Origin of the sequence: Pseudarthrobacter sp. NIBRBAC000502770, from assembly GCF_006517815.1 — a bacterium.
Classification (GTDB): domain Bacteria; phylum Actinomycetota; class Actinomycetes; order Actinomycetales; family Micrococcaceae; genus Arthrobacter; species Arthrobacter niigatensis.
This window is the reverse complement of record NZ_CP041198.1, coordinates 3858718-4080408: the sequence shown is the minus strand read 5'-3', so window position 1 is coordinate 4080408 and position 221691 is coordinate 3858718. Positions and strand designations below refer to the sequence as shown.

The following is a 221691-nucleotide window of genomic DNA, read 5'->3' as shown; positions in this document are numbered from 1 at the left end:
AGGCACCGAGCCAGAGCCCGAAAGACCCTTCATCAAGAACGAGCTCCCGATCGATGTAGGTCTCAAACCCAAAAGAGTGAGCAAAAGCCCCAGTAGGAAGCGCAGAGTCCACCAATTGCTGAAGAGCAAGCTGATAATCGCTCACTGAACCGCCGCCAAAGGTGAGACAAGCAAGCGGCGCGAGGGATATGGGGCCGCGGCGTGGCGGGCACCGCGGAGCGGGCACGGCCCCATATCCCTCGCGGCGTCCCAAGCCCCCACCGGTATTGGAGCGCGCAGCGCGACGCTGGTACTAGTGCGAGTGTTCAGCATGGCGGAAAGGCACAGGCATGACGCGTTCCTGGCGGGTGTAGGGCACTGAGTTGTGGCGGAGGTAGTCCTCGACGGTGTGGTCGTAGGCGCACACCATGACATCGGCCCCGTATTCGGAGGACGCGTCAAAGAACTGTGCCTGGAGGTGCCGGTTGCCAAGGGAGTGTGCGGTAACGCCCATTTCGTGCACGGTGCGGGGTGCGATGACCAGGACGTCGGTGGGCAGCACCGACACCACGATCATGTTGGCGTCGGCGACGTGGAGGATGTCGCCATCACGGAGGTCGCCTGACCCGGACGGGAGCCGGATGCCGATCTCTTTGCCGTGGTCCGTGGTGGCGCGCTGGATGCGTTTGACCAGCTGGGCACTGGGCAGGACGACTTTTTCGCGGTGCAGACCGGCGTAGGCGGCGAGGTCGGAGTCCGGCAGGTCGTGCAGGTTGCCCAGGACTTTGTCGATGATCATGTGGTTGCTTTCGGGGTCTTGAATTCGCGGCTCTAGAAGAGGAAGTACCGCTGCGCCATGGGCAGCACGTCGGACGGTTCGCAGGTGACGTCCTCGCCGTCCACCGTCACCTGGTAGGTTTCCGGGTCCACCTGGATATCGGGCGTCGCGTCGTTGTATTTGAGGTCGGCTTTGGTGAGGTTCCGGATGCCGGAGACGGGGCGGATGACCTTTTCCAGCCCCAATTCCCCGGGCACGCCGGCGTCGATCGCTGCCTGGGACAGGAAGGTGATGGAGGACTGCTGAACCGCCTTGCCGAAGGTGGCGAACATGGGCCGCATGGTCCGCGGCTGGGGGGTGGGAATGGACCCGTTGGAGTCACCCATCAGGGCGTAGGCAATCTGTCCGCCCTTGAGCACCAGTTCCGGTTTGACCCCGAAGAATGCCGGATCCCACAACACCAGGTCCGCGAACTTGCCCACTTCCACTGACCCTACGGTGTCTGCGATCCCCTGCGCGATGGCGGGGTTGACGGTGTATTTGGCCACGTAGCGCTTGAGCCGGAAGTTGTCGCCGTCCGCACTGCCGTGCGCCCCGCCGTCGTTGTCTTCCAACACCCCGCGCTGCTTCTTCATCTTGTCCGCCACCTGCCAGGTGCGGGTGATCACCTCGCCCACGCGGCCCATGGCCTGGGAGTCGGAGGAGGTGATGGAGAAGATGCCCAGGTCCTGCAGGACGTCCTCGGCGGCGATGGTCTCGGCACGGATCCGGGAATCGGCGAAGGCCACGTCCTCGGGGATGTCCGGGTTGAGGTGGTGGCAGACCATCAGCATGTCCAGGTGCTCTTCGATGGTGTTGCGCGTGTAGGGCAGCGTGGGGTTGGTGGAGGCGGGCAGGACGTTGGGCATGCCCGCGATCTTGATGATGTCCGGGGCATGGCCGCCACCGGCGCCCTCGGTGTGGAAGGTGTGGATCACGCGCCCGTTGATGGCCCGGATGGTGTCTTCCACGAACCCGCACTCGTTCAGGGTGTCGGTGTGGATGGCCACCTGGACGTCGTATTCGTCAGCAACCCTCAGCGAGGTGTCGATGGAGGAGGTGGTGGCGCCCCAGTCCTCGTGGACTTTGAGCCCGATGGCCCCGGCGCGTATCTGCTCGGCGAGGGGTTCGACGGCGGACGCGTGGCCCTTGCCGAACAGGCCGATGTTCATGGGGAACGCCTCAGCCGCCTGCAGCATCCGCTGGATGTGCCACTTTCCGGGCGTCACGGTGGTGGCCTTGGTGCCTTCAGCCGGGCCGGTGCCGCCGCCGATCATGGTGGTCACGCCGCTGGCCAGGGCGGTCGGGATCTGGTCCGGAGAGATGAAGTGGATGTGGGTGTCGATGCCGCCGGCGGTGAGGATCTTCCGCTCGCCGGCGATGATTTCCGTGCTTGAGCCGATCACGATGTCCACGCCGTCCGTGATCTGCGGGTTGCCGGCCTTGCCGATCCGGAAGATGTGGCCGTCCTTCAGCGCCACGTCTGCCTTGTAGATTCCGGTGTAATCCAGGATGACGGCGTTGGTGATCACGGTGTCCGGGATGTCCTCGTCGCGGGCGGCCTGGCCGTTCTGGCCCATGCCGTCACGGATCACCTTGCCGCCGCCGAACACCACTTCCTCCCCGTACACGGTGAGGTCCTTTTCTATTTCCAGAAAGAGTTCGGTATCTGCCAGGCGGATTTTGTCACCGGTGGTGGGTCCGTAGAGGTCGGCGTACTGCCGGCGCGGAATGTCGAAGCTCACTCGCCGTTCCCTTCCGTGAGGAGCCCGCTTTGGCGCGCCCCGCCGTCGAGCCTTCCGTTGACCGCGTTGCTGAGCCCGTAGACCTCCCGGTTCCCGGCCAGCCCAATGAGCCGGACCGTCCGCGAATCCCCCGGCTCAAACCTGGCCGCCGTTCCTGCGGGGATGTCCAGGCGCCGGCCGTAAGCTGCTTCGCGGTCGAAGGACAGGGCGGAATTGGCCTCGGCAAAATGGAAATGCGAGCCCACCTGGACGGGCCTGTCGCCAGTGTTGGTCACGGCGACCTCGATTGCCTCCCTGCCCGCATTCGCGGTGACGGGCTCAGGCCGCAGGATGTACTCACCTGGAATCATTGCCGCGCTCCTTAACGGATGGGGTTGTGGACGGTGACCAACTTGGTGCCGTCCGGGAAGGTGGCCTCGATCTGGACGTCATGGATCATCTCCGGCACGCCTTCCATCACGTCGTCGCGGGTGAGCAGCGTGGTGCCGTAGCTCATGAGCTCGGCCACGGTCCTGCCGTCCCGCGCACCCTCGATCAATTCGTAGCTGATGATGGCCACGGCCTCGGGATAGTTCAGTTTGAGGCCGCGGGACTGCCTCCGGCGGGCGAGATCGGCAGCCACCACGATCAGGAGTTTTTCCTGCTCACGCGGCAACAAATGCATGGGGTTCCCTTCGACGGCCTGGGACAGCGTGGATTCAGCGTAGGCCCCGCACGTTTCCGCCACGTTTCAGGTCCATCATCCGGACGAAGCCTAGGGCGCGGATTCCCGGATCTTCAGTTCGAACCCGGCTTCCACATGCACCCCCTGAACCGATGGCTCGCGGCCGGCGATCCTGTCCAGCAACAGCCCGATGGACCGCTCCGCGATCTCGTCCATGCCCGGCGCGATTGTCGTGAGGGAGGGGGACGCAAACCGCGCCTCGTCGAGGTCGTCATAGCCTGCCACCGCCACGTCCTGCGGGACTTTGACCCCCCGGACCTGCAATTCGTGCATTGCCCCCAGCGCCAGGACGTCGTTCAGTCCGAACACTGCGTCGAACTCCACACCCTTGTCCAGCAGCCCGGCGACGGCGGCGGCACCGGTGTCGCGGCGCCATTGCGCGGGTGCCACCAGCGCGGGGTCGTAAGGGATGCCCGCCGCTGCCAGGGCCGTCCGGTACCCGTCCAGGCGCAGCCCACCGGTTCCGGCGGACTCGCCGGGGTCAGCTCCGATGACGGCAATACGACGGCGGCCACCGGCCAGCAGGTGCCTGGTCAGGGCGTCCGCGGCTTCCCTGTTCTTCATGGTCACCAGGTCGAAGCGGGGATCCACAATGTGCTCACCCAGCATCACCAGCGGCTTCCTGCCCGCCCGCGCAGCTATGGCCTCCGCATCCACCACCAACGGCGTGAACAGGAGGCCGTCCGTAAGCTGGCGGAAGGTCCCGTGGAGGGCGCCGAGTTCGGCGGCGGCCTCTGCGTCGGACTGCTCCACCAGCACCCGGTAGCCGTGCCGCGCCGCGGCTTTCATCAGCCTGGATGCCAGCTCGGCGTAGTAGGGGGCGGAGAGGTCGGACAGCACCAGGCCCAGCATGGACGTCTTGCCGGACCGGAGGCTGCGGGCGGTGAGGTTTGCCTCGTAGCCCAGCTCCGCAATGGCATCCTGCACCCGCTGCTTGGTGGCGGGACGGATGAATTCGTAGTCGTTCAATACGTTCGAAACGGTCTTGAGGGACACACCGGCAGCCCTCGCGACGTCGTTCATGGTTACTGCCATTAACGCTCTTTTCCAGCCTTCGCCGCCGCCTTCGCAGCCTGCTTGCTGGCGCGGACCTTGGCCAGGGATTCCGGGTCCACAATGTCGGCCACCGAGAGGTAGGCGCCGTCGTCGCCGTAGTGGCCCGCCGCCTCGCGCCATCCGGACGCCTTGAGGCCGCGCTGCTTGCCCAGCAGGGCCAGGAAGATCTTCGCCTTCTGCTCCCCGAAACCGGGCAGGGCCTTGAGCCGGCGCAGCACCTCGGCACCGTCCGGCGAGCCTTTGGTCCAGATGGCGGCGGTCTCACCGTCCCATTCGTCCTGGACCGCCGCGGCAAGCGCCTGGACGCGTGCAGCCATGGAGCCGGGGAAGCGGTGCACGGCGGGGCGTTCCTTGAACATTTCCACGAAAGCCGCCGGATCATGCGTTGCGATGGCTTCGGGTTTGAGCGACCCCAACCGTGTCCGGATCTTTTCCGGCCCGGCGAACGCGGATTCCATCGTTACCTGCTGGTCCAGCAGCATGCCGGTCAGGAGGGCGAAATCGTCCTCACTCAGCAATTTGTCCGCAGCAGGATCCCCTGTGATGTGCAGTTCCATGCCGTCCATCCTCCCACCTGCGGGGCGTCGTCGTCATAAGGGCTTCCGGCATCGCGTCCAGGCATGTCAGGACCCCACAGCCAGGCGGATCATGGACCAGGAGACTGCCGGCAGCTCGGCGGTGAGCCGCCCGCCGTCGGCCTTTACCGTGGCGTTTCCGGAAGGCAGGACGGAAGTGGAGTCATCGGCGCTGGCCTGCCAGTAGGGGTCCTTGTTGGCGTAGGTCACCGCTTCCAGCACGCGCACGGTACCCAGGGCACCCACTGCGGCGTCGAGGGTGAGCGCCTGGCGCGCCGAACGGTTCACGGCGAACAGCACGGCCTCGCCCTTTTCCCGGTCAAACGTGGCGACGGCGGACAGGGCGGTGAAATCCGCCGTCACCCCGCCGCTGGCCAGCGGGGATTCCACGGCGAGCTGGAGCACCGTGCCGGATGCGTGCCGCGAGGTCAGGGCGAACGGGTGGAAGGTGGTCTGCTTCCAGGCCCGGCCGCCGGGTTCGGTCATGATGGGTGCGATCACGTTCACCAGCTGCGCCAGGCTGGCCGAGTGGACGCGGTCGGTGTTCCGGAGCAGCGTGAGCAGCAGGTCGCCCACCACCACGGCATCCGCCACCGTGTAGCTGTCCTCAAGCAGGGCGGGTGCCACCGGCCAGTCCTTGCCGGTGGGGACCCTGGACGCCTCGCGGCTCATGTGCCAGACGTTCCATTCGTCGAAGGAGATATTCACCTGCCGGCTGGACTTCCTGGCTGATCTCACATGGTCGATGTGACTCACCAGGTCGTGGATGAAGGCTTCCATCTTGTGCGCGGCGGCCAGGTGTTCCTGCAGGTCGCCGGTGTCCTCGAAGTACTGGTGCGCGGAAATGAGGTCCACCAGGTCATAGGTTTCGGTGAGGACCACACGCTCCCACTCGCCAAAGGTGGGCATGGCGGGGCTGGAGCTGCCGCAGGCAACGAGCTCCAGGCCGGGGTCGATCATGCGCATTCCGCGGGCGGTGTCCGCGGCCAGCCTGCCGTATTCGAGGGCGTTCTTGTGGCCGATCTGCCACGGGCCGTCCATCTCGTTGCCCAGGCACCACATGGTGACGCCGTAGCCGTTGGCGGCCCCGTTGGCGCGGCGTTGTCCGGAGCGGGTTGTCCCGCCGTCGATGTTGCAGTACTCTAGGAGGTCCAGTGCCTCCTGGATGCCGCGGGTGCCCAGGTTCACGGCCATCATCAGTTCCACGCCCGCCTTGGCGGACCATTTGGCGAACTCGTCCACGCCCACGGTGTTGGGTTCAGTCGAATGCCAGGCCAGGTCCAGGCGGACGGGACGCTGGTCCACCGGACCCACGCCGTCCTCCCAGCGGTAGCCGGAGACGAAGTTGCCGCCCGGGTAGCGGACGGTGGTGACGCCCAGCTCGCGGGTCAGTTCCAGGACGTCCTTGCGGAAGCCGTCCTGGTCGGCCGCCGGGTGCCCGGGCTCAAAGATCCCGGTGTACACGCACCGGCCAAGGTGCTCAACGAACGCGCCAAACGTACGACGACGGACGGGACCCACGGTGAACGACGGATCAATGGTGATTTTTGCTGCGGCGGGCTGTGGCTGGGTCACGAAGGTATCCTCGGCAATCAATTTACAACGTTATAGAAACATTATTTGCCGTGCCGCTGCCAGCGTCAACGATGCCGCCGGCCATCCTACGCAACGGCTCCTGCGCGTCAGGAGAGGGCCAAGGAGCACCTCACCTGCGGCAACGTCCAGATCGGCGGCGAACAGCCAGTCTCCAAGTACTACCTAATCGGAAAAACAGGTACCAGCTACGCATTCACCGGAGGCAGGAGGGCAATTAGGTTTTTCACAGAGACAAGGCCTCCAGGCTCTCGGTACTTGTCTCACTAGGGGGGTTCGAGACTGGTATGCATCACTCACAACATGTAGGCCCAAGCTTCCCGGTCCACCGGACCCGGGTAATAGGCGGGGCCGGCGACGAGGAGTCCTTCGAGACCAAGGGCTCTCCCCCAGCCGTCGCCGGCCCTCCGGCCCGTCTGGCCCGCCGCGGCGGGCATTCCCCCCTGCCCTCCGCTGCCAGCCAAGTACGGGCGGCTCCACGGAACAACGCCCTTCTTCTTGACCTGGTGAACGGCGCCCAGACCCTGGCAGATTCCCTGGACCTGCTGGTGGCAGCATCGGCTGTCCACGTGGTCCGGACCGCCGGAATCGATGTGGGCTGCGGACTGGTGCTGCTGCAGCCCAAGCGCGGGGCTGTAATCACCGGCACCACCGACGAGATAGTCCGGTTGCTCGACTGGGAGCGGGAAAGGGCCGAGGGGCCGGTGACCGATGTGATGTCCGGCGGCCACCCCGTGGCGGTCCTCCAACGCAACGGCGATTTCCGGTGGCGGCAGTACTCAAGCCACCTGCAGGCGGCCGGCTTCGGCAGCACCCTTGCCGTCAGGCTTCGCCTGGACGCTGATCTTCCCTCCGACGACGGGGTCCCCGGCACCAGCAACCTCGGCCAGTCGAGCGCTGCCCTCGCCTTCTTCGCCCAGGACGCAAAAGCCTTCCCACTCCAGGCCATTGCCGAAGCACGAAGCTTCGCGCAGCTGGCCACGAGAAGCCTCCAGATGGCCATCAACCTGCACACTGCACGCTCGCTGGCCAGCGACCTCCGCTCGGCACTGGACAGCCGCACCTCCATCAACGTGGCGTGCGGAGTGATCATGGCCCAGAACAGGTGCTCCTACCAGGAGGCCTTCTCCATCCTTGCCAAGGCTTCGAGCCACCGGAACATCAAGGTCCGCAAGGTGGCCGAAGACATCCTTGAGCGCCTGCCCGAAGGTGCGCCGCACCCGCACTTCGGCCGCTGACCCGCAAACGCACTGCGACGGGGCACTCCCGGGGCGCCCCGGCGCAGCTCAGGATGTGAGGGTGCCCCTGGCGATGCTGACGCTGGAGTGGGCCGGATTGCCGTCCATGGGTTCGTCGGACACGTCCACCACCGGGTACTGGGAGAGGTCAAGGCCTGCCGGCACCTGGAACGTTCCCGATGTGGTGTTCATGACCCCCAGGCTCACCAGCTTGGAGAGATCCGGCGCAATGAGCCAAACCTCCTGGTAACCCTTGGCCTCATCCTTGTCCAGGCTCACATACAGGCTGCGCGAACCGTCTGCGGCCGCCACCACCTTGGCCGACCCCGCCGCCGAGTGCTGCGCGAGGGGGCTCAGCCGGGCTGCGGCCAGCTCCTGCGGCTGGGGTGGCCGGTCGAAGGCCCAGACGGTGCCGAAAACCACCAGGACAGCAGCTGCCGCCGTGGCCAGCCAGGTGCCTGGATGCTGCCACCATGCCGTCCCGCCGCGGGCACCCCTGGTGGGCGCGCCCTTCGTTCCGGCACCCAGCCGGACAACGTTCGACGACGGCCCAGCCGCGGGTGCCGGCGTGGCAGCGGGAGTTGCCGCACCATCCGTGCCGGCGCCTGCCTCCTGGGGAGCCGCAGCCGCGAGCGGGTCCTCCCGGACGGGCTCCCCGAGGCCCAGTTCGCGGTGGATTCCGGCCCAGACCTGGGGCCCGGGAACGGACAGCCGGCTGGTGTCAGGCGTTGTCTTTACCGCTTCCACGGTGCGGCGCAGGGCAGCGTAATCGGCGGCGCACCGGGAGCAGACCAGGAGGTGCTGCCGGCCATCCGGGTCATCCCAGTCGTCGTACAGCGCCAGGAGGCTCAACTGTTCCGGATCAAGATGCGGCATGGTCTACCTCCAATCTGCTTCTTAGGTGCGTCAGGCTGCGGCGGATGTGGCTCTTGACGGTACCAAGCGGCAGGTCCAGTTTCCGCGAGATCTGTTCGTGCGTCAGGTCCTCGTAGAAGGCAAGCTTCATGATGGAGCCCTGGGGCTCACCCAGCCGCTCCAGTTCGCCGTCCAGGAGCAGCCGGTCGGCGAGCGTTTCCGCCGCTTCCATCCCCGCCCCCGCCTCCGTTGCCATCCCGGCGCCCGCAGCGGCATAGGCCTTGAGCGCTTCGCGGGCGGACGACTGCTGGGCGTCCGTGATGGCATTGCGGGTGATTCCAACGATCCAGGCCGGGAGCCGGGCCACCTGCGGATTGAAGGTGTTCCGCGAGCGCCATACCCGGATGAAGACCTCCTGGGTGACGTCGTCTGCGGCCGCCCGGTCCGCCAGGGACCGCAGGGCCAGCGTGTGCACCAGTGGCGCGAACTCGCGGTAGGCCGCCGCCAGCGCCTGCTCATCGCCGGACAGGAAGGATGCAGTCAGCCCGTCATCCCATCCAGGGGAGTCACTGCCGGGGAGCGTCACGGGCGGCTCCCTCCCGGCTTCGGCGACGAGATACATTGCGGTCCACTGGCCGGGCACGAACCGGTTCAAGGCGGAGCCGGCTCAGGCAGGGACTGCGGTAACAATCACATTGTCGCTGTAGTCCATCCGCTCGTCCAGCCATGTGCCGCCGCAGGTAACCAACTTGAGTTCGTGTGGACCCGTCCGCCTGAAAAGGGACCCGCCGTCGAGCCTGTCCTTCGCCATCAGTTCCACGCCAACCACCCGGTAGGTGACAGCGGGAGCGCCTTCCCTTCCCACCCGGATGATGGTTCCGGCCGGGACCGACTTCAGCGCGGAGAACGGCGCGCGGTCCGATCTTGTGTCGATGTGGCCGGCGATAACGGCAGCGCCTTCGGCTGCCCCGGGCGCCGGGCCGAACCTGTACCACGCGGCGCGGTCGAACACGTCCGGAATCTCCATCGCTCCCCCGGCGGATACTCCCCCGGGCACCACCGGCATGTCGATGGCGGTGCCCGCCACACTAAGCGTGGTGGGCGCCGGCACGGCGGCACTGGCCGGCAGGGTGGCCGGCCTGACCTGAATGGCACCTGGCGGCGCAACCGCAGGGCCGCTTCCGCCCGTGGGGGCCTGCGGCAGGGCGGAGGCCGACGGAGCCGCCGGGCTGGGGGCAGCCGCTGGAGGCGACACCTGCGGGGAACCGTCCGGCCCAGGGGAACCGCAGCCGGAAAGAGCCAGCACCCCGACTGCCACCGCCGCTGCCACGCTCCTGAAGGAATGCCGACGGCGGTACCCACCCGCCGGCGTCGTACGTGCGTTCATTGCTTCCGCCCTTCCCGGGAACATGTCACTGGACAGGAAATGGCCCGGCGCAAAGGCCCGTCCGCGGGTGAGCGGCCGGGCCCCTGCGCCTGACGGTCAATCAGCGGCGCCGCTTACAGCTCCGCACGCCGGGTACGGACTGCGCGGCTTACGCCCACAGCGCCGGCCAGCAACGCCAGGGCTGCAAGGCTGAACCCGGCAGTGGCAACTGCGGAGCCTGCCCTGCCGGGGTCGGGTGAGCCGCCAAGGGCACCGGGCACGGATGCCGGAGCCGTGTGCAGGCCTTCGATGGTCTGCACGGCGAGCTTCAGGTTCTGGTCCGCCAGGCTGCCCCAGGCGTAGACGATGGTGTGCGTCCCTTCGGCCACGGTGACGTCCCCCGGGCCGATCACCGGGGCGGTGGTGCCGGCGGCGGCGACCGCGGCAGGAACCGTTCCCGGATCAAGGGTAAGGGTCTGTTCGTTCGGGTTGGCCAGGTTGGTGACCACGGCGGTACCTCCTGCCAGGACGTCGACGGCGGGTGCCGCCGCGGCGTGCCGGACCGTCAGCTTGCCCTTGCCCGCCGGGATTTGGGAGACGTCATTGGTGAACAGGCTCGCCGTGGGCTTGCCGTCCGCGCCCAGGTGGGCCGCGGCAGTGTAGTTTCCATTGGCGGCCAGGTTGACGCTGACGGGACCGATTGCCGGGGCGGAGGCGTCCGCGGCGTCGGCTGCCGTGATGGCAATTTCGTAGGTGCCGGCCGGGAGGGCAAGCGGCCCGGCAAGGGTTCCCGGGGCGAAATCATCAAGCGTGCGGTCGCCGTTGACCCATACATCCACGGTCAGTCCGGGGACCCCGTGCAGCACCGAGAGCTGGGCGTCTCCCTCTGCTGCATTGGCGGGACCGGCCAGGGCGATTGCGGCTGCAATGGCTGCCGCACCGGCACCTGCGGTGAAGATCGTTTTGCGCATGTCCATCTCCTTGAAAGGCCCGGCTGCCGGGCGTTTTGTTCTGACACCCCTACTACCGCCGCGGGCACGAATTTGGATGCAGATTCATGGAGATTTTTTGGATTTTTCCTGCCGCAATTGTTGCGTCCGCCCAAGGGTTTGCGGCGCCCCTGGCTTTTGGCCCCCTGGCTTCCGTCGCCGCTAGGACGACGCCGGGGAGGCGGTGCTGGCGCGGAGGACCAGTTGCGGCGGCACCACGGTGGAGCTCACCGCGGCCCCGGACTCGATCTCCTCCAGCATGATGTCCATGCAGCGGCGTCCCAGTTCCTCGAAGTCCTGGCGGACGGTAGTCAGCGGCGGCGTGAAGTACCCGGCTTCCGGCTGGTCGTCGAAACCCACCACGGAGACGTCGTCGGGCACCTTGACGCCTGCCTCCGTGAACGCACGCAGGAGGCCCAGCGCCATCTGGTCGTTTCCCACGAAGATGGCTGTCGCCGTGAGTCCGGACGCAAGCCGGCGGCCGATCGCGTAGCCGCTCCCCGCGCTCCAGTCCCCCTCCACCAGGAGGGATTCGTCCAGGCCTGCCTCCCGGAGGACGGCCCGCCACCCCTCCGCCCGTTCTGCCCCGTCCGTCCAGTCGGGCGGCCCGGCGATGTGCCCGATCTGCCGGTGGCCTTCCCCGACGAGATGCTCGACGGCGAGCCTTGCGCCAGCACGCTGGTCCACCATGGCCCCGCTCACCTTCGCGCTGCCAGCAGAGCCCACGGCCACCACGGGCACCGGAAGGTTCATCTGCTCCAGCACGGCGAGGGTGTCCGCGTGCGGCACCAGCACCGCGATCCCGTCCACGGCCTGGTCCATAAAGTGGCCTACGGCGTCGGAAATGGCTTCCCGGCTGACCTCCCGCAGTGCAGCGATGCTGACAAAGTAGCCGGCGTTGCGGGCGGCATGCTCAACGCCCAGCAGGGTGTTGGCCGGACCGTACTGGGAAAGCTCACTGGCCAGCACGCCGATGGTCTGCGAGCGCCGCGTAACCAGGCTCCGGGCTGCCGTGTTGCGCCGGTATCCCAGTTCCGCGATGGCCGCCTCCACCTTTTCCCGGGTTGCCTTGCTGACATTGGGGTGGTGGTTCACCACGCGGGAGACGGTCTGGTGGGAGACGCCGGCCACCTTGGCCACGTCTTCCAGGCGCGGCATCCGGCCCTTGCTGGTATTTGCCATGAGCCTATTGTGCCTGTGACCCCGGTGCCCCGCGTGCGCAAATGGGCTGGCGATTCCGGATGGATCCTTGCGCCGCAGCTGCCCGGTGGGCCGCGAAAATCGCCAGGGCCTGCCGCTGCGCACAGGAGGTGCGGGCTTTCCAGTACGACCCCGCCAGCTGAACCATGCACCCGCCGGAACACATCAGGGGGTTCGGGCGGGCTGCCGCCGGGATGGAAGCTGGGGTCCGGAAGAGGTTAAAAGGAAAGGTCCGCCTGCGCTAGTGAACTGCTCCCCGAAAGTTGGACTGAGAAATCAGTTCTGACTTTCGGGGAGCAGTTTTATGCATGGAAGAAGTTCGTTGTCCGAGGAGCAGCGCGAGGCCGCGGTAGCGTTGTTTGAAACGGGTTGGGGTGCTTGGGCGGTAGCGACCCGACTCGGAGTAGGTAAAGGTGCCATCAAACGCTTGTATGGTCGATGGCGGACGCGCGGAGGTACGACGCTGGTGGCGAAGCCAACACGACCGGTGTTCTCGTTTGAGTTCAAACTTGATGCTGTGCAGCGATACCGTGCGGGTGAGCCCAAAGTCGCCCTGGCGAAAGAGCTTGGGCTGTCCTCTCCACTGTTGCTCGAGAAGTGGGCGCGTCAGTACCGGACCGAAGGCGAGGACGGGCTGCGCCCCAAGCCGAAAGGCCGTCCGAAGACGAATCCTGGGACAGCAAGGAAACCTGAGTCTGAGGTAGAGCAACTGCGCCGTGAGAACGAACGCCTGCGCGCAGAGGTGGCCTTCCTGGGAAAAGTAAACGCCTTGAGGGACGGGGAACAGCGCTAAAGGTCCGTGCTGTCATCGCTCTCAAGGCCGAACATCGATTGGAAGTTCTCCTGGACGTAGCCGGGCTACCCCGGTCCACGTTCTTCTACCACCAGTCCCGCCTCCAAGCCCCCGATCCGCGGGCTTCCCTAAAGGCAGCTGTCACGGAGATTTTCAAGAGGAACCACGGCCGGTACGGACACCGCCGGATCCATGTTGAACTGCTCAAGCAAGGGTGGACGGTCGCGAAGAAGACCGTACTGAAGCTGATGCGTTCCCTGCGGCTGGTCTGCAAGGTCCGAAGCAGGAAGCGGTACAACTCCTACCAGGGCGAGCAGGGCATCGTGGCCCCGAACCTGCTGAAACGCCAGTTCGAAGCGGACGCCCCAAACCAGAAGTGGGTCACCGATGTGACCGAGTTCAGTGTCGGTGACCGGAAACTCTACCTCTCACCGATCATGGACCTTTTCGACCGGCAGATCATCTCCTACGCGATTGGCACCTCGCCCAATCTAGAGCTGGCCAACGCCTCGCTGCGCGGCGCCTTGGCCACGCTGGAGAACGGGCAGAAACCACTCGTGCACTCCGACCAGGGATTCCAATATCAGCACAACTCCTGGCGCACGCTCTTGGCGAACGCCGGCGCGGTCCAATCGATGTCCCGCAAAGCCAACTGCTACGACAACGCTGTCATGGAGAACTTCTTCGGACACCTCAAGGAAGAGCTCTTCCACCGCGTCGGGTTCCTCAACACCGACGCACTCGCATCAGCGCTGCACGAGTACATCCGCTGGTACAACACCGAAAGAATCTCCACCAGGCTCAATGGTTTGAGCCCGGTACAGTACCGGGCTCAGACGCTTGCGGCATAGGTCTCTCCTAGCCAACCTTCAATGAGTCAAGATGTAGCGGCGTTCCGGTCGGCCTGACGAGTTACGAACCTTAACTTCGGTCGTTCGGGTCCATCCAGCACTTTCGTAGGAAGCGATCGCTCTGCTGTTGTCCGCGATAACCCAAAGTTCCATCGGAGTCTTTTCCTTTGCTGAGTGATGGCGGAGGTGGTCGAGGACCTCGCGGGCGAGGCCAGTGCCCCAGGCCGTCGGATCAACCGCCAAGTAGAGCACTTCCAGAACATCGACGCGGGGAATGACTAGCGCAAAGGCCCTTGCTTCTCCCTCGACGCGAGCGATCAAAAGCAGCGCCCCATCGCAGGCAAGAGCTGATTCAATACCGGGCAGCTTGTCCTCGAGCATCGGGACCGCAGGGAGTCGGTCGCGACGGGCAGTAGCACGAGCCCAGATCCCTGCAGCATCTCTCGCGGCTGCGTTTCCTCGCTCCTCGCGTACAACTGGCAGTGGTGATGAAGTCATACGACGATCGTGTCACGAACCTTCTGCGGCTTCTCCTCACCGTTCGGGCTCCTCGAGCTACGTCACCAAACGCCTGATCAATAGCCCCTGCGCACGTATGGCCATTCCTCGCGCAGAACGGAATAGATGGCCGTGTCTCGCCAGCTGCCGTCTCAATCGCGTATCCATTGACACTGGAACGGGCAGAATCCTCGGGAAGAAATTCACCAAGTAGCTCTGTCAGTCGACGGCTCTGCACCAGCAACGACAGAAGTCCCCCGTCCCAATGGGAAGAGGACTTCTGTGAAGGGCCGATCTCTGGCCGCTAAAGTGGAACCCGCACATTAACGAGTCCAACTTTCGGGGACCAGTTCACTAGCGGCGGACCTTCGTAGTCCTGATGGGTGGGCCCTGTGGGGCTCGAACCCACGACCCACGGATTAAAAGTCCGATGCTCTACCAACTGAGCTAAAGGCCCCTGCCGGCCGGTCAAACACGCTGTGCCTGCCCGTACGGCCCAATCCATTTCTGGACGTTAATACTCTAACCCATGGTTCCAGCCACTTGGCACACGCCGCGGGCGCCGCCGTCGAACCTTTCCACCCCACGGTTCCAGGCCTTCCCGCCGCCAGCGGACAAGCCCTGAAGACGCTCGATTTCCGCGGCGGCACAGGAGTAGCGTGGGGGCATGAGCGAGCAAGCAGGACACACTCCGTACGGCGGCAGCAACCGGCACCATAAGCCCAAGCCCTTCGCGCCGATGGACTTCGAGCCCTTCGCAGGCGGGGCCGATCCCGCCCGCGTGTCGGAGGCCGCCCACCTTGCCGCGCAGGCACTGGTCCGCCATGGCCGCGACAGCGACGATCCCGTGATCACCGAACGGCTGGTCAAGCTCGCGGACGAACAGGGGCTGGATGCGATCGCCGAGATGTGGGCCGAGAGCCCCGCCCGCTCACTTCCCGGCGCGCTGTGGCGGCTTTACGCGCTGCGCGCCGCCACCGTCCAGGACCCTGAGCGCATCAGTGTCTATTTCCGGGCGGGACGGGACACCGCCCAGGTATCCAACGTGGTGGCCGGCGCGGCTGAGCCGCCGGGCGCCGACGAAATGCGCACCATGGCGGATGCCATCCTTTCCGGCGCATTCGACGGCGACTTCGACGTCGCGCTGGAACGCTCCGCCGCGTTCTGCCGCGTCGTGGCGCTCGGGCAGGCCACCCTCGCCGACGGCGCCGAACACGCCAACGAGGCCCATGCCAGCAAGCTGACCCGCAACTCCCACCAGCTGGTGAAGACCGCCGAGGACCTGGAACATGCCGCCAACGCGTGGCGCCTGGGCGAACTGGACTGAGCCCCGGCTGGAGCCGCCGGACCGGATTTCCGGGACGAACCAAGCCCCCGCTGTCAAGATTGACTTGGGCCGGGTGAAGTAGAAGACTGAAACCGGTGCCGAGCCGCGAAACCCCCGGGCTTCAACAATTAGCCGCCTAGAGCGGCCTACCGCCGAGAGGCGTATCCGGTTCGGCACCATTTTTCTGCCCTCTTCCAGGTGGCCGATTCCGGGGTGCAGTTACGGGCCGGTAGAGTAATCCCCAGTTGCCCGCCGCCGTCAAGTCACACGGCAGCAACCCCCGCCTTGATAAGTCCCTGGAGACCAGTAAACACGTGAAGCTGCGCCTTTTTCCACAGGAGCCCGCAGGGCTGAACCTGCTCTCACAGATGGCACAACAGATCGTGCTGGCCACCGCCACCCTGGCCGAGATCCTTGGCGTACCCGCGGACGAGCACGCCAAGCTCGTCGAGGACATGCACAACATCGAGGCCAAGTCCGCCGAACTGCATTTCGCGCTGCTGACCCACATGCGCACCAGCTTCGTAAACCCCCTTCCCCGCGAGGACATGTACGCCCTGTCCCGGTACCTCAACGAGGCCATGGAGAAGATGGACGCGGCAGCGGAACTGGTGGCCCTGTACCGGCTTGACCGTCTCCCCAAACGCGCCGCCGACCAGCTGGAGATCATCAGCCGGCAGGCCGAACTGACCGTTGACGCCATGCGCAGGCTCAATGACCTGGACGACCTCGAGGACTACTGGATCGAGATCCTGCGCCTCGCCAAACGGGCGGAGCGCACACACCGCGTGTGGGTGGCGGACATGATCGCGGACATGAAGTGGGCGCAGTATTCCCGCAACCGCGACATCGCCAACCAGCTGGTGGAGGTCACCAAGGACATGCGGCGGGTGGCCACCCAGGTAGGCAGCATCATCGTCAAGGAATCCTGACGTGGCGGCAGTCATCTTCGGCGCGGTGGTCCTGCTGGCCGCGGCGTTTGCCTTCCTGAACGGCTTCCGCGACGCATCCACCTCGGTGGCCCTGGCGGTGCGGAACCGGGCCCTCACCCCCAGCGTGGGCATCCTCCTGGCGGCGTTCTTCAACTTTGTCGGCGCCCTCCTCAGCGCCCTGCTCGCCGTCGCCGTCAGCCGGACCTGGATCAGCCTCCCCGCCGGCACCGACGGACTGTCCATCCTGGTGGCCGGCCTGGCCAGCGCGTGCGCATGGGGCATCCTGATGTGGTGGCGCGGCATTCCCGCGTCCTCCACCCATGCCCTGGTGGGCGGCCTTGCCGGTGCAGGGCTTGCGAGCCTGGCCATCGGAGGCCCGGGCGTTGCCGGCGTGGACCAGTCGCTGCTGTTCCAGGTGGTCCTGCCGCTGGTCCTCTCCCCGCTGGTGGCCTACAGCGGCTCCTTCCTCCTGGTGTACCCGGCCACATGGGTGGCCCGCTACACCCAGGCCAACGTGGTGAACCAGCGGTTCCGCCGGGGGCAGGCCGTAGCGGCGGGGGCAGTGGCGTTCGGCCACGGCCTGCAGGACGGACAGCGCGTCAGCGCCGTCCTGCTGCTGGCACTGCTGGCGGCCGGCTATGCCGACGGCGGAATCCCCACCTGGGTGGCGGGGCTTTCCGCGGTGATGATGACCGCCGGGACCCTTTTCGGAGGGTGGCGGATCTCGCACACCATCGGCTACAAGATCACCAGGATCGATCCCCTGCGTGGCTCCGTGGCCCAGACATTCAGCGCGGTGATGCTCTTTGTGGGCGCGATCGGGCTGCACTGGCCCCTCTCCACCACCCACACCGTCACAGCCGGCGCCCTGGGTGCAGGGGAGAACCAGCATTTTTCGGTCACCAACCGGAAGCTGGTCATCCGGATCCTGTGGCTCTGGGGGCTGACCCCGCTGGCTACCTGCGCCCTCGGCTTCGTGCTTGCGCTGGCACTCTCCCCCATCTCCACGTAGGCGGGCAGCTCCCCCTATACAGGGAATCCGGTGTGACGTACATTCAAAGTGCGCCCCCGGGTCAACGGTGCCGGGGACCGGCGTCCACGCCGTGTGCAGGGCTGCGGACGACGCGCCGCTGCAGCCAACCGGCGGTTCGGATGCACAACGCGGAAAAGAGCAGGCGTCATGTCTCCCTCGTATTCCCGGCGCCCCCTTCCACAGCCCCGGCAGCCCCGGTGCGAGGCCTGCGGAACCGAGCACCAGCTCACCATCCACGCGATCACGGCCATCGGCGCGGCAGGCAGTGACCTGGTCACGGTCTCTTACACCTGCAACGACTGCGACCTGTTCCAGGAACACACCGCCTACGCCACAGACGTTGCGGCCGCGCTGAACCAGGTGCACTGGAAGACCGATGTCATCCTCTTCGGGGACGACTACATCCACTGCGGCTTCCCCATGGAAGAGGCGGAGTTCGAGGTTGAGCGGCTCTGCTACCGCAGCGGCAGGTCGGGCAGCACGCTCAGCGACGTGGCCCTCCCCACCCGGGTCCTGCGCTGCCACTGCGGGTTCCAGCTGGAAGTTCCCGAATAGCCACTCCGCAGGGCGCCCCTGTACCGCGCTGGATGTACCGCGCGGCGCAGTGACGGGCCGGCTTAGCGTGCAGGGGCAGCCCCTGCACAGCGAGCCCAGCCCCCAATGGGGACGGCCAGCCACAGGGTTTGCTAGAGCTCCAGGGTTACGGGCGCCGCGGCCACCAGCACGGTGGTGAGTTCGTCCTGCGTGAGGTTGGCCGCCGCGCACAGTTCATGGTCCGCGACTCCGGCTGCCGAGGCTTTGCGGACTGCCTGCCGCAGGGACTCCTGGGCGGTATCCAGCTCCCACTGCATGCTTTCGAGGCGGGAGCTGGTGCGCCACACCTCGGCCAGCACGTCCTCTTCCTCAGCGGGGGCCACAGCCAGCGAGAGATGCGGTTCAAGCTCGGGCGCCAGCGGCCCGGCCGCAAGGGGCCCCGCCAGCCCCGCCGCGGCGGCAAACGCCTGGGCCGGTTCCACGGCATCCTGCACGGCGTCCCTCTCAGGTACGGAAACAGTAAGTTGGGGGCCCATGGGGTCACTGGCCGTCTGCGTCATGGCAAAACTCCTTTAGCGGGCTTACTACTAGTTCCGGAAGTATCTAGATAAGCGTACTAAACCCGTCAGTAGATCGCCAACGGCGCCAATGGCTCACCCGAAGCGGCCGGAAACGTAGTCCTCGGTGGCCTTCTGCACGGGGTTGCTGAAGATGGTGTGGGTATCGCCGTACTCGATCAGCTTGCCCGGCTTGCCGGTGCCCGCGATGTTGAAGAACGCCGTCTTGTCGGACACACGCGCGGCCTGCTGCATGTTGTGGGTCACGATCACCACGGTGTACTGGTCCTTGAGCTCGTTGATGAGGTCCTCGATGGCCAAGGTGGAGATCGGGTCCAAGGCGGAGCAGGGCTCATCCATGAGGATCACCTGCGGCTCCACGGCAATGGCACGGGCAATGCAGAGGCGCTGCTGCTGGCCGCCGGAGAGGCCGGAGCCGGGCTTCTCCAGCCGGTCCTTGACCTCGTTCCACAGGTTGGCGCCCTTAAGCGAGCGTTCCACCAGGACGTCGGCCTCGCCCTTGGAGATCTTCTTGTTGTTCAGCTTCACGCCTGCCAGCACGTTGTCCCGGATGGACATGGTGGGGAACGGGTTGGGCCGCTGGAAGACCATGCCGATCTGCGAGCGCACGGTGACAGGGTCCACGCCGGGTCCGTAGAGGTTGTCGCCGTCCAGCAGGACCTCGCCCTCGACGCGGGCGCCGGGGATGACCTCGTGCATACGGTTCAGGGTGCGGAGGAAGGTGGACTTTCCGCAGCCGGAGGGGCCGATGAACGCGGTGACGGACTTGGCCTCGATGTTGATGCTGACGTCCTCAACGGCGAGGAAATCGCCGTAGTACACGTTCAGGTCCTTGACGTCGATGCGCTTAGACATGGTGTTCCTTCACTTACTGGGTATGGATTGAAGTCTAGGATCCGCCACGGGTGGGCGGAAGATGCGGCTGGTCTGGCTACCGGCCCGTTTTGGGGGCGAAGATCCGGGCGATCAGACGCGCCACCAGATTCAGGACCATCACCAGGATGATCAGCACCAGCGCCGCACCCCAGGCCCGCTGTGAGGACGGGTCCGGGTTGGAGGGCGAGGTGGGGTTGAGGATCTGGGTGTAGATGAACGTGGGAAGCGAGGCCATCCAGCCGCCGAACACGTTGGAGTTGATGCTGGTGGCAAAGCCTGCGGTGACCAGGATGGGCGCCGTCTCACCGATAACCCGGGCGATCGCCAGGGTGACGCCGGACGCGATGCCCGAGATCGCCGTCGGGATAACCACCTTGAGGATGGTCCGCCACTTGCGGACGCCCAGGGCATAGGCGGCTTCGCGGAGCTCGTTGGGGACGATCTTGAGCATTTCCTCGCTGGAGCGGACCACCACGGGGATCATCAGGACGGAAAGGGCGACGGCGGCGACCGCACCAGTTTTGGTGCCCGGGCCCACCACTGCGAAGAAGAACGCGGCTGCGAACAGGCCGGCCACGATGGACGGGATGCCGGTCATGACGTCCACGAAGAACGTGATGGCCTTGGCCAGGCGGCCGTCGTGGCCGTACTCCACCAGGTAGATGGCCGTGAGCAGGCCCACGGGAACGGAGATGACGGTGGCCAGCAGCGTGATCTGCACCGTGCCCAGGAGGGCGTGGTAGATGCCGCCCATCACCGGGGCGCCGCTTTCGACGGCCTTGTTGTCGAAGGCGCCGGTGACCCCGTTCATGGAGGTGGTGAGGAATCCGGGGTCGATAAGTCCGGGGATGCCGTTGACCAGTACGGTCCAGATCACCGAGACGAGGGGCAGCAATGCCACCAGGAACGAGCCGACCACCAGGCAGGTGGCCAGCTTGTCCTTGGCCTTGCGGGAGCCTTCCACGGCGGCGCTCCAGGAAACCAGGCCAACGGCGAACAAAATCGCCGAAACCAGGCCCCAGCCGAACGGGTTGAAGCCGATCAGGGCGAGGATGGCGGCCCCGACGATCAGGGCTCCGACGAGCACTGCATAGGGTGCATACTTGGGCAGCTGGCCCTTGGTGAGGGCAGACCGCTTGCTGCGGACCGGGGTAAGCGTGGAGGTCATTTAGTTGGCTCCCGAGAATTCTTTGTGCCGGGTGATGACCCAGCGCGCGATCATGTTCACGCCAAGGGTGATGACGAACAGCACCAGGCCCGCGGCGATCAGGGTGCTGACCTTGAGGCCGCTGGCTTCGGGGAAGTTCAGGGCGATCTCGGCTGCGATGGTCTGGTTTCCGGACTGGATCAGGCTGGCGGTCAGGGCACCGGAGGAGAGCACCAGGGCAACGGCCATGGTCTCGCCGAGTGCGCGGCCCAGGCCCAGCATGATGGCGCTGATGATGCCCGGACGGGCGAAGGGCAGCACGGCCATCCTGATCATCTCCCAGCGGGTTGCACCGAGCGCGAGGGCAGCTTCCTCATGCAGCTTGGGGGTCTGCAGGAAGATCTCGCGGGACAGCGAGGTGATGATGGGCAGGACCATGACGGCGAGGACGATGCCCGCGGTGAGGATGGTCTTGCCGGTGCTGGACGCAGGGCCTTGGAAGATGGGGAGCCAGCCCATGTTTGCCGCGAGCCAGCCGTACGCCGGGGAGATCTCCTTGGCAAGGAAGGCAGCGCCCCAGGCGCCGTAGACCACGGAGGGGATGGCGGCGAGCAGGTCCACCACGTAGCCGAGTCCGGAGGCGAGGCGGCGGGGTGCGAAGTGGGAGATGAACAGCGCCACGCCGATGGCGATGGGGGTGGCGATCACCAGCGCGATGGCTGCGGCGATCAGGGTGCCGATCACGATGGGCCAGATGTAGGCGAAGAAACCCTGCCCGCCCTGGATCTTGTCTGCGGGAGCGGTCAGCGCGGGAATTGCCTGGACTACCAGGAAGAGAGCGACGCCGAAGAGGACGGCGAGGATCAGGCACCCGGCGGCGAGCGTGGCACCGGAGAAGACTTTGTCCCCGGCGCGCCCGGCGCCCTGGGTACTGGTCAGGGAGGTGGCGGTCATTCGACGGCCCTTCGATTCGTTGCTGGATTAAGGAAGCGGGGTGCAAAGCCAAGTTCCCCGCACTGCCATCCGGCAGGCGGGGAACCCGGTTTTACAGCGTTGGCTAGGACTTGACCTTGATCGAGTCGATGGCCTTGGCGGCCTTTGCTGCGAGGTCGGAGGACAGCGGGGCGGACTTTGCCGAGTCTGCTGCAGCCTTCTGGCCTTCGGAGGAAACTACGTAGTGCTCGAAGGCCTTGATCAGGTCAACGGTCTCCTGCTTGTCGTAGGTGGTGCACAGGACGTGGAAGGACACCAGGACGATCGGGTAGGCTCCGGCGATGGTGGTCTTGCGGTCCAGCTTGATGGAGAGGTCGTTGGCGGCGCGGCCGGCGACGGGCTGGCCGGCGTCCACTGCCTTGGCAGCAGCGTCGGCGGAGATCTTGGTGAAGGAATCGCCCACCTTGATCTGGGCAACGCCCAGCTTGCCGCTGACGGCGGAATCGTCAGCGTAGGTCACGGCACCGGGGGTGTCGGTGACGGTCTTGACCACACCGGAGGTGCCCTTGGCGTTTTCGCCCTTGAGGCTGGCGGGCCAGATACCGGCGGCCGGGTCGGTCCAGACGTCGGACGCGGCGGCGGACAGGTAGTCAGTGAAGTTCTGCGTGGTGCCGGAGTCGTCGGAGCGGTTTACCGGCGTGACCTTCAGGTCCGGCAGCGTAACGCCGGCGTTCAGGGCAGCGATGGCGGGGTCGTTCCACTTGGCGATCTGGCCGCGGAAGATCTTGGCCACGGTGGTGGCGTCCAGCTTCAGGTCGGTGACGCCGGGAACGTTGAAGGCCACGGCGATCGGGGAGATGTAGACGGGAACGTTGATGGCGCCGTCGGGTCCGCAGACGGACTTGGACGAGGCGTATTCATCATCCTTCAGGTAGGCGTCCGAGCCTGCGAACTGGGCCGAACCGTCCAGGATTGCCTTGCGGCCCGCACCGGAGCCGTCCGGGGAGTACTGCACGGTGGCGCCGGAGTTGGCGGAGGCGAAGTTGGTCTTCCAGGCGTCCATGGCTGCGCCCTGGGCGGAGGAACCAATGCCGGTCAGCGTGCCGGTGACCTTGGGGCCGCCGGCGGACTGGGAGCCTGCAGGCGCGGTGTTCGTGGCGTTGTCTGAACCGCAGGCGGTAAGCGCGAGTGCGCCGGCTGCGATAACAGCGATAGCCGCGTGGCGGCCGAAGCGGAGTGCCTTCACTAGATGTACCCCTTCCAGGGTTATTCAGGTGCGGGACAGGGACGGAGAACCCTGCTGCGCGATGCGTACGTTTTGTACCTTCAAGTAAGTTATGGGCCGCAGGTAACGGGATGGGCTGTCCAAAGTGAACGGAGGATTAACGACGGCGGGATTTTGGCTGACAAATGCCGGGTCACCATTGCGCAGATCACACGCGTGGCCGTAGTGCACCTGAGCAGGGCAGGGGATCGGCACTGAATAGTATTGGACCCATGGCCATCCCAGCAGGACTCTCAACAACTAAGCGGTTCCTGCGCAGCCGGGTCCGGACCGGGCTGATCCGCAGCCGCAACTCGTTTGTCCCTGCCATCCAGATGACGGTCTGCGCCGTGGGCGCCTACGCCTTCGCGGAGTACATCCTTGGCCACACCGGGCCGCTCTTCGCCGCCACCTCGTCCCTGATCGCCCTGGGGTTTTCCCGTGAGCCCCGGCTGCGGCGGGTGATGGAAGTCGGCCTGGGCTGCACCATCGGCATCGCCGTCGGTGACCTGCTCCTGCACTGGCTGGGGGGCGACATCTGGGTGGCCGCCGTCGTGCTCCTCTTCTCCATCCTGCTGGCCCGGTTCCTGGACAGCGGAAACATCTTCACCACCCAACTGGCGCTGCAGTCGCTGCTGGTGGTCTTGCTCCCGGCACCGTCCGGTGGCCCGTTCACCCGCAGTATCGATGCTGTGGTGGGCGGCATGTTCGCCCTGCTGGTGACCATCCTGGTGCCCAAGGATCCCCGCCAGGAGCCGCGCCGGGATGTGCGGAAGCTGCTGCATGAACTGGCGGAGGTACTGCGGGAATGCGCCGGCGCGCTGGTGAACAGTGACTCCACGCAGGCCTGGCACGCCCTGATCCGCGGCAGGAACTGTCAGCCCCTCGTGGATGCCATGCGCCAGTCCCTTCGCGCGTCCGGCGAGGTTGCCACCCTGGCTCCCGCCTACCGCCGGCACCGCGATGAACTGGACCGGCTGAAGCAGTCCCTGGATTTCATCGACCTTGCCCTGAGGAACAGCCGCGTGTTCGCCCGCCGGCTGACCAGCGCCATCAACCACACAGCGCTCTCGGATGAGGCGACGGACAGCATCGCCGGGGTGCTGCAGGAGACGGCCGCCGCCATCGACGAGCTGTCGCTGGGGCTCGCGGAGACGCATGAAGGAGTGCGCCGCGCCCACCTGCGCACTGCCCGTCGGGACCTGAGCGAGATCGCCCTTCGCCTGCATCCCAAACTGCTGGAGGTCCAGCGGCTGGAAGGCGAAACCGTCGTCATGCTGTTCCGGCCGCTGATGGTGGACCTCCTGGAAGCCACCGGCATGGACGCCGCCGAGGCCAGGGACGTCCTGCCCGCGCTTTAGTGTCGGTGGCCGCCACTAGGGTTGGACGCATGGCAACAAAGACATCCCGGGCGTCCAAGGCGCCCGCGTACAAATGCGCCGAGTGCGGCTGGACCACGGCCAAGTGGGTGGGCCGCTGCGGCGAGTGCCAGGCCTGGGGCACGGTTGAGGAAACGGGCACCGCCGTGGCGCGGACGACGGCGGCCACGACAGTCGTGGAGCCTGCGCGCCGGATTGCCGATGTGGACGCCACCACGGCGGCTTTCCTTCCCACCGGCGTGGACGAACTGGACCGAGTTCTGGGCGGCGGATTGGTTCCCGGCGCTGTCATCCTGCTCGCTGGCGAACCCGGCGTCGGAAAATCCACGCTGCTGCTGGACGTGGCCGCCAAGTTCGCCCGGACTGCCCAGGATGTCCTCTACGTCACCGGTGAAGAGTCGGCTGCCCAGGTGAAGCTGCGCGCCGAGCGGATCGACGCCGTCGCAGAATCCCTGTACCTGTCGGCGGAAACGGACCTGGGGCAGGCCCTGGGGCAGGTGGAAAAGATCGAACCGCGGCTGCTGATCGTGGACTCCGTGCAGACCCTCAGCAGCGCCGATGTCGACGGCAGCGCCGGCGGCGTATCCCAGGTCCGCGAGGTGGCGGCATCGATCATTGCGGCCGCCAAACGGCGGAACATGACCACCCTGCTGGTCGGTCACGTCACCAAGGACGGATCCATCGCCGGTCCCCGCCTGCTGGAACACCTGGTGGACGTGGTGTGCCAGTTCGAGGGCGAGCGGCACTCCCGGCTGCGGCTCCTGCGCGCGGTGAAGAACAGGTATGGGCCCACCGACGACGTCGGGTGCTTCGACCTCAATGAGAACGGCATCGAGGGCCTGGCCGATCCGTCCGGACTGTTCGTCAGCCGCACCAAGGAACCTGTCTCCGGGACCTGCATCACGGTCACCATGGAGGGGCGCCGTCCCCTGCTGGCGGAGGTGCAGTCGCTGCTCGCCGAAAGCCCCAACTCGCAGCCGCGCCGCGCCACCAGCGGCCTGGACAGCTCGCGGGTGTCCATGCTGCTGGCCGTGCTGCAGCAGCGTGCGGGCACCCTGCTGCACAAGGATGACTCCTACGTTGCCACCGTGGGCGGGGTGAAGCTCAGTGAACCTGCCACGGACCTTGCCGTCGCCCTTGCCGTGGCCTCAGCCAAGGCCCGCAAGCCCTTGCCCATCCGCCTGGTTGCCTTTGGCGAGGTAGGCCTGGCCGGCGAGGTCCGGCCCGTTCCCGGGATCAACCAGCGCATCCAGGAGGCCCACCGGCTGGGGTTCACGCACGCCGTGGTTCCTGCCAGCCACACGGGGCCGGGGCCTGTGCCGGCCGGCTTCTCGGTGCGGGAAGTGGAGCACCTAACGGAGGCGCTCAGCTTGTTAATCGGCTAGCAGCCCAAGCCTGGCGGTCGTAGGGCCTGGCGGCCGCCCGGTTTCCCGGCAGGTACTCTAGGTGCAGAACCTTCAGGCAGACGGAGGTCGTTGATTTCTGTGCTGGGGGAAGCTTGGTGATGCAGGAACAGCAGGGCGTCGCAGACGTTGCCGGCCAGGCACGCAGGGCACCCATGCAGCCTGTGGTGTCGGACCGTCTGGATAGCCTGTTCGGGGGGCTCAGTGCGCGCAAGCGCATAGCGGTGTGCCAGTTGCCGGTCTCGGCGACTGTCGGACTGGTGGTACTTGCCGCGGCCGCCTTCAGCCCGGCGACGCTGGCCAGCAACCTGTTCATGTCGGCCCTGCTGTTCCATGTGGCCATCGCGGCCGCATGCGTTGCCATCCCGTGGGGCAGGCTCCCGGCAAGCGCCTTCGCCGTTATTCCGCTCCTCGACTGCCTGGCCATCGGGTTCACGCGCGAGGCGGGAGGCCCGGCCTTCAGTGTCCTGAGCGTGACGCTGCTCTTCCCCGTCATTTGGCTCTCTGCGCAGGTCCGGCCGTACATGCCCGTTCTGGCCATTGTGGGAACCGTCCTCAGTACGGTGGCCCCCTCATTCCTCCAGGGCTCGGTACCGGCGGGCGGATCCATGATCCGTGTCCTCATCCTCCCGTTGGTAATGGCCGTCGTCGCGGTCAGCGCCCACGTCGTAGCCACCACCCTCCGCCGGCATCGCGCGCGGATCGTTCAGGATGAGCAGGACCTGGCGCGCACCCTGGACGAAAGCGTCCGCCGCCAGGGCCTGCTCGACGCAGTGCTGAAGGCCGTGGGTGTGGGCGTGTGGGTGGTGGATGCCCGGGGCCGCACCGTGCTGGCAAACAAGGCCATGCGCACGGACCCTGCCCTGGCCGGCGTCGTGGATCCTTCCGGCGGGCAGGGCCTGCTGATGGCGGACCGTTGCACCCCCGTACCGGCGGCCCTTCTACCCGCAGCGCGGGCCGCAGCCGGGGACGCCTTTGCGGACGAGCTGTACTGGGCCGGCCCTCCGGAGCGGCAGCATGCCTACTCCGTGAGCTCGCATGGTTTCCCGCCGGTGGGTGGCCAGGGAGCCGGTGCCGTCATTACCTTCGTTGACGTCACCAGCCTGGTGAGTGCGCTGGCCGCCAAGGACGACTTCGTTGCCACTGTCTCTCACGAGCTGCGGACACCGCTGACCTCCATCCTGGGCTACCTGGAACTGGTCCTGGACGAACCCGGCCACGAGGACGTCAGGGAGGAGCTCAATGTGGTGCGCCGGAACGCAGAACACCTGCTGAACCTGGTCAATGACCTCATCGCCGTCGCATCCGAGCGCGTTGACCTCTCACTCGAGGAGACGGACCTGGCCCGCCTGCTGGCGCTGGAGGTTGACGCCGCCCAGCCCAAGGCGGCCGGCAACGGGCTCGAGCTGGTGCTTGACGCGGAGGAGCCGCTCCCAGCCAGGGTGGACCCGGAGCGGATCAGCCAGGTGTTCCGGAATCTGCTCTCGAATGCCATCAAGTACTCCCCCAACGGCGGCACCATCACGGCCCGCGCCCTCAGCACCGGCTCGGGCATGGCGTGCTCCATCACCGATACCGGGCTGGGGATGACCGCCGAAGAGCAGGAACAGGCGTTCACCAAGTTCTTCCGTTCGGCGCGGTCACGCGAAACGGCCATCCCGGGCGCCGGCCTGGGACTGCCCGTCAGCAAGACCATCGTCGAAGGCCACGGAGGTTCCATCAGCCTGGACAGCGAGCCCGGCGTGGGCACCACGGCAACGTTCATCCTGCCGCACGCCTAGCCAGCCCGGAGCCTTGCCAGCCCCCAAAGCCGGGAAAGGGTTGCGGGCAGGCAATTCAGGACGGGGCGCCTGCCAGCCAACTGGAAACGTCGCTGCGCAGCACCAGCAGCGGGCCGCCGGTGGCGCTGACGTTGCCGTTTGCCACATAGTATCCCCGGCCCGAGCCCGTGCCCCCGGCCGCGCGGTCCAGGGCATCCACCAGATGCCGCGGCAGGTGGCCCTGCGGACCAAGGCTGCGGAGCTCGTCCACTTCTTCCGGCGTAAGCCGTCCCAAAACCTCAGCAATGTTGGCCACGAGTGCTCCTTTCGAGCGGAGTGACTGGCAATGTGCCTGAAGGAATAACCTAGAGCAGCGCCGTGAACTCCACGTTAACGGCGGACGGCAACTGCACTTTTCTGAAGATCCGGAGATCCAATGCCCATTCGAAGCGCAGGCATCCTGCTGTACCAACAGGACTCCGCCACTCCCGCGGGGGCCCGGGATGGCTTGCAGGTGTGGATCGCCCACATGGGCGGTCCCTTCTGGGCGCGCAAGGACACCCACGCCTGGTCCATTCCAAAAGGTGAGTATGCCGACGGCGAGGATCCGCTGGCCGCGGCGCTGCGGGAGTTTGCAGAAGAGATGGGGACCGCGGCCCCGGAGGCCGACTACCGGCTGCTGGGCGAGTTCCGGCAGTCCTCGGGAAAGCTCATCACCGCCTATGCCGCCGAAGCCGGGTTCGCCCCTGAGGTGGTCTCCAGCAACACGTTCCCGTTGGAATGGCCCAAGGGGTCCGGCAGAATCCAGCACTATCCCGAAATTGACGACGCCCGCTGGTTCCCGGAGCAGGAGGCCCGGACCAAACTCGTGAAGGGCCAGCTGCCCATCCTGGATGCACTGGTTGAGGGCCTGGCAGCCAGCTAGAAGACCTGCGCGGACGGCCCGCTCCCTCCGGATCGCCGGTACAGTGCGGGAACGCCGGAGGGTTCCGGCGTCCCCGCACCATTCCGGCGTTTTCAGCGTCTGCCTAGGCGCCGGCGATTACCAAGGCAACGCTGTGTCCACCGAAGCCGAACGCGTTGACCAGGCCGGCACGCGGGGATCCGGCAGCCAGGGCCAGGGAGTTTTCGGTCACGACGTTGAGGTCCACTTCCCGGTCCAGCGACTCCACATTCAGCGTCCCGGGCAGGTGTCCGGTGCGCAGGGCTTCGAGGACCACGACGGCGGCCAGCGCACCGGCGCCGCCCAGCAGGTGTCCGGTGTGCCCCTTCGTGGACGTGACCGGCACGGAGGCGCCGAAGACTGCATTGATCGCCTGGCCTTCCAGCCGGTCGCCCACCGGGGTGGACGTGGCGTGTGCATGCACGAAGCCGATGTCAGCCGGCTGCATGCCTGCCGCATCCAGTGCCTTCTGCATGACCCGCCGCTGCATCGCGGGATCGGCGGCCACAATGTCGTTGGCATCGGAGGTCACCGCTCCGCCGGCCACGGCCCCAAGGACGGCGGCACCGCGGGCACGGGCGTGCTCCTCGCTCTCCAGCACCACCACTCCGGCGCCCTCGGCGAGCACAAAGCCGTCCCGGCCGCCGTCGAACGGGCGCGAGGCCCGCTGCGGGTCATCCGAACGGGTGGACAGGGCACGGATCTGGGCGAAGCCGCTGATCACCAGGTCATTGACGGAAGCATCCACACCGCCGGCAATCACGACGTCGGCAGCACCGGAGCGGATCAGCTCTGCTGCCTGCACAATCGCCTCAGCCCCGGAGGCGCAGGCGCTGACAGGCGTCCGGGCGCCCCCGCGGGCACCGAGGTCGATGGACACCCACGCGGCCGGGCCGTTCACCATCAGCCGGGTCAGGGTATGCGGCGACACCTTCCGCGGACCTGACTGGTTCAGTGCCCGGTCCTGCTCGATGGTGGAACCCAATCCGCCGTAAGCGGACCCGATCACCACCGCGAACCGTTCAGGGTCCACGTCGGGGCTGCCGGCCTGCGTCCAGGCCTCCCGGGCCGCAACCAGGGCGAGCTGGCCGCACCGGTCCATCCGCTTCATCTCGCGGGTGCTGAGGTGCTCCGAAAGGTCCGCGGTGACTTGGCCGGCCATTTGGACCGGCAGCTGTTCCGCCCAGTCCTGGTCCAGCGCCGTGATTCCGGAGCGGCCGTCCAGCAGGGCTTCCCAGGTTTCCTTGACCGTGGAACCAAGGGGGTTGATGGTTCCGGCGCCGGTTACTACGGCGCGGGGTGCAGGAGTTTCCACAAGTGCCTTACTTCGCCGGGTTGTGCGTGCCGATGGGCAGCAGCGTCAGGTCAGGGTGGTTCTTCTCGATCCGGCGCAGCGCCCAGACGTCATTGAACAAGGCGAGGTATTCGCCGTCGGACCGCAAGAGCACCTCGGCGCCCGGAACGTTTGCCAGCGCGGGCATGGCATCCGCCGTCGAAATCCTGGCCAGCGAGTAGGGCAGGCGCTCCAGCCGCATGGGGGCGCTGAAGTCGTGCGCCATGCGGTCCTCCACCACTTCGAACTGCATGGGACCGACGGCGGCAAGCACCGGCGCCTGGTCTCCGCGGAGGTCGGAGCGGAGCAGCTGGATGACGCCTTCGTGTTCCAGCTGCTCGATGCCGCGGCGGAACTGCTTGAACTTGCTGGGGTCCTTGGACCGGGCCACCTGGAAGTGCTCGGGCGCGAACAGTGGGATGGCCGGGTACTCCACCGGGTTCTCCAGGAAAAGGCTGTCGCCCACGCGCAGCGCAGAAGCGTTGACCAGGCCCACCACGTCGCCGGGGTAGGCCTCGTCGATGACCTCGCGTTCGCGGCCGAACACCTGCTGGGCGTACTTGGTGGCGAAGGACTTGCCGGTGCGGGTCTGGGTGACCACCATGCCGCGCTCGAAGACGCCGGAGCAGACGCGGATGAAGGCCACGTGGTCGCGGTGCGCCTTGTTCATGCCCGCCTGGACCTTGAACACAAAGCCGGAGAACGGCGATTCGACCGGTCGCGGCTTGCCGTCGATGTCCGGGCGGGGCGCGGCCGGCGGGGCGAAGTCAACCAGCGCGTCCAGCAGTTCCTTCACGCCGAAGTTCAGCGCTGCGGAGCTGAACAGGATGGGGGTGGCCTTTCCGCCGTGGAAGGCCTCGACGTCGAAGTCCAGGTTTGACTCGATCACCAGTCCTGCTTCGTCGACGGCGTCGGACCAGTTGCTGCCCTGGTCCTCGGCTGCTTCCTCGGGGGTGAAGTACTCGGTGATGGCAATCTGGGCTCCGGCGTTGTTGCGCTGGAACCGGGCGAAGCGGTCGTTCCGGAGGTCCCAGACGCCGCGGAAGTCGCCGGAGATCCCTACGGCCCAGGTCAGCGGCATCGGCTGCAGGCCGGTGCGTTCGGTGATCTCGTCCATCAGGGCCAGCGCGTCCAGGCCGGGACGGTCCCATTTGTTGATGACGGTGATGATGGGCAGGTTCCGCTGCTTGCAGACCTCAAAGAGCTTCATGGTCTGGGTTTCCAGGCCCTTGGCGGCGTCCACCAGCATGACGGCGCAGTCGACGGCGGCGAGCACGCGGTAGGTGTCTTCCGAGAAGTCTGCGTGGCCGGGGGTGTCCAGCAGGTTGATGACAGTGTCCCGGTAGGAGAACTGCAGCGCGGCGGAGCTGATGGAGATACCGCGGTCCTTCTCCATCTGCATCCAGTCCGAGACCGTTTCCTTGCGGTTGGCCTTGCCGCTGGAGGCTCCCGCGGTACCGATCACCTTGGCATGCAGGGCGAGGGCCTCCGTGAGCGTGGACTTGCCGGCGTCAGGGTGGGAAATGACGGCGAAGGTCCTGCGGCGGCCCGCCTCCTTGTGAATCTCGGAGATCCGGGCGGGGGTCAGGACATCTTGGGACACGGTGCTACTTTCGCTGCGGTTGTGGCTGCCCAGGGCCTTTCGGGTTCTGCACTGCGGCTCACGGGCGGGAATGTCATTGGCAGAGGGCCAAAGTACAAGTTTATCGCAGGGCCGCAAACCGGTCCCGGCCGCGCTTAACGCGGGCGAAACCGGACGTTCAAAGCCTCGAAATGCCGGGCCGTTAGCTTTGGCGCATGATCCATGGCGCCATTTTCCCGGGCAACCTCTTCTTCGATCCGCTCGCCACCAACCTGGCCGCCGGCCCGGCTGGTGCGGCCACGCAGGGGTCTGCTGCTGCCCTTCCGTCAGCCCCGCAGCGAAAACGCGGCGTCCAGACCGCGGCCGAGCACAAAGCGCTCCGGGCGGCGTCCCTTTCGAAGGTCAGCCGGGATTTGGAGCGGATGCTCCGGGACCGTAAGCGCTGACGTTTCCCCGGCCACCCCGCCGACCGGCATGATGGGCTTATGCGCAGCATCGAACTGGTCTTTGATGACAGCACCGACGCCCTCCTCCGGGCCGACTGGGCGAGGCTCGAGGCCGCCGGCCTCCCAAGCCTGGCCGCGCACACCTCCCCCAGCAACAGCCCGCACGTCACGCTCGCAGCGGGCATGGACCTGCAGGCCGGGCAGGAAGGACCTTGGGCAGCATTGCCCCTGGACATGACGTTTTCCGGAGCCATTGTTTTTCCGGCCGGCCCGGGCAAATATGTGCTGGCCCGTGCGGTCCTGCCAACCGCTCCCCTGCTGGACCTGCACCGGCGCCTGCACCAGGGTCTTTCCGGTGCGCAGCCGCTGACGCTGCCGGGCGCCTGGACTCCGCACGCCACCATCTCCCGCCGCATCCCCGGCCACCAGCTGGGAACGGCCCTGGACCTGCTGGACCTGCGCATCGTCGGCCGATGCGCGGCGGCGCGGCTGTGGGACAGCAGCACTAAAACGGTGACGCCGCTGGCCGGGGCGGCCTGAGCGGAGATCCCGGCCGCGGGCCGGGAGCACGAAAAGTACCCATCGGGTGCCTGGCCCGGACTGCACTTTCCCCGCTGTCCGGCCCACCCCCTAATGAGGCACTTTGGGGCTTGCCCGTGCGGAACTTGGGCTTCTTACCCCTATCATTGAGCTTGCGGGAACCAGAGCACTTTTTGGTCCTGCCGGACAACTGCAGATGCCGGCATTCCTGCGGGCGGCGGTCCGCACCTTCGAAGGGAAACACCTATGGCGCGGAGCCCCGAAGAATCGCTGAGGGCCACGCTGGGCCGGGTTGCACCCGGAACTCCCCTCCGCGACGGCCTGGAACGGATCCTCCGGGGGCGCACGGGCGCACTGATCGTCCTGGGCTCCGACCGCACCATCGATTCCATCTGCTCCGGCGGCTTCGATATCGGCATCGAGTTTTCGCCCACCCGCCTGCGGGAGCTGGCGAAGATGGACGGTGCCATCATCTGCGACAAGGACGCCGGCAATATCCTGCGCGCAGCCGTCCAACTGGTCCCGGACTCAAGCATCGAAACACAGGAGTCTGGCACCCGCCACCGCACGGCGGAACGGGTGGCCAAGCAGACCGGAGTCCCTGTCATCTCCGTCAGCCAGTCCATGCAGATCATCGCCCTGTACGTTAACGGTTTGCGGCATGTCCTGGAGGGTTCCGAAAACGTCCTGGCACGCGCCAACCAGGCCCTCGCCACCCTGGAGCGGTACCGTGCCCGGCTGGACCAGGTCACCAGCTCGCTGTCCGCGCTGGAAATCGAAGCAATGGTGACGGTGCGGGACGTTGCAGTCACCCTTCAGCGGCAGGAAATGGTCCGCCGCATCTCCGAGGAAATTTCACAGTATGTGCTGGAACTGGGCGAGGACGGCCGGCTGCTCTCCCTCCAGCTCGACGAACTCACCGTGGGAAGGGGGCCCGGCAGCGACGTTATTATCCGCGACTATGCCAGCCCCAATGCCTCCGCGGATGACATCGACAAAGCCGTCCACGAACTGGTCAACCTTGGCCCCACGGAACTGATCGACCTGGGCAAGATCGCGGCCATTGTTGGTTTCGCGGGCGGGGAAGCCAACCTCGATGCAGTGGTCCAGCCCCGCGGATACCGGCTGCTGTCCGGCCTGAAAGCAGTTCCCAAGGCCGTGGCCGACCGCCTGGTGGACCATTTCGGCGGCCTGCAGTTCCTGATGGCTGCCACCATTGACGACCTCATGACCGTTGACGGGATCGGTGACCAGCGTGCCCGCACTGTGCGCGAAGGCCTGAGCCGGATGGCAGAGGCCAGCCTCCTGGACCGCTTCCTCTGAAATCCCCATCCGTGGGATGACGCCCATCGAATGCTCCGTCGTTGTCGTTATGAAGCCTGAAAGCGACAGTTGCGCAGCAATCGATGAAGGGGCAGCTCAGTTCAGCTGGAAGACGGCCTTGGGGCTGGCCCGCGAACCGAGTTTCGCGGTGAAGATGTAGTACGCCCCGCCGCCACCGGGGGCGGCGGCCACGGCTTTGCAGCCATCGGCGCTGCGGTTCCTGCCCCACGGAAAGTTGGCGGTTTCGCTGGCGCCCGGCGCAATCACCTTCACCAGGTCCTCGCTCGAAGCCTGGCAGTCCTTCGAAGAGAAGATCCGGTCAGCGCCGCTGGTGACCAGGAACTCCATCTGTGAGGTTCCGATGTTGACCTCGCAGGGGACGGTGCCGCCGTTGGTCACTTTCAGGGTGAGCAGCGGGTTTTCGCCCGGGCCGTAGGAGGGCTTGTCGGTGGCGGCCGTGACGGTCACCAGGTTCTGGTTGCAGGTGGGGGTCGGCGCCACAGTGGGCGTCGGCGAAGCGGATGGAGTTGCCGGGGCCGAAGCTGAGGGGGCGCCTGCCGAAGCCGCAGAGGCGGAATCGGTGGAGGACGGCTGGGTGGATGAGGCCTGCTGCGAACCGCCGCGGAAGGCACCGGCGAGCGCGAAACCGCTGACCACCAGCACGATTGCAAGCAGGAGCGCGCCGCCAGCCGCCAGGCGCCGCCGCCGGTACACGGCGGCACTCGGTTTCCGAACGCTGCTGGAACCCGCTGCCGTGCCGCGCGCTGATGAATTGCCTTGCCTGCCCATCCTCCTAGGCTAGGGAAACCCACCGGATCTGCACTGCCACCACGCCGCCGCATCCGCATCGCTCTCGTCACAACCGGTTTGCCGCCCGCGCGAACCCATCCACTACAGTGTTGGCATCGACACTCAAACCTCCCCCATCACGCCTGCCCGGGCGGACAATGCAGAACTGGACCAGCTCCACCACCGGATCAACGGGTGGTTCGCCGGCATTGCCCGCGATTTGCCCTGGCGTGAACCCGGTTGCTCCCCGTGGGGCGTCCTGGTCAGCGAGATCATGCTGCAGCAAACCCCGGTGGTCCGGGTCCTCCCCGTGTGGCAGGAGTGGCTCAAGCGTTGGCCCACCCCCGCCGGGTTGGCGGGCGAACCGGCAGGGGAAGCCGTCCGTTCCTGGGGCCGGCTGGGCTACCCCCGCCGGGCGCTGCGGCTGCACGCCGCAGCGACCGCGATCGTGCAGGACCACGGCGGCAGGGTCCCGGACTCCCACGCCGAGCTGCTGGCCCTTCCCGGGGTGGGCAGCTACACGGCCGCCGCGGTGGCAGCGTTCGCGTACGGCCGCCGGGAAACGGTGGTGGACACCAACATCCGCAGGGTGCACGCCCGGCTGGTGTCCGGCGTCGCACTGCCCGCCCCTGCACTGACGGCGGCGGAGATGCGCCTGGCCGCTGCCCTGCTGCCGGACGACGACGATACCTCCGTGCGCTGGAACGCCGCGGTGATGGAACTTGGGGCCTTGGTGTGCACCGCCCGGGCGCCGAAGTGCGCCTCCTGCCCGGTCAAGGACTCCTGCGCCTGGCTGGCGGCGGGTGAGCCCCCGCCGTCGTACGTTCCCAAGGGGCAGGCATGGCACGGCACCGACCGCCAGGTCCGCGGCGCCGTGCTGGCCGTGCTCCGGCTGGCGGAATCGCCGGTGCCGCCGGACATATTCCAGCGTGAACCCGCCGACCTTGGCTTCGCCCCGGAAGGGATCGGTGTGCCGCTGGCCGCGCTGCACCGGCTGAACTCCGCGCCTGAACAGCTGGAGCGGGCGCTGGCGGGACTGCTGGCGGACGGGCTGGCGGAGATGCACGACGGCGGTTACCAGCTTCCAGCCTGACCCGCCGGAGTGGCCGCCCGGGATGGCATACTTCTTGGTGACCGGAACCGGGGGAAACGTGAAGACCATTCTGTACATCATGTGGGCGCTGTTCGTTGCCGGCGTGGTATTTTCGCTGCTCTACGCGGCGCGCAGGACCAGGCGCCAGCAACAGCAAATGGCGTCCTGGCCGAAGGCGCAGGCAACGGTGACCGGCAGCGCCACCGGCTGGACCAGCGGCATTGGCGGCGCCAGCAGGAACCTCCGCCACTTCCCCACGTACCAGTTCACGGACCCGCGCGGCACCCTCTTCATGGGCAAGTCGGAGATCTCCGGGGTGCAGCCGCCTGTGCCGGGCTCCCTTATCGAGGTGGCCTACAACCCGGCGGATCCCAATGAGTCACTCCAAGTGTCATCGGAGCCACGTACCGCCATGGGGTGCCTGATCGCGTTTTTCGCCGTCTTCGCGGTGGCGTCGTTCTGGTTTATCGGCATTTTCCCGATGGGCTGAGTGTCCCGCCGGCGCGGTAGCCTGAAGGCATGCACAAGCCGGGACTGCTGGTGGCATTGGGGATGGCTGCGGCGCTCCTTTCCGCCTGCGGGCCGGCCGGCAGCGCCTGCCCGGCGATTGCGCAGGCCACCGCCGTGACCGTGACAGTCACCGCCGGCTACTCCTCCCAGGTGCGCACGTTGCACCTGCGGGCCTGCCAGGACGGCACCTGCAAGGAGTCCGACGCCGAACTGCGCGCCGGCAGCTCCTCCGTGGGTCAGGGGTGCACCGAAGAGGGTGCCTGTTCGGCCACCGCATCTCCGGACGGAACCAAGGTGGCAACGCTGATGCTGGAGACGCTTACGGAATCACCCATGGTGGTGACCGCTTCCGGCACGGCTTCCAACGGCACGGCGCTGGCCGTCCGCACCCTGGAGTTCCGTCCGCAGGCGCTGTATCCATTCGGTGAGCAGTGCGGAAAGTTCCTGTCGGCATCCCTCACGCTGGACGGCGGCGGGCTGCACCAGCAGCCCGTACCCCAAAAGCCGCCGGGCTAGAAAAGCGCCGGCTGGGTGAAGGTATCGCCCTCAGGGTTTCCGGGCAGCGGTCCTCCGGCCACCGGCTCAGCGCTCCAGTCGAAGCCGAGTTCGGCGAGCAGTTCCTCCACGGAGGCCTGGCCGTCCAGCACTTCGATTTCCTGGGAGTTTTCTGCAAGCGGCCGTTCCATGGCATCGAGCTTATTCGCAGGAACCGTTTGGCGGCTCAGGGCTCGCCGAAGCCGGCCTCCACCAGGCCCCCGACATACTCCACGGCCTTTTCCGCGTCGGCGCCCCAGGCTTCAACGTGCAGCACCGTACCCTTGCCTGCCCCGAGCGTCATCAGGCCGGTCATGGACGCTCCGTCCACCCCGTTGATGGTGACCTCCGCGTCAAGGGAGGCCAGGCCGCCTGCCACTTTCGCGGCGGGCCGGGCATGCATGCCTGCCTGGTTGACCAGTTCGAAATCGCCGGTGAAGTCAGGGGCGGCGCTGGTGGGAGATTCAAGGTGGTCCGTTCCGCCGGCGGCCGGTGCCGGCTGGCCGGCGGGGATCCCCACGCCTTCGGCCGCCTTCCGGACCGCCTGCACATCTGCTCCACCCTGCGCGGCGACGGCCGCGGCCACCAGTCCTTCCACGAGTGGTGCGTCGGCGAGCAGGACGCCCGCGGGGTTCTCCAAAAACTCGAGGGCCGATTCCGCGGTCATCACTGCTGATCCCAGGTCCGTCAGCACGACGGTGCCCTCCGCACCAGCCCCTGCCGCCTGCCCACTGGCTGCTTCCAGGGCGGCGAGGACCTTCTCCAGGCTGGTGCCGATCCTGCCATCATCGGTGCCGCCGGCTGGAAGGATCACCACGTCCGGTGCCATTTGGGCGGCCAGCTCCACGGCGCCGTCGGCAATCTTTGCGCTATGGGACACCACCACGATGCTTACGGTCACGCAGCTGCCCCAACGGCCGCGCGCAGGATCAAAGCGCTGGAGGCTGCCCCGGGGTCCCGGTGGCCAGCGCTGCGTTCGCCAAGGTAGCTGGCGCGGCCTTTCCGCGCCACCATGGGGTCGGTGGCCACCGCCCCTGCCTCGGCAGCCTCAGCGGCGGCCACCAGGACGCCCAGAACATCCGTACTGCCGCCGTCGGCTGCCGCGCGGGCAGCATCAACCGCCGGCGTCCACGCATCCACCATGGTCTTGTCCCCGGACTCAGCCTTGCCGCGCGCCACGATCCCGTCCCGGGCCGCTGCCAGGGCGCCTGCCCAGGCGGAGGCATCAATTTCTGCGGAATCACCCAGGGCGGTGGCAGCGCGAAGGAACGCGGTCCCATAAAGGGGGCCGGCGGCACCGCCCACCTTCGACATCAGGGTCATGGCGGTCATCTTCAGCGCGGCCCCCGGCGTCTCCGGCGTCGATTCGCCCAGTTTGGCAAGGACCGCCTGGAAGCCGCGGTCCATGTTCTCGCCGTGGTCAGAGTCCCCGATGGCGCGGTCCAGCTCGATGAGTTCGACGCGGTGTTCAGCCATGGCCTGCGCGCACAGCGTCAGCCACTTCACGGCCCAGTTTGCATCAAGCACCACGGCTACACGCCCCAGCGCAGGGCGGCGGTGTGCACGGGGGCGTCCCAGAGTTCCGTGAGCTCGTCGTCGAGCCGGAGGACCGAGATGGAGCAGCCCTGCATCTCCAGTGCGGTGATGTAGTTGCCCACCAGTGTCCGTTCCACGGTGGCGCCCGCGTCAGCCAGGACCTGCACTGCCCGCCGGTACACGATGTACAACTCGCTCAGCGGTGTGCCGCCCATGCCGTTGACGAAAAGCAGGACCTTGTCCCCGGAACTGATCTTGAGGTCGGCCAGCACGGGTTCCAGCAGGCGGTTGGTGATGCTGTCGGCGTCTTCCATGGGAATCCGGTGCCGGCCGGGTTCGCCGTGGATACCGATCCCAATTTCGATCTCGTCGTCGGCGAGGTCGAAACTTGGCGTGCCCGCGTGCGGCACCGTGCAGGCCGACAGTGCGACGCCCATGGTCCTGACGTTGGCGTTGACCCGTTCGCCGATGGCGGCCACCGCGTCCAGGCTGTCGCCACGCTCGGCGGCAGCACCGGCAATCTTCTCCACGAGGACGGTGCCGCCCACCCCTCGGCGGCCGGCGGTGTACAGCGAGTCCTCCACCGCGACGTCGTCGTTGACCAGTACGGTCCGGACGCTCACCCCCTCAGCCTCGGCCAGCTCGGCCGCCGTCTCGAAATTCAGGACGTCCCCGGTGTAGTTCTTGACGATATGCACGACGCCGGCACCTGAATTGACGGCGAGGGTGGCGGGAAGGATCTGGTCCGGGGTAGGTGAGGTGAACACAGCCCCGGGCACCGCGGCGTCGAGCATTCCCCGTCCCACGTAACCGGCATGCAGCGGCTCGTGCCCGCTGCCGCCGCCTGAAACCAGCCCCACCTTGCCGTCCACTGGCGCGTCCTTGCGCGTGATGTAGATGGGGTCTTCACTGACGGTGACCAGTCCGGCATGCGCCAGGCCGAAGCCCTGCACAGATTCCTGGACGACGGATTTTGGATCGTTGATGAGTTTCTTCATGGCGGTGCTCCTGGCTGTGCTCCTGAAGGATGTGTCTCCGACCCTACTACCGGCATCACGGCTGGCGGTAGGTTCCTCCGGCCCCGGTTTTCCGGCCGCCCGCCAGGGCAACCGGTCCGGGACGCAGCAAAGGGACAGCCCCCAATGACTGTCCCTTTCCTGAGGCCCCCCACATACCGGCCTCCAGAAGTTTATCCATCAATTCGAATAAAGCAAACAGGCGTTTGCCCTGGTGGAAGGCCCTGCTTCCTAGAGGGTGCGGATCATCCGGGTGTTGCCAAGGGTGTTGGGCTTGACCCGCGCCAGGTCGAGGAATTCGGCCACACCTTCGTCATGCGAACGCAGGAGCTCCGAATACACTTCCGGGTCCACGGCGGACTGGTCCGCCATCACCTCGAAGCCGTGGCGCTTGAAGAAGTCCACCTCGAAGGTCAGGCAGAAGACCCGGGACACCCCGAGGGCCCGGGCCTCCTCCAGCAGGCTTTCCACCAGGACGTGCCCCACTCCCTTGCCGCGCCATTGCCCGGACGCGGCAAGGGTTCGGATTTCAGCGAGGTCCTCCCACATGACGTGCAGGGCCCCGCAGCCGATCATTTCGCCGTCGCTGGACTCAGCGATGCGGAACTCCTGCAGGCTCTCGTAGTACGCCACCGTCTCCTTCGCCATAAGGATGCGCTCCTCAGCCAGGGGAGCCACAAGCTTCTTGATGGCGTGGACGTCGCTGGTGCGTGCTGGGCGGATGTGGAAGGAGTCGGTCACTAGGCAATCCTACGAGGCGCAGGAGCGGCCGGGAGCCTACAGCCCCAGTTCCGCGGGCAGCTCGAGCTCCTGGCCCAGGACGTTCTTTGCCAGGAACCACTCCACCACCTGGTACCAGACCTTGGCGTGCTGGGGCTGGAGGACCCAGTGGTTTTCGTCCGGAAAGTAGAGGAACCGGTGCGGGGTCTGCCCGTCCTGGTCCGCTGCCAGCCGGGACTTGGACAGGAGCTCGTACCAGAGCCGCAGGCCTTCCCCGATGGGCACGCGGTAGTCCTTGTCGCCGTGGATCACCAGCATGGGCGAACTGATCTTCTCCGCGTGCAGGTGCGGTGAATTCTCCAGCGCCATCTCTTCGGTCATTTCCTTCAGCCAATACTGCGAGGCATCCGTTGTGGGTCCAAACTGGTCCAGCGCCCACAGGCTGGCGTGGGTGACCACGGCCTTGAACCGGTCCGTGTTCCCCGCCACCCAGTTGGCCATGTACCCGCCGAAGGAGCCTCCCATCGCAGCGGTCCGGGCTTCATCGATGTCCGGCCGTTCCACTGCGGCGTCCGTGACGGCCATGAGGTCCGTGAACGGCGCCTTGCCCCAGGCTCCCCAGCCGCGCTGGATGAAGGCCTGGCCGTAGCCCGTGGACAGTGCCGGGTCCGGCAGCAGCACCGCGTAGCCCTTTGCCGCCAGGAGCCACGGGTTCCACCGCCAGGTCCAGGCGTTCCAGGATCCCAGCGGGCCGCCGTGGATCCAGAGCAGCATCGGCGCGGGCGCCTCTGCTGATGCGCCCTCAGGCAGCGCCAGGTAGGCCGGAACCCGGGAGCCGTCCGGAGCCGTGGCGGCAATCCGCTCCAGCCGGCCCGGGCGGGACGGCCGTTCGGCAGGTGCCGGCAGGCGGGTGGTTTCCCCGGTGGCCACGTCGATCCGCACGGCTTCGGGCGGGAATTCGTACGAGCTGCGCAGGGCGTAGGCATAACGGCCATCCGGGGAGACTACGACGTCGGAGTAGGCGGCAGCGTCCTGCGTCACCCGGGCGATGCCCACCTCAGCCGCAGCCGCCGGAACGCTGACCCGGAAAACCGGCGACGCGCCGTCGTCGTCGGCTGTGACCAGGAGGGCGGACCCGTCTGGAAGCCACGCTGCCGGCTTGGGCCAGCGGTCCCAATCGTGGGCAAGGGGCTGGAGGCCGCCGGGCTCCCCCGCTCCGCCGGAGACGTCCAGGAGGTGCATCCTGATCTCTGGAGCCTGTTGCGGGGCGGAGTCGCTTTCGCTGAGCACCACCAGGGTCTTGCCGTCCGGGCTGACCGGACCCGGGAAATAGCTCATGCCCGCCTGGTCCAGGAGCACCTTGAGGCTTCCCGATGCCACATCCACCGCCACCAGGACGGAGCGGCTGTCCGCCCTGGCGAGGGGTCTGGTGTAGCTGCTGTAAACGGTCTTCCCGTCCGGGCTGACCACTGTCTCAGCTTCCCTCAGCCGCGGGCCGGCAGCGGGCGTAAGGTTGCGCAGGACCAGGGGCGCAGTGGAGTCAACGGTTTTGGGCTTCCCTTGCTCCTTCTCTTCGCCGGTTTCCACGGCGAAGATCCGCGGCTGGCCGGGACCCAGGTCGGCGTCCCAGTATCGCACCGGGTACTCGCTGTGCAGGATGGCCGAAACTTTCCGGTCCTTGCGGGATTTGCGCCGTTCAGCGTCGTCCTCCTCATCCGCGGAACCTGCCAGGACCTCGGCGGCCACGAATGCCGCATCAGCGTTCCTGGCGGTCATCACCTTGCCGACGCCGCCGGGCCGGCTGAGGACCACCCTTGCTTCCCCGCCGTCTGCCGGAAGGAGCCAGAGGGCGTTGACTGGCTCTTCATCGGGGCTGTCCGGATCGGGCCGCGCGGACGTGAAGTAGACATCGCCGTTCGCGGCGAACGCCGCGCCGGCCTCGCCCTTGGCACTGCGGGTGATGCGCCGGGCATGCTTTTGCCCCGCAGGGTCCAGCTCCCACAGCGCACTGGCATATTCGATGCCCTTGCCGTTCAGGGTACTGACGGTGGTCACCAGCCGGGAGCCGTCGGGACTCAGGGCAAGGCCGCTTACCCGTGGGATGGACAGGTAGTGGTCGAGGTCGTGGAAGGGGGTCAGTGGTTGCTCGTCCGGGATCGCCGGATTCTGATTAGCCATGCACCGATTCAACATGGTTTGTGCCGCCGATCACAATGCGGAAGCCCCGCCGCTCCTTGCGGAGCAGCGGGGCTTGCGTTGTGGAACTTAGACGCTCGGGGCGATTTCCGGGATGCGCGGCTTGGCGTTGCCGGCGAAGGTGAACTTCGCGTCGTCGCCTTCGCCTTCGACATCCACCACGACGATGTCGCCGGTGTGGATCTCGCCGAAGAGGATCTTCTCGGAGAGCTGGTCCTCGATCTCGCGCTGGATGGTGCGGCGCAGCGGCCGGGCACCCATGGCGGGATCGTAGCCGCGGGTTGCCAGGAGCACCTTGGCGGCCTTGGTGAGCTCGATGCCCATGTCCTTGTCCTTGAGGCGCTTCTCCAGGCGGGTCACGAACAGGTCCACGATCTCGATGATCTCGTCCTGGGTGAGCTGCGGGAACACCACGACGTCGTCAACACGGTTCAGGAACTCGGGGCGGAAGTGCTGCTTGAGTTCCTCCGTGACCCGTGCACGCATGCGGTTGTAGCCGGTCTGCGTGTCGGTGCCGGACTGGAAGCCGGTGGCAACGCTCTTGGAGATGTCCCTAGTACCCAAGTTGGTGGTCATGATGATCACAGTGTTCTTGAAGTCCACCACGCGGCCCTGGGAGTCGGTCAGGCGGCCGTCTTCCAGGATCTGCAGCAGCGAGTTGAAGAGGTCCGCGTGGGCCTTCTCAACCTCGTCGAACAGCACCACGGAGAACGGACGGCGGCGGACCTTCTCGGTCAGCTGGCCACCCTCTTCGTAGCCCACGTAGCCCGGAGGGGCACCGAAGAGCCGCGAAACGGTGTGCTTCTCGGAGTACTCGGACATGTCCAGCGTGATGAGGGCGTCCTCTTCACCGAACAGGAACTCGGCAAGTGCCTTGGCGAGCTCGGTCTTGCCGACGCCGGTGGGGCCGGCGAAGATGAACGAGCCACCGGGGCGCTTGGGGTCCTTGAGCCCTGCACGGGTACGGCGGATAGCCTGGGACAGTGCCTTGATGGCCTCGTCCTGGCCGACGACGCGCTTGTGCAGTTCATCTTCCATCTTGAGCAGGCGCGAGGACTCTTCCTCGGTCAACTTGAAGACGGGGATGCCGGTGGAGTTGGCCAGCACCTCGGCGATGAGATCCTCATCCACCTCGGAGATGTCATCCATGCCGCCGGACTTCCAGTGGCGTTCCTTTTCCGCGCGCTCGGAGATCATCTTCTGTTCCTTGTCGCGGAGCGAAGCGGCGCCTTCGAAGTCCTGCGCGTCGATGGCGGATTCCTTCTCCATCTTCAGCTTGGCGATGCGCTCGTCCATGGCCTTGAGCTCCGGCGGAGCGGTCATGCGGCGGATGCGCAGCCGGGCGCCGGCCTCGTCGATCAGGTCGATGGCCTTGTCCGGAAGGAAGCGGTCCGAGATGTAGCGCTCGGCCAGGCTTGCAGCGGAGGCCAGGGCGCCGTCGGTGATGGTGACGCGGTGGTGTGCCTCGTACCGGTCACGCAGGCCCTTGAGGATCTCGATGGCGTGCGCCACGGAGGGTTCCTTGACCTGGATCGGCTGGAAGCGGCGCTCCAGGGCAGCGTCCTTCTCGATGTGCTTGCGGTACTCATCCAGCGTGGTGGCACCGATGGTCTGCAGCTCGCCGCGGGCCAGCATGGGCTTGAGGATCGAGGCTGCGTCGATGGCGCCTTCGGCGGCACCGGCACCCACCAGGGTGTGGATCTCGTCAATGAACAGGATGATGTCGCCGCGGGTGCGGATCTCCTTGAGGACCTTCTTCAGGCGCTCTTCGAAGTCACCGCGGTAGCGGGAGCCTGCCACCAGGGAGCCAAGGTCCAGGGTGTACAGCTGCTTGTCACGGATGGTCTCCGGAACGTCGCCGCGGACAATCGCCTGGGCCAAGCCTTCGACGACGGCCGTCTTGCCGACGCCGGGCTCGCCGATGAGGACTGGATTGTTCTTGGTACGGCGGGAAAGGACCTGCATGACGCGTTCCATTTCCTGCTCGCGGCCGATGACCGGGTCCAGCTTGTTCTCGCGCGCGGCCTGGGTCAGGTTGCGGCCAAACTGGTCCAGGACCACGGACCCGGCGGGAGCGCCCTCGGGCTGTCCGCCGCCGACGCCTGCGCCGGTGGTTTCCTTGCCCTGGTAGCCGGAGAGGAGCTGGATGACCTGCTGGCGGACCCGGTTGAGGTCGGCGCCGAGCTTGACCAGCACCTGCGCGGCAACGCCTTCACCCTCGCGGATGAGGCCGAGCAGGATGTGCTCCGTGCCGATGTAGTTGTGGCCCAGCTGGAGGGCTTCGCGCAGCGAGAGCTCCAGTACCTTCTTGGCACGGGGGGTGAAGGGGATGTGGCCGGAGGGAGCCTGCTGCCCCTGCCCGATGATCTCCTGCACCTGCTCGCGAACGCCGTCGAGCGAAATGCTCAAGGACTCAAGAGCTTTGGCGGCAACGCCCTCACCCTCATGGATCAGACCCAAGAGGATGTGTTCGGTACCGATGTAATTGTGGTTCAGCATGCGTGCCTCTTCTTGGGCAAGCACAACTACGCGACGGGCACGGTCCGTAAATCGCTCAAACATTTCGCCACACTCCTAGCTACGACGTACTTTGATGCTACGTGGCCGCCCCTGTGTTGTGGAGCGTGTTCGCCACAGGGGAAACATGGGTCGTCCGGGAATATTGCCGCGCCGCCTTCCACGGACTCCGGCGGCCGGGCATCAGCGGACAAACGAGCCCTCCAGGCAGCCCTTGTCCCACGCCGGGTGATGGGCCATTCTTGGCCCTAATGGCTGCCTTAAACGCTCCAGCGGGAGCAACAAGGGCAGCGTGAATCAGCGGGAAGGGCGGGAAGATGTCGCATGTGGACCTGGAACGCGTCAGGCGCCCGGCGGAGGTTGCCCTCGCCGCGGGTGCGGTTTGGCTGGCAGGCATCAGCCCGGTGCCGGGGGTATACCTGGAGCCCGACGCTGCGCGGCGGCTCGACATGCTCCGTAAAGGGCAGCGCTGGTGGGTGGCCGGACAACATGTGGCCGCAGCGGGGACGGCTGCCATGCCCGCGGCGTTTGCCCGGCTGGCCCTGGCCCTCCCGCCCGGAAGGAGCAGGGCACTCGCCGGCACAGCCGCCGTCGCACTTGCCGCCGGGGCGCCGTTTTTTGTGTCCGAACTTGCAATGCGCGCGTCGGACCTGGAGCGCTTCGCGGCGCGCCGCTTCCCGGCGTGGCCGTTCTACGCCTATGCGTGGCTGCATGTGCTCGCGCTCGGGTCCCTGTCCGGCGCCCTGGCAACCTTGCCGCACCGGAAAAAGGAAGCGGCAGCGCTTGCCCTCGCCAGTGCCGGGTGTGGAGTGGTACTGGCGAAAACAGGTGATATTCCGCCTTTCGTGTTCTATGTCGCCGAGCAGTTTGCTGCCGGCAGCCTGCTGCGCCGTGGATCGCACAGCGGTGAATCCCAGGCCGGGGCGCGGGAGTAATTACGCCCGTACCGCTAAATACCTGCAGCCAGCCAAAAGCCCTGCCTCCCGAAGGTGGGAAGCAGGGCTTTATAGTCAGGCGACGCGCGTACCTAGGAATTTGCCTTTTGGTAGGCTTCCTGGATTTCGGCCTGAATTCGGCCGCGGCTGTTAACGGTGTACCCGTTATCCCGGGCCCATTGCCGGATTTGCGCCGAATCGTGGCTGCGGCCCCCGGGGCGGCTTTTGCCCGCTGGGCGCGGCCGCCGGATGCCTTGCGTGCGGCAGTGATGAACCTCTCCAGTGAAGACCGAAGTTCAGCGGCATTGGCTGCGGACAGGTCAATCTCATAGTTGACCCCGTCGAGGCCAAACTTCACATTCTCGTCTGCGGATCCCCCATCCAGATCATCAACGAGGATGATGTTTACTTTCTGTGCCATTAAAGTCTTCCTCTTGCTGGAAAGTCGGTTTTCAGAAAAGCAGGATGTTTCCCGAAAAAAGTATGACTCTTATCTTGGCAACGCGTCAAAGCGCCTAATGGTTCCTTGGGGATAAAGGCAGAAAGTAGGGGGTTTTAGCTATTTTGATTCGGGACCTTGGCGGTCCGTGGGCCGCACGGCAAGCGAATCAGCTTCGGCCTGGGCGCGCGCTTCCGCCTGCCGTTCAGCCTTGTCCGCATTAAAGATCGCCTTCATGGCAAACCAGAACAGCAGGCCCACCACAAGAGAGGGAAGGATAACTGCTACGTACTCCATGGTCAGTGCCCTTCAGGCTTCAATAAGGGGAAGAGGATGGTTTCGCGGATCCCGGCGCCGGTGAAGAGCATCACCAGGCGGTCGATGCCCAGGCCGATGCCACCCATGGGCGGGGCACCGTACTCGAGGGCGCGCAGGAAGTCCTCGTCCAGCTGCATGGCCTCGACGTCGCCGGCCGCTGCGTGCAGTGACTGTTCGGTAAGCCGTTCGCGCTGGATCACGGGGTCGATCAGTTCGGAGAACGCGGTGCCGCGTTCCATGCCGCCGATGATCAGGTCCCAGGCCTCGATCAGCCGGCCGTCTTCACGGTGCGGGCGGGCCAGCGGCTGGGCCGAGGGCGGGTAGTCGTAGACGAAGGTGGGGTTCAGCAGGGTGGGCTCCACGATCTCACCGAAGAGCTCCACAGCCAGCTTCTCGGCGTCCCACTTGGGATCCACCTTGACCTCGTGCTTGGCCGCGATTTCCCGAAGCACCTCAGCAGGGGTGTCCGGCGTGATTTCCTGCCCAACGGCGTCGGAAAGCCCCGGGTAGACGGCCAGCCAGGTCCACTCGCCGTCGAGGTTGATCTCCCCCGCTTCGGTCTGGAGGACACGCCCGGCACCCACGGCGTCCGCGGCGTCGAGGATGATCTCCTTGATGCGTTCGGCCATAACGAACTGGTCCGCCCAGGCCTCGTAGCACTCGAGCGTGGTGAACTCAGGGCTGTGGGTGGAGTCCACGCCTTCGTTGCGGAACACGCGGCCCATGTCGTAGACGCGGTCGATGCCGCCCACGACTGCCCGCTTGAGGTAAAGCTCGGTGGCGATGCGCAGGGTCATCTTCTGGTCGAACGCGTTCATGTGGGTCTCGAACGGCCGCGCCAGGGCACCGCCGTGGACCAGCTGCAGGATGGGGGTCTCCACTTCCACGTAGCGGTGACGGAACAGCGTCTCCCGGATGGACCGGGTGATGGCGGCGCGGGTGTAGACCATTTCGCGGGCCTCGTCGCGGACCATCAGGTCCACATAGCGCTGGCGGACACGGGTTTCCTCGTTCAGGTCCGCATGCAGTACGGGCAGCGGGCGCAGGGCCTTTGAGGCCATGGACCAGGAGTCGGCCATGATGGACAGTTCGCCGCGGCGGGAGGAGATGACTTCGCCCTTGATGAACACGTGGTCGCCCAGGTCCACCAGTGCTTTCCAATCCGCGAGCGCTTCCTCGCCCACGTTGGCCAGGCTCAGCATGGCCTGCAGGCGCGTCCCCTTGCCGTCGGTGCCGCCCTCCTGCAAGGTGGCGAAGCAGAGCTTGCCGGTGTTGCGGACGAAGACCACGCGGCCGGTAACGCCTACGGTGTCGCCCGTGGTCTCGTCAGCCTCAAGGTGGCCGTACTTCTCCCGGATCTCGGCGAGCGAGTGCGTGCGCTCCACTCCCACGGGGTAGGCCTCCGTGCCGCGCTCAAGAAGTTTGGCGCGCTTCTCCATGCGGATCCGCATCTGCTCGCTGGCGTCGATGGGCTCTGGGGCATTCTTGGGCGCGGGGGTGTTTTGGGAAGTCACAATCATCAAGTTTACCGGGATTTGGCTTGCGGGACTTTCAGCTGCCCTGCAGGCTTGCACCCTAGGATGGCCGGGTGAAAGAACGGGTACTTCCAACGCACGACGCCGGCAGGCTGGCTTTATACAGCTACGGCACCGAGGATGCTCCTGGCGAAAAGCGGGTGCTGTTGATCGGTGGAGCGTTCCTCACTGCCCTGATCTACCGGCCGTTCTCCATTGAGCTCGCGAAGGGCCTGGGTGACGGCTGGGCTGTTGACGTCTATGACCGCCGGGGCCGTGGCAACTCCTCCGAGCAGCCGCCCGGCTACTCCATGGCCACCGAGATCGAGGACGTGCGGACCGTGATGGATGCCACCGGCGCCCGGAACATCCTGGGCCACAGCCTGGGCGGGGCGGTGGCGCTCAATGCCGTACAGGAGTTCACCGGCACCGGCTACGTGCCGGACAAACTCGCGGTGTACGACGCAGCGGTGAACATCGACGGCAGTATCGATACCGCCTGGCTGGACGGGTTCGAGGACGCCGTCAACAACGGCAGGGTGGGCCGCGCCCTGGCGTACATGAAGAAGGCCACCAGCCCCGGCTCCGTCATGGCACGGATCCCCGATCCCGTGCTGGCTGGCCTGATGGCCGTGCTGTCGCGGACCAAGGTGAACACGTTGTTCCGCGAGGTGATGCCCAGCGGAGTGGGTGAGCTGCGCGCGGCCTTCGACGAAAAAGACCACGCCCGCGATTTCAGCGTGCTGCCGTCCGGCACGCATTTCATGGCCGGCGGGAAGAGCCCCGACTATTACAAGGTGACCGCGGAACGGCTGCACGCAGCCGTTCCGGGCAGCACCCACCAGCTCTCGCCCAAATGCTTCCACGGCTCCATCCCGGCAGCGGTCAAGGAGCTCGTGGCTGACATCTCGGCGTACTTCAAGGACGAAGGTGCGGACGAAAGGCCCCGCCCGGATTCCTCCGGAGCTATTCCCGTCCACCGCGGCTGATTCCGGCCGAACCGGCCGGGATGCCTGCAACCACTTGCTCGGCTAGGCTCGGAGCATGACGCGAGAGAACATCAGGACCCCCGACGGCGGCACGATTGAGCTCTTCTCCACCGGCGCGGAACTGGCTTCGGCAGGGTCGGGCGTGGTGGTGGTGCCGCCTTCAATGGTCACGGCCGCGGACTACACCAAATTTGCCCAGAAACTAAGCGCGGGCCTGGGCCGGCCGGTGCACACGTTCAACCGGCGAGGCCGGGGATCGTCGTCCCCCCAGCCCGAGGATTACACGCTGGACGTGGATATCCGTGACCTGGACACCGTCATGAAGCACACCTCCAGCACGGATGTCTTTGGCCACAGCTTTGGCGGCGCTGTTGCCCTGCACGCCGCGCGGACCCTTCCGGTGGAACGTCTGGCGGTTTACGACCCCGCCGTCTCCGTGAACGGCAGCGTCACTGCGGACTGGATTGTGGAGTACGAGCGCGCCATCGCGGCAGGCGACCACGACCGCGCCCTCGCAGTCATCCAACGCGGCCTGGAAGCCGGCGGCTCCTTCTCATCAAGAATGCCGCTCTCCATGCTCACCCTGGCCAACAAGCTGACCGCGGGCACCACGGAGGGAAAGCAGCAGCGCGAGCTGATGCGCACCGGCGTCCGCGAAATCAAGGCGATCATCGCCGCCGACATGCCGGCCGAACCGTTCCAGGCGCTCCCCTTGGAGACGCTGATTGTGGTGGGCGAAAAGAGCCCGGCCTACTTCGGCATCGCGTGCGGCCAGATCCACGACGTCCTCTCCGGCTCCAGCTACACCATCCTGCCCGGCTTCGGCCACGACGGCGCCATCAAGGCCCCTGACAAGCTGATCAAGGAACTGAGCGACTTCTTCGCCGGCTAGTGTGCTGGCCCGTGGCCCGGTCCGGCACCTTCAGTCTTGCGCATCATCGCGGACAGCACGACGGCGGCAAGGGCTATGACCGTTGCCGTCATGAAGGCGGCGCTCATCCCGGCGACGAGCCCCGACGTCGCACTCACCACGGCGAAGATTGACACCAGCAGCGCCGTGCCGGCGGCGCCGGCCACCTGCTGGGTGGTGCTCATGATCGCCGAGCCGTGGGAGTACAGGTGCGGCGGAAGTGGGTTCAGCCCGGTGGTGAAGGCGGGGGTGAACAGCAGGGCCAGGCCGAAACTCAGCCCGACGTGCAGGGTGATGATCCACCAAACCGCCGTGCCGGCGTCGAGCATTGAAAACTGCCAGAGCGTCACCACCATGAGGATGGAACCGGTGACGGTGAGCGGCAGCGGGCCTACCTTGTCGAATGACCGGCCGATGACGGGGCCGAGCAGGCCCATGGCCAGGCCGCCGGGAAGCAGCGCCAAGCCAGTCTCGAGCGACCCCAGGCCACGGACTTCCTGCAGGTAGAGCGGGAGCAGGATGACGCCGCCAAACAGCGCCATCATGGCCACCACCATCAGCAGGACCGAGACGGTGAACATCCGGAAGTTGAACGCGCGAAGGTCCAGCAGCGGCGCGGCGGCCCTCTGGAGCCGGACCTGGCGCAGCACGAACACCGTCAGCGCAGCGACACCAATCGCAAGGGCAGCGATGGCTCCGGCGCTGGGGCCCGACTGGCCGCCGTGGCCGCCGCCGATCTGGCTGAGCCCGTAGACCAGGCCACCGAAGGCCGGGACGGTGAGGATCACGGACAGGACGTCGAGCTTTCCCTTCTCCACTTCTCCCACATTGGTGAGGTATTTGGCGCCGATGGCCAGCGCGGCGAGGGCCACGGGCAGGACGAAGACGAACATGAAGCGCCAGGTGAAGTGCTCAAGGATCAGCCCGGAGACCGTGGGGCCCATGGCCGGCGCCACCGAGATGGCAATGCTGACGTTGCCCATGACCGCACCGCGCTTGGCAAGGGGGACAAGGGTGAGGATGGTGGTCATCAGCAGCGGCAGCATGATGGCGGTGCCGCCGGCCTGTACGATGCGGGCCAGGAGCAGGACTTCGAATCCCGGCGCCACCGCAGCGAGTGCCGTTCCACCGGCGAACAGGCCCATGGCCAGCATGAAGACCGCCCTGGTGGAGAGGCGCTGGAGGATGAAGCCGGTTGTGGGGATGACCACGGCCATGGTGAGCATGAATCCGGTGGACAGCCATTGGACGGTGGGCGCGTCCACCCGGAGGTCCACCATGAGCCGCTGCAGGGCGACATTCATGATGGTCTCGTTGAGGATCACCACGAACGTCGCCACCAGCAGCGTGCTGATGATGGTCACGGACTCCCGGGACATCTTCTCCGGTGCGGCGGACGGGTTTCCTTGGCGGATTCCTTCGCCGGGTCCCTGGTCAGGGGCGGACTGTCCGCTGGCGTTCGGAGAGACTTCGGTAGACATGGGTGTTCCCTCAGGGGTGTTTTAAGAGTGATGCGCGGCCGGCGCCGCTGCAGATTCCAACACTCTACCCGCTGGAGTAATTCCTCCGCATGGGTTCTTTCTACCCCCGAGGGAACATTAGGGCGTCCCTTTAGGCGGTCTGCCCTGCGTGCTGGCCTTCGGAGATTTCCTCAATCAGCTTGCTGTTGAACGCCGGAAGGTCGTCGGGGTTGCGGCTGGTCACCAGGCCCTGGTCAACCACAACTTCCTGGTCCGTCCAGTTGGCGCCGGCGTTCTTCAGGTCGGTTTCGAGCGTGAAGTAGGACGTGACGTTCCGGCCCCGGATGACTCCGGCCTCGATGAGCAGCCACGGTCCGTGGCAGATCGATGCCACCGGTTTGTGCTGTTCGAAGAAGCTGCGGGTGAAGCTCTGCGCGTCCTTGTCGACGCGGAGGTGGTCTCCGTTCACCACGCCACCCGGAAGTACCAGTGCGTCGAAATCGGAGGCATTGGCGTCCGCGACAGTGAGGTCGACGTCGAAGGTATCGCCCTTTTCCGTTCCGTCGTAGCCCTGCAGCTTGCCGCTCTTCGGGGCGATGAGGGTGGGTTCGCCGCCGGCATCCTTTACGGCCTGCCAGGGACTGGTGAGTTCCACCTGTTCCACTCCATCAGTCAGCAGGAATGCCACCTTCTTGCCTGCGATGCTGTGCTCTGACATTTTTCCTCCTCGCTGGAGCGGCCCGCGCAGCGTCTGGGCGCGTCGGGTCCCGCTCGAGAGTTGATTGCCTGACGTGTTCCAGCCTAGGAAAGAGAAAAGTAATAAGCAAGCTGACTATCTGGCTTGGGCGCTATCCCGTGGGTAGGCGTACGACGCCGGCACAGGGCTTGCAGGGTCGAGGCACCTTTGGCAGCGGGTGGCGTTGGCGGCCAGGCGCATTAAGCAGGGGCGACTTCAAATGACAGTGGGTCGCTGGATGATGTGGGTATGGGAATCGGCGGTGGTGTTGGGGTGGCGTTGGAGGGTGTTCGTGCCTCTGTTGCTGCCCTGGATGCGCTGGAGCGTGAGGACGCCTCCCTGGCGGCCGGTGCCAGTGTTGGTGCTGGTGTGGACGTGTTGCAGCGGCGGTATGAGATCCGGTTGGAGCGGCTGGAGGTTGCGTCCCGGCTGGAGGCGCAGCTTGCAGGGGTGAAGGCGCAGGATGCGGCCGACGCCGTCGGGTTCCAGGAGGCGATGACCCCGCCGGACGCCTCGGTCCAGGACCGCACGTACGCGCAGATGTCGGTGGTGGAGGAGATCGCAGGGGTCCTCACCATCAGTTCCGCCGGTGCCGGGGCGCTGGTGGAGCAGTCCCGCCGGATTTGTTCCCTGCCGCTGGTCATGAACGCCTTGGCCGCGGGCGTGATGTCCTGGCAGCACGCCCGCGTCGTCGCCGACGAAACCGAAGGACTCACCCCCGAGGGCGCGCTGAAGCTGGTGGCGCATTTCTTCGACCCCGACGCACCCGATCCTGCCCGGGGTGCTGCGCCCGGTGAGCTGGTTCCGTCCCGGTTCCGGGCCAAGATCCGGGGCTGGCGGGAACGCCACCACCCGGAGTCGATCCAAAAGCGCCATGCGAAGGGGGTGGCGGATCGTCGGATGGAATACACCCCGGACCGGGACGGCATGGCCTGGGTCTCCCTCTACCTTCCCGGCGATACCGCGTGCGCGATCTGGAACCGGACCACCGCGACCGCCCGCGGCCTCCAGGGCACCAACGAACCCCGCACGCTTACGCAACTCCGCCCCGACATCGCCGCATCCCTGTTGCTGGGGGCTGGAACCGGCACCGGCCTTGCTGAAATTCCCACCCCGCGGGCCGACGTGCTGGTCACCGTGCCCGTGTTCGCCCTTCTCGGCCTCACTGACGAACCCGCAGTCCTGGATGGTTTCGGGCCGATTCCGGCGTCCATGGCACGGAAACTCGTCGCCGGTGGGGCGGAGTCGTTCTACCGGGTCCTCGTCGACCCGCGGGACGGGGCGCCCCTGGAGATCGGCAGGAAGAACTACCGGCTCACGGGGGCCATCAAACGCTGGATCAGGCTGCGCGATGCCCAATGCACGTTCCCCGGCTGCACCAACAAGACCCCCGACAACGAAACCGACCACCTCACCGCGTGGCAAGACGGCGGCACCACCAACGTCAGCAACCTGGCCCAACTCTGCCGCAAACACCATCGGCTCAAACACCACAGCCAATGGACCCCCGGCCCAGCCACGAGCAAAGACCCACCGGGCTGGACCTCACCCACCGGACGCCACTACAACCCCGAACAACAGGAATCAGAACCAACCCACTGGCCACCAGGAACCTGGCCACCGCCACTTCAATGGGACGTGCCCCGTGAATGCCAGTGCCTGGCGGCGAGCCTCGAACACCTTCCGCAGTGGGAACCCGACGACGACCGGTACGTGGACCTCAACGACTTGCCAGCCGACGATCCACTCTGGGCCGAATTCCCAGCCACGCAATTTGCCCTTGTCCCGGACGCCATCGGCGTCCGGTCATAGGCTCCCGCAGTGAGTCCTGAAGTCCGTCCTGCAGCACCGGTCGACTACGGCTTGTGATGCTCGATCAGCCAGGCCGCCATCTGCCGGGCCCGTTTCCCCGCGTCCAGGTCACCGCCGGTGGCCGAGATGATGGAGCCCTTCATCAGGATCTGCCAGGAGCGAGCAAACCCATCGGAATCCACAAGCCCGGCTTCCTCGGCCAGCGCCTGCACGTGGCCCCGGAGTTTCGCCAAGTAGTTGATGCTGGCCTGGCCCAAGGGGTGCGACGGCCCCATCTCCAGCAGGACATGGGTGAAGGTACTCCCCTCAAAGTCATCGCGCTGAAACCATTCCCCCAGGACGTCGAAGATCGCCAGCAGACGCTCCTCCGGCGTCTGCCCCCGGCGACGGGCCTGGGACACGATCGCTTCCACGGTCCACAGCTTGTCACGCTGCTCGAGGAACGCCAGGACCAGCGAATCCTTGGACGGGAAATGCCGGTAGAACGTGGCTTTTGCCACCCCCGACCTGTCGATCAGCTCATTGACGCCAACGTCCCGGATTCCCCTGCGCGAGAACAGTTCGTAGGCCACCGAAAGGATCCGTTCCACGGAATTGCTGCTGCCCTCCGGCGCCGCCGGAGAGGAAGCATCGGATATCGGGACCTTCGCCTCTGTGCTCATAAGACTTGGAGTCTATCCGAGAGGAAGACAGACTGGTCTTTCCCGCTGTAGTGTTTTCCCTACGCAGTTCTTAAGGACACCGCACAGGCGCACCAAGGGTCCGCCGGTTTGGAGCAAGGAGGCCCCAATGTCAGCAGAGCGGATGTTCCAAAGTGTCCCGTCGGACCCGGATCCCTGGATGTCCGGCGAGACGCCCGCCGAGGTCCGGCAGTTCGCCATCGAATCGCTCCGGTGGCAGGCCCAGGAAATCATCGACGAGCTGCTCGGTGGCCAGGATCCGGGTGAAGAGCTTGCCAGGGCCCGACTCCGCCGGTGCGTCGCCAGGAACCCGGGCCGGCCCGAACGCGCGCTGCTCGAACAGCTCATGATCAACCGGGACCATCCAGTTTCCTAAGGAATCCCGCAGGGCTGCCGGGCAAATCCAGCACCGCAGCACTGCGCTCCGCTGCTATGAACTTAGCGGCACGTTGTCGATCAGGCGCACCGGCCCCACTTTGGCCGCTATGAGCGCCAGGCCCTCGCCACGGAAAGGTGTTTCCCGGCAGTTCTCGGCCAGCGGTTCAAGCGTGCCCGGATCCACCACATCGAAATAGTCCAGTTCCACCAAAGGCTGGGATTCCACCATCGCCAGCGCGGAATCGAGGCCCAGCGGTTCGTGGGCTTTGGCCCGCTCCTCCAGCAACCGCAACGCCCTGGACAGGACCAGCGCGGCGTCCCGCTCCGCCTCGGAGAGGAAGCGGTTCCGGCTGGACAGCGCCAGGCCGTCCTCGGCGCGCACCGTCGGCACTCCCACGATCTCCACCGGGAAATCCAGGTCGGCAACCATCCGCCGGACCAGGGCCAACTGCTGGGCGTCCTTCTGCCCGAAGTAGGCACGGTACGCCGGCAGGCTGCCGCCGGAACCTGCGGAGCCGGCCGGAAGACCTGCCGCCGGCATGCCATAGTGCAGCAGTTTGGCCACAACGGTCAGGGCACCGTCAAAGTGTCCGGGCCGCGAGGCGCCCTCCCACTTATCCCCCAGACGGCCCGAAGTGATCCTCACCAAGGGCTCGCCACCGGGGTAGACCTCTTCCACGGAGGGCGCGAACGCCAGGTCAACGCCCTGCTCCTCAAGCAGGGCAAGATCCGCATCAAGCGTCCGCGGGTAGCGGTCCAAGTCAACCGCGTCGCCGAACTGGAGGGGGTTGACGAAGATGCTGGCCACCACCACATCGTTCTGCTCGACGGCGGTGCGCGCCAGCGTTGCATGGCCTTCGTGGAGTGCCCCCATGGTTGGCACAAGCCCTTGGGAAACGCCCTGCTTCGCTGTGAGCAGGCGGTCACTTTCGGCTTTCAGGCCGGCCACCGTGGTGACGAGTTGAATCGGCATTCAGTCTTCCTTCGGATCAAGGGCCTCGTGAAGACCCTTCAGCTGGTCAGGTTTCAGCAGCCCCCGGCCTTCGGCGCGCAAAGCGGTGGCTCGGGCCATCGCGAGGTAGGCGGCGAGCACGTCGCCCTGCCCCCCGCCGTCGTACTCCCGCAACGCCTCAGCGTGTGCACGCACCGTGCCGACGTCCCCGCGGGCCACCGGACCGGTCAGGGCGGACTCCCCCGAGGCCAGCGCGTTTTCCAGCGTGGCCCGCAGCAGCGGCCCCAGCATCCGCTCGGGGGATTCCACTCCCACCTCGCGCAGGAGCTGCGACGCCTGTGCCACCAGCGTGACCAAATGGTTGGAACCGTGGGCCAAGGCTGCATGGTAGAGCGTCCGGTCCGCCTCGGCGATGGCCACGGGCTCCGCCCCCATCTCCACCACCAGGGCCTGCGCGATGGGGAGCATGGCGGCATCGGCCGTCACGCCGAAGGTGCAGTCAAGCAACCGGGTGAGGTCAAGGCTCATGCCCGTGAAGGTCATGGCCGGGTGCAGCGCCAGTGGAACCGCGCCGGCGGCACGGACCGGATGCAGCACGCCCACGCCGAACCGCCCCGAGGTATGGGCCACGAGCTGTCCCGGCTGCCAGGCGCCAAGCTTCGCCAGCCCTTCCACCAGGTTCGGGAGGGCGTCGTCGGGCACCGCCAGCAGCACCAGTTCGGCACGCTCCACGATGTCCTGCACTTCCAGGATGGGCACACCGGGGAGCAGCGCCTCGGCCCTGTCCCGGCTGGCGTCGGAGACGGCCGAGACCCCCACGACGGCGTGCTCGGCGGCGCGCAGGGCGGCACCAAGCACGGCGCCCACCTTGCCGGCACCGATGATTCCAACGCCGAGGCGTCCGGGCTTAGCCATGCTGCTGGCCTTCCTGTTCGTGGTGGGTGCGGGCTTCACGGGCTGGTGTCCCGTGATGCGGTGTCCCAGGATGCGGCGCCCCGGGTACCGGCGTGCCCGGCACGGGCGCAGGTTCCGCTGCCGGAACAACCTGCCGCAACCATTGTTCGGTGGTTTGCCGCCTCCTGGCCAGCCGGGCCCGCGCGGACTGCTCGTCAAAGAGCTGCCGGGCCTCGTCCAGTCCCGCCTGGGTCAGCCTCGGGGCCACGGGGCCGGCCGTCGTGTGCAGGACCAGGTCGGCCACCCGGAACAGGCGTGCCACGGGCCCCTGATGGATTGCCAGCGACTGCGTCCGTTGGTGGGGCACCAGCACTAGGTCCCGCCACCAGCGCCCGGAACGGATCAGCAGCGCCGTGTCCGTGGCGGCAAATCCGTTCCGGCGCCAGGCAAGGGGCGCCAGCAGCCATGCCCGCCGCGGCGTGGTGGTGAATCCGCCGTCGGAACCCGTGCCACCGAGGCCGGCGGCAAACACCTCGGCAGGGCGTTCGGTTCCCGGATCCGGGAGGACCAGCGAAAGCATGGCCATGACGTCGGCGAACTTCCCGACGGGCAGGAGGATGGTCCGGGTGTTCCCTTCCGCTGCGTTGCCGGATGTCCCGTAGCCGGCGACGTTCACCTGCATCCGGTACCAGCCGAAGGGACGCCACAGCGGCGGCTGGGCGATCTTCACTGCCTGGATCCGGCCGGGCGGAAGCGTCTGCGCCTGCGTATCGAGCAGTCCGTACCACAGCCGGATGCCGTCCGGCGAGACCGCGGCGGTGAAGTTGTAGCCCTTGTTGAAGAAGTTCCAGTACCCTGCGGCGAGGCCCAGCCCGGCGGGCACCAGGTAGAAGTAGAAAGCGCGGTTGTCCGTCAGCGCGGAAAGGAGAACCGAGACGATGCCGCCCACCACAATGAAGAAGCTTTGCTCGCTCAGCAGGAGCGATCCGATAAGGCGCGACGGCGGCACGCGAAGTACCTGGATTTCGGGCGCCTCGGATGCGTACGGGCCAAAGGAAGCCGCGGATGGGCTGGCTGAACCGGCAAGCGCAGCGCCGTCGATGCCGGCGGCCGGGCCCGCACCGGAATCCGCCTCAGCCACGGAAGCCCGGGCAAGGATGGTGGCGCGCAGCCGGCGGGCGTCGTCGATCCGCAAATAGGCTAGGCGCACCGCCGATTCGCCGGCGTCCGCCACTTCGAACTTGAGTTCTGCCAGGCCGAAGATGCGGGCCAACAGCGGCTGCACGATGTCGATTGCCTGGACCCGGTCCAGCCTCGCCTGCCGGTGTTGGCGGAAGAGGAGGCCTGTGTTGACGCGGACGTAGCCGCCGGAGACCTGGTACTTGGTGAAGTACCAGGTCAGGACGAATCCGAGGACTGCTACGGCCAGCACTGCCGCGCCGCCGCCCAGGAGCCACGGTGCACGGCGGGCAAACCCGTCCTCGAACACCGGTTGGCCTTGGAGCGTCCGCTCAAAGAGGTCGCGGCCAAAAAAGAACAAAATGGCCGCCAGCGCAACCCAGCCCCGGACGAAAGGCGAGGCAGGATGCACGCGCAACCAATCGCCGTCGGACGTTTCGTAGCTTTCCGGTACCGCGGCAGGTGGGAGCGCGGGCGCTCCGGGCAACTGGCCGTCAGCGGTCACAGTCCTGCCAGCCTGGCTTCGCCGCGCGCGGCCAGCTGTTCGCGGAGCCGCGCCCCTTCCGCCGCCGGGAGGCCGGGAATGCGCGCGTTGGTGCCAGGTGATGCCGTATGGAGCTTCACGGTACACAGGCCCAGCCCGCGCTCCACGGGGCCCACTGCGATGTCCACGTACTGCATTCGGCCGTAGGGGACGGCCATGGTGCGCTGGAAGAAGATGCCGCTCCTGACCAGGAGGTCGTCGTCGCGCTCGGCGTAGCCGATGGCCCTGACCTGCCGCGGGATGAGCACCAGCCGCCACAGGGCGACCAGCAGGGTGACAGCCGGAAGGGTGATTGCCAGCCACAGCGGCGGCCACCGCCACCACCCCAGGAGGACGAGCACCAGCGGCGCGGACAGGACCAGCACCGCCAGGACGTTCGCCAGGGCCCACTCCACCAGCCGGACGGTCACGTACTTGGGGGAAACCCGCTGCCAGGCAATACCGGGCGGGTCAATCGCCTCGGTACGCATACTCGCCTTCCCCGGCGGCCTCGCCGCGGGCGGTGCGGCCCTTCTTCCCGTCGGCACCGGGGGTGTCGCCGTCCTCCGGGGGAATCCTGCAAAACCGCTCAACGAGGAGTCCCACCACGATCATCACCAGGCCGCCGCCGGCCATGGCAAGGGCCAGCCAGGTGATTCCCTGGTCGCTGCGCAGGCTCCAGATCCGCAACTGGTCAAGGAAGATGCCCACGTGCCAGCCCAGCAGCACCGTCCCCGCGTACGCACACGCCTGCGCCAGGACCAGGGTCCGGGCCGCCAGCAGGGGGTCCAGCTGCGTCTTCTTCGTCTTGCTGTTGGGCTGGTGGCTGTTCCGCCATCTCAGGATCCGGATCCCCAGGATCAAGGTGATGACGACGATGACCCCCATGGTGGCAAGCGCGGTGGAGGGCAGGACAGGCGTGGCCATGCTGTAGCGGCTGGTGACAACCGTGGCCGACCAGCCCGCGACGGCAAGAATGACGCAGATCAGCAGCAAACGCAGCGGGTTGATGGGCTTCATCGCTCGTCCACAGCTCCCGCCGTGGGCAGGCCGTCAAAGTCTCCGTAACCGTCAAACGGGGCAAGATCCTTGAAATCGTCGGCCTGCACTGCCAGGGTGCTGATCCGTTCGCCGTTCAACGTGGCGCCGGGTTCGATGAGGGACCACGGATAGAGGACGAACGCGCGTGACGCTGCGCGGGGGTGCGGGATGGTCAGGACGGGATCGTCGCTGCGGAACTCTCCGTAGGTGATGATGTCGACGTCGAGCGTCCGCGGTCCCCAGTGGACCTCGCGGACCCGGAGGTGCTTGTTCTCCACGGCCTGGCAGTGTTCCAGCAGTTCCGCAGGGGTGAGGATGGTTTCCACGGTGATGACCATGTTCAGGAAGTCGGGCTGGCCGGAGGGTCCGCCCACCGCCTTGGTCTGGACAATGGGCGAGACGGCGAGGAGCCGGACCTCCGGCGGGTCCACCAGGTCCGCCACGGCCTCGGTCAGGGTCTCATTCCGTTCCCCGAGGTTGCTTCCCAGGGCCAGCACGGCCTTGGTGTAGATTCCGTTCATGCCTGTGCCCCGGCCGGCGCAGGGACGGCAGAGGCCCGATCCCGGTGGACCGTCACTGCCACGTCCCCGAACGGAACCTCAATGGGGGCCTTCGGTTTATGGACCGTGATGTCGACGGCATGGAGGGCGAATTCGGACAGGAGGCCTTCGGCGATCCGCACCGCGAGTGCCTCAATGAGGTTGAGCGGCTCTCCGGTGATCCAATCGGTAATACGCTGGGCCACCTCACCGTAGTGGGCGGTGTCCCGGACGTCGTCGGACTGCGCGGCTCCGGTGAAGTCCAGGTAGAGCACGGCGTCCACCACAAAGGGCTGCCCTTCCCGGCGTTCGAAATCGAAGACACCGTGGTGGCCGACTGCCGTCACTCCGGTCAGCGTAATCCTGTCCATGGGTCCCCCGGCCCTATTGCGTTTTAGGTACGGCTTGTGTCGAGGGTGCCGCCGCCATGCGCGCCGCAACCTTGACCGCGTCGAGGCTGGACCCGACGTCGTGCACACGCACGGCCCATGCCCCGCGGCTGGCGCTGATCGCCGTGATCGCGGCCGTGGCAGCGTCCCGTTCGTCCGGAGCGGCGGACTTTCCGGCGACGGTAAGGAGGGTGCCGAGGAAACGCTTGCGGGAGGCGGCCACCAGGACCTTGTGCCCCAGGCTGTCCAGCTGGTCCAGGTTTTGCAGGAGTTCCCAGTTCTGGGCATCGTTCTTGGCGAACCCCAGGCCCGGGTCGATGATGATCTGTTCCTGGCTGACGCCGGCAGCGTAGAGCTTGTCCCGCACTCCTGCCAGCTCCGCCACCACTTCCCCGGCCACGTCCGTATATTCGGCGAGCGAGTTCATGGTCCTGGCGTCGCCCCGGCGGTGGGTGAGGACATAGGGCACCTTGGAGGTTGCCACAAGCTCCACCATCTCGGGTTCGATGGTCAGTCCGGAGACGTCGTTGATGATGGCAGCGCCGGCCTTGAGTGCAGCGGCCGCCGTGGAGGCGTGCGTGGTGTCGATGCTGACCAGGGCGCCGGCCTTCACCAGCGCTTCGATCACCGGCAGCACGCGGCGCTGCTCTTCATCCGGAGTGACGTCGTCGGCACCCGGCCGGGTGGACTCGCCTCCAACGTCGATGATGTCAGCGCCGGCGTAGAACATTCGCAGGCCGGCCGCGATGGCGGTGTCCGCCGTCGCATGCTTGCCGCCGTCGCTGAAGGAGTCAGGGGTGACGTTCAGGATGCCCATGACCAGGGTGCGGCCGGTGGGCAGGTCTTCGAACCGCGCGGCCGGCCGCGGCTTGCGCAGGATTGGCAGCGGGGATGTTGCGGGCCCCGTTCCGGGGGCTGCAGCGAGTGTATCCATGGTCTGTGGTTACCTTCCGAGGATGAGGCTCATGGCTTCGGCACGGGTGGCCGGATCATGAAGCTGCCCGCGGACCGCACTGGTGACGGTCTTCGCTCCGGGCTTGCGGATGCCGCGCATGGACATGCACATGTGTTCGCATTCGACAACGACGATGGCACCGCGGGGTTTGAGGTACTGCACCATCGCCTCGACGATTTCGGTGGTCAGCCGTTCCTGCACTTGCGGGCGGCGGGCGTAGATGTCCACCAGCCGTGCCAGCTTGCTCAGTCCGGTCACCTTGCCGTCATGCGAGGGAATGTACCCAACGTGGGCAACCCCGTGGAACGGCACCAGGTGGTGCTCACACGTGGAGTAGAACGGGATGTCCTTCACCAGGACCAATTCCTCATGGTCCAGGTCGAAGGTGGTGGACAGGACGTCCGCCGGATCATGGTGCAGCCCGGCAAACACCTCCGCATAGGCCTTTGCAACCCTTTTGGGGGTGTCCACCAGGCCGCCGCGGTCCGGGTCCTCGCCGATGGCAAGGAGGATCTCACGGACGGCCGCTTCAATCCGTGGCCGGTCCACCTTTTCGCTCTTGGAGTGGTGGGAACCGGCCTCCGCCGGGTAGGCGGCGGAGGCGGAAACGTCGTCGTCGTCGAAGGAAGTCACAGGGAAAGCTTAGCCGCGAAGGGTGTCAGGCCCCGAGTCGGGGGTTCCTCCATGAAACGGAGCGTCCTCCGGAACGCCCTGCGAATGCGGCGGCTGGGCGTCCAGCGGCTCATCCATCCGGGCCTTCTTGGCTTCCTCCTGCGCTTCGCGCTCAGCCCGCTCCTGGCGGCTTTCCACGGGGCCGGCCTGCTGGACCGGCCGGGTCTCCTTGGACAGCCACACTTCGCGGAAGTCACGCTTGCGGACGTCACGGAAGATGTCGGCAATCTCGGCCTGGTTGAGGGTTTCCCGCTCCAGCAGCTCCAGGGCGAGGAAGTCCAGGATGTCCCGGTTCTCGGTGAGGATTTCGTAGGCCTCATCATGTGCCTGCTCGATCAGGCGGCGCACTTCCTCGTCCACAACGTAGGCGATCTGGTCCGAGTAGTTGCGCTCATGGCCGGCATCGCGGCCCAGGAACGGCTCACCGCCGCCCTGGCCAAGGCGGACAGCCCCCACGCGTTCGCTCATGCCGTATTCGGTGACCATCTTGCGTGCGGTGCCGGTGGCCTTTTCGATGTCGTTGGAAGCGCCGGTGGAAGGATCATGGAAGACGATCTCCTCCGCCACGCGGCCACCCATGGCGTAGGCCATCTGGTCCAGGAGCTCGTTCCGGGTGATGGAGTACTTGTCGTTCTCCGGAACCACCATGGTGTAGCCCAAGGCCCGGCCACGCGGGAGGATGGTGATCTTGGTGACCGGCGCCGAGTTCCGCAGGGCTGCCGCCACCAGGGCGTGGCCGCCTTCGTGGTAGGCGGTGATCTTGCGCTCGTGTTCCTTCATGACGCGGCTGCGCTTCTGCGGGCCGGCCATGACGCGGTCGATGGCCTCGTCCAGGGCGCGGTCGTCAATCAGGTTGGCGTTGGAGCGGGCCGTGAGCAGCGCGGCCTCGTTCAGGACGTTGGCCAGGTCCGCACCGGTGTAGCCGGGCGTCTTCTTGGCCACGGCCTTCAGGTCAACGCCGGGGGCCATCGGCTTGCCCTTGGCATGCACCTGCAGGATCTGGTCGCGCCCGATCAGGTCCGGTGCTTCCACGGATACCTGGCGGTCGAAGCGGCCGGGGCGCAGAAGTGCCGGGTCCAGGACGTCGGGCCGGTTGGTGGCGGCGATCAGGATCACGTTGGTCTTGACGTCGAAGCCGTCCATCTCCACGAGGAGCTGGTTGAGCGTCTGCTCGCGTTCGTCGTTGCCGCCGCCGATGCCGGCGCCGCGGTGCCGGCCGACGGCGTCGATCTCATCCACGAAGATGATGGCCGGCGAATTGGCTTTGGCCTGCTCGAAGAGATCGCGGACACGGGACGCACCGACGCCGACGAACATTTCCACGAAGTCGGAGCCGGAAATGGAGAAGAAGGGTACGCCGGCCTCACCGGCAACGGCGCGGGCCAGCAGGGTCTTACCGGTGCCTGGCGGGCCGTACAGCAGCACGCCCTTGGGGATCTTGGCGCCGACGGCCTGGAACTTGGCCGGTTCCTGCAGGAATTCCTTGATCTCCTGCAGTTCCTCCACGGCCTCATCCGCACCTGCAACGTCAGCGAAGGTCACCTGCGGCATGTCCTTGCTGACCATCTTGGCCTTGGACTTGCCGAACTGCATGATCTTGGAGCCGCCGCCCTGCATGCGGGTCATCAGGAACCAGAAGAGTGCGCCCAGCAGGATCACGGGGATCAGGAGGGAAAGCAGGCCCGAGAACCAGTTGCTTTCAATCGGCTGGTCCGTGAAGCCCTGGGCCGGCTTGGCGTCGGTGACAGCCTTCACCACGTCCTGCGCGCGGGCATCCACGAAGAAGAACTGGACGCTCTTGCCTTTGTCCTGCCCGTCCACCTGCAGGTTGTCCTTCAGCGTGAGGTCAACGCGGTTTTCACCGTCGAAGATCTTGGCCTGCTCCACCTTGTTGCTGGAGAGCAGTTCCAGGCCCTTGTCCGTGTCGATCCGGGCCGCACCGCCGGGGGCGAGCGTTGCAAAAGCCACTAGGAGCAGACCGACCACAACGACGATCCAGATGCCCGGGCCTTTGAAGAAGTTCTTAGCTTTCATCTGTTCGGGGGCTGACCCCGTCCCTTCCGGTAGTGCTTCACGGCGAGTAGTCTGCGCGCGTGATGGTGCTGCGTCAGCTTCTAGCTATACACCGTCCGGAGTACATCACGCATAGCGAAAAGCAAAAGTTCCCTGTGGGCGTATCGGCCCGGCGCTCCGCCGCGTGGCGCACGGAAGGGAGTGCGCCGGGCGGTGCGGGCCGGGGCTTTCCGCGGCCGGCGCCTACTCGTAAACGTGCGGGGCCAGGGTGCCCACGAAGTCCAGGTTGCGGTACTTTTCCGCGTAATCCAGGCCGTAGCCCACCACGAATTCGTTGGGGATGTCGTAGCCGACGTACTTGACGTCGATCTGCACCTTGGCCGCGGTGGGCTTGCGGAACGCGGTGCAGATTTCCACGGAGGCGGTGCCGCGGGATTCCAGGTTGGTCTTGAGCCAGGACAGGGTCAGGCCGGAGTCGATGATGTCCTCGACGATCAGTACGTCCTTGCCCATCAGGTCCGTGTCCAGGTCCTTGAGGATCCGCACCACGCCGGAGGACTGCGTACCGGAGCCGTAGGAGGACACGGCCATCCAGTCCATGGAGATGTGGCTGTGCAGCGCCCGGGCCAGGTCGGCCATGACCATGACGGCACCCTTGAGGACGCCAACAATGAGGATTTCGCGTCCCTCGTAGTCCTTGTCGATCTGTGCGGCGAGTTCGGTGATCCGCTGCTGGATCTGTTCCTTGGTGTAGAGAACGTGCTTGAGATCTGCCTGGACGTCGTTTGAATCCACCAATGGCTCCTGTGTAGATGCGGGGTGCGACTATTTTGCGGGCGGTTTTTGAGGCCGGAATACTAGCTTCCCACAGCGCGCGGGTTCGCGGGGAACGGCACCGGTACCGTCCGGGGCCCCTGCTGCGGCAGCGTCCTTCGATTCCTCCAGCTGCGCGAGCGACAACCTGTACACCGCCACCCCGCCCGGAAGCTCCACGGGACCGGCGGAACCTTGCCGCCGCAGCAGTGCTTCCGCCGCCAAAAGCCGCCGGTAGCTGGGCTGCTGCCCGCCGGCGTCGGCCGCTGCCTTGGCGATGACGCGGAACCTGATGGCAGGCGCCAGCGCGCGCAATTCCTCCTCCGGCAGGCTCAGGTCCCTGCCATCACGCACCACCAGGGAGGCATAGGTGCTTTCCGCCACATCCTCGAGGTAGTCGGCGTCCAACTGCAGGATGGCAGCGGTCCGGGCAAGGGATTCGGCGACGCCGGGACCAAGTTTTTCCTCAAGGTGCGGCAGGACTTCCACCCGGGTCCGCGACCGGGCAAAGGAGGGGTCGGAGTTGGTGGGATCGTGCCAGGGATCCAGCTCCTCCACTGCGCAGATTTCTTCCGTGTCCGCCCGCCGGAGTTCCAGGAAGGGGCGCAGGAGAACGGCATTTCCGGCCCCGGGACGGACCGGCCGCATACCCGCCAGGGACCGCGTGCCGGAGCCGCGGGCCAGGCCCAACAGTACTTGCTCGGCCTGGTCGTCCAGGGTGTGGCCCAGCACCACTGCCTGCGCGCCCTGCCCTCCGGCTGCGGCTTCCAGCGCGGCGTGCCGGGCTTCGCGGGCGGCGGCCTCGGGGCCCATTCCGGCACCGGCCACCGTAACGGTACGGATTTCCACCGGCTGCAGACCCAGGTCCTGCAATGCTTCGGCCGTACGGGCGGCGACCTCGCCGGACCCCTCCTGCAGCTGGTGGTCCACCACCACGGCGCCGACGGTCAGCGGGTGGCCGTCCACGTGGCCGCGGCGGGCGAAGTAGGCGGCGACGGCGGCGAGCGCCAACGAGTCCGGTCCGCCGCTGCAGGCTACAAGGACGTGGCGCGGATAGCCGGCGCCGGCCAGGGCGTTCTGCAGCAGTTTGCGCGCAGTGCCAACGACGGGCGCCAACCTGCCGGGCCGTCGTCGACCCCTCCGCGCGCCCTGTCCTTCAGCTGCCGGGGCGCCCGCCGGTACCTCTGAGGGCAACTAGAGGCCCATCCGGTCGAGCCACAGCTTGGCGTCGTGGATCTCGGGTTCGGTGGGAAGGTGGTCCACCGAGTCCCACACCTTGTTGAAGCCCTCCATGCCGGCCACGTCCACCACGGCGCGGACAAAGCGGGCGCCGTCTGAGTATTGGCGCATCTTGGCGTCCAGGCCCAGGAGGCTGCGGATGAACTTCTCGATCACGCCGCGGTCCTTGCCGCGGTCGTTGAAGCGCTGCCGGATGGTTTTGACGGAAGGCACGATGCTCGCATCCACGGCATCCATCACCACATTCGCGTGACCCTCAAGGAGGCTCATCACAGCAGTGAGGTGCGAGATGGCAGCCTTTTCCTCGGGGTCCTGCAGCAGGTCCAGGATGGCGCCGCGCCCCGGCGTGTTTCCGCTGGCAGAGCGGTCCTTGAGCGAACGCGCGGCAGCCGAGGCGCGCTCCATGAGGGAATCGACGTTGCCCAGGAGGTGCCCGCTGAGTTCGTCGATTTGCTCCAGCATGTGGTGGCGCAGCCACGGCGCTGCCGCGAACTGCACCCGGTGCGTCTGTTCGTGCAGGCACACCCAGAGCCGGAAGTCCTCCGGGGCGACGTTGAGTTCGCGCTCCACCGAGATGATGTTTGGCGCCACCAGCAGGAGCCGGCCTGCGGCAGGGGCCGTGGAGTTCTCGGCCAGGGCCGCAAAGGGATCGTACTGGCCCAGGACCTTGCTGGACAGGAAAGCCAGGACGGCGCCCAACTGGCTGCCGGTAATGGCGCCACTGACCTGGGCGGCAGCGGGGCTGAGGTTGCCGCGGCGGGTGTCCAGCATCTTCTGCATGGCGGGCTTGAGCATTACTGCGAAGCTTTGGGTGTTGGCTTTGGCCCAGGACGCCCGGTCCACCACCAGCACGGAGGAGTCGCGAAGGTCCCGCGCGGCTTCCAGCCCGGTGATTTCGTGGACATGGGGAACGGATGCGTCCGCGAGCCGGCGCAGGCTGTCCACCGCATCGCCGATGGCTTTTCCGTCAAGCACGGGTCCGGCCGGGGCCAACCGCGCCGCGGCAGAGGCAGCGAGGTCCCAGTTGATCAGGGCCTGCGCCGGGTTGGACTGGCCTGACTGGTTGGGCTGGCCTGACTGGTTGGGCTGGGCTGCCTGGTTGGACTGGGTTGCCGGGGACAACGTCGGTGCGGACTCGCGTGCAGTGGACTCCATGGTCCCATCAGAACACAGCGCACCGGACAACGTCCTTAAGTTCGCTGACCGGCGAAACTTCCACAGCCCCCGCACAGGGAGGCGAAAGCGCTGTCCCAGTCCGGACCCGCACAGTGGGAACCACGAAAACATTCCGCCCGCACCGGAGCGGCCCTATCCCGCAGGAGGACACCATGATCCCCTACCGTCCCATCGCTCCCCTGACCGTCGGTCCCCGCAAGGGCTGGAAGTCGGTGCTGGCCGCCGTCGTCATGGCCGCCCTGCTTGGCACCACCGCACCGTCCGCCATGGCTGCAGGGCCGGCGCCCGCCGCCGCCTCAGCCACGGAGGCAGCACAGCCCGGACCCACCCCCGCAACGCAGCGCCCCACGGAGTAGGCAACCCCTAGCGGCAGCCGCAGCCTGCCAGGGCGGTGGCTGCCCGGTCCAGCGCCACTTTGTTGCCGGCAGCTCCGGGCGTCAGTCCGTTGCCGATGAAGGAGAACACCAGAAGCCGGCCGTCTGCGTCAACCACGTAGCCGCTGAGCGCCAGCACGGTGTTCAGGGTCCCGGTCTTGGCGTGGACCAGCCCGGCACCCCCGGAGGTGGTGGAGTCCCCGTAGCGGGTGTCCAAGGTGCCCGACAGGCCGCCGACCGGGAACCCGTCCAGGGCAGAGCGAAGCCTGGTATCAACGCCGGTGGTCATGGCGCGAACCACGTCCGTGAACTGGCGGGCCGTGACCTGGTTGCCCATGGCCAGCCCGCACACATCCACCAGTTTTACGGCGTCCGGGGTGACCGCCGCTGCCGCCAGTTCGGCGGTGACTGCGGCCGTGGCGCCGTCATTGCTGCCGGGCCGCCCCGTGGCCACGGCCGCCATCCGGCCCATGGTCTCGGCCAGGTAGTTGTCCGAGACCTGCAGCATCAGGTCCACCTGCTCCGCCACGGTGGCCGAGTCGACACCGGCCAGGACAGCAGCACCGGCACTGGCCGCGCCGGGTGAACGGTCGACGCCGGCCGCCACGGTCAGTGCCGCCCCGGCACCGGCGGCCCGGAGCCGGGCTGCGAATTCCTGCGCTGCGGACATCGCAGCGTCCTGGGGCCGCGGACCGGTGGTGACGGCGGGGTCGAAGCGCGCGGAGTTGAGGGCCAGCGGGTAGAGCGGGGCGATTTCGCCCGCTTCCACGTCGCCGGACAACCAGTTGGGATTCAGCGCCGGGCCGGTGAAGAGGGAGTCGTCCACCAGTACCTTGATCTCGCCGGTGGTGCCCGTGGCCTGCAGGGACTGCACTGTCAGTGCGGCAAGCGTGGCCAGGCCGGCGTGGCCCAGGGTCTGTCCGGGCTGCGATTCCCCTGCCCCCAGGAGGACGTCCCCGCCGCCCGCCAGGACCACCTGCCCGGGAGCTGGGCCCCGCACCACCTTCGTGGTGAACCGGTGGTCCGGTCCCAACGTGCGAAGCGCGGCCACGGCAGTCAGCAGCTTGAGGTTCGACGCCGGCACCCGGCTTTCCGAGCCGCCCCGGTCAAAGAGGACCTGGCCCGTGAGCGCATCCTGCACCATGCCCGTGAAAGTACCCCCGCCGTCGGCCGTCAATACCGGTTCCACCTGCGCCGCCACGGCAGGCGGTGCGGGCACCGGCGCCGAAGGCTGGAGGGGTGCAAGCACCTGTGGGACGGACAGTGTGGCGGGAGCCTGCTGCCAGGCGGGCGCAGAGACGGCGGCCGCCGGGGCCTCGGGTCCGCGGAAGCCGGGGGCCACCAGCAGGGCCGCGGGGATGGTTAGCGCGATCAGCACCAGGGCGGCCAGGACCAGGTGCCAAGGCTTCCTTGCCTCCCGGGCCATGCTGCCGGAGCGTTGGGAACGCCGGTCCCGCAAACGTTCCCCGCCGGTTGGTGTGGTCATGCTGGTGCCGGTCCTCAAGTCCTGAAATTTCCCCACAAGTTCCTGATTCCAGGGCCTCTCGCTATATCCTCAATTGTAGTCGGCGGCACCGACACGCTTTTTGATGGGCCCGTCCTGTGTGCCGCGCACCCCCTGCAATTGCCGAGGAGCATTCCCATGAAGCACGACGTGACCATCGAGATCCCCAAGGGATCACGCGTCAAGTACGAAGTTGACCACGAGACCGGCCGCGTCCGCCTGGACCGCGTCCTCTTCACCTCCATGCAGTACCCCACGCACTACGGGTACTTCGAAAACACCCTCGGCGAGGACGGCGACCCGCTGGACGCACTGGTGCTCCTGCAGGACTTCGACCTGCACCCCGGCGTCATCGTCGAATCCCGCCCCATCGGAGTATTCAACATGACCGACGACGGCGGCGGAGACGCCAAGATCCTGTGCGTGCCCGTGGACGCCCGCTTCGACCACATCCAGGAAGTCAGCGACGTCAACGAGTTCCTGATCAAGGAGATCGAGCACTTCTTCACCCGCTACAAGGACCTGGAACCGGGCAAGTGGGTCAAGGCCGAAGGCTGGGGCGACCGCGCCGCCGCCGAAGCCGAGCTGGAAGCCTCCATCAAGCGCTACGTCCCCACCGGACACTAGTCCCCAGGCTGGGCTTGCCCGGCAACTCCCTTAGGGTCCGACGGCGGGTGCCCGGCTTTTCGAAGCCGGGCACCCGCCGTCGTTGCTCCAGGAAGTTGTGGCATGGTGGGGCTGTGAATTCCGAGCCAGCCGTGACGTCCCAGCTTCTGTTCCATCCCCCGTGCGGGCCCGTCAGCGGTTGGTGCGACGGCGACGTTGTGCGCGCCTCCGGCATCCCCTACGCCCGGGCCCCACGTTTCCAGGCCCCGGTACCGGTACCGGACTGGACCAGCGAATATGCCGCCACGTCTCCCGCTCCCGCTTGCCCACAGGCGCCAGTGCCGTTCCTGGACGACGTCCTGGGCACGAAGTACGGCGAGCTCCCGGGCAGCGAGGACTGCCAGAACCTTTCCATCACCCTGCCCGGTGACCTGGCACCGGATGAGAAGCTGCCCGTCATGGTGTGGATCCACGGCGGCTCCTACACCACGGGCTCCGGGGACCTTGCCATCTTCGACGCCGCACGGCTGGTGGCCGAGAACCGGATCATCGTGGTCTCGGTGACGTACCGGCTTGGACTGTTCGGCTTCCTGGCCACACCTGCAGGACGGCCCGGCAACCTGGGGCTCCTGGACCAACTCGAGGCCTTCCGGTGGGTGCAGCGGAACATCGCCGCTTTCGGGGGTGATCCAGGCCGGGTCACCGCGTTCGGGCAGTCCGCCGGCGGGGACGCGATCGCCCACCTGATGGCCACCCCCGAGGCTCCACACCTTTTCCGGCGTGCCATCATCCAAAGCGCCCCACTGGGCATCACCCGCGGCCGGGCGAAGATGAACCACGCCATGGGCATCGCCTCGGACGGCGTCACGGACCAGACCCCTGCCATGGACGTGGTGGCCCTCGAAGCACAGGTGACCCAGGTGGCCCGAAAGTTCGGGATGTTGGCTGCCATGCCGTTTGGCACCCAGTACGGCCACGATCCGCTCCCCGGGGAGTCCGGCATTGAGCCTGCCTGGAACCGGACCGCCCCGGCCATCGACGTGCTGATCGGCCACACCTCAGAGGAGGCCCGGCTGTTCCTTCCCCGCAGCCCGCGCCTGATGCGCCTGGCCAAGGTTCCGTTTGTGGGCAAGGCCGCCGTGCGCGCCATCGACTGGGTGGTCACCGAAACCGTGTACGGCCGGGCCACCCGCCGCTTTGCCCGCCGGCACGCGAAGGCAGGCGGGCGGGTCCACCGGTACGTCATGGACTGGCACGCTCCCGGGAACATCTTCGGCGCCGCCCACACGATCGACCTGCCGCTGCTCTTGGGCAACCGGGAAACCTGGGACGGCGTAGGCCTGATCGCCGGCGCCCGCTGGGAGGATGTGGACGCGACCGGCAGGGCGGTGAGGTCATTGTGGGCCGGTTTCGCGCGGGGTGATGACCTTGGCGAGGCCGGCGGAGTCGACCACGCCCTGCATTATCGGCGGGTGTGACAGCCCTTGAGGACCCTCGGCGTGGACCTGGCGGCGGCCACCAAGAAAACCGCGGTGGCCGTCATCGAGTGGAGCGATCACCGGGCCCGGCTGGCACACCTGTCGCTGGACGTGGACGACCAGGAGATCGTGGACTTATTCGGCAGCTGCGACATGAGCGGCGTCGACTGCCCCGTGGGCTGGCCGGACGCCCTGGTCCCGTTCCTCACCGGCCACCTCAACTTCGACGCCGGACCCGTCCTGGCGCATGACGGCATTGCGGGCCGGCGGCTGCTTGCGTACCGGGACACGGACCGGTTCTGCACCGCCCAAACCGGCCTGATTCCGCTGAGCGTTTCGGCTGACCGGCTGGCCCACCCTGCAATGCGCTGCGCAGTGATCCAGGCAAAGATCGCGGCGGTACATGGCCCACAGCTCCGGGACGGGTCGGGGCGTCTTGCCGAGGTGTACCCGGCGGCGTCACTGAAAATCTGGGGCCTCAACGGCCGGGGTTACAAGGGCCGCGGCGTCCCCGAAGCCGAACGCCTGGGCATCCTGCTGGCGGCCCTCGAGGAGCAGGCCCCCTGGCTGGACCTCGGCGGGCACCGGGACCGGATCACCGCTTCGGACGACCTCTTCGACGCCGTCATCGCCTCGCTGACCGCCCGGGCCGCCGCCCGCCGTCGAACGCTCCTGCCCGATGATGCCCACGCTGCAGCCGCCCGCAGCGAGGGCTGGATCCATTTGCCCTCCTGCGGCCTGGACGTGCTCCCGGGCTAGGAGCTCAGCCGCCCAGCTTCCAGTTGCGGATCTCCTCCGGGTCCTCGCCGTGGGTCCTGGTGTGCTCCCGGGCGCGGTTCCGCCGGTCCTGCAGGTCCTGGCGCAGGAGCGCGTGCGTGCCGGCGAGGCCCGGCACCCGGTCGATCGCGTCGATGGCCAGGGTGAAGCGGTCGATCCCGTTGAGCATGGCCATGTCGAACGGGGTGGTGGTGGTCCCCTCTTCCTTGTAGCCGTGCACGTGCAGGCCCTGCTGGTTGGTGCGCCGGTACGCCAGCCGGTGGATCAGCGCCGGGTAGCCGTGGTACGCGAAGATGACCGGCTTGTCAGGAGTGAAAATCCCGTCGAAATCGTGGGCCGGCAGGCCGTGCGGATGCTCGCTGTCGTCCTGCAGCCGCATCAGGTCCACCACGTTCACCACGCGGACTTTAAGCCCGGGGGCGCCTTCGCGGAGCAGTTCGGCGGCCGCCACCGTCTCCACCGTCGGGACATCGCCAGCGCAGGCCAGCACGACGTCGGGCTCCTCGCCGGGCACTTCGGAGCCGGCAAACGTCCAGATCCCCAGTCCGCGCCGGCAGTGGTTGGCGGCATCTGCCGGGCCCAGCCACGTGGGCGAGGGCTGTTTGCCGCTGACCACGATGTTCACGTAGTCCGTGGACGCCAGGCAGTGCTCCATGACGGACAGCAGGGTGTTGGCGTCCGGCGGCAGGTACACCCGGATGACTTCGGCTTTCTTGTTCACCGCGTGGTCGATGAACCCAGGGTCCTGGTGGGAGAACCCATTGTGGTCCTGCTGCCACACATGCGAGGACAGCAGGTAGTTCAGAGACGGGACCGGCTGGCGCCACTGGAGTTTGCGGTGCACCTTGAGCCACTTGGCATGCTGGTTGAACATCGAATCGACAATGTGGACGAAGGCCTCGTAGCAGTTGAACACCCCATGGCGGCCCGTGAGGAGGTAGCCCTCCAGCCAGCCCTGGCACAGGTGCTCGCTCAGCACCTCCATCACCCGGCCGGACCGGGCCAGGTGCTCGTCGACGTCGTCAATCCGGTACTGCCAGACCTTGTCGGTGACCTCGTAGACGTTCTGAAGCCGGTTGGAAGCCGTCTCATCCGGACCGAACAGCCGGAAGTTATCCATGTTCTGCGCGATGACGTCCCGCATCCAGGACCCGAGCGTGATCATGGGGCTCACGCGGTCCGTGCCCGGGTTCGGGACCTCGACGGCGTGGTCCCGGTACGCGGGCAGTTTCAGTGAGCGCCGGAGCAGTCCGCCGTTGGCGTGCGGCGTGGCACTCATGCGGAAGTCACCGGCGGGCGCGCCCCGGGCGACGTCGGGCCGAAGCCTTCCCTCGGCGTCGAACAGTTCGTCCGCGCGGTAGGACTGCAGCCACTCCTCCAGCTGCTTCAGGTGATCCCCGTTGGTGCGGACCTCGGACAGGGGCACCTGGTGCGCCCGCCACGTCCCTTCCACCTGGAGCCCGTCCACGGTGCGCGGGCCGGTCCAGCCCTTGGGCGAGCGCAGGACGATCATGGGCCAGCGGTGCCCGCCCTCCCCCACCTTCTCAGCCTCCGGATCCTGCCGGTGGGCATCCTGGATGGCCTTGATTTCCCCCAGGCAGCGGTCCAGCACGGCGGCAAAGTCGCGGTGCGCCTGCTCGGTGTTGTCCGGATCCTGCACGGTGACGAAGTAGGGCTGGTGGCCGTAGCCACGCAGCAGCTGCTCCAGCTGGTCCTCCGGCATCCGGGCCAGGATGGTGGGGTTGGCGATCTTGTAGCCGTTCAGGTGCAGGATGGGCAGCACGGCGCCGTCCGCGGCGGGGTCCAGGAAGTTGTGCGAGTGCCAGCTGGCGGCCAGCGGACCGGTCTCCGCCTCGCCGTCACCGATGACGACGGCGGTCACCAGCTGGGGATTATCAAACACGGATCCGTAGGCGTGCGCCAGGGAGTACCCGAGCTCACCGCCCTCGCTGATGGAACCGGGGCTTTCGGGGGCCGCGTGGCTGGGAATGCCGCCGGGGTAGGAGAACTGCCGGAACAGTTCGGCGATGCCGGCCTCGTCGTTGCCCACGTGGGCGTAGATTTCCGAGTAGGTGCCCTCCAGCCAGGCGTTGGCGACGACGGCGGGGCCGCCATGGCCTGGACCGGCCACGAAGAGCATCTCAAGGTTGTCGCGGCGGATCACGCGGTTCAGGTGCGCGTAGATGAAGTTGAGCCCGGGCGTGGTGCCCCAGTGCCCCAGCAGGCGTGACTTGGTGTCCTCAGCCTGCAGCGGCTCGCGCAGCAGCGGGTTGGAGCGGAGGTAGATCTGGCCCACCGAAAGGTAGTTAGCGGCACGCCACCAGCGGTCCACGAGTTCCAGTTCCCCCTGCCCGATGCCTTCCGGCCGCACGTCGTCCTCCCGCATCGTGTCCTGCATTCCATGGTGCCCAGTGCTGCCGGCCATAACCATCCTCACCTCGGGAGTGCCGCTGCAGGCGGCCGTTTCCCCATCGCAACAGATGGAGGGGCAGCGAGGCAACCCCCCGCCGTCGGACCTTGCCTTGGGGACGTGGGCCCCCGGAGGAGGCCGCGGGTGTGATGGGCGGCAGCGATGCGGACCCGGCGACCGCCACGGGGTCCGCCGCTGGGGGCCCGCATCCACCCGATGCGGGCCCCCAGCCGTGCGCATGGCCGGGGCCCGGCAGGCGGTACGGGCGCGAAACCTCCCGTTTCGCAATTACTACTTCCGGGTAGTGTGGACCCAGAATGTTCACCCTCACCATCAACCAGACGGACAGCCGGCGCGACGGCGACCAGGTGCCGCAGCTGCTCAAGGCGCTGCGGCACATCCCCGCGCGCCTGGATTTCGACCGGTCAGTGGAAGACGAAGTCCAGGGCATTGTCGACTGCCCGCACCAGGCCGTGGAGGCCGCGCTGATCGCCTTGCGGAGCGGGTATTGGTACGTGGGAATCGGCGCAGGGACCGTAAACGAGCCATTGCCCAACCAGATCAAGGACGCCTCCGGCCACGGTCTGGTCTATGCCCGCCGGGCGGTGGACCGGCTCCGCAGCAGCAAGGAGCGGGTGCCGGTTGCCGTGGAGGGTCCGCTGGCGGATGTTGCCCATGACGCCGAAGGGATCCTGCGGCTGCTCGGCCATATCGTGCGGGAGCGGTCCAGCGCGGAATGGCGGGTGCTGGACCTGCTGACCCCGGGAGTCCGCGGCCAGCAGAAGGCCGTGGCGCAGGAACTCGGGATCACCACCCAGGCGGTCAGCAAAGCCGTCGCGCGGGCGCAGTGGAACGAAGAACATGCCGCCCGGCCCGCAGCTGCCCGTTTGCTGGCGCTGGTCCTAACGGGCATGACCGCCGGCGGGTTGACCACTTGAGCCGCGTCCCGCCGTCGTAATGACTGCCGGGGCTTCCCGGCCCCCTTAGCTGCCCGTTGCTGCCAGGACCGGCTCGCCGTTGAAGTATTCCAGCTTCCAGCCGTCGACCGCGTGGTGGTGCGCCAGGTTGAGGGCGGCGTTGTCCACACTGCCCAGGGCCTGGCCGATGGCGCGGCTGAGGCTGACCCGCAGCAGGGTGCCGTGGGTGACCACCAGGACCCGCTGGCCGCGGTAATCCTCCGCCAGGGCTTCCAAGGCTGCGAGGCCGCGGTCCGCGGCTTCGTCTTCACTCTCCGCGCCTGAGAATCCGCCGGGAATACGCAGCGCCTCCAGCTCGGGGCCGGCCTGCATCCCCTCGGCCGGGCCGAAGCTGCGCTCGGTGAGCTCCGGGACCCGCCTAGCCACCGTCAGCCCGAGCCCTTCGGCGATCAGGTCCGCGGTCTCCGCGGCCCGGCTCAGCGGCGAGGAGACGATGGCGTCCCATTCATACGGTGCAAGGATGGCGACGGCGTCCCGCGCCTGGCCGCGTCCGACGTCGTTCAGGGGGATGTCGGTTGATCCCTGCAGCCGGCGCTCGGCGTTCCAGTCGGTCTGGCCATGGCGGACGAGGGCGAACGTCGTAAGGGTCATATCCCTATTCTGCCTTGGGCTGGCGGCGTGCCCAGAATTCCTGCTTGCTCCATCAGTAATGGCCCCTAAAACGGGTGTTTAGGAGCCATAGCTGATAGAGCAAACTGCCGGGTCCTGCCTAGAGGAGGCTGCGCAGCACATGGGCGGCGCCGTCGTCGTGCACTGAGTGCGTGACTTCGTCCGCCGCAGCGACCACTTCCGCCGGAGCCTGCCCCATGGCGACGCCGCGGCCGGCCCACGTGAGCATTTCGATGTCGTTCCGGCCGTCGCCCACAGCAACCGTCAGGTGCTCTTCAAAGCCAAGCCGGAGCCTGAGGCTTTCCAGGGCGCTGGCCTTGGTGACGCCCGCGGCGGCGATGTCCAGCCACGCGGTCCAGCCCACCGAATAGGTCACGCCCGCCAGACCCACGTGGTTGATGGCCTCGTTGAACTCTTCGGGCGTGTTCTCGGTGCTGAACACCACCACGCGGACGGCAGTAGCCTCCAGCATGGTCTGGAAGTCAACCCCCACCGCCTCGACGCCGAAGCTGGCATCCTGGAACCGCTCGGTGGAGAGGAACCTTCCGTCGGCGTCCTCAAGCGCGTACTTGGCGGACGGAAGACGTTTGCGGAGGGCACGCAGGGCCGGTCCCGGATCAAACGTGGCCTTGTGGATCACCTCGTAGCCGTTTTCCAGTTCGGGGTGCAGCCGGAGGGTCACCCCGCCGTTGCAGCACACGGCGTACCCGTGCTCGATGCCGATCTTTTCGATGATGGGAAGTGTGGCGTTCAGGGAGCGGCCGGTGGCGATCATAACCTCGTGCCCGGCGGCCACCACGGCCTGCGCAGCTTCCCGTACGCCAGCGGACATGTGGCCGTCGTGGTTCACCAGCGTGCCGTCCACGTCCAGGGCGACCATGAACTTCTGGTCCACCGCGGGGAAGCCGATGCTGTTGCGGTTGTAGTCTCGAAGGTTGTCTCGCCGGTCATCGTTGCCGGCGACTGAGGTTTCAGTCAGCGTTGTCATTCACACAGTGAAGCAGACGTAACTGACACGCGCTAGGACGCGGACCACAGGTTTATTGAACTGTTGGTTAACACGGCGGATTTCCACATTTGCGGGAGGCCGTACATGGACACGCGCGGGCAAATCCCAGGCTTGTTCGCGGATCGGAACAATTAAAGTGCCGATCCGCGAACACACTGATGGAGGATTCCCCTAGAGGACCGGGAGGACCTCCAGGCCGCCCAGGTACTTCTGCAGGGCCTTCGGCACGTTCACGGAGCCGTCCGCGTTCTGGTGGTGCTCGAGGAGGGCCACGATCCACCGTGTGGTGGCCAAGGTGCCGTTCAGCGTGGCCACGGCGCGCGTGCCCTTGGCAGCACCCTCAGAATTCACCACCCGCTCCCGGATGTTCAGGCGGCGGGCCTGGAACGTGGTGCAGTTGGAGGTGGAGGTCAGCTCGCGGTAGGCGTTTTGCGTGGGGACCCAGGCTTCGCAGTCGTACTTGCGGGCCGCGGAGGTACCGAGGTCGCCGGCGGCAGTGTCGATGACCCGGTACGGCAGTTCGCACTTGGCCAGCATCTCCTCTTCCCAGGCCAGGAGGCGCTGGTGCTCGGCGGCAGCTTCTTCAACCGTGGTGTAAATGAACATCTCCACTTTGTTGAACTGGTGCACGCGGATGATGCCGCGGGTGTCCTTGCCGTGTGATCCGGCTTCGCGGCGGTAGCAGGAGCTCTGTCCCGCGTAACGGATGGGACCGGCGGAAAAGTCCAGGATCTCGTCGGCGTGGTACCCGGCCAGGGCCACCTCTGAGGTGCCCACGAGGTAAAGGTCGTCTTCGGCGAGACGGTAGATCTCGGCGTCGTGCTTGACGTCGAAGCCGGTGCCCTGCATGGTCTCGGGACGCACCAGGGTGGGGGTGATCATAGGGACGAAGCCGGCTTCAATGGCCTGGTCCATGGCCATCTGCAGCAGTGCCATCTCCAGCCGGGCCCCCACGCCCCGCAGGAAGTAGAAGCGCGCACCGGAGACCTTGGCGCCGCGTTCCATGTCGATCGCGCCGATCAACTCGCCGATTTCCAGGTGGTCCCTGGGCTCGAAGTCGGGGAATTCGCGCGGGGTGCCCACGGTCTTGACAACCACGTAGTCGTCCTCGCCGCCTTCGGGAACGCCATCCTCCACCAGGTTGGGGATGGTGCGCAGCAGTTCTTCCTGCTTAGTCTGGGCGGCATCAGCCTCCGCGGAAGCGGCCTTTACCGAATTGGCGAGTTCCTTGACCTCGGCCAGCAGGGACTGCTTCTCGTCGCCCTTGGCCTTTGCCACCTTCTTGCCGAACACGTTCTGCTCCGCCCGGAGGTTCTCGAAGCGGAGCAGGGCGGCACGGCGGGCGGAGTCCGCGGAGATGATCGCGTCCACCACTGATTCGTCCGCGCCGCGGGCGCGCTGGCTGGCACGGAACTTGTCCGGGTTTTCGCTGAGGTCTTTTACGTCGATCACCAGACAAGGGTATCCAATTCACTGCACGACGGCGGGCGTGCAGCTCCGTGCCGCGGGCCGCCGCGCGCCGGGCTACTGTTGAACCACCATGAGCGACTGGATTCTCTACCTGCTGATTGCCGTGGCGCTTGCCTTCGCCACCTCCAGCTGGTGGGGGGTGCGCCGCCTCAAGGCCCTGCATATGCGCAGCGCCGTCGCCGGGGAAGCCTACGACTCAGGGCTGGCCCAGCAGCGGGTGGCCGTGGTCCTGAACCCCATCAAGGCGCGGGCGGACGAAGCCAGGGGAATGATCCACCGGGCATGCCTGGCGGCGGGGTGGGAGGAGCCCGTCTTTTTCGAGACGACGGCGGAGGACCCCGGCTTTTCGCAGATGCAGGCCGCCTTGGCGGCAAAGCCCGACGTCGTCCTGGTGGGCGGCGGCGACGGCACCGTCCGGGTGGTGGCTGAGGCCCTCGCGAACACCGATGTAGCCATGGGCCTGATTCCGCTGGGCACGGGAAATCTCTTGGCCCGGAATGTGGACCTGGACGTGAACGATCTCCACGGCAATGTCCAGACAGCGCTTTTTGGGCGGCAACGGTACATTGACACTGCCCGGATGGCCATTGAGAACTCCCGCACGGGCCACTATTCGGAGCACGTCTTCCTGGTGATCGCCGGAATCGGCATGGATGCCGAAGTCCTCGCCGACACCAACGCCGGGCTGAAGAAAGCCGTGGGCTGGCTGGCCTACACGGAGGCCGGGGTGCGCCACCTGCCGGGCCGGCGGAAAAAGGTGTCGATCGCCCTGGATGACAGCCCGGAGCAGGTCAGGAACATCCGCAGCGTGCTGTTCGCCAATTGCGGCCTGGTTCCCGGCGGCATTGACTTCATCCCGCAGGCCATGATCGACGACGGCATGCTGGACGTCGTGGTGATGAGCCCCCGCAGCGCCCTGGGGTGGCTGCTGATGTACGTGAAAATCATGTTCAAGCACAGTGGAAAGCTGCCCATCATGACCGTGTACCGGTCAGTCAAGGTGGTCATCAAGTGCCCCGAGCCGATGCCCACGCAGCTCGACGGCGACACGGCGGGGGAAGCCACTCAGCTTACGGTCGGGGTGGAGCCCCGGTCACTCCTGGTCAGGGTCAGGGGGCAGGGACAGAGCGGCGGCCCGGCGCAGGGCAGTCCACGCACGGTGCGGTAACTACTGGGGCGGCGCCGCGACGCGGCGCGCCGCCCCAGTAGTCGGCGCCGTCAGGACCCGGACTTTTTCCCAGCCTCCGCAGCAGCTTTCGCGTCCGCGTGGGCTTGTTTGGCAGCAGCGTGGGCTTCGGACTGCTCGCGGATCATCGCCTGCTCCTCTTCGAAGCGGAGGCGGTCGGCACGGTCGGCGTCGTCCCCGTCCCAGTCCTGGTTGTCTCCCGTCGGCTTGGGGTTGACGATCATCCCCTGGCCGTCATTGTCAGTGCTGCTGGTCATGACCCGCTCCCTTCGTCAGGGGCCATACCCCGTGTGGATCAAGCAAGCATACGCACAGTCCACAGTCCGCGGAAGTATTTTCCGGGGGCATTTGCCTACGCTTTGGGCGAAGCCCCGGAACCGCTTTCACCTGCGGCGGATTCCTCGGCGAGGACGGATTCCACCCACGTCCGGGCGGCCGCGAAAGCAGCATCGGAGGTATGGGCGGGAACCGGCGTGGCGTGCCTGTCGGCCCTGGCGTAGGAGCCCAGGAAGCGGGTGCCGGGACTGATGCGGTGCAGCCCCGCCAGTGCGTCAGCCACCCTGGCCTCGCGGGCATGGCCGTCGGCGTCGATGCTGAAGAAATAGTGCCCCAGGTACTGTCCGGTAGGGCGCGATTCGATCCTGCTGAGGTTGACGCCGCGGCTGGCGAACTGGTCAAGGATCTCCATGAGGGCGCCCGGCCGGTCCTCCGGCAGCGGGACCACAACGGTGGTCTTGTCCGCTCCGGTCCGTTCCGGCAGTGGAGCCGGCCGGCTGACCAGGATGAAGCGTGTCACCGCGCCGGGGTTGTCCCCAATGTCTTCCGCCAGGACCGACAGCCCCGCATGCTCCCTGGCCACGAGCGGGGCGCAAATTGCCGCGTCGTACCGGCAGTCCGCGTCCAGCAGCCCCAGCGCGGCAGCGGCTGTTGACGATCCGGGAACGTATTCCGCACCAGGTATATGCTGATCCATCCATAGCCGGCACTGCGCCCAGGCATGGCCGTGCGTGGACACCCGCCGCACATCCTCCAGCCGCACGCCTGGCCGGGCAGCAAGGACAAAGCTGATGGGAACCAGGACTTCGCGGATGATCCGCAGTTCCGGGCCCGTGGCAATGGCATCCAGCGTGGCAGTCACGCCGCCCTCCACCGAGTTTTCGATGGGGACCATGGCGGCGTCTGCCGAGCCGTCGCGGACTTTGTCAAGGGCAGCGTTGACGTTCGACGCCGGCAACCGGACCGCCTGGGCGGCGCCAGGGACCTGCAGCAGGGCAGCCTCAGTGAATGTGCCCTCCGGACCGAGGAAGGTATAGGTGCAGGGCACTAAAGCACCAGGGGCTTGAGTCCGTTGTCCGAGACCAGGGGCTTGCCGGATTCCAGCCACTGGTCCATGCCGCCGGACACGTTAATGGCTGTATACCCCTGGCCTGTGAGCCATTGGGCCACGCGGAAGGAGCGGCCGCCGGTGCGGCAAATGACGTAGACGTCCTCGTCCGGGTCGAGTTCATCCAGCCGGGCCGGGACCTGGTCCATGGGGATGTGGACTGCGCCCTCGGCATGGCCGGCAACCCACTCGTAGTCCTCCCGGACGTCCAGGATCACGGCGTCGGCCGGGACGTCATGGACGGGGACGGTATCGAAATCGCTCATCGGAGTCCTGTCTTGGCAGCTCTGTCGGATCAAAGTCAGGTTTAAGCCTAGCCCTTCCGCCTCCACGCAGCCGGAACGGGTCCGGGGAAAGGCGCGGGTTAGGCTGGTGAAGGCCCAGGAGGTTTCCATGTCCCAACGGCTGACCGCCCTCTCCGCGCTACCGGCTTGTGCCTGCCGGAAAGCCCGGCCCCGGCCGGCAGGTCCCCGTGCCTGAACTCCACGAACTTTCGGCACTGGCGCTCCGCGACCTCCTGCGCACCGGATTGGTGTCCGCCACTGAAGCCACCGCACACTTCCTGGAGCGGATCGGGCAGCAAAACCCACTGCTGGGCGCCTTCATCACCGTGCCGGCGGACCAGGCCCTGGAGCAGGCGCGGGCGGCGGATACCCGCAGCGCCCATTCCGCCGCCGATGACCTGCCCCTGCTGCACGGCATGCCGCTGGCGTTCAAGGACCTCGCGGACGTGGCCGGTGTGGTGACCACGCACGGCAGCGCCGCCCTGAACCACAAGCCCGCCCCTGCCGACGCTCCCCTGGTGTCCCTTTTTAAGGATGCCGGCGTGGTTTCGCTGGGCAAGACCCAGGTGCCCGAATTCGGACTGACGGCCTACAGCGAAAACCGCATCGCGCCGCCGTCGCGCAACCCGCACGCGCCGGGCAGAAGTTCGGGAGGGTCCTCCGGCGGCAGTGCAGCCGCCGTGGCGGCAGGGTTGCTGCCTTTTGCCCCCGGGACCGACGGCGGCGGATCAGTCCGCATACCCGCTGCCGCCTGTGGCCTGGTGGGACTCAAACCCGGGCGGGGGCTGGTGGCCGCCGGGGAAAGCGCCGGCGACCCTGCCCGGCTGGTGACGCCGGGACCCATTGCCCGGAGCGCAGAGGATGCAGCGCTGATGATGGACGTCCTGGCCCCAGGGAACCAGTACCTCGAGGCAGTCCGGCAGGAGCCGCCGCGGCTGAGGATCGGCATCACGCTTGACAGTCCCTGGTCCGGCACCTTTCCGTTCACGCCGGATCGGGAGGCCCTGGACGCGCTCCAGGCCGGCGAAGCCCTCCTGGAACATGCCGGCCATACCCTTGGCGACGCCGGCGTCCGCTATGACAACCGGTACCCGGATGCCTTCACCACAGCCTGGACCGCCGGAGTGGGCGCCGCCCGGATCAGCCCATCCAGGGAAGCGCAGCTCGCGCCCCTGACCCGGACCTTCCGCCGGCGCGCGCAGCAGCGCAGCCCTGCCAAACTTGCCGAGGCGCTGGCGTTCCTGCGGCAGTTCCAGCACGACACGGAGGCCCAGTACCGGCAGTGGGACCTGATGTTGATGCCCGCGCTGGCGCAGACGCCCCGGCCGGTGGGCTGGTTCACCGGCACGGCGCACGGCAGCGGCCGCTGGCCGTCGGCGCAGTGGCCCGGGGACGCCGATGGCGACTACCGGAAGCAGTGCGAATACGCGCCCTGGTCCTCGATGGTCAATGTGTGCGGACTGCCGGCCATCACGGTTCCGGTGTATTGGACCGGCGGTGCCCCCGGGAGCGGACTGCCCATGGGAATCCAGCTGGTGGGCCCTCCGGGTTCTGAGGCCCTCCTGCTGCAGGTCGCGCGCCAACTGGGCTTCTAGGGGCAGGGCTTTTTGCTGTTGACCTTAACCTAACGGCGGCTTAACCCAGCCGTAACCTGGGCTACCCAAACTGGTAAAGCGCCATTACGTTTCCTCCACCCACCAAGCTCCACGAGGAGTTGTCCCGCATGAATGCTGAACCCAGCGCAAACGGCGCCGAAACTTACGCGGCGGCCCCCGATGGCCGGCCAGACCTGAGCAACACCAACGTCAGGGAGGACCTCGCCATGGCCGGCCGGTGCGCCCTGGTCCACCTGCCGACGGGCCGGACTTGCCTGCTCCCCCTCCGCCATCAAGGGCCCTGCGAGTTCCACCGCCCGCAGGAGGCACAGGACATCGTTAACGGCGGCTGACTCCCCGCGTGGCCTGCCACGCGGGCTGCATACCGATGCCGCGGTACCCATGTGGAGTTCGCCGGCGTATCGACTCCTGCGCCAATCAGGAGGACGATTAAAGGGCAGTCACCATGAGGAGGCCTGTATGTGCTACGCATCAAACAAGGACTTCGGATGGGGCGCCAGGAAGGAAACGACGCGCCGGCCCGAAGCCGAAACAAAACCCGAAACACCTGCGGAAACTCCAAAGGAGCCGGTCAAGGCACCGGATTTCACCTTCTGGGCGTTCCCCAACTGGCGAAGGTCCCCTGCACCGCGCACCCCCTCCGCCGAGCGGAACAAGGAGAGGGTCTGACGCCCGGGCTGTCATGACCCGGGCCGGAGTCGAAGGAGGGGTTCCCGGGCGGGTGCCCCTCCTTCGACAAAACACCCCGGGACACCTCCTCCGTCCGCGACTCTTGGCCGCACACCCCGTTACGCGCGTTGTGCTAACGCAACACTGGCGTCTATGGTTGCAAAATAAGCATGCTTATTATTCTGCGAAAGGAAACGGGCATGAGCGCAGGACAGTACACGCCAGGACCGGACCGCCTGCCGGAACGCGAGGCCACCACGCCGCCAGCAAACCCGGCCCAGCCGTCAGGGGACCGGGCCGCATCCCTCGGCGGCGCCCCGTCCTACCCAGCGCGGGAGCCCCGAACGCCGGCCACAGGAACCTCGGCCGCAGGAACCTCGGCCACGACCGCCCCGGGCGGCGCCACCCCGGAGCGCAAGGTCACCCGCGCCGGAGTCATCTGGGCAGCGGTAGTGGCTGCCTTGGCGCTCCTGATCCTGCTGATCGTTTTCATCCTGCAGAACCAGGAACAGGCCTTGGTGAAATTCCTGGGCTTCGAGGGCTCAGTCCCGCTTGGCATGGCTCTGTTCATCGCGGCCGTGACGGGCGGCGTGCTGGTGGCCGTTGCGGGCGGCGCGCGTATCCTCCAGCTCCGCTCCAACGCCCACAGGGCGCGGGTCCGGCAACGAAAGTAGCGGCCGGTCGCCGAGCCGCCCGCGTGGCTGCCGCCGTCGAGGTGGGTACCGACGTCCCAGCCTTACGCCGCCTCGCCTAGCGCGCGCCCAGCGTCGCGAACTTTCCGGCGCGGGCAGCCACCAGTTCCGGCACGGGAACTCCCGCCACAGTCGCCAGCTCATACTCAATCGCCTGTGCCATCCGGACGCAGAATTCGCGTGGCTCCAGGGAAGCATCACCGCGCTCGTCAACGATGTGGTCCACCAGCCCGTTCGCGTACAGCGCCGCGACGTTCACACCCTGCGCCTGGGCCATGGCGGGCGCGAATTCGGTGGTCCGGTGGACGATGGCGCTGGCTCCCTCCGGCGGCAGCGGCGACAGCCAGCTGTGCTGCGCGGCGATGGTCCTGTCCGCAGGCAGCAGCGCCAGCGCCCCTCCCCCGGCCCCCTGGCCAAGCAGCACGGAAACCGACGGTGACTCGAGTCCGATCAGTTCATGCAGCGAGCGCGCAATCTCGCCGGCAAGCCCGCCCTCCTCCGCTTCCTGCGAAAGGGCGGCACCGGCGGTATCGATGACAGTCAGCAGGGGAAGCCGCAGTTCCTCCGCCAGCTTCATCCCCCGCCGTGCTTCCCGCAATGACCCGGGACCCATGCCGGCGGCGTCTTTCCGCAGCGGGCGTGCGTGCCCCAGCACGATGCAGGACTGGGTGCCGAAGCGTGCAAGAGCCAGCAACAACCCGGGGTCCTTCTCGCCCTGCCCGGTTCCGTTCAAGGGAAGGGCATCGCCGGCGCCGAATTTCAGCAACTGGCGCAGGTCGGGCCGCCGCGGCCGCCGGGAGAGCCCGATGGACGTCCAGGCGTCCACGGACGATGGCCGGACGTTCAGGGTGTCGGGAGCCGCGGGGCGCGGCGGCAGCGGGGCCGCGGGAGCGAGGATGTCCAGCGCCCGGCCCACCAGATCGGCGAGGTCGCGGGGTTCCACCACGCCGTCGATCAACCCCTTGTTGAAGAGGTTTTCCGCCACCTGGACGTTCTCCGGGAACGCTTCGCCATACAGCGCCTGGTAGACGCGTGGGCCAAGGAATCCCAGCAGGGCCCCGGGTTCGGCCACGTTGATGTGCCCCAGGGATCCCCAGGACGCCATCACGCCGCCGGTGGTGGGGTGGCGCAGGTAGACCAGGTAGGGAAGCCCGGCCTGTCGGTGCGCGCGGACTGCGCCGGTGATCTTCACCATGGACAGGAACGCGAGCGTCCCTTCCTGCATCCGCGTGCCGCCTGACGCCGGACCGGCCAGCAGCGGGAGCCCTTCGGCAGTGGCGCGTTCGACGGCGGCAACAATCCTTTGCGCTGCCGCGTGGCCGATCGACCCGGCAAGGAACGAAAATTCGCTGACGATGAGTGCGACCCTCCGGCCGCGGATCAGCCCGGCGCCGGTGATCACTGATTCGTCGGCGCCGCTGCGCTCCCGCGCCTTGGCCAGGTCCCGGGCGTACTCTTCGGACAGCCCGGGCTGCTCCGGTTCCGCGTCCCAGGAAACGAACGAACCGGGGTCCACCACGGCTTCGAGCAACTCGGTGGCGTTCATGTGCCGCACCTTCTCTGCCGTCGCCACGCTACTTCGCCGCCGGAGCCGCGGGGGCCATGCCCAGCCATTCCCGGATGGCGGCGCCGTCCTCATTCAGCAGCGGCGGTGCGTCGTGCCCGGTCGGGGTGGTTTCCGCGGCGTCGCCGGGTGCGAAGAACCGCAGCGGCGGCCCCGGCAGGCTCACCTTTCCCAGCAGCGGATGGTCCACCTCCACCACCAGGCCCTGGGACGCCACCTGCTCCCAGGCGTACACCTCATCCAGTGAGCGGACCTTGCCGGCCGGGATCCCGGCGTCGTTCAGCTTCTGCAGCAGTTCCACCGCCCCGTACCCGGAGAAGGCGCGTTCGACGGCGGCAATCACCTCGCCGCGGTTCCGCACCCTTTCGGCGTTGCTGGCGAAACCGGGGGCGGCAGCGTCCAGGCCGAAGGCTGCCGCGAAGGACTGCCACAGTTTCTCACTGCCGACGCTGATCTGGACGCTGCCGTCCTTGCAGTTGAACAGGCCGTAGGGTGCGATGGACGGGTGGTGGTTTCCCTGGGCCTGCGGAACTTCGCCGGCAACGGTGGTCCGGGTTCCCTGGAAGGCGTGGACTCCGATCAGGGAAGCGAGCAGCGACGTGCGCACCACCTGGCCCCGGCCGGTCCGGTTCCGCTCCACCAGTGCCGCCAGGACGCCGAACGCCCCGTTCATGCCGGAGAGCAGGTCGGCGATGGGAACGCCCACGCGCTGCGGATCATCCGGTCCGGAGCCGGTGAGTGACATGAGTCCGGCTTCGCCCTGCAGGATCTGGTCGTAGCCGCTCCGCTGGGATTCGGGGCCGTCGTGGCCAAAGCCGGTGATGGACAGGATCACCAGGCGCGGGTTGAGTTCATGCATCGCCGCCGTTGAGAAGCCCAGCCGGTCCATGACGCCGGGCCGGAAGTTCTCGATCACCACATCGGCCCGCTCCAGCAGTCCGCGCAGCACCGCCTGCCCGTCTTCGCTCTTCAGGTCCAAACTGATGGATTCCTTGTTGCGGTTGCAGGACATGAAGTAGGTGGACTGCAGGTCATCCTCCGGGCCGACGAAGGGCGGGCCCCAGCCCCGGGTGTCGTCCCCCGTGCCGGGGTTCTCCACCTTGATGACGCGGGCACCGAGGTCCGCCAGCATCATGCCGGCGTGCGGTCCGGCCAGTGCCCGGCTGAGGTCGACGACGGTGTGCCCGGCCAGGGGGCCTTGGCGGTTCTCGGTGCTCATGTTCTGGTTTCCTTTCTAAAAACAGGCTGGACGGGGGCGGTGGCAGTTAGAGCCAGCCGGGGACCACCAGTGCCAGCCATGCCAGGACGGGTCCGGCCACGATGACGATTCCGCTGTAGCCGAGGATCCGCTTGTAGTACTGGTCCTTGTCCACGCCCTCCGGGGCGTTGGCCAGCACCAGTGCGCCGTTGGTGGAAAACGGCGAGACGTCAACGATCGTGGCGGAGACCGCCAGGGCGCAGATGACGCCCACGGCGCCGATTTCACCGGTGGACAGGAACGGGACGGCGAGCGGGATGAGCGCTGCCAGGATCGCGGTGGAGGAGGCGAAGGCGGACACCACGGCGCCGATGAAGCAGATGATGAGGGCCGCCAGCAGCGGCATTCCCATTCCGGCGACGCCGCTGGAGACGAATTTGATGGTGCCGGCCTCCTCAAGCACGCCGACGAAGGTCAGCATGCCGCAAATGAGCAGCACGGTGGACCAGCTGATCTTGTTGATGGCGCCCTTCTGAGCGGCCGGGGAGACCAGGGCCAGCACGATGGCGATGGTGATGGACACGAAGCCGACATCCATCTTGAAGCCGAGGGCCACCACGGCCAGCACGATCAGTCCGGCAATGGTGACAAGCTGGGGGATCCGTTCGGAACGTTCCTTGGTGGCGGCAATGCCGTCGCCTGCTGGGTCGCGGGGGCCGTACATGCCCGAGCCGAAGCCCTTGAAAGGAACGTCGCCGCCGGCCGCCTTGGCGCCGACGCTGACTGCCATGCGCGCCTCGGCCGCCTGCTCCACGAAGTGTCCCACCTTGGAGGACAGGAGGTTCTTGCCGCCCAGGACCACGAAGAGGACCAGCGCGATGACCAGGTTGAAGATGAAGCTGGACAGGAACAGGGCGGTGGGGCTGAACGCGAGGTCGGTCTTGGCCAGGATGCCGTTGACGGTGACGCCGTAGACGGCGATGGGCGAGAAGCCGCCGGCCTGTGCGCCGTGGATCACCATCATGCCCATCAGGAGCGGGCTGATCTTGTACTTGCCGGCAAAGCTCAGGGCGATGGGGGCAATGATGGCGACGGCGGCGGGAGACAGGGCGCCCACGGCCGTGATCACCGCGGTGATGGCGAACATGACCCAGGGGATGAGGGCAACGCGGCTGCCCACGAGCTTGACGGCTCCCCGGACCAGGAGGTCGATGGTGCCGTTGTTCTGCGCGATGGCGAAGAGGTAGGTGACGCCCACGATGGTGAGGAAGAGGCCGCCGGGGAAGTTGGCCAGGATCTCATTGGTGGACATGCCCAGCACCACGGCGCCGAGCAGGAAGGCGCCGACGAAGGCGAGCGCACCCATGTTGAGGGGCAGGACGGTGGCGAGCAGGAACATCGCCGCGAGGATGATGATGGATAGGACAGGAGCGGACATCGTTGGTCCTCCATTGAGGGGAAGAATGTGACGTGAGTTACTGGCTCACTGGACTAGCCTCTTAGACAGTGAGTCTATCTGTCAATAGATGAAGGCGGTATTCTGGACCGGTAGACCCAAGGGAGGGCTTTGTGGAGAAGACGGCACGGCTGGGGCTGGAACGCGTTGCGCGGCCACGGCTGTACGAGCAGCTGGTGGAACAGATCCTTGCCTACATCGAGTCCGCCCAGCTGAAGCCCGGCGACCTGCTGCCGGCCGAGCGCGACCTCGCCGAGCGGCTGGGCGTCTCCCGCGCCACTCTCGCCCAGGCACTGGTGGCCCTTGAGGTTCTGGGCGTCATTGACGTGCAGCACGGCACCGGAGCCGTGCTGGCCCGGAGGCCCAGCGTCGCCTCGGTGGTCAAGGGCCTGCGTGAGCACCAGAGCCGGCTGCCGGAAATCGTGGAAGCCCGCAGCACCCTGGAGGTGAAGCTTGCCGCCCTTGCCGCGGAACGCCGGACGGACCAGGACCTCGCCGCGATCGACAACGCCCTGGACGTCATGGCACAGGAAATCAGCGACGGCGACCGCGGCACCCACGGTGACGAACTCTTCCACCAGGCAATCACCGGCGCGGCGCACTCCTCGGTCCTGGCACAGCTGATGGCCTTCATCGCGGAGATGATCCTGGAAACAAGGATGGAGTCGCTGGGCCAGCCCGGCCGGCCGGAACAGTCACTGGCATCACACCGGAAAATCGCGGATGCCGTGCGTGCGCAGGACGCTGCGGCAGCGGCCGACGCCATGCTGGCGCACATCGAGCTCGTCTCCGACGTGGAGCTGCTCCGCTAGCAGCCGTGGGCCGGGCCGCCCCACGGCGACACGCCGGGCTGTCTGGTTTCCCGGACAGCCAGCGTGGGACAGCGGTGTTGCAGCGCCCTGAAACCCGGTGTGATGGACCCTACGTTTACATCACTGAGGAGTTTGGCCATGGCCGGAGGCAGTACCGCCGTAGAGGCACGTTCGATTGACATGATCCCGCCGGGTGAGCGCCACGGCCACCCGCGGGGCCAGTTCACCCTGTGGTTCGGCGCCAACGCGCAGATCACCGCCATCGTGGACGGCGCCCTGGCCGTGGTTTTCGGGGCGGATGCTTTCTGGGCCATCGTGGGACTGTTGGTGGGGAATGTGCTGGGCGGCGCCGTCATGGCCCTCCACTCTGCCCAGGGCCCCAAGCTGGGGCTGCCCCAGATGATTTCCAGCCGGGCGCAGTTCGGCGTGTACGGGGCCGTGATCCCGCTGGCACTGGTCATCCTGATGTACGTCGGATTCGCCTCCACCGGCACCGTCCTTTCGGGGCAGGCCATCAACCTCATGCTGGGAGTGGAGACGCCCGCCGTCGGAATCCTCATCTTCGGTGCGGCCACCGCCCTGCTGGCCATCCTGGGCTATAAGTACATCCACGCGCTGGGCCGCATCGCCACCGTGCTGGGCCTCGCCGGCTTCCTCTACCTGACGGTCGCCGTCGTCACCAGGTTCGACGTCACCCAGGTGCTGATGGTCAAGGGCTTCGAGTGGCCCACGTTCCTCACCGCCGTCGCCCTCGGCGCAGGCTGGCAGCTGACGTTCGGCCCGTACGTCGCCGACTACTCCCGCTACCTCCCGGCCCACACCTCCGAGCGCAAGACGTTCTGGTACACCTTCGCCGGCTCGGTGGGGGGCGCCCAGTGGGCCATGACCCTGGGCGCCCTGGCCGGAGGGCTGTCGGCCGCCAAGCTGGGCGGGGATTTCCTGAAGAACCAGGTGGGGTACATGGGCGACCTCGCCGGCGCCGGCCTGATCGCCGTCTTCATCTACCTGATGATCGTCACCGGCAAGCTGACAGTGAACTGCCTGAACGCCTATGGGGCCTTCATGTGCGGCGTGACCATCAGCACCGCGGTCAACCGCCGGGACACTGTCTCCAAAACCGTTCGGATCGCGTTCATCGTGGCGGTCATCGGTGCCAGCGTCCTCATCGCGCTGTTCGCCAGCAAGGACTTCCTGAACATGTTCAAGAACTTTGTGCTCCTGCTGCTGATGGTGTTCACGCCATGGTCCGTGATCAACCTCGTGGACTACTACAAGATCTCCCGCGACCGGCTGGACATCCCGGCCCTGTACAACCCGGACGGCCGCTACGGCCGCTGGAACGCCGCGGCCCTGGTCTCCTATGGAATCGGCGTCGTCATCCAGGTCCCGTTCCTGGCGCAGGCCCTGTATACCGGCCCGGTCACCAAGCTGCTGGGCGGGGCGGACATCTCCTGGCTCGTGGGGATCGTGGCCACCCTCGCCATCTACTACCCGTGGGCCAAGGTCACCAACCGGGCCCCGGCGGAATCGATCTACCCGGCGGGCAGGGTTGGGGAGCCGGCGGCCGTGGCAATAGAGGGGTAGGCAGGCAGCAGGGGGAATTTACGACGGCGGCCCGGGCATTAGGTGCCAGGACCGCGGTTTGCGCCGGGCCGGGGGCGGCCGGCACCCGCCGGTTAGAACGTGCCGGTGTTTGACCCGGCAGTGCCGGCGACGGCCACGCCAATAATGAACAACAGCCAGAGCGCTCCGTAGCCCAGCAGGCAAAGGTAACCCAGCACCAGGCCGGTGATGGACATCCCCTTGCCCGAGGGTTCACGGCGCAGGGCCAAATGGCCGGTGATGATGGCGGCGAACTGGGGCAGCAACAGCCAGCCCATGATCACCGAGGCGATGCCGCAGACCATGCTGGCGATGCTCAGCGTTTTGGGTTCCACCTGCTGGCCGTAGTAGGACGCCTGGCCGAAGTACTGGGGCTGGTTGTACTGCGGCTGGTTGTACTGGGCCTGGCCATACTGGGACTGGCCGTGACCGGCTCCCTGCCCATACTGGCCCGGTGGCTGGTACCCGGACCACGGCGGGCCGCCGGACTGGTTTTCGGGTCGCTGGTAATCGGGCCCCTGGGATGGCTGGTTGCTCATGGTTTCTCCCCTGCGAATCTGGTTACAGCCTACTTCAGTGCAGGACCAGCCGGACGGCCAGGACCACCATCAGGACGCCGATGGCGGCGTCGATCCACCGCCAGGTCCGGGGGCTGGAGAGCACCCGGGCCAGCGCCCGCGCCCCGTACCCGAGGGCCGTGAACCACAGGACGCTTCCGGCCACGGCGCCGGCGGCAAAGGTCCAGCGCAGCCCGGGGCCCTGCTGGTTGGCGAGGCTGCCCAGCAGCACCACGGTGTCCAGGTAGACATGTGGGTTGAGGAAGGTCAGGGCGGCCGTGGTGGCGATGACCGAGTTCCTGGACCTGGGCGACTGCTCCGTCAGCGCGGAAGGCCTCGCCGCTGCCAGGAAGGACCGCACCGCGAACCACAGCAAATAGGCGGCTCCGGCCCAGCGCAGGACTTCCAGCACCCCGGGGAAATGGGTGACAAGCGCTCCGATCCCCGCTGTTCCGCCCACGATCAGCAGCGCGTCACCGGCCATGCAGACGAGCACCACTGCGCCAATGTGCTCCCGGCGGATGCCCTGGCGCAGCACAAAGGCGTTCTGGGCGCCGATCGCCACGATCAGCGCCAGCCCGGTCAGCATTCCAGTTATTCCCGCGGTCCACATTCCATGACCATAGGATCGCAACCTACTGTAGACAAATCACAGATTGTCGGTTGTCCTTAGAATATCTTCATGAACCTTGAACACCTGAAGGCCCTCGTCGCGGTTGTCGACGAAGGAACGTTTGAGGCCGCGGCAGACCTGCTCCGCGTCACTCCGTCGGCCGTGAGCCAGCGCATCAAGGCGCTGGAAACCTCCGTGGGGCAGGTCCTGGTACGCCGCCGGGTTCCCTGTACCGCCACGGACGCGGGTGCGCTGCTGCTGCGGATGGGCCGCCAGGTGCAGTTACTCGAGGCCGAGACCTCGGCAGCACTGGGAACGGGTTCGACCTTGCGGGCCCCTCTGCCAGTGGCCGTGAACGCCGATTCGCTGGCCACGTGGTTCCTTCCGGTCCTGCACCAGGCCGCAGGCTGGGAGGACTCTGCACTGGACCTTCATGTTGAGGACCAGGGCTACAGCAGCCAACTGCTCCGCGACGGCGCAGTGATGGCCGCGGTGACCTCCGACCCTGTCCCGGTGAGCGGATGCCGCGTGGAGTTGCTGGGATCCATGCGCTACATCCCGGTGGCCGCTCCAGGGCTGCGCCGGCGCTTTTCCAGCCCAGGCGGGATGGACTGGGCGGCAATGCCGGTTATGAAATTCAATGCGAAGGACACCCTGCAGCAGCAGCTGCTGGCCGCGAAGAGCGTGCAGCAGGCTCCGCCCACGCATACCGTGCCCTCATCCCAGGGGTTCCTTGCAGCGGTCAGGGCAGGCCTGGGCTGGGGAATGATTCCGGAGCTCCAGCTCTCGGGCGAACTGGCGGACGGCGCCCTGGTCCGGTTGGAAGAGGCCGCCCACCAGGACGTTGCCCTCTACTGGCAGGCCTGGTCCCTCGATTCAAACCGGCTCGCGCGGATCGGCGCGGCGGTCCGCGAGGCCGCCATTGACCAACTGCGGCCCGGGACCCGGCAGGAGCCTAGCGGGCCAAGTAGGGCAGGAAATAGACGGCAAAAATAACGAAGGCCGCCAGCAGCGCCAGCTTGCCTGCGCTGGTCCCGCCGTGGTGCTGCGCCCTGGTGCTCCGGCCGTGGCGCCAATGCCCGGCCGGCGCGGCCGCATGCTGCCCTGCCTGGACGTCCCGTGGCGGCAGGGCCCGGCCTGCGGGGTGGCGGGATGCGCTGCGGGCCCTGGCTGCGTCCTTGGCTCCGGTTTTGCCTCCCGGGCTTGCGGCGGGACCGGCCGGGGGCAGGGCTCCCGCCGGGCGCACCACGGTTCCCGGACGCACGTTGCGCAGGGCAGTGATGCCGGGCTCCTGCTCGTGCGTGAGCTGCCGGCCCAGGTCCTCGTACAGGCCCACCACGGCCTGCTGGTCCAGTACCGCCGGCAGCGACTCGATGGCCGGGACCACCCGCTGCGAACCGGCCACGGCCACGTCCGAGTCGGTGATACCAAAAAGGTCGGGCTGGGCAGCCATGCAGATAAGTGGACGGACCAGCCTGCGGTGCGGCGGAGCCAGCACCGAGGCAACGGCAGCGCATTGGGCCAGGGCACCTTCGACGGCCTGGGTGCGCGCATAGCGGCCCTGCCAGAGCACGCCGGACGCCACCTGCACCTCGCCGGTCCAGTTCTTGGAATCCACCACCACCACGCCGCCCGGTCCCACCAGGACGTGGTCCAGGGTGGCCTTGGGCCTGCCCGGCCAATGGACATCGTGGAGCACGTACCAGCCGCGGGGAACCAGCTCGCTGAGCTTGTCGGCCACCGTCCGCTCCCCCACCGCGGCGGTATCCCATGCCTTGGTGGATTGATCGGCCTCATCCAGCCTGCGCTTCAGCCGCGCCACGCGCTCGGCAGCAAGCCTGGACTGCTCCGCTGCCCCGTCTCCTGCCCCCATTGGACGTCCCCGTTTCCTTGCCGGAACCGACTAAGGCGGCGGCCCGCCGTCGTCCGTTCCTTTCGGTGGAATTTCCTTGAAAGTAGCAGTGGGCGGAAGGGGCGGTATATAGGTACTTTCGCGGCTGTGTACTCAGTTGGACTACTTGGTTGGCGTACGTCACGGCAGGTCACAGCGTCCGGATTTTGGGCGGGTCGTTTTGACTCCTGCCAGCTTCTGGCATGCTGGAGCCATGGCTAGCCGCGCGGGTACAGTTGCCCAACCCCAGGACCTTGTTGACATCACTGCGCTCCTCGACGCGTATTACGACATCGCGCCGGACCTGGGTGATCCCGGCCAGCGCGTGGTGTTCGGAACGTCCGGGCACCGAGGGTCCAGTTTGAAGGCCTCCTTCAACGAGCAGCACATCGTGGCCATCACCCAGGCAATCGTGGAGTACCGGGCGGCCCAGGGCGTCACCGGTCCGCTGTTCCTGGCCAAGGACACCCACGCGCTGAGCGAGCCGGCACAGAACTCTGCCCTCGAGGTCCTCGCCGCCAACGGCGTCCAGGTCCTGGTGGATGCCCGGCACGGCTACACCCCCACCCCGGCCCTGAGCCACGCCATCCTCACCTACAACGGGAAGGCGGCGCCCGGCGCCCCGCAGGCTGACGGCATCGTGGTAACGCCCAGCCACAACCCGCCCGGCGACGGCGGCTTCAAGTACAACCCCCCGCACGGCGGTCCCGCCGACTCAGATGCCACAGGCTGGATCGCCAACCGCGCCAACGAGCTCCTGGAAAACGGCCTGCGGGGCGTGAAGCGGATTCCGCTGGCCGACGCACAATCGGCCGACACTACCGGCAAGTTCGACTTCCTCTCCAGCTACGTGGACGACCTTCCGTCCGTCCTGAACCTGGATGCCATCCGCGAGGCCGGCGTCCGGATCGGTGCCGACCCCATGGGCGGCGCCTCCGTTGACTACTGGGGCGAGATCGCCGAGCGCCACCACCTGGACCTCACCGTGGTGAACCCCACCGTCGACCCGCAGTGGGCGTTCATGACGCTGGACTGGGACGAAAAAATCCGCATGGACTGCTCCTCGCCGTCCGCCATGGCCTCGCTGATCCAGCGGATGTCGGCAGGCGGATCCTCCTTCGATATCGCCACCGGCAACGACGCCGACGCAGACCGCCACGGCATCGTCACCCCTGACGGCGGCCTGATGAATCCCAACCACTACCTCGCAGTGGCCATCGACTACCTGTACCGCAACCGCAGCGGCTGGAACCCGGCCTCGGTAGTGGGCAAGACCCTGGTGTCATCCTCCATCATCGACCGCGTGGCGCAGAGCCTGGGCCGCAAGCTCGTGGAGGTACCGGTGGGCTTCAAATGGTTCGTGCCCGGCCTGCTCTCGGGTGAAGGCGCGTTCGGCGGGGAGGAATCCGCAGGCGCTTCCTTCAACAAGCTGGACGGCAGCGTGTGGACCACGGACAAGGACGGCATCCTGCTGGCGCTGCTGGCGTCCGAGATCACCGCGGTCACGGGCAAGTCCCCGTCGCAGCTGTACAAGGGCCTGACCGACCAGTTCGGCGCCCCTGTCTACGCCCGGATCGACGCCGCCGCGACGCGTGAGCAGAAGGCAAAGCTGGGCAAGCTGTCCGCCGCTGACGTGACTGCCACCTCGTTGGCGGGCGAGGAGATCACCGCCAAACTCACCGAGGCACCCGGCAACGGCGCACCCATCGGCGGCCTGAAGGTGGTCACCGAGAACGCCTGGTTCGCGGCCCGGCCGTCCGGCACCGAGGACGTCTACAAGATCTACGCCGAGTCCTTCAAGGGCGAGGAGCACCTGAAGCAGGTCCAGGCAGAGGCCAAGGCGCTGGTGGACAGCGTCATCGCCTAGCTTCCACCCTCGCGGCGCCACAGCCGGAGGACGCGCCTGGTGGTGTGGTCGCCGTCGGGAGCCATGTCCACCAGGGCGACGCGGTCAAGCACGACGGCGTCGCCGGGGTGGAGGCGCTTGCCACCATGGTGTGAGACGTGGGGGCGGTATCCGGCGAGGGTGTGGGCCGGCGTCAGGATCCTGCCTCCCACGCCCACGACGACGTCAACCAGCTGCCCGTGCAGGGCCTGCAGGTCAGGCTGGGGCTGGATGAGGTTGACGGGAACGGATCCGTTGCGGCCGAAGGCGGCGTCCTCCCCCACGGTGAGCGCGGCGCCCAGCGCTGCGGCTGCCGGTGCATCAGCGAGCCCGGCGATGCGTTCGGCGACGTCCGCGCTGCCTGTTGCGGCGGCGTCGAACCCCACGTCAAACCGCACCAGCGTGATGTGCAGCGGCCAGTCGGTGCGTGGGAAGACCTGGCCTTCGGCCACGGGCTCCACGAAGGCCACAAAGATCAGGTTCCGCGTCGGCATGGCCCCAGTCTCCCACCACGGCCGCGTCCAGACGCCCCATCACCTCCCGCCCTTAAAACCCAAACGCCCCATCACCAGGTGATGGGGCGTTTGGAGAAAAGACGCAGGAAGTGATGGGGCGTCAGACGGTGCGGACGGCCTCACCGTAGGAGTACTTGGGCTTTGCGTCGCCCCAGGCTTCCTCACCGGGCTGGCCGATGTTGACCACCAGGAAGCTCTTCTGGTCGCCGGCCGGGAAGAAGGCGGCGTCAATCGCGGCGAAGTCGGCGCCGGTCATGGGACCTGCGGCGAAGCCAAGCGAGCGGACGGCCAGGATGAAGTAGCCGGCCTGCAGGTGGGCGTTGTTGTTGCCCGTGGCGGCCGCGAGTGCGGGGTCGGCGTCGTACATGGCCTTGGGGGCGTTGTAGCCGGGGAGGAAGTTGTCCCACTTGCCGGCCCAGTCGGTGTCGTAGCTGAGGATGGCCACGAGCGGTGCAGAGGCGGTCTTGGCCTGGTTGCCGCGGGACAGGGCGTCAACCAGGGTGGCACGGGCCTCGGCCGAGCGGACGTAGGTGACGCGCAGCGGCTGGGAGTTGAAGGCGGTGGGGCCGAACTTGGTGAGTTCGTAGATGGCCTGGGCCTGCTCCTCGGTCACCTCGCCGGTGAAGGAGTTGGCGGTGCGTGCCTGGGCGAAAATGGCGTCCACGGCTGCCGAATCGATAACCGCTTCTTCATGGGCAATGGTCATTGGCGTACCTTTCGCTGCGGGTCACCCGCCTTGCCGCGGTGGCCCCTGGTTGCTTTCCATAGTTGCAACTTCAACTGACCGTTGGCTCTTCCCGCATCAGGGGTGACCTTGGCCACAGCGGGTGCGCGCGGAAACTTGGCGGTATTCTGGACCGAGTTGATCTTCGCCCCCTCGCGGCACCCCCTGAAAGGCATTCCTTCCCATGAGCATGCTCGGAATCAAATGGAAGCTGCACGGCACCGGCAAAACCATCAAGCCCGGCCAGGTGGTGGCCCCCGATGAGCGCCTGGCGTGGCCCCTGACCATCGGCGTGGGCATGCAGCACGTGGTGGCCATGTTCGGCGCCACCTTCCTGGTTCCCATCATCACCGGGATGCCGCCCGCCACCACGCTGTTCTTCTCGGGCATCGGCACGCTGCTGTTCCTGGTGGTCACCAAGGGCCGGGTGCCCAGCTACCTGGGTTCGAGCTTTGCGTTCATCGCGCCCATCACGGCCTCGCAGGCGCAGTTCGGGATTCCCGGCGCGCTGGGCGGCGTCGTGCTGGCGGGAACCACACTTGCCCTGGTGGGTGCCGTGGTGCAGAAGTTCGGCGCCGGCTGGATCAACCGGCTGATGCCGCCGATCGTCACTGGGGCCATCGTTGCGTTGATCGGCCTGAACCTGGCTCCAGCGGCCAAACAGAACTTCGACGCCGCCCCCATCACCGCGCTGGTCACGCTTGTCACCATCATCCTGGTCAGCGTCCTGTTCCGCGGGATCCTGGGCAGGCTCAGCATCCTGGTGGGCGTGGTGGTTGGGTACCTTGTGGCCATGCTCCGGGGCGAGGTGAAGTACGACAAAATGGACGCCGCAGCCTGGGTCGGCCTGCCGCACTTCCAGACTCCCGAGTTCCACCTCGGCGTTTTGGGGCTGTTCGTCCCGGTGGTCCTGGTGCTGGTGGCGGAGAACATTGGCCATGTGAAGTCCGTGGCCGCCATGACGGGGCAGAACCTCGACGGCGTCTCCGGACGGGCGCTGATGGCCGACGGTGCCGCTACCGTCCTGGCCGGCTTTGGCGGCGGTTCGGGCACCACCACCTACGCGGAAAACATCGGCGTCATGGCGGCCACCAAGGTGTATTCGACGGCGGCCTATTGGGTGGCGGGGATGTTCGCCATCCTGCTCAGCTTCTCGCCGAAGTTCGGCGAACTGATCGCCACGGTCCCGGCAGGCGTGCTGGGCGGCGCAGCCACCATGCTGTACGGCATGATCGGCATCCTCGGCGTGAAGATCTGGGTCCAGAACAAGGTCAACTTTTCGAACCCCATCAACCTGACCACCGCCGCCGTCGCCCTGATCATCGGCATCGCTGACTACACCTGGACCATTGGGGACCTGAAGTTCACCGGCATCGCCCTCGGTTCCGCTGCCGCGCTGGTGATCTACCACGGCATGAAGACCATCGCGAAGGCGCGCGGAACAGTGGCCGAGCCCGAAACGGAGCAGGGCGTCCTGCCTCCCGCCGTGAAGTCGGCGCTGAACGCAGCCTCGAAGCGCGGCCCCAAGAAGCGCTGACCCCCTGTTCAGATTGCCCCTCCCGGCATCCCGTGTAGGTTGAAAAGACGTCAAGCACTACGTCTGGGGGATCAATGCTTGAGAGTTTCATGCGCCTGCCGAAATCGCCGCCGCCTGCAAACCACCGCCACGTCCAGCAGGCCGACCTGCCAGCAGAGCAGATCTACACCCTGGGTCCGGCACCTCGGAGCCGCGTGGCAGGATGCGTCCTCGCGGTCCTGCTCAGCGCCTGGATGCTGGCCGTGCCAATTGCCCTGATTGACCGGCTCAAGGATGCTCCAGGCCCGGGCGCCGGCTTCCTGACCGGGAGCATTATTACCTTCGCCGCGGTCACCGCGGGCCTCGGCGGTTTCCGCTTCTTCAACGCCAGAGACGTCCGAAGGCGTTTGTCCGGCGCCCTCATCGCGGCCCTGGTTGCAGCCGTCACCGCAGCGGCAGCTTCTGCGCTGCTCCCCGAATACGGCCTGCTGCTGGCCGTTCCGGGCCTGTTGGCTGGAGTGCCTGCGCTCGTCGCCCTGGTGGGGGACCACCGCAGGCACCGCGCTGCCGGTACCAGGAACTAGGCGGCCTGCCCCTGAGGCGCCGGTCCACCCGCCATACCGGGGTTCAGGCCGGCCGCGGGGTGGCCCGGCGGGAATGGCCCCGGACGGCCTTGGCCGAAGACCGGGCCGGGCTGCGGCCGCTTCGCCGCCAGCGCGTCGGCCTGATGGGGCCGCAGCTGCTTGAGCACCCACGGCATGAAGTACTGCCGCGCCCACACCAGGTCCTCGGCCCGGGCCTGCGTCCACCCGTGCGCCGGCAGCGGCCTGGGCTGCAACGGCTTGAGCGCATGCTCCACGCCCAGCGCATTCAGGGTTGCCACGGCCACGGCATGGTGGCCCAGCGGCGACAGATGCAGCCGGTCGGGGTCCCACATTGACGCGTGCTGAAGCTCCGGCAGGCACCACAGGTCAACCATGATGGCGTGGTGCCGGGCCCCGATGGTGTGCAGGTGCTCGTTGTAGATGGCCACGCGGCCGCGGATTTTGCCGAATACCGGCGTGTTGCCCCAGTCCGGGCCCGCAAACAGGAGCACGGTGGCACCGGTGGCTGCGAGCGTGCCGATGGCCTGGTCCAGCTTCCCGGCAAGCTTGTCGGGATCGCCGTGCCTGAAGATGATGTCGTTGCCACCGGCGGCAATGGCGACAAGGTCCGGCTTCAGGGACAGCGCCGCGGCCAGTTGCCCGTCGAGGATCTGCCGCAGCAGCAGTCCCCGGATGGCCAGGTTGGCGTACGCAAAGTCGGCACGGCCGGACGCCAGCTCCTCGGCCACGCGGTCCGCCCAACCCCGGAGCCCGCCCAGGCTGAGCGGTTCCGGGTCGCCGATTCCTTCGGTGTAGGAGTCTCCCAGGGCAACGAACCGGCGCCAGGGGTGGCTGTCCGGCCCGTCCGCGATGAAACGCAGCTCCTGCTTCTGGATGGTCATGCTGTCCTCCCTTCTGCGGGAGGCGGGGTTTCCGTCTTCGCCGCAGCGTTCCTGCGGGGTTGCTTTCCGGTTGGAAAGCCCCGCCCCGCCGCCGACGGACGCGGAAGCTCCGCGACGCCGTCGTACGCTTCCTGCCGCAACGCGGACGGCGGTGCGCCGTTCCGGTCCCGGCCGGCCCCCGGGGCCACGACATTCAGGGCCGCGTCCCGGAGGTCAAGCTCATGGTGCAGTGCCTGCGTCTGCAGGAAAAGCAGCGCGGCCTCCCTGCTGAGTCCGTATTCGCTGGTGAGGCTGCGCACGGCCAGGTCCACCAGGACCAGGGAGCTTTGGACGACGGCGAGGCCGGCTGTCGCTTCCGCCCTCTCGGCCATGCGGAACACGAGGCGAAGGGCCCTAGCCATCTGGCGCGCATAGCCCCGAACCCTGACCAGGTCGTCGCTGGTAAACGCGTGCGGCACGCCCGCGTAAAAGGTGACGGCGGCGCTCGTCCCGCCTTCGGCCATGATGGGCACCGAAAGCATCGACTTCACCCCGTGGCCCGACGCCGCACTCGCGTAACCGGGCCACCGCCGGTCACGGCTCAGATCCGATACCAGGACGAATGCCTCGGTGCGCATGGCCTCCATGACGGGCCCGTCGGCGAACGAGCACTGTTCCCGGTCCGCCTCCCGCGCCTGCTCCGTGCTGGCCGCAAGCGTGCGTCCCTGGCCCAGGCGGAAGAGCGTGGCGGCCCAGCCAATACCGCGGCGTTCACCCTTGATATCGCTCATGAAGTCATGGGTGACTTCCCGGAGGAAGGTTTCGACATCCTTGCTGTCGAAGACCGGCTCCGGGGTAACTGGAAGCAGCCCCCAGCCAACCTGCCCCGAAGGTTCAGCCGCCATGTTCCAGCCCTGTTCGAAGCGCTTCGGCCTACTACAAAACCTGGTTCCAAGAATACGTCCGAACCGGGGCCTGGCGGGAGTGGCGGCAGAAATAAGCCTAAAGAGGGGGAAATGGTTCGCTGATATGGTCCCCCTGTACGGCAACAGCTGCACCGCAGCACAGGCCCGGCCGGAGAGGAGCCCCGTTTGGACACCCGGAAGCTGAAGTATTTCCTGGCGGTGGTGGACCAAGGCGGGTTCAACCGCGCGGCCGAACACCTGTTGATCGCCCAGCCCTCGCTGTCGCAGACCATTGCAGGCCTGGAAAAGGAGCTGGGAGTTCCGTTGTTCCACCGGATAGGCCGCCGCGCCGTCCTCAGCGACGCAGGCAAGGAGCTGGTAGGGCCGGCGCGGCTGGTGATGCGGGACCTGGACGCCGCGCAATCCGCGGTTCAGGCATTGCGCGGCGTCCGCAGCGGGCAGCTGGACATTGTCACCATGCCCTCGCCCGGAATCGAACCCCTGACCTCGATGATCGCCGCGTTTACCCGGTCCTACCCGTCAGTCAGATTGAACGTGGAGGCAGCCTTCACGCCGGAGGAGGTCATCGAATCGGTGCGTAACGGCAGCACCGAGATCGGACTGGCCGGTGCTGCCACCGCCATCCGGGTGCCCGGGGTGGAAGTGCTTGCGCTGGAGCGCCAGCCGCTGATCCTGATCGTCAATCCGCAGGCAGACACCTTCGGCCCGGGAGAGGCCATCGCGCGGGAGGACCTGAACGGGCACCGGCTCATCGCCAGCCAGCGGGGATCCCTGATGCGCTGGCTGGTGGATGATGCCCTGGCGCGCGGAGTCAATGCCGAGATCGTCGTGGAAGTGGCCCACCGTACCTCGGTCCTGCCCCTCGTGCTGGCAGGGGTGGGGCACGCGGTGATGCCTTCCTCGTGGGCCCCCACCGCCGGGAAGGCCGGGCTGCGCACGCTCCTCATTGAGCCGGTTTCCCACCTGGAGGTGGCCATCCTGAGCCGCAAGGACGATCTCACGCCCGCGGCGCGGGCCTTCCTGCAGGTGGCCAAGGACCACGCCCAGTAAGCACCGGCGGCGATTGATAGGCGCAACCTATCTGGCGGATCGAATCTTGGTCTTGGACGCCCACCCCGCCGCGCCCGTCTACTTGAGGAGGAAGAAAACAGTGTGACCGGGGCGACACCCGCACACTGCCCGCACTCAACGAGGAGGTAGGCAAATGAGCGCCAACCAGACATTCAGCATCGCTTCAATCCCGGCCGACGGCGTGGGCAAGGAAGTGGTATCCGCCGGACGCCGCGTCCTGGACGCCCTGGCTGGAAACTCGAATGGAAAATTTGCGTTCGACTGGACCGAGTTCCCTTGGGGCAGCGAGTACTACGCCAGGACCGGCCAGATGATGGACCCCAAGGGCCTGGACGCCCTGAAGGACTTCGACGCCATCTACTTCGGCGCCGTCGGCTGGGAAAACGTCCCGGACCACATCAGCCTCTGGGGCCTGCGCCTGAACATCACCCAGAACTTCGACCAGTGGGCCAACATCCGCCCGGTGAAGTTCCTCCCCGGCGTGCAGTCCCCGCTCCGCAAGGCCGACACCACCGAACTGGACTGGGTGGTGGTCCGCGAGAACAGCGAGGGTGAATACGCCGGCCTCGGCGGCCGGAACCTCAGTGGGCGCGGCCCCGGCAACGAGGTGGCGCTGCAGACCGCGCTGTTCACCGAGAAGGGCTGCGAGCGCATCATGCGGTTCGCCTTCGACCTGGCCCGGACCCGGACCGTCAAGAAGGTTTCCTCGGTCACCAAGTCCAACGCGCAGCAGTACGGGATGGTCCTGTGGGACGAGGTCTTCCACCGCGTCGCCCTGGACTACCCGGATGTCCGGACCGAAAGCGTCCTGGTGGATGCCATGAGCGCCAAGTTCATCCTCAAGCCCGAGGACCTCTCCGTCGTCGTCGCCTCCAACCTGAACGCCGACATCCTCTCCGACCTCGGCTCGGCGCTGGCCGGCAGCCTGGGCCTGGCGGCCAGCGCCAACCTGAACCCGGAGCGCCGCTTCCCGTCAATGTTCGAACCCGTCCACGGCTCCGCACCGGACATCGCCGGCCAGGGCATCAGCAACCCGATCGGCGCGATCGCCAGCGCCGCCCTGATGCTGGACCACTTCGGCCTGCACGCGGAAGCCCGCCAGGTGGAAGCCGCCATCGAAGCGGCCACCGGCGCTGGCCACCTGACCCGCGATGTGGGGGGCAAGGCAAACACCGAGGACGTCACCGAAGCCATCATCAAGGCCCTGACGCTCACTCCGGCAGCGGTCTAGGCGCGCAGCAACCTCCGGCGCCGCCATCCGGTTGCCGATTCCAGGCACGGGGCGGCCGGTGAAGCAGTACCGCCGGCCGCCCCGTATCAACTTTCTTCAGAACATCCTCCAGCGACATTCCACAATGAGGTAGGAATCATGGACCACACCAGCACCGCCGCGGCTACAACAGCGGCCCCAAAAACCCGGTGGTACCGCCAGCTCTACTTTTGGGTACTGACGGCGATCGTCATCGGCATCCTGGTCGGCTGGCTTGCCCCGGCAACCGGTATCGCCATGGAACCGATCGGCACCACTTTCGTGAACGCGATGAAGATGCTCATCGGGCCCATCGTGTTCCTCACGATCGTCGGCGGCATCGCCAGCGTGGCGGACCTGAAGAAGGTGGGCATGACCGGGCTGAAGGCGCTGACCTACTTCCAGGTCGGCACCATCTGCGCCCTGGCATTCGGCCTGGTGGCCATCAACGTCTTCCGGCTCGGCGAAGGCGTGAACGCCGATCCCGGTGCCATCAAGACCTCGGACTCGGCCGCCAAGCTGATCGATGCGGGGCAGCACCAGGAATGGTGGCAGTTCATCACCAACATCATCCCCACCAGCGTGGTCCAGCCCTTCGTGGTTGGCGACATCCTGCAAATCATCTTCATTGCGGTGGTCTTCGGGATCGCCCTGAACGCCATGGGCAAGGTGGGCGCCCCGGTCCTGGACGGGGTGCAGCGACTGACCGGGGTCATGTTCAAGATCCTCGGCTTCATCATGAAGGCCGCGCCCCTGGGAGCCTTCGGCGCCATGGCCTTTGCCGTGGGCAAGTACGGCGTCTCATCGCTCACCAGCATGGGCGGCCTGATCGCCCTGTTCTACGCCACATCCATCCTGTTCGTCGTGGTGGTGCTCGGCTCGGTCATGGCGTTCCTGAAGCTGAACATCTTCAGCATGATCCGGCACCTCAAGGAGGAGTACATGCTCATCCTCGGCACCTCCACCGCCGAGCCCGCCCTTCCCGGCCTGATGCGCAAGCTTGAGAATGCCGGTGTCAAGAAGGAAACGGTCGGCCTGGTGGTCCCCACCGGCTACAGCTTCAACCTGGACGGCGCCGCCATCTACCTGTCTTTGGCCGCCCTCTACATTGCCCAGGCCACCAACACCCACCTGAGCATTGGCCAGCAGCTGGGCCTGCTCGCGGTCATGCTGCTCACCTCCAAGGGTGCGGCAGGAGTCGCCGGCGGCGGCTTCATCGCCCTCACCGCCACCCTGGCCACCATCGGCACCATCCCCGCCGCCGGAATCATGCTGATCTTCGGCATTGACAAGTTCATGTCCGAATGCCGGGCCCTGGTCAACTTCACGGGCAACGCCGTGGCCACCCTGTTCATCGCCTGGTGGGACCGCACCCTCGACGCCGACCGTGTGCGCCGCGTCTTCGCCGGCGAAGCCGTGGACCCGCTTCCCGTCACGGCGCCGGGCCACCTCGAGGCCACCGACGGTTCAGGCGCCCACCCCCACAAGGAGCCTGCCCTCCAGGAAGGCGCGACCGGCGTCGAGCCTTCCCTGCCTGCCCGCCACCCCGCCTACTCCGAAACGGCCTGACATGCCCGTCAACACCACCACGGTCCGTGCCCTGATCGCACCCGACAAATTCAAGGGCAGCCTCACCGCAGGCGAGGTGGCACAAGCCCTGGCGGCCGGGCTCCGGTCCACCGCCGGGGCCGCCGGGGCCATCGAATGCGAGCTGCTGCCGCTGGCCGACGGCGGGGACGGCAGCGTGGACGCCGCTGTCTCAGCCGGCTTCGCCCGGCACACCTGCTCCGTCACGGGCCCCACAGGGCAAAGGGTCCAGTCGTCCATCGCCTTCGACGGCGTCACAGCCGTCGTGGAAGTCGCCAACACCTGCGGGATCGCGCTCCTGGCGGACGGCTCCCTGGATGCCCTCAATGCATCCAGCCGCGGTTTCGGTGAGGCAGTCCGGTTCGCCCTGGGCCTGTCGCCCGCGCGGATCGTGCTGGCTCTGGGCGGGAGCGCCAGCACGGACGGCGGCATGGGAATGCTGTCCGCCCTGGGATACGCCTTCCTCGCAGCCGACGGCACGGTACTGCCGGGGACCGGCCATGCACTCGGCAGCATCCACGCCGTCCGCGGTTCCCTCCTGCCAGGCCTGGCAGGGACGGAACTGGTGGTCGCCAGCGACGTCTCCAACCCCCTGACCGGGCCAGCCGGGGCAGCGGCCGTCTTCGGGCCGCAAAAAGGCGCCGGCCCGGCGGATGTCGCGGCCCTCGACGCCGGGCTGGAACACTTCGTTGGCAGGATGGCGGACGCAGGGTTTGGGGCCGCGGCCAGCCTGGCACGGCATGACGGAGCCGGCAGCGCCGGGGGAATCGGATTCGCCTGCCTGCTCCTGGGCGCGCGCCAGGTCTCCGGAGCGGACTTCTTCCTGGACCTGCTGGACTTCGATGCCCGCAAGGCCGGCTGCGACGTCGTCATCACGGGCGAAGGCAGCATCGATGCGCAGACCCTCGCCGGCAAACTGCCCGCCGCGGTGGCCCGCCGCTCCGGCACCCGCACCCTCATCGCCGTGGCCGGCCGCTCCCTGCTCCCCCGGGAACGCTGGGCGGACCTGTCCCTGGCGCAGGTCTACGCCCTGGCTGACTACACCAGCCGGGATTCCGCCAAGGACCCTCTACTGTCCGCAGCCCTGCTCACCCGGATCGGCCGCGACATCGGCCGGCAGATCGGGCAAGGCATCCGCCAGCCCGGCACGTTTGTCCCTTCCGCCGGCTCCGCCGGGCAGTAGCATCGGGAGAGGGAACACCGAATACTCCCTGCTCGCTTGGGTACCTGACCTTGGGCAAGGGGTCTTGGAGCATCCATGCCAGCACGGAAACGAGCAACGGAAAGAGGAGCTTATGCGGGAGCCGGGCACCAGCGAGCGTACTTCGGAAGCGGATGATTCCGCGCAGGCCAGCGTGGAAGTGGAAGAGGACGCGGCGGAGCCGTCACCGGACCTTGAGGTCACGTTCGACGAGCAGTTCTTCGCGGCCCGCCCCAAGGCCCTGCGTCCCATCGCGCGCCGGCGGCAGTTCGTGGGCAGCCGGCCATCCTTCGAATTCGACGGGCGTAACGCGGCATACGTGGAGTGGCTGCGGAACCAGGCCATGCTCGGTGACGCGAACACGCTGGCACGGCAGCTGTCCGGCCAGGCCAGCATGTGGCAGAACTCGTACGCGCACCCCAACCCGCGGGCCGCCGTCGAACGCGCCTCCGTATGGTTCACCGCCTACCCGCTGTCCTTCATCACCCGGACCGGCCAGTCATTCCTGTCCGCCCTTGGCGACCCCGAAATGTGGAAGGCGTTCCGCGAGATCGGGATCCGCGGGATCCACACCGGGCCCGTGAAGCTCGCCGGCGGCATCAGCGGCTGGTCCCACACGCCCAGCGTGGACGGGCACTTTGACCGCATCAGCATGGCGATCGACCCCGTCTTCGGCACCGAAGAAGAGTTCCGCAGCATGTGCGAGGTGGCCGCGGAGCACGACGGCACCGTCATTGACGACATCGTCCCCGGCCACACCGGAAAGGGCGCGGACTTCCGCCTGGCCGAGATGAACTTCCGCGATTACCCGGGGATCTACCACATGGTGGACATTCCCGAGGAGGACTGGAACCTGCTCCCGGACGTCCCGGAAGGCGCAGACTCGGTCAACCTCAGCCCCGACTCGGAGCAGGCGCTGCAGAAGGCCGGCTACATCATCGGCCGGCTGCAGCGGGTCATCTTCTACGAGCCCGGCGTCAAGGAAACCAACTGGAGTGCCACGCGGCCCATCGTGGACACCACCGGCAAGACCCGCCGCTGGGTCTACCTGCACTACTTCAAGGCCGGCCAGCCCTCCATTAACTGGCTTGACCCAACGTTCGCCGGGATGCGCCTGGTGGTGGGCGACGCCCTGCACTCGCTGGTGGACCTTGGCACGGGGGCGCTGCGCCTCGACGCCAACGGCTTCCTGGGCGTGGAGAAGAGCGCCGAAGAGCAGCCCGGCTGGTCCGAAGGCCACCCGTTGTCCGAGGCCGCCAACCAGCTCATCGGCTCCATGATCCGCAAGGTGGGCGGATTCTCCTTCCAGGAGCTGAACCTGACCATCGATGACATCAAGGCAACCTCGGAGGCGGGCCCGGACCTCTCCTACGACTTCATCACCCGGCCGGCGTACCACTACGCGCTGGTCACCGCCGATACCGAGTTCCTGCGGCTGACCCTCCGCCTGTCAATGGAAATCGGGGTGGACCAGGCCTCACTGGTGCACGCTTTGCAGAACCATGACGAACTCACCTACGAGCTGCTGCACTTCGCCGCCGGCCACCGGGAGGAGATGTTCGAGCTTAACGGCGAGGAACTCACGGGCGCCCAGCTGGCCGAGAATGTGCAGCAGACCCTGCGGGACCGGCTCACCGGCGAGAATGCGCCCTACAACGCCGTGTTCACCACCAACGGCATCGCCTGCACCACGGTCAGCTTCATCATGGCCGCCCTGGGGATCAAGGACCCGGCCGCCGTCACCCCGGAGCAGGAGGCGCAGATCCGGGATGTGCACCTGCTCCTGGCCATGTACAACGCCCTGCAGCCCGGCGTCTTTGCCCTGTCCGGCTGGGACCTCACCGGCATCCTGGCACTGGACCGCAGCAGCGTGGGCGAGCTCACTTCACAGGGTGACACGCGCTGGATCAACCGCGGCGCCCACGACCTCATGGGAACCAGCCCGGACGCTACCAACTCATCGGCGGGAATGCCGAGGGCCCGCAGCCTGTACGGTTCACTGCCGGACCAGCTGCGGGACCAGGACTCATTCGCACGGCGGCTGCAGCGGATCCTCGCCGTGCGCGAGGAAAACGGGATCGCCACCGGCACCCTCCTGGACGTGCCCGACGTCTCCAACCGCGCCGCGCTGGTGCTGGTCAACCGGCTGAAGGACGGGGACCTGCAGGTCACCGCCCTGAACTTCTCCGGCCAGGACATCACCGGCAGCATCCAGTCCAACGAACTGCCGTCCGGCGCCAACGTCCAGGACCTGTTCAGTGGGGAGACCGTGGCGCAGGTGGACGACCTGCACAGCTTCTTCCTCGAGCTGCCTGCCTACGGCGGAACGGCCCTGCTGTTGACCGAGGCGCCCGAACCGGAGGCGGAGGCGTAAGAAGCCGCCGGATGGCGCCGGGCACCGCCCCGGCGCTACCCGGCGCTACCCGGCGATGGCGCCTGACAGCGTGGCTTCAATGATGGCAGGCGAGAGCACGTACTGGGTGACCAGCTGGCTTGCCCCGAGCACGGCGGCCTGGCTTCCGGCGCGGGAGACATTGATGCGCAGGTGGGAGGTGGCCAGTGGCGGCGAGCGCCGGTACACCACCTCGCGGATGCCGGCCACCAGGTGCTCTCCTGTTTCGCCCACGCTGCCGCCCACCACGATGACGGACGGATTGAGCAGGTTGACCACCGTGGCCAGTACCTCGCCGATGTCCCGGCCGGCCTGGCGCAGGGCCTGGATGGCCTGCAGGTTGCCGTCTGCGGCGAGCCGGAGCACGTCCGCGCCCCTGGCCACGTCCAGTCCCTGCTCCTTCAGGGAACGCACGACGGCGGGACCGGACGCCAGCGCCTCCAGGCACCCATAGTTTCCACAGGCGCAGAGGACATCCGCGCCCCGTCCCACCTGGACGTGGCCAAGGTCCCCCGCCGTGCCATTGGCCCCGCGCTGGAGTTGGCCGTTGCTGATAATGCCGGAACCGATGCCGGTGGCAACCTTCACGAAGAAGAAGTTGCTGTGTTCGGGCCAGTGCGCGGACTGCTCCCCGAGCGCCATGATGTTCACGTCGTTGTCCACCAGAACGTGGACGGGCAGGGACTGCTGGACGTAGCTGACCACGTCGAACCCGTCCCAGCCCGGCATGATGGGCGGCTTGACGGGCTTGCCGGTGTCATGTTCCACCGGCCCGGGCAGCCCGATGCCGATCCCGGCCAGTTCCGAAACGGTCCGTCCGGTGGACGCCAGCAGCTCCTTGCCCTGCGCCACCACCTGGTCCAGCACGGCTTCCGGCCCGTCGGCCACCTGCTGCGCCAGCCGGTGTTCGGCCAGGATGTTTCCGCCAAGATCCGTCAGGGCAACGATGACGTGCGTAGCGCCCACGTCCACGGCCAGCACCAGGCGGGCAGACGGGTTGAAGGCAAAGCGCGACGGCGGCCTGCCGCCGCTGGAGAGGGCTTCCCCTGCCGGGCCAACCAGGCCGGACAGCATAAGCGCATCGATCCGGGAGGCCACCGTGGAGCGGGCCAGCCCTGTGCTCAGGGCAAGCTCGGCGCGGGTGCGGGCCCTGCCGTCGCGGAGCAGTTGGAACAGGTCCCCGGCACGCGACAGGCTGCCGACGTCGGAGTCTTTTCCGGCCTGCCTGCCCGTCGTTGAAGTCATGTCTAAGTCATAACACTGTTACTTAGTGCTGTCACCACAGCAGAAGAATGACGCGAAACAAACAACTTTTGCTTGACGCGCGTCAAAAGTACATCTACGTTGTGATTCAGGGCACATTCGCGGTTTCGATGGCAACCATCCGCCGCGCTGATCCCTCCGGTACTCCAGAGTCCGCCTTACAAAGAGGTAATAGAACTTGTCCCACATCGAAGCGCCAGCAGAACGGCCCCTGGGCGTCGGCATCCTCGGCGCCGGGCCGGTCACCCAGGCCATCCACCTTCCGGCGCTGGCCCGGCTCCAGGACATCCTGGAAGTACGGCACATCATGGACGTGGACCCTGCGGTTGCCTCCTCGGTGGCAGCGCGCGTCGGTGCGGTCTCCAGCTCCGGCATGGACGAACTGCTGGGCGACCCCGGCGTGGACATCGTCGCCATCTGCAGCCCCCACCAGTTCCACGCGGACCAGGTCATCGCGGCGTGCCGCACCGGCAAGAAGGCGGTCCTCTGCGAGAAGCCCTTCGCCATGAACGGCGAGGAGGCAGCCAGGATCGCGGACGCCAGCGCCGCGACGGGCGTGCCGATCGTGGTGGGAGCCATGCACACCTTCGATCCCGGCTGGCTGGCGGCGGAACAGAACTGGGGTGACCTCCCGGAGCGCGTCCACACCCTTCGCTCCTCGATCGTCCTGCCGCCGAATGCCCGCTTCGAAGACTTTGCCACCGAAATCATCACCCGCCCCGCCGCGGGCAACCCCGATTACTCGGACATCGGGGTCATCAAGGCCTTGATGCAGGGCGGGATCATGGGCCTGGCCATCCACGACCTCCCCCTGGTGCGCCGGTTCACCCCGGACTTCGGCGACATCGAGGTGCTCCAGGCGCGGCACGTGCGGCCCTCCGGCTACGCGGTTTCGCTCCGGACCCCCACCCGCGTGATTGAACTGCGCGCAGTCATGAACAGCACCTGGAAGCCGGAGTGGACCTTCGAGGCCATCGCCGACGACTCTGCGCTCCACATCGACTTCACGCCGTCCTACGTCCAGGCCGGGTCCGCTGTGGCCACCTTCTCCCGCGACGGCCAGGCCACCAGCTACGGCCCCTACGGCCACAACGGCTACGAAGGCGAGTGGCGCCGCCTTGCCGAACTGGCCCGCGGAACCCGCCAGGCCCCCTCCGCCCAAACTTTGATCGATGACCTCACGTTTGCGCTTGCCATCTCCGAGGCCACCGTGCAGAACGTTGCCGCGGGACAAGCGGCCGCCGAAAAGGCAGGAGCCAACGCATGAGCGCCTACACAGTGGCAGCAACGCCCCGGGCCGGGGAAGCAGGGGCAGTAGCTTCGGCGGTTGCGTCCCTGCCGGCAACCTTCGGCCCCGCGGCGCAGGACCGCGCGGCTGACGTTGCAGTAATCGCCGGCGAAGCGGGCTGGACCACCGAGGCCGTCCGGGCCATCAGGTCCGGGTCGCGCGGCATCCTTGTGGTGGATCCCGTCCCGGAGGGAACCACGCAGCTGGCGGACGCCGCCCGGGCCGCCGGTGCCGCCGTCGTCCTCGATCTCCACTGGGCCTCCAACCCTGCGCTGATCAACGAAAGCGGCAATCCCGACGCCCGTGATGCCGTACGCGGCGGCCTGGGCACGGCGTCCCTGATGGACAGCGTGGCGACGGCGGCTCCGGGCACGGACATCCAGCGCCTCCTGGCGCGGCACTTTGCCGCCGTGCTGGCCGTCAGCGGACCGCTGTACGGCGCCGAAGTCCTCCGCAGCGATGCCAGCGGCTACACGGTCAGCGCACGCCTGGCCAACGGCGCACCGTTCACCGCGCAGGGCGTACTCACCGGCGCCCGCCCGGCCGGCGTCGACATCCACCTCTACACGGCCGACGGCGGGGTGGCCGTCCGGGTGCCGGAACCGGACGCCGCGTGGCCCGCCGAAGTCAGGGCCACCGGGGCCCACGGCGAACTTTTGCTTCCAACCCTGTACGAATCCGCCCACCGTGCGGCGTGGCGGCGGCTGAAGACCCATCTCAGCGCCGGCACCCTCCCGGCCGACCTGCCCGGGTTCGCCCGGCTGACCGACCTCTACGCAACCCTCGCTGCCACGTAACCAGCCCACCGATACGCAACCGAACAGCAGTCCAGTCCCACCTCCACTCTCAACGATGAGCAGGACCGCACCAACGGCGCACAGCGCAAGACGGTCCCGAAAGGACACACATCATGAACGCAACTCCCGAACAGCGCCGCTCCTTCTCACGGCGCGGCTTCCTGGGCCTGACGGCTGCCGCAGCCTCCGTACCCCTGCTCGCTGCCTGCGGCGGCGGCTCGGCATCGCAGGGAGGCGGCGGGGGCGGGGCCGGCGGCACCGTGAAGTTCTGGGACATGCCCTGGGCAACACCGGCCTACAACGATGCCGCCAAGGGCATCGCGGAAGGTTTCTCCGGTGCCAATGGCGCCAAGGCGAGCTACCAGATCATCCAGTGGAACAACTTCTACCAGACCTTCTCCTCCGCGATTGCCTCCAAGACGGGCCCGGCTGTGTCCACAGGCGGCGGCTTCCAGGCATTCCAGTTCGAGCAGCAGGGCCAGATCGCCTACGCGGACAAGGTGATCGAGAAGCTGAAGGCCAACGGCCAGTTCGATGACTTCCTGCCCGGCGTGCTGGACCCCTTCAAGTCGGACAAGGGCTACGTGGCGGTCCCGTGGCAGCTGGACATGCGCGTCTTCTGGTACCGCAAGTCCCTGTTCGAGAAAGCCAATGTTGCGCTCCCCACCGACTGGCCGTCGCTGCTGGAAGCGGGCAAGGCCCTAAAGAAGGTGGGCGCGTTCGGCTTCACCACCGGCGCAGGCGCGGGCAACAACTATGCCAACCACTCCATGATCATGATGATGGTCAACAACGGCGGCGGCGTCTGGAACAAGGACGGCGAGCTGGACCTGATGAATGACCGCAACGTCGAGGCCATGGAATTCGTCCTGGAGCTCGTCTCCAATGGCATCGTCGACCCGGCCGCGGTCAGCTACACCACGGACAACATGTCCGCCCAGTGGAAGGACGGCAAGGCCGGCTACGGCCTGTTCCAGGTGAACGTCCCGCAGCGCGTGGGCGACACCTCCGGCGACCTGCTGGTGGCTGACCCCATCAAGGGCCCGCACGGCGACAAGGCCACCATCGTCTTCCCGAACAACATCATGATGTACACCAACACACCGTCGCAGGACGCCTCGGAGGAGTTCCTGGTGTACTACCTGGGCCAGCTCAAGCAGCTGTGGCAGAAGAAGCTGATGTCCGCCCTCCCGGTCTTCAAGTCCATCACCGAGATTCCGGAATTCGCCAACGACCCCAACAACGTCAAGATCGTCAAGGACTGGCAGCCCATCGCCAAGACCTTCGCCGCCCAGGGCAGCAGGCTCAACGCCAACCTCGCCGCACTCGACGGCGGCCAGGCCCTGAACCAGTTCAGCCAGACCATCATCACCGGCAAGGCCGACGCCAAGACCGCCCTGCAGACCTTCCAGTCCGGCCTCGAGTCCGTCCTGAAGAAGTAAGCGCCCGCCATGTCCTCCACCACTGCACAATCCGGCCTCGCCCGGGCCCGCCGCGGGCTTGCCCCCGGCGGGTCCGGGGCCGCCCCCGGCAAACGCAAGAGCAAACTCTCGGCCCAGGCCACCAGGACCTTCTTCTGGCTCCTGCTCCCCTCCGTGGTCCTCCTTGTCCTGATCCACGGCTACCCGCTGATCTATGCCGCGGTCCAGGCGACGCACGACGGCGACCTGCTCCAGACCGGCAACTTCGTCGGCGTCCAGAACTTCACCACCGTCCTGACCTCGCCGGCGTTCTGGAAAGCCGCCCAGTTCACCCTCTGGTTCACCATCGTCGGCGTGTTCGGATCCTGGCTCGTGGGCCTGGGCCTCGCCCTGCTCCTGCGCACCAAGATCCCCGCCGGCAATACGTTCAAGGTCCTGCTGCTCCTGCCCTGGGTGGTGCCGATCGTGGTGTCCTCCACCGCCTGGAACTGGCTGGTGGCCACCCCGGACAGCCTGATCCCGTCGCTGTTCCGGAACCTCGGCCTGGGCACCCCGCTCTTCCTGGCCGACCCCACCCTGGCCTCCATCACCGTGATGGTCTTCAAAGTCTGGGTCAGCTTCCCGTTCATGATGATGATGATCTCGGCCGCCCTGGCGTCCGTGGACACCACCGTCTACGAAGCGGCCAGCATGGACGGCGCCAGCCGCTGGCAGCAATTCACCCAGATCACCCTGCCGTTGATCGCCCGCTCCACCTACATCAGCTGGATCCTGATGACCATCTTCTGCGTCAACGACTTCCCCACCATCTACCTGCTCACCGGCGGCGGCCCGGTCAACGCCACCACCTCCCTGGTGGTCCTGGCCTACCGCACCGTGTTCCAGGACTTCGCCACCGGCCCCGGCGTGGCCATCGCCTTCCTCATGACCATGACCCTGGTGGTCATCTCGGTCATCCTGTACCGCCAGATCCGAAAGTCGAGTGTCGAATAATGAGCGCAGCAGTCCACGCCCATCCCCAGTCCGGCCCGGCCCTCGGCGTCGGCCAGGCAGGCAACACCCGCCGGGTACTCTCCGAAGCCGGCCAACGCGGCCGCTGGTGGCGGTTCATCGCCATCCTCATCATCACCGCGATCGTGCTGGTGCCCATCATGGTCACCATCGTGCTCGCCTTCACCCCTGGCCCCAACAGCACCGCGACCGGCCTGACCTTCGAGAACCTCAGCAACGTCTTCTCCAAGACCCTTGCCGCCACGTGGCTGAAGAACAGCCTGGTCACCACCCTCTCCACCGTGGTGGTGTCGGTGGCGGTGGCCGCACCCGCCGGCTACGTCCTCTCCCGCGGCCGGTCCAAAGCCGTCTCCGGCTACTCCCTGCTCCTGTTCGTCATGCAGTCACTGCCCATCATCACCTCGGTGGTGCCGCTGTTCATCCTGTTCGCCGGGATGGGCCTGGTGGACAACCTCCTGGGCCTGACCATCATCTACGTCGGTTCCACCATGACGGTGGCCACCTGGATGATGGCCGCGTACTTCGACTCCATCCCCATCAGCCTCGAGGAAGCGTCCTGGATCGACGGCTGCTCCGTCTTCGGATCCTTCACCAAAGTGGTCCTCCGGAACTCCCTCCCCGGCGTCCTCTCCACCGCCATCTTCGCCTTCCTCCTGGCCTGGAACGACTACCTCGTGGCCATCGTCTTCCTCCGCTCCAACGAAATCTTCACCCTTCCCATGGGCGTGCAGTCGTTCTTCCAGCAAAACGCGACAGACTGGACCTCAGTCATGGCCTTGGCCGTGGTCATGATGCTCCCGCCCGTCATCGTGTTCGCCGCCCTGAACAAATACTTCAGCGTCGGTGGCATCGGCGGCTCCCTCGCGGGCCGCTGACCCCAACCCCAACGACCTCTACAAAACCGCTAAGGAAACCCATGTCCTACTCACTGCAGCTTTATACGCTCCGCAACGCCATCTCCGAGGACCTGCCCGGCACGATCAAGAAGGTTGCCGATATTGGCTACACCCAGGTTGAGCCCTACAACTTCGTGGCCACGGCCAAGGAACTCGGCGCAGCCCTGAAAGAGAACGGCCTCACCGCGCCGTCCGGCCACGCCCCGCTGATGAGCCAGGACCAGGACGAGATCTTCACCGCGGCCAAGGAACTGGGCATCAGCACGGTCATTGACCCGTTTCTGCCCGCCGAGCACTGGCAGAAGGCCGAAGACATCCAAGCCACCGCCGAAAAGCTCAACCAGGCTGCCAGGAAGGGGGCCGGGTACGGCATCCGGGTGGGCTACCACAACCACGCCTGGGAGCTGGAGTCCATCATAGACGGCCGCACCGCGCTGGAATACTTCGAATCCCTGCTGGACCCGGAACTCGTCCTCGAAGTGGACACGTACTGGGTAGCCGTTGGCGGCCAGGACCCGGTGGACATCCTGGCAAAGTTGGGTGACCGGGTGAAGTTCATCCACATCAAGGACGGCCCCCTCACCAGGGACAACAAGGCCCAGCAGCCGGCAGGCCAGGGCAAAGTGCCGGTCATGGACGTGATCGCCGCGGCCACGTCGCTGGAAGTGGGAGTCGTGGAATTCGACGACTACGCCGGTGACATCTTCGATGGCATCGCCCAGAGCCTTGCTTTCCTGAACAGCAACACCGCAGCCGAGGGGGCCAACGCATGAGCACCCCCGCAGCAAAATCTCCCCGCAAGGGCCCGGTGGGCGTCGGCGTGATCGGCGCCGGCGTGATCAGCAAGCAGTACCTGGACAACCTCACGGCGTTCCCGGACCTGAAGGTCCACGTCATCGCAGACCTCTTCGAGGAAGCCGCCGAGGCGCGGGCCAAGGAGTACGGCGTCCCCGAGTGGGGCGGGGTGGAGAAGGCCCTGAACCATCCCGACGTCGAAATCATCGTCAACCTCACCATCCCGGCAGCACACGTGGAGGTGGCCACCGCCGCCGTCAACGCAGGAAAGCACGTCTGGACCGAGAAGCCCTTCTCCCTGGACCGCGAGTCCGGGCTCGGCCTGCTCAAGACGGCGGACACCGCCGGTATCCGCCTGGGCTGTGCCCCGGACACCTTCCTCGGCGCCGGCATCCAGACCGCCCTGCGCCTGATCCAGCGCGGCGACATCGGCACCCCGCTGACGGCGATGACCACCTTCCAGACCCCCGGCCCGGAGTCCTGGCACCCCAACCCGGCCTTCCTCTTCCAGCACGGCGCCGGCCCGCTGTTCGACATGGGCCCGTACTACCTCACCACCCTGGTCCAGGCCTTCGGCTCCATCCGCAAGGTGGCCGCCGTCGGGTCCAAGGCCAAGGATGTCCGCGTGATCGGTTCCGGCCCCAAGGCGGGCGAGGAATTCACGGTCGAGGTGCCCACCCACGTCTCGGCCATGGCGCAGTTCGAGTCCGGCGCCTCCTCGCACAGCGTCTTCTCCTTCGAGTCCCCCCGGACCCGGATGGGCTTCGTGGAGATCACGGGCACCGAAGCGACCCTGTCGCTGCCGGATCCCAACTACTTCACCGGCGACATCAAGCTCTGGCGTGCCGGCGACGAGGACTGGACCACCGTTCCGGCCACCGGGCCCGCCAACGGCCGCGGCATGGGCGTCCTGGACATGGCACGGTCCATCCGCGCCGGCGTCCCGCACCGCGCCACCGGCGACCTGGCGTACCACGTGCTGGACACCATGGTTTCCATCAGTGAGTCCATCGACTCCGGCACGTTCATCGACGTCGAAAGCTCCGCCCCGGCATCCTCCGCCATCCCGGAGGACTGGGCTCCGGAAACCGCCACCCTCTGACAGGCAGCAGGAACGCATCATGAGCACACCCGCACACCCCTCCGATTCCACGCCCTCCCGTCCCCTGGGGGTGGCCGCGATCGGTTACGCCTTCATGGGCAAGGCGCATTCCAACGCCTGGCGGAATGTGGCCAGCTTCTTCGACGTCCCGGCCTTCGAGCAGAAGGTCCTCGTGGGCCGGGACGCGGACGCCGTGGCCGAGGCCGCTGCCAGGTACGGGTGGGCCGAATCGGCAACGGACTGGCGCACCGTGATCGAACGGGACGACATCGACATCGTAGATATCTGCGCCCCCGGCTGGATGCACGCGGAAATCGCGGTCGCCGCCCTGGCGGCGGGCAAGCACGTCCTGGTGGAAAAGCCCCTGGCCAACACCCTGGCCGAGGCCGAACTCATGACCGCCGCGGCGGCCAAGGCCCGGGCCAGGGGCGTGCAGTCGATGATCGGCTTTAACTACCGCCGGGTCCCGGCGCTGGCCCTGGCCAGGGAGCTGATCGCGGAAGGCCGGCTGGGCACGGTCCGGCACGTCCGCGCGGCGTACCTGCAGGACTGGCTCGCCGATGCCCAGGCGCCCATGACGTGGCGGCTGCGGAAGGAAACCGCCGGGTCAGGCGCGCTCGGGGACATCGCCTCCCACGCCATCGACCAGGTCCTGTTCCTCCTGGGCGGCGAGGTCAACGAGGTCACCGGCCGGCTCAACACCTTCGTGGACCGCCGCCCCGGCGAGAACGGCCTGGAGGACGTCACGGTCGACGACGCCGCCTGGGCCACGCTGTCCCTCGCCTCGGGGGCCATCGCCTCTGTCGAGGTTTCCCGGGTGGCCACAGGACGGAAGAACAGCCTCCAGATCGAGGTCTACGGCGACAAAGGCAGCCTGCTGTTCGACCTCGAAAACCTCAACGAACTGGGCTTCCTGGACGCCACCCTCCCCGTCCGTGAGCAGGGCTTCCGCCGCATCCTGGTCAACGAACCCGAGCACCCGTATCTGGAAGCCTGGTGGCCGCAGGGCCACATCATCGGCTGGGAACACACCTTCACCCACCAGGTCCGCGACTTCCTGCTGGCGGTCCGGGACGGAACCCAGCCGTCGCCGTCGTTCGAGGAAGGCCTGAACGTCCAGCACATCCTCAGTGCCGTGGAGGAATCCGCAGCCAACAAGAGCACGCTCACCGTCGTCCGCCGCTAGGGCGCCACCGCGCGCCAGCCCGCCACCAGCCAAGGAGATCCATGTCCCGCCCGTTCACCCTGTTTACCGGCCAGTGGGCCGACCTGCCCTTCGAGGAAGTCGCGAAACTGGCTTCCGGCTGGGGCTACGACGGCCTGGAAATCGCCGTCTCCGGAGACCACTTGGATGCCTGGCGCTGGGATGAACCCGGCTATGTCGACTCCAAACTGGAAATCCTTGACAAGTACAACCTCAAGGTCTGGGCCATCTCCAACCACCTCAAAGGCCAGGCCGTCTGCGATGACCCCATCGACTTCCGCCACCAGGCCATCGTCGGCTCCAAAGTCTGGGGCGACGGCGACCCCGAAGGCGTCCGCCAACGCGCCGCCGAGGAAATGAAACACACCGCCCGGCTGGCCAAGGCACTCGGAGTGGACACCGTGGTCGGGTTCACGGGCTCCGCCATCTGGCAGTACGTGGCCATGTTCCCGCCCGTCCCGGAAAAAGTCATCGACGCCGGCTACCAGGACTTCGCGGACCGCTGGAACCCCATCCTGGACGTCTTCGACGAACAAGGCGTCCGGTTCGCCCACGAAGTCCACCCCTCCGAGATCGCCTACGACTACTGGACCACCGTCCGCACCCTCGAAGCGATCGGCCACCGAGAAGCGTTCGGCCTGAACTGGGACCCCTCGCACATGATGTGGCAGGGCATCGACCCCGTCTCCTTCATCTGGGATTTCAAGGACCGGATCTACCACGTGGACTGCAAGGACACCAAGATCCGCCAGACCGGCCGCAACACCGTCCTTGGCTCCCACCTGCCCTGGGGCGACCCCCGCCGCGGCTGGGACTTCGTCTCCGCCGGCCGCGGCGACGTCCCCTGGGAAGCCTCCTTCCGGGCGCTGGCCGCCATCGGCTACGACGGCCCCATCAGCATCGAATGGGAAGACGCCGGGATGGACCGCCTCCACGGCGCACCCGAAGCCCTCGCCGCCCTGAAGAAGTACGACTTCCCGGCCTCCCAAACCAGCTTCGACGCGGCCTTCAGCAGCAAGGACTGACCCGGTGCGCGGGCTGTCGCCGGGGCAGCAGTGCGAGGTGTGGATCGCCTCAGCCACGGGAGCGTTGGACCTTGCATACTCCACGGGGAATATGCTTCTCGAGGCGCCCAACTGGTCCCTCGACGGATCATCGCTGATCCTCAACGGGGACGGCAAACTGTGGCGCCTGGGCCTGGCGGACGGGTCCCTCGCCGAGGTCCCGGTGACCGGCGTTCCTGCCCTGAACAACGACCACGTCCTGGCCCCGGACGGGAAAACGATCTACGTGTCCGCGGATGACGGGCACATCTACCGGGCGCCCCTTGCGGGCGGGCCAGCCACCAGGGTGACCGGCGACGACGGGTCCTTCCACTTCCTGCACGGCGTCAGCCCGGACGGCAGTGAGCTCGCTTATGTCGGAATCGAGGCGGGAGGCTTTACCCGGCCCGGCCGGCTGGTGACCATGCCGTCCGACGGCGGTGCCGCTGCCGCCGTCGACGTCGGGCCGGGCCACTGCGACGGTCCCGAGTACTCGCCCGACGGGAAATGGCTGTACCTGAACACGGAATCCTTCAGCACCGTTCCCGGCCACGCCCAGCTGGCCCGCGTCCGACCGGACGGCAGCCAATTCGAACAGCTCCTGGCGAGCGGCACGGTGGACTGGTTCCCGCATCTCTCCCCGGACGGCAGCCTGGCCAGCTACGTCCGCTTCCCCGCCGGAACGCAAGGCCACCCCGCGGACCTGCCGGTCGACGTCGTCCTTGTCGCCACGGACGACTGGGCCACCCCGCTGCAGACCTGGCCGGTCTCCGGCGGCCAGGGCACCCTCAACGTCAACAGCTGGTCGCCTGCCTCCGACCGCTTCGCCTGCGTGGCATACCCGGGGTCGGGAGCAGCCGGCAGCGGAGCTGAAGCCCGCCGCCACCCGGGCCACTAAGGCGCCTGGGCGGACCCGCGGTCCAGGACAACGTCGTACGCTTCCACCCGGCGGTCCGTTACCGTCGTAGGCGATTCCAGATGCACTGCCCCGGAGGGCAGGATGCCCGCGCCGCCATACCGCTCCATCACCTGCCATTGCGCCACCACGTCCTCCCCGGCGTGCCCGGCCGGAAGGCTGCTCCAAAAACGGAACCCACCGGCGTCGACCAGCAACTGCCTGCGGTAGAGCACGCAGCCACCAAGCCACGCCACGTGGTACGGCACCCACTCGCCCGGTTCCAGGGAAAGGTCAGCGCCGAGGTGGCTGAGGTTCGCCGCGTTGTGCAGCGGCCAGCGATCGAACCCCGGACCTTCCGGGCGGATCCGTTCGGGAGTCACCGGCCCGTCCCATGCCTCGAAGGGTGCCGTCTGATCGGGCCTGCGGTCAGCCAGGAAGGATAGACCCTGCGGCGCCATGCCCACGAAACCGCAGCCAAGCTCTTCCAGGGCCCGGCTCAGCACGTCCAGTGCGCCGGGTTCCAGCCAGACGTCGTCGTCCAGGAACAGGCACTGGCCGGCGGTGGACTGCTCCAGCAGGTACTGCCGGTGTTCGGCGAGCCCACGCCGCGGAAGGTGGCGCAGCAGCGTGACGGGGCGGCCCTGCGCCTCGAGTACCCGCACCATGGCTGCGGCGGCCGGGTGTTCCCAGGCTGGTTGGCCCGCTGACTGGTCGCTCACCACGACGGCGAACGCCGGGTCCTCCTGGCCGGCAAGTCCGGCGAGGGTGACGGCGAGCTCGGCCGGCCGGTTGCAGGTAGGCACCAGGACATCCACTGCCGCCCCATCCTGCTGGTCCGTGGGCCGCGCCCACTGCCCTGAAGATCTCCTGCCCATGGTCCACCTTCCTGGCATCGATATCGGGTCCGGCACGGGGCGCCCCCCGCTCCTGCCGGCGTGGTTTCGCGTGTTCCGTACCCAGCCGGACCCGATGTATGCGGGCACGGAAAGGCCCCGGTTACGGCTGCCGGCGGGGCAGCAGGAACCGGGGCCTGCGTGGAAAGCTGGCTTATCCGGCGTCGAAGCTTTCGTCGTCGTCATTGGGCGATTCTTCTTGCGGAAGGTCGTTGCCGCTGCCGTCCGGGATGCCCGTGGCTTCCTGGCCGGACTCCGAGGAGTTCGGCGCCGACCCCTGGGAATCGTCGTTGGACTCATCGATCTCCGCGGCACTGGACGGGAGGTCCATGTCGTGCGGGACCGGGTCCTGGCCCGTCCCGGACTGCGGTTCGTTGGTGTCCGCGCCCGCCGGCGAAGCACCGCCGGACTGCTGGGCGCCGCTGCTGGACTGCTGGCCGCCCTGAGTGCCCGCCGCTTCCTGCTCGGCGGTGGGGGTGCCGTAGCCGCCCGGGGCCGACTCGGGTTCAGCCTGCTGGTTTTCCTGCGTCATGCTTCCTCCTGTTGTGCGTTGCCGATGGTGCACGGGTAATAATCAGTAAACTTATCAAATGTGGGCACAGGCGCAACGGGCAGCCGCCTTTCTGGGTACGGGAGGAGTAGAAAGAAGACGTGGATCCCCGCCGCAGAGGAAGGAGCGCCGATGTCCGATGTTGAGGACTACACCGGCCGCACGGGCCGGAACGAGACCCGCGAGGAGCAGCTGGACCGCAACTGGGCCGAACTCCTCCAGGAGTTGCGCGTACTCCAGACCGGCGTGCAGATCCTTGCCGGTTTCCTGCTGACACTGCCATTCCAGCAGCGGTTCGAAAAGCTGGACGACTGGGAGGTTGGCCTCTACCTCGCCAACGTGGTGATTGCCGCCCTGACCACGGCCTTCATCCTCCTCCCGGTCAGCGTGCACCGGCGGCTCTTCCGGAAGCGGCTCAAGGAGACGCTGGTTTCCAGCGCCGACACCATCACCAAGATCGCACTCGGCGGCATTGCCCTGTTGAGCGCCGGAACCGCCGCCTTGGTCTTCGATGTCGCGGCAGGAAGGTCTGCCGGCGTCACGGCCGGCGGTGCACTGCTGGGCGTCATGGTAGTGATGCTGGTGTTCGTTCCCCTTCGCCTGAACAAGCGGGCCACCGGGAGGATCCTTCCGCCGGCAGGAAGCAAGGAGTGATGAATGCGCAAGTGGGCTAAAGAGCATGGACTGCTGATGGCCAACCTTGGCCTGTTCCTCGTGTTTTTCGTGGGAATGGTCCTCTCCGGCGCGGCGTCCTACAGCGAAGACCAGCAGGCCCACGGCGAGCCCGCCGTGTCCGTGCTCCAGTTCCTGGGCACGGGCGCGTTCGTCGAGGCCACCTTCGAGAACTGGGAATCGGAGTTCCTGCAGATGGGCATGTACGTGGTCCTCACGGTGTTCCTGTTCCAGAAGGGCTCATCCGAGTCCAAGCCCATGGGCAAGCGGGCACCGCAGGACCAGGACCCGCGGGACGCGCAGATCAGCAGTGCCACGCCGTGGCCCATCCGGCGCGGCGGGGTGGTGCTCAAGCTGTATGAGCACTCCTTGTCGATCCTGTTTTTCGTCCTGTTCCTTGCCTCATTCCTCCTGCACGCCGCCGGCGGCGTGGACGAGTACAACCAGGACCAGCAAAGCCACGGCCAGCCCGCCATCACCTTCCTGCAGTATCTGGGAACCAGCCGGTTCTGGTTCGAATCCTTCCAGAACTGGCAAAGCGAGTTCCTGGCCGTCGGGGTCCTGGTGGGGGCGTCGGTGTACCTCCGGGAAAGAGGGTCCCCGGAATCAAAGCCGGTTGCCGAACCAAATTCTGAAACCGGCGCCTGAGGCGCCCCTCCACGCCGCCGGTCAGGCGCCCTCGAGCACCTGGCTTGTTGCCCAGGCCAGGTACTTGCCGGCGTTTGCCACGGCGTCTTCGGGGCTGGATGCCACGTCCAGCAACTGCGCCGCGGCGACCACTCCGTGCCCGGCCAGGTCCTCGAACGTCACCAGGATCCTGCCGGCCACCACAATGACGGGAATGCCACGCTCCCGGGCCGCGTCCGCGAGCGCGATCGGCGCCTTGCCGGTCAGGGACTGGGAGTCCATGGACCCCTCGCCGGTAATCACCAGGTCCGCCTGGTCCAACTGGCCGGCCAGGCCGGTCAGCCCGGCCACCAGCGCAAAACCGCCTTCCAGCGAGGCATCAGTGAAGGCAAGGAACGACGCCGGGAAGCCGCCGGCGGCGCCCGCGCCGGGGACGTTCACGTCCCGGCCCGTAGCTTCGCGCAGCACCGACGCCCAGTTGCGCAGCCCGGCGTCGAGCATTTCCACTGCATCCTGGTCCGCACCCTTTTGCGGGGCGAAGACGTGCGCAGCCCCGGACGGCCCGTACAGCGGATTGCGGACGTCGACGGCGATGCGAAAGGTGGTGGCGGTCAGGCGCGGGTCCAGTCCCGTCGTGTCCAGGGTTGCGACGTCGCCCAGCGAACCGCCGCCCAGGGGCACCACATTGCCGGCCGCGTCCAGGGGTTTCAGGCCCAGGGCGCGGAGGGCGCCGCTGCCGCCGTCCGTCATGGCGGATCCGCCCAGGCCCAGGACGATCTCGGTGGCACCGGCGTCGAGGGCCGCGGCAATGAGCTGTCCGCAACCGTAGCTGTGGGCACGCAACGCATTCGCCGGGGTTGGTTCCATGTCCGCCAAGCCGGATGCCTGGGCGGTCTCGATCACGGCGGTGACCGTGCCGTCACCGCCCTTATGGATGGCCCACGCAGCCCCGAGCGGAGCGAGGATGGGGCCCACCACGGCGTTCAGCCGCTCCTCGTAGCCAGCCGCCACCGCAGCCTCCAGGGTGCCCTCGCCGCCGTCGGCAATGGGGAACTGGGTGGCGACGGCGTCCGGGTACACCCGGAGAGCTCCCTCGGCGATAAATGCGGCCGCCTCGGCTGCCGTCAGGGACCCCTTGAACTTATCCGGAGCAATGAGAATGCGCATGCGCTCCATCATGCCAGCAAGCGCTGGGAAAGCGCTTGCCTGATTCAGGATGCGGACTTCCAGTGTGCCGGGGCCGCCTACCCCTCACGCCATTCGTTGCCCCTGAGGTGCGAACCCGCCTGCGGACCCATCTGCAGCATTCCGCCATCGACCACCCAGGCAGCACCCGTTACATAGCTTGAGGCCGGCGAGGCGAGGAAGGCGATGACGTCGGCGATCTCCCTCGCGTGGCCCGGCCGGCCGAGTGGCACCCCCGGGCGCTCCGTCGTCGTCGGATCCTGGTCCTCCTGCCCCGTCATGGGGGTGGCGATCTCGCCCGGGGCCACCGTGTTGGCAGTAATGCCATACTGCCCCAGCTCCAGGGCCAGGGTCTTCATGAGGCCGCCCAGGCCATGCTTGGACGCGTCGTAGGCGGAGGAGCCAACGCGGGGCTGGAACTCATGGACGCTGGACACGGCCACCAGCCGCCCTCCCTTTCCTGCCGTGACCATTCGGCGCGCGGCGGACTGCAGGCAGGCAAAGGCCCCGTTGAGGTTCGTGTCCAGGATCCGCATCCACTCGTCGATTCCCATGTCCAGGAACCTGGTGTTCGCACCCGTGCCCGCGTTGTTCACGAAGACGTCCAGGCCCCCCAGTTCCCCGGCGAGATCATCAACGACGGCCGCCGCGGCACGGAATTCCCTCGTGTCCAGTTGCCGCACCACGGCCTTGCGCCCCAGGCCGCGGATTTCCTCGGCGGTTTCCTCGGCACCCGCCTTGTCCGTATGCCAGGTGACGCCCACGTCCATCCCGGCCCGGGCCAGCGCCACGGCTGTGGCCTTGCCGATGCCAGAGTCGGAAGCGGTGACGATTGCGGTGGTGGGTGTGAAGTTGCTGGTATCCGGCATGGCGGGGCCTTTCGGTGGGTCAGGCAGGGCGGCGGAGGTCGGGCTGGTAGGACTCGTCGTCACCGTCGGTGGAGGCTTCGGCCTCCCGGGGTGGGGGCGCCAGGTCCGGCCGTTCTTCCCGCACGGCCATGAGGGGCACCGCGAAGGTCACCACGGGCCGGCTGTCGGCGTCGTCAGCCGCCCTGATGGTCAGGCTCCTGGTGCCGGGCGGCACGGAGGGCGCGAAAACCTGCAGGTTGCGCGTGCCAACCGTGGCGGAGTCCTGCAGCGCGTATTTGGTACCGAAGTGGTCCTGGAGCATCAGCCGGGGTTCCGGCGAGTCCCCTGAGGGAAGGTGGATGTTTACCACCAGGCCCGAGGCCCAGACTTCCACGGACAGGATGGTGAATTCGGTGGCTGACGTGACGTGCCGCCCGTAGGTGGGAGGCAGCAGCATCCGGCGAAGGTCTCCGGATGGGATGAGGTTGCTCATGATCGTTCCTGTGGGTCTTGCGCTGGCGGCCGGCCGGGGCGCCGGGGGGTGTCCGGCGCCGCCAGAACGCTGGGGCGCGGTTGCGGCTCGGGCGCTTTTCCGGCTGGGGTCTTCCAGCCCGGAAGAAGTTGGAGGGGCGCCGTCGCTGCGCTGTTCCTGGTTGATGAAATTCAATTCAGTTCCGGGAGCCGAAGGTGTCCAACCATTCCTCCCAGCCGGCGTGGCCATCCTTTCCCCCGGACAACTAGTAAGTCTACTTACCAGCAAGCCTCCGGTTCGCGTCCCTGTCAAGGGGAGGGGAGGGATCTTTTCGTGCCGGCTGCGGGCATTGCGGCATTTCCGTACCCGACGGCCCGGGGACGTGGGTGGCCGGGCTACCGGCGGGGGCGGACCACTGCGTAGTACCCCGGCACCCGGTCCTGGCCGGGTACGCCGGTCACGGGGTTGGTTTCGATCGCCGTATGGCCGTCTTCCAGGAGTTCCCAGGCCGACGCCGGGAACGCACGTTCCCGCTCTTCGGGACCAAAGTGCCCTGGCATGGGCAGTCCCCGGATGGCCAGTTCCAGCGGCGCCGGGATGCCCCGGGTGGTTGCCCCAAGGTGGGACACATACTCCACCGGGTTCCCCTGGAAGTTGGTCTCCGCCATGAAGACGGTGCCGCGGCGGCCCGCCAGGAGCCGGAGGTTCTCGACGAGGGCCACCTGATGGGCCGGGGCCAGGACGTGCAGGACGCCGCGGATGAAGGCGTTGGCGCCGTCACCGCCCGCGTTGATGGACTCCGCCAGGGCCGCCCCGGCCCCTTCCGCCGTCATGTCGCGTGCTTCAAAGGCCGTGTTGCAGTGTCCGGCGGACTCCGCCCGGGCCCTGGCAACGGCGTGCGGGGAGACATCCACCCCCACCACGCGCGGAAAGACCTCCGCCAGCGCACGGGTAAAGCTGCCATGGCCGCAGCCGGTGTCCACAACGGGAAGGGCGGGGTCCAGGTACTGCAGGAGACTGTCCTTGTAGCCCAGGAACTCGTGGTCGCTCCCCGAATCCCACAGGACCTCCCCGCCCGGTCCGGTGGCCGTGATGCGTGCCCAATATGCGTCCCACGCTTTATGCCTGTCCTTCGGCGCGCCCCTGGACAACCTGACCAGCTTGGGGATCATCAGGTACTTCTGCAGGACGGACCGCGGCGACTTCGTTGGGGAGGACACGGCTCAAATATATGTTCCCTGCCCGGGAGCCGGCGTTGCTTCAGCCACATTACGGCGCGCCTTTCCCGACGCGGCACGGTATGCGGCGTGCAACGCCGGGGCCTCGCGCTCTGGACCGGCGCGGCCCGCGTCCCCCTAGAATGTACTCAACTGGGAGGAAGGGATCACTGTGACGGCTGTGCCGAGTGGCGTGCACCTGGCCCGTACCGCCGTTGTCGCTGATCCCAACGCCCGCCGGCTGGCCCGCAATGCCCAGGCGCTGCGTGATGCCGGGTACGGCGTCCTGGAGGCCTCCGACGCCGCCGGCCTGGCCGCCCTGCTGGACGCGGGCCAGCCCTCCGTCGTCGTGGCCGATGCGCTCCTGGCCTCTGTCCAGTCCGCGGCGCCCGTCCTGGTCATGGTGGATCTGGACAATCCGCAGGAGATCGCGGCGGCCACCCGGGCCGGCATCCACGACTGCATCACCAAACCGCCGGAGCCCAAAGAGCTGGTGCACCGCGCCTCCGTCCTCATCGAGCAGGTCACCCGGCGGCGTTCCTCCCGGCAGGTGGCCGAGGGCCTCCGCGAGCAGCTGCGCGAGGTTTCTGCCGCAGTACGCGCCACCAACGATCCCCAGGAGATCGCCAACCACGTGATCTCCGGCTTCGGCCGGACCTTCAAGGCCGACCATGTGGTCCTTTCCACCTTCGAGGACCCCCGCGTCCCGGTAATCACTGCCAAATGGCACAGGCAGGGACTGGTGGAGCTGCCCGAGGGCGCACTTCCCGGCGAGGACGAGGCGCGGGCCGCGGCAGATGCCCTGTGGGCCGGCGCAGAAACACTCTCCGCGGATGGAACGGAACCCGAGTCCCGTGCCACGGAAAAGCCCGCCCGGGCCATCGCCGGAGCAGCCTCCACGCTGGCGGTGCCCATCGGAGAAGGCAACTCTTCCCTGGGCATCATCTGGATCGCCATGATGGACCGGCCCCGGACCTGGTCCAGCGCCGAGCTGGGGCTGATCCAGCACGTGGCCGGCAACGCCGCCTACGGGCTCATCCAAAGCCACCTGATCAGCAGCCAGCAGCAGGTGGTCAAGCAGCTGCGGGACCTCGACAAAGCGAAGACGGATTTCCTGGCCACGGTGAACCACGAGCTGCGCACCCCGCTGACCTCGATCATGGCGTACCTGGACATGATCCAGGAGAGCACCGAGCACCCGGTGTCCAGGGAAGTCCACCAAATGCTGGACATCGTGGTCCGCAACACCGAACGGCTCCGGACACTCATCGAGGACATGCTCAGCGTCTCCCGCGGCGGCCTGGACACCACCGAAATGCACCTGGCGCCGGTGCGCCTGGGACGCACCCTGGACCTGGTGGCCGCGGCGCTCCGGCCGCTGGCGACACTCCAGAACGTCACCATCGACGTGGACCCGGTTCCGGAGGACCCGGAGATCCTGGCCGACGAGGTGCAGCTGCAGCAGGTATTCACCAACCTCGTGTCGAATGCCATCAAATTCACGCCCAGCGGCGGCCGGATCGAGGTGGGCAGCGAATCCCTCGCCGCGGCGGACGGCTCCAAGTGGGCCACCGTGCGGATTGCCGATACCGGCATAGGCATCTCGGGTGACGAAATCGACCATGTGTTCACCAGGTTCTACCGGGCTTCGAACGCGATGAACGGCGCCATCCCTGGAACAGGGCTGGGCCTTGCAATCTCCAAGGACATCGTGGACCGCCACGGCGGCCGGATCGACGTCGCCTCCACGCTGGGCATCGGGACCACCGTCACCGTCAGCCTCCCCCTCGGCACTGACCGCGCCCAGGCCAATTAGGCGTCAAAGGAGGACTGGCCATGTTTGCCAATGACGACCCCCGGCTCTCCCAGCTGCTCGAAGGCATCGTCAAGCTTGCCTCAGGCGACCTCACGTCCCGGATAGAGGTCTCACCGGCCCGGGACGAACTCGATGCGATCATCATGGGCACCAACCTGCTGGCCGAGGACCTGCAGGTCATCTACGAGGAACTCGAGCAGCGGGTCCAGGTCCGGACCCAGCTCCTGCACGAGGCGCACCTCGAGATGCAGAAGATGGCCATGCAGGACCCGCTGACCGGGCTGGCCAACAGGTCTGCCCTCCTTGAGTCCCTCCGCACCGCACTGGAAGCTCCGGCCACGGCGGACGCCGAGCGCGTGCAGGAGGGGCCGGCCATCCTGCTGATGGACTTGGACGCGTTCAAGTCCATCAACGACAGCCTGGGGCACACCGCCGGCGACCAGGTCCTGATGACCGTGGGCGAAAGGCTGCGGAACGCGGTGCGGGCGTCCGACGTCGTCGCCCGCCTGGGCGGTGACGAATTCGCCATTGTCATGCCGTCGGCGTCGGCAGACCAGGCAGCCATCGTGGCGCACCGCATCCTGGCGTCCCTGAACGATCCCATTGAGCTCCCCGGCCGGAGCGTGCGCTGCGGTGCCAGCATCGGCCTCAGCGTCGGCAGCGAGGGCCAAAGCCCGGAGGACATGCTGATGGAGGCGGACGTCGCCATGTACGCCTCCAAAGCCGAAGGCCAAAACAAGCTGCACCGGTTCGAGCCGGCGCTGCTGCTGATGCGCAGGCTCCGCAGCCAGCTGGTGGATGACCTGCGCGCCGCCATCAAGAACGATGCCCTGACGCTCCACTACCAGCCTGTGGTGGAGCTTGGCACCGGCCGGATCGAGGGCGTGGAGGCGCTGGTCCGGTGGAACCACCCCACCCGGGGCTTCATCATGCCGGACGAATTCATCCCCCTCGCCGAGGAGGCAGGCCTGATCTCGGAACTGGGCCTCTGGGTCCTCAAGGCCGCCGTCAGGCAGCTGCGGGCCTGGATTGATGCCTCCCTGGTGGACAGCAGGTTCTCCGTTCGCATCAACATCTCCGCCACCGACCTGCAGAGCCTTCAGTTCATCGAGGACGTGCGCAACACCCTCAAGGAGACCGGCGTCAGGCCCGAACAGGTTGTCCTGGAGCTGACCGAAGTGGCAATCGTCAAAGGCAATGAGCTGGACCGGTATTCGCTGGGAGGGCTCCGCGGCCTGGGCGTGGGCATCGAAATCGACGACTTCGGGACCGGCTACTCTTCCATCAGCTACCTTCGCCGGCTGCCGGTGGACCGGGTCAAGGTGGACCGGTCGCTGATCACCGGGCTCGAGAGCGATCCCAACCAGCCCGCCCTGGTGGCGGCCGTCCTGCAACTGGTGCGGGCATGCGGGCTCGAAGCTGTGTGGGAGGGCGTGGAAACGGCGGACCAGGCCGAGATACTGCGCGGCCTGGGCTGCCGCAGCGCCCAGGGTTACTACTTCAGCCGCCCCGTTCCCCCGGAACAGATTCCGGAACTGCTGGCTGACCAGCAGGAAAGCGCTAACCAGTAACGCAAAAACTACTGCGCTTTTCCGGCCGCCGTTATACGATCAGCGTGCGGTGTCTGCTTTTTCGCCGCCTCGAAAATCAGGTTGGCAGCACCGTTCTTTTATAAGGCGTTTGGACATTTGAAAATTTTTGGGCCATCGGGTCATTACTTCGTCAACTGGGGGCGTTGCTAATGTCGGTTCGGGTACAGGCATGGGGAATTATCGCCGCCGTGCTGGCGGATACGGATCCTGCGGGAGCCGCGGTCCGGCAGCGGCTGAGCAACAGCCTCGATGAGAATCCCGGCGTGCCCGAGCGGGCCCTGCTGGAGTATCTCCTCGAGACCCGGCGCAGCGACGCCAACATGGTGGAAACCCTGGATACTGCAAGGGAGATGCGCCTCACGCCGCCGGCGCTTCCGCCTCATTTCGCGGAACAGCTTGACGCGATCCGCAGTACCTCCCGGATCAGCGCGCTGCTCGAAAACCAGATGCTGATGACCGCATTCCAGCCGATCTACGGGCTGGCAGGAAAAGCGGTGGTGGGCGCCGAAGCGCTCTCCCGGTTCGTCAGCGATGACGGCGCGGCCGCCGAATTGTGGTTTGCCGAGGCCGCCGCCGTGGGCCTGGGTGCCAACCTGGAGTTCTCGGCCCTGGGATCCGCAGCGGCGGCCGCGCGGGACCTGCCCGGGAACCTGTACGTGTCCCTCAACATTTCGCCCACGTCCTGCATGGATCCGCGGCTGCCGGAACTGTTCGACCACATCGATCTTCCCATCCACCGGGTGGTCCTGGAACTGACCGAGGACATTCCGGAAGAGGAGTACCTGCAGTTCCTGTCCGCCATCAATCCGCTGCGGGAAAAAGGGCTGCGCATCGCGGTCGATGACACCCACACGGGAGCTGGCGCGCTGAGCCGCATGATCCACCTGAAGCCCGACTTCCTCAAGGTGGGCCGGAACGTGATCGGCGACGTCGACAAGGACGGACTGCAGCGGGCACTGGCTGCCTGCCTGGTGGACTTCACGGACCAGATCGGCATCATCCTGGTGGCCGAGGGCATCGAAACCGTGGGTGAGCTCAAGGTCCTCACCGAGCTGGGCATCAGTGCCGGGCAGGGGTACCTGCTGGGCCGGCCGTCGGTGCGGCCAAAGGACTGGGCCAGCTGGAATACGCGCCTCGACGTGGACGGACTGGAGCGCCAGCTGGCGGGCCAGTCGGAACCACGGGCCGTTCCCCGGCGCGCTGAGTCTTCCTGAAACCACTTCAGGGCAGGTGGGGCAGCGGGCGTTAGGCCCACCGCCCCACTGACGGTCCGGGCCTTATTCGGAGTGGCCCTGGTCCCTGCTCATCTGGCCCTCCGCCGGCGGCGTCTCTCCCGGCGGCACTCCCCCGCAAATGCGATGGAGGCCGGGCAGCAGAAGGCACCCACCGAACAGGACCGGGCCTAGCCGGCGGACGCCGGCGGCCCATCATCCCCGGTGGGCCACTGGCCGCGGGCGCGCAGCACGTCGCGGAGCAGGTCCGCCCGGTCCGTCACAATGCCGTCCACGCCCAGCTGGAGAAGGCGGTGCATTTCGCCCGCATCGTTGATGGTCCACACGTGCACCACCAGGTCCAGGTCATGCGCGCGCCGGATGAAGCCCGGGGTGACAACGGGAACCCGCCCGTAGCGGACGGGCACCTGCAAGGCGTGCACGTCCCGGAGGACCCTGCGCATCAGCCGGTGGAATACCGGCCGGGGAAGTATGGGACCCAGCAGTGTGAACAAGGCATTCGAGGCCACCCCGGCGGAGGAGGCCACCGGCTGGCTGAGCAGCTTGAGTACCGCCCGCCGCCGCCGGTCCGAGAAACTTGTGACCAGCACGCGGTGGTGTACCTGGTGCCGCTCGATCGCGGCAGCAGTGCTCCGGACTGAACTCCAGTCCTTCACGTCCAGGTTCAGCCGCGCGTCAGGAAGCTGGGAAACCAGTTCCTCGAATGTGGGGATGGGTTCCCGGCCGTTGATCCGGGCCTTGGCCACGTCCGCAGCGGGGAGTTCAGCCACCCTGCCCTTGCCGTCGGTGACGCGGTCCAGGGTTTCGTCATGGAACAGCAGCAGCACGCCGTCCGCGGTGGTGTGCACGTCCGTTTCGAGGTACCGGAAACCGAGTTCGACGCCGGCGCGGAACGCGGCCATCGAGTTTTCCAGGCCCTCAGCCGAGAATCCCCGGTGTGCCATCCCGATGGGAAGCTGCCGCCCGGCGTCGTCCGGGTGCTCAAAGAAAGGCAGGCTCACACTGCGAGCCTACCTCCAGTGTTCACGGGTGGAACCCGCCGTCAGTCCAGGCAGCCCGTCTCGCCGCAGGGAACGATGTCCACGCCATCGCCGCAGTGCAGCAGGGTCCGCCCGCGGCCGGCGTCCAGGTGGACCCAGACCGCGGTGTGGTCCGCCGTGATGGTGTCCACCACGCCGCCCGCCTCAAACCCGGGCGCGAACTGGACCCGGACCCGGTCTCCCTGGCGCAGCTGTTTCCAGTGCGGAGCGGGCGTTGCTTTGCGCAGCGGCGCGTCGGCTGCGTGCTGCCTGACGTTTCTTGCCATGGTTGCCCCCTTATCGAGCCGGCGGGAGGGTGCCTGCTCTCCACGCTTCACGCTACGGCGGGAAGGTAAACGCCAGGTGAGCGCGAGCTGTGAAGTTGGGGGTGCCGGGCCCGCACCGCGGGGTCAGGAAAACTGGACGCCCAGGGCGGCGAGCCGCGCCTCCAGGACCTGGGCCACGCCGTCGTCGTCAAAATGCGGCGCCTGCTGCCCTGCCGCGCGGATGGCCTCCGGATGGCCGCTGGCCATCGCGTAGCCGTGGCCGGCCCAGCGGAGCATCTCAATGTCGTTGGGCATGTCGCCGAAGGCCACGACGTCGGCGGCGTCGATGCCCAGTGCGGCGGCGTATTCAGCAAGGGTGACGGCCTTGTTAACGCCCGGCAGGGACAGTTCCAGCATGGCAACGCCCGGTGAGGAGTGGGTGGTGGCGGCCAGGTGTCCGACGGCGGGTGTCACCTCGGCGAGGAAGTCGTCCGGGGTGCCTTCGCGGACGATGGCGAGGAATTTGACCACGGCGTCCTTGTCGGTGAGTGTGTCCCGCAGCGGGGCGGGGGTGAACTCGGCGAGGAGTTCGCTGGATTCGTTTTCGATGAAGCCCGGCTCCAGGTGGAAGCCGGCGAGTGTTTCCGCGGCAAACAGCGCGGCCGGGCGGAGCGCCTTAATGATGCGCCGGGCTTCCATGACGGTGTCGATCGCGAGGGTGCGCGCGGAGACCAGGCGGTCCGCCTCAAGGTCCCAGACCACGGCACCGTTGGAGCAGATCACGCGGCCGGTGTGGCCCAGCTGCTCTTCGAGCGGGTGCAGCCAGCGGGGCGGGCGGCCGGTGACAAACACCAGTTCGACGCCGGCGTCACGGCAGGCGTGGAAGGCCCGGACGGTGCGGTCGCTGATTTTTCCGTCGTGTCCGAGGATCGTTCCGTCAATATCGCTTGCAACCAACCGCATCCTGCAAGTCTACGTGGGGATTGGCCGGCGTCGTCCGGCCGGCGGCCCCCAGGCTGGTGCGCCCCCTGGTTCAGGCGACTCCGCCGGGGTGCCCGATGTCAGTCGCCGGGGCTACACTGAAACTATCGAACATATTTTCGAATAAAGGTGTGTTGTGGGCGTTATTGTCGGTCCCCGCGTGGTAGATGCGGGTGCCTCGTTGTTCTCGGTGCTGATCTCGCCAGTGGCGGTCGCAGCCGGTTTTCCGTCGCCCGCCCAAGACTATTTCGACGGGCGGATCGACCTGAATGCCCACCTGATCAAGGACATCACCAGCACCTTCGTGGTCCGCGTGACCGGGGATTCCATGGAAGGAGCAGGCATCAGCGATGGCGACGAGCTGATCGTCAACCGCGCTCTTGAACCCAAGGACGGGTCCGTGGTGATCGCGGTGCTGGACGGGGAACTGACGGTCAAACGCCTGCGCATCACCGGCACCGGCGTGGTGCTGCAGGCGGAGAACCCAAAGTACCCGGACATCCGCGTACCCGCACTGTCCGAGCTCACCATCTGGGGCGTGGCCACCCGGTGCCTGCATCATGTCTAGGGGGAGCGGTGCCTAAACCAGTCCCCATGCGGCAGATGCCGCAGATCGCGCACGTGGACGTCAACTGCTTCTACGCCTCCGCCGAGCGCGCCTTCGACCCCTCGCTGGAAGGCCGACCCCTGGTGGTGCTGTCCAACAACGACGGCTGTGCGGTGACACGCTCCCCCGAGGCGAAGGCCCTTGGCATCGCCACCGGCGAACCGTGGTTCAAGCTCGCACCGAGGGCCAAGGAGTGGGGCCTGGTGGCCAAGTCCAGCAATTACGAGCTGTACGGGGACATCAGCTCACGGGTCATGGAACTGCTGGGCAGGTATTCGGCATGGTTGGAGGTATACAGCATCGACGAGGCCTTCCTGGGCGTGAAGGGCGGCCCAGACGACCTCCTGGTCCTGGGCCGCCGGATGAAAGAAGCGGTGCGGCGGCATGTCGGGGTGCCGGTCTGCGTGGGCATCGCCCCCACCAAGACCCTGGCCAAGCTCTGCAACAAATGGGCCAAGAACAATCCCGCTTTCGGGGGCGTCTGCCTCTGGGAGGCGGTACCGGCTGACGTCCGGGAACTCCTGATGACCCGGTTGCCTGTGGACGAGATCTGGGGCATTGCCGGCCGGTTGACCAGACGGCTCAACGTGCTGGGAATCTTCACGGTCCAGGACCTTGTCAGTGCGGATCCGGTCATGATCAGGGACAAGTTCTCGGTGGTGCTGATGCGCACCGTCCTGGAACTGCGGGGCACGCCCTGCATCCCCATGGAGGAAGAGCGCATCGGCCGGGACCAGCTGATTTTTTCCCGCTCCTTCGCCACTCCGGTAACGACAGCCGCCGGGCTCCGGGAGGTGTTCAGCGTTTACGGGCAGCAGGCCAGCGCCAGGCTGTCCAAGCACGGCCTGCAGGCAAAGGTCCTCACGGCCTTCGCTGCCACCTCGCCCTTCCGGGACAACGAGCAGGCCTATCCGTCGGTGTGCGTTCCGCTGCCCATGCCCACCGCGGACCCGCTCCTGCTCACCCGGGCGGCGCACGCACTGCTGCCAAACATCAGGGAAGGGCTGAAGTACGCCAAGGCGGGCCTGATGCTCACCGACCTTCGGCCCACCGGCAACCAGCCACCGCTGGAGCCGTTCGAGAACCGGCACGAGGAGCGCGGCATCGGACCCCTGCTGGAACATGTGAGCCATCGCTTCGGGCGCGGCTCAATCGGGCTGGGACATGCGGGAATCAAATCGGGCCTGGACTGGTCCATGAAGCGTGGCATGCGCTCGCCCCGGTACACCACGCATTGGGACGAGCTCCCCGTAGTGAAGGCGGCATGAGGCCCAGTTTTCCGCCGCCGGCCGGGGCTGGCGGCGGAACCTGGTCGCGCGCTAGGCCCGGGACCTGTTTTGAATGAAGTGGAAGATGAGGACGACCACTGCGATGACCAAAAGGATGTGGATGAGGCCGCCGCCAATATTTGCGAGCAGGCCGAGAAGCCAGAGAACGGCGATGATAATAGCGATCCAAAGCAACATGAGAATCTCCTACATTGTTTTTCGTTCGAATTGCTGATTGTTCAAGCCGGCGCTGCACCAAAAGCCGGCGTAAGGAATCCACCCCTGCCTTTCGCTCCGGGCCCCCATGCCACATCTGTTCTTCACGCCCATGTGACGTGATGGTTATCACCATATTTCAGGAAGGGCCAACTGGAAACGGCATACCAAATGGAAATGGGAACGTGTCTCAGCACCTCGCATTCGAGGGGTGGCGGATAAGACGTTCCGGGACGTTTCTTGACCCTCCGCGACGCCGTATTACATATCCGGGTCGCCCCGTGAACCCCCACTACGGGATTGATTGTGGGACGGCCGGGCCATTCGTAATCTCGACTCAGCATCCGCCCCAGCAGAGGAGTTCCCATGGCCGACCAGCAGGACAAGAATTCGCAGAACCAGCAAAGTACAACCCGCATCGTTGCCGGGCAGGCAGCGGGATCCACACGCCCGCTCGGCCTGAAAATCGGCATCGCCGCAGCCGTCCTGGCCCTGATCGGCGGGGGTGCCGCCGTCGCGTCCGCCGTCAACAACGGCAGCACTGCACCAGCAGCCGACGTGGCGCCCACAGGCAACCCGGCGGCCGAGCTGAAGCTTGGCTACTTTGGCAATGTCACCCACGCCCCGGCCCTGGTGGGGGTCAGCAAGGGATTCATCGCCGATGAACTGGGCAGCACCAAGCTCAGCACCCAGGTGTTCAACGCCGGACCCGCCGCCATCGAAGCGCTGAACGCCGGCGCCATCGACGCCACCTACATCGGGCCGAACCCGGCCATCAACTCCTTCGTGAAGAGCCAGGGCGAATCCGTCAACATCATCGCCGGCGCCGCCGCCGGTGGAGCACAGCTGGTGGTCAAGCCGGAAATCACCTCTGCCGCAGACCTGTTGGGCAAGACCCTCGCGTCGCCGCAGCTCGGCGGGACGCAGGACGTGGCCCTGCGTGCGTGGCTTGCCACCCAGGGCTACAAGACCAACGTGGACGGCAGCGGGGACGTGGCCATCAACCCCACCGAGAACGCCCAGACTCTGAAGCTGTTCCAGGACGGCAAGCTCGACGGCGCGTGGTTGCCTGAACCATGGGCCTCACGGCTGGTGCTGACCGCCGGAGCGAAGGTCCTGGTCGATGAAAAGGACCTGTGGGATGGCAAGCTGTCCGGCAAGCCGGGCCAGTTCCCCACCACCATCCTGATCGTGAACCAGAAGTTCGCCGCCGACCACCCGGACACCGTCAAGGCTCTCCTGAAGGGGCATGTGAAGTCGGTCGATTGGCTGAACAGCGCTTCAGCCTCCGACAAGGCCACCGTCATCAATGCAGCACTGAAGGAAGCCGCCGGCGCCGAACTGAAGGCCGACGTCATCGACCGTTCACTGAAGAACATCGTGTTCACCGTGGACCCGCTCGCCGGAACCTACCAGAAGCTCCTGGCCGACGGCGTGACTGCCGGAACCACCAAGCAGGCGGACATCAACGGCATCTTCGACCTGCGGGCCCTCAACAGCGTCTCGGACGGGAAGACCTCCGCCGCCGGGCTCGGCAAGGAATAGGCATCGTCGACTGCTCCGTACCTGCCGTTTTGGGCCGTCAGAACGGCAGGCACGGAGCAATCGATTCCTGCGGAAATCCTGTGCATTTCCGGCGCTGAGGCTCGGGAGCACGCCACTAGGCTATGGAGGTTGGCCCGTGGCGGGCCGCGGGAGCCGGGGGGATGCCAATGCATGGTTACGGGAAGAGCAGCAGGTCAAGGCCGGACATCCCTGGCGAACTTGCCCCACCCAATGTTCGGCGTTCCCCCAGTGGACGGATCCCGCAATGGGCCATCGATGAGGCATTCGGCAAGGCGGAAACACCTCCTTCATGGCGCGCCGGGCCTCCCCGGCCTCGACGGAAGACGTCCTGGGCCTGGTCGAGGAAGCGAGGGCGGCCACAACGGTCGATGCAGTTCAAGACCGTGCTGGGGATCGTCCTGGTTGTCTGCTTGTACTTTTCACCGGCGCTCTTCGACCGCTTGGTTCTTCCGGTCGTGGCCCCCTATTTGCCGGGGGCGAAAATGCCGCCGCCGGGATACGAAGCCGCTTCGGCGCCCTTGGGCACGCCGCCGGCAAGCACAGGCTCCACGGCCTTTGTGCTGCAGGAGTCGCCGAGAGCAACCCAGCCCGTCATCGCCTACGACCCGTGCCGCCCGGTTCATTACGTTGTCCGTCCGGACAACGCGCTGCCAGGTGGCGACGTCCTGATCCGGGAGGCTGTGGCAGCAGTCTCCCAGGCCTCGGGGCTCCAGTTTGTCGACGACGGACCGACGACGGAAGCGCCGTCGGATGACCGTTCGGCCTTCCAGCCGGACCGCTACGGAAAGCGGTGGGTGCCGCTTCTCATTGCCTGGTCGACGCCTGTTGAGACCCCCGGCCTTGCAGGGAATGTGGCCGGCCTCGGCGGGAGCGCCTACGTGGAGGTCGCCGGCCACCCGCTGGTCCTCGAAGCAGGGCAGGTGCGCCTTGATGCCCCTGACCTTGCCGGCATCATCGCCGGCAGGCCGGACGGCGCGGCCGAGGTGCGCGCCATCATCATGCACGAGCTCGGACACGTGCTGGGCCTGGACCACGTCAATGATCCGACCCAACTGATGTACGCCGAGAACATGGGCGTCAGGGACTTCGCTGCCGGTGACCGCGCGGGGCTTGCCCTGCTGGGCAGCGGACCGTGCGTCCCGCAGCTCTAGCGTCTCACCGCATATAAGTGCGGCGAATAGTTGATATCGAAAAGCTTGTCTTCCCCAAATATATGAAGTACTTCACAGTGGTTACAGGACCTGCACCGACCGACCCGCAGCCAGTAACCAAAGGACTTCACCGTGGAAACTCCCCTCTCCCATCTTGCCCACCTCGAGATCACCAGCCCGGACGTTGAGGCCTCGGCCCGGTTCTACGAGGACAAGTTCGGCATGCGCATCATCGACCGCGCGGACGGCAACGTCTACCTCCGCTGCTGGGGCGACTACTACCGGTACAGCCTGGTGGTCACGGAAGGACCCGAAGCCTCCCTTGGCCGGATGGCATGGCGCACCAATTCGCAGGCAGCCCTGGAAGCAGCAGCCCAGCGCATCGAAGCGACCGGGGTGCAGGGCACCTGGACCGCCGGTGGCCATGGCTTCGGCAAGGCCTACGAGTTCACCGGCCCCTATGGCCACCACATGCGCCTCTTTTACGAGGTGGACAAGTTCGTGGCCGAGGCGGGGTTCGAGTCGACCTACCCGGACCGCCCGGAGCGCCGCAGCAACCACGCCGCAGCCCCCCGTTTCCTGGACCACGTCACGGTGGCCTGCTCCGATGTGCGCGGCTTCGCCAAGTGGTACAACGAAGCCCTCGGATTCCGCGTCATGGCCTTCGTGGACCTGGACGAAGCCCCCATCACGGTCTTCTCCGTCCTCACCACCAATGAAAAGTCCCACGACCTGGGCGTGGTGGCTGACACCTCCGGCCGCCCCGGCCGCGTCAACCACATCGCCTTCTGGGTGGACACCACCGAGGACCTGCTCCGCACCGCGGACGTCATGATGGAGCACGGCACCCCGATGGAGTACGGCCCCTCCATCCACGGCGTGGGCGAGCAGAATTTCCTGTACTTCCGTGAGCCGTCAGGGCTGCGCGTCGAGCTGAACTCCGGCGGCTACCGGAACTACGTCCCGGACTGGGAGGCCAACACCTGGAAGCCGTCCGAAGGCTCCAACAACTTCTACAAGAACGGCGCCATGCCGCATTCGATGACCGAGTCCTTCCCGCCGGCCGAAGGCTTCACCGCCACCGAGGAAGGCGCCTCTCCCGAAATGAAGGAAGCCCTCCTGAACCCCTACGCCAAGCACGGCCGGGGCTGACACCATGGCAGACGCACAGTACGCACTCGTCCGCTTCCAGGAAGCCGGGGACAGCAAGGCCCGCGCGGGCCTGCTGGTCGCTGACCGTGTCCTGCCGCTGGACGGGGACATCAACTCCCTGATCGAGCACTGGGACACCACCGAAGCCCAACTGGATGCCCTCGCCGCCTCCGCGGGCGGTGGCACCGGCTTCGCGGCCGCCGACGTCGAAATCCTGGCTCCCGTGGAGCCCGCCCAGATCCTCCAGACCGGGGCGAACTACCGCAAGCACGTGGTCGACCTCGCCGTGGCGCACCGCGAACCGGGCGAAGACGCGGAAGAGGTGCGCGCCGCGACGGCAGCCATGATGGACAAGCGCGCGGGCCAGGGCACGCCGTACTTCTTCATCGGGCTTCCGACGGCGGTCGCGTCCGCCACGGACGACCTCACCCTCCCGTCCTACTCGAAGTCCCACGATTGGGAGCTGGAACTGGCGGCCGTGATCGGGAAGACGGCGTTCCGGGTCACCCCCGAAGAAGCGCTGGACCATGTCTTTGGCTACACCATGGTCAACGACATCACCACCCGCGAGTACGTCTTCCGGAAGGACATGCCTGCTATCGGCTCGGACTGGTACCGCGCCAAGAACGCTCCCGGCTTCCTGCCCACCGGCCCGCTGCTGGTGCCCGCCAAATTCTTCGGCGACCCCCAGGACGTCCAGGTGACGCTCAAGCTCAACGGGAAGGCCATGCAGGACGAATCCACGTCCGACATGATCTTCGGCGTGGCCAAGCTGGTCAGCGAAGCCTCCCAGATCATGCCGCTGCGCCCGGGCGACCTGGTCCTCACCGGAAGCCCCGCCGGCAACGGCCAGCACTGGGGCCGGCTCCTCCAGGACGGCGACGTCATGGAAGGCACCATCACCGGACTGGGCAACCAGCGCATCCTCTGCAAGGACGAACCCGCCACCGAAAGCAGCAAGCATTGACCACCCAGGACACAGCAACCGGCACCGGGGAATCAACCGATTCCCCGGCTATCCGGCGTGAAGATCCGCTCGGCAGCATCCGCGCCATGGCAGCTGCCCACAACAACTGGGGCCGCTGGGGCCAGGATGACGTACTGGGCACCCTGAACTTCATCGACGCCGCCAAGCGCCTCGAGGCTGCGGCGCTGGTGAAGACCGGGGAGGCGTTCTCGCTCTCCCAACCGTTCGATACCAACGGTCCGCAGAAAGGCTGGCGCCGCCGCACGAATCCCGTCCACACCATGACGGACACGGGCGTTGACGCCGAGCGCGGCAACCAGGGCTTCCCGCACGGCTTCGGCGGCGCCGACGACGTGATCGCCATGCCGCTGCAGTGCTCCACGCAGTGGGACGGACTGGGCCACATCTTCGACCGGGGCAAGGCCTGGAACGGCCGCGCCGCCGGCGACGTGGTCACCTCTGAAGGCGACCTGGTGACCGGCATCGAGACCGCCGCGGCGAAGATCGTCACCCGCGGTGTCCTGCTCGACGTCGGGCGCGCGCTCGGTCCCGGACTGGGACGGAACGACGGCGAACTACCGGACGGGTTCGCCATCACCCCCGAGCACCTCGCGCAGACCATCGAACTCCAGGGGCCCAGCTCCGAAGTGCGGCGCGGAGACATCGTGGTGATCCGTACCGGGCAATACACCCGGGTGAGCCGCGACGGCTGGGGCGACTATGCCGGCGGCTCCGCTCCGGGACTGTCCTTCAGCACGGCGCCCTGGCTGCACCGCAGCGAGATCGCCGGGATCGCCACGGACACCTGGGGTTTCGAGGTCCGGCCGAACGAGTTCGACGGCGCATTCCAGCCACTCCACCAGATCGCCATCCCCAACCTGGGCCTGTTCCTGGGCGAGATGTGGGACCCGGACGCATTGGCGGAGGCATGCGCGGCGGACGGCAGGTACGACTTCCTGCTGACCGCAGCACCACTCCCCATTACCGGTGCCGTGGGATCGCCCGTCAACCCGATCGCCGTCAGGTAGCTTTCACAACAACAAACCACCAGCAGGATCGCCGTCAATACAAAGGAGTCAGCGATGGCAGCAGTACAGAACGTCGGAATCGTGGGGGCAGGTGCAGCCGGGCTGGCCGCCGCCATCCTCCTGGCTGACGCCGGAATCCAGGTGGAAGTCCTGGAAAGGGCAGACGCCCCGCAGACCCTGGGATCCGGCATCACGCTGCAGGGAAACGCCCTCCGGATCCTCCGCCGGCTCGGCGTCTGGGACCAGGTGGAGGCAAAGGGTTACGGCTTCAGCACCCTGGGCCTGCGGGCCCCGGACCCGGCAGGCACCGTCCTTGCGGTCCTCGAAGACATCCGCACCGGCGGCGACGACCTCCCCGCCACCATGGGCATGTACCGTCCGGACCTGACGGCCATCCTCCGTGAACGGGCGGAACGGGCGGGGGCCCGGATCAGCTACGGGAAGACAGTCACGGGAATAGCGGACGACGGCGCGTCCGTCACCGTCAGCACCGCCGACGGCGGCACCGCGTCCTACGACCTCCTGATTGGCGCCGACGGCCTGCACTCCGCGGTCCGCAAGGCCATCGGCATCGACGTCGAGCCCAAGCCCACCGGCATGGGCATCTGGCGCGCCTTCGTGCCGCGGCCGGAGGAGGTGGTCCGCACCGACCTGACCTACGGCGGCCCCTGCTTCATCGCCGGCTACTGCCCCACCGGCCCGGACACCATCTACGCCTACCTGGTGGAGAAGGCCCAGGAACGCAAGCACGAGGACGGCCCCCGCATCATGGCCGAACTCGCCGCAGCCTACGGCGGGCCGTGGAACGAAATCCGCGCGAACCTGGACCACAGCGCCCGCATCAACTACACGTGGTTCACCACCCACCTCGTCGACGGTCCGTGGAACCGCGGCCGCACCGTCATCATTGGCGATGCCGCGCACAGCTGCCCCCCAACGGTGGCACAGGGTGCCGCCATGGCCCTGGAGGACGCCGCCGTCCTGGCCGAGCTGCTGATCAAGGCCGACGACGTCACCGAAACCCTGTTCAAGGAGTTCAGCGACCGCCGGCTGGACCGCGCCACGGCAGTGGTGAACGCCTCGGTCCAACTGGGCCAGTGGATGCTTGACGGCGTTCGCGACGCCGATGTGCCCGGCCTGATGCACGGCCTGTCCGTCATGCTGAAGGAGCCGGCATGAGCACCCGTACCGGCACGAACCCCACGGTGGATGTCCACGCCCACATCCTGCTGCCGGCCCTCCAGCAGCTGGTGGCCGAGGCCGATCCGGAGGGCTTCGGCGCGCAGCAGGCCCTGGAGGTGCGCCGCAACGGACCTGAGTCGATGGCGGCCTCGGGCAGGATGATCAAGGAACGGTGGCCGCAGCTGACGGACCTGGACCGCCGGCTGGCCGATATGGACGCCCAGGGCGTGGACGTGCAGCTGGTCTCGCCGTCGCCGTCGCACTTTTACTACTTCGCGGGCGAGGAACTGGCGCTGGAGCTGGCAAAGCAGGCCAACCAGGCAGTCCGTGACTTCGTGGACCGGGCCCCGGAACGGCTCAACGGGCTGGGCCTGGTCCCGCTCCAGCACCCCGGCCTGATGGTCGAAGCCCTGGACCACGCTGTGCTGGAGTGCGGCCTGCTGGGCGTCGAGATCGGCTCCTTCGCCGCCACCCCCGCGGACCCGGAGCGCAGCACGGTTGAGCTCTCGGACCCCCGGCTGGAGGCCTTCTGGTCCCGGGCGGAGGAGCTGGGCGCGCTGGTGTTCCTGCACCCGTTCGGCTGCTCCCTGGATGAGCGGCTGGACCGGTTCTACCTGGCCAACACCGTCTCCCAGCCCGCCGAAAACGCCGTGGCCCTATCCCACCTGGTCTTCAGCGGCGTCCTGGACCGCCACCCTGGCCTCAAGGTCCTGGCGGCGCATGGGGGCGGTTACCTGCCCACCACCCTGGGCCGCTCCGATCATGCCTGGCGGGTCCGGCCCGAGGCACACGGGTGCGCCGAGCCGCCGTCGTCCTACCTGAAGAGGCTCTACTTCGACTCGCTGGTGCACAGCGCGGCCGAGCTGCGGGCGCTTGTGGCCGCGGCAGGCCCCGGGCAGGTGCTGCTCGGCTCCGACTACCCGTTCGACATGGGCTCGGACCAGCCCGTGGCGGAGGTCGTTGAAGCACAGCTCCCGTCGGACCACCGGGCCAGCGTACTGGCCGGAAACGCCGCAGCGCTGGGCATTACGCCCGCTTCAGTCCGCACCGCCAGCCACCCAGCCTAAGGAACAGATTCATGGTCAAGATCGCCCGTTGGAACCACGACGGCGGGACGCAGTCCGGCTTTGTTGACGGCGGGACCTGCTACGTCCTGCCCCAGGGCCAGGACGTGCAGACGCTGCTCGACGCCGGGCTGGACAGGGCGCTGGATATTGCCCGGCACACCATTGGGTACGGTCCTGCCGTTCCCTTGGCGGACGTGCAGCTGCTCGCCCCGCTGGCGCCTGCCACCATCCGCGACTTCGTGGCGTTCGAGGAGCATGTGGAAGGCGTCCGGAAGAGCATCGACGGCGCGGCCGGTGTGGTTCCCGAGTGGTATGAGGCGCCCACGTTCTACTTCACCAACCCGCACACGGTGACCGGGACCGGCGAGGTGATTGGGATTCCGGCCGGCTGCACGGACCTGGACTTCGAAACAGAGGTGGCAGCCGTCGTCGGCCGCGTTCCCGGCAGCGACGGGCGGAACCTGACCGCAGAAGAAGCGCACCGGCACATCTTTGGCTACACCGTACTCAACGACTGGTCCGCCCGGGACCTCCAGCGCCGGGAAATGAAGGTCAGCCTGGGCCCCTGTAAGGGCAAGGACTTCGCCAACACCCTGGGGCCCTGGATTGTCACCGCCGACGAATTCGAGGACCGGCACGATGCCGAGGGGTTCCTGCCCGTCTCCATGTCCGTGCACGTCAACGGAGAACAGATAGGCCAGGACCTGCTCTCCAACATGGGCTGGCCGTTCGCCGAGCTGGTGGCCTACGCCTCCCAGGATTCCGTGGTGCGCCCTGGCGACGTGCTGGGCTCAGGCACCTGCGGGAGCGGCTGCCTGGCCGAGCTCTGGGGCCGGAACGGGGCACAGACTCCCCCGCCGCTGAAAACCGGTGACGTGGTCCGGATGACCGTGGAAGGCCTCGGCAGCATCGAGAACACCATAGGTGACCGCCGCGAGGCCGTGACATTGGTCCGGGCCCGGATCCGGCCGCGGAACCGCAGCATCCAGCCGGCCCCCGTGGCCTCCCCCTAAAGGAGAACTGAGAATGACAGGTCAACCGTTGAGGGTCGGCATCTTTGGAACCGGCGGCATCGCCGAACGGGCCATGGTGGAACCCTCCACCCTCGTCGACAGTGTGCAGGTCATCGCGGTCGGCTCCCGCGACCCTGAGCGTGCCCGGGCCTTTGCCGACCGGTTCGGGATTGAGGCGGCCGGTGACCACGCCAGCGTGATGGCGAATCCCGACGTCGACCTCGTATATGTGGCACTCCCGCCGACGGCCCATGCGCAGTGGGCGGTCGCCGCGCTGCGCGCAGGCAAACACATTCTTTGCGAAAAGCCGCTCTCCGCCAACGGAACCGACGCGCGGGCCATTGCCGACGCTGCCGAGGCCACAGGTCGCTCGGCGTTCGTCGGATTCCATTACCGGCTTCACTCGTTCACCCAGCGGCTGCTCGACGTGATCGGATCGGGTGTGCTCGGCGACATCGACGACGCCTCGATCGACTTCAGCATCCCCCACTTTGTGGTGAAGCCCGGCAACATCAGGCTGAACGGCGACCTGGGCGGCGGGGCCGTGATGGACGTCGGCTGCTACGCCATCGACCTCCTGCGGGCGGCATGGGGCGAGGCGCACGTCGTATCGTCGTCGGCCCGGCTGTACGACGGCGATCCCCGCGTCGATATGCAGACCGATTTCGTGCTGGCGTTCGATACGGGCATCAGAGCACGGGTCCGGGCCTCGTTCCTGGGCGATGACGAAGGTCAAATGTCGCTGACCATCGTCGGCTCCGCAGCCACCCTGCACGCGACAAGCGTCATCGTTCCGCAGTGGGGAGCCACGCTGCGCGTCACCGCCGGCGAGAACCTGCTCATCGACGAAAAGGCCATGGAGGGTGAATCGAGTTACGTCGCCCAGCTTGAGCACCTCGTGGACGTGCTCGCCAGCGATGGCCCGTCACCCCTCACGGCAGCGCACGCCACTGCCACGATGGCCCTCGTCGACGACGTCTACCGCGCCGCTGGGCTGCAGCCCCGCTGAGGTGACGCCCAACTGGCACCCCACCTTCGCCACGGTCATGCCGTGCCCCAGCAGCCCATCTGTCAGCCCGGCAGCACAGCCGACCACCCGCCGTCGACCATCAGGTTGGCTCCGGTCACGTAGGACGCTTCGTCCGAGGCAAGGAACAGTGCGCACTTTGCCACTTCCTCAGGTGCGCCGATCCGCCCCAGCGGGATGCTGCCGGCGATGGTTCGCATGGGGTGGCCGGCAGCGAGGAGGTTGCCCTCTGTGGCAGCGGTGCGGATCATTCCAGGGCTGACGGCGTTCACGCGCAGCCCATGCGGCGCCCCTTCGGCAGCCAACTGCTTGGTCATGGCCACCACTGCGCCCTTGGCGGCGGTGTGTGCCAGCCGGCCGTTGGTCATGGACCCGGTGACGCCTGCCGTGGAACCCACCAACACGATGGCCGCGTTATGCGCCTGGATCAGCTGCGGCCAGAAGTACTTCACCGGCAGGAACACCACGTCCATTTCGTGTTCAACGTTCCACTTCCAGTCGGCATACGTGAGCTCCTCGACGGGGGCGAACCGGGTGACGGCGGCGTTGGCGTACAGGATGTGGACCTGGCCGTGCTGCGCTGCGACGCCTGATGCCCAGGCAGCCACCGCTGCCTCGTCGGTCAGGTCCACCCGTGCACTGCTCATATGCCCGCCGCCGGCGGTGACCGCCGCAACCGTGGCCTCGGCGCCGTCGTCATCCATGTCGCAGCCCACCACGTACGCTCCTGCCTCGGCGAAGGCCAGCGCGGCGGCCCTGCCCTGGCCGCTGGCCGTTCCGGTGATGACGGCGGTCTTGCCGGCCAGGCGCTGGGTGGAAACGGGCATGGAGGTTCCTTCCGGAGGGTCTTTCCTTAAGACTGTCGCAGGGAAGGTCCGTGCCGGGAACGGCGTTCCGGGTCTAGGTGGTATCTGCCGCGTGGATAATGAGCGGATGCGTGGTGGCTGGAAACAGCTCTTCCAGCCGGGAGCAGGAACGCTGGACCACCGAGCGCAGCCACACGCTGGCGGGGTCTTCGGCCTGCGACGGGTGCCAGTACATGGCTTCCACCAGCGATGCCTCCGCGTCGCCGTCAAGCCTGAGGACAGCGATGTTGGCTCCCCGCTGGGCCCGTGCCGCGAGCATCCCGGGCACCAGGGCCACCAGGTCTGTTCCCTCCACCAGCAGCGGGAGGGACAGGAACCCCGCCACCACTGCGGCCACCCGGCGTTGTATGCCGCGTGCCTCGAACAGCCTGTCCGCCGGCGTGCTGATCCCCTCGCCAAAGTAGCCGACGGCGTGAGGCACCGTGGCGAGGTCGTCGAGGGCCAGGCTGGGCTGCTGCAGCAGCGGGTTGCCGGCGTCGACGACCGCCACGAAGCTGTCCCGGAACACCTGCTTGCTCAGTCCCTGCATCCGGTAGCCGGTGGGTCCCACGAGCAGGTCGATCTTTGCATAGTCCGCCAGCTGGCCCTGGAAGCCGGTGGTGGGAACGAAATCGACGGACACACCCGGGGCCTCATCCCGAAGGATCCCGCGCAGCGGACCCACAATCAGCGCTGCGGCGTAGTCGGACGCCGCGATGACGAACTCACGCTCGCTGGTGGCAGGATCAAAACCGGACCGGATCCGGGTGGCGCGCTGGATGTGCAGCATTGCCTCGTCAACCAAGGGCACCAGGGACTGCGCGAAGGGCGTGAGGTCGTAGGTGCGGCCGTTGCGGACCAGGAGCTCGTCGTCGAAATGGCGTCTCAGCCTGGCCATCGCGGCACTCGTGGCGGGTTGGCTGAGCTGGAGCCGCTCCGCGGCCCTGGTGATGTTCCGCAACTCCAGCAGGACCTGGAGGTGGGGCAGCAGGTTCAGGTCCAGGTTCTTCATACCCACAGGTTATCCATGCCCTGCCGGTGCGGCGGCGCAGGCCGGGCGCCGCCGCACCGTGGATGCTCCTGGTCTATGAAAGCTCCTTCGCGATCTTCCGTGCCCCGCGGACGGCGATGGCCACGCTCATCAGCGTGGGGTTCATGGCCGTGGCCGTCGGGATGAGCGCGTTCCCGCCCACCACCAGGTTCTCGTAGCCCCACACCCTGGACCATGGATCAGCCACCGAGGTACCGTCGTCGGTCTCCCCCATCCGCATGGTGCCCTGGTAGTGCAGGCTGGAGCCGTTGGGCATGAGCCGGGGTTCCGCCACAAAGACGCCCAGCGCCTTTCCGGCACGGCGGAGCCGCTCGGTGGCCTCCGCGATTTCCTTTTCCTCCCGCTCGGTGAGGGCGTACTCGATGGTCATGTTCGGGAAGCCGCGGTAGTCCTGCTCGTCCTCATCGAAGGTGACCGCATCCTCGTAGCGGGGATGCTTGCGCATGCCGTAGCCCATGTTCACGTAGCCCCACCGGTTGTCGGAGTACGGGGTGCCCGGCTCCATGGGGAAGGGTGTCGACTCGGAGTACATCACCTGGACGGAGAATGGGTGCTCCGGTTCGGAGAACGGGATGCGGTTCACGGCCGCCACCGGGTCCGCCGGGTTCTGGGCACGCCGGGCCAGTTCGGCGTCGAGGTCTTCCTCGGTGGCAAACTGCTTCATTTTGTCGGCGTCCAGGGCGACAGTGGAGATCACCACGGGGTGTTCGGTCAGGTAGTGGCCCAGGGCCCTGGGCCTGACGCCGGAGGCCCACAGGAGCTGCGGGGAGCGGAAGGCGTCGGCCGCCACCACCACCACGTCAGCGGGAACGAAGGACTCATCGCCGGTGCGCAGGTCCTGGACGGTGACGCCGGTGATGCGGTGCCCGTCCAGTTCCACGCGGCGCACCAGGGTCAGGTCGCGGAGTTCGAACCGTTGGGAGAGCAGGCTCGTTTTATCCGCCAAGGGCCCAAGGACGACGTCTGCCCCCGCCCAGCGCACCGACCCGTCCGGCTGCGGGTCCCCGGCCACCGGAAGCGTGCCCACACCGTAGCCCTCGGGCAGTTCCGCCCCGAACTCCCCGTCCAGCAAGCGGCGGATGGCTTCCCCGACCTTGGAATCCGCGAACGCGGCGCTGTGGACGTGCAGGAGACCCTTGGCCTCCTCAATCAGCCCGTCCCACTCGTCGTCGGCGATGAAAGGGATCTTTTCGCTGAACGCGGGCGACGGCGTCGCGCAGGTCCAGTGCGCGCCCTGGCCGCCCACGTTGGTGGCGGCAGCCGCCGCCGGGAAGGACGGCGCATGGGCTGAGCCTGTTCCGCCGAAGTCCAGCAGGTGGGTGCCCTGGCGCGCGGTGAACATGCCCTCGGCCACTGTTGCTGCCGGGATGCCGAGGGACTCCCGGAACGCCCCGGCCTGCGGTCCCTGCGACATTTCCCGGGCGCGTGCTTTCTCTGCCGGGTCCGGGATGTTCCGGACGCTCTCGCCGGGGACGGCTGTCAGCTGCGGGCCGGCTTCGAACATCACCACCCGGGCGTTGGGGACCTGCTCCAGCAACAGGCGGGCGTAGGTGGAACCGATGGGTCCGCTGCCGACGACGGCAATGGTGGGGTTGGACATGATGTCTCCTTTGAGATCAGGCCGGAAGGGTTTCGGAAGGTGCGTGGGCGGCTGGGACGGGTTCATCGGACAGGCGGCCGTGCGGGAGCAGGACTGCCGCCAGGATGCCCAGGGCGTATGCGCAGGCAAGGGCGATGAAGATGGGTGTGAAGACCGACGAGTAGATCTGGGCGACGTCGGCCTGGACCGCCGGTGGCGCTTGGTGAACCTGCTGCGGGGTGAGGGTGGAGGCGTCCAGCCCCGCCGGCAGGAAGGCCGCCACCCCGGAGCCGATGACGCCGCCGATGACCGCCGTCGCCACGGTTGATCCCACCTGCCGGACCAGGTTGATGGTTGCGGTGATGGTACCGGTCTGGCCTGCGGGGACGGCGCCCTGGACCACGGCCACAATGAGGCTCATGAACGCGCCGGTGCCCAGGCCCACAGCACCCATCACGATCATGGGCGCCCACAGCGGGAGGCCGGCCGGGAGGAGTGCCATCATCAGCAGGGCCCCCGCTCCCAGCACCGTTCCGCCGACCGGGAAGATCCGGTAACGCCCGGTGCGGCTGGCCAGCCAGCCCGTGAGGAGGTTGCTGATCAGCATGCCGAAGACGGTGGCGATGGGAACCAGCCCGGACACCGTGGCCGTGGTCCGGTAAGCCATCTGGAAGTACGTGGGCAGGTAGGCGGTGATGGAGAAGAAGCCGACGCCGATGATCGCCGAGAGTGCCGCACCGGCAGCAATGGTGCGGTTGGCGAAGAAGTGCAGCGGAACGATGGGCTCAGGTGCCCGCCGCTCGATCAGGAAAAAGGCGATAAAGCCCGCGATGCTGGCCGCGAGCGCGCTTCCGGCCGCAGGACCGCCGTCCCTTTCCGCGGCCCAGGAGGCGGCAAGGACGAGCGCCACCAGCGCGGAGGTGAAGACGGCTGAGCCGGCGATGTCGAAGTGCCGGGGTGCCGGGCCCGGTTCCAGGTGGGGAACGGCCACCAGTGCCAGGGCGAACGCGGCGGCGCCCACTGGGATGTTGATCCAGAAGACCCACTGCCAGCCCCAGTAATCCGTGATGGCACCGCCCACCACCGGGCCCACCAGGATGGCGATGGGAAAAGCCGCACCGATGATTGCCATGTAGCGGGGCCGTTCACGCTGCGTGGTGACGCGGGCGATGATGGTCTGCGACATGAGCTGCAGGCCCGCCGAGCTCATGCCCTGGAGGACACGGGCGGCAATGAGCCACGCGATGTCCGTGGCAAAACCGCAGGCCAGGGATGCGGCCAGGAACATCACCAGGGAAACAAGGAAGATCCGCCGGGCGCCGAGGACATCGCCGAGCCTTCCGAGCACGGGCAGCAGCACCGTGCTGGCCAGGGTGTAGCCCACCACCACCCAGCTCATCAGCTGCAGTGCACCCAGCTCTCCGGAAATGGTGGCAAGGGATGTGGAGACCACCGTGTGGTCCAGTGCCCCGAGGAACGAGACTGTGAGCAGGGAGGTAGTGAGGAGCCGAAGTTTTACAGGTGATAGTTGCATAGTGGTCTGTCCGAACGATCGGACCGTCGACGCGACGTGGTGTGCCCCCGGCGCACCAACACGACGGGGAACGGGTCCGGACGGGACCCCGGCGCCACTCCCCACCCTACAACCACTTAAGTCTAAAAACAACAAAAGAATGCACATAATCGACACACATTCACTGGGCAGCCCACGCGCTTGCCACGTCGTGCGCCAGCCATTGGTCTTCCAACAACTCCGGCAGATCAGCCACCTCCCTGCCGCTCGAGGCGGCTTCGATGGCGCGGCGCAAGGCCAGCCGGGCCGGAGCCTCGTAGCGCTCCGGCGCCCTCAGCGCCCCCTCCGCCGTCGAGGTCTCCAGCTTGACCCGGCCGGCAGCATGGTCAATGGCAACCTCCGTCCTGACCTCGCCCAAGGCCAGGACCTGGAGCAAGCCGCCCGCGGCGGGTCCTTCGAGGACGGCGCCCACCACGGTGGACGAAAGGCGGCTTCCGCCGGCCACCGGCGAATCCAGCAGTGCCATGGTGCCCTGCGCGGCCGCCACCCCCGCCCGGAGGGTCAGCGGGGAACCTGCCAGGGAGCGGGCCCAGCCGAGCCCGTCGCGGATCACGGCACCCAGGAGGGCGGCGGAGGCTGCGCACTCCACGGTGACCACCCTCGGCAGGGTCCCGCGCCGCGCCCGGACCGCGTCCGCCACCATGTCGGCGCGGAGGCCGGGGCGTTCGACGACCACCGGAATACCTCCGGACCAGGTGCCCGCAGCGAAGACCTCCCGGGGCAGGGCCCCGGGATCCGCGATCACCACCGCCGCCGCTCCCCCGTCCCGGGCATCCAGCAGTCCGGCCCACCAGTTGCCGGAGCCGGGGATGACGGCAACGGCACCGCACATGTCATCCGCCAGCCTGGCACTGGCGGGAAGCCCGGCCGCGGCCGCCACATAGGCGGGCAACCGGGTAAAGACGCCGGCGTGGGGCCCTTGGGGCATCACTGCCGCCCCGCTTCGAAGATCTTTGCGGCGGCAGCATCAGCCAGGTCGATTGCGTAGTGCGCGTCAGCCAGCAGTTCGTCGTACTCCACCGGGACCTTGGTCTCAAGGCACGATGCCAGGGCGCGCCACTCAGCCACATAGCCGTCCACGGGATCCCTCCCGTACTCGGTCCGCTGCCCATCGTCCGCGCGTACGCTGATGACGGTGCTTCCCGCGTGGACGAAGGCCGGCGGGAAGTTGACCTCGATCCGGTCATGGGAGGTGGCAATGGCCATGCGCCAGAGGGCGTCGGGGCCTTCCGGAAGCATGGTGAGGGCGAGTTGGACCAGGACACTGCCTGCCCGGTACCCCACCAGGTAACCGATGGGCGGGGCGAGCTGTGCATAGACAACCTCGTCGATGCCCGGCGCGATGCCCCTGACTGCAGGCAGGTCATGGACGGCCAGCCCGATCAGCAGCTGCCGCAGGACTCCTGCCGCCACCGCCGGATCGCCCAGGTCCGGGCGGCCGTGGGCTGCGGCCTGGAACGGGCCGCCTTCCGCCACGAGCCGGTGGTACCTGTCGTTGGGCGGAAGCGCCAACGTGACCGATACGGCCCGCACCCCGCCGTCGAGCGAAGCAAGGTGGCGCCTGGCGCGGTCCCAGGCGGCATCAAACACGTGGTTTGTGCCCACCAGGAGGATGGCGCCGGCCGCGCGGCAGGCATCGATGGCGCGGCTGGCATCTTGCCTGGTGGTGGCCAGGGGCTTTTCGCAGAAGATGGCCCGCTTGCCGGCCGCCACTGCCGCCAGGATATGCCGGGCGTGTTCTGACGGCGGGCTGCAGACCGCCACCACCTGCACCTCCGGGTCTGCCAGCAGCTCCCGATCCCCGCTGGACCAGCGCGCACCGCACGGTTCGGCAAGGTCCCTGGAACGGCCACTTCCGGCATCGGCGATATGCACCACATCAAACAGGTCCGGGAGCCCGCGCAACACCGGCAAATGAAGGGCCGCAACGCCGGGTCCGGCTCCGAGTATCCCTATCCTCCAAGGCATCGTCGCCTCCTTCTTATGTCTCTATTATTCATAAGTCGGCGAATTCTTAGCCATAGTTGATCTGATTTCGCGCCTTAGTCGCGTGCAATGTGTGAGAATTGGTGCCATGACGACAGACTCCACCCTCCGTTTCGGAGCACAAACGGACGAAGTGACCAGCCTGCTGCGGATCGTCAACCTGGTGCGGACAGGCGAGGCGACCACCCGGCCGGAAATCGGCAAGGTTACCGGGCTGGGCCGGGGCGTCGTGAGCCAGCGGGTGGACCAGGCCATCGCGATCGGATTCCTGGGTGACGGCGATTTCGGGGCCTCGTCCGGAGGCCGCGCGCCGCGGACCCTCCGCTTTCGCTCGGAACAGGGGCGGATTGTCATCTGCGCCCTCGGCGCGGCACACATCAGGGTGGGCTTCGCGGCGCTCGACGGCGACATCATTGACCACGCACACCGCAGCTGGGACATCGCCCAGGGACCGGAGAAGACGATCGATGCCGTCATGTCCCTTGTTGAGGACGTGCTCAAAGATCACCCTCCCGTGCCGGTATGGGGCGTCGTGGTTGGCCTGCCGGGACCGGTGGACTTCGCCACGGGACAGCCCGTCGCTCCGCCGATCATGCCCGGGTGGAACGGCTACGACGTCCGGACGCCCTTCGAGGAACGCTTCAACGCGCCGGTATGGGTGGATAACGACTCCAACCTGCTGGCGCTTGGTGAGCGGGCCCGCCGTCGCGACATGCTCACGGACCTGATCTACTGCAAGATCGGCTCGGGCGTCGGCTCCGGCCTGCTGTCCAAGGGCCGTATACATCGTGGTGCCAACGGCGCTGCCGGGGACATCGGCCACGTCCGGGTCTCCGACTCCAACGAGCAGTGCCGCTGCGGCAAGGTCGGATGCCTCGAAGCTGTGGCCGGCGGATGGGCCCTGGTGCGGGACGCAGAGCACGCCATCAAGGAAGGCGCCACCACTTCCCTGGCCGGCCGGGCAAAAGAGCGGGCGCTGACGCTGGAGGACATCACGCTCGCGGCACAGGCCGGCGATTCGCTCGCCATCTCGCTCGTCCAGAAGTCCGCCCATGTAGCCGGCGAGACCATTTCAGCCCTGGTCAACATGTTCAACCCGGGAGTCATTGTCATCGGCGGTGCCATTGCCTCTGCGGGCGAGGTGTTCCTGGCCGAGGTTCGGCAACGCGTGTATGAGCTGTCACTGCCCCTCGCCACCCGCGACCTCACCATCACGTTGTCCGTGAACGACGAGCGCGAACCACTGCGCGGCGGAGCCGAGCTTGCACGCGAGCAGTTGTTCGATGTCACCTTCCCGCGCTGGTTTGCCGAAGGCCGGCCATCCCCCGAACGCACGGCAGTGCCGGCCTGACCTGGCATTCCCGTCCGGCAGCGCCGCTCACGCCACGTCGCGGGAGATGCCCGGCACCACGGCCGGACGTACAGCCAGCCGGGCCTCAACGTGGAACGGGAGTACCAGCGCAGACCCTGATGGTGCCTGGAGGTACGGCACCATCAGGGTGAAATCGACAGCGACGGCGTGCGCGCCGGCGGAGATTTCCTGCGGGAACGCCAGGACAAGCCTGTCCTGGATGAACCACCAGCCGGACTCTGCTTGCAAGGCATCGGCAGGCACGCGCCTGGCACCGAGCACCACCGACACCAGGCCCGCCGCAACCGGCACTCCATCCACCTCCACAGCCAGGCCCGCCACACTGGAGAGCGGCATCGAACGGATCCACGGCAAACCGAGCCGGAGCTCGAAACCGGCGGGAACGGCGGTCAGCGCATCGTCACGCAAAGCGGTTTCCAATCCAACACCCTTCCTTTATCCTAAAACTGACATAAGTTTGTCAGTTAAGTGCATAAAAGGAAAGGGAGCCATGGCTAACGAAATTCCCGGCGGCTGGACCCTCTGCGCCAGCTCATTCAATTGGGTGCCCGACATCGTGGCCGCCCGGCGGACGGCCAGGGACATCGTTTCCGGCATTGCGGACTCGGTGCGGACGGTGGAGCTCGAACCGGGGCTCGTGTGGCGGTCCTTTCCCGCTCCGCAGGACGATGAGGTGGACGCCCTCCGGGAATCCCTGGCCGCGAAAGGGGCCCGCATCAGCATTGTCGGGGCGAGCCTGGACGACTTCACCTCCCCCGGCACCAGACGGTCCCAGAAGGAGCGGCTGGACTTCCTGGTGCCCCAACTGCAGGCTGCGCACCGGGTGGGAGCCCACGGAGTGCGCCTGCCGATCGGCCAGGCAGGGCCAGAGCTGCTTACCCTGCTGCAACCGCTGCTGCACCGGCTGGACATGGTGTTGTACGAGGAAATCCAAGGGCGGCAGGCTCCGGGGAGCCCCGGCGTCGACCCTGCACTGGAGGCGATCGCCGCGCTGGCGGATGACCACGTGCGGGTGCTCGTGGACATCAGCATGCTCATGCCCGCCCTTCCCCCCACCTACCTCGAGGAACTTCGCCGAGGCGGCATCCCCGCGGACCTCCTGGCACGCCTGGAACACGACTGGCTGGATCCCGCCACCCTCGACGCCGTCACGGCCCTGCTCCGGTCGGGGCAGGTGCCGCCGCGGATCCACACCCTCTACATGAACCTGTTGATCCGTTTCGGCCGCAGCCAAGCAGGAGACCTGCAGGGCATCATGCCCCTGGTGGGGGCCTTCCACCTGAAGTTCTGGGACCTGCACGACGACGGCGGGCGGGTATCGCAGCCGCTGCGGGACCTTGCCGGCCTGCTCAGCCGGAGCAGCTTCACCGGCACGCTGACCAGCGAGTGGGGCGGCCACGAGTGGCTGCAGGACGATCCCACCGAGATGACGCAGCGTCACCTGGCCCTGGCGGAGGCAGCCCTTTCCACGGGTGGTTGAGCCTGGGAACACAACACAACGGCCGGCCCGGAAGCTTCCGGGCCGGCCGTTGTGTTGGCGGTGCTATTTGGTGCTGAAGGCGGCGTCGAACGCGGCCGCAGATGGCTCGTAGCCGGAAAGCCTGCGGACAAACTCAAGCGCTTCGGGAGCGCCGTCCAACCGGTCCATGCCTGCGTCCTCCCATTCCACTGAGAGCGGTCCGCGGTAGCCGATCGAATTGAGCATCCGGAACGCGTCCTCCCAGGGCACATCGCCGTGGCCGGTGGAGATGAAATCCCAGCCGCGGCGCGGGTCGGCCCACGGCAGGTGGGACGACAGCCGGCCGTTGCGTCCGTTGACCAGCCGCTTCTTCGTGTCCTTGCAGTGCACGTGGTAAATGCGGTCCTGGAAGTCCCACAGGAATCCCACGGGATCAATGTCCTGCCAGACCATGTGGCTCGGGTCCCAGTTCAACCCGAAGGCTTCCCGGTGGCCGATCGCCTCCAGGGTGCGCCGGGTTGTCCAATAGTCGTAGGCAATCTCCGACGGGTGCACCTCATGGGCAAACCGGACGCCCACCTCGTCAAAGACGTCGAGGATCGGGTTCCACCGGTCGGCAAAGTCCTGGTAGCCGGCGTCGACCATCTTCTCCGTGGCCGGCGGGAACATGGCAACGTACTTCCAGATGGACGATCCCGTAAAGCCCGTCACCGTCTTCACGCCTAGCTTCGCAGCCAGCCTTGCGGTGTTCTTCAATTCCTCCGCGGCGCGCCGGCGGACGCCCTCCGGATCGCCGTCGCCCCACACCACGTCCGGAAGGATGCCCCGGTGCCGTTCGTCGATCGGGTCATCGCACACTGCCTGGCCCTTGAGATGGTTGGAAATGGTCCACACCTTCAGGCCGTTGCGTTCGAGGATGTCCAGCTTGCCCTGCACGTAGGCGTCGTCATCCCAGCGCCACGGATCCAGGTGGTCACCCCAGCAGGCGATCTCCAGTCCGTCGTAGCCCCACTCGCCGGCGAGGCGGGCCACTTCTTCGAAGGGCAGGTCGGCCCACTGGCCGGTGAACAAAGTGATCGGTCGTGCCACGGATGTCTCCTCCCTATACTGCCGGGGCGGGTACGCCGGCGGCGACCCGTGTCCAGGCGGAATCATTGTCGGAACTGCGTTCAACTGCCTCCAGTACCTGCTGCACCTGCAGCCCGTCGGCGAAGGTCGGTTGCGGGTGGGCACCGTTGGCGATGCCCTCCACCAGGTCCTTCACCTGGTGCGAGAACCCGTGCTCGTAGCCGAGCATGTGGCCGGCGGGCCACCACCCGGACAGGTACGGGTGCTCCGGCTCGGTGACCAGGATCTTCCGGAACCCTTGGCGGTCCGGGGAAGCAGTCCGGTCGTAGAACTGGACGCTGTTGAGGTCTTCGAGGTCGAAGGCGAGGGCCCCCTTGTCCCCGGAAACCTCGATCTGAAGCGCGTTCTTCCTGCCGGTCGCGAACCTGGATGCCTCGAAGGAGGCCAGGGCGCCGGATTCGAAGCGGCCGGTGAAAATGGCGATGTCATCCACCGTTACCTTGCCGAATCCCGCACCCGCGGTTCCGGACAGCCCCGCGCCCGATTCGAGCAGCGGCCGTTCCTTCACGATGGTCTCGATCACGCCGGAGACCGTGCGGAGGGTGAGGCCCGTGACGAACTGGGCGAGGTCGATGGCGTGGGCTCCGATGTCGCCCAGCGCACCGGATCCGGCGTGTTCCTTCTGCAGGCGCCACGCGAGCGGCATGTCCGGGTCAACCAGCCAGTCCTGCCGGTAGGAGGCCCGGACCTGGCGGACTGTTCCCACCGCACCTTCGGCAATGAGATTGCGCATGAGGGTTACCGCGGGGACGCGGCGGTAGGTGAACCCCACCATCGCACGAAGGCCGCGGGCGGCGGCCCTTTCCGCAGCTTCGGCCATTGCTTCGGCTTCGGCCACGGTGTTGGCCAGCGGCTTCTCGCACAGGACGTGCTTTCCCGTCTCCAGTGCAGCAATGGCGATCTCGGCGTGGGAGTCGCCCGGGGTGACAATGTCGACGACGTCGATGTCTTCCCGCGCGATCACGTCGCGCCAGTCGGTGGCCGCCTCAGCCCACCCCCACTTCCGCGCCGCCTCATTCACCGCTTGGGCGTTCCGGCCGACAATGACCGCCATGTCCGGCTCGGCGGGAAGGTCGAACACCCGCGGAGCCGTGCGCCAGCCCTGGGAATGCGCGGCGCCCATGAACCCGTACCCGATCATGGCCACGCGCAGGGTGGTCATGCCAGCACAACCTTTCGGTCCACGGCCACCCGGTTCCCCACGTACCGCATTGGAGCGATCTGCATGTAGAGGAGGCGGAGGGTCAGGATGACCTCGACGTCGATTTCCTCGCCGGCGTCGGGAACACGGTCCAGCGGGATGATGATGTCCGGCTTGTCAGCCACGAACCACAGGGTGTCCCACTGCTCCGGAAGCTCCGCGATGGAGTACGACCGGCCCTGCAGTTCGAAGCGGAGGGATTCCTTGGGGATTTCCACGCCGTTGACGGTTGCCGCGACGTCGTCTACGGCGGACAGCCACAGACTCCGGTACCACGGGAGTTGCACCGCAACGGAGATGCCTTCCGGGTGCCGGCGGACGTCGGCGTCCTGGAAAAGGGAGTTATGGGTTGCCATGATTAGTCCTTACTCAAAGGTCTCGACGAAAGTCTGGTGGGGTGCAGGCGGCTGCGGTTCCAGCGTCTGCCGGGCCGACGGATTGTAGGGGTGGTATTCGCTCGGGACCGGCTGGTCCGCGGGCGGCATGAAGACGGGCTTTCCGTCGTCACCGAAGTACATGAGGTCCAGGGCGAAAGCGTGCTGGTTCTTCTCGGCAAAGCTGATCCAGTTTTCCTCGAAGGGTGCCCGCAGCAACTCGTAGCAGCGGAACTTCCAGATCTTCCATTCACCGTCCTGGCGCAGGAAGTCCACCGCGTATTTGCACCAGACCCAGTGGGCCCAGACTTTCTTGCCCTGGACTTCGCCCGGCGAGTACATGTAGTCGGGGCTCTCCTTGGCCACGTCCGGGTCGGTCAGGCCGGACTCGTTGCCGGTCATGATCCAGACGCCCTTGGCGGTCTTGCCGTCGGCCGCCACCTCGATGACCGGAGTGGTGGTGTAGTGCAGGATCAGCTTGCCGACGGGTTTGGGGCGGCCCTGGTGGTACCGGATCACGCTGTCGTAGTCCGTGTACTGCCCGGCGTTCGTGTACCGGGCACGCACCCCCGGCGTGCCCGGCTTGACCCAGAGCGGGATGATTTGCTCATCCTCAAACGCGTTGTGAAGGTACATGTAGCGGTTGAACAGGTTCTCGATGTCCCCCCGGTCGTTGGCCCGGCGCGCCAACCGGAGCGCTTCGCCAAGCTCGGCGCGGAGCCGCTCCACCTCGGCGGTGAGGTCGGTGTCGATCGCAGGCATTGATTTCTCCTTAGGCGGGAACCACTGATTCTTCGATGGCCTTGCGCATGAGGGCGTGCTGCTTCTTGACGAGCTCGATGGGGTCGGATTCGCCGAGGTCGGCAAAGGCGTGGCCCTCCCACTCGCTGGACAGGAAGCCCTGGTAGCCGCCCTTGACGAACTGGCGCACAATCCTCGGAATGTCCATGGCGGGCTCGTTGCCGTTCTCGTCAATGTCATAGAACTTGGCATGGACGTGGAACATCTGCGGCATGATGTCCAGCCATTCCTCCGGCGGAACCAGGCCGTGCATGTTGAAGGCCAGCCGGGTGAAGGGACCGAGCTGCGCCGGATCGAAGTTGTTCTCCCGCAGGTAGTCCTCAAACTCCTGGTTGCGTTCCTGCATGGGCAGTGGCTTGCGCCAGATGTCCTGCATGACGGCGAAGTGTTCCTGCGGCAGGCCCATCTGGGTCAGCGTGCGGAACAGGGTGGGAGAGAGGCTGTGCATGGTGGAGCTGAAGTCAGCGGTGAAACCCAGCCGGTCGCTGTCCAGCTCGGCGTACATCTCCCGGATCTGCAGGATCTTCGGATCGTTGGGGCCCTGTGGGGCGTGGATCTCGTAGCCCAGCTTCTGGTCGTACTTTTCGGCCAGGGGAAGAAGCCGCCGCAGCAGTTCCTTGCCGGCGGACCGGATCACGATCTTGTTGAAGCCGAGCGTGTTGGCGGTCTTGAGCTGCCTGGCGAAAAAGTCGAATTCCTCGTCCGGCGTCATGTCCCGGTCCTTGCGCCGGCCCATGTCCAGGTTCGTGCCGACGGCGCTCGGGGTGAGGCCGTAGCGGTCCATGCTGTCGCGCCACAGTTTCACGAAGTCGTCATCCACGTCGGGATAGGTGCGCAGCATTTGCGCGATGTTGAATTCGACGCCGGGACCGAGGCCTTCGTCGGCGACGGCCTTGATCAGGGTTTCCGGGGTGTACAGCCCGGCCGCGAATTCGGAGGTGAGTGAGTAAAGGGTGATGCCAAGCTCGATGCCGGAGCCTGCGATTCCTTCTGACATGTTCTGTGATCCCTTCGGTGTCAGCCGCGGACGGGCTGGGCGAGGTGGCTGTTGAGGATGCGTCGCGCTTCGGCGGCGTCGGTGACCATGGCCGAGCCGGCGTCGGCAGCGGCGGAGCGCTGGACGGCCTGCTCTCCGCGGATGATGTCGAACGGGTCCTGCCAGTTGTTCCAGTGCCAGCCTTCGTATTCGCTGGAGATCGCACCGGAGTAGCCGTTCTCCACCAGCTGGCGGACCAGCCCGCGTACCGGAACGGACGGCTCTTCGCCGTTCTCGTCGATGCCGAAGAACTTTCCGTGGACGTGCCGGACCCACGGCATGATTTCCAGCCAGGTGTCCAGCGGCGCGGGGCCGAAGAGGCCGGTTCCATTGATGGCGAAGTCGATGCCAAGGTCCGGGCGGCCGTTGCGTGCGGCCAGGCCGATAAAGGCGCCGAACCGCTCGCCGTGGACTTTCTGGGTGTTGGGCGGTCCTTCCGCGTAGAAACCGTTCCACAGGTCCACCACCTGCTGGAGCAGGTCCTCGGACGCTCCGCGGCGGCGGTAGGCCTCCAACAGCGAAGGGGCGAAGCCGGTGACGGTGGCGCCCCAGTCTGCGGTGAACCCCAGGAGCGGGGAGTCGAGCTTCTCGTAGCGGTCGCGCAGCGCAAGGACGCGTTCGTGTGCCCCGTGCTGGTCGGCGTGGACCTCCAGCGCCAGCGTGACGCCGTACTTTTCTGCGACGGGAAGGAGGCTCTCCATGGCATCGGGTGTCAGGGAGATTTGAACCCGGGCGATCGGGAAGCCGAGCCGGGCTGCCACTTCGATCTGCTTGCGCATGTATTCGACCAGTTCATCGTGGTTCATGAGCCGGTCGCGGCGGATTCCGGTGTCAACGTTGACGGCGAGCGAGGTGGGCACCAGGTCCACCTCCGCCACAAGGTCCCGGAACTGCCCCACGAAATTGTCATCGACGTGGTCGGGGAAGCCGCGCAGGCTGGAGAAGCCAATGACTTCGAGCCCGGGTCCAAAGCCCTCGGCCGCCACTTTGCGGATCAGGCCGTCGAGATCGTACTGCCGGCCGTGGAAGGCGCGGGTGAAGCTGTAGAGGGTGACGCCCTGGATGGGCGTGCCAAGGCTGGTCATCGTTGTGCCACCTTCATGGTCTTGGTGTCGTGCTCTTCGATGTGCAGCACGCCGTGGTCGGTGATGATGTACGGAATGTAGAGCTTCAGGTCCACCCGCACCTCGTGCCCTGCCTTGGAAGGATCGACGGGAAGGTCCCCGGACAGGACGGCGGAGTCCAGCGGGAACCACCATTCGCCGGTCTGGTCCACGAGCTCCCCGAAGCTGAACGTGCGGTTGTTCATGGTCCAGCGCAGCGATTCCTCCGGTGCGGCAACACCGTCAATGGTGAGGGCGGCCCCGGCGATGCATGAACCGGGGAGGGCCCGGTACCAGGGAATGCGGACCTCGACGGCGGCGCGGCCGTCCTGGCTGGTAAGTGTTCCTTGCTCGATTATGCGGTCGGCGATCATCGAGACCTCCTTGTCTGCGGCATGCCTTGCCGGCATCGGAATAGCGGCAACGTGCGCTTATTCATTATTTAGTCATTCTATTGTCTGAATCAGACATAAGTAAAGCATCGGCGAGTTCCGCCGCAATTTTCCCTGCGCCGCGGACAGCGAGCGCCACCGATGTCAGGGTGGGGTTGCACGCTGTGGCGGTGGGAATCACGCCGTTGCCGGCCACGAAGAGGCCGGGGACCTGCCAGACCTCGCTGTCCGGGGAACACACGCTGCCGCCGTCGTCGTACTGTCCCATCCGCGTGGTGCCCTGGTAGTGCAGCGAGGCACCCGGCGGGAGGACGAACGGCCGCTCATCAATCGGCTCTCCCACGGCCCTGCCGAGCCGCACAATCTCCTCCTTGGCCCGCTCAAGCACCTCCCGGTCCTTGTCGGTCAGGCTGTAGTGGATGCGCAGGGCAGGCATCCCATAGCTGTCCACGGCGGTGTCGTCGAAGGCGACCCTGTCGTCCCGCTGGAGGTCCTTGGCGCAGAACAGCCCCAGCCCCACAATCGATCCGGGAACGACCGGGTCGTCGTCGGCCAGGGGGATGGGTGAAGCATCCAGCTGCATGATCTGGCCATGGAAGGGCATCTCATCCGTGTACGGCACCCAGGTCACTCCGCTTTGCTCACTGAGGGCTCCGTCCGCGCTGGACTGCCCCTCCTCGGCACTGACGCCGCGCAGCCGGGTGGCGAACACCACTTGGGCCTGGTCATTGAGGTACCGGCCCAAGGCATCCGGCCGGATCCCGGAAGCCCACAACAGTTGGGGGGTGCGCAGGGCGTCACCGCCCACCACCACATAGCGCGCGGCAATGCGGTGCGTTCCGCCACCGCGGCGGTCTTCCACCTCGACTCCGGCGGCGCGGCCGCCCTCCACCAGGACACGACGGACCAGGGACTCGTCGAACAGGTCGAACCGCTGGTTTTCCCGGGTGGCAGGACCCATTACGACGTCGGATCCGGACCACACGAGGCGGCCGTCGCCTCGCCGGTGCACGGCGAGGGGCATGGGCTGGACGCGGAAGGCCGGGCTGCGGCCGTCGTCGACGGCGGCCGCGAGCCGATCGTGGACGAGGCCGGAGAACGGTGCCGCTTCAAAGGCCGAAGTGGTGACGCCGAGGAGGCGGTCGGCTTCGTCCAGCAGCTGGTCCAGGTCAGGCAGGAAAGCGATGCGCTCCTTTCCGCCGGGGCGCGGGCACGCGGCGGTCCAGTGGGCGGCCATGCCGCCCACGTTGCTGGACATTGCCGCGACGGGCATGCCGTCCTCGCCCGGGAAGGCGTAGCCGTCCTGCAGCAGGTACGTTCCGGGGCGGGCGCGCCGTTCGCCGCTCTTCACGGCGCCGGGCGAGTTGACCGTCTCGGCCCCGGCGCCGGGGCCTTCCGAAGCCCGTTGGGCGGCTGCACGGCGGGCCTCATCCTCGATGTTCTTGACGTGGGCGCCCGGTGGAGAACTGACCGTGGGCCCCACCTCGAACATGGCGATGCTGGCTCCAGGGGCCCGCTCACTGAGGATGCGGGCGTACGCGGATGCGGTGGGCCCGCTGCCCACGATGGCTACATCGACGGCGGCGGGGTAGCGGCTGCTGCTCACCGTCCTGCCGCCAGTTCCTGGATGCGCCGGACAGACTTGGCGGACTCAATCGTGGGGTAGTACTCAAGCCCGATGGGGCCGGTGTATCCGCTGTCCTGGAGGTCGGTGAGCCTGGCGGCCCAGTCGATGGAACCCGATCCGGGTTCGCCGCGGCCCGGCGCGTCGGCAATCTGGACGTACTTTACCAGCCGGCCCGCGTTGGCGAGCTCTGCCACCACGTCCTCCCCTTCCACTGTTGAGTGGTAGAGGTCGTAGAGGACGCCGAAGTTGGGCGAGTCCACTCCCCTGGCGACATACACGGCCTCCGAGGTCCGGTCCAGCAACGCCCCGGGGTGGTCCACCCGGATGTTGACCGGCTCCAGGACAAGGGTGATCCCGGAACCTTCGATGTGGGCAACGCCCTTGGTGAAGATCTCAATGAGTTCATCGAGCTGGTCCTGCCGCTTGCGGCCGCCGAAGCCGGTGCCGCTGCCCACCACGATCCGCGGGCAGCCCAGTTCCTGTGCCACCTTTACGCCGGCATCGAGGCCCTCGTAGAAGGGCTCGTGGTTCTTTGGCGGAATCATGAACTGCATCCGGGGCTCGGCCAGCTGCGCGGTGAGCTGGACGCCGGTTTCCTGCAGCGCCTCCTTGAGGGCGGGAATGTCCTTGCCGGTGGGACCCCACATTTCCACGGCATCGAAGCCTGCCGCCGCGGCCGCGCGTACGCGGTCTGCGGCGCTGTCGCCTGCTTCGGAGAACAAAAGGTCGATATTGGGTGCGAGCTGGAACATGGCAGTCTCCTGGAATTCTTGGAAATGGGGTGGCTAAAACATGGGGTGGTCGTGCACCGGGTGGTCCGGGACGGGCTGGAGCACGTCCCAGTGCTCCACGATGCGCCCGGCTTCGAAGCGGTAGATATCTGCGACGGCGGCGTCGGGACGCCCGGGTCCTGATGCACGGACGTGCACCATGGCCAGGTCTCCGTCAACGAGGATCCGCTGGACCTCGAAGCGCGAGTCCGGCGAGCCGTCGAACTTCGGCGTGAGCATCCGGATGGCGGCCTCCGGACCGTCCGGGATGGTGGGATTGTGTTGCTTGTATTCATCGGCAACAAGGAACCCGAAGGCTTCCCGCACCCGTTTTTGGGTGTAGAAGATCTCCACGAAGCGTTCAAACGCCTCGCGGTTGCCGGCCATGCGGATCAGCCTTTGAGTCCGCCGGAGAAGCCCTGGATGAAGCGCTTTTGCGCGAACAGGAACAACGCCAGGATGGGAATCATGGACACGATGACGATCGCGAAGATGGAATTCCACTTCGAGACCAGCGACCCGATGAAGTAGTACATGGCTACCGGGAGCGTCTGGTTGGCGGATCCGCCGAGGAAGATCAACGAGGTGAAGAAGTCGTTCCATACGATCAGTCCGGCGAAGATGGTGACCGTTCCGGTAGCCGGGGCCATCATGGGAAACACCACCTTGGAGAAGACCTGGGTCTTGCTGGCACCGTCGATCGTGGCGGCTTCCTCGTAGTCCGTTCCGAGGCCCCGGAAGAAGTTTGAGTACAGGAAGATCGAGAGCGGCAGCAGCATCCCGGTATACAGGACGATCAGGCCCCAGGCCGATCCGGTGAGGCCCAGGCCACGGGCGCCCATGTACAGCGGCACCGCGCCCAGCTGGCCCGGAAGGATGATGGCTACCAGGAAGAGGTAGTACGCCGCCTTGCTCCACCTGCGGGTGCTGCGGGAAATAACGTAGCCGGTAATTGACCCCAGTGCGATCAACCCCAGGATGCTCCCGGTGGTGATGATGAGGCTGTTGACCAGTCCGGCCATAACGTTGGAATTGCCTGTTGCCGTAAGGACCTTCACGAAGTTGCCAAAGTCCGGATTGCCGGGAAGCGCCAGGGCGGAGGTGGTGTACATTTCGCTGTCCGGCTTCAGCGCCGTGGTCACCAGGAAGTAGAACGGGGCGAGGAAGACCAGGGCCAGGGCCCACAGCCCGATTTCGCGGATCAGGGTGAATTTCGTGTAGCGGAACATGGGTTAGTCCTCAGGATTCGATCGCGTCAGCCGCTGCTGGATCACGGCGAAGACCAGGATGATGAAGGCGAGCACCAGGGCCAGGGCAGCGCCGCCGCCGAAGTTGCCCAGCGCGAATGCCTGCTTGTACACCTGGGTGGCCAGCGTTTCCGTGGCCCCTGCCGGGCCGCCGCCGGTAAGTGCCATGATGGGGTCGAAGACCCGGAGGCCCTGGACAATGCCCAGTGTTGTGGCGATTGCGACGGCGGGACGGATCGCCGGCAGGGTGACGTTCCGGAAGCGCTGCCACAAGTTGGCGCCGTCGATTGCCGCGGCTTCTTCGACCTCCACCGCAACACCGGTGAGTCCGGCCATGAAGATCACCATGGCGAACCCGGTGGAGGACCACACGAGGACCACCAGGACTGTCCAGATGGCCCATTGCGGATCGGCGAGCCAGGGTTTTGCCAGTTGACCGAGCCCCGCCGCCTTCAGCAGGACATTGATGGGACCGTTGAAATCGAAGATGTACTTCCAGATGTAGGCGGTGGCGAGGGGGCTGAGGACCACCGGCATGAAGAATAGCGTGCGGAGGATGTAGCGCGTCTTCACCACACGGTTGAGTCCCAGCGCAATGATCAGACCGGCGATGTTGCCCAGCAGTACCGATCCGAACGCGAGGAACAGTGTGTTGGAGAGGGCGCCGACCTTGGTGGGGTCCTTGAAGATTGCCTCGAAGTTGTTCAAACCGGTGATCTTGAAGGAACCGATTCCCGTCCAGTTGGTAAAGGCGAAGAACCCGCCGATGCCGGTCGCCACGTAGTGGATGGCGATGACGAGGGCGATCCCGGGGAGCGCCCACCACCAGTGTCCAAATTCCAGGGAGCGGCCCCGGGGACGGGCTGGGCGGCCCGTCCCCGGAGCGCGCTTGCCTCGCCGGGGTGCTTCTGCTGCTTCGCTCTTGGGTTGCATCGTCGCAGTCATGATAATTCCTTGCTTGTCCCGTTGAGTCGTTGGAACGGTAGTGGAGTGGAAGACTTACTGTCCCCAGGCGGCATCCATGGCCTGCAGGACCTGGTCAGTGGTCTTCTGCCCGGTGATCAAGCCCTGGACGCCGGTGGCCAGGGCGTCGTAGACGGACGAGTTGGGCCACTGGCTGTTGGGCAGGGGCCCGTACTTTCCGCCCTTGATCAGGTCGGCTACGTTCTTGTAGGCGCTGCCGTTGAAGTCATAGCTGTCCAGTCCGCTGACGGGAAGGGCGCCGTCAATTTCGGCAAAGGCCTTGGTCTGTTCCGGCTCAGCCGCCCAGTCGAGGAATGCCTTGGCAGCATCCTTGTTCTTGGAAGCGGCGTTTATGGAGAACGCGTAGTTGGCACTGGCGAACGTGTAGGCCTTGTCCGAGGCCTGCTCGGCCGGGAGGGCACGCACATCGAATTCAGAACCGGCGGCCGCGGTCTTCAGCTGCTTCCAGCTTGGGGCGGGGATGAAGCCGGCAACGGATGTTCCACTGGCAAGGCCCTGGGTGATGGCATCAAATCCTGCGCCGGCCGCACCTTGCTGGAAGCACCCCGCATCATTGAGTTTCTTCACGGCGTCGAGGGCAGACTTCCACCCGTCCGAGCCGGCAAACGTTACCTGGTTTGCGGTCCGCTTGGCGTTCCAGTCCGGATCGCCTGCATAGACCCTGCTGGCAGCAAGGGACATGGCCATCAGCCCGGTGTTGGGGGCAGCCGCGCCGGCAAGGGCGAAGAGGGACTTACCGGAAGACTGAAGGTTCTTGCACTGCTTCTCCAAGGCGGCGAAGTCTGCGGGGAAGTCGGTGATGCCGGAGGCCTTGGCCGCCGTTTCGTTGGCCACCAGGCCTACGACAGTGATCTCCATGGCCTGCCCGTAGACTTTGCTGTCCGCGCCGAAGAGGGCGTCGCTGCCGGAGGGAACCAGTTTCTTGGCGGCATCGTCCAGCGGCTCAAGGAAGCCTGCCTGTGCGAGGGGAAGGATGCTGCGCCCCTGGCCGGAACCCGGCGTCGTGACCACGACATCCGAGGCGTTGCCGGCCTGGAGTTGGGTCCGCAGGGTCTGGTCGTAGGAATCATTGGGCTGTGGGTTGAACGTGATTTTCACGTTCGAGTGGGACTTCATGTAGTCCTCCGCCAGCGTCTGGAAGGGGCTCTCGATGTTGTTGGAGGTGGCGAAGGAGAGCGAAAATTCCTGGGATCTACCGGAGGAAGAGGTGCTGCTGGCGGAGGTGGAGCAGCCAGAGAGGGCGAGGGCCGCAATGGTGGGAACGGCGAGGGCGCCGACCACCTTCAATCCCGCGGAGCGACGGTGCTGTGTCATGTCCAGCCTTTCAGACTTCGTTGTCGAGGAATCCGGAGTCGTGACCCCGGTCACTCACAAGTATGCGGGAGATGTGTAGAAAAAGCACATAAGTATCGCGTATGACAGACATAAGTTTCACGAAGGTTCGCAGAAGGATTGCATAAAGAGCCGTGATGGCGGGGCCGCCCCCGCACGCGCGGGCTGCCGCTCGATGCCACGTCCACGGTAGGCGCGCGGCGGCTGCTTAGCTGCCCGGTCCCAGGTGAACGGTGACGACAGTCCCGGACCCGGGCGCGGAACCGAGGTCAAGTCGTCCACCGGCCGCGGCGGCAATCCGGGCACAGGTTGCCAGGCCCAGGCCGGATCCGGGCGGGTCACCCTGGCGGTCAAGGCGCACCAGCGGATCGAGCACGCGTTCCCGGTCGCCGGAGGCGATGCCCTTGCCGTTGTCGATTACGCGCAGGACCGCCCCATCTTCGCCGCGGTGCCCGGTGACGTGGATGACCGGCGGCACGCCCGGCCGGCGGTAGTTAAGGGCGTTGTGAATGAGATTTTGCAGGAGCACCCGGGTCTGGACCGGGTCCGCGGTAAATACCAGCTCCCCCGAGTCCACGGACGCTCCCGACTCCTCCACGGCGGTGGCCAGGTCCGCGATGACATCCCCCACCAGTTCCGCCAGGGAAACCGCGGCCGGCTGCAGGTCGCCTCCGATGGTGGCGAAAGCCAGGACGTCCTCGACCATCGCCAGCATGCGCCGCCCGGTCCTGCCCACAATGCCTAGATACTCCGGAAGCCGGGCGTCGTCTCCTGATTCTGCGTCCATTTCGCCCAGTTCCACGAATCCGAGGATCGAGGTCAGCGGGTTGCGAGGTCATGGCTGATCCTGCCGGCAAACTCCGCCAGATGGCTGTTGCTCCGCTCGGCTTCGGCCAGCGCGTCAGCCAGGCGGCGTGCGCGGTGTTCCAGCTGCAGGACGTCGACGATTTGGGCGGCGAGGATTTCAAGGCCTCGGAGTTGTTCGCCGCTGAGCCGGCCGGTCTCCCGGGCGCCGGCACAAAGGGTGCCAAGGACAAACCCGTCGTCGGTCACCAGCGGAATGGAGGCGTAGAACCTGAAACTGCTGCGCCGGCCGTCCACGTAGGGGTTGTCGCGGTACCGGGAATCCAGGGAAGCATCCTCGAGGACGGTGGGTTCACCGCTGAGGAACCCCACCGCGCACATCGAGTCTTCCCTGGTGCACAGATACGGTTCCATGCCCGCCGTGGCTGCCTGGTACTGGAGGTCTTCGGTAATGATGTTGATGGCTGTTACCGGCTGGCCACAGACCGTGCGGGCCAGTTCAACAAGATTCTGCAAGCGTTCCGACGCAGCCGGAACTTCAACGTGTCCGTCCGGACCTGGAATGGGCAGTCCGGTTCCGGCGAGGACCGCGTCGCGGACCATCTCGTTCACCGTCATGGCCTGCGGCCCTTGCCATCAGCGCGCTGGAACCACCGGCCATCCGCACGTGCGGTGGCCAAGCCTTCCATGCCGGGATCGTCCACCGATCCAGCATCCCATACAGGCGTCGCCGCGCAGGGAGAACACGGAGGGGCTTGCTCACATCGAGGAGCCGGCCCTCGATTCCGCCTTCGGCACGGAACGCATGCTCTTCCGAACAAGGTCATGGTGCCTGCGCACCAACAGCAAGGGGTCCACCTCCCCCAGTTCGGCGAAGGCATGGCCCTCCCATTCACTTGACCAGTAGCCGTGGTAGCCGCCTTCGACGAAGACGCGCACCAGCTCCGGATAGTCGATTGCAGGCTCGTTGCCGTCGTCGTCGATGTCGTAGAACTTGGCGTGGACGTGCAGGATCTGGGGCATGATGTCTGCCCATTCCCGCGGACTGACATGGCCGTGCATGTTGAAGGCGAGATGGGCGAAGGAGCCAAGCCGGGCTGGATCGAAGGCCCGGCCCTTGAGGTAGCCAATGAACTCCTCCTGGCGCGCCCGCATCGGCGCGTCGGTGGCCCAGATGGCCTGCAGCCTGGCCACCGAGTCGTCGTCCAGGCCCGCCCGCCGCACGGCACGGAGGAGCGTGGGTGACATGCTGTGCATGGTGGAGGAAAAATCCGCCACGAACCCCAGCAGCGGCGAATCGAGATCTGCGTACACATCCCGGACCTTCATGATTTCCGGCGAGTTGGGTCCCATCGGAGCGTGGATTTCGTAGGCCATCTTGAGTTCCAGCCTCTCGGCCAGCGGCAGGAGGCGGCGCAGCAGGGCGGGCTTGGCGCTCTGGATACGGACCAGGGGGAAGCCCAGTTTCTTTGCACCATGGAACAGGGTCTCCGTGAACTCGTATTCCTCGTCCGGCGTCATGTCGCGGTCACGGCGCCGGCCCATGTCCAGGTTCGCACCGAACGAGCTGGCGGTGAAGCCATGCTTGTCGAATGCAGTTTGCCACGCCTGGGCGAAGCCATCCGATACGTGGGGGTAGGTGGGGAGCACCTGGGAGGCCACGATCTCGATCCCAGGGCCAATGCCAAGATCGGCAACCCGGTCCAGCAGCCTGTCGAAGTCGTACCAACCGGCGCGGAACTCGGCGCTTGCCGAGTACAGCGTCAGCCCGAGGGAGAAGGGGTCGTCCCCGGTTGCGGGCGGAGGGGGTGCCGCCGCCGCCTTGAGTAGGGGTGCGGGGGCAGGCCCATCCGTGACGGCCAGCTCCAGTGTCTGGTTCACGAAGTTGGGGACGTACATGCCCGGGCCCCCATCCTGCCCCGGGGCAATCTGCATATACGGCAGCCGGAGCTCGCCGATGAGCTGGACGGTGTGGTGGTCCCCGGGAACTGCGGGCTGGTCGCGGCGGACAATGAGCAGCGGGTGTTCCTGCAGGTACCAGAGGGTTTCACTCTGCACCGGAATGTCGGTCAGCGCATATCGGGTGCCCCCGAGCTCCAGGGACAGCTCCTCTTGGGGGACGTCCCGGCCGTCGATGGTGAGCCGGAGGCTGGTGACCGAGGAGAGCCAGAGGCTCCGGTACCACGGCAGGGTAAGGGAAAGGGCAAGTCCTTCCGCGTGGGTGCGAAGGCTGGATTCGTCAAGAAGTCCGTTGGGCATGATGGTTCTCTTTACCGTGATTGGGGATGGTCAGTCGAGTTCGGAGGTGATGCTGCGGATCAGGGCATGTTGGCGGCGCACCTGCTCGATGGCACGCCAGGGAGTGCGTTCGCCTTCGTATTCGCTGGAGAGGTAGCCGGTGTAACCGGAGTCCTTCAGCGCCTGGAGCACGGGACGCCAGGGAATCTGCTGGTCTTCCAGCTGCTCGTTGATGTCGTGGAATTTCGCCTGGATGAACACCACGTATTGGGCGATGTCCTTGAAGTCCGCGGGGTTAACGGCAATGCCGTCAAGGAACGCCGGACGGGTGTCCCGGGTCTCGCCTTCACGCAGCGGAATGGGCCGGTCCTGGAAAATGCCGGTGTCGATGAGCAGGCCGAAGTTCTTGGTTCCGGTCCGCTCAATGAGCCCGATGTAGTCATCCACTACTGGGTGCTTGATGGGGGTGGGCGAGTGGATCTCGGGGCAGATGACCATTCCCAGCTCGTGGGCCAGGTCAAGGGAGCGTTCCACCGATTCAGTCCAGATGGGGTCCGGCACGAGGTCGCTGGAGACCACACCGATTTTTGGCCGGACAAAGCTGAAGCCCAGCCGGTGGGCCAGTTTCAGGTCCCGCTGCAGGGCCTGCGCGCCTTCGGTGGCCGTCATCGACCGGCCCGGGTGGAGCCTGGTATCAATCCAGGAACCGTAGTTGGTGGGCTCCAGGGAGTACTTTTCCAGCAGGTTGAACCAGGTATCGATCCAGGCCGGCGAGGGTCCCGGATAGCCGGGAACGTGCCCCTCACCAAGGATCTCGACCCCTGTTGCGCCCACGTCGGCTACATGGGCCAGGGCACTTTCGAGGTCCAGGACCGTGCCGTAATCGCCCATGTAGCTGTAGAGGGAAACTCCGTAGCGGAACGTCCCGTCACCGCCTTCGGGTGCCAGCGTGACCTTGCGGCTGACCCGGTGGATGGTGGGCTGGTGCTCCTCAGGAATGTAGGACATCCGTAACCGCAGCTCGATGCTCAGTTCGTGGACACCTTGCGGAAGGCCGCCGTCGAACGGAACCGTTATCACCGCCGCCTCCTCAAGCGGCCAGCGGACCCCCTCGCTGACCCACAGCTCCGGCAGGGTGAAGGTCCGGCCGCCGAAGGTCCACAACGGAATGTCCGGACCGACGTCCACCAGGTTGCCGACGCGCACGGCGACACCATCGACCAGGGAAGCCGCCATGCCCCGGTAGGAGGGCATCCGGACGCGGAACTGGAAGCCGGTCACCCGCCCTCCTTCCGTAACGTTGCGGAAGCCTGCGGACTGGATGAGGTCTCTTTCGAGAAGCATCGTTGCTCACTCTCTGTAGGGGCAAGCCGATCGTAGCAACCATTATGTCCTTTTCAAACTAAAGTATGTAGAGTTCCATCAAAACTATCGATGAACGAGGGAGTGGGCGCAGTGGCCGAGAAGTTGAGGGCACTTATCCTGTCCGGACACATGACCCGGGAGCATGACAACGAATTCCGCCGCTTCCGCGCGCACAACCAGTGGCTCACCACTGTCCTGGAGGACACGGGCAGGTTCCACGTGCGCGTCGTCGAGGACCCGCGCGGACTGGGAGCCGGCGTCATCGATAAGTACGACGTGGTCCTGGTGGTGTTCGAGGGGCGGGACGGCTACCACGAAAAGGCGGTGGGCTTCGGTGCCGAAACCGATGCCGCGCTGCTGAAGTTTGTCCACGAGGACGGAAAGGGCATGGTGTGGTTTCACGGCTCCGCCGTCCAGGAGGACGACTGGGGCTACCCGGAGGAGTACAACATCATGCGGGGCGCGAAGCTCAGTGTGTCCACCGGGCTGCGGCCGCGGCCCTGGGGCGAGGCCCGGCTGCAAACCTCCGAGCCCCGCCATCCCATCACCGAGGGTGTCAGCGGGACATGGACCGTCACGGGTGACGACATCTTGACCGGCGTGCAGCTGTACGGCGGCGCGGAAGTACTGCTGTCAGTATTCGATGACGTGGAGTCCTACGAGAATGCACCCAAATGGCCCATGCCGCATTACCCGGTGGATATCCCGGAGGAAAACCTCGCCAACCTTCCCGGGATCAATACGCAGCAGCCTCTTGCCTGGATCAACAACTATGGCAACGGCCGCAGCTTCACGATCACCATAGGCCACGACATCGACACGTTCCGGCGCATCGAGTTCATCCGCATGTTCCCGCGCGGCGTGGAGTGGGCCGCCACCGGGAAAGTCACCCTCGACGGGCCGGACCGACGTGGTGAGCGCCGCTTCCTGCCGTGGCCCTACTACAACCACGAGGGGTAGGCACCGTCCCGCTCCGGATGCTGCCTCAGGCCTCCATTCCTGCCGCGTGCAGCTCCTCCCGGGTGGGCGGGTTGGCGCCCGGGCGGGATACCGTGACTGCCGCGGCACGGGCGGCATGTTGCAGGAGTTCGGAGAGTCCCTCGACGGGAAGGTCACGCAGGTCCTGCCGGTTCTGGGCGCCGTCCAGCTCCCGGTCCACCAGGCCGGACAGCAGCGCCGCCATGAAGGAATCCCCAGCCCCCACGGTGTCCGCCACCTCCACCCTGGGCGCAGGAATGGCGGCTTCGCCGGCACGGCACACGCCCCACGGGCCGTCCGCACCGCGGGTGACCACCACCATCGCCGGACCTTCCTCCCCGCCCAGCGCCAGCCACTTGCGGGCCGAATCCAGCACATCCTGTCCCGGGTAAAGCCAGGCCAGGTCCTCGTCCGAGGCCTTAACGACATCGGACAACGTGACGAACTTTTCCGCCTGGCGCCGGGCAAAGTCCACGTCCGTGATGATGCTGGGGCGGCAGTTGGGATCAAAACTGATGGTGGCGGACGGGTGCGCGTATTCGACGGCGGCGAGCACCTCGGTGGCACCGGGCGCCAGCATGGTGGCAATGGAGCCCGTGTGCAGCAGGGTGGTTCCCTGCAGCATGAAGCCAAGCCGGTCTGCCAGGTGCGGCAGCTCCCAGGCGAGGTCGAAGGTGTAGGTGGCGGCGCCGTCGTCGTCAATCAGTGCGGTGGCCACGCTGGTGGGCAGCTCGTCCGGGGGCATCGGCAGCATGACGGAGCTGGCGCGCAGGTGCGCCGCCACCGAGTCGCCGTACGCGTCCCGGCCGTAACGGCCGATGAACTGCATCGGGTGGTCCAGCCGGGCCAGGCCCACCGCGACATTCAGGGGGCTTCCGCCCACGTGGGCCTCGATTCCGGAAGCGCGCTGGACAACGTCAACAAGGCCTTCGCCGATCACTGTGAGCATGGTCATACTCTGCCAGAAAGAGGCCGGCGTCAGCAGTTCGTGTCAGCCGAGCAGCTTTCCAACCAGTTCGCGGCACGTCACATAGGCCTCCGCGGCGGGATCGATGAGCGCGAAGTGGTCCCCCGGCACCGTGATCAGCCGTGCCGGGACGGGTCCGGACCGGCTGGCGTCCACGTACGTTGTGGACATGCCCAGGGGAACATCATCGTCTTCCGCCGCGTGGACGGCGAAGACGGGAACGTCCAGCGGCAGCGCTGTCATGGGGTCGGCCATGCGGTGGCGCCCGGGGAAGTCCGACGACGGTCCGCCCAGCAGGTTGCCCACGGCGCCGTTGCTCAGGCCCAGCCTCTCGGCTTCGGCAAGGTTCAGCACGCCGGACTGGCTGACCACCCCGGTGAGGCGGACGCCGTCGTTCGTGTCCTTCACTTGCCGGGCGTCCGCCCCGAGCCCCTCCAGCCGGTCCCTGCCCGCCGCCCACACTGCCAAGTGGCCGCCGGCGGAATGGCCCAGAGCCACCACTTTGCCCAGGTCCAGCGAGTGCGGTTCTGCGAGCGGGGCAAGCTTGTCGATGCCCGCGAGGATGTCCCGGAAGGTCCCCGGCCAGCCTCCGCCGTTCCCGGCACGGCGGTACTCCAGGTTCCAGGCGGCCATGCCATGCTCCGCCAGGTCCCTCGCCAGCGGCTCCCCCAGTTCGGCGCCGTACGTGGAGCGCCAGTAGCCGCCGTGGATCACCACCACAACGCCCCGGTGCTTTCTGCCCGCAGGAAGATCCGGCAGGAAGAGCTCGCCCCACTGGCTGGGGTCCTGGCCGTAGTCATAGCGGTGGCGTTGCACCCTGCCGAGACTACATCCGTCCTTGGGAAGCGGCCTCCTGTCACACTGGCCGCCCGGGCCTCGAAAACTGGGCGAGTCCGGGCGTCCTGCCGGGTGTCCGTTTAGCCCGCCACATTTATGGGCACCATTCCTGGCATGGAAGAGGCTGAAGCAACAACCCAGGGATCCACTGTCGAGGACTGGACGCGCGCACTGGCGGAGTCCACGGGTTCACCGGGTGGGGGCGCGGGTACCGGCCTGATGCTGGCGGTGGCGGCATCACTGACGTCGATGGTGGCCGGCTACAGCGGTGGCGAGGACGACGGCGGGAAGCCATCGGAGATACGGACCCGCGCACAGGCGCTGCGCCGGGAAGCCCTGCAGCTGGCTGATGACGATGCGTCCGCCTCCAAAGCCTTCGGTGCTGCCTTCCGGCTGGAACCGGGGCCGGAACGGGACGAGGCAGTCCGCCGTGCGTCGCTGGAAGCTGCAGCATCGTCGGCTGTCCTTGGCGAGCGGGCCATCGAAGCCATCGACGACCTCGCCTGGCTGGCGACCAAGGGCAACCGTTCATTGGTTGCGGACGTTGTTGTTGCGTTCGGCGCCCTCCGGGCCGCGGTGGCAGGCGCCCGCACGAATGTCAGCTTCGACCTTGGCTCCCTGCGCTCCACGGGAGACAGCCTGGATACGGTGCGTCGACAGCAGCCGGACCTGTGGGCCGCGGTCCAGAAACTCAACGGAGCCATGGACCGCATCGACGCGGTAACTGCACGCATCGACCACCGCGCGGCCCCAACGGACTCAGCCTGAGCTGTTGGACTCTGCCGCAGGGCTGTGCTTATTGTGGGCAGCATTGTTTGCAGGTGAGTCCGGGGGGAGGCGTACGGCATGGAGCCAAAACTCGCTGCGTGGACCTTCCTCCGCCCCCTTTTGCTCGCCATGGCGGCAGCAGCTGCATGGATCGCACTGTCCGCTGCGGGCGCCTCCGCTGATTCCGCCGCTCACAATGAGCCACTCCTGGCTGCTGCCCCGCCTGCCGCTGGAGGGGTCGCTACCGCAGTTAGCCAGCAGGCCCGGGATGCCCTGGAACCCATCCCGGCAGGGACTGCCAGCAAGCCTGCCCCAGCGCCTGAAACAGTGCCATCCCTTCATGCGGCCGCCAAGGACGCCACTGCCCTGGCCGACCACGTGGCAGATGCTGTTCCGGTAGTCGACACTGTCGCGCCGGAAGGATCCATAGCCGCAGTAGTGGATCCGGCCCTGGGCACCGTGGACAGCGTTGTTGGCGGAACGGTGGGGAATATTTCTCCCGTGGCCGGCGTGGTCCTCGAACCACTTGCCCCGGTCCTCGACCCACTTCTCACCGCCGTGCCCCTGCCCGCTGCGGGAGAGCCGGCGGCGGCCCTCCCGCCGGTCGCCGGGGCGCCGCAGGCTCGAGACGGAGCACCCGCGGCGGCAGCCGCATCGGTGGCTGCCCCCGCCGGCATGGCCCCGGGTTCCGCCCTGGCCGCCCCCGAATTCCCGCCACTCCACGAAGGGCTGTCCGGCAGCGGCCTGCCGCACCCCCAGCAGGCTATGCACGCCGCCGGCATGCTCCAGCTGTCGGAACCGGATCCGCACAGCGCGCCGTCCCACGCACCCTTTGATGCGCCGCCCGGCACCGCTGCCGGCGGAAGCGGTTCAACCAGCGGCAATGGTTCGGGCCTGCCCGCATGGCTCGCGCCCCATACCCTGCAGATCCCCGCGGCCGGCCGTTCCAGGGTCCAAGGCGGTTTGCCCCTGGCCATGCCACCGGTGTCCTTCGATCCCGGATCATCCCCTGACTAGTTGAGGCCCTGAGCGTCCCAGCGCTAACGAGCCAGTCCCGGGCTAAGCAGTAGGCCCGATCCAACTTTCAGGAGAACCCCAAATGATGCACCGCACTATCCGAGGATGCCTGCTCAGCGCCGTAATCGCAGGCGGCCTGCTGGGCGCCAACGGCGCAGCCGCCAACGCCGCCGCCACCCCGGCGGAAGCACCGATCTCCCTTTCCATTGACCACACCGCACCCCCAACGGGCCGCGCGCACGTTGGGGAGGCAGCTGCCAACGCAGCACCCAGCGCCCCAGAACCGGGAACCGCGCCGAACACTGGCGTCAACTCCGGACTGCTGGGCGTGGGCGTGGTGCTTGTTGTCTTTGGCGGCGTGCTGGCCCTGATCCTGGGCCGAAAGCGCGGCTGACCCGGCGCGGGTAGCGTAGGGAACCACCACCTATCAGGAAGGCCCCCGCATGGCACGCGTCTTCATTACCGGATCCACCGAAGGGCTCGGCCTGGCAACAGCGGACACGCTGCTGCGGGACGGACACGAGGTGATCGTGCACGCGCGGTCCCCGCAGCGGATCCCCGCGGTACAGCACCTGCTGGACCGCGGGGCACAGTGCATTGTCGGGGACCTCGCGGCCCAGGCCGAGGTCCGGCAGATCGCGGCCGACGCCAACCGAATCGGCCGGCTGGACGCCGTCATCCACAACGCCGGCGTCCTCAGCGGCGCGGCGCTGCTGCCGGTGAACGTGGTGGCCCCGTACCTCCTGACAGCGCTGATCCCCGGACCCCGCCGCCTCATCTACCTGAGCAGCGGCATGCACCGCGGCGGCGACACCGGACTGGACGGCCTGGACTGGGCAGGACGCACGACGACGGCCTCCTACTCCACCACCAAGCTGCACGTCACGGCGCTGTCGGCAGCAGTGGCCAGGCTGGCGCCGGACATTGCCAGCAACGCGGTTGATCCCGGATGGGTGCCCACCCGGATGGGCGGCCGCTCAGCACCGGACAGCCTGGAACTGGGCCACCGCACCCAGGAATGGCTCGCTACCAGTGACGACCCGGCAGCCTTGTCCAGCGGCGGCTATTGGTACCACCAGCACCGGCAGGCCCCGCACCCGGCCGCCAATGATCCGCAATTCCAGGACCGCCTGCTGGCCCGGCTCGCGGAACACACAGGCGTCACCCTGGAGGGCAGATGAGTTCAACGGAGAATGGCGCGGAGGCATCCGCGCGGGAAACAGGGCGCCCCTCGCCAAAGGTGCCTGAGCGGCCGCATCCCGTGACCCTTCGCGAGGTGGCAGAAGCGGCCGGCGTTTCCACCGCCACGGTATCGCTGGTGGTCAATAAGAAAAAGGACGCCCGCATTGCCGAGGAAACCCGCAGGCGCGTCACGGACGCCATCCGCACCCTGGGCTACCGGCCCAACGCCATGGCCAAAACACTCGTCAGCGGGACGTCCAAGTTCATTGGGCTGGTGGCCGACGGCGTAGCCACCACGCCATTTGCCGGCCAGATCATCCACGGGGCGCAGGATGAGGCCTGGAAGCACGGCTACGCGCTGCTCATCGCCAATACCGAGGGCAACGGCGAGCTGGAGCAGGACGCCATCGCCATGATGCTGGAGTACAAGGTGCGCGGCATCCTCTACTCCACCTGGTTCCACCGCCAGACGGATATCCCGCCGCCGCTACGGGAAGCGGACTTCGTCCTGGTGAACTGCTTCTCCAACGAACAGGGCGCCCGCGCCGTAGTTCCGGACGAGGTCCAGGGCGGCCGCTCCGCGACGGAACTCCTGTTGGCGCACGGCCACCGGCGGATTGCGTTCATCAACGCCACCATTCCGGCACCGGCCAAGGACGGGCGGCTGGCAGGTTACCGCCAGGCCCTGGGGAACGCCGGAATTCCGTTCGATCCGGACCTCGTGATGGAGGCCTATCCGGACCAGGAAGGCGGCTACCGGGCCACGGCCGGGCTGCTTCAGCGAGGCGCCCCTGCCGTGTTCTGCTACAACGACCGCATGGCCATGGGCCTCTACGACGGCCTGCGGGAACACGGCCTGGCCATCCCTGGGGACGTCGCCGTGGTGGGCTTCGACAACCAGGAAGTCATCGCCGCGCACCTCCGGCCGCCGCTGTCCACCGTGGCCCTGCCGCACTATGAACTTGGCGCCGCCGGGGTCCGGGTGCTGCTGGGAATCGACCCCGCCCCGGGCGGGCCGGCAAAGATCCACTGCCCTGCCGTGGAACGCGCGTCGGTGCAGGTCCAGGCCCACGCATAGCCCATCGATTGCTCCGTCCCGGTCGTTTTTGGGGCGCGTAAACGACAGCAGACGACCGGTTTAGGCGGTACCGAGGCGGCGTTCGACGTCGGCCGCTTCCGGATACGCCGCCTGCGTCCCCTTCCGGGTGGTTGCCAGGGCGGCGGCCACGGAGGCGAAAGTTGCGGCATCGGCGAGCGCATCGCCCGCGGCCAGCCGCACCGCCACCGCTCCGGTGAAGGCGTCCCCGGCTCCGGTGGTGTCCACGGCGGCCACGCGGGTGGGCGCCACGAAGGTCACCTGGGCGCCGGGAGCCGCCTCCGAATCCAGCACCACGGATCCGTGCGCGCCGAGGGTCACCAGGACCTGCCGGATCCCGCGCCCGGCAAACCGCTCCCGGACCGTATCCCATTGCGACGCGTGGGCGTCCGCCCCCGGAACGGAGGCGCCGGGGCCAAGGAACAGCGCCGCCTCGTGCGCGTTGACCAGCAGGACGTCTGTCAGTTCCGCCAGCTCCGCCGGAATGTCCGCGTACGGCGAGAGATTCAGCAGAACTGTTGCGCCGGCGTCGTGCCCTGCCTGGGCTGCGGCCAGCACGGTGGGCATGGCCACCTCCAGGCAGAGGCTGACGACGGCGGCACCGTCCAGGACGTCCGCGGCGCCGGCCACGTCCGCCGGGGACAAGGTGCCGTTGGCGCCGGCGGAGATGATGATGTTGTTTTCGCCGCGGGCGTCAACGGCAATGACGGCGACACCCGTGGGCTCGCTGGAGTTGCGCACGTGGCTGACGTCCACGCCTGCCCCCGCCACCGAGGCCTCGAGCATGTTGCCGTTGGCGTCCTCCCCCACGGCGCCTACCAGGCTGACATGGCCGCCCAGCCGGGCTGCTGCCACGGCCTGGTTGGCGCTCTTGCCGCCCGGGTTCACGGCGAAGCCGTTGCCTTGGACCGTTTCGCCCGGCTGCGGGAGCCGTTCGCAGTAGATGGTGAGGTCGGCGTTGAGGGAGCCGACGACGACGATCCGGCCCGGGTGCCCAACGCCCGCGCTGGTCATGCGGCCACCTCGGCCTCAACCGGCTTGGGAATCAGCAGCGAAGCAGCGAAGGCGGCAATGGTAAGGGCCAGGCCGACCACGACGACGGTCAGGTACGACGTGGCCGCATCGCCGAGCGCGGAGGTCGCCACCAGCACGGCGGGCAGGATGAGGAAGCTCAGGCCCGCGCCCAGGTTGAAGGCGCCGGCGTTCATGCCGGGGAGGAAGCCGGGGTTGCCGGCGGGCGAGAGGACAACGCCGAGTCCGTTGAGCATGATGTTGACCGTACCGGCGTACATGATGCCCAGCAAGACCGTTCCGGCAATCATCATGGGCAGGCTGTGCAGGCCCAGGAAGGCGATGACGGCGAGTGCGGCGATGCTGCCCAGCAGCCCGATCCGCAGCACCCTGGTGTAGCCAAGGACCGGGGCGAGCTTGCCGCTGAGCGGGCCCACCAGCCAGCCCAGCAGGGCGTACGGGGTGAGGATCATCAGTGACATTTCGGTGGGGCCCACACCAAAACCCGGGCTGGCGGCCTGGACGTAGGCGGGCACGATGCCGTTGATGACGGCGAAGATGCCGGTCATGGTCAGGGTGGTGGTGAGCAGCGGTGCCCAGGTGGCGCGCTGGCGCAGGTGCACCGTTTCCACCATGGGCTGGGCGGCGCGCTGTTCGGTGCGCCAGAAGGCGAAGAAGGCGGCGGCGGACACCAGCACCAGCGCCAGGCTCAGCAGCAGCGTTCCGGAGTTGAAGCCGCCCACGAGCTTGGCTGCTTCGTTGAGCGCGGTGAGCAGGGCGCCGACGGCCACCACAATGAAGAACACGCCGAGCCAGTCCATCCGGGTGCCGGCGCCGGGCTTGCTCTCGTTGGCGAGGAACACGATGAGGGCGGTGGCCGCGAAGGCCAGGACCACCATCAGCCAGAAGATGCTGCGGAAGCCGAAGTGCTCGGCGAAGTAGCCGCCCACGAAGGAGTCCACGCCGGCCACGCCGCCGTTGACCGCGGTGATCAGGCCCATGAGGGTGCCGTACTTGCGGGGGTTGCTGACGGCGGAGCGCAGCATGATGAGGCAGAGCGGGACGGTGGGGCCGCTGACGCCCTGGATGATGCGGCCCACGAAGAGCCAGGTGATGTCCGGGGCGAGCGCCGCGATGACGGAGCCCACGGCCATGAGCAGCATCATGCCCACCAGGACCTTCTTGCGGCCGATGATGTCGCTCAGGCGCGGCAGGAACAGGGAGAACAGGGCGGCGGCGGTGAAGAACCAGGTCTGGGAGAGCCCGATCAGGGCCTGGTCCGCCTTGAGTTCCTGGCCCATGGTCACCAGGGCGGGGCTGAGCATGGAGGCGTTGAGCTGGAACGCCACGCAGGCGGCCAGCAGGGCGGTCATGAGGGCGGCGATGTTGCCGCGTCCGGTCCTGGATTCAGTCATGGTGGCGGCCATTTATTTGACCCCTCCGGCGGTGAGCTGGGCACTTTCGGGACGGACGACGTCGGACGCGTTGCCTTGGGCGCGGTCTGCGCCTTGGTGCCTGCCGCCGTCGTCCGCCTTGGCATCGGCGCCGGGCTCGCCGATGCGGACCAGCGCGTCGGTGACGAGGTCCCAGAACCGTGCGTGGTCCAGGTCCACGGCCACGCTGGTGTGGCAGTCATTGGGGGCCGGGGCGCGGAAGTCCGCCACGGTCATGCCGAGCGTGAGGCTGCCCTGAAGTTCGATGTTCACGGGGACCTTGCGGGTGCTGACGATGCTGGGGTCGATCACGTACGCGACGGCGCAGGGATCGTGGACCGGCGGGTAGTCAAAGCCCTGCGCGTCCTTGTAGGTGTGCGCGAAGAAGTCCATCAGCTCGGTGACGAACCTTGCCGGGGTGGTGCCAATGGCGGCGATCTTTTCCACGACGTCCGGGGTTGCCAGCGCCTGGTGGGTGAGGTCCAGGCCCACCATCACCACGGGCCACTTTTCGTTGAAGACGATGTGGGCGGCCTCGGGGTCGATGATGATGTTGAACTCGGCCACGGCGCTCCAGTTGCCCACGTGGTAGCCGCCGCCCATCAGGACCACCTCTTTGACGCGTTCCACGATCCGCGGTTCCTTGCGGGCAGCCATGGCGATGTTGGTCAGGCCGGCGGTGGGGACCAGGGTGACGGTGCCGGGTTCGTGCGCCATGACGGTGTCGATGATGAGGTCGACGGCGTGGCGCGGGTCCAGCTCGATGGTGGACTCCGGCAGGGCGGGGCCGTCCATGCCGGATTCGCCGTGAATGTCCGGTGCGGTTTCGATGCTGCGTACCAGCGGGCGGGGGCAGCCGGCGGCGAAGGGGACGCCGGTGATGCCTGCGATGGTGCCGACGGCCAGGGCGTTGCGGGTGACCTTTTCGAGGGTCTGGTTGCCTACCACCGTGGTGACGGCCAGCAGTTCGATGTTGGGATTGCCGTGTGCCAGCAGCAGGGCCACGGCGTCATCGTGGCCGGGATCGCAGTCCAGGATGATCTTCCGGGGTTCTGTTGAACCCGTCCGGTACTGGCTCGCTTGGGGATTTGGTTCCACGATGGTGCTCCACGTCATTGGGGCCTGCCTTGCGGGCAGGGGTCTTGAGTATTCCGGGAGTGATCATGACAGGGTTTCCCGGTTCACGTCAAGCGCTTAACGTGCTCTCGGGCATTACCCCACGTCAAACGCTTAATGCCTTGGTGGGCATGGAAGGCCAGCACTCCCACCGCGCCCAGCCTTTTAAGGCGTGACCGGTGCCCGGCCGCGCCTACTACGATCAAAGTATGGATTCCGGGGAACAGGTGCAGCAGCAACGGCCACGGCCGCGGCGCGTGACGGCGGCGATGGTCGCCGCGCGGGCCGGCGTTTCGGTGGCCACGGTGTCGCTGGTGGCCAACGGCAAGACGGCCGGCCGCGTGGCCGAGGACAACATTTCCCGGGTGCGGGAGGCCATTGCGGAGCTGGGGTACGTGGTGGACGGGATCGGCAGTTCCCTGGCCAAGGGGGTCAGCTCTATTGTGATCCTGGTGGCGCCGGACATCTCCAACCCGTTCTTCGCCAAAGTGATCGCCGGGGTGCGCGAATCGCTGGGGCCGCAGTACCAGCTGCTGCTGTCCGTCACCGAGGCCGGCGAGTTTCCTGAGGCCGCCGATGTCCGGCGGCTGATGTCCCTGCGGCCGGCGGGGCTGCTGGTGGACGCACCCAACGCCGGGTTCCTCGAAGACCTAGCGTCGCCGTCGCCCCTTGTCCTGCTTGATGCGCCGGGCCTCGAGTCCTACGCACCCTCCGTGAACCTGGATGTGGCCAGCGGGGCACGCCAGCTGGCGGGGCACCTGGCCGACGCCGGTCACAGGGAAGCTGCCTATGTGGACAGCGTGACCGGCACCGAGACGTTCGCCGTCCGGCGCGCGGCGTTCCTGGAGGAGGCCGCCTCGCGCGGCATCAGCGTCAGCCCGGAACGCATTATCAGCACCACCATCGACGTCGGCGCGGGGGCGGGCGCGTTCGCCGAAGCGTGGCCGGACTGGAAGCGTGCGGGGGTTACCGCCGTCGCCTGCGCCACCGACACCCACGCGTACGGGGTACTGCAGGAAGCGCGCGTGGCGGGGATCCGGATCCCCGAGGAGCTGGCCGTGGCCGGGTTCGACGACCTGCCCTATTCGGCTACCAGCAATCCGGGCCTGACCAGTGTGCACCTGCCGGCCACCGCCCTGGGCCAGAAGGCCGGGGAGCAGCTGCGCAGCCTCATGGAGGGAAAGTCGCTGGGGCACGGCGGCGTCACGCTGGAGACCTCGCTGGTGGTGCGCGGCTCCACTACGGCATCGCCGGCCGGTTCCCTTCCCGCAGCCAGTCGTTGAAGAACGCGTCAAGCTCCAGGCCGGAAGCCGCCTCCATCACCTGTTCAAAGTCTGCGGTTGTTGCCGAGGAGTTGCTGTAGCGTTCCAGCCAATCCCTGGCTCCGGCAAAGAACGCCTTGTCCCCACCTTGGCCCGCAGGGCATGGAGGGCGGCGGCACCACGGTTGTAAACCTCCGCCGCAAAGAGGTTGTCCCGGCCGGGGTCGGCAATGTTCATCCCCCAGAGGTTCTTGCTGTCCAGTTCCGCCACGGTGTCCGTGAATTGCTGTGCCACGGTCGCCTGGCCCGTGTGCTCAGCCCACAGCCACTCAATGTAGGTTGCCCAGCCCTCGTTGAGCCAGATATCCTTCAAATCCGCCGGGCTGACGTCGTTGCCGAACCACTGATGTCCCAGTTCGTGGACGACCGTGGCCTCGTCCGCGGCCCCTGAATAGACCGGCCGGGTTTGGGTCTCCAGGGCGTAATCCACGGAATCATCGTCCACAATCGCGCCGAAAGCCTCAAAGGGGTACCGTCCGAACAGGTCTGACAGGAACGTGATCATCCGGGGCTGCAGTGCGAGGGCTGCGGTGGTTTTTGCCAGGTCCGCTCCGGCCACACCGTCATCAACGGCATTGATGATCGGCAGGCCATGCGGCCCTTTGGCGTAGGTGAGCGTGTAGTCACCGACGCTCGCCGTTGCAAGGTAGCTGGCCATTGGGTCCGCTGCTTCCCAGGTCCACGTTGTCCAGCCGGCGTTGGTCTTGGGCTCGCCCTCGGACAGGCCATTGGCCACCGCGGTTTTCCCTTCCGGGACCGTGATGTGGAAGGAGTAGGTGGCTTTGTCTTCGGGGTCATCGTTTACAGGAAACCAGGTGGGCGCACCGTCGGGCTCGTTGACCACCATGGCCCCGTCAGCTGTGGTCACCCAACCGTAGAGAGCCCCCGTGGTGTCTTCCGGCCGTCCCGTTGCTCCGCCGTAGTCGACAGTGATGGTGGCTTCCTGGCCTGCCTTCAGTTTTGTCCGGAGCCCCACGGTGAGCTCCCAGATGCGGTTGGCATCATCCTGCACCTGTGTCCATTCGGAAGGGCCGGAACCGCGGTTGACATCCTTGCCGTCCACGTCAACGGCTGTCACGTTGAGCCCCCGCAGGTCGAAGTTGAGGCTGTTCAGGTCCTGGGTGGCGCGGAGGGTGATGGTCGCCTCCCCTGCCAGCTTCCCGGCCAGCACGGCAGGGTCCGACGGCGGTGCGTAGCGGAGGTCCAGGTCATAGTGCAGGACGTCATAACCGCCGTTGCCCGCGTAAGGAAAGTAGGGGTCGCCGCTTCCCGCCGCACCGTGCCCGTACCGCGCCGTGCCATCCTGGGGTGATGCCTGCGCCGCGTTGATCCCGGCCGCACCGGCCGCCATAAGTGCCACTGCTGCCGCGCCGAGGCGGCGGGTTCTCGTCTGGTTGGTCATGGTTGCCGTCCTGGAAAGTGCGGGCGGCGGGGAGCCCTGCTCACCGCTACGACGCTCACGCCGCCGGAGGGGAATTGTCGTATGCCTTCGCGGCGACCAGACCGATACCGGTGGCTCAACCGGCCACTGCCCCCAATTGGGAAGGAATCTAGGCCCCGCACGCGCCGTGCGTCAACACTTTGGGCTCCCCATGGGTCCCCCTTTCTCGTCCCCGGCCCCACCCGGCCGGGAGTCCTGGCGGATGGGGCATCGTGCGGGGCACCCCCGGGGACCAGCCGGCTCCGCGCCGCCGTCGTTCTGTCATACCCCGGCCGTAAGCTGGGACCATGCCGAGTAACTGGGAAAGTCTGGACGCACCGCTGCGTGAGTCGGTGCAGCACAACGTGGAGATCTATGAGCGCGTCCGGCCTGCCCTGAAGCTGGTTACCCGCGATGTCCTGCTGGTTTTGCGGGACATGCTGAAGGGCAGCGAGGTCACGCCGCTGTTCGTTACCGGCCGCACCAAGACCGTGGAGTCCTTCAAGGAGAAGATCTCGCGCACCGAGGAGCCGCTGGAACCGGGCGGGCGGAGGCTCCTGAAGTTTCCGGACCCCTTCCGGACACTCAATGACATGGTGGGCATCCGGGTGATCACCAAGCTGCCGGCGGAGAATGCCGCGGTGGCCAACATCATCAAGCGCCAGCGGCAGCTTTTCGACTGCCGCGGCGACCGGGAAAAGGACATCGGTTCCATCGAGTCAGGAACCTACGGGTACTCCAGCCGGCACCTGATACTGCGCACCATCCAGAATGAAGCCGTCAAGGAGTACCAGCAGGTCTTCAACCCGGATCTGCAGCCCAACGGCAGCTACTTCTTCGAGTGCCAGATCCGCACCATCTTCGCGCACGCGTGGAGCGAGATTGAGCACGATATCCGGTTCAAGGCCGAGGACCCCCGCGCCTGGACGCCGCACTTCGACCGGCAGTTCACCGCCACCGCCGCCATGCTGGAAACCGTTGAAACCGCCTTCTCTGACCTTCACGAAAATTACGAGGAGGTCCGCGGTTACTGGGACATGGACGGTGAGGGCGCGGCCCCGCTTACGCCGAACCGTATCCGGGATGTATGGCGGACCCTGCTCCCGCACGTGGACCGCAAGGTGGACGATGACTGGGGCTGGGCGGCCGAGCTCCTCGCCGCGCACGGGCTCAACCAGACCATGCAGCTGGCCGGGCTGCTCAGCGCCAACCAGATCACGGAGGTCCGCAGGGCCCTGGACCACCGCTACTCCCCCGGCCCGGACCGGCTCCTGGACGACCTCCTCCTCTGGCAGTACGGCACCAAGCACATCGACCTCACGGCGGAAGAGCCCGACGCCGTCCCGCACCCGCGGCGCGACAGCCTCCTGCGGCGGTTGCGGCAGATTGAGCGGTACAGGATGACGAAGAAGTAGGGGCGGGTGCCCTGACGCCTCGCGTTTGTGGATCGAAGCCGCAACCTGAACCAGATTCCCGGAACGATCGGGAGGTTATTGACGAGGTCCTGCAGCTGATCCGAGAACTCGACAGCACTCCTGTCGACCACCTGACGCCGCTCTTCTACCAGCACGCCTATGAGGAGCTGAGGATGACCACCCTTGACCTTCTTCGCATGTTGGGACAAAAGGCCGACGGCCCCAGCTGACTCTCATCAAAGCTCAAGAGCCGATAGTGACCTTATGTAAAGGTGATGGCTGCGTATTGCATCAGGTGCATCATTCTGGGAGTCCAGAGCCGGCTGTCGGCCAGTCGGCTGCGGGGCTCAGCCCTCGCACTCGATGCAGTACGACTGGCCGTCGCTTTGCCGTGCCAGCTGGGACCGGTGCCGGACCAGGAAACAAGATGAGCAGGTGAACTCGTCCGCACCCTGCGGGATGACCTGGACGATGAGCTCCTCGGAGACGATTTCCCCGCCGAGACCAGCCCTTCGTCCAGGGCGTCCGCTTCATCGAGCTCGGTGACGACGCTGCGGGCATCCGGGGCGCTGGCGGACTTCAACGCCTCCAGGGAACTGTCCTGGAGGCGTTGACGTCGGAGCGGACTTCGTCGTAATCGGTAGCCATGTTTGGCGGTTCTCTTCTGTGTTCTCTGTCGGCTTCCTGCCTGACCAGAGAGCTGAGCGTCTCAGCTCGTTGTGGTCACGCTTTGGTTCTGGAACGCCGGCACGACGTGCTCGATGAAGAGTTCAAGTGAGCGCTTCTTCTCCTCGTGGGTGAGGCTGTTGTCGGACCAGACACTGAATTCGGTGACGCCGAGGGCTTCGTAGTGACGTATCCGTTCGATGATCTCGTCGGGGGTTCCGATCATGGCCGTCTTGTGCAGGGACTCCGGCGTGAACTCTGGACGTTCGGCGAACTTCTCTTCCGGGCTGGGCTCGAGGAAGCCGTTCTTGGGGGTTGTCTTGTTGCCGAACCAAGCGTCGAAGGTCCGGTAGAACTTGTTGATGCCTTCTGCAGGGCGGCGCCAGCCCTCGGGCTCGTCTGCCGAGTGGACGTGGGTGTGGCGCAGGACCATGAGCTCGGGGCGGGGAATGCTGGGGTTTTTCTCGACGGCGGAGTCGAATTTGCGTGCCAGGTCCTCGACTTCCTCGTCGCCCTTCATCAGTGGCGTCACCATCACGTTGCAGCCATTCTCTACGGCGAACTCGTGCGAGGAGATGTCGCGCGCAGCGATCCACATGGGCGGCGTGGGCTTTTGGACGGGCTTGGGGACACTGGTTGATATGGGGAACTGCCAGACTTCGCCGTCGTGGGCGTAGTCGCCTTCCCACAGCCTGCGCACGGCCGGAACGAGCTCGCGGAGGTGCTTGCCGCCGTCAACGGCTGACATGCCGCCCATGAGGCGGTCGAACTCAAACTGGTAGGCCCCGCGGGCCAGGCCTACTTCCATGCGTCCGTTGCTGATCACGTCCAGGAGGGCGCACTCCCCAGCGACCCGGAGCGGGTTCCAGAACGGCGCGATGATGGTTCCGGCGCCAAGCCGGATCTTTGATGTCCGCGCCGCGAGGTAGGCGAGCTGCGGCATGGGACTCGGCGAGATGGTGTATTCCATCGAGTGGTGCTCGCCGATCCAGACGGTGCTGAAGCCGCCGGCCTCGGCCATGAGCGTGAGCTCGGTCAGGTTCTCGAAGCATTCCTGGTGCGAGACAGATTCGTCCCAGCGTTCCATGTGGACAAAGAGGGAAAAGCGCATTGATAACTCCTTAGTGGGGGCCGGTTTATGGGGGTCGGCCGCTACGGCAAGGCCTGCGCCGTAGCTAGTTCGTGGCTGCGGCGTTACGTTCGGCGATGGTCTGATTGCCGCGGGACCAATGCTCGTGCTCGATTTCGCGGATGATGACGGTCGTGTTTTCCGGTACGGCGCCGACTGCCTTTTCGGCGGCCTGGTGAAGCTCGTTGATGAGCGAGCGGAGCTGTTCGGGGCTGCGGCCCCGGGCGATGGATACTTCGATAAGTGGCATGTGGGGTTTTCCTTTAGCTGCGCATGATGAAGGGATCAGAGACGGGGCCTTCGTCGGTGTTGATCCAGACGCTCTTGAGCCGGGTGTATTCGTGCATGGACTCGAGTCCGTGCTCGATGCCGACGCCCGAGTTCTTGAATCCCTGGCGCGGTGACATCGGGGACATCGCCCGGTAGGTGTTGACCCACACCGTGCCTGCTTCCAGCCGCCGTGCCATTCTGTGGGCACGTGCAAGGTTTTGGGTCCAGATACCGGCGGCGAGTCCGTATTCGGTGTCGTTGGCCAGACCCACGACCTCGTCCTCGGACTCGAAGGGCATGATCGCCGCCACTGGTCCGAAGATTTCCTCCCGCACGACGCGCATGCTGTTGTCCACATCGGTCAGCACCGTGGGTGCGAAGAAGTACCCGGGAAGTTCGATCTCTGGGCGTTTGCCGCCGGTGCGGACAGTTGCACCTTCGCTGACACCGAGATCGACGTAGGAGCTGACCTTGTCCAGCTGGGCACCGAAAGCGAGGGGGCCGAGCTCGGTGGTGGCCAGCCGCGGGTCACCGATGATGATTGAGGCCGCTCGCTCGGCGACGCGCTCGACGAGTTCGTCGTAGACGCTGCGGTGCGCGAAGACCCGGCTGCCGGCAATGCAGGTCTGACCCGCCGCCGCGAAGATCCCGGCGATGACACCCATCGCCGCGTTGGATACGTCCGCGTCCTCGAACACAATGTTGGGGCTCTTGCCGCCCAGCTCCAGGGTCGAGCCGATGAAGCGTGATGACGTCTCTGCGGCGATTCGGGCCCCTGTCTGGGTGGAGCCGGTGAAGGAGATCTTAGCCAGGTCGCGGTGGCTGACCAGGGCTGCTCCTGCTTCCTGTCCAAAGCCGGTCACAACGTTCACGACCCCGTCGGGGAACCCTGCCTGGGAGGCCAGCTCTGCTACGCGGAGGATGGTCCGGGAGGTGTACTCGCTGGGCTTGATGACGACGGTGTTGCCAGCGGCCAGGGCCGGGGCAAGCTTGGAGGTGGTCAGCGTCAGGGGCGAGTTCCACGGCGTGATGGCACCCACGACGCCAAGAGGCTCACGCTGGGTGTAGTTCAGCATGGTGATGGAGTTCGTGGGGATCTGGCTGCCCTGGACTTTGTCGGCCAACCCGGCGTAGTAGTACAGGTACTCAGGCAGGGAGGCCATCTGGCCACGCATCTCGCGCAGCAGCTTGCCGTTGTCAAGGGTTTCCAGTTCGGCGAGCTCGTCGGCATGTTCGCCAATCAAGTCCCCGAGGCGGCGGAGCAGGTGGCCGCGCTTAGTGGCCGTGAGGTCGCGCCACAGCGGGGACTCAAAGGCTTCTTTGGCTGCTGCGACGGCGCGGCGGACGTCCTCTTCGGTTCCCCGTGCAGCTTCATAGAGCACTTCGAGGGTTGCGGGGTTGGTGCTGGCAAAGTATTCGCCACCAGTTGGAGCCGACCAGGTACCCCCGATGAAGTGGTCGTAGCGGAGTTCAGCGGACATTTGAATGCTCCTTGATAAAGGCGGTCAGCGTGTGGGCGAGTTCCTGTGGACGCTCGACCGGCATCATGTGACGTGCGGCGGGAATGATGGAGTAGGTACAGCCGGGAATGGCCGCGGCAAGCCGGGCACTCATCTCCGGCGTGGAGCCCGGGTCCAGCTCCCCCGTCACTGCATGGGAAGGGACGCTGATGTCAGGGAGTTCTGGCGCGATTTCGGCGTCGGCGGTGGCAAAGACGCGGTAGCAGGCCAGGAAGGACTTCGGATCGTTCCTCTGCAGCACCTCGCGCGTGGCATCGATCAGTGCCGCGGGGACAGCGGATTCTTCCGGATACCAGCGCTCGATCGATGCCTCGACCGTCGCAGGGAAATCCGATGCAGCGGAGGCGAGCCGGACCATAACCGCGGCATGCTCCTGGGAAGTGCGGTCGCACACGGATGCCACCGAAACCAGGCTCGCCACCAGGTCAGGTCGGAATCTGGCCACGTGCTGGGCCACGAGGGCGCCGAGCGAGAAACCCACCAGATGGGTGTTCGGTTCGAGCCGTCCGGCGACGTCCGCCGCGAGCTCGGCAAGCGTGATTCCGTCCCGGGCCGGTGGACGCTGTCCGTGTCCGAGCAGTTCCAGGACCTGGACGTCGTATTCCGGTTCGAGGTATTCGCGGAGGGGCTCCCACATCGATCCATCCAGTCCCACCCCGTGGATCAGTGCTACACGCTCACGGCTCACGGCGGATGGCACCTCAGTTCTTTTCGGTGGAGAAGGCTGCCAGGCGTTGCTGGGGCCGGCCCTGGGCAGCGGCGGCGAGGGCGATCACGATTTCATCGGCGTGCGGTGCGTCGTTGATCCTGACCTCGATGCTCTGGTGGTGGGAGCGGATGGTCGCATCGGTGATGTGCTTGAGCGGGATGTCGAACAGGACACCGGCGGGACCGCGCTTTTCCACTGCGGGCAGGAGTGTCGTGGCGTTGGCGGCGTCCCGGAAATGATTTCCGAAGGCCAAGGTGTGGATCAGCCCGGAGCCGTGCTCGATCTCGCCGTTGAGCCCCACAATGGCGGCCTTGCCATACGCCTCGGCTGGAGCGCCCAGGGCCTCGAGCACCCGCGGGGCGAGAAGCGCTCCAAGGTCCGAAGCGTTGGCGTCGATACCTTCAGAGAGGTCTTCAACGAATCCCTGGCCGGCCCACGGGTTCTTGACGATGGCCGCGACAACCGCGACACGTGCCGCCGGGCTGACTTCCCGTCCTCCTTCAGTGAGGACGTCTTCGGTGACGGTGACGATCTTACGAATGCTCATGAAACAAGTTCTCCTACTGTGTCTGCTTTGACGATGGGGTCGGTACGGCGATCGCCGATGCGCGAGTGCGGGCGCGGGCCGGTGGAGGCCCCGAGAACGACGACGATCTCGCCCGGGCGCGGCGCGTCACTGACACGGGTTGTGATGGTCTGGTAGTGGGTCCGTGTTGCAGCAGCGTTCTTGTGCCACAGTGGTACGACGAGCGAGGCCCCGGCGTCACCGCGGTCGTCGGCGAAGCAGATGATGGACTCGCCTTCAAAGAATTCGCGAACGAGGTTGCCGAAGAAGGGTGTGTGGATCAGGGCGGCGCCGTGTTCGATTTCACCGTCTGTACCGACGATTGCCGCCTTGCCGAAAGCCTGGATGGCTTCGACGCCACCGAGGTTTTCAGCGAGCACGTCGGTGAGTTTACGTGCCAGGACGGGCGCGAGCTGGACCACTTCCTCACTGAGGTCATCCGTCGGACGGCCATCCAGCCAGGGATTGGTGACCACTGCCGCTGCAGTGGCGCGGACTGCGGGGATGGCCGGCGCGAGGCCGTTCTCGTCCAGGATTTCCTCGCTGTAATACACGATTTTCCGGATGCCAGGAGTTTGGTCGTTCATCGTTGAGTCTTTTCGGTCGTAACGAAGCGCATGGCTTCCTTTCGTGGTGTGTTCAACTCCGGGGATCCACTGCTGGGTCGCTCAGAGCTTCCCGGGAGGAGGCATGAACGTGGTTCCTCATTGCGGATTCGGCTCCGAAGGGGTCTTTGTGTTCGATCATTTCCAGGACCGCACGGTGTTCACGGGTGGAGGCTTCAAGCCTGCCGGGATGTTCGACCGTGCGCAGGACCAGCCGTTGGTAGGCGAGCTGGTTCATGAGCCGCCCGTAGTGCTCCACGAGCTTGCGGCTGTCCGAGCCGCGCACGATGGTCCAGTGAAACTCGTGGACAAGCCGGGCATAGGCGTCGGTGTCGTGCGTGAGCGAGGCCATTTCGGATTCTTCAAGGTTCCGCCGCAATACTGCGAGTTCCGGGACCTCTCCGCGGCGGGCAAGCAGGGAAGCGGCCAGTCCCTCCATGGATTCCTTGAGCTGGAAGAGTTCGATGATCTCCCGGCGCGTAGGCTCGCGGACGAAGGTGCCTACTTTCGGGCGGATCTCAACAAGCCCTTCGTGCTGAAGCTGCTTAAGCGCCTCCCTGATCGGTGTTCGGCTGACATCGAATTCCTGCGCCAGAAAGGCCTCCGGAAGGACTGCCCCCGGAGGGAACTCCCCGCTCAGGACGAGCCTGCGGATGCGATCCAGGAGTCCGTCCTGTTCGGCGGCTTCACCGACTGTTGCGAGGTTATCTTGCATACATGAAAGCCTATGTTGCATGCATCAGTAACGTCAATAGGACCTCCAAAAATCTGCAAAAACCGTAAAAAAGCCGGAAATATAGCTGATTTTCTCAACCCTCTTGACCTTGGCTTGTGAGCTAGCTTACCGTTCTTGGTATGCAACAGACTTTGGAACCGCTCATCACGTCGGCTTGGTTGGCCGCTTGGGACAAGGGTGACCTTGATGCCCTGGACGGCCTCGTAGCCCCCGGTTACACGCGCACCAGCAAGGCGACGGGTGCAACCGTTGACCTTGCCGGCCTTAAGTCAGAGATCGCGGCGGTCCGGGAAGCTTTCCCCGATCTGCGCACCACGGTCGATGACGTCGTCGAAGGAGATGGCACCGTCGCCGTCTTCTGGACCTCCACCGGAACCCACACCAACGAATACCTCGGCGTCCCCGCAACCGGACTGACCGTCCAGACCCGCGGATCGAACATCCTCGTCCTTGAAAACGGACGAATCCTGAAGGAGTCCGTGACGTGGGACGGAAGCGAATTGCTTGCCGGTCTCGGGATCAGGCCCCTGCGCGGCATCGCGACACCGGCCGCCCCCGACGGCGAGGACTTCCCGGAATTGGACCCGGACCTGATGAAGTCCTTCAACCGCCAGTTCATCACCGGAGTAACGGTGGTGACCACAAAGGAAGGTGAGACCCCGAAGGGGCTCGCAGCGAATTCGTACTGCTCGGTTTCCCTCGAACCGCCCCTGGTGCTCGTCTGCGTCCAAAAGACCTCGAGCACTTACTCCGCCCTGTTCTCCTCCAGCCACCTCGGTATCAACATCCTGGGCACCGAACAACTGGACACGGTCAAGACGTTTGCGTCCAAGACGCCCAACAAGTTCGCCGAACTCGACTGGCATGACGGACCCAACGGCAGTCCCCTGCTGGATGGATCCGCAGCTTCCCTGGAAGCTGAAATCCAGGAACGGTTCCAGGCCAAGACACACACCGTTTTCATCTGCCGGGTCCGCCATGCGGAAACCAGCAACACCACACCTATGGTCTACAAGGCCGGACGGTTCTTCGACGGCGCTGAACTCGCCGAACTCTAAACAGCCGGCGCGGCTGGCCACCCTCCGACAGGCTCCAGCCACGCCGACCCATCTGCTCGTAAGCAGCGCACCAACGGGTGCGCCTTCCACATTAGGACATACAGATGAGCCCTGACACCATGCGCGCGGCCGAAGACAGCGTCGCCGAAGACCGCGGTTACCGCAACAGCCTCACTAAAATCGAGCCGTACGGCATCGAGCACATCCCCGACGTCGAACGACACGGCAAACCCCGCTCCCAGTTCTTCCTCTGGTTCGCCGCAGGAATGAACTTTCCCATCGTCGTCCTTGGGTTCAGTGCCACGTATTTCGGCCTCCCCTTCTGGGCCGCGGCCCTGGCCATCGTCCTCGCTGGGGTAATCTCGTCGGCGGGAATGGGGTACCTGTCACAGATGGGAGTCCGCCTTGGAGTCCCCCAGCAGATGCAGGGCCGCGGACCACTCGGCTTCATCGGCAACCTTTTCCCCGTCGCCTACGTGAACGTCTTCGCCGGCATCGGCTGGGCAGCCGTCACCGTGATCCTCGGCGGCAAGGCCATCTCCCTGCTGACTGATATTCCCTTCTGGCTTTCCTCGCTGATCCTTATGGGCATCCAGCTCGGCGTCGCCGTCATCGGCTACAACCTGATCCACTTCCTGCAGCGAATCCTCTCTTTCGTGCTTGTCATCGGCTTTATCTTCATTACTGTCGTGGCAGCGGCCAGCGGACGCATTGAGAGCGACTTCAACCCGGCTGCAAAGGGCTTTGACGGGGTCGGTGGCTGGATCATCTTCTTCGGATGGTTCTTCTCCTTCATCGTCGCCTGGATGCCCTTTGCCTCGGACTACTCCCGCTACCTCCCCAACACCCCGGGTAACCGGCGCGGCGCAGGGTGGGCCACCATGCTCGGGAACTTCATCACCCTTGTCTGGATGGGCATCCTTGGAACCCTCCTGGGAACCACCACGACGGCCTCGGACAGCATCGGTGCACTCAAGGAACTCATGGGTCCCTGGGCCGCCGTCGGTCTCGGCGTCGTCGCACTGTCCTCCTTTACCCAGAACTTCCTGAACGTCTACGGCGGTGCCATCTCCATTCAAACGATGGGCGTACCGGTAAAACGCCACACCGCAGTCGTGTTCATCTGCGTCGCCTCTTACCTGGTGGCCCAGTGGGGGCAGACCGGCTTCAACGAAGGCTTCACGGCATTCCTGAACCTCACGGCCTACTGCATCGCCCCCTACGTCGCCGTCCTGGTCTGCGACTACCTGTTTGGTGGGCGCCGCACAGAACGCGGCCTGCGTGAACTGTTCGACAAGTCCCGAAAGTTCGAATGGGGTTTCGTGGCCTGGGCTGCCGGAGTGGTCCTTTCCTCCCCCTTCTGGATGTCCTCCATCTACACCGGCCCCATCGCCGCAGCCTTCCCAGGGATCGGGGACCTCTCCTACTACGTCGGAGCAGCCGTCGCGGCCGCCGTCTACTTCGCCACCCAGCGGCGCCAGCGCCTCTCCGGCCACGAGATGCTGGACCGCACCCCCGCTGGACAGATCCTGTGACATCCGCCCCTCGCCCCGACGTAGTCAGACTCGTCGTGATCGACATGCAGCGGGTCTTCCGGGACGAGGGGCAATGGCAGGTTCCCCGCTACGACGAGATAGTCCCCGTTATCGAACAGCTCCAGCAAGAACTCGGATCCAGCGCCGTGTTCACCCGCTTCGTTCGGGACGAGACCGAGCACGGCGCCTGGGCCGCTTACTACCAGCGCTGGAACGAGATGCGGTACCCAGCCAATTCCAACGCCTGGGACATCACCATCGATGTCCCAGGCACAGCAACGGTGGTCGACGCGCCGACGTTCTCCAAGTGGGGTCCACAGCTGGCCGCCCTCGTCCCGGAAGGGACACGCATGGTCCTGACTGGGGTAGCGACTGATTGCTGCGTCCTGTCTACCGCGCTAGGCGCTGTTGACGCCGGCCGGTTCGTCACCGTTATCTCCGATGGCTGCGCCGCCGTCGCCGATCAAGCCCAGCAACAGACGCTGGCACTGCTGGGCCTGCTCTCACCAATGTGTGAAGTGATGACCAGCGACCAGTACCTCTCCCGGCGAACGCGAAATAGCCTTCACCGCCCACGCGGTGAAATCGCGGTCACCGCGTGAAACCCTGTCCTACCCGGAGCACCGCATGAACACCCTGACCCAGCAGGCGACACTGCAACAAGACCACAAAGCCACCACCGGCCTTCCCCGCGAGGTCATCGCGACCGTCGTTCAGTGGCACGGAAGGATCGCCCTCTTCAAGCGCAGCGAGTCTGTCGGACACGAACGCGGCCTGTGGCACTGCATCACCGGCTATCTCGAGCCGAACGTTTCCCCTGAGCAGCAGGCCCTTGCCGAGCTGGAGGAAGAAGCAGGACTCGCGCCGCAGGACCTGGCCGACTTTCAGCGCGGAGAACAACTCCTGATTCCGGACCAAGAGGGTAACCCCTGGCTGGTGCACACCTTCACCGCGACAAGTCTCCGGCGCCGGCTGACAATCAACGACGAACACGATGCCTACCGTTGGACGGTCCCGTCCAAGATCAGCCGGTTTTACAATCGCGTTCCCTGGCTCGACACCGTCCTGCAGGCAGCGCCGGGCACATCAACAGGGGCACCACAGTGATCACCATCGAAGGCACCGTGGAACACGGTGACCAGCGAGGCAGACTCCTCGGGTTCCCCACCGCCAACATCCCGATAAAGAACGACGACATTGAGGACGGCGTTTGGGGAGCGATCGTACGGCTCGGAGCGGGCAGGTGGGTTCCGGCCGCGGTCTCCATAGGGCGCCGGCAGACGTTCTACGCCGAAAAGGGACAACGCCTGCTGGAAGCCCACCTCCTGAACATCAACGAGGATCTCTACGGACAAACCATCCGTATTGCACTCGCCACGAAACTTCGACCCCAACGGGCCTTTGAAAACGCCGAGTCACTGATGGAGCAGCTGCGACAAGACGTCCAACAGGTCCACCAATGGTCCCTCTCCCACTTCCCACCCTCCCCCGCCGCAGACTCACCGCGAACCACACGCAGTGCGCCCTGTGGCCTTCAGCTACGCAATCTAAGGAGCCGACATGGCTGAAACCACCACCTTGACCATCGACCGCGAAACGACCCTGCTCGCTTCCGTCCCTACCGGCCTGCTCATCAACGGTCAGTGGCGCGAGGCGTCCGACGGCGGCACGTTCGATGTGCACGACCCCGCCACCGGCGAGGTCCTCGCCACCCTCGCCTCCGCCACCAGCGACGACGCGGTGGCCGCTCTGGACGCGGCCGACGCCGTCCAGGCCTCCTGGGCGCGCACCGCACCCCGGGTACGCGCAGACATCCTCCGCCGCGCCTTTGACCTCGTCACCGAACGCGCCGAACACTTCGCCCTGCTGATGACCCTGGAAATGGGCAAACCCCTGGCAGAAGCCCGCGGCGAAGTCACCTACGGGGCGGAGTTCCTGCGCTGGTTCGCCGAGGAAGCCGTCCGGGACTACGGCCGCTACCTCACCACCCCCGAAGGCAAGAACAAGATCCTGGTCCAGCACAAACCCGTCGGCCCCTGCCTGCTCATCACCCCCTGGAACTTCCCCCTGGCCATGGCCACCCGCAAAGTCGCCCCGGCAGTGGCCGCCGGCTGCACCATGGTGTTGAAGCCTGCGAAGCTCACCCCGCTCACGGCCCAATACTTCGCGCAGACCATGCTTGACGCCGGCCTGCCCGCCGGGGTCCTCAACGTCGTCGCCTCCTCCTCCGCCTCCGGGATCTCCGGGCCGCTGCTGAAGGACTCCCGGCTGCGGAAGGTCTCCTTCACCGGCTCCACCCCGGTCGGGAAACGGCTCATGGCCGACGCGGCGCAGAACGTGCTGCGGACCTCCATGGAACTCGGCGGCAACGCCCCCTTCATCGTCTTCGAGGACGCCGACCTCGACGCCGCCGTCGAAGGGGCCATGGCGGCGAAGATGCGGAACATGGGCGAAGCCTGCACCGCAGCCAACCGCTTCCTCGTCCACGAAACCGTCGCCCAGGAATTCACCCGCAAGTTCGCCGCCGCCATGGGCGCCCTGACCACCGGCCGCGGCACCCACCCGGAGACGAAGGTTGGCCCGCTCATCGACGGCGGCGCCCGCGACGACGTCCACGCCCTGGTATCAGCGGCTGTCGACGCCGGAGCCGTGGCCGTCACCGGCGGCGCCCCCGTGGACGGGCCCGGCTACTTCTACCAGCCCACCGTCCTGGCCAACGTCCCCAACGACGCTGCGATCCTGGGCCAGGAAATCTTCGGACCCGTCGCCCCCATCACCACCTTCACCACTGACGAAGAAGCCATCACACTCGCCAACGCCAGTGAGTACGGGCTGGCGTCCTACCTCTACAGCCGCGACTTCAACCGCCTCCTTCGTGTGGCAGAGCAGATCGAATTCGGCATGGTCGGGTTCAACGCCGGCGTCATCTCCAACGCCGCAGCACCCTTCGGCGGCGTCAAACAATCCGGCCTCGGACGCGAAGGCGGCTCCGAAGGCATCGCCGAATACACCACCACCCAATACATCGGCATCGCAGACCCCTACCCCAACTAGGATTTGGGCGCGATGAACAGTCATGTTGCCCAGAACTGGTCCGCGCTAAAAGCAGGCCAATCCGTCTTCATCACCGAAAGTTCCGCTCTTCAATAGATAGGCACAGTTGACGAACTCACTGAAGACAAGACCGTCCTATGGATAATCGCTGGAACTTCACGTCGCGCCTTTGACAACCGCGAGGGCGTCGTCGTACTCCCCGCCTGACCTGAGCAGCCACCCACCAGGCGTTATCTCTACCGCGCACTCCGCCAAGCCTGACGTCAGGATGGGGTACACCCAAACCTGACGTCAGATTGTCGCGAGAATTACATCGGAATAAGGCCCCAAGCCAGCTTTCCTGACACGTCCAGTTCAAGGTCTTGGACCTCAACCGGACACATGTATGGAAGGGGGCCCGTCCGAGTCAGAAAGCGTCCCAGGGCAAGGACGCCGTAGTCGCAGTAGCCCCTGACGAGTGTGGCTCGAAATGCAAGGAAGGACAATGAGTTCAATATGCAGGACTCTGACCAGTATGCTGTACGCATGACTTCCATCAAGACCGTGGCCATCGCCGTCCCGCTTGAAGCAGAGCTTGTGGACCACATCCGTGCCGCCAACCCCTCCGTCACCGTCCTTTACGAGCCCGATCTCCTGCCGCCGGAGCGCTATCCGGCGGACCATGCCGGGGATCCGGCCTTCCAACGGACGGATGAACAGGACGAGCGCTACTGGGCGATGCTCAACAGTGCCGAGGTCCTGTATGGCTTCCCCAACGAAAGCCCTGCCGGGCTGGCACGCGTTGCCAGCCAAAACCCCAGGCTGGAGTGGGTCCACGCTATGGCGGCCGGGGCGGGCGGAGCCGTCAAGGCATCGGGCCTGAGCCAGGATCTCCTGCAGAAGTTCAAGGTCACCACCTCCGCCGGAGTCCACGCCCTGCCTCTGGCCGAGTTCGCCGCGATGGGAATCCTCAACGGCTTCAAGCGCAGCGCCGAACTTGCCCAGGACCAGGCGTCGAAAATCTGGCCCGAACTCCGCGTTCCTACCCGGCTGGTCAACGGATCAACCCTGGTGATCACCGGCCTCGGCGAAATCGGCCTGGAAACCGCCCGGATAGCCAAAGCGCTCGGCATGAAGGTCAACGGCACCAAACGGACCGTTGAACCCATCGACGGCATCGACGAAGTGACAGACAACGAAGGCCTCCCCGCCCTCCTGGCCACGGCAGACGCCGTCGTCAACACCCTGCCCGGCACCGCCTACACGGAGAAACTGTTCAACCGTGAACTGTTCGCCGCCATGAAGCCCGGAACCACCTTCGTCAACGTGGGCCGCGGGACCGTGGTGGATGAGGAGGCGCTGCTGGAGGCACTGGACAACGGCCAGGTGGGCTACGCCTGCCTCGACGTCTTCGCCGTGGAGCCGCTGCCGCAGGACAGCCCCCTGTGGAACCACCCGAAGGTTATGGTCTCGCCGCACACCTCCGCCCTCAGCGCCGCGGAGAACCGCCTGATCACCGAGCGGTTCTGCAGCAACCTCCGGACATTCCTCGACGGCGGGGACCTCCCCCACCTCGTGGACACGGTCCACTTCTACTAGGACGGGGCGGAGAACCGGTGCGCATCGCAAGACTACAGACAGCAGCTGGTCCGCAATACGCCGTTGGGAGCGACGGCGGCTGGGACCACATCGTCGACCCGTTCGAGGGAACCCTCCGCTACACCGGCGCTGCCACCACCCACAGCGAGGCAGTATTCCTCGCCCCGGTGAGGCCCGCCGTCGTCCTGGGCATTGGCCATAACCGCACTTTGAATGACCATCCCCTGCCCATCCAGGCGTGGCACAAGTCCGTCCACACCATCGCCGGCCCGGGCGACGCCATCACCGCGGTCCGTGGACAGGGCACGGTCAATGCCGAGGGTGAACTCGCCGTCGTGATGGGCAGGACCGCCGCCAACCTGACCGCGGAAAACGCCCTGGAGCACGTCTTCGGCTACACCTGCGTCAACGATGTCACCAACGTGGACCAGAACGCGGTGGACGAGCGGAACTTCCAGGGCAAGGCCGGCGTCAACTACACACCCATGGGCCCCTGGATAGAAACCAAACTCCCGGATCCCGAAAAGGTGGCCATCGACGTTTACGTCAACGGGATAGCCAAGGCCACGTCCGGGACCTTCAACCTCCCCTCCTCGGTGGTGGAGTGCCTCATCTATGTCACGTCATGGCTGACCCTGGAACCCGGCGACGTGGTGATGACCGGAGCGCCCGCCACAGTGGTTCCCGTCGAGCCCGGGGACCGGGTGGACATCAGGGTGGAGGGCATCGGCACCCTCAGCAGCCTCGTGGCCTGACGGCAGCGGTGTGCCAACGCGGCACTTATGATGGAACGCGTTCAGCTGACTGAACGCAACCGCACTCCACCTTGGCGACCTGAGGAGAACCATGGCCGATTCCCATATCCCCGCGTCCTCCGACAAGCCGGGAGCCACCTCGCCGGCGCCGGCCGTTACCCGGGCAGCAGCGGTCCTGGACGCCCTCGCCGCCTCGGCCACCGGCCGTCTCACCTTGAGCGACCTCTCCCGCGAAGTGGGAATTCCCAAGTCCTCCACCTCCAACCTCCTGCTGGCACTGGAGGAGGCCCGGCTGATCAGCCGGCAGGGCTCGGAGTTCACGCTGGGCCGCAAGCTGGTGGAACTGGGCGCCGCTTACCTGGGCCGGATGGACGAGGTGCAGGAGTTTTACCGTTACTGCGAGCAGGCCTCCGTCCTTTCCCGCGAAACGGTGCGGATCGCCATGCTGGACGGTACCAACGTCATTTACCTGGCGCGGTATGAAGGGCACCCTGCCGTGCGGCTCACGTCCAACATCGGCGACAAGATGCCGGTGTCCCTGTGCGCCGTGGGCAAGGCCCTGATCGCGCGGCTGCGCGACCATGACCTGGAGGAAATGTTCCCGGACAGCGCCGAGCTTCCCGTCCTCACGCCAAAATCCCTGCGCACCGGCGCGGAGCTCAAGGCACAGCTGAAGGAGATCCGCGAGCAGGGCTTCGCCTTCGAGGATGAGGAATCCACCACCGGCGTGGTGTGCCTCGCCGTTTCCGTCCCCACCCGCGGTGCCCACGGCCCCAGCCTGGGCCTGTCCGTGACAGCCCTCAAGGCCACTTACACGCCGGAGCAGGGCTCCCAGATAGTCAAGGAACTGCAGGAACTCGCCCACTCCCTGGGCAATCCGATGGGCTAGGGTCCGCGCCGTCCACGGTGTCGTCCGAAAAACAAAAACAAAACTGTTGCTCGTTGTTCAGCTTGCTGTATTGTGTTCAGCATAGTGATCGACACAACAGGTGTTGCCGCTATCCCACCAGGCCAACGGGGGCCTGGAGTGCATTAGAGGGAGTTTTCGTGACAACTCGTACTAACTCACCGCAGGCCACTACGGACGGCGCCGTCGTCGATCCGGACCAGCTGCGAAGGGCAACACTTGCCAGCTCCGTAGGGTCCGCCTTGGAGTACTACGACTTCTACATTTACGGCCTGGCCTCGGCCCTGATCTTCGGCCCGCTGTTCTTCGCCCCGCTCGGCGAAAGCGGAGCCGTCATCGCCTCCTTCGCCACCTACGGCGTCGGTTTCGCAGCACGGCCCTTCGGCGGGGTTGTCTTCGGCCACATCGGAGACCGCTTCGGCCGCAAGATGGTGCTCATCCTGACCATTGGCCTGATGGGCCTGTCCAGCTGCGCCATCGGCCTCCTGCCCACCTTCGACCAGGCGGGGATGCTGGGAGCGGTGCTGCTGGTGACGCTGCGCATCCTGCAGGGCCTGGGCGCCGGCGCCGAGCAGGCAGGCGCCACCACCCTCATCTCCGAGGTGGCCCCGCGCCGTCGTCGTGGATTCTTTGCCTCGCTGCCGTTCGTAGGCATCCAGCTGGGAACCCTCCTGGGCGCCGGAACCTTTGCCCTGATGGCACTGGCGGACAAGCAGGTCCTGCAGGGCTGGCTGTGGCGCGTTCCGTTCCTGGCCAGCATCATCCTGATCGCGATTGCCGTCTTCATCCGCCTCCGCCTCAAGGAGACCCCGGTCTTCCAGGAACTGGAGAAGCACAAGGCCGTAGTCAAGAACCCGGTGGGCCAGATCTGGAAGCACTCGAAGAAGAACGTGCTGGTGGGCATCGGCCTCCGCATGGGCGAAAACGGCAACTCGTCCATCTACTCCGCGCTGCTGGTTTCCTTCATCAGCATGCCGGCCGGCGTCTTCCCCGGCGATAAATTCATCGGCCCCACCGGCCTGCTGATTGCCGCCGGCTTCGCAGCGGTCCTGGTTGTTGCCTTCGGCGCCCTGTCCGACCGTTTTGGCCGGGTTCCCGTGTACCGCTACGGCGCGCTGTTCCAGGCCGTCATCGCCCTGCCGGCCTTCTACCTGGTGACGCTCGGCAATGTGGCCCTGGTCTGGGTGGTCATGGTGGTGGGCATCGCCCTGGGCGTGCAGTCCATGCTTGGCCCGCAGTGCGCCCTGCTCCCGGAACTCTTCGGCTCGCAGCACCGCTTCACCGGCGTGGCCCTCAGCCGTGAACTTTCCGCGGTACTCGCCGGCGGCTTCGCCCCAATGATCGGCGTGGCCCTGCTGGCCGCCACCAACCACTCGTGGCTCGTACCCGCCCTGTACTCGCTGGTCCTGGCGGCAATCTCGTTCGCCACCACGTTCTTCACCCCGGAAACCAACGGCCGCGACCTGGTCCTCGTGGAGGACGCCAGGTGACCATCGGCAACGCCGCCCCCGCGGACCCCGCGCCCAAACGCGCGGGATTCGTCGGGCTGGGGCTGATGGGAGCGCCAATGGCCGCCAACCTGCTCAAGGCAGGGTGGCAGGTCACGGGATGGAACCGCTCAGCCACCGCGGTCCGCGACCTGGAGGCGCTGGGCGGAAACGGCGCCAGCGACGTTGCGGACCTTCGGGACGATCCCGTCATCATCTTCATGCTCCCCGATCTCCCCTTCATCGAGGACGCTGCGGCGGGGCTCCTGGAAGCGTGGCGGGCCGTGCCGCCCGCACCGGGAACACTCGTAGTGGTGATGAGCAGCGTGTCCCCGGTCGCGGTGCGGGCCTTCGGGCTCACTGTGGCCGGCGCGAGCGGCGGGAACGCCTCGGTGCTCGACGCCCCGGTCAGCGGCGGAACGGACGGAGCGCAACGGGGAACCCTGGCCATCATGGCCGGCGGATCTCCCGAGGACTTCAGCCGCGCCCTACCGGCTTTGGAGGCAATGGGGACATCCGTCCGCCGGCTGGGTGACCTGGGTGCCGGCTCGCTGGCCAAGGCATGCAACCAGCTGATCGTGGGAACCACGACGGCGGCACTCGCCGAAGCTGCCGAGCTTGCGGAACGCTCCGGGCTGGACGTCAGCGCCCTCTTCGAAGTCCTGGCCGGCGGCCTCGCTGCCAGCAGGGTGCTGGAGCTGGTGGGCCCCCGGCTCGCGGCACAGGATTACACGCCGACGGGGCCGGCGAAGTTCATGCACAAGGACCTGTCCTTCGTGCTGGAAAGCGCCACCACCGCCCGGACCGCCACGCCCATGGCCTCCGCCGGCGTCGACCTGTACGCGGAACTGGTGGCGCAGGGTTTGGGCGACCAGGACCTGGCCGTGGTCCGGCAGGCGATCGCCAACCTGGGCGCCCCCTCCGGGAACCCCGGGCGATAAGTCCTCTGCTATATTCTGGTGCTTTCAGGTCCGGCGCAGGGGAGCCGGGCCACGGAACGTCGAACGGCCCTTTATTGAAACCAAGCAGCAGGCACACAGACTCCGCGCAGGGTAACGTCCAGCACACCGATTTCCTCAACTGCCCCACCGGATTCGTTGAGTACTACTTCGCGGACGGCGTCTTCCGCTGGTCGGACGGACTGTACCGCATCTACGGGTACGAACGGGGCGAGGTGGTCCCGACCATGGAGATGGTTCTTCCCCACGTCGAGCCCGAAGACCGGCCAAGGGTGCAGGCCTACTGGGACCATGTGTCCACCCAGGGCGGACCGTCATCCATCTACCTGTCCATCCGGGACCGCAAGGACCACCAGCACAAGCTGCTCTACTCCGCCGACTACATCATGGACGGGGACACCCCGATCGGCGTTTGGGGCGTGGTGGTGGACCTCACCACGTCAATCCACACGGACCGGCACCAGCTCGCCACCGAGGCGGTGGCGGCGTCGGCGCTCAACCGGGCGGTCATCGAACAGGCCAAGGGCGTCCTGATGGGCCGCACCGGAGTCACCGCCGACCAGGCCTACGGGCTCATCAACCAGCTGAGCCAGGATACGAACCGCAAGGTCTACGCAATTGCCCAGGACATCGTGGACCGCGCCACCGTCCACGCCGGAGATCCGGAGAACCAGGACCACCCCTGCTGTAACTGCCGCCTAGAGCGCCAAGCGCGGGCCGTCCGACAGGACGGGTCCCGAACCGACCGCGGGGAGCGCATCGTTGAAGGCCTCGACGACGGCCATTTGGCCGGTGGAGTCGGGAACGCCCGGGTACTGGAGATGGGCCGCCTCCACCGGCTCAGCCGGAGTTTCCACCGACCGCATCCGGGCCAGCGCCACCGCGGAGATGAGGAACCAGGCCACGTTGGTGACCACGGACGGCCACGCGCCGTGCAGCGTGCCGTTGATGATGAAGGCCACGGAGCCGAACAGGTTGGCGGTCTGGAAGCCTTTGCCAGCCTTCAGCCACCCCATGGACACGGCGAGGTACGCACTGAGGATCGCAACAGCGCCTGCCCAGCCGGCGAGTTCCCACAGCAGATTCATGGCGTCCTTTCAAGGGTTCCCGAGCAGTATTCGGGCAGGGTTCAGGAGGGGTAGAACGGGGTTGGTTTTGCCGGTGCCTGGTTACTCGAGCCTTGTTCGGGCGAGGACCGCATGCTGGCCGGCGGCATAATCATATCCCGCGTCCGGACACCGCCTTTACCCCCGAAACGTGATTCTCCCCACGTCTGGACAAGGCCCGCGCGGCGTAGCACGATCAAGCTGTGACCAACAGTTCCGGCTCCGATCCCTACCTGCGCGAACTCACCGAGCTGAGGCGCGTCAAGGACCGGATGGACCGCGAATATGCGCAGCCGCTGGACGTCGAATCCCTCGCCAAAGATGTCCATATGTCGGCAGGCCACTTCAGCCGCCGCTTCAAGCTGGCCTACGGTGAATCCCCGTACAGCTACCTCATGACCCGCCGGATCGAACGGGCCATGGCGCTGCTCCGCAAAGGCGACCTCAGCGTCACCGAGGTGTGCTTCGCCGTCGGCTGTTCCTCGCTGGGCACGTTCAGCACCCGCTTCAGCGAACTGGTGGGCATGCCGCCGAGCGTCTACAAACAGGAGGCAGCGGAATCGACGGCGGGGATCCCGGCCTGCGTGGCGAAACAGGTCACCAGACCGGTCAGGAATCGAGAAGCGCCGGCCCCTGAGCCGTCACTAGCATGACTGACATGGACATCAACATCTCTTCCACCTTCCTTCCCGCCACCGATCCGGACGCTTCCCTCGCCTTCTACCGGGACGCGCTCGGCTTCGAAATCCGCAACGACGTGGGCCGCGGCACCATGCGTTGGATCACCGTAGGCCCTGCCGGCCAGAAGGACGTCTCCATCGTCCTGCACCCACCGGCAGTGGACCCGGGCATCACCGAGGACGAGCGCCGCACCATCACCGAGATGATGGCCAAGGGGACCTACGCCACCATCGTCCTGTCCTCCCCCAACGTGGACGCCGCGTTCGCCAAGGTGGAGGCAACCGGCGCGGACGTCGTCCAGGAACCCATTGACCAGCCCTACGGCATCCGTGACTGCGCCTTCCGCGACCCCGCCGGCAACACGGTCCGCATCAACCAGCAGCCTTAGGCATATAAACAAGCACGTATATAACGGACGACGCCGGAACGGGCTGCCAGCGCAGCTCCGCTTCGGCGCCGCTCCAGGACGAAGGGGGACACCTTGAGCACGGAAGCAGACATGGATACCAGGCAGGGCGCGCATGTTGCCGACAGCCACGACCTCATCCGGGTCCAGGGCGCACGGGAGAACAACCTGAAGGACGTGAGCCTGGAACTGCCCAAGCGCCGGTTGACCGCGTTCACGGGTGTTTCCGGATCCGGCAAGAGCTCGCTGGTGTTCGCCACCATCGCCGCCGAATCGCAGCGGATGATCAACGAAACCTACAGCGCCTTCGTCCAGGGGTTCATGCCCAGCCTGGCCCGGCCGGACGTGGACCGGCTGGAAGGCCTGACCACGGCCATCATCGTGGACCAGGAGCGGATGGGTGCCAACCCGCGCTCCACCGTGGGCACGGCCACCGACGCCAACGCCATGCTGCGGATCCTGTTCAGCCGCCTGGGGAAGCCCTATGTCGGGCCCCCACGGCCTTCTCCTTCAACGTGCCCACCCGCAAGGCCAGCGGCATCATGAGCACTGAGAAGGGCGGCCGGGTGGAAAAGAACGTGGTGCGCCAGGTGACCTACCTGGGCGGCATGTGCCCGCGCTGCGAAGGCATGGGCAACATCAGCGACATCGACCGGACCGCCCTCTACGACGAGACAAAGTCCCTATCCGAAGGCGCGCTCACCGTTCCGGGCTACTCCATGGACGGCTGGTACGGCCGCCTGTTCGAGGGCATGGGCCTGCCCATGGACAAACCGATCGCCAAGTTCACGGCGAAGCAGCTGGACACGATGCTGTACGCCGAGCCCACCAAGATCAAGGTGGAAGGCGTGAACCTGACGTTCGAAGGGGTCATCCCCAAGATCCAGAAGTCCATGCTCTCCAAGGACGTGGAGGCCATGCAGCCGCACGTGAAGCGGTTCGTTGAGCGCGCCGTCACGTTCGCCACCTGCCCGGACTGCGGCGGCACCCGCCTTACCCCTGAGGTGCTCAACTCCAGGATCAACGGCAAGAACATCGCCGAGCTGTGCACCATGCAGATCAGCGACCTGGCGCAGTGGATCCGCGGGCTGGACGAGCCCTCCGTGCGGCCGCTGCTCATCGGGCTGCGGGACCTGCTGGATTCCTTCGCCGAGATCGGTCTGGGCTACCTCTCCCTGGACCGTCCCGCCGGCACACTCTCCGGTGGCGAGGCGCAGCGGACCAAGATGATCCGGCACCTGGGCTCCTCCCTCACGGACGTCACCTACGTTTTCGATGAGCCCAGCATCGGCCTGCACCCGCACGACATCGAGCGGATGAACACGCTCCTGCTGCAGCTGCGGGACAAAGGCAACACGGTCCTGGTGGTGGAGCACAAACCGGAGATGATCGCCATCGCCGACCACGTCGTCGACCTCGGTCCCAAGGCCGGCACCGGCGGCGGTGAGATCGTGTACGAGGGCGACGTGGACGGGCTGCGTTCCAGCGGCACCATCACCGGGCGCCACCTGGACGACCGTGCCCGCCTGAAGGACTCCGTCCGGAAGGCCGCCGGCGCGCTTGAGGTCCGCGGCGCCGCAACCAACAACCTGCAGGACGTCGACGTCGATGTGCCGCTCGGCGTTCTCTGCGTGGTGACAGGCGTGGCCGGCTCCGGAAAGAGCTCGCTGATCCACGGCTCGCTGGCGAAGCGCGGGGGCGTGATCGTCATCGACCAAGGGGCCATCAAGGGCTCCCGGCGCAGCAACCCGGCCACCTACACCGGGCTGCTGGAGCCCATCCGGAAGGCGTTCGCCAAGGCCAACGGCGTCAAACCGGCGCTCTTCAGCTCAAACTCCGAGGGCGCCTGCCCCACCTGCAACGGCGCCGGCGTGATCTTCACCGAGCTCGGCGTCATGGCCACCGTGGAATCCACCTGTGAGGACTGCGAAGGCCGCCGCTTCCAGCCCGCCGTCCTCGAATACACCCTGGGCGGACAGAACATTGCGGACGTCCTGGACATGTCCGTGGAGGCGGCGCTGGCGTATTTTGCCGAGGGCGAGGCTAAGACACCCGCCGCGCACAAGGTCCTGGAACGCCTGGCGGACGTGGGCCTGGGCTACATTTCACTGGGCCAGCCGCTGACCACCCTGTCCGGCGGCGAGCGCCAGCGGCTCAAGCTGGCCACCCAGATGGCGGAGTCCGGGGACGTCTACATCCTGGATGAGCCCACGGTGGGGCTGCACCTGGCGGACGTTGAACAGCTGCTGGGGCTGCTGGACCGGCTGGTCGACTCCGGAAAGTCCGTTATCGTCATCGAGCACCACCAGGCTGTGATGGCGCACGGCGACTGGATCATCGACATCGGCCCGGGAGCAGGGCACGACGGCGGCAGGATTGTCTTCGAGGGCACCCCGGCTGACCTGGTGGCCGGGCGGGCCACGCTCACCGGCCAGCACCTGGCGGCGTACGTGGGGGCGTGAAGCCGCTGGAAACCCTGCTTTAGCGTCCGCCCGGCAGCTGACCCAGGAAGCTGACGGTGGCGGTGCCAATCTGCTGTTGTGCGGCGCCGCGGCCGATGCCGGGCTCGCCGTCGCCCGGTTGCGCGCCGTAGTCACCGAAGAAAGCGTGCACTCCGCCCTGTACGGCGATGAACTCAGTATCCTCCGGCAGGAGTTCCCTGGAGGCCTGGATCTTCTTCGGCGTGCTGAGGCCATCCTTGGTCCCGGAGACGGAAAGGACTGCCAGTCCGGTCCGTCCCCGCAGTGATTCCACGGGATAGGAGGCGTACAGGACCAGCCCCGAGATATCTGTGTTGTGGAGGGCGAACGATGAGGCCGCCACCCCGCCCAGGGAGTGGCCGCCCACCGCCCATCTGGTGATGTCCGGGTTGTCCTGGATGGCGCTGCGGGCCTGGTTGCCGTCCAGGAGGCTGAGCCCGAGCGGCTCCTTCAGGATGACCACGCGGTACCCGGCGGCCACCACGGGGCCCAGGATGTCCTGGTAGGCCCTGGCGTCCACCCGCGCGCCCGGGTAGAAGACCAGCCCCCGGGTGGTCCTGGCTCCGTCGGGCGACATGGTGATGGCGGTGCTGGTTTCGGTGACGGTGAGGTCCGACGCCGGCCCGGCCTCCGCGGTCGGTCCCGGCTGGTAGCCGAAGGGGGTGAGCCAGGCGAGCCCGGCGGCGAGCGCCAGGACGGCCAGCCGGCCGGCCCACGCCCCGATGGCGCGGACACGGGACCGTGGCCGCGGGACATCGCGGCGTCGCCAGATCAGGACTGCCCAGGCGGCACCGGCGGCAACCGCGCACAGCAGGATGCCCGGCAGCAGCGGATGGCCGACCGGCACAGCTGGATTCCCGGCCAGCATCCACAGCGCCACACCGATCAAGCCGGCAGCACATGCCATGGATGCCCAGAAAAGGGCAGTCCGTTTCCTGGGCAGCGCGCCGGCCTGGCCGGCAGGTGGGGTCTCCATGGTTCCTGATCCTTCCATCCGGCGGCAGGATTTCAATGCCGGCCTGGCCTACGCTGGCCGTATGCCCGAAATGTTCCGGTACGACGTCGAGATCCTGCACCTGCTGGTCTCCCCCGCGCACGCGTATTTTGGCCGTACCCGTGACGGCGCCGCCGACGTTCCTACTTCTGATGCTTCGCAGGCTGAGGTGGTGGCCGGCAAGGGCATCGTGGGCGACCGCTTTTTCGGCAAGGCCGCACACATGGATGCGGCGGTGACCCTGTTCGCCGTCGAATCCCTCGAAGCCATCGCCGCCGAACTGGGCGCGGCGCCGTTCGATCCCCTGCTGACCCGCAGGAATGTGGTGCTGCGCGGAGCCCAGCTCGCCCCACTGCTGGGGCAGGACTTCGTACTGGAATCCGGCGGCTCCCCGGTGACCCTGCACGGCGGCCGGCACGCCCAGCCCTGCGCGTGGATGAACGAGATGCTCGCCCCCGGCGCGCATCCGGCCATGCGCGGCAGGGGCGGCATCCGCTGCCGCGCGGTGTCCGGCGGCTTCCTGCACCGGGGTCCTGCCGTGCTGGTCAGCCCGGTGCCGCTGGACCCTGCCCGGGCGGGCGAGGCGAGCGTCCTGCGGCCGTCGCGGCTGCCGTAGCAGCCCCTGCCCTGGTGGGACGCCCCGGCAGGACTAGGACGGACGACGGCGTCACGCACGGCACGCTTTCGCCCCACCATAGGCGGGGAAGCCGCGGAAACCCGGGGTACCGCCGTCGTGCGCTGCTTGAAAGTATGCCCCCCGTGACGCGGGTGCAGCCTCAGCTCACATGACGGCGGTGGCGTTGGCCGGGGAGCCGGTGCCGCCGGTGATGTTCAGCGGCTTGATGCTGATGAATGCATCCCACGTGCCCGTGCACCGCATGTGCCGGGCCAGGGGGCCGAGCCGCCACAGCTCCCCGAGCGGCATGCCCAGCTTGGCCAGGAGCTGCTGGTGCATCATGCCGTGGTCGTTGAAGGCGGACTCCCGGTAGGGGCTGTCCGGGACGGCGGGGAGGCATTCGACGGCGAAGGTGTCGGCGGCGACGACGGCAAACCGGCTGTCCCAGGCCCAGGCGACGAACTCCTGCGACTGCACCACGCCCGTTGCCTTCCGGCTCTCACGGAGGCGCTGCTTCTCCTCCGGGTCCAGCCCGAGGAACCATTCGCACCACCCTGTGTGGAGCAGGAGGATGTCGCCGGGACGGGTGGTCAGGGACTGGGACTCCATGGCCGCCTGGAGCAGGTCCAGGCCCAGCGGTTCCCCGCCTGCATGGTCGATGGGCTCCCCCACGCTTTTCCGGAAACCGTCGAGGTCCACCAGGACTCCCCGCCCGGCGATGGGGTGCTCCGCCCATTCCTGGATGCCAAGGTCCGGTGTGCCTTCGGTGATCCGGTGGTCCGGGACGCCGTTGTAGAAGCCAACGTCATCGGCACGGCGGTGCCGGAGTCCGTCAATCTGCGTCGACCCCTGGAGGTAATACCCGTCCAGGTAGTCATCCCGGTGGGCAGGGTGGGAGGAGTAGATGGTGTGCCGGGGCGCGCTGCGTTTGAGCGACATCCCCGGGTCAAAGGCATCTGCGGGATAGTCGAGCCCGAACACGGTCCCGGACCGGATGCTGTTCCTGGCCTCAAGGAGGGCAGCCGGCGTGATGAAGGACGGCGTGCCCCTGCCCGGTTCCGGGAACAGCCCCCACGATGTACCCGCCAGGTTGCCCTCCCTCGCCAGGAGCTCCGCGAAGGTGGGAAAGGTTCCGGATGCGGTCATCGCGTGGTGGCCTCCTGCTGCTGTTCGGCCTGTTTCCGGGGGCGCTGGTAGCTGAGCAGGAACCCGGCCACGGCGCACACCGATGCGGCAATGCAGACGGGCGGTTTGACGTAGGTGTTGAAGAACTCGAGCCAGGCGTTTTGCCCGGCCACGAGGCCCGCGGCCTGCCCGGCAACGAACAGGACGCCGCCGACGAGGAGGAGGCCAAGAGTGAGGGTGAAGACGGTTTGGATGAACCTTCGGGGTGTGTTCATGGTGGTTCCTTAGATGGGCAGGATGCCGAGGATGATCAGCACGCCGATGACCAGCAGGGGCAGCGCATAGTGGGTGAGCAGGCGGGCGAAGGTCTTGATGGGATTGACGTCCGCGATGCCGCAGGCCACATAGAGCGGTGCACCACCGGGCGGGACCGCGGCCTCGCAGGAGGAGAAAATAAGGACGGCGACGGCGGCAGTGGTGGCGGGCACCCCGGCAGCCACGAGGGCGGCAACGCCCACCGTTCCCACGGCGGCCATCGTGGCGGTGGCGGAAAGCGGGGCCGCGACCGCGATGACGATCAGCCCGATCAGGATGGCGAGCAGCCAGAGGGGAAGGTTCAGCCCGTTCAGCAGGGCGGTCATTTGCTTGGGCAGGCCGGTGGCGGCGAGCGCGTTGGCGCCGGCGAAAGCGAAGAGCACCGTGACGCCGACGATGCCGAACCGCGGGGCCGAGCCCTGCAGCAAGGTTCCCCAGTCCCGGCCGGTGCGGGGCAGCCGCTTCCTGCCCAGCAGCGCACCAGTGATGAGGAGCACCACCGGGATCCAGACGATCACGCTGACGGACTTGCTGACATCGCCGCCGGTCCAGTCGGAGAGGGCCGAGGTGAGGAACCCGGAAGTGATGGCAAGGGGGATGGCGACGACGACGAACAGCAGGAGCGTGGCCCAGCCCTGGCCGAACGCGGTCCGGACGGACAGGCGGTGGGCGGCGTCGAGAGGTGCCATCCCGCTTTTCCTGATGAGCATCCAGGTGACGATGAGCCGGTGGAGGAAACACCACAGGCCGCCGAACAGCAGGGGAAGGACGAGGGCGTTGATGTTCAGCAGGGGCCCTACCGTGGCGGAGCCGACCAGGACGAACATGGAGGCGCTGAACGGGAAGGTGATTCCCATTCCCGCGTTCCCGGCCACGAGGGTTGCTGCGGCAGGCTTGTCGAGCTTGGACTTTTCCATCCAGGGAATGGTCACCGAGCCTACCGTCGCGGCGATGGCAGCCTGGTTGTGGACCACTCCGCCCAGGCCTGCGGAGGCTACCGTGGAGACCCAGGCCGGGCCGCCCTTGACTCCGCCGATGAGCGAGTTCAGCAGGTCGATCAGCCGGTCCAGGACGCCGCCCTTGTCCAGCAGGTAGCCCATGAAGACGAAGGCCATGGTGGCGTAGACGATCTCGTCGGTCGCTGCCGAAGAGAGTGCCGACCAACCCACCTGTGCCGCGGCGGCCCCGGTAAACGGCAGGACCACCAGGAAGCCCAGGATCATGGCCTCCCCCACGCTGCGCTTGATTGCTGTCGTCCAGAGCAGGATGACGGCAAGGTAGGCGCCCAGTGCCCAGATGCCAATCATGCTGCTGCTCCTGTCGGCGGAATGCCGGTTGATGTTGAAATCACGTTTTTCCCGTTCCTGATTGTGCCCTGCTGTGCGGTCAGCGCAAGGCCGGTTCCGTGGCCTGCGCCATCCGGGCGAGGGCGGCGGCGGAGGCGGTGGTCATCTCGGCCGGGACGCCGAGGTCCGAAAGATAGCTGGCGGTGTCCTGCATCTCCTTGGAGCGGCGGACGGCGTGTTTGGCGGTTCCGGTGAGGAACCTGTCAATGACAGCCTGGCCATCCCCCGCCAGCTGGTTCGCGATCTGGCCGCGGATCCAATCCTCCAGGCCGGCCGCCTGGCCGGCCGTGACCGCTTCGACCACGACGGACGCCATGCCCTTCATGAGCACGCTCCTGAGCAGTTTGTGGGCCATCGCTGCACCTGGCTCGCCGTCAGCGATTTCCACCTGCACGCCGAGGGGTCGCAACAGGCCCGCAACGGCCTGGGCGCCTGGACCGCTCACCATGAGCGGGGTCTTTTCCCCCAGCGCGGAGACGGGTCCAAGGATGGCGACGTCGGCAAAGTGGGCTTTGCCGGGCAGCTGTCCGAGTTCCTGCATGACGCCAGGGGAGGATGATGTGAAGTCGGCGTAGACGCTGCCGTCGCCAAGGACCGGCAGGCATTCCTGTGCCACGCTGCGAGCGGCGGCGGCTCCGGTCATCACCAGGACGATCTCAGCCCCGGTACATGCTTCGGCCGCGGTGGCCCTCCGGGTGACGCCCTCCGGCGTGGTGGGGGCCACGGGGTCGAACCCGGTGACCTGGTGGCCCGCAGCTGCGAGCGCTGCGGCGTAGGTGGCTCCGGCTTCGCCGAGGCCAATGACGGTGCACGCTGTCATGGTTTGCTCTGTTCCTTCTGGTGACGTTCTGGTGGCGGGGCGGTTCAGTTGCGGGCGGCGACGATTGCCTGGCGTCGGCCGGTCTCGTCCGCGAACACTGCTTCGGCGGCTTCGGCGACGGCGGCGGCCTGGTCCCGGGGGATGACCACCACGCCGTCGGAGTCACCGACGATGACATCGCCGGGCAGGACGGGGACGCCGCCGAAGGCGACGGCGGTTCCCAGCCTGAAGGGGCCGTCCTTGTAGGGACCGGCGGGCGAAGTAGCCCGGGCGAAGACGGGCATGCCGATCTCGCCCAGCGCCTCGGCGTCGCGCGCTGCTCCGTCCAGCGCGAAGCCCGCTACGCCGAGGTTGATGGCGCGCTCCCCGATCAGTTCGCCAAGGAGGGCGCGGGATTGATCGGCACCGCCGGCGACCACAATGACGTCACCTGGACGGGCCAGCTGCAGGGCGGCGTGGATGCCCTTGTTGTCGCCGGGACGGGTCCACACGGTGAACGCCGGTCCGGCAAGCTTCGCACCGGGCCAGACGGCCTGGATGGCGGAGTCCGCCACGCCGAGCCGGTCCATGGCGTCGCCGATGTTGGCGGCGGGCAGCTTGGCGAGCCGGTCCACGATGCCCGGGTCGGGGCGGGCAAAGTCGGCGCTGGTGTCGATGGCTGGAGTTGTCATGGTGGGGTTCCTTAGGGGGTGTGGATCAGTCTTTTTTCTGGACCAGGGGAAGGACCTTCTTGAAGTCGTCCTCCTGGCCTGCCCAGAACTTCTGGTAGTCGGTGCCGTTGAGGTAGCTGGTCTGCAGGCCCAGGTCCTTCATCTTCTGCACCACGGCGGGGTCTTCGATGGCCTTCTCGATGGCGGCTTCGAGCTTTTTGGCCACGTCAGCCGGGAGTCCGGCGGGAGCGGAGTATCCGCGGGCAGTCCCCGCGGTCAGGTCGTAGCCGGACTCCTTGAACGTGGGGATCTCCGGCAGTGAGGGGGCGCGGTCCCCGGACATGACGCCCAGCACGCGTGCCTTGCCCTGCTTGCTGAGGTCGTTTACGTCGCTGACGTTGGCCACCAGGACGTCAACATGCTTGCCCAGGAACGCGGTGGTGGCCTGCGAGGCGCCCTCGGAGAAGTGGACCGGCGCGAACTCCGAGCCGGTGCTTTCCTGGATCTGGGCCAGGGCGAAGTGTTCGCCGGTCTGGATGCCGGTGGTGCTGGCGGTGAGTGACTTCGGTTTGGCCTTGACCGCGTCCAGCAGCTCTTTCAGGGTCTGGTACGGGCTGTCCGGCTGGACGGCGATGACGGTGGGGTCGATCACCTGCCGGCCCAGCGGCTGGAAACTGTCCCTGGTGTACTTCGCGCCGCGGGCCGGGTCCAGGGGTGAGACCACCACCGAGGGTGATCCGGTGGCACCGATGGTGTAGCCGTCCGGCTTGGCACCGGTCAGGGCTGTATAGCCGATCTGGCCGCCGGCACCGGGCTTGTTGATGACCTCGACGTTGGTGCCGAGTTCCTTTTCGAGGACCGGCTGGATGAGCCGGGCGGCGGTGTCCACGGCGCCGCCCGACGAGAAGGCCACGATCAGGTCGATGGACTTACCTTTCTTGGGGAAGTCGCCGGCGGCCGCACCGGAATTGCTGGCTCCGGCGTTGGCGCCGCAGCCGGTGAGGGCGAGCAGGGACGCGGCTGCGACTGCTGCGAAGATCTTCTTGCGTGACATGGTTCTTCTCCTTTGAAGGGGTGCGGGTGTAGGGGGTTACGGGGTTGGGAGTCAGGCCTCCGGGTCCTCCATGAGGGCCTTCGGCTTGCGGAGTTTGAGCAGCGGACTGCAGATGATGAGCAGGCCGATGCCGATCAGGACGGCGGAGATGGGACGGCTGGTGAAGACGGTGAAGTCGCCCTGGGAGATTTCCAGCGATTCGCGCAGGGAGCGTTCCATCAGCGGCCCGAGCACCAGGGTGAGCACCATCGGAGCCAGGGGGACGTCGAGGTTCCGCAGTGCCAGGCCAAGGAGGCCGAAGCCGATCATGACGTAGACATCAAAGACGCTGAAGTTGATGGTGTAGGCCCCGATGACCATGAACACGAGGATGACTGCCGTCAGGATCGGGGTGGGCACGCGGAGGATGGACGTCCAGAGCCCCACGAGCGGGACGTTCAGCAGCAGGAGGAGGACGTTGCCGATGAAGAGGCTGGCGATGATGGCCCAGGCGATCTCCGAGTGCTCCGTGAACAGGCTGGGTCCGGGGGTGAGGCCCTGCTGCAGGAATGCGCCCATCAGCACGGCGATGGTGGGCGAGGCGGGAATGCCAAGGGTGAACAGCGGGATGAGGGCAGCATTGGCGTGGGCGTTGTTGGCGGTCTCCGGACCGGCGACGCCTTCGACGGCCCCCTTGCCGAGTTCGTGGCGGAAACGCGAGAACCGCTTTTCCGTGGCGTAGGAAAGGAGCGAGGACACGGACCCGGTCATGCCGGGAATGAGGCCCAGGCCGAAGCCGACGCCGGTGCCGCGGGCCATGGCGGGTGCACTGCGGCGCCATTCCGTCCGTGACGGGAACAGCTGCCGGAAACCGGGGGCGTGCACCACCGGGGTGGGCTCGTTCCGGCGGAAGGAGAGGATTTCGGAGAGCCCGAAGACGCCGACGATGACGGCAACGAAGCTGACCCCGTCCATCAGGTTGTCGATCCCGAAGGTGAAGCGCGGTGCTCCGGCCACGGGATCGATGCCCACCATGGAGATCAGCAGGCCCAGGGCTCCGGAGATCAGTGCCTTGACCATGGATTTTCCGGCGAGGGCAACCAGCAGGGAGATGCCCACCACCATGAGGGCGAAGAATTCGGGCGGCCCCACCAGCAGGCCCATCTCGCCGAGCGGCTTGGCTGCGGCGACCAGGCCGACGGTGGCGATGGTGCCGCCGATAAATGAGCCGACGGCGGCCAGCGTAAGTGCCGCTCCGGCCCTCCCCATCCTGGTCATGGCGTAGCCGTCGATGGTGGTGATGGCCGATGACGCTTCACCGGGGGTGTTCAGCAGGACGCTGGTGATGGTGCCGCCGTACTGGGTGCCGTAGAAGATGGCACACAGCATGATGATGGACCCTGCAGGGTCGAGGTTGAGCGTTAGCGGGATGAGCAGTGCCACGCCCGCGACGGGCCCCACGCCGGGCAGGACGCCGATGATGGTGCCGAGCAGGCAGCCGAGGAAGGCAAACAGCAGGTTTTGCCAGGTCATGGCGGTGGCAAAACCGCCCAGCAGTTCGTTGAGGGTTTCCATGCCTAGAGTCCGATCAGGTTCAGCGGAGCAAATGCCGAGACGGGAAGAGCCACGTTCAGGCCGTAGTTGAAGGCGTAGAAGGCGCCAACGCTCCCCGCCAGGGCGATGATCAGGGAGGGCACCCACGCCCGGCGTCCGCGGATTTTCAGGTGGTACAGCAGGAACGCGAACATGCTCAACTGGAAGCCCAGCAGGTCCATCACGGATGCCAGGATGACCAGGCTGGCCACGACGGAGATGACCACGCCCTTGTCCACGCCCTTGCCCCTGGCGCTCGGCCGGCGGAGTTCCTGGAGGAGCCAGATGGCCGACATCGCCACCAGGAGTGCCCCCATTGCGAAGGGGAACAGTCCGGCACCCGGGCCAAGTGACGTCCAAAGGCCCAGGCTCACCGAGCTCACCAGGACATAGATTCCGACGGCGGCGAAGGCGCCGATCCCCGCCAGCACACCGGGGGCAACCCGAATGGTGCTCCCTGCTTTGATCGTGACTGACTCCGTTGTCATGAGCTTCCTTTTCACTGCGCGTCATTGCGTTTCACAGAATGAAACTATATTGCGTACTGAGAAATAGTGACAGGAGACACAGGGACTGTCAAGCGCAAAGAACTTACATAGAATGAAAGAATGGCGACGACGACTTCCACCACGGCCGGCACGGCAGAAGAGGGCCCCAAGTCCTCGAACATGCGCTCCCTTTCGAGGGCCATGGAGGTCTTTGCCGAGTTGCAGCGGGCCGAGCGGCCGCAGCGGCTCAGTGACCTGGCCCGGAACTGCGGCATGAGCCTGCCCACCACGCTGCGGATCCTGCGGGTGCTGCAGGATTTCGGCATGGTGAGCCAGAAGGACAAGTCCTACCGGATCGGCCCGGCCGTACTCCCGGCGGCAAAGAGCTTTCTGGAGAACGATCCCCTGGCGGTCGCGGGCCGCCCGGTTCTGCAGCAACTCGCGACCCAGACGGGAATGTCTGTTTCCCTGCACACCCGGCTCGGGTTTGAGCGGATTCTGGTGGCAAGGGTCCAAGGTGAAGCGCCCATGCAGTATGACCTGCCGCTGGGTAAGCGCCTCCCGCTGACGCGCGGCGCGGCGGGAAAGATCCTGATCGCGGGTGCCACCGACGCTGAACTCAAACAGGTGGTAGCGGCCGCAATTGCCTCCGGTCACGAGGAGCAGGGATTCACGATAGAGGAACTGAAGTCGCGGCTGCCCGAGCCCGGCTGTGACTACGCCTATTCAGCGAATGAGCGCGTGCTTGGCGTGCTCTCCGTAGGGGTGGCATTGACGAACAGAGCCGGCCGCGCCAACGAATCAATGGCGTTGAACTGCCCTGCGGAAGCGACGACAGAGGAGAAAATCAAAGCCAACGTTCCGGAACTGCGCCGTGCCGCCAGCCGGCTCTCCGAGCTGCTCGAGGGCTCCGTTTACTGACCCCCTGACCGCCTACCCCAACAACAAGGCGGACGACGGCGTCACGCACGGCACCCTCTCGGCGCGCCTGGGGCGGTGAAGCCCCGCAAAGCCGGGGCACCGCCGTCGTCCGCCGCCTGAAAGCCTGCCCGGCGTGACGCGAGGACCGCTAATCCAGCTGCACCCCGCGGAGCAGCAGGAGCGTCCCGCCCACCACGACGGCCGACGCCAGGAACACGCCGCCCGCGCCCAGCCCGGCGGCAACGACGCCGATGGCACTGGGCAGGACCACCTGCCCCACCCGGTTGCCGGCGAGCCGCAGGGCCAGTGCCCGCCCCCGCTGCCCAGTCGGCGCCTGCGCCGAAAGCCACGACATGGTCAGCGGCTGGCCGATGCCCAGGCCCAGCCCCAGCACGGCCATCACACCAAAGAGCAGCCACGCCGGCATGGGAACGGCTGCGGCTGCCAGCGCCGCGGTGGACAAGGCCAGGCTCACCACCAGCAGCCGCATCCGGCCAATCCTCCGGGACACCCTGCCCAGCAGGAGCCGCGACACCATGGAGAAGACGGCGCGGACGGTCAGCATGGCGCCCACGGTGGCCGAGGTGAGTCCCCGGTCGGCGCCGAGGGCCGGCAGGTAGACCATGGTCAGGTCCACCACGCCCAGCACGGTGGCGCTGGTGGCGAGGGCACGGGCCACGCCGGGTGACTTCAGCAGCGATACCGCGCTGCCCGTCCCGGCGGAAACCGCCTTCTTCCTCCGGGCGCTGACATGGGCCGGGACAACAAAGGTGGTGGCGAACAGCACCAGGCCCATGACGACCGAAAGAAGGAAGATCGCCCGGGTGTCCGGCCGGATGGAAGCGCCGCCCACCAGGGAAATCGCCAGCGGCCCCAGGGCCTGCCCCAGGGATGCGGCGAACGTCAGGTATCCGAACGCGGAGTCCATGCGGGTCGAGGCCGCATTATTGGCCACCACCGCCTGCTGCCCCACGACGCATGCCAGCTGCCCGGCGCCCAGCAGCGCGGTTCCGATGACCAGGGCCACGATCGAGGAGCCCCACAGCAGCAGGAAGGCAGAGCAGGAGAGGACGACGGCGGACCCGGTCGCCATGAGCCGGCGCTCACCCAGTCGGTCCACCAGGCCGCCCGTGGGCACGGCGAGCAGCAGCGGAAAGACGGCGTAGCTGGCGGCCAGCAGTCCCAGGGCGAACCCGGGGACATCGAGTTCAAGCGCACGGTAGGTGGCTGCCGGGCGGACCAGGAAGGTGACGGCCTGGATCAGCGCGGAATGGACCAGCAGGGCGGTGGACGTGCGCCGCCCCAGTTCGCCGATCATGCGCCGGCGCCGGTGGCGCCGGAGATGGCCCGCACCGCAGCGTCCCGGGCGCCCATCACGTGCTCGAACGCGATGGCGGCGGCCTTCTCCGGATCGCCACTGGCCACTGCATCCACCAGGATCCGGTGCTGGGCGAGGGCCTGGTGGCGGCGCTCCTGCGTGCTGTTGGTGAAGTGCCGGTACCGTTCCATGTGGCTCGAGATCTGGCCGTGGAAGCGGCGGGCCCAGGAGTTGCCGGCGATCGCGGCGATTTTGGCGTGCAGCGCCATGCCCTGCCGCATGGCGTCGTCGGCGAACGTCACCATGGCTGCGTTGCGTTCCAGGATGCCCTTGAGGTCTTCGACGTCGCCCGGCGTTGCTTTCAGGCAGGCGTTGCGTGCCATCAGTGATTCCATTGCCGCGCGGACCTCGTACAGTTCCGAGATGGCGCCTTCGTCCAGCGCCGGCACCAGCACCCCGCCGGTGGGCTGCTGCTCCAGGAGGCCCTCGGAGATGAGGCGCCGGATGGCCTCGCGCAGCGGCGTTCGGCTCACCTGCAGCGCCGACGCCATCGCCGGTTCGTAGATGCGTTCCCCGGGTTTCAGCTCAAGGCTCAGGATGCGGCGTTTCAGCTCGGCGTAGACAAGATGGGCCCCTGTGTTCCGGGTGGGTGACTCTGGCATCGTTTAGACCTCCAGCAGCCATCATACTTGTATACATCTATACACATGATCTCCCCGGCTAGCTGTATTGACCACAGACGTTAGTGACGCCCGGCGTGGTTTGGTGACATGAAGAAGACCTCCGGGTGGAGTGGGGCTTGTCTAGAGTCCTTTTTCCACACACGGAGGTCTTCGTGTCCCACCCTAATGCTTTCCTCACTCCTCGTGGCCGGTTACAGCTCGCGCAGTGTGTTGTTGATCAGTGCTGGAGCCTGCGCCGTGCCGCGGAGCGGTTTCAGGTTTCGGTCCCGACTGCTGAACGTTGGGCGAAGCGCTACCGCGAGGAGGGACCCGAAGGAATGGTGGACCGTTCGAGTCGGCCACATTCCTCGCCCCGCAGGACTGCTACGCGTACCGAACGGAGGATCATCGCCGTGCGTGTGAACCGCCGGTGGGGCCCTGCCAGGATCGGCTATCTGCTGGGTCTGCACCCCTCGACCGTCCACCGGGTACTGTCCCGCTACCGGCTGGCGAAACTAACCTGGCTCGATCGCGGCACAGGACGAGTGATCCGCCGCTATGAACACGACAGGCCGGGGGATTTGGTCCACGTGGACATCAAGAAGCTGGGCCGGATCCCCGATGGCGGCGGACATCGAGTCGTGGGCAGGACCGCTGGCTGGAAGAACAAGACCGGCACCAAGGCCAACCGCCGGCCCGGCTACCACTACCTCCACAATGCCGTGGATGACCACTCACGACTGGCTTACACCGAGATCCTCACTGACGAAACCAAGGAAACGGCAGCAGGCTTCTGGGTGCGGGCAAACGCCTGGTTCAAAGAACACGGAGTTACCGTCCAACGTGTTCTGACTGACAACGGGAACTGCTACCGGTCCCATGCTTTCGCCGAAGCGCTGGGTCCGAATATCAAACACAAACGCACCCGCCCCTACAGACCACAAACCAACGGCAAAGTCGAACGGTTCAACCGCACCATGCTTGAGGAATGGGCCTACATCCGCCCCTACCGCTCAGAAGCCGAGCGAGTTGCTGCTTTCCCCGACTGGCTCCATGCTTACAATCACCATCGAGCCCACACTGCACTCAAAGGTAA

Annotated in this window: 221 protein-coding genes, 1 tRNA gene and 4 pseudogenes (2 of these 226 cut by a window edge); 96 read left to right on the top strand and 130 right to left on the bottom strand. The window is 66.8% G+C overall.

Annotated elements, in window-relative coordinates; genetic code table 11:
• From NIBR502770_RS19445 to NIBR502770_RS19410, 8 genes are all read right to left on the bottom strand, one after another.
• Nucleotides 1-145, bottom strand: partial view of an urease accessory protein UreF gene (locus NIBR502770_RS19445; RefSeq protein WP_141183041.1) — the 5' end (the start) only. The gene continues 524 nt to the left of window position 1, outside the view; the window shows 145 of its 669 coding nt (coding positions 1-145); its start codon is at nt 143-145; its stop codon lies off the left edge, out of view.
• 147 nt (nt 146-292) lie between these two features.
• On the bottom strand, nt 293-778 hold the full coding sequence (ureE, locus tag NIBR502770_RS19440) for an urease accessory protein UreE (RefSeq protein WP_141183040.1): 486 nt from the start codon (nt 776-778) through the stop codon (nt 293-295).
• Between the two features lie 32 nt (nt 779-810).
• Complete coding sequence (ureC, locus tag NIBR502770_RS19435) at nt 811-2541, bottom strand: urease subunit alpha (protein ID WP_141183039.1); 1731 nt, start codon at nt 2539-2541, stop codon at nt 811-813.
• Complete coding sequence (locus NIBR502770_RS19430; RefSeq protein ID WP_141183038.1) at nt 2538-2891, bottom strand: urease subunit beta; 354 nt, start codon at nt 2889-2891, stop codon at nt 2538-2540. The genes ureC and NIBR502770_RS19430 overlap by 4 nt, the downstream gene beginning before the upstream one ends.
• An 11-nt stretch (nt 2892-2902) precedes the next feature.
• Entirely contained in the window at nt 2903-3205 is a 303-nt protein-coding gene (locus NIBR502770_RS19425) for an urease subunit gamma (RefSeq protein ID WP_141158532.1), read from the bottom strand.
• Between the two features lie 90 nt (nt 3206-3295).
• Complete coding sequence (locus NIBR502770_RS19420; RefSeq protein WP_141183037.1) at nt 3296-4300, bottom strand: LacI family DNA-binding transcriptional regulator; 1005 nt, start codon at nt 4298-4300, stop codon at nt 3296-3298.
• Nucleotides 4300-4887 carry an HhH-GPD-type base excision DNA repair protein gene (locus NIBR502770_RS19415; protein ID WP_141158534.1) on the bottom strand — a complete coding sequence of 196 codons (588 nt, stop codon included), beginning with the start codon at nt 4885-4887 and terminating at the stop codon, nt 4300-4302. Before NIBR502770_RS19415 ends, NIBR502770_RS19420 begins: the two co-directional genes overlap by 1 nt.
• Nucleotides 4888-4944: 57 nt before the next feature.
• Entirely contained in the window at nt 4945-6471 is a 1527-nt protein-coding gene (locus NIBR502770_RS19410; RefSeq protein WP_141183036.1) for an alpha-N-arabinofuranosidase, read from the bottom strand.
• Between the two features lie 305 nt (nt 6472-6776).
• On the opposite strand from NIBR502770_RS19410, the gene NIBR502770_RS19405 reads away from it, so the two are divergent.
• The gene (locus tag NIBR502770_RS19405; protein WP_141183035.1) at nt 6777-7727 is read left to right on the top strand and encodes an ANTAR domain-containing response regulator; all 951 of its coding nucleotides are present in this window, start codon (nt 6777-6779) and stop codon (nt 7725-7727) included.
• 48 nt (nt 7728-7775) lie between these two features.
• Here the strand turns inward: NIBR502770_RS19405 and NIBR502770_RS19400 are convergent, their stop codons facing one another.
• The 5 genes from NIBR502770_RS19400 to NIBR502770_RS19380 all read right to left on the bottom strand — a co-directional run bounded on the left by NIBR502770_RS19400 (nt 7776) and on the right by NIBR502770_RS19380 (nt 12119).
• Nucleotides 7776-8603 carry an anti-sigma factor gene (locus NIBR502770_RS19400; RefSeq protein ID WP_141183034.1) on the bottom strand — a complete coding sequence of 276 codons (828 nt, stop codon included), beginning with the start codon at nt 8601-8603 and terminating at the stop codon, nt 7776-7778.
• Nucleotides 8590-9204: an RNA polymerase sigma factor gene (locus tag NIBR502770_RS19395; RefSeq protein WP_210418890.1), complete on the bottom strand. Its 615-nt coding sequence runs from the start codon at nt 9202-9204 to the stop codon at nt 8590-8592. The genes NIBR502770_RS19400 and NIBR502770_RS19395 overlap by 14 nt, the downstream gene beginning before the upstream one ends.
• Before the next feature lie 45 nt (nt 9205-9249).
• Nucleotides 9250-9969: a class F sortase gene (locus NIBR502770_RS19390; protein WP_141183032.1), complete on the bottom strand. Its 720-nt coding sequence runs from the start codon at nt 9967-9969 to the stop codon at nt 9250-9252.
• A 113-nt stretch (nt 9970-10082) separates the two neighbouring features.
• Nucleotides 10083-10919: a DUF4397 domain-containing protein gene (locus NIBR502770_RS19385; protein WP_141183031.1), complete on the bottom strand. Its 837-nt coding sequence runs from the start codon at nt 10917-10919 to the stop codon at nt 10083-10085.
• A 180-nt stretch (nt 10920-11099) separates the two neighbouring features.
• The gene (locus tag NIBR502770_RS19380; RefSeq protein ID WP_141183030.1) at nt 11100-12119 is read right to left on the bottom strand and encodes a LacI family DNA-binding transcriptional regulator; all 1020 of its coding nucleotides are present in this window, start codon (nt 12117-12119) and stop codon (nt 11100-11102) included.
• Between the two features lie 340 nt (nt 12120-12459).
• Between NIBR502770_RS19380 and NIBR502770_RS21375 the strand changes: the two genes are divergently transcribed.
• Together NIBR502770_RS21375 and NIBR502770_RS21370 are read left to right on the top strand one after the other, a co-directional pair.
• On the top strand, nt 12460-12930 hold the full coding sequence (locus NIBR502770_RS21375) for a helix-turn-helix domain-containing protein (protein WP_210418889.1): 471 nt from the start codon (nt 12460-12462) through the stop codon (nt 12928-12930).
• A 38-nt stretch (nt 12931-12968) separates the two neighbouring features.
• Nucleotides 12969-13781 carry an IS3 family transposase gene (locus NIBR502770_RS21370; protein ID WP_246857330.1) on the top strand — a complete coding sequence of 271 codons (813 nt, stop codon included), beginning with the start codon at nt 12969-12971 and terminating at the stop codon, nt 13779-13781.
• Nucleotides 13782-13799: 18 nt separating this feature from the next.
• On the opposite strand, the gene NIBR502770_RS19365 is transcribed toward NIBR502770_RS21370, so the two are convergent.
• Nucleotides 13800-14162, bottom strand: a complete 363-nt coding sequence (locus tag NIBR502770_RS19365) for an N-acetyltransferase (protein WP_168223147.1) — start codon at nt 14160-14162, stop codon at nt 13800-13802.
• Nucleotides 14163-14663: 501 nt separating this feature from the next.
• Nucleotides 14664-14736: transfer RNA gene (locus tag NIBR502770_RS19360), tRNA-Lys, on the bottom strand.
• Nucleotides 14737-14946: 210 nt separating this feature from the next.
• Here NIBR502770_RS19360 and NIBR502770_RS19355 point away from each other — a divergent pair.
• The 4 genes from NIBR502770_RS19355 to NIBR502770_RS19340 all read left to right on the top strand — a co-directional run bounded on the left by NIBR502770_RS19355 (nt 14947) and on the right by NIBR502770_RS19340 (nt 18126).
• Nucleotides 14947-15606: a hypothetical protein gene (locus NIBR502770_RS19355; protein WP_141183029.1), complete on the top strand. Its 660-nt coding sequence runs from the start codon at nt 14947-14949 to the stop codon at nt 15604-15606.
• Between the two features lie 314 nt (nt 15607-15920).
• Nucleotides 15921-16538 carry a DUF47 domain-containing protein gene (locus tag NIBR502770_RS19350; protein WP_141161397.1) on the top strand — a complete coding sequence of 206 codons (618 nt, stop codon included), beginning with the start codon at nt 15921-15923 and terminating at the stop codon, nt 16536-16538.
• Nucleotide 16539: 1 nt separating this feature from the next.
• Nucleotides 16540-17550 carry an inorganic phosphate transporter gene (locus NIBR502770_RS19345; protein WP_141183028.1) on the top strand — a complete coding sequence of 337 codons (1011 nt, stop codon included), beginning with the start codon at nt 16540-16542 and terminating at the stop codon, nt 17548-17550.
• A gap of 168 nt (nt 17551-17718) precedes the next feature.
• Nucleotides 17719-18126, top strand: coding sequence for a hypothetical protein (locus NIBR502770_RS19340; RefSeq protein ID WP_141183027.1), 408 nt, complete (start codon nt 17719-17721; stop codon nt 18124-18126).
• Nucleotides 18127-18257: 131 nt separating this feature from the next.
• Here the strand turns inward: NIBR502770_RS19340 and NIBR502770_RS19335 are convergent, their stop codons facing one another.
• The 5 genes from NIBR502770_RS19335 to pstS form a co-directional block, all read right to left on the bottom strand.
• On the bottom strand, nt 18258-18665 hold the full coding sequence (locus tag NIBR502770_RS19335; RefSeq protein WP_141183026.1) for a hypothetical protein: 408 nt from the start codon (nt 18663-18665) through the stop codon (nt 18258-18260).
• Between the two features lie 93 nt (nt 18666-18758).
• Nucleotides 18759-19538 carry a phosphate ABC transporter ATP-binding protein PstB gene (gene pstB, locus NIBR502770_RS19330; RefSeq protein ID WP_018763202.1) on the bottom strand — a complete coding sequence of 260 codons (780 nt, stop codon included), beginning with the start codon at nt 19536-19538 and terminating at the stop codon, nt 18759-18761.
• A gap of 76 nt (nt 19539-19614) precedes the next feature.
• Complete coding sequence (gene pstA / locus NIBR502770_RS19325) at nt 19615-20727, bottom strand: phosphate ABC transporter permease PstA (RefSeq protein ID WP_141158546.1); 1113 nt, start codon at nt 20725-20727, stop codon at nt 19615-19617.
• Nucleotides 20728-21660 carry a phosphate ABC transporter permease subunit PstC gene (gene pstC, locus NIBR502770_RS19320; protein WP_141158547.1) on the bottom strand — a complete coding sequence of 311 codons (933 nt, stop codon included), beginning with the start codon at nt 21658-21660 and terminating at the stop codon, nt 20728-20730.
• 103 nt (nt 21661-21763) lie between these two features.
• Nucleotides 21764-22885 carry a phosphate ABC transporter substrate-binding protein PstS gene (gene pstS, locus NIBR502770_RS19315; RefSeq protein ID WP_141183025.1) on the bottom strand — a complete coding sequence of 374 codons (1122 nt, stop codon included), beginning with the start codon at nt 22883-22885 and terminating at the stop codon, nt 21764-21766.
• A gap of 251 nt (nt 22886-23136) precedes the next feature.
• On the opposite strand from pstS, the gene NIBR502770_RS19310 reads away from it, so the two are divergent.
• The 3 genes from NIBR502770_RS19310 (at nt 23137) to NIBR502770_RS19300 (ending at nt 27466) form a co-directional block, all read left to right on the top strand.
• The gene (locus NIBR502770_RS19310) at nt 23137-24264 is read left to right on the top strand and encodes an aromatic acid exporter family protein (RefSeq protein WP_141158549.1); all 1128 of its coding nucleotides are present in this window, start codon (nt 23137-23139) and stop codon (nt 24262-24264) included.
• A gap of 29 nt (nt 24265-24293) precedes the next feature.
• Nucleotides 24294-25667 (top strand): DNA repair protein RadA, encoded by a 1374-nt coding sequence (gene radA, locus NIBR502770_RS19305; RefSeq protein ID WP_141183024.1) that lies wholly within the window; start codon nt 24294-24296, stop codon nt 25665-25667.
• A 119-nt stretch (nt 25668-25786) separates the two neighbouring features.
• Nucleotides 25787-27466 carry a HAMP domain-containing sensor histidine kinase gene (locus tag NIBR502770_RS19300; protein ID WP_246857329.1) on the top strand — a complete coding sequence of 560 codons (1680 nt, stop codon included), beginning with the start codon at nt 25787-25789 and terminating at the stop codon, nt 27464-27466.
• Nucleotides 27467-27521: 55 nt separating this feature from the next.
• Here the strand turns inward: NIBR502770_RS19300 and NIBR502770_RS19295 are convergent, their stop codons facing one another.
• The gene (locus NIBR502770_RS19295) at nt 27522-27761 is read right to left on the bottom strand and encodes a hypothetical protein (protein ID WP_141158552.1); all 240 of its coding nucleotides are present in this window, start codon (nt 27759-27761) and stop codon (nt 27522-27524) included.
• Between the two features lie 120 nt (nt 27762-27881).
• Here NIBR502770_RS19295 and NIBR502770_RS19290 point away from each other — a divergent pair, with 120 nt between their 5' ends.
• On the top strand, nt 27882-28370 hold the full coding sequence (locus NIBR502770_RS19290) for an NUDIX domain-containing protein (protein ID WP_141183022.1): 489 nt from the start codon (nt 27882-27884) through the stop codon (nt 28368-28370).
• A 103-nt stretch (nt 28371-28473) separates the two neighbouring features.
• On the opposite strand, the gene NIBR502770_RS19285 is transcribed toward NIBR502770_RS19290, so the two are convergent.
• Together NIBR502770_RS19285 and NIBR502770_RS19280 are read right to left on the bottom strand one after the other, a co-directional pair.
• Nucleotides 28474-29703: a beta-ketoacyl synthase gene (locus NIBR502770_RS19285; protein WP_141183021.1), complete on the bottom strand. Its 1230-nt coding sequence runs from the start codon at nt 29701-29703 to the stop codon at nt 28474-28476.
• A 7-nt stretch (nt 29704-29710) separates the two neighbouring features.
• Complete coding sequence (locus NIBR502770_RS19280; RefSeq protein ID WP_141183020.1) at nt 29711-31324, bottom strand: peptide chain release factor 3; 1614 nt, start codon at nt 31322-31324, stop codon at nt 29711-29713.
• A 194-nt stretch (nt 31325-31518) separates the two neighbouring features.
• Between NIBR502770_RS19280 and NIBR502770_RS19275 the strand changes: the two genes are divergently transcribed.
• The 3 genes from NIBR502770_RS19275 (at nt 31519) to disA (ending at nt 33612) form a co-directional block, all read left to right on the top strand.
• A complete protein-coding gene (locus NIBR502770_RS19275) occupies nt 31519-31749 on the top strand; it encodes a hypothetical protein (RefSeq protein ID WP_141158556.1) in 231 nt (76 codons plus the stop codon).
• Nucleotides 31750-31788: 39 nt separating this feature from the next.
• A complete protein-coding gene (locus tag NIBR502770_RS19270; protein ID WP_141183019.1) occupies nt 31789-32289 on the top strand; it encodes a 2'-5' RNA ligase family protein in 501 nt (166 codons plus the stop codon).
• A 246-nt stretch (nt 32290-32535) separates the two neighbouring features.
• A complete protein-coding gene (disA, locus tag NIBR502770_RS19265) occupies nt 32536-33612 on the top strand; it encodes a DNA integrity scanning diadenylate cyclase DisA (protein ID WP_141183018.1) in 1077 nt (358 codons plus the stop codon).
• Nucleotides 33613-33708: 96 nt separating this feature from the next.
• On the opposite strand, the gene NIBR502770_RS19260 is transcribed toward disA, so the two are convergent.
• Complete coding sequence (locus tag NIBR502770_RS19260; protein ID WP_141158559.1) at nt 33709-34401, bottom strand: hypothetical protein; 693 nt, start codon at nt 34399-34401, stop codon at nt 33709-33711.
• A gap of 274 nt (nt 34402-34675) precedes the next feature.
• Between NIBR502770_RS19260 and NIBR502770_RS19255 the strand changes: the two genes are divergently transcribed.
• The 3 genes from NIBR502770_RS19255 to NIBR502770_RS19245 are packed head-to-tail and all read left to right on the top strand — an operon-like array spanning nt 34676 to nt 36520.
• On the top strand, nt 34676-35494 hold the full coding sequence (locus NIBR502770_RS19255; RefSeq protein ID WP_246857328.1) for an A/G-specific adenine glycosylase: 819 nt from the start codon (nt 34676-34678) through the stop codon (nt 35492-35494).
• 58 nt (nt 35495-35552) lie between these two features.
• Nucleotides 35553-35984, top strand: coding sequence for a DUF3592 domain-containing protein (locus tag NIBR502770_RS19250; protein WP_141183016.1), 432 nt, complete (start codon nt 35553-35555; stop codon nt 35982-35984).
• 29 nt (nt 35985-36013) lie between these two features.
• On the top strand, nt 36014-36520 hold the full coding sequence (locus tag NIBR502770_RS19245) for a hypothetical protein (RefSeq protein ID WP_141183015.1): 507 nt from the start codon (nt 36014-36016) through the stop codon (nt 36518-36520).
• Here NIBR502770_RS19245 and NIBR502770_RS21285 read toward each other — a convergent pair.
• The 7 genes from NIBR502770_RS21285 to NIBR502770_RS19215 form a co-directional block, all read right to left on the bottom strand.
• Nucleotides 36517-36690, bottom strand: a complete 174-nt coding sequence (locus NIBR502770_RS21285) for a hypothetical protein (protein ID WP_168223199.1) — start codon at nt 36688-36690, stop codon at nt 36517-36519. The genes NIBR502770_RS19245 and NIBR502770_RS21285 overlap by 4 nt on opposite strands.
• A gap of 35 nt (nt 36691-36725) precedes the next feature.
• The gene (gene dhaM, locus NIBR502770_RS19240) at nt 36726-37439 is read right to left on the bottom strand and encodes a dihydroxyacetone kinase phosphoryl donor subunit DhaM (protein WP_141183014.1); all 714 of its coding nucleotides are present in this window, start codon (nt 37437-37439) and stop codon (nt 36726-36728) included.
• Complete coding sequence (gene dhaL, locus NIBR502770_RS19235) at nt 37436-38068, bottom strand: dihydroxyacetone kinase subunit DhaL (RefSeq protein WP_141158564.1); 633 nt, start codon at nt 38066-38068, stop codon at nt 37436-37438. Before dhaL ends, dhaM begins: the two co-directional genes overlap by 4 nt.
• A 2-nt stretch (nt 38069-38070) precedes the next feature.
• Nucleotides 38071-39072, bottom strand: a complete 1002-nt coding sequence (dhaK, locus tag NIBR502770_RS19230; RefSeq protein WP_141183013.1) for a dihydroxyacetone kinase subunit DhaK — start codon at nt 39070-39072, stop codon at nt 38071-38073.
• 249 nt (nt 39073-39321) lie between these two features.
• On the bottom strand, nt 39322-39831 hold the full coding sequence (locus NIBR502770_RS19225; RefSeq protein WP_141158566.1) for an amino-acid N-acetyltransferase: 510 nt from the start codon (nt 39829-39831) through the stop codon (nt 39322-39324).
• Nucleotides 39832-39867: 36 nt separating this feature from the next.
• Nucleotides 39868-41988 carry a S9 family peptidase gene (locus tag NIBR502770_RS19220; protein ID WP_141183012.1) on the bottom strand — a complete coding sequence of 707 codons (2121 nt, stop codon included), beginning with the start codon at nt 41986-41988 and terminating at the stop codon, nt 39868-39870.
• Between the two features lie 87 nt (nt 41989-42075).
• The gene (locus NIBR502770_RS19215; protein WP_141158568.1) at nt 42076-44568 is read right to left on the bottom strand and encodes an ATP-dependent Clp protease ATP-binding subunit; all 2493 of its coding nucleotides are present in this window, start codon (nt 44566-44568) and stop codon (nt 42076-42078) included.
• Between the two features lie 272 nt (nt 44569-44840).
• On the opposite strand from NIBR502770_RS19215, the gene NIBR502770_RS19210 reads away from it, so the two are divergent.
• On the top strand, nt 44841-45458 hold the full coding sequence (locus NIBR502770_RS19210) for a hypothetical protein (protein WP_141183011.1): 618 nt from the start codon (nt 44841-44843) through the stop codon (nt 45456-45458).
• Nucleotides 45459-45550: 92 nt separating this feature from the next.
• Here NIBR502770_RS19210 and NIBR502770_RS19205 read toward each other — a convergent pair.
• From NIBR502770_RS19205 to lysS, 3 genes and pseudogenes are all read right to left on the bottom strand, one after another.
• A pseudogene (locus NIBR502770_RS19205) lies at nt 45551-45879 on the bottom strand (Lsr2 family protein).
• Nucleotides 45880-46017: 138 nt separating this feature from the next.
• A complete protein-coding gene (locus NIBR502770_RS21280) occupies nt 46018-46194 on the bottom strand; it encodes a hypothetical protein (RefSeq protein WP_168223198.1) in 177 nt (58 codons plus the stop codon).
• A gap of 2 nt (nt 46195-46196) precedes the next feature.
• Complete coding sequence (gene lysS, locus NIBR502770_RS19200; RefSeq protein WP_141158571.1) at nt 46197-47735, bottom strand: lysine--tRNA ligase; 1539 nt, start codon at nt 47733-47735, stop codon at nt 46197-46199.
• A gap of 68 nt (nt 47736-47803) precedes the next feature.
• Between lysS and NIBR502770_RS19195 the strand changes: the two genes are divergently transcribed.
• Entirely contained in the window at nt 47804-48718 is a 915-nt protein-coding gene (locus NIBR502770_RS19195) for an alpha/beta fold hydrolase (RefSeq protein ID WP_246857327.1), read from the top strand.
• Nucleotides 48719-48773: 55 nt separating this feature from the next.
• Nucleotides 48774-49610 (top strand): alpha/beta fold hydrolase, encoded by an 837-nt coding sequence (locus NIBR502770_RS19190; RefSeq protein ID WP_141158577.1) that lies wholly within the window; start codon nt 48774-48776, stop codon nt 49608-49610.
• Here NIBR502770_RS19190 and NIBR502770_RS19185 read toward each other — a convergent pair.
• Both NIBR502770_RS19185 and NIBR502770_RS19180 read right to left on the bottom strand, forming a co-directional pair.
• Nucleotides 49607-51109 carry an MDR family MFS transporter gene (locus NIBR502770_RS19185; RefSeq protein WP_141183010.1) on the bottom strand — a complete coding sequence of 501 codons (1503 nt, stop codon included), beginning with the start codon at nt 51107-51109 and terminating at the stop codon, nt 49607-49609. The two genes, NIBR502770_RS19190 and NIBR502770_RS19185, sit on opposite strands and share 4 nt — an antisense overlap.
• Before the next feature lie 130 nt (nt 51110-51239).
• On the bottom strand, nt 51240-51806 hold the full coding sequence (locus NIBR502770_RS19180) for a type 1 glutamine amidotransferase domain-containing protein (RefSeq protein ID WP_141183009.1): 567 nt from the start codon (nt 51804-51806) through the stop codon (nt 51240-51242).
• Nucleotides 51807-52073: 267 nt separating this feature from the next.
• Between NIBR502770_RS19180 and NIBR502770_RS19175 the strand changes: the two genes are divergently transcribed.
• Nucleotides 52074-53636: an HNH endonuclease signature motif containing protein gene (locus NIBR502770_RS19175; protein ID WP_141183008.1), complete on the top strand. Its 1563-nt coding sequence runs from the start codon at nt 52074-52076 to the stop codon at nt 53634-53636.
• Nucleotides 53637-53680: 44 nt separating this feature from the next.
• Here NIBR502770_RS19175 and NIBR502770_RS19170 read toward each other — a convergent pair whose 3' ends face one another.
• Complete coding sequence (locus NIBR502770_RS19170) at nt 53681-54298, bottom strand: TetR/AcrR family transcriptional regulator (RefSeq protein WP_141183007.1); 618 nt, start codon at nt 54296-54298, stop codon at nt 53681-53683.
• 127 nt (nt 54299-54425) lie between these two features.
• Between NIBR502770_RS19170 and NIBR502770_RS19165 the strand changes: the two genes are divergently transcribed.
• Nucleotides 54426-54692 (top strand): hypothetical protein, encoded by a 267-nt coding sequence (locus NIBR502770_RS19165; RefSeq protein WP_141183006.1) that lies wholly within the window; start codon nt 54426-54428, stop codon nt 54690-54692.
• A 54-nt stretch (nt 54693-54746) separates the two neighbouring features.
• Here the strand turns inward: NIBR502770_RS19165 and NIBR502770_RS19160 are convergent, their stop codons facing one another.
• From NIBR502770_RS19160 to NIBR502770_RS19100, 13 genes are all read right to left on the bottom strand, one after another.
• The gene (locus tag NIBR502770_RS19160) at nt 54747-55667 is read right to left on the bottom strand and encodes a pantoate--beta-alanine ligase (RefSeq protein ID WP_141183005.1); all 921 of its coding nucleotides are present in this window, start codon (nt 55665-55667) and stop codon (nt 54747-54749) included.
• Complete coding sequence (locus NIBR502770_RS19155; RefSeq protein WP_141158584.1) at nt 55668-56561, bottom strand: Rossmann-like and DUF2520 domain-containing protein; 894 nt, start codon at nt 56559-56561, stop codon at nt 55668-55670.
• Nucleotides 56554-58224, bottom strand: a complete 1671-nt coding sequence (locus tag NIBR502770_RS19150; RefSeq protein ID WP_141183004.1) for a PH domain-containing protein — start codon at nt 58222-58224, stop codon at nt 56554-56556. The genes NIBR502770_RS19155 and NIBR502770_RS19150 overlap by 8 nt, the downstream gene beginning before the upstream one ends.
• Complete coding sequence (locus tag NIBR502770_RS19145; RefSeq protein ID WP_141183003.1) at nt 58221-58733, bottom strand: PH domain-containing protein; 513 nt, start codon at nt 58731-58733, stop codon at nt 58221-58223. Before NIBR502770_RS19145 ends, NIBR502770_RS19150 begins: the two co-directional genes overlap by 4 nt.
• A complete protein-coding gene (locus NIBR502770_RS19140) occupies nt 58714-59262 on the bottom strand; it encodes a DUF3180 domain-containing protein (RefSeq protein ID WP_141158587.1) in 549 nt (182 codons plus the stop codon). Before NIBR502770_RS19140 ends, NIBR502770_RS19145 begins: the two co-directional genes overlap by 20 nt.
• Complete coding sequence (folK, locus tag NIBR502770_RS19135) at nt 59259-59804, bottom strand: 2-amino-4-hydroxy-6-hydroxymethyldihydropteridine diphosphokinase (RefSeq protein WP_141183002.1); 546 nt, start codon at nt 59802-59804, stop codon at nt 59259-59261. The genes NIBR502770_RS19140 and folK overlap by 4 nt, the downstream gene beginning before the upstream one ends.
• Nucleotides 59801-60193, bottom strand: coding sequence for a dihydroneopterin aldolase (folB, locus tag NIBR502770_RS19130; RefSeq protein WP_141183001.1), 393 nt, complete (start codon nt 60191-60193; stop codon nt 59801-59803). The genes folK and folB overlap by 4 nt, the downstream gene beginning before the upstream one ends.
• Nucleotides 60194-60206: 13 nt before the next feature.
• Nucleotides 60207-61145, bottom strand: a complete 939-nt coding sequence (gene folP / locus NIBR502770_RS19125) for a dihydropteroate synthase (RefSeq protein WP_141183000.1) — start codon at nt 61143-61145, stop codon at nt 60207-60209.
• 9 nt (nt 61146-61154) lie between these two features.
• On the bottom strand, nt 61155-61799 hold the full coding sequence (gene folE, locus NIBR502770_RS19120; protein ID WP_141158591.1) for a GTP cyclohydrolase I FolE: 645 nt from the start codon (nt 61797-61799) through the stop codon (nt 61155-61157).
• A gap of 9 nt (nt 61800-61808) precedes the next feature.
• Nucleotides 61809-63872: an ATP-dependent zinc metalloprotease FtsH gene (gene ftsH, locus NIBR502770_RS19115; protein ID WP_141158592.1), complete on the bottom strand. Its 2064-nt coding sequence runs from the start codon at nt 63870-63872 to the stop codon at nt 61809-61811.
• A 222-nt stretch (nt 63873-64094) separates the two neighbouring features.
• Nucleotides 64095-64646 (bottom strand): hypoxanthine phosphoribosyltransferase, encoded by a 552-nt coding sequence (gene hpt, locus NIBR502770_RS19110; protein WP_141158593.1) that lies wholly within the window; start codon nt 64644-64646, stop codon nt 64095-64097.
• 30 nt (nt 64647-64676) lie between these two features.
• Nucleotides 64677-65750: a tRNA lysidine(34) synthetase TilS gene (gene tilS, locus NIBR502770_RS19105; RefSeq protein ID WP_210418970.1), complete on the bottom strand. Its 1074-nt coding sequence runs from the start codon at nt 65748-65750 to the stop codon at nt 64677-64679.
• 108 nt (nt 65751-65858) lie between these two features.
• Nucleotides 65859-67058: a zinc-dependent metalloprotease gene (locus NIBR502770_RS19100; RefSeq protein ID WP_141182999.1), complete on the bottom strand. Its 1200-nt coding sequence runs from the start codon at nt 67056-67058 to the stop codon at nt 65859-65861.
• Between the two features lie 173 nt (nt 67059-67231).
• Between NIBR502770_RS19100 and NIBR502770_RS19095 the strand changes: the two genes are divergently transcribed.
• On the top strand, nt 67232-67435 hold the full coding sequence (locus NIBR502770_RS19095) for a hypothetical protein (RefSeq protein ID WP_141182998.1): 204 nt from the start codon (nt 67232-67234) through the stop codon (nt 67433-67435).
• Nucleotides 67436-67442: 7 nt separating this feature from the next.
• On the opposite strand, the gene NIBR502770_RS19090 is transcribed toward NIBR502770_RS19095, so the two are convergent.
• Nucleotides 67443-68939, bottom strand: coding sequence for a D-alanyl-D-alanine carboxypeptidase/D-alanyl-D-alanine-endopeptidase (locus tag NIBR502770_RS19090; protein WP_210418888.1), 1497 nt, complete (start codon nt 68937-68939; stop codon nt 67443-67445).
• Between the two features lie 156 nt (nt 68940-69095).
• On the opposite strand from NIBR502770_RS19090, the gene NIBR502770_RS19085 reads away from it, so the two are divergent.
• From NIBR502770_RS19085 to NIBR502770_RS19075, 3 genes are all read left to right on the top strand, one after another.
• A complete protein-coding gene (locus tag NIBR502770_RS19085) occupies nt 69096-69584 on the top strand; it encodes an inorganic diphosphatase (RefSeq protein ID WP_018762663.1) in 489 nt (162 codons plus the stop codon).
• Between the two features lie 131 nt (nt 69585-69715).
• Complete coding sequence (locus NIBR502770_RS19080; protein ID WP_371416477.1) at nt 69716-71041, top strand: carboxylesterase family protein; 1326 nt, start codon at nt 69716-69718, stop codon at nt 71039-71041.
• A 6-nt stretch (nt 71042-71047) separates the two neighbouring features.
• On the top strand, nt 71048-71800 hold the full coding sequence (locus NIBR502770_RS19075) for a DUF429 domain-containing protein (RefSeq protein WP_141182996.1): 753 nt from the start codon (nt 71048-71050) through the stop codon (nt 71798-71800).
• Between the two features lie 4 nt (nt 71801-71804).
• On the opposite strand, the gene NIBR502770_RS19070 is transcribed toward NIBR502770_RS19075, so the two are convergent.
• The gene (locus tag NIBR502770_RS19070; RefSeq protein WP_371416476.1) at nt 71805-74243 is read right to left on the bottom strand and encodes a phosphoketolase; all 2439 of its coding nucleotides are present in this window, start codon (nt 74241-74243) and stop codon (nt 71805-71807) included.
• A gap of 302 nt (nt 74244-74545) precedes the next feature.
• Here NIBR502770_RS19070 and NIBR502770_RS19065 point away from each other — a divergent pair, with 302 nt between their 5' ends.
• The gene (locus tag NIBR502770_RS19065) at nt 74546-75166 is read left to right on the top strand and encodes a hypothetical protein (RefSeq protein ID WP_141182995.1); all 621 of its coding nucleotides are present in this window, start codon (nt 74546-74548) and stop codon (nt 75164-75166) included.
• A gap of 45 nt (nt 75167-75211) precedes the next feature.
• On the opposite strand, the gene NIBR502770_RS19060 is transcribed toward NIBR502770_RS19065, so the two are convergent.
• From NIBR502770_RS19060 to serS, 3 genes are all read right to left on the bottom strand, one after another.
• Complete coding sequence (locus tag NIBR502770_RS19060; RefSeq protein ID WP_141182994.1) at nt 75212-75796, bottom strand: histidine phosphatase family protein; 585 nt, start codon at nt 75794-75796, stop codon at nt 75212-75214.
• Nucleotides 75797-75914: 118 nt separating this feature from the next.
• Nucleotides 75915-76802: an HAD family hydrolase gene (locus tag NIBR502770_RS19055; protein WP_141182993.1), complete on the bottom strand. Its 888-nt coding sequence runs from the start codon at nt 76800-76802 to the stop codon at nt 75915-75917.
• Between the two features lie 192 nt (nt 76803-76994).
• Nucleotides 76995-78275, bottom strand: coding sequence for a serine--tRNA ligase (serS, locus tag NIBR502770_RS19050; protein WP_141182992.1), 1281 nt, complete (start codon nt 78273-78275; stop codon nt 76995-76997).
• A gap of 88 nt (nt 78276-78363) precedes the next feature.
• Here serS and NIBR502770_RS19045 point away from each other — a divergent pair, with 88 nt between their 5' ends.
• Entirely contained in the window at nt 78364-79461 is a 1098-nt protein-coding gene (locus NIBR502770_RS19045; protein ID WP_141182991.1) for a diacylglycerol kinase family protein, read from the top strand.
• Between the two features lie 50 nt (nt 79462-79511).
• On the opposite strand, the gene NIBR502770_RS19040 is transcribed toward NIBR502770_RS19045, so the two are convergent.
• The 3 genes from NIBR502770_RS19040 to NIBR502770_RS19030 all read right to left on the bottom strand — a co-directional run bounded on the left by NIBR502770_RS19040 (nt 79512) and on the right by NIBR502770_RS19030 (nt 81129).
• A complete protein-coding gene (locus NIBR502770_RS19040; RefSeq protein ID WP_141158605.1) occupies nt 79512-79736 on the bottom strand; it encodes a hypothetical protein in 225 nt (74 codons plus the stop codon).
• Nucleotides 79737-79831: 95 nt separating this feature from the next.
• Complete coding sequence (gene pheA, locus NIBR502770_RS19035; RefSeq protein ID WP_210418887.1) at nt 79832-80803, bottom strand: prephenate dehydratase; 972 nt, start codon at nt 80801-80803, stop codon at nt 79832-79834.
• Nucleotides 80803-81129, bottom strand: coding sequence for a rhodanese-like domain-containing protein (locus NIBR502770_RS19030; protein ID WP_141182990.1), 327 nt, complete (start codon nt 81127-81129; stop codon nt 80803-80805). The genes pheA and NIBR502770_RS19030 overlap by 1 nt, the downstream gene beginning before the upstream one ends.
• 206 nt (nt 81130-81335) lie before the next feature.
• On the opposite strand from NIBR502770_RS19030, the gene NIBR502770_RS19025 reads away from it, so the two are divergent.
• From NIBR502770_RS19025 to NIBR502770_RS19010, 3 genes are all read left to right on the top strand, one after another.
• On the top strand, nt 81336-82742 hold the full coding sequence (locus NIBR502770_RS19025) for an amidase (RefSeq protein WP_141182989.1): 1407 nt from the start codon (nt 81336-81338) through the stop codon (nt 82740-82742).
• A gap of 128 nt (nt 82743-82870) precedes the next feature.
• On the top strand, nt 82871-83095 hold the full coding sequence (locus NIBR502770_RS19020; protein WP_141182988.1) for a hypothetical protein: 225 nt from the start codon (nt 82871-82873) through the stop codon (nt 83093-83095).
• Between the two features lie 537 nt (nt 83096-83632).
• The gene (locus tag NIBR502770_RS19010) at nt 83633-84106 is read left to right on the top strand and encodes a lipopolysaccharide assembly LapA domain-containing protein (protein WP_141182987.1); all 474 of its coding nucleotides are present in this window, start codon (nt 83633-83635) and stop codon (nt 84104-84106) included.
• A gap of 76 nt (nt 84107-84182) precedes the next feature.
• Here the strand turns inward: NIBR502770_RS19010 and NIBR502770_RS19005 are convergent, their stop codons facing one another.
• From NIBR502770_RS19005 to NIBR502770_RS18995, 3 genes are read right to left on the bottom strand one after another with little or no spacing between them, the layout of a single operon-like run.
• Nucleotides 84183-85670 carry a carboxyl transferase domain-containing protein gene (locus NIBR502770_RS19005; RefSeq protein ID WP_371416475.1) on the bottom strand — a complete coding sequence of 496 codons (1488 nt, stop codon included), beginning with the start codon at nt 85668-85670 and terminating at the stop codon, nt 84183-84185.
• Between the two features lie 28 nt (nt 85671-85698).
• Nucleotides 85699-86907: a CaiB/BaiF CoA-transferase family protein gene (locus tag NIBR502770_RS19000; protein ID WP_141182985.1), complete on the bottom strand. Its 1209-nt coding sequence runs from the start codon at nt 86905-86907 to the stop codon at nt 85699-85701.
• Nucleotides 86908-86953: 46 nt separating this feature from the next.
• Nucleotides 86954-88324 carry an SLC13 family permease gene (locus NIBR502770_RS18995; RefSeq protein WP_141182984.1) on the bottom strand — a complete coding sequence of 457 codons (1371 nt, stop codon included), beginning with the start codon at nt 88322-88324 and terminating at the stop codon, nt 86954-86956.
• A 131-nt stretch (nt 88325-88455) separates the two neighbouring features.
• Between NIBR502770_RS18995 and NIBR502770_RS18990 the strand changes: the two genes are divergently transcribed.
• Both NIBR502770_RS18990 and NIBR502770_RS18985 read left to right on the top strand, forming a co-directional pair.
• Nucleotides 88456-89154, top strand: a complete 699-nt coding sequence (locus NIBR502770_RS18990; RefSeq protein ID WP_141182983.1) for a FadR/GntR family transcriptional regulator — start codon at nt 88456-88458, stop codon at nt 89152-89154.
• Nucleotides 89155-89292: 138 nt separating this feature from the next.
• Nucleotides 89293-90738, top strand: a complete 1446-nt coding sequence (locus NIBR502770_RS18985; protein ID WP_141182982.1) for a cytosine permease — start codon at nt 89293-89295, stop codon at nt 90736-90738.
• 92 nt (nt 90739-90830) lie between these two features.
• Here NIBR502770_RS18985 and NIBR502770_RS18980 read toward each other — a convergent pair whose 3' ends face one another.
• Together NIBR502770_RS18980 and NIBR502770_RS18975 are read right to left on the bottom strand one after the other, a co-directional pair.
• Entirely contained in the window at nt 90831-91295 is a 465-nt protein-coding gene (locus NIBR502770_RS18980; RefSeq protein ID WP_141182981.1) for a DUF4190 domain-containing protein, read from the bottom strand.
• Between the two features lie 34 nt (nt 91296-91329).
• A complete protein-coding gene (locus tag NIBR502770_RS18975) occupies nt 91330-91902 on the bottom strand; it encodes a LysE/ArgO family amino acid transporter (protein WP_141161401.1) in 573 nt (190 codons plus the stop codon).
• Between the two features lie 93 nt (nt 91903-91995).
• On the opposite strand from NIBR502770_RS18975, the gene NIBR502770_RS18970 reads away from it, so the two are divergent.
• Nucleotides 91996-92922 carry a LysR family transcriptional regulator ArgP gene (locus tag NIBR502770_RS18970; RefSeq protein WP_141182980.1) on the top strand — a complete coding sequence of 309 codons (927 nt, stop codon included), beginning with the start codon at nt 91996-91998 and terminating at the stop codon, nt 92920-92922.
• Here NIBR502770_RS18970 and NIBR502770_RS18965 read toward each other — a convergent pair.
• Nucleotides 92882-93799, bottom strand: a complete 918-nt coding sequence (locus tag NIBR502770_RS18965; protein ID WP_141182979.1) for a nuclease-related domain-containing protein — start codon at nt 93797-93799, stop codon at nt 92882-92884. The genes NIBR502770_RS18970 and NIBR502770_RS18965 overlap by 41 nt on opposite strands.
• Nucleotides 93800-94031: 232 nt before the next feature.
• Between NIBR502770_RS18965 and pgm the strand changes: the two genes are divergently transcribed.
• Nucleotides 94032-95684 carry a phosphoglucomutase (alpha-D-glucose-1,6-bisphosphate-dependent) gene (gene pgm, locus NIBR502770_RS18960; RefSeq protein WP_141182978.1) on the top strand — a complete coding sequence of 551 codons (1653 nt, stop codon included), beginning with the start codon at nt 94032-94034 and terminating at the stop codon, nt 95682-95684.
• On the opposite strand, the gene NIBR502770_RS18955 is transcribed toward pgm, so the two are convergent.
• Nucleotides 95681-96196 (bottom strand): 2'-5' RNA ligase family protein, encoded by a 516-nt coding sequence (locus NIBR502770_RS18955; RefSeq protein ID WP_141182977.1) that lies wholly within the window; start codon nt 96194-96196, stop codon nt 95681-95683. The two genes, pgm and NIBR502770_RS18955, sit on opposite strands and share 4 nt — an antisense overlap.
• A gap of 121 nt (nt 96197-96317) precedes the next feature.
• On the bottom strand, nt 96318-96923 hold the full coding sequence (locus tag NIBR502770_RS18950; protein ID WP_141182976.1) for a malonic semialdehyde reductase: 606 nt from the start codon (nt 96921-96923) through the stop codon (nt 96318-96320).
• A 202-nt stretch (nt 96924-97125) separates the two neighbouring features.
• Between NIBR502770_RS18950 and NIBR502770_RS18945 the strand changes: the two genes are divergently transcribed.
• Nucleotides 97126-98478 (top strand): uracil-xanthine permease family protein, encoded by a 1353-nt coding sequence (locus NIBR502770_RS18945; protein WP_141182975.1) that lies wholly within the window; start codon nt 97126-97128, stop codon nt 98476-98478.
• 74 nt (nt 98479-98552) lie between these two features.
• Nucleotides 98553-99041 (top strand): hypothetical protein, encoded by a 489-nt coding sequence (locus NIBR502770_RS18940; RefSeq protein WP_246857326.1) that lies wholly within the window; start codon nt 98553-98555, stop codon nt 99039-99041.
• Here the strand turns inward: NIBR502770_RS18940 and NIBR502770_RS18935 are convergent.
• Both NIBR502770_RS18935 and NIBR502770_RS18930 read right to left on the bottom strand, forming a co-directional pair.
• Nucleotides 99038-99943, bottom strand: coding sequence for an SGNH/GDSL hydrolase family protein (locus NIBR502770_RS18935; RefSeq protein WP_141158624.1), 906 nt, complete (start codon nt 99941-99943; stop codon nt 99038-99040). The genes NIBR502770_RS18940 and NIBR502770_RS18935 overlap by 4 nt on opposite strands.
• Nucleotides 99940-100827, bottom strand: a complete 888-nt coding sequence (locus NIBR502770_RS18930) for a GAF domain-containing protein (protein WP_141182974.1) — start codon at nt 100825-100827, stop codon at nt 99940-99942. The genes NIBR502770_RS18935 and NIBR502770_RS18930 overlap by 4 nt, the downstream gene beginning before the upstream one ends.
• A 186-nt stretch (nt 100828-101013) precedes the next feature.
• Between NIBR502770_RS18930 and NIBR502770_RS18925 the strand changes: the two genes are divergently transcribed.
• From NIBR502770_RS18925 to treS, 5 genes are all read left to right on the top strand, one after another.
• The gene (locus NIBR502770_RS18925; protein ID WP_141182973.1) at nt 101014-101898 is read left to right on the top strand and encodes a LysR family transcriptional regulator; all 885 of its coding nucleotides are present in this window, start codon (nt 101014-101016) and stop codon (nt 101896-101898) included.
• Nucleotides 101899-102052: 154 nt separating this feature from the next.
• On the top strand, nt 102053-103150 hold the full coding sequence (locus NIBR502770_RS18920; RefSeq protein WP_141158627.1) for a tartrate dehydrogenase: 1098 nt from the start codon (nt 102053-102055) through the stop codon (nt 103148-103150).
• A gap of 138 nt (nt 103151-103288) precedes the next feature.
• Entirely contained in the window at nt 103289-104737 is a 1449-nt protein-coding gene (gene dctA, locus NIBR502770_RS18915) for a C4-dicarboxylate transporter DctA (protein ID WP_246839807.1), read from the top strand.
• Nucleotide 104738: 1 nt separating this feature from the next.
• Nucleotides 104739-105938 (top strand): glycerate kinase, encoded by a 1200-nt coding sequence (locus NIBR502770_RS18910; protein ID WP_141158628.1) that lies wholly within the window; start codon nt 104739-104741, stop codon nt 105936-105938.
• A 112-nt stretch (nt 105939-106050) separates the two neighbouring features.
• Nucleotides 106051-108330, top strand: coding sequence for a maltose alpha-D-glucosyltransferase (gene treS / locus NIBR502770_RS18905; RefSeq protein ID WP_141158629.1), 2280 nt, complete (start codon nt 106051-106053; stop codon nt 108328-108330).
• A gap of 45 nt (nt 108331-108375) precedes the next feature.
• Here the strand turns inward: treS and NIBR502770_RS18900 are convergent, their stop codons facing one another.
• Nucleotides 108376-109593 carry an ROK family transcriptional regulator gene (locus NIBR502770_RS18900; RefSeq protein ID WP_141158630.1) on the bottom strand — a complete coding sequence of 406 codons (1218 nt, stop codon included), beginning with the start codon at nt 109591-109593 and terminating at the stop codon, nt 108376-108378.
• Between the two features lie 196 nt (nt 109594-109789).
• Between NIBR502770_RS18900 and NIBR502770_RS18895 the strand changes: the two genes are divergently transcribed.
• The 10 genes from NIBR502770_RS18895 (at nt 109790) to NIBR502770_RS18850 (ending at nt 120066) form a co-directional block, all read left to right on the top strand.
• The gene (locus NIBR502770_RS18895; RefSeq protein WP_371416474.1) at nt 109790-110878 is read left to right on the top strand and encodes a Gfo/Idh/MocA family protein; all 1089 of its coding nucleotides are present in this window, start codon (nt 109790-109792) and stop codon (nt 110876-110878) included.
• A complete protein-coding gene (locus NIBR502770_RS18890) occupies nt 110875-111696 on the top strand; it encodes a hypothetical protein (RefSeq protein ID WP_141182972.1) in 822 nt (273 codons plus the stop codon). The genes NIBR502770_RS18895 and NIBR502770_RS18890 overlap by 4 nt, the downstream gene beginning before the upstream one ends.
• Before the next feature lie 113 nt (nt 111697-111809).
• Nucleotides 111810-113138 (top strand): ABC transporter substrate-binding protein, encoded by a 1329-nt coding sequence (locus NIBR502770_RS18885; RefSeq protein WP_141182971.1) that lies wholly within the window; start codon nt 111810-111812, stop codon nt 113136-113138.
• Nucleotides 113139-113147: 9 nt separating this feature from the next.
• Nucleotides 113148-114110, top strand: a complete 963-nt coding sequence (locus NIBR502770_RS18880; RefSeq protein ID WP_141158633.1) for a carbohydrate ABC transporter permease — start codon at nt 113148-113150, stop codon at nt 114108-114110.
• Nucleotides 114110-115003 (top strand): carbohydrate ABC transporter permease, encoded by an 894-nt coding sequence (locus NIBR502770_RS18875; RefSeq protein ID WP_018762699.1) that lies wholly within the window; start codon nt 114110-114112, stop codon nt 115001-115003. The genes NIBR502770_RS18880 and NIBR502770_RS18875 overlap by 1 nt, the downstream gene beginning before the upstream one ends.
• 41 nt (nt 115004-115044) lie before the next feature.
• Nucleotides 115045-115797 carry a sugar phosphate isomerase/epimerase gene (locus tag NIBR502770_RS18870; protein WP_141182970.1) on the top strand — a complete coding sequence of 251 codons (753 nt, stop codon included), beginning with the start codon at nt 115045-115047 and terminating at the stop codon, nt 115795-115797.
• Nucleotides 115794-116921 carry a Gfo/Idh/MocA family protein gene (locus tag NIBR502770_RS18865; protein ID WP_141182969.1) on the top strand — a complete coding sequence of 376 codons (1128 nt, stop codon included), beginning with the start codon at nt 115794-115796 and terminating at the stop codon, nt 116919-116921. The genes NIBR502770_RS18870 and NIBR502770_RS18865 overlap by 4 nt, the downstream gene beginning before the upstream one ends.
• 19 nt (nt 116922-116940) lie before the next feature.
• Nucleotides 116941-118107 carry a Gfo/Idh/MocA family protein gene (locus tag NIBR502770_RS18860; RefSeq protein WP_141182968.1) on the top strand — a complete coding sequence of 389 codons (1167 nt, stop codon included), beginning with the start codon at nt 116941-116943 and terminating at the stop codon, nt 118105-118107.
• 41 nt (nt 118108-118148) lie between these two features.
• On the top strand, nt 118149-119150 hold the full coding sequence (locus NIBR502770_RS18855) for a sugar phosphate isomerase/epimerase (protein WP_141182967.1): 1002 nt from the start codon (nt 118149-118151) through the stop codon (nt 119148-119150).
• A 4-nt stretch (nt 119151-119154) separates the two neighbouring features.
• A complete protein-coding gene (locus tag NIBR502770_RS18850) occupies nt 119155-120066 on the top strand; it encodes a biopolymer transporter Tol (protein WP_141182966.1) in 912 nt (303 codons plus the stop codon).
• On the opposite strand, the gene NIBR502770_RS18845 is transcribed toward NIBR502770_RS18850, so the two are convergent.
• Nucleotides 120063-120941, bottom strand: coding sequence for a glycosyltransferase family 2 protein (locus NIBR502770_RS18845; RefSeq protein ID WP_141158639.1), 879 nt, complete (start codon nt 120939-120941; stop codon nt 120063-120065). The two genes, NIBR502770_RS18850 and NIBR502770_RS18845, sit on opposite strands and share 4 nt — an antisense overlap.
• 172 nt (nt 120942-121113) lie before the next feature.
• Nucleotides 121114-121491, bottom strand: coding sequence for a hypothetical protein (locus NIBR502770_RS18840; protein ID WP_141158640.1), 378 nt, complete (start codon nt 121489-121491; stop codon nt 121114-121116).
• A gap of 150 nt (nt 121492-121641) precedes the next feature.
• On the opposite strand from NIBR502770_RS18840, the gene NIBR502770_RS18835 reads away from it, so the two are divergent.
• Both NIBR502770_RS18835 and NIBR502770_RS18830 read left to right on the top strand, forming a co-directional pair.
• A complete protein-coding gene (locus tag NIBR502770_RS18835) occupies nt 121642-122163 on the top strand; it encodes a DUF6328 family protein (protein WP_141158641.1) in 522 nt (173 codons plus the stop codon).
• 3 nt (nt 122164-122166) lie between these two features.
• A complete protein-coding gene (locus NIBR502770_RS18830; protein ID WP_141182965.1) occupies nt 122167-122829 on the top strand; it encodes a DUF6766 family protein in 663 nt (220 codons plus the stop codon).
• Nucleotides 122830-122850: 21 nt separating this feature from the next.
• On the opposite strand, the gene NIBR502770_RS18825 is transcribed toward NIBR502770_RS18830, so the two are convergent.
• The 4 genes from NIBR502770_RS18825 to NIBR502770_RS18810 form a co-directional block, all read right to left on the bottom strand.
• Nucleotides 122851-123975, bottom strand: coding sequence for a glycerate kinase (locus tag NIBR502770_RS18825; RefSeq protein WP_141182964.1), 1125 nt, complete (start codon nt 123973-123975; stop codon nt 122851-122853).
• A gap of 77 nt (nt 123976-124052) precedes the next feature.
• Nucleotides 124053-124862 (bottom strand): SDR family oxidoreductase, encoded by an 810-nt coding sequence (locus NIBR502770_RS18820; RefSeq protein ID WP_141182963.1) that lies wholly within the window; start codon nt 124860-124862, stop codon nt 124053-124055.
• Nucleotides 124863-124881: 19 nt separating this feature from the next.
• Complete coding sequence (locus tag NIBR502770_RS18815) at nt 124882-125334, bottom strand: hypothetical protein (RefSeq protein ID WP_141182962.1); 453 nt, start codon at nt 125332-125334, stop codon at nt 124882-124884.
• 374 nt (nt 125335-125708) lie between these two features.
• On the bottom strand, nt 125709-126485 hold the full coding sequence (locus tag NIBR502770_RS18810) for a class I SAM-dependent methyltransferase (protein WP_141183506.1): 777 nt from the start codon (nt 126483-126485) through the stop codon (nt 125709-125711).
• A gap of 217 nt (nt 126486-126702) precedes the next feature.
• Between NIBR502770_RS18810 and NIBR502770_RS18805 the strand changes: the two genes are divergently transcribed.
• From NIBR502770_RS18805 to NIBR502770_RS18795, 3 genes are all read left to right on the top strand, one after another.
• Entirely contained in the window at nt 126703-128346 is a 1644-nt protein-coding gene (locus NIBR502770_RS18805; RefSeq protein ID WP_141182961.1) for an ATP-binding protein, read from the top strand.
• A gap of 20 nt (nt 128347-128366) precedes the next feature.
• Nucleotides 128367-129917, top strand: a complete 1551-nt coding sequence (locus tag NIBR502770_RS18800; protein WP_141182960.1) for a bifunctional diguanylate cyclase/phosphodiesterase — start codon at nt 128367-128369, stop codon at nt 129915-129917.
• Between the two features lie 170 nt (nt 129918-130087).
• Nucleotides 130088-131152 carry an EAL domain-containing protein gene (locus NIBR502770_RS18795; protein WP_246857325.1) on the top strand — a complete coding sequence of 355 codons (1065 nt, stop codon included), beginning with the start codon at nt 130088-130090 and terminating at the stop codon, nt 131150-131152.
• A gap of 63 nt (nt 131153-131215) precedes the next feature.
• Here NIBR502770_RS18795 and NIBR502770_RS21705 read toward each other — a convergent pair whose 3' ends face one another.
• The 4 genes from NIBR502770_RS21705 to NIBR502770_RS18780 form a co-directional block, all read right to left on the bottom strand.
• Complete coding sequence (locus NIBR502770_RS21705) at nt 131216-131332, bottom strand: DUF6480 family protein (RefSeq protein ID WP_256371939.1); 117 nt, start codon at nt 131330-131332, stop codon at nt 131216-131218.
• An 8-nt stretch (nt 131333-131340) separates the two neighbouring features.
• Nucleotides 131341-132171 carry a glycerophosphodiester phosphodiesterase gene (locus NIBR502770_RS18790; RefSeq protein WP_371416473.1) on the bottom strand — a complete coding sequence of 277 codons (831 nt, stop codon included), beginning with the start codon at nt 132169-132171 and terminating at the stop codon, nt 131341-131343.
• 41 nt (nt 132172-132212) lie between these two features.
• The gene (locus tag NIBR502770_RS18785) at nt 132213-132476 is read right to left on the bottom strand and encodes a hypothetical protein (RefSeq protein WP_141182959.1); all 264 of its coding nucleotides are present in this window, start codon (nt 132474-132476) and stop codon (nt 132213-132215) included.
• Between the two features lie 123 nt (nt 132477-132599).
• Entirely contained in the window at nt 132600-133418 is an 819-nt protein-coding gene (locus NIBR502770_RS18780) for an HAD family hydrolase (RefSeq protein ID WP_141182958.1), read from the bottom strand.
• Nucleotides 133419-133572: 154 nt separating this feature from the next.
• Here NIBR502770_RS18780 and NIBR502770_RS18775 point away from each other — a divergent pair, with 154 nt between their 5' ends.
• Both NIBR502770_RS18775 and NIBR502770_RS18770 read left to right on the top strand, forming a co-directional pair.
• Nucleotides 133573-134004, top strand: a complete 432-nt coding sequence (locus NIBR502770_RS18775) for a LexA family transcriptional regulator (protein WP_141158651.1) — start codon at nt 133573-133575, stop codon at nt 134002-134004.
• Nucleotides 134005-134030: 26 nt separating this feature from the next.
• Nucleotides 134031-135311 (top strand): Y-family DNA polymerase, encoded by a 1281-nt coding sequence (locus tag NIBR502770_RS18770; RefSeq protein WP_210418969.1) that lies wholly within the window; start codon nt 134031-134033, stop codon nt 135309-135311.
• A 51-nt stretch (nt 135312-135362) separates the two neighbouring features.
• On the opposite strand, the gene NIBR502770_RS18765 is transcribed toward NIBR502770_RS18770, so the two are convergent.
• Nucleotides 135363-135509 (bottom strand): lmo0937 family membrane protein, encoded by a 147-nt coding sequence (locus NIBR502770_RS18765; protein ID WP_141158652.1) that lies wholly within the window; start codon nt 135507-135509, stop codon nt 135363-135365.
• 384 nt (nt 135510-135893) lie between these two features.
• On the opposite strand from NIBR502770_RS18765, the gene NIBR502770_RS18760 reads away from it, so the two are divergent.
• From NIBR502770_RS18760 to NIBR502770_RS18720, 9 genes are all read left to right on the top strand, one after another.
• Complete coding sequence (locus NIBR502770_RS18760; RefSeq protein ID WP_141182957.1) at nt 135894-137072, top strand: ABC transporter substrate-binding protein; 1179 nt, start codon at nt 135894-135896, stop codon at nt 137070-137072.
• A 389-nt stretch (nt 137073-137461) separates the two neighbouring features.
• Nucleotides 137462-138244 (top strand): matrixin family metalloprotease, encoded by a 783-nt coding sequence (locus NIBR502770_RS18755; RefSeq protein WP_246857324.1) that lies wholly within the window; start codon nt 137462-137464, stop codon nt 138242-138244.
• A gap of 132 nt (nt 138245-138376) precedes the next feature.
• Nucleotides 138377-139396, top strand: a complete 1020-nt coding sequence (locus tag NIBR502770_RS18750; RefSeq protein ID WP_141182956.1) for a VOC family protein — start codon at nt 138377-138379, stop codon at nt 139394-139396.
• 4 nt (nt 139397-139400) lie between these two features.
• Nucleotides 139401-140363, top strand: a complete 963-nt coding sequence (locus tag NIBR502770_RS18745) for a fumarylacetoacetate hydrolase family protein (RefSeq protein ID WP_141182955.1) — start codon at nt 139401-139403, stop codon at nt 140361-140363.
• Nucleotides 140360-141391, top strand: coding sequence for a cyclase family protein (locus tag NIBR502770_RS18740; protein WP_141182954.1), 1032 nt, complete (start codon nt 140360-140362; stop codon nt 141389-141391). Before NIBR502770_RS18745 ends, NIBR502770_RS18740 begins: the two co-directional genes overlap by 4 nt.
• A gap of 54 nt (nt 141392-141445) precedes the next feature.
• Nucleotides 141446-142570 (top strand): FAD-dependent monooxygenase, encoded by a 1125-nt coding sequence (locus NIBR502770_RS18735; protein ID WP_141182953.1) that lies wholly within the window; start codon nt 141446-141448, stop codon nt 142568-142570.
• Nucleotides 142567-143640: an amidohydrolase family protein gene (locus tag NIBR502770_RS18730; protein WP_141182952.1), complete on the top strand. Its 1074-nt coding sequence runs from the start codon at nt 142567-142569 to the stop codon at nt 143638-143640. Before NIBR502770_RS18735 ends, NIBR502770_RS18730 begins: the two co-directional genes overlap by 4 nt.
• A gap of 11 nt (nt 143641-143651) precedes the next feature.
• Complete coding sequence (locus NIBR502770_RS18725; protein WP_141182951.1) at nt 143652-144653, top strand: fumarylacetoacetate hydrolase family protein; 1002 nt, start codon at nt 143652-143654, stop codon at nt 144651-144653.
• A 13-nt stretch (nt 144654-144666) separates the two neighbouring features.
• Nucleotides 144667-145662 (top strand): Gfo/Idh/MocA family protein, encoded by a 996-nt coding sequence (locus NIBR502770_RS18720; protein ID WP_141182950.1) that lies wholly within the window; start codon nt 144667-144669, stop codon nt 145660-145662.
• A 62-nt stretch (nt 145663-145724) separates the two neighbouring features.
• Here the strand turns inward: NIBR502770_RS18720 and NIBR502770_RS18715 are convergent, their stop codons facing one another.
• The 6 genes from NIBR502770_RS18715 to NIBR502770_RS18690 form a co-directional block, all read right to left on the bottom strand.
• Nucleotides 145725-146507 carry an SDR family NAD(P)-dependent oxidoreductase gene (locus NIBR502770_RS18715; protein ID WP_141182949.1) on the bottom strand — a complete coding sequence of 261 codons (783 nt, stop codon included), beginning with the start codon at nt 146505-146507 and terminating at the stop codon, nt 145725-145727.
• A gap of 73 nt (nt 146508-146580) precedes the next feature.
• On the bottom strand, nt 146581-147537 hold the full coding sequence (locus tag NIBR502770_RS18710; RefSeq protein WP_141182948.1) for a LysR family transcriptional regulator: 957 nt from the start codon (nt 147535-147537) through the stop codon (nt 146581-146583).
• A 73-nt stretch (nt 147538-147610) separates the two neighbouring features.
• On the bottom strand, nt 147611-149176 hold the full coding sequence (locus NIBR502770_RS18705; RefSeq protein WP_141182947.1) for a GMC oxidoreductase: 1566 nt from the start codon (nt 149174-149176) through the stop codon (nt 147611-147613).
• 16 nt (nt 149177-149192) lie between these two features.
• Nucleotides 149193-150689: an MFS transporter gene (locus NIBR502770_RS18700; protein WP_141182946.1), complete on the bottom strand. Its 1497-nt coding sequence runs from the start codon at nt 150687-150689 to the stop codon at nt 149193-149195.
• A 160-nt stretch (nt 150690-150849) separates the two neighbouring features.
• Nucleotides 150850-151656, bottom strand: a complete 807-nt coding sequence (locus NIBR502770_RS18695) for a hypothetical protein (RefSeq protein ID WP_141182945.1) — start codon at nt 151654-151656, stop codon at nt 150850-150852.
• On the bottom strand, nt 151656-152696 hold the full coding sequence (locus NIBR502770_RS18690; protein WP_141182944.1) for a Gfo/Idh/MocA family protein: 1041 nt from the start codon (nt 152694-152696) through the stop codon (nt 151656-151658). Before NIBR502770_RS18690 ends, NIBR502770_RS18695 begins: the two co-directional genes overlap by 1 nt.
• 106 nt (nt 152697-152802) lie before the next feature.
• Here NIBR502770_RS18690 and NIBR502770_RS18685 point away from each other — a divergent pair, with 106 nt between their 5' ends.
• Nucleotides 152803-154065 carry an ROK family protein gene (locus tag NIBR502770_RS18685; RefSeq protein ID WP_141158667.1) on the top strand — a complete coding sequence of 421 codons (1263 nt, stop codon included), beginning with the start codon at nt 152803-152805 and terminating at the stop codon, nt 154063-154065.
• A gap of 27 nt (nt 154066-154092) precedes the next feature.
• Here NIBR502770_RS18685 and NIBR502770_RS18680 read toward each other — a convergent pair whose 3' ends face one another.
• Nucleotides 154093-154506 carry a DUF6379 domain-containing protein gene (locus NIBR502770_RS18680; protein WP_141182943.1) on the bottom strand — a complete coding sequence of 138 codons (414 nt, stop codon included), beginning with the start codon at nt 154504-154506 and terminating at the stop codon, nt 154093-154095.
• Between the two features lie 70 nt (nt 154507-154576).
• Here NIBR502770_RS18680 and NIBR502770_RS18675 point away from each other — a divergent pair, with 70 nt between their 5' ends.
• Nucleotides 154577-155566 carry a restriction endonuclease subunit R gene (locus NIBR502770_RS18675; RefSeq protein ID WP_141182942.1) on the top strand — a complete coding sequence of 330 codons (990 nt, stop codon included), beginning with the start codon at nt 154577-154579 and terminating at the stop codon, nt 155564-155566.
• 63 nt (nt 155567-155629) lie between these two features.
• On the opposite strand, the gene NIBR502770_RS18670 is transcribed toward NIBR502770_RS18675, so the two are convergent.
• The 17 genes from NIBR502770_RS18670 to NIBR502770_RS18595 all read right to left on the bottom strand — a co-directional run bounded on the left by NIBR502770_RS18670 (nt 155630) and on the right by NIBR502770_RS18595 (nt 171926).
• The gene (locus tag NIBR502770_RS18670) at nt 155630-156634 is read right to left on the bottom strand and encodes a sugar phosphate isomerase/epimerase (protein ID WP_109044129.1); all 1005 of its coding nucleotides are present in this window, start codon (nt 156632-156634) and stop codon (nt 155630-155632) included.
• Between the two features lie 13 nt (nt 156635-156647).
• Nucleotides 156648-157835 (bottom strand): Gfo/Idh/MocA family protein, encoded by a 1188-nt coding sequence (locus NIBR502770_RS18665; RefSeq protein ID WP_210411323.1) that lies wholly within the window; start codon nt 157833-157835, stop codon nt 156648-156650.
• Nucleotides 157832-158230: a DUF6379 domain-containing protein gene (locus NIBR502770_RS18660; protein WP_141182941.1), complete on the bottom strand. Its 399-nt coding sequence runs from the start codon at nt 158228-158230 to the stop codon at nt 157832-157834. The genes NIBR502770_RS18665 and NIBR502770_RS18660 overlap by 4 nt, the downstream gene beginning before the upstream one ends.
• A 9-nt stretch (nt 158231-158239) precedes the next feature.
• Nucleotides 158240-159010 carry a nuclear transport factor 2 family protein gene (locus tag NIBR502770_RS18655; RefSeq protein WP_141158671.1) on the bottom strand — a complete coding sequence of 257 codons (771 nt, stop codon included), beginning with the start codon at nt 159008-159010 and terminating at the stop codon, nt 158240-158242.
• Nucleotides 159011-159020: 10 nt separating this feature from the next.
• Complete coding sequence (locus NIBR502770_RS18650; protein WP_141158672.1) at nt 159021-160046, bottom strand: sugar phosphate isomerase/epimerase; 1026 nt, start codon at nt 160044-160046, stop codon at nt 159021-159023.
• 20 nt (nt 160047-160066) lie between these two features.
• Nucleotides 160067-161170, bottom strand: coding sequence for a sugar phosphate isomerase/epimerase (locus tag NIBR502770_RS18645; RefSeq protein ID WP_141158673.1), 1104 nt, complete (start codon nt 161168-161170; stop codon nt 160067-160069).
• Nucleotides 161167-161562, bottom strand: coding sequence for a DUF6379 domain-containing protein (locus NIBR502770_RS18640; RefSeq protein WP_109044134.1), 396 nt, complete (start codon nt 161560-161562; stop codon nt 161167-161169). Before NIBR502770_RS18640 ends, NIBR502770_RS18645 begins: the two co-directional genes overlap by 4 nt.
• 64 nt (nt 161563-161626) lie before the next feature.
• Nucleotides 161627-163186 (bottom strand): GMC oxidoreductase, encoded by a 1560-nt coding sequence (locus tag NIBR502770_RS18635; protein ID WP_141182940.1) that lies wholly within the window; start codon nt 163184-163186, stop codon nt 161627-161629.
• Nucleotides 163183-163959: a TIM barrel protein gene (locus NIBR502770_RS18630; RefSeq protein WP_141182939.1), complete on the bottom strand. Its 777-nt coding sequence runs from the start codon at nt 163957-163959 to the stop codon at nt 163183-163185. The genes NIBR502770_RS18635 and NIBR502770_RS18630 overlap by 4 nt, the downstream gene beginning before the upstream one ends.
• Before the next feature lie 33 nt (nt 163960-163992).
• Complete coding sequence (locus NIBR502770_RS18625) at nt 163993-164364, bottom strand: nuclear transport factor 2 family protein (RefSeq protein ID WP_141158676.1); 372 nt, start codon at nt 164362-164364, stop codon at nt 163993-163995.
• A gap of 5 nt (nt 164365-164369) precedes the next feature.
• Complete coding sequence (locus tag NIBR502770_RS18620) at nt 164370-165206, bottom strand: carbohydrate ABC transporter permease (RefSeq protein ID WP_141158677.1); 837 nt, start codon at nt 165204-165206, stop codon at nt 164370-164372.
• A 3-nt stretch (nt 165207-165209) separates the two neighbouring features.
• Nucleotides 165210-166169, bottom strand: a complete 960-nt coding sequence (locus tag NIBR502770_RS18615; RefSeq protein WP_141182938.1) for a carbohydrate ABC transporter permease — start codon at nt 166167-166169, stop codon at nt 165210-165212.
• 54 nt (nt 166170-166223) lie between these two features.
• Nucleotides 166224-167522, bottom strand: coding sequence for an ABC transporter substrate-binding protein (locus NIBR502770_RS18610; RefSeq protein ID WP_141182937.1), 1299 nt, complete (start codon nt 167520-167522; stop codon nt 166224-166226).
• Nucleotides 167523-167748: 226 nt separating this feature from the next.
• On the bottom strand, nt 167749-168327 hold the full coding sequence (locus NIBR502770_RS21595; RefSeq protein WP_246857323.1) for an ATP-binding protein: 579 nt from the start codon (nt 168325-168327) through the stop codon (nt 167749-167751).
• 32 nt (nt 168328-168359) lie between these two features.
• On the bottom strand, nt 168360-168962 hold the full coding sequence (locus tag NIBR502770_RS21590) for a GAF domain-containing protein (RefSeq protein WP_246857322.1): 603 nt from the start codon (nt 168960-168962) through the stop codon (nt 168360-168362).
• A gap of 141 nt (nt 168963-169103) precedes the next feature.
• Complete coding sequence (locus NIBR502770_RS18600; RefSeq protein WP_141182936.1) at nt 169104-170603, bottom strand: DUF6379 domain-containing protein; 1500 nt, start codon at nt 170601-170603, stop codon at nt 169104-169106.
• 30 nt (nt 170604-170633) lie between these two features.
• Entirely contained in the window at nt 170634-171926 is a 1293-nt protein-coding gene (locus NIBR502770_RS18595; RefSeq protein ID WP_141182935.1) for a DUF6379 domain-containing protein, read from the bottom strand.
• Between the two features lie 90 nt (nt 171927-172016).
• Between NIBR502770_RS18595 and NIBR502770_RS18590 the strand changes: the two genes are divergently transcribed.
• Nucleotides 172017-172907: a ThuA domain-containing protein gene (locus NIBR502770_RS18590; protein WP_246857321.1), complete on the top strand. Its 891-nt coding sequence runs from the start codon at nt 172017-172019 to the stop codon at nt 172905-172907.
• A 25-nt stretch (nt 172908-172932) separates the two neighbouring features.
• Here the strand turns inward: NIBR502770_RS18590 and NIBR502770_RS18585 are convergent, their stop codons facing one another.
• Both NIBR502770_RS18585 and NIBR502770_RS18580 read right to left on the bottom strand, forming a co-directional pair.
• Complete coding sequence (locus NIBR502770_RS18585; RefSeq protein ID WP_371416472.1) at nt 172933-173880, bottom strand: carbohydrate kinase; 948 nt, start codon at nt 173878-173880, stop codon at nt 172933-172935.
• Nucleotides 173881-173916: 36 nt separating this feature from the next.
• Complete coding sequence (locus NIBR502770_RS18580; protein ID WP_141182933.1) at nt 173917-174708, bottom strand: alpha/beta hydrolase; 792 nt, start codon at nt 174706-174708, stop codon at nt 173917-173919.
• A gap of 135 nt (nt 174709-174843) precedes the next feature.
• On the opposite strand from NIBR502770_RS18580, the gene NIBR502770_RS18575 reads away from it, so the two are divergent.
• From NIBR502770_RS18575 to NIBR502770_RS18555, 5 genes are all read left to right on the top strand, one after another.
• Nucleotides 174844-175497 (top strand): cyclodeaminase/cyclohydrolase family protein, encoded by a 654-nt coding sequence (locus tag NIBR502770_RS18575; protein ID WP_141182932.1) that lies wholly within the window; start codon nt 174844-174846, stop codon nt 175495-175497.
• Between the two features lie 78 nt (nt 175498-175575).
• Nucleotides 175576-176514 (top strand): hypothetical protein, encoded by a 939-nt coding sequence (locus tag NIBR502770_RS18570; RefSeq protein ID WP_141182931.1) that lies wholly within the window; start codon nt 175576-175578, stop codon nt 176512-176514.
• 82 nt (nt 176515-176596) lie between these two features.
• On the top strand, nt 176597-176908 hold the full coding sequence (locus NIBR502770_RS18565) for a hypothetical protein (RefSeq protein WP_141182930.1): 312 nt from the start codon (nt 176597-176599) through the stop codon (nt 176906-176908).
• Nucleotides 176909-176957: 49 nt separating this feature from the next.
• Nucleotides 176958-177695 carry an SDR family NAD(P)-dependent oxidoreductase gene (locus tag NIBR502770_RS18560; protein WP_141158689.1) on the top strand — a complete coding sequence of 246 codons (738 nt, stop codon included), beginning with the start codon at nt 176958-176960 and terminating at the stop codon, nt 177693-177695.
• Nucleotides 177692-178774: a LacI family DNA-binding transcriptional regulator gene (locus NIBR502770_RS18555; RefSeq protein ID WP_141182929.1), complete on the top strand. Its 1083-nt coding sequence runs from the start codon at nt 177692-177694 to the stop codon at nt 178772-178774. The genes NIBR502770_RS18560 and NIBR502770_RS18555 overlap by 4 nt, the downstream gene beginning before the upstream one ends.
• 60 nt (nt 178775-178834) lie before the next feature.
• Here the strand turns inward: NIBR502770_RS18555 and NIBR502770_RS18550 are convergent, their stop codons facing one another.
• Genes NIBR502770_RS18550 through NIBR502770_RS18540 form a run of 3 tightly spaced genes read right to left on the bottom strand, consistent with a single transcriptional unit; the run spans nt 178835 to nt 182352 of the window.
• On the bottom strand, nt 178835-179806 hold the full coding sequence (locus tag NIBR502770_RS18550) for a ribokinase (RefSeq protein ID WP_141158691.1): 972 nt from the start codon (nt 179804-179806) through the stop codon (nt 178835-178837).
• The gene (locus tag NIBR502770_RS18545) at nt 179803-181218 is read right to left on the bottom strand and encodes an MFS transporter (RefSeq protein ID WP_371416471.1); all 1416 of its coding nucleotides are present in this window, start codon (nt 181216-181218) and stop codon (nt 179803-179805) included. Before NIBR502770_RS18545 ends, NIBR502770_RS18550 begins: the two co-directional genes overlap by 4 nt.
• Nucleotides 181219-181230: 12 nt before the next feature.
• On the bottom strand, nt 181231-182352 hold the full coding sequence (locus tag NIBR502770_RS18540; protein ID WP_141182927.1) for a nucleoside hydrolase: 1122 nt from the start codon (nt 182350-182352) through the stop codon (nt 181231-181233).
• Nucleotides 182353-182621: 269 nt separating this feature from the next.
• Here NIBR502770_RS18540 and NIBR502770_RS18535 point away from each other — a divergent pair, with 269 nt between their 5' ends.
• Nucleotides 182622-183635: a LacI family DNA-binding transcriptional regulator gene (locus NIBR502770_RS18535; RefSeq protein ID WP_210418968.1), complete on the top strand. Its 1014-nt coding sequence runs from the start codon at nt 182622-182624 to the stop codon at nt 183633-183635.
• 36 nt (nt 183636-183671) lie between these two features.
• On the opposite strand, the gene NIBR502770_RS18530 is transcribed toward NIBR502770_RS18535, so the two are convergent.
• Nucleotides 183672-185075, bottom strand: coding sequence for a M1 family metallopeptidase (locus NIBR502770_RS18530; RefSeq protein ID WP_246857320.1), 1404 nt, complete (start codon nt 185073-185075; stop codon nt 183672-183674).
• A 326-nt stretch (nt 185076-185401) separates the two neighbouring features.
• Here NIBR502770_RS18530 and NIBR502770_RS18525 point away from each other — a divergent pair, with 326 nt between their 5' ends.
• A complete protein-coding gene (locus NIBR502770_RS18525; RefSeq protein ID WP_141158694.1) occupies nt 185402-186508 on the top strand; it encodes a GTP pyrophosphokinase family protein in 1107 nt (368 codons plus the stop codon).
• A gap of 347 nt (nt 186509-186855) precedes the next feature.
• On the opposite strand, the pseudogene NIBR502770_RS18520 reads toward NIBR502770_RS18525, so the two are convergent.
• The 8 genes and pseudogenes from NIBR502770_RS18520 to NIBR502770_RS18485 form a co-directional block, all read right to left on the bottom strand.
• Nucleotides 186856-187156, bottom strand: a pseudogene (locus NIBR502770_RS18520) (DUF4193 domain-containing protein).
• Between the two features lie 61 nt (nt 187157-187217).
• Complete coding sequence (locus NIBR502770_RS18515; RefSeq protein ID WP_141182925.1) at nt 187218-188285, bottom strand: LLM class flavin-dependent oxidoreductase; 1068 nt, start codon at nt 188283-188285, stop codon at nt 187218-187220.
• Nucleotides 188286-188349: 64 nt separating this feature from the next.
• Nucleotides 188350-188553, bottom strand: coding sequence for a tautomerase family protein (locus NIBR502770_RS18510; RefSeq protein WP_028277943.1), 204 nt, complete (start codon nt 188551-188553; stop codon nt 188350-188352).
• 13 nt (nt 188554-188566) lie between these two features.
• Nucleotides 188567-190054 (bottom strand): aldehyde dehydrogenase, encoded by a 1488-nt coding sequence (locus NIBR502770_RS18505; RefSeq protein ID WP_141182924.1) that lies wholly within the window; start codon nt 190052-190054, stop codon nt 188567-188569.
• Nucleotides 190044-190781: an alpha/beta fold hydrolase gene (locus NIBR502770_RS18500; RefSeq protein WP_141182923.1), complete on the bottom strand. Its 738-nt coding sequence runs from the start codon at nt 190779-190781 to the stop codon at nt 190044-190046. Before NIBR502770_RS18500 ends, NIBR502770_RS18505 begins: the two co-directional genes overlap by 11 nt.
• A 13-nt stretch (nt 190782-190794) precedes the next feature.
• Nucleotides 190795-191349, bottom strand: a complete 555-nt coding sequence (locus tag NIBR502770_RS18495; protein WP_110542234.1) for an amino acid synthesis family protein — start codon at nt 191347-191349, stop codon at nt 190795-190797.
• Entirely contained in the window at nt 191346-191954 is a 609-nt protein-coding gene (locus NIBR502770_RS18490; protein WP_141182922.1) for an amino acid synthesis family protein, read from the bottom strand. Before NIBR502770_RS18490 ends, NIBR502770_RS18495 begins: the two co-directional genes overlap by 4 nt.
• Before the next feature lie 52 nt (nt 191955-192006).
• The gene (locus NIBR502770_RS18485) at nt 192007-192687 is read right to left on the bottom strand and encodes a GntR family transcriptional regulator (protein WP_141182921.1); all 681 of its coding nucleotides are present in this window, start codon (nt 192685-192687) and stop codon (nt 192007-192009) included.
• A gap of 140 nt (nt 192688-192827) precedes the next feature.
• Between NIBR502770_RS18485 and NIBR502770_RS18480 the strand changes: the two genes are divergently transcribed.
• The 12 genes and pseudogenes from NIBR502770_RS18480 to NIBR502770_RS21700 form a co-directional block, all read left to right on the top strand.
• Complete coding sequence (locus NIBR502770_RS18480; RefSeq protein ID WP_141182920.1) at nt 192828-193766, top strand: flavin reductase; 939 nt, start codon at nt 192828-192830, stop codon at nt 193764-193766.
• Nucleotides 193767-193870: 104 nt separating this feature from the next.
• Nucleotides 193871-195301: a cytosine permease gene (locus tag NIBR502770_RS18475; RefSeq protein WP_141182919.1), complete on the top strand. Its 1431-nt coding sequence runs from the start codon at nt 193871-193873 to the stop codon at nt 195299-195301.
• Entirely contained in the window at nt 195298-195903 is a 606-nt protein-coding gene (locus NIBR502770_RS18470) for a cysteine hydrolase family protein (protein ID WP_210418886.1), read from the top strand. Before NIBR502770_RS18475 ends, NIBR502770_RS18470 begins: the two co-directional genes overlap by 4 nt.
• Before the next feature lie 25 nt (nt 195904-195928).
• The gene (locus NIBR502770_RS18465) at nt 195929-196408 is read left to right on the top strand and encodes an NUDIX domain-containing protein (protein WP_141182918.1); all 480 of its coding nucleotides are present in this window, start codon (nt 195929-195931) and stop codon (nt 196406-196408) included.
• Nucleotides 196405-196869 carry a riboflavin kinase gene (locus NIBR502770_RS21890; protein WP_168223197.1) on the top strand — a complete coding sequence of 155 codons (465 nt, stop codon included), beginning with the start codon at nt 196405-196407 and terminating at the stop codon, nt 196867-196869. Before NIBR502770_RS18465 ends, NIBR502770_RS21890 begins: the two co-directional genes overlap by 4 nt.
• On the top strand, nt 196862-198355 hold the full coding sequence (locus NIBR502770_RS18455; RefSeq protein WP_141182917.1) for an NAD-dependent succinate-semialdehyde dehydrogenase: 1494 nt from the start codon (nt 196862-196864) through the stop codon (nt 198353-198355). Before NIBR502770_RS21890 ends, NIBR502770_RS18455 begins: the two co-directional genes overlap by 8 nt.
• Nucleotides 198356-198880: 525 nt before the next feature.
• A complete protein-coding gene (locus NIBR502770_RS18450; RefSeq protein ID WP_141182916.1) occupies nt 198881-199933 on the top strand; it encodes a D-2-hydroxyacid dehydrogenase in 1053 nt (350 codons plus the stop codon).
• A 17-nt stretch (nt 199934-199950) separates the two neighbouring features.
• Nucleotides 199951-200688: a fumarylacetoacetate hydrolase family protein gene (locus NIBR502770_RS18445; RefSeq protein WP_141182915.1), complete on the top strand. Its 738-nt coding sequence runs from the start codon at nt 199951-199953 to the stop codon at nt 200686-200688.
• 91 nt (nt 200689-200779) lie between these two features.
• Complete coding sequence (locus tag NIBR502770_RS18440; protein ID WP_141182914.1) at nt 200780-201577, top strand: IclR family transcriptional regulator; 798 nt, start codon at nt 200780-200782, stop codon at nt 201575-201577.
• A gap of 158 nt (nt 201578-201735) precedes the next feature.
• Nucleotides 201736-203085, top strand: a complete 1350-nt coding sequence (locus NIBR502770_RS18435) for an MFS transporter (RefSeq protein WP_141182913.1) — start codon at nt 201736-201738, stop codon at nt 203083-203085.
• A complete protein-coding gene (locus NIBR502770_RS18430) occupies nt 203082-204023 on the top strand; it encodes an NAD(P)-dependent oxidoreductase (protein WP_141182912.1) in 942 nt (313 codons plus the stop codon). Before NIBR502770_RS18435 ends, NIBR502770_RS18430 begins: the two co-directional genes overlap by 4 nt.
• A 74-nt stretch (nt 204024-204097) precedes the next feature.
• Nucleotides 204098-204664: pseudogene (locus tag NIBR502770_RS21700) on the top strand (PAS and ANTAR domain-containing protein); the annotation flags it as partial.
• Between the two features lie 75 nt (nt 204665-204739).
• Here the strand turns inward: NIBR502770_RS21700 and NIBR502770_RS18420 are convergent.
• A complete protein-coding gene (locus tag NIBR502770_RS18420) occupies nt 204740-205129 on the bottom strand; it encodes a YgjV family protein (protein WP_141183498.1) in 390 nt (129 codons plus the stop codon).
• A gap of 221 nt (nt 205130-205350) precedes the next feature.
• On the opposite strand from NIBR502770_RS18420, the gene NIBR502770_RS18415 reads away from it, so the two are divergent.
• From NIBR502770_RS18415 to NIBR502770_RS18405, 3 genes and pseudogenes are all read left to right on the top strand, one after another.
• Nucleotides 205351-205800 carry a helix-turn-helix transcriptional regulator gene (locus tag NIBR502770_RS18415; protein ID WP_141182911.1) on the top strand — a complete coding sequence of 150 codons (450 nt, stop codon included), beginning with the start codon at nt 205351-205353 and terminating at the stop codon, nt 205798-205800.
• On the top strand, nt 205797-206216 hold the full coding sequence (locus NIBR502770_RS18410; RefSeq protein ID WP_141158731.1) for a VOC family protein: 420 nt from the start codon (nt 205797-205799) through the stop codon (nt 206214-206216). Before NIBR502770_RS18415 ends, NIBR502770_RS18410 begins: the two co-directional genes overlap by 4 nt.
• 111 nt (nt 206217-206327) lie before the next feature.
• Nucleotides 206328-208696, top strand: a pseudogene (locus tag NIBR502770_RS18405) (ATP-binding cassette domain-containing protein).
• 19 nt (nt 208697-208715) lie between these two features.
• Here the strand turns inward: NIBR502770_RS18405 and NIBR502770_RS18400 are convergent.
• The gene (locus NIBR502770_RS18400; protein WP_141182910.1) at nt 208716-209690 is read right to left on the bottom strand and encodes an alpha/beta hydrolase; all 975 of its coding nucleotides are present in this window, start codon (nt 209688-209690) and stop codon (nt 208716-208718) included.
• A 61-nt stretch (nt 209691-209751) separates the two neighbouring features.
• On the opposite strand from NIBR502770_RS18400, the gene NIBR502770_RS18395 reads away from it, so the two are divergent.
• Nucleotides 209752-210324, top strand: coding sequence for an MOSC domain-containing protein (locus NIBR502770_RS18395; protein WP_141183497.1), 573 nt, complete (start codon nt 209752-209754; stop codon nt 210322-210324).
• 165 nt (nt 210325-210489) lie between these two features.
• Here NIBR502770_RS18395 and NIBR502770_RS18390 read toward each other — a convergent pair whose 3' ends face one another.
• The 8 genes from NIBR502770_RS18390 to NIBR502770_RS18355 form a co-directional block, all read right to left on the bottom strand.
• On the bottom strand, nt 210490-211470 hold the full coding sequence (locus NIBR502770_RS18390) for a cyclase family protein (RefSeq protein ID WP_141182909.1): 981 nt from the start codon (nt 211468-211470) through the stop codon (nt 210490-210492).
• Complete coding sequence (locus NIBR502770_RS18385; RefSeq protein ID WP_141182908.1) at nt 211467-211724, bottom strand: hypothetical protein; 258 nt, start codon at nt 211722-211724, stop codon at nt 211467-211469. Before NIBR502770_RS18385 ends, NIBR502770_RS18390 begins: the two co-directional genes overlap by 4 nt.
• A gap of 9 nt (nt 211725-211733) precedes the next feature.
• Nucleotides 211734-213071, bottom strand: coding sequence for a TRAP transporter large permease subunit (locus tag NIBR502770_RS18380; RefSeq protein ID WP_141182907.1), 1338 nt, complete (start codon nt 213069-213071; stop codon nt 211734-211736).
• A 79-nt stretch (nt 213072-213150) separates the two neighbouring features.
• Nucleotides 213151-213930: an NAD(P)-dependent oxidoreductase gene (locus tag NIBR502770_RS18375; protein ID WP_141182906.1), complete on the bottom strand. Its 780-nt coding sequence runs from the start codon at nt 213928-213930 to the stop codon at nt 213151-213153.
• Nucleotides 213931-213974: 44 nt separating this feature from the next.
• Entirely contained in the window at nt 213975-214601 is a 627-nt protein-coding gene (locus tag NIBR502770_RS18370) for a methyltransferase (protein WP_141182905.1), read from the bottom strand.
• A gap of 25 nt (nt 214602-214626) precedes the next feature.
• Entirely contained in the window at nt 214627-215634 is a 1008-nt protein-coding gene (locus tag NIBR502770_RS18365) for a tripartite tricarboxylate transporter substrate binding protein (RefSeq protein WP_141158738.1), read from the bottom strand.
• A 51-nt stretch (nt 215635-215685) separates the two neighbouring features.
• On the bottom strand, nt 215686-217188 hold the full coding sequence (locus NIBR502770_RS18360) for a tripartite tricarboxylate transporter permease (protein WP_141182904.1): 1503 nt from the start codon (nt 217186-217188) through the stop codon (nt 215686-215688).
• Between the two features lie 2 nt (nt 217189-217190).
• Nucleotides 217191-217694 (bottom strand): tripartite tricarboxylate transporter TctB family protein, encoded by a 504-nt coding sequence (locus NIBR502770_RS18355; RefSeq protein WP_141182903.1) that lies wholly within the window; start codon nt 217692-217694, stop codon nt 217191-217193.
• A gap of 120 nt (nt 217695-217814) precedes the next feature.
• Between NIBR502770_RS18355 and NIBR502770_RS18350 the strand changes: the two genes are divergently transcribed.
• Nucleotides 217815-218615, top strand: a complete 801-nt coding sequence (locus NIBR502770_RS18350) for an IclR family transcriptional regulator (protein WP_141158741.1) — start codon at nt 217815-217817, stop codon at nt 218613-218615.
• A 148-nt stretch (nt 218616-218763) separates the two neighbouring features.
• Here the strand turns inward: NIBR502770_RS18350 and NIBR502770_RS18345 are convergent, their stop codons facing one another.
• A complete protein-coding gene (locus NIBR502770_RS18345) occupies nt 218764-219933 on the bottom strand; it encodes an MFS transporter (protein ID WP_141182902.1) in 1170 nt (389 codons plus the stop codon).
• A complete protein-coding gene (locus tag NIBR502770_RS18340; protein WP_141182901.1) occupies nt 219930-220595 on the bottom strand; it encodes a GntR family transcriptional regulator in 666 nt (221 codons plus the stop codon). The genes NIBR502770_RS18345 and NIBR502770_RS18340 overlap by 4 nt, the downstream gene beginning before the upstream one ends.
• A 173-nt stretch (nt 220596-220768) precedes the next feature.
• Here NIBR502770_RS18340 and NIBR502770_RS18335 point away from each other — a divergent pair, with 173 nt between their 5' ends.
• Nucleotides 220769-221691, top strand: the 5' portion of a protein-coding gene (locus NIBR502770_RS18335; protein WP_141182900.1) for an IS481 family transposase. The gene runs 46 nt beyond the window's last position; only the first 923 of its 969 coding nucleotides appear in the window; the start codon lies at nt 220769-220771; its stop codon lies beyond the right edge, outside the window.

What these genes read in the sequence shown, in the direction of transcription:
- NIBR502770_RS18810 (WP_141183506.1), bottom strand. Translation starts at nt 126,485, where the DNA reads ATGATCCCCAAGCTGGTCAGGTTGTCCAGGGGCGCGCCGAAGGACAGG.
- dctA (WP_246839807.1), top strand. Translation starts at nt 103,289, where the DNA reads ATGGACCACACCAGCACCGCCGCGGCTACAACAGCGGCCCCAAAAACC.
- NIBR502770_RS19255 (WP_246857328.1), top strand. Translation starts at nt 34,676, where the DNA reads ATGCTGCAGCAAACCCCGGTGGTCCGGGTCCTCCCCGTGTGGCAGGAG.
- NIBR502770_RS18360 (WP_141182904.1), bottom strand. Translation starts at nt 217,188, where the DNA reads ATGGAAACCCTCAACGAACTGCTGGGCGGTTTTGCCACCGCCATGACC.
- NIBR502770_RS19420 (WP_141183037.1), bottom strand. Translation starts at nt 4,300, where the DNA reads ATGGCAGTAACCATGAACGACGTCGCGAGGGCTGCCGGTGTGTCCCTC.
- NIBR502770_RS18655 (WP_141158671.1), bottom strand. Translation starts at nt 159,010, where the DNA reads ATGCCTGCGATCGACACCGACCTCACCGCCGAGGTGGAGCGGCTCCGC.
- NIBR502770_RS18995 (WP_141182984.1), bottom strand. Translation starts at nt 88,324, where the DNA reads ATGTCCGCTCCTGTCCTATCCATCATCATCCTCGCGGCGATGTTCCTG.
- NIBR502770_RS18380 (WP_141182907.1), bottom strand. Translation starts at nt 213,071, where the DNA reads ATGATTGGCATCTGGGCACTGGGCGCCTACCTTGCCGTCATCCTGCTC.
- NIBR502770_RS18695 (WP_141182945.1), bottom strand. Translation starts at nt 151,656, where the DNA reads ATGCCCCAAGGGCCCCACGCCGGCGTCTTTACCCGGTTGCCCGCCTAT.
- NIBR502770_RS18505 (WP_141182924.1), bottom strand. Translation starts at nt 190,054, where the DNA reads ATGTCCGCTGAACTCCGCTACGACCACTTCATCGGGGGTACCTGGTCG.
- NIBR502770_RS18630 (WP_141182939.1), bottom strand. Translation starts at nt 163,959, where the DNA reads ATGTTCCAGCTCGCACCCAATATCGACCTTTTGTTCTCCGAAGCAGGC.
- NIBR502770_RS18765 (WP_141158652.1), bottom strand. Translation starts at nt 135,509, where the DNA reads ATGTTGCTTTGGATCGCTATTATCATCGCCGTTCTCTGGCTTCTCGGC.
- folK (WP_141183002.1), bottom strand. Translation starts at nt 59,804, where the DNA reads ATGAACGGAATCTACACCAAGGCCGTGCTGGCCCTGGGAAGCAACCTC.
- NIBR502770_RS18440 (WP_141182914.1), top strand. Translation starts at nt 200,780, where the DNA reads ATGGCCGATTCCCATATCCCCGCGTCCTCCGACAAGCCGGGAGCCACC.
- NIBR502770_RS18410 (WP_141158731.1), top strand. Translation starts at nt 205,797, where the DNA reads ATGACTGACATGGACATCAACATCTCTTCCACCTTCCTTCCCGCCACC.
- NIBR502770_RS18710 (WP_141182948.1), bottom strand. Translation starts at nt 147,537, where the DNA reads ATGAAGAACCTGGACCTGAACCTGCTGCCCCACCTCCAGGTCCTGCTG.
- NIBR502770_RS18785 (WP_141182959.1), bottom strand. Translation starts at nt 132,476, where the DNA reads ATGGCAAGAAACGTCAGGCAGCACGCAGCCGACGCGCCGCTGCGCAAA.
- NIBR502770_RS18950 (WP_141182976.1), bottom strand. Translation starts at nt 96,923, where the DNA reads ATGACCATTGCCCATGAAGAAGCGGTTATCGATTCGGCAGCCGTGGAC.
- NIBR502770_RS19090 (WP_210418888.1), bottom strand. Translation starts at nt 68,939, where the DNA reads ATGACCACACCAACCGGCGGGGAACGTTTGCGGGACCGGCGTTCCCAA.
- NIBR502770_RS19310 (WP_141158549.1), top strand. Translation starts at nt 23,137, where the DNA reads ATGGCCATCCCAGCAGGACTCTCAACAACTAAGCGGTTCCTGCGCAGC.
- NIBR502770_RS18420 (WP_141183498.1), bottom strand. Translation starts at nt 205,129, where the DNA reads ATGAATCTGCTGTGGGAACTCGCCGGCTGGGCAGGCGCTGTTGCGATC.
- NIBR502770_RS18615 (WP_141182938.1), bottom strand. Translation starts at nt 166,169, where the DNA reads ATGACTGCGACGATGCAACCCAAGAGCGAAGCAGCAGAAGCACCCCGG.
- NIBR502770_RS18575 (WP_141182932.1), top strand. Translation starts at nt 174,844, where the DNA reads ATGGAAGAGGCTGAAGCAACAACCCAGGGATCCACTGTCGAGGACTGG.
- NIBR502770_RS18845 (WP_141158639.1), bottom strand. Translation starts at nt 120,941, where the DNA reads ATGGGCAGGAGATCTTCAGGGCAGTGGGCGCGGCCCACGGACCAGCAG.
- ureE (WP_141183040.1), bottom strand. Translation starts at nt 778, where the DNA reads ATGATCATCGACAAAGTCCTGGGCAACCTGCACGACCTGCCGGACTCC.
- NIBR502770_RS19385 (WP_141183031.1), bottom strand. Translation starts at nt 10,919, where the DNA reads ATGCGCAAAACGATCTTCACCGCAGGTGCCGGTGCGGCAGCCATTGCA.
- NIBR502770_RS18525 (WP_141158694.1), top strand. Translation starts at nt 185,402, where the DNA reads ATGCCGAGTAACTGGGAAAGTCTGGACGCACCGCTGCGTGAGTCGGTG.
- pstC (WP_141158547.1), bottom strand. Translation starts at nt 21,660, where the DNA reads ATGACCGCCACCTCCCTGACCAGTACCCAGGGCGCCGGGCGCGCCGGG.
- NIBR502770_RS18690 (WP_141182944.1), bottom strand. Translation starts at nt 152,696, where the DNA reads ATGCCTTGGAGGATAGGGATACTCGGAGCCGGACCCGGCGTTGCGGCC.
- NIBR502770_RS19175 (WP_141183008.1), top strand. Translation starts at nt 52,074, where the DNA reads ATGGGAATCGGCGGTGGTGTTGGGGTGGCGTTGGAGGGTGTTCGTGCC.
- dhaK (WP_141183013.1), bottom strand. Translation starts at nt 39,072, where the DNA reads ATGAAGAAACTCATCAACGATCCAAAATCCGTCGTCCAGGAATCTGTG.
- NIBR502770_RS18825 (WP_141182964.1), bottom strand. Translation starts at nt 123,975, where the DNA reads ATGCGCATTCTCATTGCTCCGGATAAGTTCAAGGGGTCCCTGACGGCA.
- NIBR502770_RS19180 (WP_141183009.1), bottom strand. Translation starts at nt 51,806, where the DNA reads ATGTCAGAGCACAGCATCGCAGGCAAGAAGGTGGCATTCCTGCTGACT.
- NIBR502770_RS18400 (WP_141182910.1), bottom strand. Translation starts at nt 209,690, where the DNA reads ATGGAGACCCCACCTGCCGGCCAGGCCGGCGCGCTGCCCAGGAAACGG.
- ftsH (WP_141158592.1), bottom strand. Translation starts at nt 63,872, where the DNA reads ATGAAAGCTAAGAACTTCTTCAAAGGCCCGGGCATCTGGATCGTCGTT.
- NIBR502770_RS18570 (WP_141182931.1), top strand. Translation starts at nt 175,576, where the DNA reads ATGGAGCCAAAACTCGCTGCGTGGACCTTCCTCCGCCCCCTTTTGCTC.
- NIBR502770_RS18530 (WP_246857320.1), bottom strand. Translation starts at nt 185,075, where the DNA reads ATGACCAACCAGACGAGAACCCGCCGCCTCGGCGCGGCAGCAGTGGCA.
- NIBR502770_RS18910 (WP_141158628.1), top strand. Translation starts at nt 104,739, where the DNA reads ATGCCCGTCAACACCACCACGGTCCGTGCCCTGATCGCACCCGACAAA.
- NIBR502770_RS18485 (WP_141182921.1), bottom strand. Translation starts at nt 192,687, where the DNA reads ATGCAAGATAACCTCGCAACAGTCGGTGAAGCCGCCGAACAGGACGGA.
- NIBR502770_RS18840 (WP_141158640.1), bottom strand. Translation starts at nt 121,491, where the DNA reads ATGACGCAGGAAAACCAGCAGGCTGAACCCGAGTCGGCCCCGGGCGGC.
- pstA (WP_141158546.1), bottom strand. Translation starts at nt 20,727, where the DNA reads ATGACCTCCACGCTTACCCCGGTCCGCAGCAAGCGGTCTGCCCTCACC.
- NIBR502770_RS18370 (WP_141182905.1), bottom strand. Translation starts at nt 214,601, where the DNA reads ATGACAACTCCAGCCATCGACACCAGCGCCGACTTTGCCCGCCCCGAC.
- NIBR502770_RS18970 (WP_141182980.1), top strand. Translation starts at nt 91,996, where the DNA reads ATGAACCTTGAACACCTGAAGGCCCTCGTCGCGGTTGTCGACGAAGGA.
- disA (WP_141183018.1), top strand. Translation starts at nt 32,536, where the DNA reads ATGGCGCGGAGCCCCGAAGAATCGCTGAGGGCCACGCTGGGCCGGGTT.
- NIBR502770_RS18595 (WP_141182935.1), bottom strand. Translation starts at nt 171,926, where the DNA reads ATGCTTCTCGAAAGAGACCTCATCCAGTCCGCAGGCTTCCGCAACGTT.
- NIBR502770_RS19065 (WP_141182995.1), top strand. Translation starts at nt 74,546, where the DNA reads ATGTTCACCCTCACCATCAACCAGACGGACAGCCGGCGCGACGGCGAC.
- NIBR502770_RS18480 (WP_141182920.1), top strand. Translation starts at nt 192,828, where the DNA reads ATGCAACAGACTTTGGAACCGCTCATCACGTCGGCTTGGTTGGCCGCT.
- NIBR502770_RS18705 (WP_141182947.1), bottom strand. Translation starts at nt 149,176, where the DNA reads ATGTCCAACCCCACCATTGCCGTCGTCGGCAGCGGACCCATCGGTTCC.
- NIBR502770_RS21280 (WP_168223198.1), bottom strand. Translation starts at nt 46,194, where the DNA reads ATGGAGTACGTAGCAGTTATCCTTCCCTCTCTTGTGGTGGGCCTGCTG.
- NIBR502770_RS18835 (WP_141158641.1), top strand. Translation starts at nt 121,642, where the DNA reads ATGTCCGATGTTGAGGACTACACCGGCCGCACGGGCCGGAACGAGACC.
- NIBR502770_RS19160 (WP_141183005.1), bottom strand. Translation starts at nt 55,667, where the DNA reads ATGCCGATTCAACTCGTCACCACGGTGGCCGGCCTGAAAGCCGAAAGT.
- NIBR502770_RS18600 (WP_141182936.1), bottom strand. Translation starts at nt 170,603, where the DNA reads ATGCCCAACGGACTTCTTGACGAATCCAGCCTTCGCACCCACGCGGAA.
- NIBR502770_RS19300 (WP_246857329.1), top strand. Translation starts at nt 25,787, where the DNA reads ATGCAGGAACAGCAGGGCGTCGCAGACGTTGCCGGCCAGGCACGCAGG.
- NIBR502770_RS19055 (WP_141182993.1), bottom strand. Translation starts at nt 76,802, where the DNA reads ATGACAACGCTGACTGAAACCTCAGTCGCCGGCAACGATGACCGGCGA.
- NIBR502770_RS18515 (WP_141182925.1), bottom strand. Translation starts at nt 188,285, where the DNA reads ATGCGCTTTTCCCTCTTTGTCCACATGGAACGCTGGGACGAATCTGTC.
- NIBR502770_RS18965 (WP_141182979.1), bottom strand. Translation starts at nt 93,799, where the DNA reads ATGGGGGCAGGAGACGGGGCAGCGGAGCAGTCCAGGCTTGCTGCCGAG.
- NIBR502770_RS18395 (WP_141183497.1), top strand. Translation starts at nt 209,752, where the DNA reads ATGCCCGAAATGTTCCGGTACGACGTCGAGATCCTGCACCTGCTGGTC.
- NIBR502770_RS19425 (WP_141158532.1), bottom strand. Translation starts at nt 3,205, where the DNA reads ATGCATTTGTTGCCGCGTGAGCAGGAAAAACTCCTGATCGTGGTGGCT.
- NIBR502770_RS18890 (WP_141182972.1), top strand. Translation starts at nt 110,875, where the DNA reads ATGAGCGCCTACACAGTGGCAGCAACGCCCCGGGCCGGGGAAGCAGGG.
- NIBR502770_RS18730 (WP_141182952.1), top strand. Translation starts at nt 142,567, where the DNA reads ATGAGCACCCGTACCGGCACGAACCCCACGGTGGATGTCCACGCCCAC.
- NIBR502770_RS18345 (WP_141182902.1), bottom strand. Translation starts at nt 219,933, where the DNA reads ATGATCGGCGAACTGGGGCGGCGCACGTCCACCGCCCTGCTGGTCCAT.
- NIBR502770_RS18590 (WP_246857321.1), top strand. Translation starts at nt 172,017, where the DNA reads ATGAACGAGGGAGTGGGCGCAGTGGCCGAGAAGTTGAGGGCACTTATC.
- NIBR502770_RS18935 (WP_141158624.1), bottom strand. Translation starts at nt 99,943, where the DNA reads ATGACCATCCAGAAGCAGGAGCTGCGTTTCATCGCGGACGGGCCGGAC.
- NIBR502770_RS19100 (WP_141182999.1), bottom strand. Translation starts at nt 67,058, where the DNA reads ATGGAGTCCACTGCACGCGAGTCCGCACCGACGTTGTCCCCGGCAACC.
- NIBR502770_RS19390 (WP_141183032.1), bottom strand. Translation starts at nt 9,969, where the DNA reads ATGAACGCACGTACGACGCCGGCGGGTGGGTACCGCCGTCGGCATTCC.
- NIBR502770_RS18870 (WP_141182970.1), top strand. Translation starts at nt 115,045, where the DNA reads ATGTCCTACTCACTGCAGCTTTATACGCTCCGCAACGCCATCTCCGAG.
- NIBR502770_RS18940 (WP_246857326.1), top strand. Translation starts at nt 98,553, where the DNA reads ATGCTTGAGAGTTTCATGCGCCTGCCGAAATCGCCGCCGCCTGCAAAC.
- NIBR502770_RS19335 (WP_141183026.1), bottom strand. Translation starts at nt 18,665, where the DNA reads ATGACGCAGACGGCCAGTGACCCCATGGGCCCCCAACTTACTGTTTCC.
- radA (WP_141183024.1), top strand. Translation starts at nt 24,294, where the DNA reads ATGGCAACAAAGACATCCCGGGCGTCCAAGGCGCCCGCGTACAAATGC.
- NIBR502770_RS18555 (WP_141182929.1), top strand. Translation starts at nt 177,692, where the DNA reads ATGAGTTCAACGGAGAATGGCGCGGAGGCATCCGCGCGGGAAACAGGG.
- NIBR502770_RS18675 (WP_141182942.1), top strand. Translation starts at nt 154,577, where the DNA reads ATGGCTAACGAAATTCCCGGCGGCTGGACCCTCTGCGCCAGCTCATTC.
- NIBR502770_RS19095 (WP_141182998.1), top strand. Translation starts at nt 67,232, where the DNA reads ATGATCCCCTACCGTCCCATCGCTCCCCTGACCGTCGGTCCCCGCAAG.
- NIBR502770_RS18535 (WP_210418968.1), top strand. Translation starts at nt 182,622, where the DNA reads ATGGTCGCCGCGCGGGCCGGCGTTTCGGTGGCCACGGTGTCGCTGGTG.
- NIBR502770_RS19270 (WP_141183019.1), top strand. Translation starts at nt 31,789, where the DNA reads ATGCGCAGCATCGAACTGGTCTTTGATGACAGCACCGACGCCCTCCTC.
- treS (WP_141158629.1), top strand. Translation starts at nt 106,051, where the DNA reads ATGCGGGAGCCGGGCACCAGCGAGCGTACTTCGGAAGCGGATGATTCC.
- NIBR502770_RS18490 (WP_141182922.1), bottom strand. Translation starts at nt 191,954, where the DNA reads ATGAACGACCAAACTCCTGGCATCCGGAAAATCGTGTATTACAGCGAG.
- NIBR502770_RS18955 (WP_141182977.1), bottom strand. Translation starts at nt 96,196, where the DNA reads ATGCCGACGCGGAACCTGATCTTTGTGGCCTTCGTGGAGCCCGTGGCC.
- NIBR502770_RS19380 (WP_141183030.1), bottom strand. Translation starts at nt 12,119, where the DNA reads ATGGCAAATACCAGCAAGGGCCGGATGCCGCGCCTGGAAGACGTGGCC.
- NIBR502770_RS19040 (WP_141158605.1), bottom strand. Translation starts at nt 79,736, where the DNA reads ATGACCAGCAGCACTGACAATGACGGCCAGGGGATGATCGTCAACCCC.
- NIBR502770_RS19020 (WP_141182988.1), top strand. Translation starts at nt 82,871, where the DNA reads ATGAATGCTGAACCCAGCGCAAACGGCGCCGAAACTTACGCGGCGGCC.
- NIBR502770_RS18365 (WP_141158738.1), bottom strand. Translation starts at nt 215,634, where the DNA reads ATGTCACGCAAGAAGATCTTCGCAGCAGTCGCAGCCGCGTCCCTGCTC.
- NIBR502770_RS18830 (WP_141182965.1), top strand. Translation starts at nt 122,167, where the DNA reads ATGCGCAAGTGGGCTAAAGAGCATGGACTGCTGATGGCCAACCTTGGC.
- NIBR502770_RS18760 (WP_141182957.1), top strand. Translation starts at nt 135,894, where the DNA reads ATGGCCGACCAGCAGGACAAGAATTCGCAGAACCAGCAAAGTACAACC.
- NIBR502770_RS19010 (WP_141182987.1), top strand. Translation starts at nt 83,633, where the DNA reads ATGAGCGCAGGACAGTACACGCCAGGACCGGACCGCCTGCCGGAACGC.
- NIBR502770_RS19140 (WP_141158587.1), bottom strand. Translation starts at nt 59,262, where the DNA reads ATGAAGCCCATCAACCCGCTGCGTTTGCTGCTGATCTGCGTCATTCTT.
- NIBR502770_RS19005 (WP_371416475.1), bottom strand. Translation starts at nt 85,670, where the DNA reads ATGAACGCCACCGAGTTGCTCGAAGCCGTGGTGGACCCCGGTTCGTTC.
- NIBR502770_RS18855 (WP_141182967.1), top strand. Translation starts at nt 118,149, where the DNA reads ATGTCCCGCCCGTTCACCCTGTTTACCGGCCAGTGGGCCGACCTGCCC.
- NIBR502770_RS18700 (WP_141182946.1), bottom strand. Translation starts at nt 150,689, where the DNA reads ATGCAACTATCACCTGTAAAACTTCGGCTCCTCACTACCTCCCTGCTC.
- NIBR502770_RS18795 (WP_246857325.1), top strand. Translation starts at nt 130,088, where the DNA reads ATGTCGGTTCGGGTACAGGCATGGGGAATTATCGCCGCCGTGCTGGCG.
- NIBR502770_RS18350 (WP_141158741.1), top strand. Translation starts at nt 217,815, where the DNA reads ATGGCGACGACGACTTCCACCACGGCCGGCACGGCAGAAGAGGGCCCC.
- NIBR502770_RS18560 (WP_141158689.1), top strand. Translation starts at nt 176,958, where the DNA reads ATGGCACGCGTCTTCATTACCGGATCCACCGAAGGGCTCGGCCTGGCA.
- NIBR502770_RS18390 (WP_141182909.1), bottom strand. Translation starts at nt 211,470, where the DNA reads ATGACCGCATCCGGAACCTTTCCCACCTTCGCGGAGCTCCTGGCGAGG.
- NIBR502770_RS19145 (WP_141183003.1), bottom strand. Translation starts at nt 58,733, where the DNA reads ATGCGTACCGAGGCGATTGACCCGCCCGGTATTGCCTGGCAGCGGGTT.
- NIBR502770_RS18610 (WP_141182937.1), bottom strand. Translation starts at nt 167,522, where the DNA reads ATGACACAGCACCGTCGCTCCGCGGGATTGAAGGTGGTCGGCGCCCTC.
- NIBR502770_RS19415 (WP_141158534.1), bottom strand. Translation starts at nt 4,887, where the DNA reads ATGGACGGCATGGAACTGCACATCACAGGGGATCCTGCTGCGGACAAA.
- NIBR502770_RS19000 (WP_141182985.1), bottom strand. Translation starts at nt 86,907, where the DNA reads ATGAGCACCGAGAACCGCCAAGGCCCCCTGGCCGGGCACACCGTCGTC.
- NIBR502770_RS19275 (WP_141158556.1), top strand. Translation starts at nt 31,519, where the DNA reads ATGATCCATGGCGCCATTTTCCCGGGCAACCTCTTCTTCGATCCGCTC.
- NIBR502770_RS18465 (WP_141182918.1), top strand. Translation starts at nt 195,929, where the DNA reads ATGAACACCCTGACCCAGCAGGCGACACTGCAACAAGACCACAAAGCC.
- NIBR502770_RS18985 (WP_141182982.1), top strand. Translation starts at nt 89,293, where the DNA reads ATGGCCGGAGGCAGTACCGCCGTAGAGGCACGTTCGATTGACATGATC.
- NIBR502770_RS19070 (WP_371416476.1), bottom strand. Translation starts at nt 74,243, where the DNA reads ATGGCCGGCAGCACTGGGCACCATGGAATGCAGGACACGATGCGGGAG.
- NIBR502770_RS18920 (WP_141158627.1), top strand. Translation starts at nt 102,053, where the DNA reads ATGAGCGCCAACCAGACATTCAGCATCGCTTCAATCCCGGCCGACGGC.
- NIBR502770_RS18355 (WP_141182903.1), bottom strand. Translation starts at nt 217,694, where the DNA reads ATGACAACGGAGTCAGTCACGATCAAAGCAGGGAGCACCATTCGGGTT.
- NIBR502770_RS18715 (WP_141182949.1), bottom strand. Translation starts at nt 146,507, where the DNA reads ATGCCCGTTTCCACCCAGCGCCTGGCCGGCAAGACCGCCGTCATCACC.
- NIBR502770_RS19165 (WP_141183006.1), top strand. Translation starts at nt 54,426, where the DNA reads ATGTCAGCAGAGCGGATGTTCCAAAGTGTCCCGTCGGACCCGGATCCC.
- NIBR502770_RS18780 (WP_141182958.1), bottom strand. Translation starts at nt 133,418, where the DNA reads ATGCGGTTGGTTGCAAGCGATATTGACGGAACGATCCTCGGACACGAC.
- NIBR502770_RS18820 (WP_141182963.1), bottom strand. Translation starts at nt 124,862, where the DNA reads ATGCCGGATACCAGCAACTTCACACCCACCACCGCAATCGTCACCGCT.
- NIBR502770_RS19085 (WP_018762663.1), top strand. Translation starts at nt 69,096, where the DNA reads ATGAAGCACGACGTGACCATCGAGATCCCCAAGGGATCACGCGTCAAG.
- NIBR502770_RS19245 (WP_141183015.1), top strand. Translation starts at nt 36,014, where the DNA reads ATGCACAAGCCGGGACTGCTGGTGGCATTGGGGATGGCTGCGGCGCTC.
- NIBR502770_RS19030 (WP_141182990.1), bottom strand. Translation starts at nt 81,129, where the DNA reads ATGAGCGATTTCGATACCGTCCCCGTCCATGACGTCCCGGCCGACGCC.
- NIBR502770_RS18565 (WP_141182930.1), top strand. Translation starts at nt 176,597, where the DNA reads ATGATGCACCGCACTATCCGAGGATGCCTGCTCAGCGCCGTAATCGCA.
- pstB (WP_018763202.1), bottom strand. Translation starts at nt 19,538, where the DNA reads ATGTCTAAGCGCATCGACGTCAAGGACCTGAACGTGTACTACGGCGAT.
- NIBR502770_RS19395 (WP_210418890.1), bottom strand. Translation starts at nt 9,204, where the DNA reads ATGTATCTCGTCGCCGAAGCCGGGAGGGAGCCGCCCGTGACGCTCCCC.
- NIBR502770_RS18725 (WP_141182951.1), top strand. Translation starts at nt 143,652, where the DNA reads ATGGTCAAGATCGCCCGTTGGAACCACGACGGCGGGACGCAGTCCGGC.
- NIBR502770_RS18450 (WP_141182916.1), top strand. Translation starts at nt 198,881, where the DNA reads ATGACTTCCATCAAGACCGTGGCCATCGCCGTCCCGCTTGAAGCAGAG.
- NIBR502770_RS18980 (WP_141182981.1), bottom strand. Translation starts at nt 91,295, where the DNA reads ATGAGCAACCAGCCATCCCAGGGGCCCGATTACCAGCGACCCGAAAAC.
- NIBR502770_RS18475 (WP_141182919.1), top strand. Translation starts at nt 193,871, where the DNA reads ATGAGCCCTGACACCATGCGCGCGGCCGAAGACAGCGTCGCCGAAGAC.
- NIBR502770_RS18815 (WP_141182962.1), bottom strand. Translation starts at nt 125,334, where the DNA reads ATGAGCAACCTCATCCCATCCGGAGACCTTCGCCGGATGCTGCTGCCT.
- NIBR502770_RS18720 (WP_141182950.1), top strand. Translation starts at nt 144,667, where the DNA reads ATGACAGGTCAACCGTTGAGGGTCGGCATCTTTGGAACCGGCGGCATC.
- NIBR502770_RS18770 (WP_210418969.1), top strand. Translation starts at nt 134,031, where the DNA reads ATGCGGCAGATGCCGCAGATCGCGCACGTGGACGTCAACTGCTTCTAC.
- NIBR502770_RS18550 (WP_141158691.1), bottom strand. Translation starts at nt 179,806, where the DNA reads ATGACCAGCGCGGGCGTTGGGCACCCGGGCCGGATCGTCGTCGTCGGC.
- folP (WP_141183000.1), bottom strand. Translation starts at nt 61,145, where the DNA reads ATGGATACACTCGCTGCAGCCCCCGGAACGGGGCCCGCAACATCCCCG.
- NIBR502770_RS21285 (WP_168223199.1), bottom strand. Translation starts at nt 36,690, where the DNA reads ATGGAACGGCCGCTTGCAGAAAACTCCCAGGAAATCGAAGTGCTGGAC.
- NIBR502770_RS18865 (WP_141182969.1), top strand. Translation starts at nt 115,794, where the DNA reads ATGAGCACCCCCGCAGCAAAATCTCCCCGCAAGGGCCCGGTGGGCGTC.
- NIBR502770_RS19220 (WP_141183012.1), bottom strand. Translation starts at nt 41,988, where the DNA reads ATGGCTAATCAGAATCCGGCGATCCCGGACGAGCAACCACTGACCCCC.
- NIBR502770_RS18975 (WP_141161401.1), bottom strand. Translation starts at nt 91,902, where the DNA reads ATGCTGACCGGGCTGGCGCTGATCGTGGCGATCGGCGCCCAGAACGCC.
- NIBR502770_RS18875 (WP_018762699.1), top strand. Translation starts at nt 114,110, where the DNA reads ATGAGCGCAGCAGTCCACGCCCATCCCCAGTCCGGCCCGGCCCTCGGC.
- NIBR502770_RS19215 (WP_141158568.1), bottom strand. Translation starts at nt 44,568, where the DNA reads ATGTTTGAGCGATTTACGGACCGTGCCCGTCGCGTAGTTGTGCTTGCC.
- NIBR502770_RS18930 (WP_141182974.1), bottom strand. Translation starts at nt 100,827, where the DNA reads ATGGCGGCTGAACCTTCGGGGCAGGTTGGCTGGGGGCTGCTTCCAGTT.
- NIBR502770_RS18900 (WP_141158630.1), bottom strand. Translation starts at nt 109,593, where the DNA reads ATGACTTCAACGACGGGCAGGCAGGCCGGAAAAGACTCCGACGTCGGC.
- NIBR502770_RS18745 (WP_141182955.1), top strand. Translation starts at nt 139,401, where the DNA reads ATGGCAGACGCACAGTACGCACTCGTCCGCTTCCAGGAAGCCGGGGAC.
- NIBR502770_RS18660 (WP_141182941.1), bottom strand. Translation starts at nt 158,230, where the DNA reads ATGGCAACCCATAACTCCCTTTTCCAGGACGCCGACGTCCGCCGGCAC.
- NIBR502770_RS18860 (WP_141182968.1), top strand. Translation starts at nt 116,941, where the DNA reads ATGAGCACACCCGCACACCCCTCCGATTCCACGCCCTCCCGTCCCCTG.
- NIBR502770_RS19155 (WP_141158584.1), bottom strand. Translation starts at nt 56,561, where the DNA reads ATGGCTAAGCCCGGACGCCTCGGCGTTGGAATCATCGGTGCCGGCAAG.
- NIBR502770_RS18455 (WP_141182917.1), top strand. Translation starts at nt 196,862, where the DNA reads ATGGCTGAAACCACCACCTTGACCATCGACCGCGAAACGACCCTGCTC.
- NIBR502770_RS18540 (WP_141182927.1), bottom strand. Translation starts at nt 182,352, where the DNA reads ATGACGTGGAGCACCATCGTGGAACCAAATCCCCAAGCGAGCCAGTAC.
- NIBR502770_RS19185 (WP_141183010.1), bottom strand. Translation starts at nt 51,109, where the DNA reads ATGTCTACCGAAGTCTCTCCGAACGCCAGCGGACAGTCCGCCCCTGAC.
- NIBR502770_RS18755 (WP_246857324.1), top strand. Translation starts at nt 137,462, where the DNA reads ATGCAGTTCAAGACCGTGCTGGGGATCGTCCTGGTTGTCTGCTTGTAC.
- NIBR502770_RS18625 (WP_141158676.1), bottom strand. Translation starts at nt 164,364, where the DNA reads ATGGCCGGCAACCGCGAGGCGTTTGAACGCTTCGTGGAGATCTTCTAC.
- NIBR502770_RS19045 (WP_141182991.1), top strand. Translation starts at nt 78,364, where the DNA reads ATGAGCGACTGGATTCTCTACCTGCTGATTGCCGTGGCGCTTGCCTTC.
- NIBR502770_RS18735 (WP_141182953.1), top strand. Translation starts at nt 141,446, where the DNA reads ATGGCAGCAGTACAGAACGTCGGAATCGTGGGGGCAGGTGCAGCCGGG.
- NIBR502770_RS19400 (WP_141183034.1), bottom strand. Translation starts at nt 8,603, where the DNA reads ATGCCGCATCTTGATCCGGAACAGTTGAGCCTCCTGGCGCTGTACGAC.
- NIBR502770_RS18585 (WP_371416472.1), bottom strand. Translation starts at nt 173,880, where the DNA reads ATGACCATGCTCACAGTGATCGGCGAAGGCCTTGTTGACGTTGTCCAG.
- NIBR502770_RS19060 (WP_141182994.1), bottom strand. Translation starts at nt 75,796, where the DNA reads ATGACCCTTACGACGTTCGCCCTCGTCCGCCATGGCCAGACCGACTGG.
- lysS (WP_141158571.1), bottom strand. Translation starts at nt 47,735, where the DNA reads ATGATTGTGACTTCCCAAAACACCCCCGCGCCCAAGAATGCCCCAGAG.
- NIBR502770_RS18545 (WP_371416471.1), bottom strand. Translation starts at nt 181,218, where the DNA reads ATGACTGAATCCAGGACCGGACGCGGCAACATCGCCGCCCTCATGACC.
- NIBR502770_RS18510 (WP_028277943.1), bottom strand. Translation starts at nt 188,553, where the DNA reads ATGCCACTTATCGAAGTATCCATCGCCCGGGGCCGCAGCCCCGAACAG.
- NIBR502770_RS21590 (WP_246857322.1), bottom strand. Translation starts at nt 168,962, where the DNA reads ATGACGGTGAACGAGATGGTCCGCGACGCGGTCCTCGCCGGAACCGGA.
- NIBR502770_RS18685 (WP_141158667.1), top strand. Translation starts at nt 152,803, where the DNA reads ATGACGACAGACTCCACCCTCCGTTTCGGAGCACAAACGGACGAAGTG.
- NIBR502770_RS18800 (WP_141182960.1), top strand. Translation starts at nt 128,367, where the DNA reads ATGTTTGCCAATGACGACCCCCGGCTCTCCCAGCTGCTCGAAGGCATC.
- NIBR502770_RS19340 (WP_141183027.1), top strand. Translation starts at nt 17,719, where the DNA reads ATGTCTCCCTCGTATTCCCGGCGCCCCCTTCCACAGCCCCGGCAGCCC.
- NIBR502770_RS19190 (WP_141158577.1), top strand. Translation starts at nt 48,774, where the DNA reads ATGACGCGAGAGAACATCAGGACCCCCGACGGCGGCACGATTGAGCTC.
- NIBR502770_RS18650 (WP_141158672.1), bottom strand. Translation starts at nt 160,046, where the DNA reads ATGTCAGAAGGAATCGCAGGCTCCGGCATCGAGCTTGGCATCACCCTT.
- folB (WP_141183001.1), bottom strand. Translation starts at nt 60,193, where the DNA reads ATGGACAGGATTACGCTGACCGGAGTGACGGCAGTCGGCCACCACGGT.
- NIBR502770_RS18945 (WP_141182975.1), top strand. Translation starts at nt 97,126, where the DNA reads ATGAGCATGCTCGGAATCAAATGGAAGCTGCACGGCACCGGCAAAACC.
- NIBR502770_RS19355 (WP_141183029.1), top strand. Translation starts at nt 14,947, where the DNA reads ATGAGCGAGCAAGCAGGACACACTCCGTACGGCGGCAGCAACCGGCAC.
- NIBR502770_RS18885 (WP_141182971.1), top strand. Translation starts at nt 111,810, where the DNA reads ATGAACGCAACTCCCGAACAGCGCCGCTCCTTCTCACGGCGCGGCTTC.
- NIBR502770_RS19170 (WP_141183007.1), bottom strand. Translation starts at nt 54,298, where the DNA reads ATGAGCACAGAGGCGAAGGTCCCGATATCCGATGCTTCCTCTCCGGCG.
- NIBR502770_RS18375 (WP_141182906.1), bottom strand. Translation starts at nt 213,930, where the DNA reads ATGACAGCGTGCACCGTCATTGGCCTCGGCGAAGCCGGAGCCACCTAC.
- NIBR502770_RS19290 (WP_141183022.1), top strand. Translation starts at nt 27,882, where the DNA reads ATGCCCATTCGAAGCGCAGGCATCCTGCTGTACCAACAGGACTCCGCC.
- pgm (WP_141182978.1), top strand. Translation starts at nt 94,032, where the DNA reads ATGGCTAGCCGCGCGGGTACAGTTGCCCAACCCCAGGACCTTGTTGAC.
- NIBR502770_RS18665 (WP_210411323.1), bottom strand. Translation starts at nt 157,835, where the DNA reads ATGACCACCCTGCGCGTGGCCATGATCGGGTACGGGTTCATGGGCGCC.
- NIBR502770_RS18880 (WP_141158633.1), top strand. Translation starts at nt 113,148, where the DNA reads ATGTCCTCCACCACTGCACAATCCGGCCTCGCCCGGGCCCGCCGCGGG.
- NIBR502770_RS18340 (WP_141182901.1), bottom strand. Translation starts at nt 220,595, where the DNA reads ATGCCAGAGTCACCCACCCGGAACACAGGGGCCCATCTTGTCTACGCC.
- NIBR502770_RS19405 (WP_141183035.1), top strand. Translation starts at nt 6,777, where the DNA reads ATGCATCACTCACAACATGTAGGCCCAAGCTTCCCGGTCCACCGGACC.
- NIBR502770_RS18645 (WP_141158673.1), bottom strand. Translation starts at nt 161,170, where the DNA reads ATGACCAGCCTTGGCACGCCCATCCAGGGCGTCACCCTCTACAGCTTC.
- NIBR502770_RS18620 (WP_141158677.1), bottom strand. Translation starts at nt 165,206, where the DNA reads ATGTTCCGCTACACGAAATTCACCCTGATCCGCGAAATCGGGCTGTGG.
- NIBR502770_RS19365 (WP_168223147.1), bottom strand. Translation starts at nt 14,162, where the DNA reads ATGCTCGAGGACAAGCTGCCCGGTATTGAATCAGCTCTTGCCTGCGAT.
- NIBR502770_RS21595 (WP_246857323.1), bottom strand. Translation starts at nt 168,327, where the DNA reads ATGGACGCAGAATCAGGAGACGACGCCCGGCTTCCGGAGTATCTAGGC.
- NIBR502770_RS18385 (WP_141182908.1), bottom strand. Translation starts at nt 211,724, where the DNA reads ATGAACACACCCCGAAGGTTCATCCAAACCGTCTTCACCCTCACTCTT.
- NIBR502770_RS18495 (WP_110542234.1), bottom strand. Translation starts at nt 191,349, where the DNA reads ATGAGCATTCGTAAGATCGTCACCGTCACCGAAGACGTCCTCACTGAA.
- NIBR502770_RS19210 (WP_141183011.1), top strand. Translation starts at nt 44,841, where the DNA reads ATGTCGCATGTGGACCTGGAACGCGTCAGGCGCCCGGCGGAGGTTGCC.
- NIBR502770_RS19260 (WP_141158559.1), bottom strand. Translation starts at nt 34,401, where the DNA reads ATGGGCAGGCAAGGCAATTCATCAGCGCGCGGCACGGCAGCGGGTTCC.
- NIBR502770_RS19430 (WP_141183038.1), bottom strand. Translation starts at nt 2,891, where the DNA reads ATGATTCCAGGTGAGTACATCCTGCGGCCTGAGCCCGTCACCGCGAAT.
- NIBR502770_RS18640 (WP_109044134.1), bottom strand. Translation starts at nt 161,562, where the DNA reads ATGATCGCCGACCGCATAATCGAGCAAGGAACACTTACCAGCCAGGAC.